The sequence below is a fragment of the Methylomonas sp. LL1 genome (assembly GCF_015711015.1).
In the GTDB taxonomy this organism is placed as follows: domain Bacteria; phylum Pseudomonadota; class Gammaproteobacteria; order Methylococcales; family Methylomonadaceae; genus Methylomonas.
Genome location: NZ_CP064653.1, coordinates 4,494,951 through 4,725,636 on the forward strand (window position 1 = coordinate 4,494,951; position 230,686 = coordinate 4,725,636).

The 230,686-nt window shown below is 50.2% G+C and carries 209 protein-coding genes, 5 tRNA genes and 1 riboswitch (2 of these 215 only partly in view); of the genes, 122 read left to right on the forward strand and 92 right to left on the reverse strand.

Annotated features, from left to right (window positions below; all coding sequences use genetic code 11):
- Positions 1–1,308, forward strand: the 3' portion of a protein-coding gene (locus IVG45_RS21100) for an alkaline phosphatase D family protein (RefSeq protein WP_230874679.1). 183 nt of this gene lie to the left of the window's left edge; the window shows 1,308 of its 1,491 coding nt (coding positions 184–1,491); the start codon falls outside the window, past its left edge; it ends in the stop codon at positions 1,306–1,308.
- Positions 1,309–1,400: 92 nt separating this feature from the next.
- Entirely contained in the window at positions 1,401–2,630 is a 1,230-nt protein-coding gene (locus IVG45_RS21105) for a glycerophosphodiester phosphodiesterase (protein WP_196435715.1), read from the forward strand.
- Between the two features lie 431 nt (positions 2,631–3,061).
- Here IVG45_RS21105 and IVG45_RS21110 read toward each other — a convergent pair whose 3' ends face one another.
- The gene (locus IVG45_RS21110) at positions 3,062–4,705 is read right to left on the reverse strand and encodes an alpha-keto acid decarboxylase family protein (RefSeq protein WP_196435716.1); all 1,644 of its coding nucleotides are present in this window, start codon (positions 4,703–4,705) and stop codon (positions 3,062–3,064) included.
- 307 nt (positions 4,706–5,012) lie between these two features.
- On the opposite strand from IVG45_RS21110, the gene IVG45_RS21115 reads away from it, so the two are divergent.
- Entirely contained in the window at positions 5,013–5,153 is a 141-nt protein-coding gene (locus IVG45_RS21115; protein ID WP_196435717.1) for a hypothetical protein, read from the forward strand.
- 397 nt (positions 5,154–5,550) lie between these two features.
- Here the strand turns inward: IVG45_RS21115 and IVG45_RS21120 are convergent, their stop codons facing one another.
- On the reverse strand, positions 5,551–5,691 hold the full coding sequence (locus tag IVG45_RS21120; protein WP_196435718.1) for a hypothetical protein: 141 nt from the start codon (positions 5,689–5,691) through the stop codon (positions 5,551–5,553).
- 174 nt (positions 5,692–5,865) lie between these two features.
- On the opposite strand from IVG45_RS21120, the gene IVG45_RS21125 reads away from it, so the two are divergent.
- From IVG45_RS21125 to IVG45_RS21140, 4 genes are all read left to right on the forward strand, one after another.
- On the forward strand, positions 5,866–6,528 hold the full coding sequence (locus IVG45_RS21125; protein ID WP_196435719.1) for an HdeD family acid-resistance protein: 663 nt from the start codon (positions 5,866–5,868) through the stop codon (positions 6,526–6,528).
- Between the two features lie 372 nt (positions 6,529–6,900).
- Positions 6,901–9,441, forward strand: a complete 2,541-nt coding sequence (locus IVG45_RS21130) for an MMPL family transporter (RefSeq protein WP_230874680.1) — start codon at positions 6,901–6,903, stop codon at positions 9,439–9,441.
- Positions 9,442–9,552: 111 nt separating this feature from the next.
- Positions 9,553–10,419, forward strand: coding sequence for a universal stress protein (locus IVG45_RS21135; RefSeq protein WP_196435721.1), 867 nt, complete (start codon positions 9,553–9,555; stop codon positions 10,417–10,419).
- Positions 10,420–10,527: 108 nt separating this feature from the next.
- Positions 10,528–11,805: a YhjD/YihY/BrkB family envelope integrity protein gene (locus IVG45_RS21140; protein ID WP_196435722.1), complete on the forward strand. Its 1,278-nt coding sequence runs from the start codon at positions 10,528–10,530 to the stop codon at positions 11,803–11,805.
- Between the two features lie 128 nt (positions 11,806–11,933).
- Here the strand turns inward: IVG45_RS21140 and IVG45_RS21145 are convergent, their stop codons facing one another.
- The 4 genes from IVG45_RS21145 to ygfZ form a co-directional block, all read right to left on the reverse strand.
- A complete protein-coding gene (locus IVG45_RS21145; RefSeq protein ID WP_196435723.1) occupies positions 11,934–13,667 on the reverse strand; it encodes a DEAD/DEAH box helicase in 1,734 nt (577 codons plus the stop codon).
- Between the two features lie 117 nt (positions 13,668–13,784).
- Positions 13,785–14,762 (reverse strand): COX15/CtaA family protein, encoded by a 978-nt coding sequence (locus IVG45_RS21150; RefSeq protein ID WP_196435724.1) that lies wholly within the window; start codon positions 14,760–14,762, stop codon positions 13,785–13,787.
- Positions 14,763–14,767: 5 nt separating this feature from the next.
- Positions 14,768–15,610, reverse strand: a complete 843-nt coding sequence (locus IVG45_RS21155) for an HDOD domain-containing protein (protein WP_196435725.1) — start codon at positions 15,608–15,610, stop codon at positions 14,768–14,770.
- A gap of 15 nt (positions 15,611–15,625) precedes the next feature.
- Positions 15,626–16,591 carry a CAF17-like 4Fe-4S cluster assembly/insertion protein YgfZ gene (gene ygfZ, locus IVG45_RS21160; RefSeq protein WP_196435726.1) on the reverse strand — a complete coding sequence of 322 codons (966 nt, stop codon included), beginning with the start codon at positions 16,589–16,591 and terminating at the stop codon, positions 15,626–15,628.
- A 34-nt stretch (positions 16,592–16,625) separates the two neighbouring features.
- Between ygfZ and IVG45_RS21165 the strand changes: the two genes are divergently transcribed.
- The 15 genes from IVG45_RS21165 (at position 16,626) to IVG45_RS21235 (ending at position 29,509) form a co-directional block, all read left to right on the forward strand.
- Complete coding sequence (locus tag IVG45_RS21165; RefSeq protein WP_196435727.1) at positions 16,626–17,060, forward strand: protein YgfX; 435 nt, start codon at positions 16,626–16,628, stop codon at positions 17,058–17,060.
- Positions 17,057–17,923 (forward strand): HDOD domain-containing protein, encoded by an 867-nt coding sequence (locus IVG45_RS21170; protein ID WP_196435728.1) that lies wholly within the window; start codon positions 17,057–17,059, stop codon positions 17,921–17,923. Before IVG45_RS21165 ends, IVG45_RS21170 begins: the two co-directional genes overlap by 4 nt.
- On the forward strand, positions 17,923–19,122 hold the full coding sequence (locus IVG45_RS21175) for a sensor domain-containing diguanylate cyclase (protein ID WP_196435729.1): 1,200 nt from the start codon (positions 17,923–17,925) through the stop codon (positions 19,120–19,122). Before IVG45_RS21170 ends, IVG45_RS21175 begins: the two co-directional genes overlap by 1 nt.
- A 266-nt stretch (positions 19,123–19,388) precedes the next feature.
- A complete protein-coding gene (gene ychF, locus IVG45_RS21180; protein WP_196435730.1) occupies positions 19,389–20,480 on the forward strand; it encodes a redox-regulated ATPase YchF in 1,092 nt (363 codons plus the stop codon).
- A 49-nt stretch (positions 20,481–20,529) separates the two neighbouring features.
- Positions 20,530–20,607, forward strand: a tRNA-Met gene (locus tag IVG45_RS21185).
- 474 nt (positions 20,608–21,081) lie between these two features.
- Positions 21,082–22,146, forward strand: a complete 1,065-nt coding sequence (locus IVG45_RS21190; protein ID WP_196435731.1) for a tyrosine-type recombinase/integrase — start codon at positions 21,082–21,084, stop codon at positions 22,144–22,146.
- Positions 22,146–23,195: a hypothetical protein gene (locus tag IVG45_RS21195; RefSeq protein ID WP_196435732.1), complete on the forward strand. Its 1,050-nt coding sequence runs from the start codon at positions 22,146–22,148 to the stop codon at positions 23,193–23,195. The genes IVG45_RS21190 and IVG45_RS21195 overlap by 1 nt, the downstream gene beginning before the upstream one ends.
- A gap of 54 nt (positions 23,196–23,249) precedes the next feature.
- Entirely contained in the window at positions 23,250–23,543 is a 294-nt protein-coding gene (locus IVG45_RS21200) for a hypothetical protein (RefSeq protein WP_230874681.1), read from the forward strand.
- Positions 23,544–23,801, forward strand: a complete 258-nt coding sequence (locus tag IVG45_RS21205; protein ID WP_196435733.1) for a hypothetical protein — start codon at positions 23,544–23,546, stop codon at positions 23,799–23,801.
- Positions 23,798–24,148, forward strand: coding sequence for a CHC2 zinc finger domain-containing protein (locus IVG45_RS21210; protein WP_196435734.1), 351 nt, complete (start codon positions 23,798–23,800; stop codon positions 24,146–24,148). Before IVG45_RS21205 ends, IVG45_RS21210 begins: the two co-directional genes overlap by 4 nt.
- Positions 24,142–26,331, forward strand: coding sequence for a YfjI family protein (locus IVG45_RS21215; protein WP_196435735.1), 2,190 nt, complete (start codon positions 24,142–24,144; stop codon positions 26,329–26,331). The genes IVG45_RS21210 and IVG45_RS21215 overlap by 7 nt, the downstream gene beginning before the upstream one ends.
- A gap of 115 nt (positions 26,332–26,446) precedes the next feature.
- A complete protein-coding gene (locus IVG45_RS21220) occupies positions 26,447–26,854 on the forward strand; it encodes a DUF5681 domain-containing protein (protein WP_196435736.1) in 408 nt (135 codons plus the stop codon).
- Entirely contained in the window at positions 26,851–27,333 is a 483-nt protein-coding gene (locus tag IVG45_RS21225; protein WP_196435737.1) for a hypothetical protein, read from the forward strand. The genes IVG45_RS21220 and IVG45_RS21225 overlap by 4 nt, the downstream gene beginning before the upstream one ends.
- Before the next feature lie 171 nt (positions 27,334–27,504).
- A complete protein-coding gene (locus IVG45_RS21230) occupies positions 27,505–28,056 on the forward strand; it encodes a hypothetical protein (RefSeq protein WP_196435738.1) in 552 nt (183 codons plus the stop codon).
- 598 nt (positions 28,057–28,654) lie between these two features.
- Entirely contained in the window at positions 28,655–29,509 is an 855-nt protein-coding gene (locus tag IVG45_RS21235; RefSeq protein ID WP_196435739.1) for a transglycosylase SLT domain-containing protein, read from the forward strand.
- 62 nt (positions 29,510–29,571) lie between these two features.
- Here IVG45_RS21235 and prsR read toward each other — a convergent pair whose 3' ends face one another.
- Both prsR and prsK read right to left on the reverse strand, forming a co-directional pair.
- Complete coding sequence (gene prsR, locus IVG45_RS21240; RefSeq protein WP_196435740.1) at positions 29,572–30,945, reverse strand: PEP-CTERM-box response regulator transcription factor; 1,374 nt, start codon at positions 30,943–30,945, stop codon at positions 29,572–29,574.
- A complete protein-coding gene (gene prsK, locus IVG45_RS21245) occupies positions 30,945–33,011 on the reverse strand; it encodes an XrtA/PEP-CTERM system histidine kinase PrsK (RefSeq protein ID WP_196435741.1) in 2,067 nt (688 codons plus the stop codon). The genes prsR and prsK overlap by 1 nt, the downstream gene beginning before the upstream one ends.
- Before the next feature lie 113 nt (positions 33,012–33,124).
- Between prsK and IVG45_RS21250 the strand changes: the two genes are divergently transcribed.
- From IVG45_RS21250 to IVG45_RS21350, 21 genes are all read left to right on the forward strand, one after another.
- Positions 33,125–33,598, forward strand: a complete 474-nt coding sequence (locus IVG45_RS21250) for a Crp/Fnr family transcriptional regulator (protein WP_196435742.1) — start codon at positions 33,125–33,127, stop codon at positions 33,596–33,598.
- 29 nt (positions 33,599–33,627) lie between these two features.
- Positions 33,628–34,365, forward strand: coding sequence for a PEP-CTERM/exosortase system-associated acyltransferase (locus IVG45_RS21255; RefSeq protein WP_196435743.1), 738 nt, complete (start codon positions 33,628–33,630; stop codon positions 34,363–34,365).
- A 74-nt stretch (positions 34,366–34,439) separates the two neighbouring features.
- Complete coding sequence (locus tag IVG45_RS21260; RefSeq protein ID WP_196435744.1) at positions 34,440–36,854, forward strand: tetratricopeptide repeat protein; 2,415 nt, start codon at positions 34,440–34,442, stop codon at positions 36,852–36,854.
- A 53-nt stretch (positions 36,855–36,907) separates the two neighbouring features.
- Positions 36,908–37,597, forward strand: a complete 690-nt coding sequence (locus tag IVG45_RS21265; RefSeq protein WP_196435745.1) for a polysaccharide biosynthesis/export family protein — start codon at positions 36,908–36,910, stop codon at positions 37,595–37,597.
- A gap of 21 nt (positions 37,598–37,618) precedes the next feature.
- Positions 37,619–39,190: an XrtA system polysaccharide chain length determinant gene (locus IVG45_RS21270; protein WP_196435746.1), complete on the forward strand. Its 1,572-nt coding sequence runs from the start codon at positions 37,619–37,621 to the stop codon at positions 39,188–39,190.
- Between the two features lie 15 nt (positions 39,191–39,205).
- Positions 39,206–40,105 carry an XrtA-associated tyrosine autokinase gene (locus IVG45_RS21275; protein WP_196435747.1) on the forward strand — a complete coding sequence of 300 codons (900 nt, stop codon included), beginning with the start codon at positions 39,206–39,208 and terminating at the stop codon, positions 40,103–40,105.
- A 118-nt stretch (positions 40,106–40,223) separates the two neighbouring features.
- Positions 40,224–41,711, forward strand: coding sequence for a TIGR03016 family PEP-CTERM system-associated outer membrane protein (locus tag IVG45_RS21280; RefSeq protein ID WP_230874682.1), 1,488 nt, complete (start codon positions 40,224–40,226; stop codon positions 41,709–41,711).
- A gap of 17 nt (positions 41,712–41,728) precedes the next feature.
- On the forward strand, positions 41,729–42,754 hold the full coding sequence (locus IVG45_RS21285; protein ID WP_196435748.1) for an XrtA/PEP-CTERM system-associated ATPase: 1,026 nt from the start codon (positions 41,729–41,731) through the stop codon (positions 42,752–42,754).
- 4 nt (positions 42,755–42,758) lie between these two features.
- Positions 42,759–43,886 carry a non-hydrolyzing UDP-N-acetylglucosamine 2-epimerase gene (wecB, locus tag IVG45_RS21290; protein WP_196435749.1) on the forward strand — a complete coding sequence of 376 codons (1,128 nt, stop codon included), beginning with the start codon at positions 42,759–42,761 and terminating at the stop codon, positions 43,884–43,886.
- Positions 43,887–43,892: 6 nt separating this feature from the next.
- A complete protein-coding gene (locus IVG45_RS21295; protein ID WP_196435750.1) occupies positions 43,893–44,759 on the forward strand; it encodes an XrtA system polysaccharide deacetylase in 867 nt (288 codons plus the stop codon).
- The gene (locus IVG45_RS21300; RefSeq protein ID WP_196435751.1) at positions 44,756–45,775 is read left to right on the forward strand and encodes a FemAB family XrtA/PEP-CTERM system-associated protein; all 1,020 of its coding nucleotides are present in this window, start codon (positions 44,756–44,758) and stop codon (positions 45,773–45,775) included. The genes IVG45_RS21295 and IVG45_RS21300 overlap by 4 nt, the downstream gene beginning before the upstream one ends.
- A 7-nt stretch (positions 45,776–45,782) precedes the next feature.
- Positions 45,783–46,982, forward strand: coding sequence for a TIGR03087 family PEP-CTERM/XrtA system glycosyltransferase (locus IVG45_RS21305; protein WP_196435752.1), 1,200 nt, complete (start codon positions 45,783–45,785; stop codon positions 46,980–46,982).
- A 4-nt stretch (positions 46,983–46,986) separates the two neighbouring features.
- Entirely contained in the window at positions 46,987–48,123 is a 1,137-nt protein-coding gene (locus IVG45_RS21310) for a TIGR03088 family PEP-CTERM/XrtA system glycosyltransferase (RefSeq protein ID WP_230874683.1), read from the forward strand.
- A gap of 21 nt (positions 48,124–48,144) precedes the next feature.
- Entirely contained in the window at positions 48,145–50,037 is a 1,893-nt protein-coding gene (locus IVG45_RS21315; RefSeq protein ID WP_196435753.1) for an XrtA/PEP-CTERM system amidotransferase, read from the forward strand.
- Positions 50,038–50,136: 99 nt separating this feature from the next.
- On the forward strand, positions 50,137–50,838 hold the full coding sequence (locus IVG45_RS21320; protein ID WP_196435754.1) for a hypothetical protein: 702 nt from the start codon (positions 50,137–50,139) through the stop codon (positions 50,836–50,838).
- 373 nt (positions 50,839–51,211) lie between these two features.
- The gene (locus tag IVG45_RS21325; protein ID WP_230874684.1) at positions 51,212–52,045 is read left to right on the forward strand and encodes an HprK-related kinase A; all 834 of its coding nucleotides are present in this window, start codon (positions 51,212–51,214) and stop codon (positions 52,043–52,045) included.
- A complete protein-coding gene (locus tag IVG45_RS21330; RefSeq protein WP_230874685.1) occupies positions 51,948–53,126 on the forward strand; it encodes a nucleotidyltransferase domain-containing protein in 1,179 nt (392 codons plus the stop codon). The genes IVG45_RS21325 and IVG45_RS21330 overlap by 98 nt, the downstream gene beginning before the upstream one ends.
- Positions 53,127–53,173: 47 nt before the next feature.
- Positions 53,174–54,385, forward strand: coding sequence for a TIGR04063 family PEP-CTERM/XrtA system glycosyltransferase (locus IVG45_RS21335; RefSeq protein ID WP_196435755.1), 1,212 nt, complete (start codon positions 53,174–53,176; stop codon positions 54,383–54,385).
- Positions 54,382–55,587 (forward strand): glycosyltransferase, encoded by a 1,206-nt coding sequence (locus tag IVG45_RS21340; RefSeq protein WP_196435756.1) that lies wholly within the window; start codon positions 54,382–54,384, stop codon positions 55,585–55,587. Before IVG45_RS21335 ends, IVG45_RS21340 begins: the two co-directional genes overlap by 4 nt.
- The gene (locus IVG45_RS21345; protein WP_196435757.1) at positions 55,584–56,936 is read left to right on the forward strand and encodes a phenylacetate--CoA ligase family protein; all 1,353 of its coding nucleotides are present in this window, start codon (positions 55,584–55,586) and stop codon (positions 56,934–56,936) included. The genes IVG45_RS21340 and IVG45_RS21345 overlap by 4 nt, the downstream gene beginning before the upstream one ends.
- A gap of 84 nt (positions 56,937–57,020) precedes the next feature.
- Complete coding sequence (locus IVG45_RS21350; protein WP_230874686.1) at positions 57,021–58,736, forward strand: asparagine synthetase B family protein; 1,716 nt, start codon at positions 57,021–57,023, stop codon at positions 58,734–58,736.
- A gap of 34 nt (positions 58,737–58,770) precedes the next feature.
- On the opposite strand, the gene hemJ is transcribed toward IVG45_RS21350, so the two are convergent.
- Positions 58,771–59,196 (reverse strand): protoporphyrinogen oxidase HemJ, encoded by a 426-nt coding sequence (hemJ, locus tag IVG45_RS21355; RefSeq protein WP_196435759.1) that lies wholly within the window; start codon positions 59,194–59,196, stop codon positions 58,771–58,773.
- Positions 59,197–59,291: 95 nt separating this feature from the next.
- Here hemJ and IVG45_RS21360 point away from each other — a divergent pair, with 95 nt between their 5' ends.
- The 12 genes from IVG45_RS21360 to IVG45_RS21415 all read left to right on the forward strand — a co-directional run bounded on the left by IVG45_RS21360 (position 59,292) and on the right by IVG45_RS21415 (position 69,563).
- Entirely contained in the window at positions 59,292–60,128 is an 837-nt protein-coding gene (locus IVG45_RS21360; RefSeq protein ID WP_196435760.1) for a type IV pilus assembly protein FimV, read from the forward strand.
- Positions 60,125–61,333, forward strand: coding sequence for a hypothetical protein (locus IVG45_RS21365; RefSeq protein ID WP_196435761.1), 1,209 nt, complete (start codon positions 60,125–60,127; stop codon positions 61,331–61,333). Before IVG45_RS21360 ends, IVG45_RS21365 begins: the two co-directional genes overlap by 4 nt.
- A 16-nt stretch (positions 61,334–61,349) precedes the next feature.
- On the forward strand, positions 61,350–61,889 hold the full coding sequence (locus tag IVG45_RS21370) for a GTP-binding protein (RefSeq protein ID WP_196435762.1): 540 nt from the start codon (positions 61,350–61,352) through the stop codon (positions 61,887–61,889).
- Between the two features lies 1 nt (position 61,890).
- On the forward strand, positions 61,891–62,535 hold the full coding sequence (locus tag IVG45_RS21375) for a hypothetical protein (protein WP_196435763.1): 645 nt from the start codon (positions 61,891–61,893) through the stop codon (positions 62,533–62,535).
- Positions 62,536–62,582: 47 nt separating this feature from the next.
- Entirely contained in the window at positions 62,583–62,945 is a 363-nt protein-coding gene (locus IVG45_RS21380; protein ID WP_196435764.1) for a roadblock/LC7 domain-containing protein, read from the forward strand.
- 24 nt (positions 62,946–62,969) lie between these two features.
- Positions 62,970–63,446, forward strand: coding sequence for a PAS domain-containing protein (locus IVG45_RS21385; protein ID WP_196435765.1), 477 nt, complete (start codon positions 62,970–62,972; stop codon positions 63,444–63,446).
- A 12-nt stretch (positions 63,447–63,458) separates the two neighbouring features.
- Positions 63,459–64,205: a phosphate/phosphite/phosphonate ABC transporter substrate-binding protein gene (locus IVG45_RS21390; protein ID WP_196435766.1), complete on the forward strand. Its 747-nt coding sequence runs from the start codon at positions 63,459–63,461 to the stop codon at positions 64,203–64,205.
- A gap of 210 nt (positions 64,206–64,415) precedes the next feature.
- Positions 64,416–65,024, forward strand: coding sequence for a histidine phosphatase family protein (locus tag IVG45_RS21395; RefSeq protein WP_196435767.1), 609 nt, complete (start codon positions 64,416–64,418; stop codon positions 65,022–65,024).
- 41 nt (positions 65,025–65,065) lie between these two features.
- Positions 65,066–67,864, forward strand: coding sequence for a class I adenylate cyclase (locus tag IVG45_RS21400; protein WP_196435768.1), 2,799 nt, complete (start codon positions 65,066–65,068; stop codon positions 67,862–67,864).
- Between the two features lie 57 nt (positions 67,865–67,921).
- On the forward strand, positions 67,922–68,950 hold the full coding sequence (locus tag IVG45_RS21405) for a hypothetical protein (RefSeq protein WP_196435769.1): 1,029 nt from the start codon (positions 67,922–67,924) through the stop codon (positions 68,948–68,950).
- Positions 68,951–68,995: 45 nt separating this feature from the next.
- Complete coding sequence (locus tag IVG45_RS21410) at positions 68,996–69,358, forward strand: PilZ domain-containing protein (protein WP_196435770.1); 363 nt, start codon at positions 68,996–68,998, stop codon at positions 69,356–69,358.
- 7 nt (positions 69,359–69,365) lie between these two features.
- On the forward strand, positions 69,366–69,563 hold the full coding sequence (locus IVG45_RS21415) for a CstA-like transporter-associated (seleno)protein (protein ID WP_196435771.1): 198 nt from the start codon (positions 69,366–69,368) through the stop codon (positions 69,561–69,563).
- On the opposite strand, the gene IVG45_RS21420 is transcribed toward IVG45_RS21415, so the two are convergent.
- The 3 genes from IVG45_RS21420 to IVG45_RS21430 all read right to left on the reverse strand — a co-directional run bounded on the left by IVG45_RS21420 (position 69,560) and on the right by IVG45_RS21430 (position 73,361).
- Positions 69,560–71,098: a cation:proton antiporter domain-containing protein gene (locus IVG45_RS21420; RefSeq protein WP_196435772.1), complete on the reverse strand. Its 1,539-nt coding sequence runs from the start codon at positions 71,096–71,098 to the stop codon at positions 69,560–69,562. The two genes, IVG45_RS21415 and IVG45_RS21420, sit on opposite strands and share 4 nt — an antisense overlap.
- A 256-nt stretch (positions 71,099–71,354) precedes the next feature.
- On the reverse strand, positions 71,355–72,239 hold the full coding sequence (locus IVG45_RS21425; RefSeq protein ID WP_196435773.1) for a carbon-nitrogen hydrolase: 885 nt from the start codon (positions 72,237–72,239) through the stop codon (positions 71,355–71,357).
- Between the two features lie 90 nt (positions 72,240–72,329).
- Entirely contained in the window at positions 72,330–73,361 is a 1,032-nt protein-coding gene (locus IVG45_RS21430) for an agmatine deiminase family protein (protein ID WP_196435774.1), read from the reverse strand.
- A gap of 378 nt (positions 73,362–73,739) precedes the next feature.
- On the opposite strand from IVG45_RS21430, the gene IVG45_RS21435 reads away from it, so the two are divergent.
- Positions 73,740–74,651 carry a DMT family transporter gene (locus IVG45_RS21435; RefSeq protein ID WP_196435775.1) on the forward strand — a complete coding sequence of 304 codons (912 nt, stop codon included), beginning with the start codon at positions 73,740–73,742 and terminating at the stop codon, positions 74,649–74,651.
- Positions 74,652–74,667: 16 nt separating this feature from the next.
- Here the strand turns inward: IVG45_RS21435 and recN are convergent, their stop codons facing one another.
- Together recN and IVG45_RS21445 are read right to left on the reverse strand one after the other, a co-directional pair.
- Positions 74,668–76,365, reverse strand: coding sequence for a DNA repair protein RecN (gene recN, locus IVG45_RS21440; protein WP_196435776.1), 1,698 nt, complete (start codon positions 76,363–76,365; stop codon positions 74,668–74,670).
- Positions 76,366–76,377: 12 nt separating this feature from the next.
- Complete coding sequence (locus tag IVG45_RS21445; protein WP_196435777.1) at positions 76,378–77,253, reverse strand: NAD(+) kinase; 876 nt, start codon at positions 77,251–77,253, stop codon at positions 76,378–76,380.
- 192 nt (positions 77,254–77,445) lie between these two features.
- Here IVG45_RS21445 and IVG45_RS21450 point away from each other — a divergent pair, with 192 nt between their 5' ends.
- Together IVG45_RS21450 and IVG45_RS21455 are read left to right on the forward strand one after the other, a co-directional pair.
- The gene (locus IVG45_RS21450) at positions 77,446–78,987 is read left to right on the forward strand and encodes an ATP-binding protein (RefSeq protein ID WP_196435778.1); all 1,542 of its coding nucleotides are present in this window, start codon (positions 77,446–77,448) and stop codon (positions 78,985–78,987) included.
- Positions 78,988–78,995: 8 nt separating this feature from the next.
- On the forward strand, positions 78,996–80,543 hold the full coding sequence (locus tag IVG45_RS21455; protein ID WP_196435779.1) for an HD domain-containing phosphohydrolase: 1,548 nt from the start codon (positions 78,996–78,998) through the stop codon (positions 80,541–80,543).
- 165 nt (positions 80,544–80,708) lie between these two features.
- Here IVG45_RS21455 and IVG45_RS21460 read toward each other — a convergent pair whose 3' ends face one another.
- From IVG45_RS21460 to IVG45_RS21565, 22 genes are all read right to left on the reverse strand, one after another.
- Positions 80,709–82,688, reverse strand: a complete 1,980-nt coding sequence (locus tag IVG45_RS21460) for a type VI secretion system Vgr family protein (protein WP_196435780.1) — start codon at positions 82,686–82,688, stop codon at positions 80,709–80,711.
- A gap of 51 nt (positions 82,689–82,739) precedes the next feature.
- Complete coding sequence (locus IVG45_RS21465; RefSeq protein WP_196435781.1) at positions 82,740–83,030, reverse strand: PAAR domain-containing protein; 291 nt, start codon at positions 83,028–83,030, stop codon at positions 82,740–82,742.
- Between the two features lie 18 nt (positions 83,031–83,048).
- Positions 83,049–83,639, reverse strand: a complete 591-nt coding sequence (locus IVG45_RS21470) for a DUF6931 family protein (protein ID WP_196435782.1) — start codon at positions 83,637–83,639, stop codon at positions 83,049–83,051.
- A 20-nt stretch (positions 83,640–83,659) separates the two neighbouring features.
- Positions 83,660–84,997 (reverse strand): tetratricopeptide repeat protein, encoded by a 1,338-nt coding sequence (locus IVG45_RS21475; protein ID WP_196435783.1) that lies wholly within the window; start codon positions 84,995–84,997, stop codon positions 83,660–83,662.
- A gap of 85 nt (positions 84,998–85,082) precedes the next feature.
- Positions 85,083–86,432, reverse strand: a complete 1,350-nt coding sequence (locus IVG45_RS21480; RefSeq protein ID WP_196435784.1) for a tetratricopeptide repeat protein — start codon at positions 86,430–86,432, stop codon at positions 85,083–85,085.
- Positions 86,433–86,824: 392 nt separating this feature from the next.
- The gene (locus IVG45_RS21485) at positions 86,825–87,274 is read right to left on the reverse strand and encodes a hypothetical protein (protein WP_196435785.1); all 450 of its coding nucleotides are present in this window, start codon (positions 87,272–87,274) and stop codon (positions 86,825–86,827) included.
- A complete protein-coding gene (locus IVG45_RS21490) occupies positions 87,271–88,290 on the reverse strand; it encodes a M35 family metallo-endopeptidase (protein ID WP_196435786.1) in 1,020 nt (339 codons plus the stop codon). Before IVG45_RS21490 ends, IVG45_RS21485 begins: the two co-directional genes overlap by 4 nt.
- 172 nt (positions 88,291–88,462) lie before the next feature.
- Complete coding sequence (locus tag IVG45_RS21495) at positions 88,463–89,050, reverse strand: hypothetical protein (RefSeq protein ID WP_196435787.1); 588 nt, start codon at positions 89,048–89,050, stop codon at positions 88,463–88,465.
- A complete protein-coding gene (locus IVG45_RS21500) occupies positions 89,047–89,727 on the reverse strand; it encodes a D-alanyl-D-alanine carboxypeptidase family protein (protein ID WP_196435788.1) in 681 nt (226 codons plus the stop codon). Before IVG45_RS21500 ends, IVG45_RS21495 begins: the two co-directional genes overlap by 4 nt.
- Before the next feature lie 262 nt (positions 89,728–89,989).
- Positions 89,990–92,713 (reverse strand): type VI secretion system ATPase TssH, encoded by a 2,724-nt coding sequence (gene tssH / locus IVG45_RS21505; RefSeq protein WP_196435789.1) that lies wholly within the window; start codon positions 92,711–92,713, stop codon positions 89,990–89,992.
- Positions 92,714–92,753: 40 nt separating this feature from the next.
- Complete coding sequence (tssG, locus tag IVG45_RS21510; protein ID WP_196435790.1) at positions 92,754–93,818, reverse strand: type VI secretion system baseplate subunit TssG; 1,065 nt, start codon at positions 93,816–93,818, stop codon at positions 92,754–92,756.
- Positions 93,782–95,668 (reverse strand): type VI secretion system baseplate subunit TssF, encoded by a 1,887-nt coding sequence (tssF, locus tag IVG45_RS21515; protein ID WP_196435791.1) that lies wholly within the window; start codon positions 95,666–95,668, stop codon positions 93,782–93,784. The genes tssG and tssF overlap by 37 nt, the downstream gene beginning before the upstream one ends.
- Before the next feature lie 2 nt (positions 95,669–95,670).
- Positions 95,671–96,174: a type VI secretion system baseplate subunit TssE gene (tssE, locus tag IVG45_RS21520; RefSeq protein ID WP_196435792.1), complete on the reverse strand. Its 504-nt coding sequence runs from the start codon at positions 96,172–96,174 to the stop codon at positions 95,671–95,673.
- Complete coding sequence (locus IVG45_RS21525; RefSeq protein WP_196435793.1) at positions 96,167–96,985, reverse strand: type VI secretion system accessory protein TagJ; 819 nt, start codon at positions 96,983–96,985, stop codon at positions 96,167–96,169. The genes tssE and IVG45_RS21525 overlap by 8 nt, the downstream gene beginning before the upstream one ends.
- A gap of 71 nt (positions 96,986–97,056) precedes the next feature.
- Entirely contained in the window at positions 97,057–97,539 is a 483-nt protein-coding gene (locus tag IVG45_RS21530; protein ID WP_196435794.1) for an Hcp family type VI secretion system effector, read from the reverse strand.
- Positions 97,540–97,705: 166 nt separating this feature from the next.
- Positions 97,706–99,196: a type VI secretion system contractile sheath large subunit gene (gene tssC / locus IVG45_RS21535; protein ID WP_196435795.1), complete on the reverse strand. Its 1,491-nt coding sequence runs from the start codon at positions 99,194–99,196 to the stop codon at positions 97,706–97,708.
- A gap of 3 nt (positions 99,197–99,199) precedes the next feature.
- Entirely contained in the window at positions 99,200–99,742 is a 543-nt protein-coding gene (tssB, locus tag IVG45_RS21540) for a type VI secretion system contractile sheath small subunit (RefSeq protein WP_196435796.1), read from the reverse strand.
- Positions 99,743–99,766: 24 nt separating this feature from the next.
- A complete protein-coding gene (tssA, locus tag IVG45_RS21545) occupies positions 99,767–100,810 on the reverse strand; it encodes a type VI secretion system protein TssA (RefSeq protein ID WP_196435797.1) in 1,044 nt (347 codons plus the stop codon).
- A gap of 140 nt (positions 100,811–100,950) precedes the next feature.
- Positions 100,951–101,673: an Hpt domain-containing response regulator gene (locus IVG45_RS21550; protein WP_196435798.1), complete on the reverse strand. Its 723-nt coding sequence runs from the start codon at positions 101,671–101,673 to the stop codon at positions 100,951–100,953.
- 328 nt (positions 101,674–102,001) lie between these two features.
- Positions 102,002–103,162, reverse strand: a complete 1,161-nt coding sequence (locus tag IVG45_RS21555; RefSeq protein WP_196435799.1) for an HPP family protein — start codon at positions 103,160–103,162, stop codon at positions 102,002–102,004.
- Positions 103,163–103,199: 37 nt separating this feature from the next.
- On the reverse strand, positions 103,200–104,186 hold the full coding sequence (locus IVG45_RS21560; RefSeq protein WP_196435800.1) for a 2Fe-2S iron-sulfur cluster-binding protein: 987 nt from the start codon (positions 104,184–104,186) through the stop codon (positions 103,200–103,202).
- Between the two features lie 16 nt (positions 104,187–104,202).
- Positions 104,203–104,583, reverse strand: a complete 381-nt coding sequence (locus IVG45_RS21565) for a group I truncated hemoglobin (protein ID WP_196435801.1) — start codon at positions 104,581–104,583, stop codon at positions 104,203–104,205.
- Positions 104,584–104,874: 291 nt separating this feature from the next.
- Between IVG45_RS21565 and IVG45_RS21570 the strand changes: the two genes are divergently transcribed.
- A complete protein-coding gene (locus tag IVG45_RS21570) occupies positions 104,875–105,495 on the forward strand; it encodes a helix-turn-helix transcriptional regulator (protein WP_196435802.1) in 621 nt (206 codons plus the stop codon).
- 72 nt (positions 105,496–105,567) lie between these two features.
- Here IVG45_RS21570 and IVG45_RS21575 read toward each other — a convergent pair whose 3' ends face one another.
- Positions 105,568–106,491, reverse strand: coding sequence for a sugar kinase (locus tag IVG45_RS21575; RefSeq protein WP_196435803.1), 924 nt, complete (start codon positions 106,489–106,491; stop codon positions 105,568–105,570).
- Positions 106,488–107,510, reverse strand: coding sequence for an SPFH domain-containing protein (locus IVG45_RS21580; RefSeq protein ID WP_196435804.1), 1,023 nt, complete (start codon positions 107,508–107,510; stop codon positions 106,488–106,490). The genes IVG45_RS21575 and IVG45_RS21580 overlap by 4 nt, the downstream gene beginning before the upstream one ends.
- A 145-nt stretch (positions 107,511–107,655) precedes the next feature.
- On the opposite strand from IVG45_RS21580, the gene IVG45_RS21585 reads away from it, so the two are divergent.
- The 7 genes from IVG45_RS21585 to IVG45_RS21615 all read left to right on the forward strand — a co-directional run bounded on the left by IVG45_RS21585 (position 107,656) and on the right by IVG45_RS21615 (position 114,596).
- Positions 107,656–108,384 (forward strand): NUDIX domain-containing protein, encoded by a 729-nt coding sequence (locus IVG45_RS21585; protein WP_230874687.1) that lies wholly within the window; start codon positions 107,656–107,658, stop codon positions 108,382–108,384.
- A 155-nt stretch (positions 108,385–108,539) separates the two neighbouring features.
- Positions 108,540–109,130, forward strand: coding sequence for a nucleotidyltransferase family protein (locus IVG45_RS21590; RefSeq protein WP_196435805.1), 591 nt, complete (start codon positions 108,540–108,542; stop codon positions 109,128–109,130).
- Entirely contained in the window at positions 109,130–109,927 is a 798-nt protein-coding gene (locus IVG45_RS21595) for an XdhC family protein (RefSeq protein ID WP_230874688.1), read from the forward strand. Before IVG45_RS21590 ends, IVG45_RS21595 begins: the two co-directional genes overlap by 1 nt.
- A gap of 134 nt (positions 109,928–110,061) precedes the next feature.
- Positions 110,062–110,529 carry a (2Fe-2S)-binding protein gene (locus IVG45_RS21600; RefSeq protein ID WP_196435807.1) on the forward strand — a complete coding sequence of 156 codons (468 nt, stop codon included), beginning with the start codon at positions 110,062–110,064 and terminating at the stop codon, positions 110,527–110,529.
- On the forward strand, positions 110,526–112,883 hold the full coding sequence (locus IVG45_RS21605) for a xanthine dehydrogenase family protein molybdopterin-binding subunit (protein ID WP_196435808.1): 2,358 nt from the start codon (positions 110,526–110,528) through the stop codon (positions 112,881–112,883). Before IVG45_RS21600 ends, IVG45_RS21605 begins: the two co-directional genes overlap by 4 nt.
- A 306-nt stretch (positions 112,884–113,189) precedes the next feature.
- Positions 113,190–113,849: a hypothetical protein gene (locus IVG45_RS21610; protein WP_196435809.1), complete on the forward strand. Its 660-nt coding sequence runs from the start codon at positions 113,190–113,192 to the stop codon at positions 113,847–113,849.
- Positions 113,850–113,894: 45 nt separating this feature from the next.
- Positions 113,895–114,596, forward strand: coding sequence for a hypothetical protein (locus IVG45_RS21615; RefSeq protein ID WP_196435810.1), 702 nt, complete (start codon positions 113,895–113,897; stop codon positions 114,594–114,596).
- A 238-nt stretch (positions 114,597–114,834) separates the two neighbouring features.
- Here the strand turns inward: IVG45_RS21615 and IVG45_RS21620 are convergent, their stop codons facing one another.
- Positions 114,835–116,187: a sigma-54 interaction domain-containing protein gene (locus tag IVG45_RS21620; RefSeq protein ID WP_196435811.1), complete on the reverse strand. Its 1,353-nt coding sequence runs from the start codon at positions 116,185–116,187 to the stop codon at positions 114,835–114,837.
- Positions 116,188–116,398: 211 nt separating this feature from the next.
- Between IVG45_RS21620 and IVG45_RS21625 the strand changes: the two genes are divergently transcribed.
- The 10 genes from IVG45_RS21625 to cydX all read left to right on the forward strand — a co-directional run bounded on the left by IVG45_RS21625 (position 116,399) and on the right by cydX (position 125,077).
- Complete coding sequence (locus IVG45_RS21625; RefSeq protein ID WP_196435812.1) at positions 116,399–117,097, forward strand: MBL fold metallo-hydrolase; 699 nt, start codon at positions 116,399–116,401, stop codon at positions 117,095–117,097.
- Positions 117,098–117,107: 10 nt separating this feature from the next.
- Positions 117,108–118,043: a sulfite exporter TauE/SafE family protein gene (locus tag IVG45_RS21630; protein WP_196435813.1), complete on the forward strand. Its 936-nt coding sequence runs from the start codon at positions 117,108–117,110 to the stop codon at positions 118,041–118,043.
- Positions 118,000–118,470: a phosphate-starvation-inducible protein PsiE gene (locus IVG45_RS21635; RefSeq protein WP_196435814.1), complete on the forward strand. Its 471-nt coding sequence runs from the start codon at positions 118,000–118,002 to the stop codon at positions 118,468–118,470. Before IVG45_RS21630 ends, IVG45_RS21635 begins: the two co-directional genes overlap by 44 nt.
- Before the next feature lie 71 nt (positions 118,471–118,541).
- A complete protein-coding gene (locus IVG45_RS21640) occupies positions 118,542–120,287 on the forward strand; it encodes a multicopper oxidase family protein (protein ID WP_196435815.1) in 1,746 nt (581 codons plus the stop codon).
- A gap of 38 nt (positions 120,288–120,325) precedes the next feature.
- Complete coding sequence (locus IVG45_RS21645) at positions 120,326–121,357, forward strand: urease accessory protein UreH domain-containing protein (protein ID WP_196435816.1); 1,032 nt, start codon at positions 120,326–120,328, stop codon at positions 121,355–121,357.
- Positions 121,358–121,393: 36 nt separating this feature from the next.
- Entirely contained in the window at positions 121,394–121,636 is a 243-nt protein-coding gene (locus IVG45_RS21650) for a hypothetical protein (protein WP_196435817.1), read from the forward strand.
- A complete protein-coding gene (locus tag IVG45_RS21655) occupies positions 121,626–123,185 on the forward strand; it encodes a cytochrome ubiquinol oxidase subunit I (RefSeq protein WP_196435818.1) in 1,560 nt (519 codons plus the stop codon). The genes IVG45_RS21650 and IVG45_RS21655 overlap by 11 nt, the downstream gene beginning before the upstream one ends.
- Before the next feature lie 15 nt (positions 123,186–123,200).
- Positions 123,201–123,779 (forward strand): aspartate carbamoyltransferase, encoded by a 579-nt coding sequence (locus tag IVG45_RS21660; RefSeq protein WP_196435819.1) that lies wholly within the window; start codon positions 123,201–123,203, stop codon positions 123,777–123,779.
- Positions 123,780–123,782: 3 nt separating this feature from the next.
- Positions 123,783–124,922 (forward strand): cytochrome d ubiquinol oxidase subunit II, encoded by a 1,140-nt coding sequence (gene cydB / locus IVG45_RS21665; RefSeq protein WP_196435820.1) that lies wholly within the window; start codon positions 123,783–123,785, stop codon positions 124,920–124,922.
- Positions 124,923–124,933: 11 nt separating this feature from the next.
- Positions 124,934–125,077, forward strand: coding sequence for a cytochrome bd-I oxidase subunit CydX (gene cydX / locus IVG45_RS21670; protein ID WP_196435821.1), 144 nt, complete (start codon positions 124,934–124,936; stop codon positions 125,075–125,077).
- 62 nt (positions 125,078–125,139) lie between these two features.
- Here cydX and rtcA read toward each other — a convergent pair whose 3' ends face one another.
- Positions 125,140–126,189: an RNA 3'-terminal phosphate cyclase gene (gene rtcA / locus IVG45_RS21675; RefSeq protein WP_196435822.1), complete on the reverse strand. Its 1,050-nt coding sequence runs from the start codon at positions 126,187–126,189 to the stop codon at positions 125,140–125,142.
- Entirely contained in the window at positions 126,176–127,408 is a 1,233-nt protein-coding gene (locus tag IVG45_RS21680) for an RtcB family protein (RefSeq protein ID WP_196435823.1), read from the reverse strand. Before IVG45_RS21680 ends, rtcA begins: the two co-directional genes overlap by 14 nt.
- Positions 127,409–127,582: 174 nt before the next feature.
- Here IVG45_RS21680 and rtcR point away from each other — a divergent pair, with 174 nt between their 5' ends.
- Complete coding sequence (gene rtcR, locus IVG45_RS21685) at positions 127,583–129,166, forward strand: RNA repair transcriptional activator RtcR (protein WP_196435824.1); 1,584 nt, start codon at positions 127,583–127,585, stop codon at positions 129,164–129,166.
- A 241-nt stretch (positions 129,167–129,407) separates the two neighbouring features.
- Positions 129,408–131,141: an NAD-dependent malic enzyme gene (locus tag IVG45_RS21690; RefSeq protein WP_196435825.1), complete on the forward strand. Its 1,734-nt coding sequence runs from the start codon at positions 129,408–129,410 to the stop codon at positions 131,139–131,141.
- A gap of 107 nt (positions 131,142–131,248) precedes the next feature.
- On the opposite strand, the gene IVG45_RS21695 is transcribed toward IVG45_RS21690, so the two are convergent.
- From IVG45_RS21695 to IVG45_RS21710, 4 genes are all read right to left on the reverse strand, one after another.
- Positions 131,249–132,481, reverse strand: coding sequence for a S8 family peptidase (locus IVG45_RS21695; protein WP_196435826.1), 1,233 nt, complete (start codon positions 132,479–132,481; stop codon positions 131,249–131,251).
- Complete coding sequence (locus IVG45_RS21700; protein WP_196435827.1) at positions 132,478–133,215, reverse strand: anti-sigma factor family protein; 738 nt, start codon at positions 133,213–133,215, stop codon at positions 132,478–132,480. The genes IVG45_RS21695 and IVG45_RS21700 overlap by 4 nt, the downstream gene beginning before the upstream one ends.
- A gap of 4 nt (positions 133,216–133,219) precedes the next feature.
- Positions 133,220–133,783, reverse strand: coding sequence for an RNA polymerase sigma factor (locus IVG45_RS21705; protein WP_230874689.1), 564 nt, complete (start codon positions 133,781–133,783; stop codon positions 133,220–133,222).
- A gap of 124 nt (positions 133,784–133,907) precedes the next feature.
- Positions 133,908–134,675, reverse strand: coding sequence for a TorF family putative porin (locus tag IVG45_RS21710; RefSeq protein WP_196435829.1), 768 nt, complete (start codon positions 134,673–134,675; stop codon positions 133,908–133,910).
- A 595-nt stretch (positions 134,676–135,270) separates the two neighbouring features.
- On the opposite strand from IVG45_RS21710, the gene IVG45_RS21715 reads away from it, so the two are divergent.
- From IVG45_RS21715 to IVG45_RS21745, 7 genes are all read left to right on the forward strand, one after another.
- A complete protein-coding gene (locus tag IVG45_RS21715) occupies positions 135,271–137,787 on the forward strand; it encodes a multicopper oxidase domain-containing protein (protein WP_196435830.1) in 2,517 nt (838 codons plus the stop codon).
- Between the two features lie 190 nt (positions 137,788–137,977).
- Positions 137,978–138,922 carry an SCO family protein gene (locus IVG45_RS21720; RefSeq protein WP_196435831.1) on the forward strand — a complete coding sequence of 315 codons (945 nt, stop codon included), beginning with the start codon at positions 137,978–137,980 and terminating at the stop codon, positions 138,920–138,922.
- A 531-nt stretch (positions 138,923–139,453) separates the two neighbouring features.
- Positions 139,454–142,003 carry an Ig-like domain-containing protein gene (locus IVG45_RS21725; RefSeq protein WP_196435832.1) on the forward strand — a complete coding sequence of 850 codons (2,550 nt, stop codon included), beginning with the start codon at positions 139,454–139,456 and terminating at the stop codon, positions 142,001–142,003.
- A gap of 347 nt (positions 142,004–142,350) precedes the next feature.
- On the forward strand, positions 142,351–143,085 hold the full coding sequence (locus tag IVG45_RS21730; protein WP_196435833.1) for a hypothetical protein: 735 nt from the start codon (positions 142,351–142,353) through the stop codon (positions 143,083–143,085).
- Positions 143,086–143,095: 10 nt separating this feature from the next.
- A complete protein-coding gene (locus tag IVG45_RS21735) occupies positions 143,096–145,447 on the forward strand; it encodes an HYR domain-containing protein (RefSeq protein WP_196435834.1) in 2,352 nt (783 codons plus the stop codon).
- A gap of 405 nt (positions 145,448–145,852) precedes the next feature.
- Entirely contained in the window at positions 145,853–146,851 is a 999-nt protein-coding gene (locus IVG45_RS21740; RefSeq protein WP_196435835.1) for a choice-of-anchor L domain-containing protein, read from the forward strand.
- Between the two features lie 85 nt (positions 146,852–146,936).
- Positions 146,937–147,290, forward strand: a complete 354-nt coding sequence (locus IVG45_RS21745; protein WP_196435836.1) for a hypothetical protein — start codon at positions 146,937–146,939, stop codon at positions 147,288–147,290.
- On the opposite strand, the gene IVG45_RS21750 is transcribed toward IVG45_RS21745, so the two are convergent.
- On the reverse strand, positions 147,283–148,389 hold the full coding sequence (locus tag IVG45_RS21750; protein WP_196435104.1) for an ISAs1 family transposase: 1,107 nt from the start codon (positions 148,387–148,389) through the stop codon (positions 147,283–147,285). The two genes, IVG45_RS21745 and IVG45_RS21750, sit on opposite strands and share 8 nt — an antisense overlap.
- Before the next feature lie 62 nt (positions 148,390–148,451).
- Here IVG45_RS21750 and IVG45_RS21755 point away from each other — a divergent pair, with 62 nt between their 5' ends.
- Positions 148,452–148,832: a hypothetical protein gene (locus IVG45_RS21755; RefSeq protein ID WP_196435837.1), complete on the forward strand. Its 381-nt coding sequence runs from the start codon at positions 148,452–148,454 to the stop codon at positions 148,830–148,832.
- 692 nt (positions 148,833–149,524) lie between these two features.
- On the opposite strand, the gene IVG45_RS21760 is transcribed toward IVG45_RS21755, so the two are convergent.
- Complete coding sequence (locus tag IVG45_RS21760) at positions 149,525–150,226, reverse strand: hypothetical protein (protein WP_196435838.1); 702 nt, start codon at positions 150,224–150,226, stop codon at positions 149,525–149,527.
- Between the two features lie 234 nt (positions 150,227–150,460).
- Between IVG45_RS21760 and IVG45_RS21765 the strand changes: the two genes are divergently transcribed.
- Positions 150,461–150,616, forward strand: coding sequence for a hypothetical protein (locus IVG45_RS21765; protein ID WP_196435839.1), 156 nt, complete (start codon positions 150,461–150,463; stop codon positions 150,614–150,616).
- Positions 150,617–150,779: 163 nt separating this feature from the next.
- Positions 150,780–151,079 (forward strand): DUF5710 domain-containing protein, encoded by a 300-nt coding sequence (locus IVG45_RS21770; RefSeq protein WP_196435840.1) that lies wholly within the window; start codon positions 150,780–150,782, stop codon positions 151,077–151,079.
- Between the two features lie 107 nt (positions 151,080–151,186).
- On the opposite strand, the gene ppgK is transcribed toward IVG45_RS21770, so the two are convergent.
- The 5 genes from ppgK to metG form a co-directional block, all read right to left on the reverse strand.
- Positions 151,187–151,930 carry a polyphosphate--glucose phosphotransferase gene (gene ppgK / locus IVG45_RS21775; RefSeq protein ID WP_196435841.1) on the reverse strand — a complete coding sequence of 248 codons (744 nt, stop codon included), beginning with the start codon at positions 151,928–151,930 and terminating at the stop codon, positions 151,187–151,189.
- A gap of 255 nt (positions 151,931–152,185) precedes the next feature.
- Positions 152,186–153,145, reverse strand: a complete 960-nt coding sequence (locus IVG45_RS21780) for a GNAT family N-acetyltransferase (RefSeq protein WP_196435842.1) — start codon at positions 153,143–153,145, stop codon at positions 152,186–152,188.
- Between the two features lie 130 nt (positions 153,146–153,275).
- Positions 153,276–153,352: transfer RNA gene (locus tag IVG45_RS21785), tRNA-Arg, on the reverse strand.
- Between the two features lie 57 nt (positions 153,353–153,409).
- Positions 153,410–153,970: an RnfABCDGE type electron transport complex subunit B gene (locus IVG45_RS21790; protein WP_196435843.1), complete on the reverse strand. Its 561-nt coding sequence runs from the start codon at positions 153,968–153,970 to the stop codon at positions 153,410–153,412.
- A 9-nt stretch (positions 153,971–153,979) separates the two neighbouring features.
- Complete coding sequence (gene metG / locus IVG45_RS21795; RefSeq protein ID WP_230874690.1) at positions 153,980–155,995, reverse strand: methionine--tRNA ligase; 2,016 nt, start codon at positions 155,993–155,995, stop codon at positions 153,980–153,982.
- 244 nt (positions 155,996–156,239) lie between these two features.
- Between metG and IVG45_RS21800 the strand changes: the two genes are divergently transcribed.
- The gene (locus tag IVG45_RS21800) at positions 156,240–156,641 is read left to right on the forward strand and encodes a hypothetical protein (protein ID WP_196435845.1); all 402 of its coding nucleotides are present in this window, start codon (positions 156,240–156,242) and stop codon (positions 156,639–156,641) included.
- Positions 156,642–156,699: 58 nt separating this feature from the next.
- Here the strand turns inward: IVG45_RS21800 and IVG45_RS21805 are convergent, their stop codons facing one another.
- Together IVG45_RS21805 and thiC are read right to left on the reverse strand one after the other, a co-directional pair.
- Positions 156,700–157,806, reverse strand: coding sequence for an ISAs1 family transposase (locus IVG45_RS21805; protein ID WP_196435104.1), 1,107 nt, complete (start codon positions 157,804–157,806; stop codon positions 156,700–156,702).
- A 136-nt stretch (positions 157,807–157,942) separates the two neighbouring features.
- Positions 157,943–159,811 carry a phosphomethylpyrimidine synthase ThiC gene (gene thiC / locus IVG45_RS21810; RefSeq protein ID WP_196435846.1) on the reverse strand — a complete coding sequence of 623 codons (1,869 nt, stop codon included), beginning with the start codon at positions 159,809–159,811 and terminating at the stop codon, positions 157,943–157,945.
- 33 nt (positions 159,812–159,844) lie between these two features.
- Positions 159,845–159,954: riboswitch (TPP riboswitch) on the reverse strand.
- 184 nt (positions 159,955–160,138) lie between these two features.
- Between thiC and IVG45_RS21815 the strand changes: the two genes are divergently transcribed.
- Positions 160,139–160,540 (forward strand): hypothetical protein, encoded by a 402-nt coding sequence (locus IVG45_RS21815; protein WP_196435847.1) that lies wholly within the window; start codon positions 160,139–160,141, stop codon positions 160,538–160,540.
- A 4-nt stretch (positions 160,541–160,544) separates the two neighbouring features.
- On the opposite strand, the gene ispB is transcribed toward IVG45_RS21815, so the two are convergent.
- On the reverse strand, positions 160,545–161,549 hold the full coding sequence (gene ispB, locus IVG45_RS21820; protein WP_196435848.1) for an octaprenyl diphosphate synthase: 1,005 nt from the start codon (positions 161,547–161,549) through the stop codon (positions 160,545–160,547).
- A gap of 209 nt (positions 161,550–161,758) precedes the next feature.
- On the opposite strand from ispB, the gene rplU reads away from it, so the two are divergent.
- The 5 genes from rplU to IVG45_RS21845 all read left to right on the forward strand — a co-directional run bounded on the left by rplU (position 161,759) and on the right by IVG45_RS21845 (position 165,503).
- The gene (gene rplU, locus IVG45_RS21825; protein WP_196438116.1) at positions 161,759–162,070 is read left to right on the forward strand and encodes a 50S ribosomal protein L21; all 312 of its coding nucleotides are present in this window, start codon (positions 161,759–161,761) and stop codon (positions 162,068–162,070) included.
- Between the two features lie 17 nt (positions 162,071–162,087).
- Entirely contained in the window at positions 162,088–162,345 is a 258-nt protein-coding gene (gene rpmA / locus IVG45_RS21830; RefSeq protein ID WP_196435849.1) for a 50S ribosomal protein L27, read from the forward strand.
- Positions 162,346–162,510: 165 nt separating this feature from the next.
- Positions 162,511–163,569 carry an Obg family GTPase CgtA gene (cgtA, locus tag IVG45_RS21835; RefSeq protein ID WP_196435850.1) on the forward strand — a complete coding sequence of 353 codons (1,059 nt, stop codon included), beginning with the start codon at positions 162,511–162,513 and terminating at the stop codon, positions 163,567–163,569.
- Positions 163,556–164,677, forward strand: a complete 1,122-nt coding sequence (proB, locus tag IVG45_RS21840) for a glutamate 5-kinase (RefSeq protein ID WP_196435851.1) — start codon at positions 163,556–163,558, stop codon at positions 164,675–164,677. Before cgtA ends, proB begins: the two co-directional genes overlap by 14 nt.
- A gap of 133 nt (positions 164,678–164,810) precedes the next feature.
- Positions 164,811–165,503: a hypothetical protein gene (locus IVG45_RS21845; RefSeq protein ID WP_196435852.1), complete on the forward strand. Its 693-nt coding sequence runs from the start codon at positions 164,811–164,813 to the stop codon at positions 165,501–165,503.
- Positions 165,504–165,738: 235 nt separating this feature from the next.
- Here the strand turns inward: IVG45_RS21845 and apbC are convergent, their stop codons facing one another.
- A complete protein-coding gene (gene apbC / locus IVG45_RS21850; RefSeq protein WP_196435853.1) occupies positions 165,739–166,830 on the reverse strand; it encodes an iron-sulfur cluster carrier protein ApbC in 1,092 nt (363 codons plus the stop codon).
- A gap of 200 nt (positions 166,831–167,030) precedes the next feature.
- Here apbC and IVG45_RS21855 point away from each other — a divergent pair, with 200 nt between their 5' ends.
- Both IVG45_RS21855 and IVG45_RS21860 read left to right on the forward strand, forming a co-directional pair.
- Positions 167,031–167,168 carry a hypothetical protein gene (locus IVG45_RS21855; protein ID WP_196435854.1) on the forward strand — a complete coding sequence of 46 codons (138 nt, stop codon included), beginning with the start codon at positions 167,031–167,033 and terminating at the stop codon, positions 167,166–167,168.
- Positions 167,158–168,042, forward strand: coding sequence for a carbohydrate kinase family protein (locus IVG45_RS21860; RefSeq protein ID WP_196435855.1), 885 nt, complete (start codon positions 167,158–167,160; stop codon positions 168,040–168,042). The genes IVG45_RS21855 and IVG45_RS21860 overlap by 11 nt, the downstream gene beginning before the upstream one ends.
- Here the strand turns inward: IVG45_RS21860 and IVG45_RS21865 are convergent.
- A complete protein-coding gene (locus IVG45_RS21865; protein WP_196435856.1) occupies positions 168,012–168,227 on the reverse strand; it encodes a hypothetical protein in 216 nt (71 codons plus the stop codon). The genes IVG45_RS21860 and IVG45_RS21865 overlap by 31 nt on opposite strands.
- 286 nt (positions 168,228–168,513) lie before the next feature.
- Here IVG45_RS21865 and IVG45_RS21870 point away from each other — a divergent pair, with 286 nt between their 5' ends.
- Together IVG45_RS21870 and IVG45_RS21875 are read left to right on the forward strand one after the other, a co-directional pair.
- Positions 168,514–169,848 carry a L,D-transpeptidase family protein gene (locus IVG45_RS21870; protein WP_196435857.1) on the forward strand — a complete coding sequence of 445 codons (1,335 nt, stop codon included), beginning with the start codon at positions 168,514–168,516 and terminating at the stop codon, positions 169,846–169,848.
- 442 nt (positions 169,849–170,290) lie between these two features.
- Entirely contained in the window at positions 170,291–170,587 is a 297-nt protein-coding gene (locus IVG45_RS21875) for a hypothetical protein (protein ID WP_196435858.1), read from the forward strand.
- Between the two features lie 124 nt (positions 170,588–170,711).
- On the opposite strand, the gene rpsT is transcribed toward IVG45_RS21875, so the two are convergent.
- Positions 170,712–170,975 (reverse strand): 30S ribosomal protein S20, encoded by a 264-nt coding sequence (gene rpsT / locus IVG45_RS21880; protein WP_196435859.1) that lies wholly within the window; start codon positions 170,973–170,975, stop codon positions 170,712–170,714.
- A gap of 157 nt (positions 170,976–171,132) precedes the next feature.
- Here rpsT and murJ point away from each other — a divergent pair, with 157 nt between their 5' ends.
- From murJ to IVG45_RS21900, 4 genes are all read left to right on the forward strand, one after another.
- Entirely contained in the window at positions 171,133–172,617 is a 1,485-nt protein-coding gene (gene murJ / locus IVG45_RS21885) for a murein biosynthesis integral membrane protein MurJ (protein ID WP_230874691.1), read from the forward strand.
- Positions 172,618–172,711: 94 nt separating this feature from the next.
- Positions 172,712–173,539, forward strand: a complete 828-nt coding sequence (proC, locus tag IVG45_RS21890) for a pyrroline-5-carboxylate reductase (RefSeq protein WP_196435861.1) — start codon at positions 172,712–172,714, stop codon at positions 173,537–173,539.
- Positions 173,539–174,114: a YggT family protein gene (locus IVG45_RS21895; RefSeq protein WP_196435862.1), complete on the forward strand. Its 576-nt coding sequence runs from the start codon at positions 173,539–173,541 to the stop codon at positions 174,112–174,114. The genes proC and IVG45_RS21895 overlap by 1 nt, the downstream gene beginning before the upstream one ends.
- Positions 174,115–174,130: 16 nt before the next feature.
- On the forward strand, positions 174,131–175,135 hold the full coding sequence (locus tag IVG45_RS21900; RefSeq protein WP_196435863.1) for a DUF4124 domain-containing protein: 1,005 nt from the start codon (positions 174,131–174,133) through the stop codon (positions 175,133–175,135).
- Here the strand turns inward: IVG45_RS21900 and argB are convergent.
- Genes argB through coaBC form a run of 4 tightly spaced genes read right to left on the reverse strand, consistent with a single transcriptional unit; the run spans position 175,118 to position 180,366 of the window.
- Complete coding sequence (argB, locus tag IVG45_RS21905) at positions 175,118–176,011, reverse strand: acetylglutamate kinase (protein WP_196435864.1); 894 nt, start codon at positions 176,009–176,011, stop codon at positions 175,118–175,120. The two genes, IVG45_RS21900 and argB, sit on opposite strands and share 18 nt — an antisense overlap.
- A gap of 10 nt (positions 176,012–176,021) precedes the next feature.
- Positions 176,022–178,685: a phosphomannomutase/phosphoglucomutase gene (locus tag IVG45_RS21910; protein ID WP_196435865.1), complete on the reverse strand. Its 2,664-nt coding sequence runs from the start codon at positions 178,683–178,685 to the stop codon at positions 176,022–176,024.
- A 24-nt stretch (positions 178,686–178,709) separates the two neighbouring features.
- A complete protein-coding gene (gene dut / locus IVG45_RS21915; protein WP_196435866.1) occupies positions 178,710–179,165 on the reverse strand; it encodes a dUTP diphosphatase in 456 nt (151 codons plus the stop codon).
- Positions 179,137–180,366, reverse strand: coding sequence for a bifunctional phosphopantothenoylcysteine decarboxylase/phosphopantothenate--cysteine ligase CoaBC (gene coaBC, locus IVG45_RS21920; protein WP_330165401.1), 1,230 nt, complete (start codon positions 180,364–180,366; stop codon positions 179,137–179,139). Before coaBC ends, dut begins: the two co-directional genes overlap by 29 nt.
- A gap of 288 nt (positions 180,367–180,654) precedes the next feature.
- Between coaBC and radC the strand changes: the two genes are divergently transcribed.
- Together radC and IVG45_RS21930 are read left to right on the forward strand one after the other, a co-directional pair.
- Positions 180,655–181,329, forward strand: coding sequence for a RadC family protein (gene radC / locus IVG45_RS21925; protein ID WP_196435867.1), 675 nt, complete (start codon positions 180,655–180,657; stop codon positions 181,327–181,329).
- A gap of 52 nt (positions 181,330–181,381) precedes the next feature.
- The gene (locus IVG45_RS21930; RefSeq protein WP_196435868.1) at positions 181,382–184,534 is read left to right on the forward strand and encodes an EAL domain-containing protein; all 3,153 of its coding nucleotides are present in this window, start codon (positions 181,382–181,384) and stop codon (positions 184,532–184,534) included.
- Here the strand turns inward: IVG45_RS21930 and IVG45_RS21935 are convergent.
- The 3 genes from IVG45_RS21935 to IVG45_RS21945 form a co-directional block, all read right to left on the reverse strand.
- Positions 184,507–185,238: a TIGR00266 family protein gene (locus tag IVG45_RS21935; RefSeq protein WP_196435869.1), complete on the reverse strand. Its 732-nt coding sequence runs from the start codon at positions 185,236–185,238 to the stop codon at positions 184,507–184,509. The two genes, IVG45_RS21930 and IVG45_RS21935, sit on opposite strands and share 28 nt — an antisense overlap.
- A 226-nt stretch (positions 185,239–185,464) precedes the next feature.
- Positions 185,465–186,592, reverse strand: a complete 1,128-nt coding sequence (dapE, locus tag IVG45_RS21940) for a succinyl-diaminopimelate desuccinylase (RefSeq protein ID WP_196435870.1) — start codon at positions 186,590–186,592, stop codon at positions 185,465–185,467.
- Positions 186,589–186,942: an ArsC family reductase gene (locus IVG45_RS21945; RefSeq protein WP_196435871.1), complete on the reverse strand. Its 354-nt coding sequence runs from the start codon at positions 186,940–186,942 to the stop codon at positions 186,589–186,591. Before IVG45_RS21945 ends, dapE begins: the two co-directional genes overlap by 4 nt.
- 383 nt (positions 186,943–187,325) lie before the next feature.
- Between IVG45_RS21945 and IVG45_RS21950 the strand changes: the two genes are divergently transcribed.
- Genes IVG45_RS21950 through IVG45_RS21960 form a run of 3 tightly spaced genes read left to right on the forward strand, consistent with a single transcriptional unit; the run spans position 187,326 to position 190,104 of the window.
- Positions 187,326–188,210, forward strand: coding sequence for a glycosyltransferase family 2 protein (locus IVG45_RS21950; protein ID WP_196435872.1), 885 nt, complete (start codon positions 187,326–187,328; stop codon positions 188,208–188,210).
- Positions 188,207–189,364 (forward strand): glycosyltransferase family 4 protein, encoded by a 1,158-nt coding sequence (locus IVG45_RS21955; RefSeq protein ID WP_196435873.1) that lies wholly within the window; start codon positions 188,207–188,209, stop codon positions 189,362–189,364. Before IVG45_RS21950 ends, IVG45_RS21955 begins: the two co-directional genes overlap by 4 nt.
- Before the next feature lie 11 nt (positions 189,365–189,375).
- Positions 189,376–190,104 carry a class I SAM-dependent methyltransferase gene (locus tag IVG45_RS21960; protein ID WP_196435874.1) on the forward strand — a complete coding sequence of 243 codons (729 nt, stop codon included), beginning with the start codon at positions 189,376–189,378 and terminating at the stop codon, positions 190,102–190,104.
- 49 nt (positions 190,105–190,153) lie between these two features.
- Here the strand turns inward: IVG45_RS21960 and IVG45_RS21965 are convergent, their stop codons facing one another.
- The 16 genes from IVG45_RS21965 to IVG45_RS22915 form a co-directional block, all read right to left on the reverse strand.
- Complete coding sequence (locus tag IVG45_RS21965; protein WP_196435875.1) at positions 190,154–191,257, reverse strand: glycosyltransferase family 4 protein; 1,104 nt, start codon at positions 191,255–191,257, stop codon at positions 190,154–190,156.
- Positions 191,254–192,432: a glycosyltransferase family 4 protein gene (locus tag IVG45_RS21970; protein ID WP_196435876.1), complete on the reverse strand. Its 1,179-nt coding sequence runs from the start codon at positions 192,430–192,432 to the stop codon at positions 191,254–191,256. The genes IVG45_RS21965 and IVG45_RS21970 overlap by 4 nt, the downstream gene beginning before the upstream one ends.
- A gap of 92 nt (positions 192,433–192,524) precedes the next feature.
- On the reverse strand, positions 192,525–193,448 hold the full coding sequence (locus IVG45_RS21975; RefSeq protein ID WP_196435877.1) for a glycosyltransferase family 2 protein: 924 nt from the start codon (positions 193,446–193,448) through the stop codon (positions 192,525–192,527).
- 89 nt (positions 193,449–193,537) lie between these two features.
- Complete coding sequence (locus IVG45_RS21980; protein WP_196435878.1) at positions 193,538–194,707, reverse strand: hypothetical protein; 1,170 nt, start codon at positions 194,705–194,707, stop codon at positions 193,538–193,540.
- The gene (locus IVG45_RS21985) at positions 194,707–195,486 is read right to left on the reverse strand and encodes a class I SAM-dependent DNA methyltransferase (protein WP_196435879.1); all 780 of its coding nucleotides are present in this window, start codon (positions 195,484–195,486) and stop codon (positions 194,707–194,709) included. Before IVG45_RS21985 ends, IVG45_RS21980 begins: the two co-directional genes overlap by 1 nt.
- Positions 195,483–196,592 (reverse strand): DegT/DnrJ/EryC1/StrS family aminotransferase, encoded by a 1,110-nt coding sequence (locus tag IVG45_RS21990; RefSeq protein WP_196435880.1) that lies wholly within the window; start codon positions 196,590–196,592, stop codon positions 195,483–195,485. The genes IVG45_RS21985 and IVG45_RS21990 overlap by 4 nt, the downstream gene beginning before the upstream one ends.
- Positions 196,589–197,026, reverse strand: coding sequence for a cupin domain-containing protein (locus IVG45_RS21995; protein ID WP_196435881.1), 438 nt, complete (start codon positions 197,024–197,026; stop codon positions 196,589–196,591). Before IVG45_RS21995 ends, IVG45_RS21990 begins: the two co-directional genes overlap by 4 nt.
- 75 nt (positions 197,027–197,101) lie before the next feature.
- Positions 197,102–199,150, reverse strand: a complete 2,049-nt coding sequence (locus IVG45_RS22000; RefSeq protein ID WP_196435882.1) for a CDP-glycerol glycerophosphotransferase family protein — start codon at positions 199,148–199,150, stop codon at positions 197,102–197,104.
- Positions 199,137–199,841 (reverse strand): aspartate/glutamate racemase family protein, encoded by a 705-nt coding sequence (locus IVG45_RS22005; protein ID WP_196435883.1) that lies wholly within the window; start codon positions 199,839–199,841, stop codon positions 199,137–199,139. The genes IVG45_RS22000 and IVG45_RS22005 overlap by 14 nt, the downstream gene beginning before the upstream one ends.
- Positions 199,842–199,843: 2 nt before the next feature.
- Positions 199,844–200,638, reverse strand: a complete 795-nt coding sequence (locus IVG45_RS22010; RefSeq protein ID WP_196435884.1) for a class I SAM-dependent methyltransferase — start codon at positions 200,636–200,638, stop codon at positions 199,844–199,846.
- Positions 200,635–201,840 carry a 2,3-bisphosphoglycerate-independent phosphoglycerate mutase gene (apgM, locus tag IVG45_RS22015; RefSeq protein WP_196435885.1) on the reverse strand — a complete coding sequence of 402 codons (1,206 nt, stop codon included), beginning with the start codon at positions 201,838–201,840 and terminating at the stop codon, positions 200,635–200,637. The genes IVG45_RS22010 and apgM overlap by 4 nt, the downstream gene beginning before the upstream one ends.
- Positions 201,841–201,879: 39 nt before the next feature.
- Entirely contained in the window at positions 201,880–202,605 is a 726-nt protein-coding gene (locus IVG45_RS22020) for a phosphocholine cytidylyltransferase family protein (protein WP_196435886.1), read from the reverse strand.
- A complete protein-coding gene (locus IVG45_RS22025; RefSeq protein ID WP_230874692.1) occupies positions 202,602–203,894 on the reverse strand; it encodes an ABC transporter ATP-binding protein in 1,293 nt (430 codons plus the stop codon). The genes IVG45_RS22020 and IVG45_RS22025 overlap by 4 nt, the downstream gene beginning before the upstream one ends.
- Positions 203,895–203,930: 36 nt before the next feature.
- The gene (locus tag IVG45_RS22030; RefSeq protein WP_196435887.1) at positions 203,931–204,761 is read right to left on the reverse strand and encodes an ABC transporter permease; all 831 of its coding nucleotides are present in this window, start codon (positions 204,759–204,761) and stop codon (positions 203,931–203,933) included.
- A gap of 382 nt (positions 204,762–205,143) precedes the next feature.
- On the reverse strand, positions 205,144–207,051 hold the full coding sequence (locus tag IVG45_RS22035) for a hypothetical protein (protein ID WP_196435888.1): 1,908 nt from the start codon (positions 207,049–207,051) through the stop codon (positions 205,144–205,146).
- 81 nt (positions 207,052–207,132) lie between these two features.
- The gene (locus IVG45_RS22915; protein ID WP_442923362.1) at positions 207,133–207,573 is read right to left on the reverse strand and encodes a pilin; all 441 of its coding nucleotides are present in this window, start codon (positions 207,571–207,573) and stop codon (positions 207,133–207,135) included.
- Positions 207,574–207,878: 305 nt separating this feature from the next.
- Here IVG45_RS22915 and IVG45_RS22045 point away from each other — a divergent pair, with 305 nt between their 5' ends.
- Positions 207,879–208,346 carry a tetratricopeptide repeat protein gene (locus tag IVG45_RS22045; RefSeq protein WP_196435890.1) on the forward strand — a complete coding sequence of 156 codons (468 nt, stop codon included), beginning with the start codon at positions 207,879–207,881 and terminating at the stop codon, positions 208,344–208,346.
- Between the two features lie 162 nt (positions 208,347–208,508).
- On the opposite strand, the gene IVG45_RS22050 is transcribed toward IVG45_RS22045, so the two are convergent.
- The 5 genes from IVG45_RS22050 to IVG45_RS22070 all read right to left on the reverse strand — a co-directional run bounded on the left by IVG45_RS22050 (position 208,509) and on the right by IVG45_RS22070 (position 209,837).
- On the reverse strand, positions 208,509–208,778 hold the full coding sequence (locus tag IVG45_RS22050; protein WP_230874693.1) for a CCDC90 family protein: 270 nt from the start codon (positions 208,776–208,778) through the stop codon (positions 208,509–208,511).
- Positions 208,779–208,946: 168 nt separating this feature from the next.
- A tRNA-Gly gene (locus IVG45_RS22055) sits at positions 208,947–209,022 on the reverse strand.
- 22 nt (positions 209,023–209,044) lie between these two features.
- A tRNA-Cys gene (locus tag IVG45_RS22060) sits at positions 209,045–209,118 on the reverse strand.
- Between the two features lie 47 nt (positions 209,119–209,165).
- Positions 209,166–209,241 (reverse strand) — tRNA-Gly (locus IVG45_RS22065).
- A 59-nt stretch (positions 209,242–209,300) separates the two neighbouring features.
- Positions 209,301–209,837 carry a hypothetical protein gene (locus tag IVG45_RS22070; protein WP_196435891.1) on the reverse strand — a complete coding sequence of 179 codons (537 nt, stop codon included), beginning with the start codon at positions 209,835–209,837 and terminating at the stop codon, positions 209,301–209,303.
- A gap of 210 nt (positions 209,838–210,047) precedes the next feature.
- On the opposite strand from IVG45_RS22070, the gene IVG45_RS22075 reads away from it, so the two are divergent.
- The 13 genes from IVG45_RS22075 to IVG45_RS22135 all read left to right on the forward strand — a co-directional run bounded on the left by IVG45_RS22075 (position 210,048) and on the right by IVG45_RS22135 (position 224,438).
- The gene (locus tag IVG45_RS22075) at positions 210,048–211,391 is read left to right on the forward strand and encodes a TolC family protein (protein ID WP_196435892.1); all 1,344 of its coding nucleotides are present in this window, start codon (positions 210,048–210,050) and stop codon (positions 211,389–211,391) included.
- A 20-nt stretch (positions 211,392–211,411) separates the two neighbouring features.
- The gene (locus IVG45_RS22080) at positions 211,412–212,527 is read left to right on the forward strand and encodes an efflux RND transporter periplasmic adaptor subunit (protein WP_196435893.1); all 1,116 of its coding nucleotides are present in this window, start codon (positions 211,412–211,414) and stop codon (positions 212,525–212,527) included.
- Positions 212,524–215,793 carry an efflux RND transporter permease subunit gene (locus IVG45_RS22085; protein WP_196435894.1) on the forward strand — a complete coding sequence of 1,090 codons (3,270 nt, stop codon included), beginning with the start codon at positions 212,524–212,526 and terminating at the stop codon, positions 215,791–215,793. The genes IVG45_RS22080 and IVG45_RS22085 overlap by 4 nt, the downstream gene beginning before the upstream one ends.
- Before the next feature lie 7 nt (positions 215,794–215,800).
- Positions 215,801–216,739, forward strand: a complete 939-nt coding sequence (locus tag IVG45_RS22090; RefSeq protein WP_196435895.1) for a hypothetical protein — start codon at positions 215,801–215,803, stop codon at positions 216,737–216,739.
- Between the two features lie 171 nt (positions 216,740–216,910).
- Complete coding sequence (gene acpP / locus IVG45_RS22095) at positions 216,911–217,144, forward strand: acyl carrier protein (RefSeq protein WP_196435896.1); 234 nt, start codon at positions 216,911–216,913, stop codon at positions 217,142–217,144.
- 82 nt (positions 217,145–217,226) lie between these two features.
- Positions 217,227–218,471 carry a beta-ketoacyl-ACP synthase II gene (gene fabF / locus IVG45_RS22100; RefSeq protein WP_196435897.1) on the forward strand — a complete coding sequence of 415 codons (1,245 nt, stop codon included), beginning with the start codon at positions 217,227–217,229 and terminating at the stop codon, positions 218,469–218,471.
- A gap of 27 nt (positions 218,472–218,498) precedes the next feature.
- On the forward strand, positions 218,499–219,326 hold the full coding sequence (gene pabC, locus IVG45_RS22105) for an aminodeoxychorismate lyase (protein WP_196435898.1): 828 nt from the start codon (positions 218,499–218,501) through the stop codon (positions 219,324–219,326).
- On the forward strand, positions 219,323–220,312 hold the full coding sequence (mltG, locus tag IVG45_RS22110; protein WP_196435899.1) for an endolytic transglycosylase MltG: 990 nt from the start codon (positions 219,323–219,325) through the stop codon (positions 220,310–220,312). The genes pabC and mltG overlap by 4 nt, the downstream gene beginning before the upstream one ends.
- A complete protein-coding gene (gene tmk, locus IVG45_RS22115) occupies positions 220,309–220,935 on the forward strand; it encodes a dTMP kinase (protein ID WP_196435900.1) in 627 nt (208 codons plus the stop codon). The genes mltG and tmk overlap by 4 nt, the downstream gene beginning before the upstream one ends.
- The gene (locus IVG45_RS22120) at positions 220,932–221,933 is read left to right on the forward strand and encodes a DNA polymerase III subunit delta' (RefSeq protein WP_196435901.1); all 1,002 of its coding nucleotides are present in this window, start codon (positions 220,932–220,934) and stop codon (positions 221,931–221,933) included. The genes tmk and IVG45_RS22120 overlap by 4 nt, the downstream gene beginning before the upstream one ends.
- Before the next feature lie 8 nt (positions 221,934–221,941).
- Positions 221,942–222,292 carry a PilZ domain-containing protein gene (locus tag IVG45_RS22125; protein WP_196435902.1) on the forward strand — a complete coding sequence of 117 codons (351 nt, stop codon included), beginning with the start codon at positions 221,942–221,944 and terminating at the stop codon, positions 222,290–222,292.
- A gap of 45 nt (positions 222,293–222,337) precedes the next feature.
- Positions 222,338–223,111: a TatD family hydrolase gene (locus IVG45_RS22130; RefSeq protein WP_196435903.1), complete on the forward strand. Its 774-nt coding sequence runs from the start codon at positions 222,338–222,340 to the stop codon at positions 223,109–223,111.
- 190 nt (positions 223,112–223,301) lie between these two features.
- A complete protein-coding gene (locus tag IVG45_RS22135; RefSeq protein ID WP_196435904.1) occupies positions 223,302–224,438 on the forward strand; it encodes a methyltransferase in 1,137 nt (378 codons plus the stop codon).
- On the opposite strand, the gene gloB is transcribed toward IVG45_RS22135, so the two are convergent.
- The 6 genes from gloB to IVG45_RS22165 form a co-directional block, all read right to left on the reverse strand.
- Positions 224,439–225,206, reverse strand: coding sequence for a hydroxyacylglutathione hydrolase (gene gloB / locus IVG45_RS22140; RefSeq protein WP_196435905.1), 768 nt, complete (start codon positions 225,204–225,206; stop codon positions 224,439–224,441).
- A 6-nt stretch (positions 225,207–225,212) separates the two neighbouring features.
- Positions 225,213–227,075, reverse strand: a complete 1,863-nt coding sequence (dxs, locus tag IVG45_RS22145) for a 1-deoxy-D-xylulose-5-phosphate synthase (RefSeq protein ID WP_196435906.1) — start codon at positions 227,073–227,075, stop codon at positions 225,213–225,215.
- 2 nt (positions 227,076–227,077) lie between these two features.
- Positions 227,078–228,709 carry a copper resistance D family protein gene (locus tag IVG45_RS22150; RefSeq protein WP_196435907.1) on the reverse strand — a complete coding sequence of 544 codons (1,632 nt, stop codon included), beginning with the start codon at positions 228,707–228,709 and terminating at the stop codon, positions 227,078–227,080.
- A gap of 5 nt (positions 228,710–228,714) precedes the next feature.
- A complete protein-coding gene (locus IVG45_RS22155; RefSeq protein WP_330165373.1) occupies positions 228,715–229,077 on the reverse strand; it encodes a copper resistance CopC family protein in 363 nt (120 codons plus the stop codon).
- 8 nt (positions 229,078–229,085) lie between these two features.
- Positions 229,086–230,471 carry an aspartate aminotransferase family protein gene (locus IVG45_RS22160; protein WP_196435908.1) on the reverse strand — a complete coding sequence of 462 codons (1,386 nt, stop codon included), beginning with the start codon at positions 230,469–230,471 and terminating at the stop codon, positions 229,086–229,088.
- Between the two features lie 84 nt (positions 230,472–230,555).
- Positions 230,556–230,686 carry the 3' portion of a phosphorylase family protein gene (locus tag IVG45_RS22165; RefSeq protein ID WP_230874694.1) on the reverse strand. It continues 634 nt past the right edge of the window, so only the last 131 of its 765 coding nucleotides appear in the window; its start codon lies beyond the right edge, outside the window — the gene reads right to left on this strand; it ends in the stop codon at positions 230,556–230,558.

A 230,686-nucleotide genomic window follows, 5' to 3' on the forward strand; every position in this document is an offset into this window, starting at 1 on the left:
GATTTGCCGGAAGGCAAGGATGTTTATGTCAAGGTCTGGTTCGAAGATCTGACCAACGAACGCAATCAAAGCGAGCCGGTGAACGGCCATTTTCATACCATCGGCAAACGTGACGATATCCGTTTCGTTTGGGGCGGCGATACAGCCGGTCAAGGCTGGGGTATCAACGAAAGCTTCGGCGGCATGAAAATCTACGAAACCATGCGCCTGACCAAGCCGCAATTTTTCTTGCAAAGCGGCGATAGCGTTTATTCCGATGGACCGATACCGGAAAGCAAGCCGGCCGAAAATGGACAAATCTGGACCAATTTAGTGACGCCCGAGGTAAGCAAGGTCGCCGAAACCCTGGCTGAATTCCGCGGCCGCTATAAATACAATTTTTTGGATGAAAATTTGCGCCGATTCAATGCCGAAGTGCCGCAAGTCTGGCAATGGGACGATCACGAAGTCGTCAACAACTGGTCGGATTCCAAGGACTTGAGCAACGATAGTCGCTACACGGTCAAGGACGTGCCGCTGCTGGTGGCTCGCGCAACGCGGGCGTTTCATGAGTATGCGCCGCTGCGTCCGCAAGATGGGGAAGAGTCGGAACGTATCTACCGCAAGATTTCCCACGGCAAATTATTGGATGTGTTCGTGCTGGATATGCGCAGTTATCGTGGCCCGAATACCGACAATCTGCAACCCCAACAAAATGCCGAAACCAGCTTTTTGGGTGAAAAGCAACTGGCTTGGTTGCGGCGGGAACTGCAAGATTCCCGCGCAACCTGGAAAGTCATTTCCGCCGATATGCCGATTGGGCTGAATATCGGCGATGGTGTCGATGCCGAAGGTAACGCCCGTTGGGAAGCGATTGCAAATGGCAACGACGGTCCGGCGGCCGGGCGGGAGCTGGAAATCGCCGGTTTGCTGAAGTTCATCAAACAGAAACACATCGATAATATCGTCTGGCTGACGGCGGACGTGCATTACGCGGCCGCGCATTATTACGACCCTAATCAAGCCGCTAGCCAAGACTTTTTGCCGTTTTGGGAATTCGTGGCCGGTCCTTTGAACGCGGGCTCGTTCGGACCCAACGGCACGGACGGGACCTTCGGTCCTCGGGTCGTATTCAGTAAGGCGCCAGCGCCGGGGCAAGTCAACTTGTCACCCTATGCCGGTTTGCAATTTTTCGGCGAAGTCAATATTGACCGCAAATCCAAGGCGATGACCGTGGCGTTGAAAGACATCAACGGTGATGTGGTGTTCGACAAAACCTTGTCCGCCGCCGGCGAGAATGGCTCGGACAGAACCAGGGATCGTGACTAAGGCCGGCCAACCACGGCGATGCCATCCCGTAAGGCCTTCAGCTTCATGATGGCATCGCGCTAAAAAAACTCAAGCAATCATAGGAAAATTTCATGTTACATTCGTTATCTAAAAGCGCGTTCTCGGCTTTGGCCGTCGCGGCATTGCTGACTACACAAAATCCGGTATGGGCCGAGGCTAAAATGGATCAATCGCCTATCGTCATCGGTCATCGAGGTGCCTCGGGTTATCGCCCGGAACATACCTTGGAAGGTTATGCGTTGGCCATCGAAATGGGCGCCGATTTCATCGAACCTGATCTGGTATTAACCAAGGATGGCCGAATGATTGCCCGTCACGAACCGATGATAGGTTCGACTACCGATGTCGCCAGTCATCCAGAATTCGCCGACCGTAAAACTAAGCGCATGGTCGATGGTGTCGAATACGACGACTGGTTCGCCAGCGACTTTACCTTGGCGGAAATTAAAACCCTGCGTGCCGTGCAAAGCCGTGCCGATCGCGATCAGCAATACAACGGCCTGTTTCGGATTCCGACTCTGGAAGAGGTGATTGCTCTGGCTAAAAGCAAAAGTCATGAAACCGGACATAGCATAGGCATTTATCCGGAAATCAAGCATTCCACCTACCATGCGACGCTCAAGGATGCTGAAAGCCGCTTGAGCTTCGGCAAGCATTTTTTCGAGGATAAGCTGTTGAAAGTCCTGCATCGAGCCTATAACAATAGCGCTTGCGCGCCGGTGTTCATCCAGTCGTTTGAAGTGGGTAATCTGCAATATTTGAGTCGTAAGACTCTCATTCAGTTAGTGCAACTGGTGGATGCCGACGATGTCAACGCCGACGGTTCGATGTCGTTGGTGCCGCCATATAAGCAGCCCTATGACTTGGTGGTGAAAGGCGACTCCCGCACCTTTGCCGATTTAGTTTCGGAAGATGGTCTTGATTTCGTGGCCAGTTATGCCGATGCCATCGGCCCCTGGAAGCCGTATTTACTGAAAACCGTGGCGGACGGCATCGATCGTGACGGCGACGGTGCTATCACCATCAACGATCGCCGTATCGAAGGCAGTACCGGTGTGATCGAAATGGCGCATGAGAAAGGCCTAAAAGTGCATACCTGGACCTTCCGCAATAATGCCAGCGGTTATGGCTTTGCCGATCCGAGAGCGGAAATGAGCTACTATTTCGAACTTGGTGTCGATGGTTTGTTCACCGATTTCCCCGATACCGGAGTCGAAGCGCGGGATGCATCCAGCAATGCCGGCGAAACCGGGCACTTTGGACACTGCGGTCGCGGCCACCCTAAAAACCATAAACAATAAACTAGGCTCTTTAACAGCGGGGCCGAAGCTTTCGTCTCCGCTCCATCAGTAACGATCCCGCCTGATATTTTGATTTCCCATCCCTGATGGCCCGGTTAGACCTCATCCACCGGGCTGGCGTAATACGTTTCATCGAATCATCCCTAAAGCGTCATCGATTCTTAACCATTTTGCCAGGCTAGACCGGGCACAATGAGTTGCGGCTTGCGGAATGTTTCGGTATTGAAATCCTTGGAGTGAACCTATTTGGTTTTACTCAATCGCCGAGCGGATTTTTCCGTGAGTCAGGCCGGGCTTTTAGCCTATTGACTGATATTGATAGAGAGACAATCCGAGCATGAGCGTAAACACATTGACCCGCTACCCGATGTTGGCGACGCTAACCGTAATCGGTACAATAGGCGTCGCCCAGGCAGTCACGCCGGTTTTCATTAGCCTTTCACCTTCGATTTCAAATGTTCCGCTAGACGTTTCATGGCCGAAGACGCGTCATCGGCCGCGAGATGGACGTTGATAATGCTTGGCATGTCGCTGTTGCTCAAGGCGTTCGTCAACGCCTGTTCGAACGCTTCTTCGGTACCAGCGTCGTAGCCCATTAAAGGGCCAAAGACTTCGCCCAACCGGTCGAATCGCCAGGGATTAATGTCATTGAAAGGCCCCTCGAGAATACAGCGTTCGGTGCTGTATCCACCATTGTTAAAAACCACCACGATAGGATTCAGGCCCAGGCGCGCATGCGTCGAAAGCTCGGTGCCGGTCATCTGAAACGCGCCATCTCCAACCAGAATCAGTGCGCGGTGGTCGGGGCGGGCAATTTGCGCGCCGAGCGCGGCGGGTACCGCAAAACCCATCGTGGTATAGAAAGCGGATGCCAGAAATTCGCTCTGTTCGTGTACCCGTAAATCAATAGCCGCAAACAGACAATCGCCGACATCGCAAACCACGATCATATCCTGACTTAGCGCCTGATTCAGTCGTCCGATCAATCTGGCGGTTGTAATCGGCCGGTCCGGTTCTGGAAACGCAACGGTATCCGCCGCCACGGTTGCGGGCGGAAACTTGCCGCCGGTTTTGACCGAACGCACTAATGCGCTTAAAAAGTCGTCTAACGCGACCCGAGGATAGCGATGAGCGCTGATCACAACCTCGTTTAATGCCGCGCGTATCATCGAATGCGGATCCAGTTTCGCGGTATAGATGCCGGTATCGACTTCGTTCAAGGTCACGCCCAACATCAGCAGTAAATCGGAATGCTCCACCGTGTAGCGTACCGATTCCGAACTCATCGCCCCTTCATAAATACCGAGATAGGCGGGATGCCTCTCGGCCATCACCGATTTACCGGTTAATGTGGCGACCACCGGTAGTCCGCTACGGTTGACCAGCTCTGCCAAGGCCTCCTGCAGGCCGCGCCGGTGTAACTCGATGCCCGCCACGATCATTGGCGAAACCGACTTAGCCAATAGTGCTTGGGCTTCCGCGATGGCTTCGGCTAAAGCGGTTTGATCGCTAGCAAATCTTTCCACGCTTTCAACCGGCATCGGATAGCCTTCGACCATCACCAAGTCGCGGGGAAGTTCTATATAGACCGGTTTACAAAACTGGCGCGCAGCCTCTATGGCATGGTCTATCTGACGAAAGGCTATGACAGGATCGTTAAGTACCACCGATGCGCAACAGATGCGCTCAAAAATTTCGCGCTGCAAGGTAAAGGGGCCAAACCGATGATGTATCAGGGGATCATTTTTTTGTTCACTGACGCCCGGTGCGCCGCTGATGATGATTACGGGCGAGGATTCCGCAAAGGCGCCGGCAATGGCGTTGACAGTATTTAACGCGCCAACGCCGTAAGTCACCGCCAGGGCTCCGATTCCGCGGCAGCGGGCGTAACCGTCGGCGGCAAAGGCGGCGGAATCTTCTCGCGTGGTGCCGATGTGGCGGACGGGGCTCTTGACCATCAGATCATAAAATCCCAGCACATAGTCGCCCGGAACGCCAAAGATATGCTGCACCCCCGCCTGGTAAAGGCGCTTGAGCAGGTACTGACCTATAGTGTCGGATTGAGCGGTACTCATGGCGATTATTTCAACCTCCGTACGGTGACATGGATTCATTTGAAATGGTCATTTTGTCCATCTAGCGCAACTATGCGTCCTGTTACGATCCTGGTAGCTGAACAAATATTCGGCGCCATTCAGGTTATTTATTCCTGGCAATCGCCTTCATGCAGGCGTTTATTGATGACTCCTGAAAATTAAGTGATTTTTAAGCCAGTCGGAGAAGAATGTGCCACAACTGAAATGATCCACAAAGGAGGACATATGTTCAGGTTTTTAACAGTAGTGGTAATTAGCTTGTTTTTTTCCGGCGCAGCGGTTGCGCATGATGATGACTGGGGACATAGACATCACCACCATCATCACCATCATAGACATGGCTACAACGCGTATTATCGACCCCATATGCCGCCAACAATGGGATATTATCCAGCGCCAATCCGGCATTATGGGCCGCCGCCGGTAAGGTATTACGAATACGAACGGTATGCGCCTAGGCATGAGTATCTCCCTAGGGAGCGCTGGTAGTCAATGAACACTAAAATTCGTTCAATGGTTATTGTCTTCAGCCTCGCTTTGATGTCTGGCTGCGTGGCCTACGCCCCTTATCCTGGATATTCAGGTAGTTATTATGGTGGCTATGGCTACGCCGCCCCCGTGGTGCCGGTTCCAGTTCCGATGTTTCAGGGTGGCTGGGGGTATCGCGGACATCACGGCCATCACGGCCATCATCGGCACCATTAGAGACGCCCCTTTCTCGCTGGCGAAACTAGGTTTGGCTTTGGGTGCCTAACCTGGCTGATCGATTCGAGTAGTCAGCCGTTTTTATGGGGAGAGGCCGCAAGGCCGGCGATTCTCATGCCTTAATCTTCACTCGTACTTCCTCCCTCATCATCACCGGTATCTTTATCCGGTTGCTTTTCCCGTGCCAGCACCTTCATCACGAATATCAGCCCGCCCACAATTGCCAGCACCATCACGATTTCAAGTAGCATTCTCATCATCGGCACCACCTTATAGGTCTGAAAGTAACGTCAAATACCGTTGATCGACTTGTAGTCCTCTTGCATGGCTATGTCAATCATTTACAGGCCGGGATCAGACGACTATAAGCCTTGGGAAACGATAGGGGTGGAAGGGTTAGTAAATGGTGGTGAAATTTTGATCCGGTGTATATTTTGTTTGAATTGATAAAATACAGCACTTATCTTCCATTTTTTACGGGTCGTCACGCCATGTTCCATGATAAAGAAAGGACAAGTTTTGATCGTTTCGATCTTAGTTGGCATCGTCATTTTGCGCAAGGCAGCGTTATTTTCTTGCTGGGCTTATTTTTGTCGATAGCCAGCGTGTTCAATCAAGATGCCGTGATATTGTCGGCGCGCCTTTTTTCTTGGTTACCTGTGTGCGGAGTTCTGATTTTGGGGTTTGGCCTGTTGGAGTGCCTCGACGGCTTCCTGTCTAAACAACAGCGCGATTTTTACCATAATCTCCATGTCGGTATGCTCGATGTTGTCGTTGGAGTCTTGATTTTATTCGGCGTCAATAATTCGCCGGATCGTTTGATTTTGTTGATTGCCGCATTTTTGATGGTGCGTGGCAGCGTGCGAATTTCGCTAAGTTATGCATTAAATTTAGAAAATCGTGCTTCTCTCTCGATTTGCGGCCTGATCTCAATTGCCCTTGGGATCATGTTATGGTTGCAATGGCCGATTTCCGAAAGTTGGTTCATTGCTTTGTGTTTGGCCATTGAAATAGCCTTTCGCGGCTGGGCGACCTTGATGTTTTCATTATGGTTAAAAAAGCAAAATGCCGAGATCAATAATGTTCACAATGTTTGATCCATTTTCTTGCCTCGGCATGTTTGACACTCTATACACCGTTAACGATTTGCCTAAAGCATTGTCTGTCGGGGCTAAACGGTACTTTTGCTATAATGGCTGCTGATTTCTTGTGTCGCGCCTTCTCGGTTCTCGTGCTTTTAGCCCGCTAAACCCTTGTCAATGCCGGGAAACTTCGGTTTTTTAATTATTCATATCGGTCTCCGCGTCCATATCCAGACGCATGCCCCTTATTTAAACTCGCTTTGACTGCTCCACAATTTTAACCGAACTTTATCGAATTCCCTCAACTCTATGCCCTCCGTCCTAAGCTTGCTATCAAACCGATTTTTTCAGTCAATATTCAAACTGCCCATCCGATTTCCCTGGTTGATGCTACTGGTTTTTTTTGGCCTCAGCGCGGCCAGTTTAAATTACACCATGGGACATCTGGGGATAAACACCAACACCAGCGATTTGTTATCGCAGGATTTACCCTTTATTAAAATCAGGGCCAAGCTGGACAAGGCATTTCCGCAGGATGCTTCCGCGATTATCGTCGTGGTGGAATCGCCGACGCCGGAACAAACCGCCTTGGCGGCGGAATTTATTCAAAAACGCTTGCAAACCGAAAAACGATTATTTAAATCGGCTTATATGCCGGTCGATAATGCGTTTTTCCGGCGGCAGGGTTTTTTATATTTGAATCTTGACGACCTAGAGGCCTTGTCCACCAAACTGGTGGATGCTCAGCCATTCATTGGTTATTTGTCCAGTCATTATCATTTTGCCGGTTTGATGGACATCATCGGGTTGGCTCTGGAAGGGCATGAGCAGGATTTAACCATGCCGATGGATCCGTTGTTGGACGCCATCGATCGCTCGATCGTGGCCGTCAAGGCCGGGCAGCCGCGTTTTTTGTCTTGGCAGCAATTATTAACCGACCAAAGTTTTGGTCAGGATCAAACTCGCCGGCTGGTTATCGCCAGTGCGCAGATGGATTTTCGACAACTGATGCCGGCCAGTTTACCCATGAAATTCCTGCGTGATTTGGCGAACGAAATGGCGCCGCAATTTCCGGAGGTGAATTTAAGCTTCACCGGTGAAATAGCGCTGGAGCATGAAGAAATGGAAACCGTGAATCAGGGTATGCTGATCTCCAGTATCGTCTCGCTGCTGCTGGTTTGCTTGGCACTTTTGATTGGTTTTCGTTCGTTTCGGTTATTGCTGGTGACGTTTATTGCATTGGTGGTCGGTTTGTTTCTCACCGCCGGTTTCGCGGCGTTGACCGTCGGTCATTTGAATTTGATCTCGATAGCGTTTGCCGTGCTGTATATTGGTTTGGGGGTGGATTTTGCGACGCATCTGTGTTTGCGCTATCAGGAATGTCGTGGTCAAGATATGGATACCGTGCAAGCCATTCTCAACAGTATGAGGACGGTGGGTAAGTCGCTTTTTTTGTGTGCCGCGACGACCGCAATCGGTTTCCTGGCCTTTATTCCGACCGATTTTAAAGGCGTATCGGAATTAGGCATTATTTCCGGCGGCGGTATTTTTATCGGTTTGTTGGTCTCTTTAAGCTTGTTGCCGGCGCTGTTGAAACTGCTGCCGATCAAGCCATTACCCGCGAATGGCGGCTCATTTTTGCCGGCTTGGGTTTATCTGTTTCCGTTCCGCCATGCCAAAGCCGTCATGATCGGCGCGGTCTTGGCCGCCCTACTGGCTGGCCTGACCCTGACTCAATTGAAATTTGATTCCAATCCGATTAATTTGCGCGATCCCACCACGCAGTCGGTAATCGCGTTTAAAAAACTGCTGAAAACCAAAACCGATTCACCGTTCGCGACCTCGGCTTTGGCCGATAGTTTGCCGAAGGCCAATGAGTTGGCGGCCCAGTTTGCAAAATTACCCAGCGTGCATGAAGCCATCAGCCTGAGTAACATGGTGCCGGAACAGCAGGACGAGAAACTGGAGATCATCGACAACCTGAATCTGATCATGCCGGTACAGCTCAACCGATTTGCCGACAAGCCCGAGTCATCGGATGTGCGCGCGGCATTGGTCAAACTGCGGGACACGCTGCAAACAGCCATGGATCAACCCGTAACCAACGTTGCCTCCGATGTGCTAAAAAAGTTGCATCAAGATGTTGTTGATTTCATCCAATATGCCGACAGCCGGCAAAATCCTGCGGAAAGCTATGCGCAATTGGAAGCCAGCGTGTTGAAGCTATTGCCGCATACCATGTTGATGCTGCGCGATGGCTTGACGGCGACGGCATTTGGTATCGATGACATACCGGAAGAGTTAAGGTCGCAATGGGTCAGTCATGACGGGATTTATCGGGTTTTGGTGTTACCCGAGCAGGACTTGAACGATCCGGAACATTTGAAGGTCTTTGTCAATGATGTGATGGCAACTTATTCCAATGTATTTGGCTTGCCGATAGGTGATGTCACCTCGGGGCAGGCCGTGGTGGCGGCTTTCTTGCAAGCGTTTTCCGGGGCGCTGATGATGATTGTGTTGCTATTGTTGGTGATGACGCGCAGTCTGAAAACCACGCTGTTGATCGTAACCCCGTTATTACTGGCTGCCTTGCTGACCGGGGCATGCAATGTGTGGCTGAATAATCCGTTCAACTTCGCCAATATCATTGTTTTACCGTTATTGTTGGGCATGGGGGTGGATAGTGGTATTCACATCGTGCATAGACTGCAGCACCAAGACGATCACAGCGAGTTACTGCAATCCAGCGCGGCGCGTGGTGTGTTTTATAGCGCCTTGACCACCTTTTGTAGTTTTTCCAGTTTGGCGTTCAACACCCATGCCGGTACCGCCAGCATGGGCTTGTTGTTGGCGATTGGTATTTCTCTGATGATTGTTTGCAGCATGCTGGTTTTACCGGCCATGGCGAGTAGAATCGGGACAAAGTGAGGTATGCGCGTTGCTTGGGGCGGCCGCTCCGATTTTAACTAGGCCTTGAGTTAGGCGGCGAGGCATTTGTAGTCGATGTAACGAATCTTAACCTGTCTCGGGAGGGCGCTGATGCAAGTTCATAACGACACCGTGCTGGCCTGTGTCGATGGTTCCGGTTTAATGAACGCAGTATGCGACTATGCCGCCTGGATTTCCCGTCGCTTTGGCGCGCCCTTCGGCCTGATGCATAGTATCGATCATCATCCGGAAACTACGATGGAGTTGGAGCTGTCGGGAACCATCGGCTTCGATAGCCGCGAGCAACTGCTTGAAGACATGGTCCGACAGGATGAGCAGCGTAATAAGTTAAACTTTCAGCAGAGCCAATTGATCATGCAAGCCGCCCGCCGGCGTGCACATCGGGCGGGTATCGACGAACCGTTATTGTATCAGCGCCATGGCGGTTTGCTGGAGTCATTGGCGGATGTTGAAAACTATCTGCGGGTGCTGGTCGTCGGTGCGCGCGGTAAGAACCATGAAGATCAACCGCACAAGATAGGCGCAAAGCTGGAATCCATCATCCGTTCCTTGCATAAACCGATTTTGGTGGTGAACGATACGTTCACGGTGCCGCGGAGCTTCATGATTGCCTATGATGGCGGAAGTGCGGCGGAAAAAGCGCTGGACATGGTAATCGGCAGCCCCTTGTATCAAGGCATGATTTGCCACTTGGTTTGCGTCAATGAAGATATTCAAGCGCTCGAATGGCTGGAAGCCGCCGCCAATAAACTCAAACAAACGCAAGGTATTAAATTAATTAGTCAAAGGCTGCGCGGCAATCCCGAACAGGCCTTGGTGGATTATCAGGCAAAATTTGATATCGATCTGACCGTGATGGGCGCCTTTAGCCATACTCGGGTTCATGATCTGTTATTAGGCAGTTTCACGCTGGCAATGTTGACTCGGAGCCACAAGCCGCTGCTGTTGCTGCGCTGATGCCGGGGTATCCAGATTACATTAGGCATACGGCCATCCGCGGGCATATGCTCGGCTCATGCCGGTCGAATCGGCGGCTTTGCTTCCTAATTCCCTTTGGCGATGACTATGATTTTCCTAAAACAGCATTTCAAAACCAACCTCCAGTCTGTCGCGCTAGAACTGAAAATGCTGGTAACGGTTTTGCTGCGGGAATTGGAAGAAGGTGGGCTAAAACAACGTGCCAAGGGTTTGGTCTATACCAGTTTACTTTCGCTGGCGCCGCTACTGGCGGTGAGTTTTTCCATTCTGAAGGGGTTTGGGGTTCATAATCAGGTCGAGCCCTTGCTATTAAAATTGCTGGCCCCGCTAGGCGAAAATGGGGTTGAAGTCAGCGCCAATATCATCGACTTCGTTGAAAACATTCAGGTGGGAGTGTTGGGTTTTCTCGGTTTTCTGATGTTGTTTTATACCGTGATTTCGCTGTTGGAACAGATCGAAAGCTGTTTTAATCATATTTGGCGCGTGACCAAACCGCGTTCTCTCTATCGCCGTTTTAGCGATTATCTCAGTGTGCTTGTAATCGGCCCGGTATTGCTATTTTCCGCTGTCGGCATAACGGCTTCGATGAGCAATTTGGCCGTGGTGCGGCGATTGGTTTCACTGGAGCCTTTCGGGGCGATTTACTACTTGGTCGGCGTGACTCTGCCTTATCCGCTGATGGCTGCCGCCTTTGGCTTTATTTACTCCTTTATCCCAAATACCACGGTCAAATTGGTTCCGGCATTAACGGGTGGGTTGTATGCCGGGTTGGCATGGAAGGCAACCGGCGCGTTGTTCGCGTTATTCATGGCAAATTCAGCCCAGTACAGCGCCATTTATTCCGGCTTTGCCGTCATTTTATTGTCGATGATCTGGCTGTATATCAGTTGGCTGATTTTGCTGATGGGTAGCGTGATTGCTTTCCATCTCCAGTTTCCCAGCTATTTGGGGTATGCCAAGCGCCGACCGCATTTAAGTATTCAATGCCAAGAGCGGCTGGCATTATTGTTGATGGCGCTGATCGGACGGCAGCATGTTTATGGTGGCAAGGCCTGTACCTTGAAATCGTTGGCCGATCAGGTCAATTTACCTTGGGAATCGGTGGCGGAAGTTTTGCAATGCCTGCAACAAGGCGGCTTGCTGATGGGGTTGGAGGATGAGGTTGGTTACGTTCTCGCTCGGGATAGTGATGCGATTTTGTTGCGGGATATTGTATGGGTTGTGCGAACCGTTGGTGATCAACCCGATATTGCAATTCCGGAAAATGAATCGGCGAATCTATTGCGGGTGGTTTTGGCTGATTTGGAACAAGGCCCAGTCGCTTTTTTGCACGACCGTCGCTTGAGGGAGATTATCTCCGCTTAATCGTTGGGATGGCTATAAAGTCCTTTCCGACTCAATATCCGACCGATTTTGACTCCCTGCAGTTGTCGCCGGGGAGTCAATACCGATCACGGAGAAGAGACGCGGCAATTGTCTCCGTGTTGAAAAATTTATTCCTTGCTTTTGCCGCGCTTGGAGGTTGAGCCCACGCGTTTTTTGCTTTTGGCTTTTTTCACTAAGTCGGGATCAAATTTAGAGATGTCCAGGGCTTTACCGGCCACGCGGACTTTTTTCAAAGCCTGGAATAGATCCTTGGGCATGCCGGCCGGTAATTCCACGGTGCTGTAATTTTCCTCGATTTTGATGCGGGCGATGTGGTCGCCGTCGATGCCTGTTTCGTTGGCGATGGCACCGACGATGTTGCCGGGTTTGACGCCGTCACTGTGGCCGACTTCGATCCGGAATAGTTCCATTTCCACCGAGCTGGCCCGGCCTCTTTCGCGTTTTGGGCCTCTATCGCGGTCATGGTCCTTGCCGCGTGATTTGTCATCCGCATCTTTACGGGGTTTTTTAGCGACTTCTTTCATTATTAACGGCGTGTCGCCTTGCAGCAACTTAGCCAGTGCGGCGGCAATGTCAGTCGCCGGTACGTCATGTTCGACCTGGTACTGATTGATCAATTGGTTGTAAAAGCTCAGTTCCTCGGCGGCCAAGGTGTCGGTTATCCGTTGTTTGAAGCGGTTGACGCGGGCGTTGTTGATGAACTCGGTCGATGGTAACTGCATTTCCTCGACTTTTTGCTTGGTGGCTTGTTCAATGTTGGCCAGCAGGCGTTTCTCGCGTGGCGAGACGAATAAAATCGCATCGCCGGTACGGCCGGCGCGGCCGGTACGGCCGATGCGGTGTACATAGGATTCGGTATCGTAGGGAATGTCGTAGTTGACGACATGGGTAATGCGGTCGACATCCAGGCCGCGGGCGGCGACGTCGGTGGCGATCAAGATATCCAGCTTACCGTTTTTCAGGTTTTCAATCGCGCGTTCCCGCAAGGCTTGCGACATGTCACCGTTAATCGCCGAAGCGGAAAATCCGCGGGCTTCCAGTTTCTCGGCGACTTCGATCGTGGCGGTTTTGGTTCTAACGAAAATGATCATGCCATCGAAGTTCTCGGCTTCCAGAATCCGAGTTAGGGCGTCCATTTTGTGCAAGCCGCTGACAAACCAGTAACGTTGGCGGATATTGGCCGCCGTGGTGGTTTTGACCTTGATCGTGACTTGTTCGGGATTGTTCAGATATTGTTGAGCAATCTTGCGGATTTCGTTTGGCATGGTCGCCGAAAACAGCGCGGTTTGGCGAGTCGAGGGCGTTTGTTCCAGGATCCATTCGACGTCATCGATAAAGCCCATGCGCAGCATTTCGTCGGCTTCGTCCAGTACCAGGGTTTTGAGTTGATCCAGCTTCAAGGTGCCGCGACGCATATGGTCCATGACTCGGCCCGGCGTGCCGACCACCACATGGGCGCCGCGATTGAGTTGGCGTAGTTGAACGCTGTAATCCTGCCCACCGTAAATAGGTAATACATGAAAGCCTTTAATGTGGGCGGCATAGCTTTGAAAGGCTTCGGCTACTTGTATCGCCAATTCGCGAGTGGGAGCCAATACCAGGGCTTGCGGATCTTTTTGTTTAATGTCGAGGCGAGTCAATATCGGCATGGCAAAGGCCGCGGTTTTACCGGTACCGGTTTGGGCCTGGCCCAGCACATCGCGGCCGGCCATTACGAAAGGGATAATCTGAGCCTGAATCGGCGAGGGAGTTTCGTAACCGATGTTTTGCAGGGCTTTTAAAACCGGTTCGGATAATGCTAAATCCTTGAAGGAAGGCGTGAGGGTGGGGGTATCGGACATTAAATTACCTGTAGAGAATAAAGAGATCTGCCTGCGGACACCAGGCAATGGTGGCATTGTACCTCACATTGGCGGCACAATGCTTAACTGATTGATAAGTTGGATAAAGCGCTGGCGCTACCGGCCGGTTTTCGGGGTCGAGTATCGCAGGCAAATAAACAGAAAAAATTGCGCGCCAAAAATCAAATTGGCCATTAACAGATGTATGGGTTGGGCCTCGGCCGGAAATCCCAGCCTATCCAGGCTGACACCGGCCAGGATTGCCGTGACAATCAAGCCCATTAATGCGTAAGCCACTTTCAGCAGCAGACTGTTTTTATCCACATTTTTATAAACCGTCCAAGCCAACCATAGGTTGGTAAATAAAATGATCGATGAAAACGAGCGATGCACATAAAAGATGATAGGAAAGCTGTCGCGCCAGAATTCGCGCTCTATGTAACTGTGCTGGTGAGCTATGTAATCGACCGCTTCCCGAACTTGAGTACCCATGGCGACTTGCAGCAAGGTCATTGCCATCGCGATTTTCAGTACCCACCCAAAACGCGGACCGACCCAGCCGGTGTCGATGGCGGCGAGCAGCGGTTTTTGCGAGCGGCTGATGGCGTAAATCAACAGGGCGACAATGAACAGCGCCAGCAGCATATGCAGTGTAATCATCAGTGGTTTTAGATTGCTGGCGACGACGGCGGAGCCGAGCCAGCCCTGAAATCCGACCAGGAAAAAAGCCGATAATGCTAGATAAAAGGTGGTTTTGTCGGTTTTCAAATAAATCCGCGACGACCAGGCCGTCAGGAAAACCAAGAAACCGATCGTGACGCCAACCAAGCGATTGGTGTATTCGGTCCAGGTTTTGACCGGGTTGAAGGCGGTGTTTTCATAGCCGCGCGCGGCATAGATTTCATGGTAATTGGACGGCAGTTGCGATTCATCCGTGGGTGGCACCCATTGGCCGAAGCAAGTCGGCCAGTCCGGGCAACCCATGCCGGCGCCGGAGGCGCGAACGATGCCGCCGACCAGGATGACGAAATATACGGCAAAAATAGTCAGGGTGCCTAAACGGCGAAAACGGGCGGCGGCTTGAGGATCTATCATTTTTGTTAAAGAAGCATGGATTGAGCGAGTTCGATTTCTTCGGATACGCCTTCGATTTCCAGAATTTCGGCGTCGGCTTGTAATCCGAGTTTGGCAAAGGCCGGTACTGTAGCCCAGTCGATACGGCAAGCCGGGTGGTCGGTGCCGGCGATGCTTTGCAAAAAAGCTACTTGAACCAAGTCGACATAATCGGCCGGTCCATCGTGTTCTCTCTGAAAGTCGACATATTCGGAGGCAACCAATTTTAGATCTTGAGGGAAATTCCAAGTATCCATGATGATTTTGCCCACATGAGGATGGGCTTTTTCCAGTAATTTGTCCAGGCGCGAAGGGCTGTCTCGGAATTCGGGAATTTTTTCGACCAATGTCAAAATCGGCAATTTGCCGATTTGGTGGATCAAGCCGGCCAGCATGGCTTCATCGGAATTCAAGTGCGGCACAAACGCGGCTAGGGCACGGCTGATCGCGGAAACATTGACGCCATGTTCCCAAATGCCGCGGAAGTAATGTTCGAGTAAGGCCGTCGTGGGTTTAAACATCTGTTGCATCACCAGACTGGTGATCAGGGTGCGGATAGTGCTGTTGCCGAGACGGGTGACGGCCATTTGAATGTTTTTGATTTCATTGGCGCCGCGATAGAGCGGGCTGTTGGCAACCTGGATCAAGCGGGCGGATAAGGCCGGGTCGGTTACTATCATCTCCGCCAGTTCTTGAGCCGACGCGTCACCCTTGGACACCGAATCACGTACTTTCAGGGCAATATCAGGCAGTGTCGGCAGCACTAGGCGATTGGCCTCCAGTTCTGTTTTGACATGACTAAGAAAGTCTTGAACGGATTTAAATTGCATGATTTGGCTTTCCGACTATTTGAAAGGTGTCAAGGTGAGGGGGGTATGCTCCAAGTCGTCAAGTATAAGGTTTTTTGTTTCCCCATCAACTGTTTGTAGGACCAACAGTAATCGGGTCGTTCCGCCAAGTGCTTGCATGGTCAGGATGTCGCCAAGTTTTTCTTGAGTTTCGGCGTCCTTTACGGCAAAGTCGGAAGCCTGCCGCAAGCAACGGTTGCACTCGGCCAGGAACAGATGGCGTTTGGCTTTGCCCAAATAATGGGTGCGGGCAACGATTTCCTGGCCGGTATAACAGCCTTTATCGAAACTGACGCCGCCTAGTTGATCGATAGTCAGCATTTGTGGGATGTATTGTTCAGATTGTTCGGCTTCAAACCAGGGTAAACCGGCGGATATGTCCCCATAACGCCATTCATCGCAGCTGCCGTGATTAAAGTTTTCCGCAAACGGATGCGGGCCGGCCTGGGCCGGGGTAATGCACAGGAAGCGCGGGGCTGGAGAGGGTAATTTGATGCAGATTAGCGTTTCGTTGGAACTGCAATGAAAATCGACATCCGGCAAGCTGAAGCCTTCCATGGGATCGGGTCGGTAAAGTCCCCATAACATGAGCAAATCGTTTTTGTCGGTGAGATGTACCTTTGAACGCAGTACATAAATTCGCAATTTGGTTAAGACTTTTTCCGACAAGCTGCGCGGCAATAGCAGTATATAGCCCGGCTGGGTTTTGATAATCAGCAGGGTGCTGATGACCCGGCCCTTGGGATTGCAAAATGCCGCGATACTGGCTTTCGTGTCGGTGATCTCGTTGATATTGCAGGTCAGCTGTCCCTGTAAAAATGGACTGGCATCCTCGCCAGTGACTTCGATGGCGGCGAGATGTTCCAGTTTGTAAAGTATGTTGGCGGGATTGGCTTCCCGGTTGTCGGCAGTCATTGCGGTGGGTTGATGAAAATAGTTGGAAGGTCTAAGTTTAAGGGCCATTTTACACCTCAAGCTGTCGAAAAATGATCGGAGCATGTCAAAAAACACTCAAGCGACGTTTTATTTTATTGTCGAGCCTTCAAGGCAAATCAAACGCGTATTTGACGGCTTACATGCTTTCGCGGTTTTGGCTTGTTTTCTGAACAGCCTACAGTTTGTAAATCAACTGATCATGGCGGTTATGGTTACCGCGTTTTGGCTGTTTGGGACTTTCAGTAGAAAAACTGCCTCTGTTTATCTGAGTTATACTGTCAACAAAGGTTGGGAGGTGGCTTTGGATGGGTATAATTATCGGAGTGCAATGGTTTTGGGAACAACTGTAATCGCCAGTAGCGCGATTTTTTTGCATTTCAAGATGGATGGCCAGTCGAGTAGGTCTCTGCTGATAGCGCGGGATTCGATGCGGGCCAGTGATTATCGCCGCTTGATGGTCAGACTTAAACTTTCGGGATATAGTCAGGGTCGATGAACGAAAATACCAAACAATCAGTTCAACTGCGGATCAACAAGCTCAAGAGTCTACCGGCCTTGCCCGAAGTCAGCGTGAAAATTTTGGAGGCTATCAACGATCCCCAAATCTCGATCGAAAAACTGGCGGACATTTTGTCGTTGTCGCCTGGATTGGTGGCGCGTTTATTGGGTTTGGCTAATTCGGCATATTTTGGGCAGTCGCGTCAAATCAATGATTTGCGCGCTGCTATCGTGCAAGTTTTGGGTTTGCAGTTGGTAAAAAGTTTGACGGTGGGTATTGTGTTGAATGTGCAGCTCGATACCAGTCGATGCAAAAATTTTGATACCAAATCATTTTGGATGCATTCTCTAATGACGGCGGTGGCCGCGCAAAAGTTGGTGGGAACCTGTGGCTGGGACGCCTTGCCTACTTCCACCGTTTATACCAGTGGCTTGTTATTGGATATTGGGGTGCTGGTGGTCGCTTATTTATTTCCGGATGAATTGGATCGTATTTTGGCCGCGGGAGCAGGCGGCTATTTTCAAGTCGGCAAGAATATTAGTCACGAATTGGATCAAAGTCACTATCATATTGGTTATATCCTGCTGAAGAGGTGGCAGTTGCCGGCAGTCTACCAATCGGTTCTGCAACATTTCGACGATATTGAGTTGTCGGGCGCGGAAGCCGAGCTGATTAGTTTCTTGAAAGCTAGTCGGCTGATTTGTGGTTTGATTCTGGATGAAGGGGATGTTGACGCGGACCGTCTTGTTCAGGTTGCCGAACAGGTTATGCTGCCATTAGAACATCTGTCCACGGTTTTTTATGAGCTGGTTGCAAACAAAGAAAATGTACAAAAACTTGCCGAGGTGATGGGGCGTTGATGAATCAGGGCGGTTTAGTTTTAAAAAGTAAGGAATGGGCCGGTAGTGGTGTGCAGGATTTAATTCTTGACTTGGTGAGTGCCTTATCGGCATTAAAGTCGCTTTCTGAAATCAGTTGCGAGATGGCTGACGAGAAAGCCGTTATCAGGCGGGCGTTGTCCGGTTTGCTGCACAATCAGGATATGGAAAGGTGCTCGTTTTTTATTGTCGACAGTGACGGCATGTTAACAAATGTTACCGGGCTGAGTATTGTCGATGCGCCGGAAGAGGATGTCTCCTGGACCGCGAAACCGCTACATTTCCGCATGGGCGAAGGAATTATTGGCATTGCGGCAACCACGGGCGAAATACAGCATAGCCATAATTGCGCCGAAGACTATCGATTTAGCCAGGCTGGAGACCAGGCATACACGCCCGGTTCGATTATTTGCGCGCCGGTTTATACCTTGCATAATGTTTTGATTGGCGTTTTGAACGTTTCCCACCCGCAACCTAATTTTTTTTCCGATTGGCATGTGCGGCTGCTGGAGGTATACACCAATATTCTGGGGCAGCTGATCACCAATCGGCGCTTGTTTCAGCAAATGGAAAGTCAGATTGTGTTCAGAACGGCTGAGTTGGAGCGTTTGGTCGAGGAAACCCGTCAATTAAAAGACCATTACGCCAGTATGTCGATGCATGACCAACTGACGGGCTTACATAATAGGCGCTATTTTTATGACCAGGTCGAATTGGCGCTTGCGCAACATAAACGTTACAAATATCCATTTTGCCTGTTGATCATGGACATTGATCATTTTAAAGCGATCAATGATAGGTTCGGTCATATTTTTGGTGACAAAGTGTTGGTTTCCGTTGCGCAGACATTGAAAAACGAGGTCCGCAGTACGGATATTCTAGTGCGTTTTGGAGGCGAGGAATTTGTGGTCATTTTCGCCAATACCTGTTGTGACAACGGCAAAACCTTCGCCGAACGGATTAGGCAACAAATCAAAGCCTTGAGTTGGGATGTGGATAATGAAAATGTGCAACTGACCTTGAGTATCGGTTTGTACTGCGTGTCTCCGGATTGCTCTGAAACGGAGCAAAACTTGGGTATCGATCAAATTATTCATTATGCCGATACCGCCTTGTATGAAGCTAAGGCGAAAGGCAGGGATAGGGTTGAAGTATCCGGTGTCTGTTTGCCCAAGGATTAGTTTCTGCTCTGATCGCCCTTACTTCGGTAGTCCTGAATATCGATAGTCAGGGCTGCAATGAGCTTGCTCGGGGCTGGCCGTTGTCTAATGCGAGCAAATTGCATTTCTAAGCTCGGCAATTGCAGGGCTGTACTGATAACATTTCAAGCCTTGAATGCGAAGGCGCCGTGTTTTGGCTGGTGGACATTTTGTCTCGCCCTTGTATAATCCAGCCCTTTTTGGTACCGGATTTCTTTCGGAACCCACCACATCCTAAGATAATTAATATGGCACTACACTGCGGAATCGTTGGCTTACCCAACGTCGGCAAATCGACTTTGTTCAATGCGTTAACCAAGGCCACTATTGCGGCTGAAAATTATCCTTTTTGCACCATCGATCCCAATGTGGGGGTGGTGCCGGTGCCCGATCCTAGAATGGATAAACTGGCTGAAATCGTCAAGCCTGAGCGCGTACTGCCGACGACCATAGAATTTGTCGATATTGCCGGGTTGGTAGCGGGGGCTTCCAAGGGCGAAGGTTTGGGAAATCAGTTTCTGGGCAATATTAGGGAGACTGATGCGATCGTGCATGTTGTGCGTTGTTTCGAGGACGACAATGTCGTGCATGTTGCCGGCAAGGTCGACCCGGTCAACGATATCGAAGTGATTAACACCGAGTTGGCTTTGGCTGATATGGCCTCTGTCGAAAAAGCCCTGCAGAAAACGGCAAAGGCTTCCAAATCAGGCAATAAGGATGACTTGGCTAGAAAACAAATACTGGAACAAGTTTTAGAGCATCTGAATGCCGGCGAGCCGGCCAGGACGTTGGGATTAACGGAAGATGACGTCAAGTTGATCAAGGAATTATGTCTGATCACACTGAAACCGACGCTGTACGTAGCCAATGTACAGGATGATGGATTCGAGAATAACCCAATGTTGGATAATGTCCGAGTATTCGCGGAAAAGGAAGGTTCCAAAGTCGTTGCGGTTTGTGCCGCGATTGAAGCTGAAATCGTTCAGCTTGATGATGCGGAAAAACAAGAGTTTCTGGACGATTTAGGGCTGGAAGAGCCCGGTTTGAATAGAGTGGTGCGGGCTGGTTATGAGTTGTTGAATCTATCTACTTATTTTACCGCCGGAGTCAAGGAAGTCAGAGCCTGGACTATTCCGGTTAATGCAACGGCCCCGCAAGCCGCTGGCGTCATCCATAGTGATTTCGAAAAAGGCTTCATACGAGCTGAAGTTATAGCCTATGAAGATTTTGTGACGTACAAAGGTGAGCAAGGTGCAAAGGATGCGGGTAAATGGCGTCTTGAAGGTAAGGACTACAAGGTACAAGACGGTGATGTGATGCATTTTAGGTTTAATGTTTGACAATCAATATCGGCCTTTTTATAATGCCGGCTCTTAAACAGTTTTCAGTGGCGATATAGCTCAATCCGGTTAGAGCGCGGGATTCATAACCCCGAGGTTCCAGGTTCGATCCCCGGTATCGCCACCATTTAATTCAAGGACTTAGGTTTTGCCTAAGTCCTTTTTTTATGCCTGCGGGACACTGGCGGGACACTTCAAGATAAAAAACCACAACAAACCGCAAAATAACAGGCCGGATTTTTATCGAAAAACGCGCCTACCCCGCACCAGCTAAAACCGCTAAATTCATCCCAAACCAACACTTCATAAGACTGGCTAAAAATAGCCTAATAGACCGCCTTTTATTTTCAAATGTCCCAGCAATGTCCCATATTTGTCATGTCAATAATAAAGTAAATATTTAACAAACAGTTATATGATATAAGCACGGGATATATTATCCCGTATTGCTGTTTTTTGCGTGTTGTTGTAGTATTTCACCGAAACAAAAAAAACGGGCCTGGAAGTGCTACCAACACCGCCAAGCCCTAACCACAACTTAACAAGCAAGGTTAAGCAATGGCTACCACAAATTATACCGCCATTGCCCCAAGGGGATTACATGGCAACCATCGAAACGCGCACCACCGACACTGGCGATAAATCCTATCGCGTTAAAGTCCGGTTGAAAGGCTACCCGGCACAATCTGCAACATTTGACCGGCTGACCGATGCCAAGAAATGGGCGGCGGCTACCGAGTCTGCAATCAGGGAAGGCCGACACTTCAAAGCCGCAGAAGCTAAAAAACACACCTTGGCGGATATGATAGACCGCTATCTATCCGGCGTTAACCTCTCTAAAGAGCAAGACGAGCATATAGGCTTACATTTAAGACGCTGGAAAGATGAAATCGGTTTTATGGTGCTTGCCGATGTTCAGGCGGACACCATCACCCAGGTTAAGGACAAGTTGCTTAATGAAACTGTTCGAACTGGAAACAAGCGCAGCCCGACCACCGTACTTAAATATATGGCCTCACTAAGTACCGTCTTTACCACGGCGGTTAATGATTGGAAATGGCTTGAAGATTCGCCATTGCGGACAATCAAAAAGCCGAAACCTGCGCGGGGCCGGGTACGTTTTCTGGACGATGATGAGCGGCAACGATTCTTGAACGCCTGCAAAGACTCAAGCAACGAATGGCTTTATCTGTGCGTCATTCTGGCGCTGTCTACAGGTATGCGACAAGGTGAATTGATGGGCCTGAAATGGCCGGACGTAAACCTTAAAGACGGTTTCATCATTCTGCACGAAACCAAAAACGGCGAACGGCGGCGCGTTCCTTTAGCCGGTCACGGCCTGGAACTGTTGCGGGAACATGCCAAGGTTAGGCGGCTTGATACTGATTTGCTATTCCCCGGAACCATCCACACACACAAGCCGATAGATTTACGCAAGCCCTTTGAAAATGCGCTAGCAGCGGCAGAAATAAAAGATTTTCATTGGCACGACCTTAGACATTGCACAGCGTCTTACCTAGCCATGAACGGCGCAAGTTTGGCCGAAATTGCCGAAGTCTTGGGACACAAAACCTTAGCCATGGTGAAGCGTTACGCCCACCTATCAGACGGCCATGTAAGCAACGTGGTCGCCAGTATGAACGCTAAGATTTTCGGGGGTGCGTAATGGATGACATTAACTGGAATGACTGGCTAAACCGAGAAGAAATAACGATTGATGATGCTCTATGGCTATCAATGTCAGCACCGATTAGACCGCCCGGAACTAGTTTTCCTGAAACATCCTTATTTGATGACGAATACAAAGAACGGAGAGAAATAGCAGAGTCTTGGAGAAAAAAAGGGCTGCTACCGGGAAAGATAAAATTCGAAGAAAAAGACCGAGACTGGTACATAAAGCCTTTAATATTTTTTCGTCTTGCAAGGGATATTGAATGGCTTAATCCTCTAAATTCTGAGCATGACCCGATATTCAATTATTTAGAGAAAATGGATAAATCGGAAAGGAAAATATCCGAGAAGGCCCATATTCAGCGTTTAACTGACTTTGTGAATAAATCGCCAAAGTCGTTAGATTCTGATTCGATTGCTGAATTATGGGCAGCCATGCCCGGCGAATCTTACGAAAATAAACCGTTTTGGCAAATTCGCGACGATTACAAAAAACAAATTGAAATTGCTGTTATTGGCGGCGAACTGGAAGCGGTTGTGGAAATCCGCGAACCGGGGTTTGATGATGGGTATAAAGAGATAGCCGATAAAAACCGAATTAGAAAAATAAAGGATGGTTGGTTAAATGGAACTTTCGTTAGGTTCACCATATACCGTGAACAGTTCGAAGAATGGTTGAAAAAATCAAAGCAATGGCCGGTTGTCGATAGTTGCTTGCTGTTCAGTTGGTTTGACTCGGAGCCGAAAGCCGAAGTGGTTGTGGATGATGTTAGACAAGTAACAGAAAGTGGCAATCAGCGTTATGAAAGAGAGTTAAAGCAAGGTTTGCGGGAAATATGGGTTAAAGAAGGTAGGCCGGAAATGAAAGCTTTTTTCCCAAACCAATTAAAAAAATATGTTAATCAATCTGGCAGCCCCATAACCGAAGTTTATACAGCTGGGAAAGATGCCGGTTTTGCTTTTAAATTGAGCACCGGGACTACTGGAAATAGAACAAAAAAGACACTTTCAAACTATGTCAGCGAATTTAAGAAAACGCCATAACAAAACACTGTCAATAGCAAAAACTGGGCAAAATTCCCTATAGCAATCCCGGCTATGTTCCTAGTTTTCCCGACTGGGAAATCGGGAAAAAACAGGGTTTTAAATGCTTATCGTCGTAATGTTGCGGCGATAACTGGAGCATTGAAAATGCCTGTTTTATCAACTGTTAATCAATTCACAGATAAGCATCAAGCCTTCACTAAGGGCGGCTTACGGGCGCTCATTTTCAACGAGAACAGCAACGGACTTGCCAAAGCTGGCGCGGTTGTCCGGCTAGGTAGAAAAGTCCTAATTGATGAAGCCAAGTTCTTTGCTTGGGTTGAGTCACAAAACGCGGGGGCTGCATAAATGAAACTGTCCCCACGAGAAAAGAGAGTAATCAACGCATTATCTAATCACCCGATTATGCGGGAAAACCTGGACACTATCGCCGGATGTTCAAACGGGCCTGAGCTGGTGGCAGGATTACGCCGTAAGGGTTTATCTGTCCCCTGTGACCGCGTAGAGCGTTACGACAAGGACGGCAACGCTTGCTATCCGGGCCTTTACAGTTTTACCGCCGAAGATAAGCAGGTTGTTCGCGATTGGATGAAAGGCGCGCAATGATGACTAACCAAAGAAAAGCCGCCCGGTACAGCAATACCCAAGCGGCCAGAAAGCAAAATTTGAATGCTGATTATATCAAGCAAACCCTGGCCCCGCGTGACCTCTACCGCCACGAGTTGCCCGGCGCGCCACTTAAAAAACATGGCTGGAATGATGGCGGCCTTTGTCCATTCCATAGCGACAATAAGCCCGGCTCTTTCCGCGTCAATCTGGCAACCGGCGCTTATAAATGCTTTGCGTGTGGTGCGGCTGGTGCTGATGTAATCGCCTTTGCCATGGCCTTGTATGGGCTTCAATTTGTCGAAGCCCTGGCAAAGTTGGCCGATGATTGGGGACTTGCATGGTAGAGATTCCACAGCATTACAACGGCAAGCCGCTTGTTCATGCCTGGACATATTGCGCCACGGACGGCGCACCCTTCGGGGTTGTCGGGCGTTATCAGAACGGCAGCGACAAAAAAGAAATCGTGCCATTTTTCAAATGCAACGGCGCAAGCTGGGCGGCGGGTATCGAGTTAAATCCCCGTCCTTTGTTCGGTCTGGATAAGCTGGCGGCACAGCCTAAGGATAAGGCGGTTTTCATCGTTGAAGGTGAAAAAGCAGCGGCGGCCCTGCACAGTATAGGCGTTTGCGCTGTTTCATCACTGGGCGGCAGTCAAGCGGCCACAAAAACCGATTGGACACCGCTAAACGGTTACAAGCTGGCCTATCTGATGCCCGACAACGACGAACCCGGCGAACACTACGCGCGGGACGTTTACGCGGCGCTATCGGCCTTGGAATTGCCACCTGATGTTAAGCTGGCGCGGTTGTCTGGCTTGCCGGTTGGGGGGGATGTAGTGGACTGGTTACAGAACCACGCGCCAGACTGGGACGGCCTGCAACCGTTCCCGACTACCGAACAAGCGTGGGCGCTGTCCGAGTTACGGACGGAACTGAAAAAAGCCGAGTCGATTCCGGCAGAATGGAATTTAGCCATTTTAGCGGGTTCGGCGGCTGGTGTTTTTGACTGGGAAAAACCCAACGAAATCGAAACCAAAACGCCAACCGTTCAAGCCTTGCCGCCGGAACTGATACCGGAATCTTTCCGGCCCTGGTTGGCTGATGTGTCCCACCGTATGCAGACACCCCCGGATTTTTCCACCGTGTCGGCTTTGGTCATTATCGGTTCAATCATTGGTGCAGGTTGCGCTATCAGGCCAAAACGCTTGGATGATTGGGAAGTGATACCGAACGTGTGGGGCGCTTGTATCGGGCGGCCTTCGGTTGTCTTGAAATCCCCCAGTATGAGCGAAGCAACCAAACTACTTGACCGATTACAGGCCGATTATGGCGAACGCTACGAGCAGGAAAAGGCCGGGGCAGAGTTTGACGGCTTGGCAACCAAAGCCATGCTGGACGATGTGAAAAGCCAGTTATCCAGCAAAGCCAAGGGCAAAGGCAAAGACCGCGCGGTTAATCCCGATGACCTGCAAAAGCTCAAGTCCGATTATGTGGAGCTGACCCAAAACGCCACGCCAGAACCCACCCGGCGCTTATTCAAAACCAACGAAACCAGCATACAAAGCATGACGGTTTTGCAAAGTCAGAACCCGCGCGGCATTCTGGTTTTTAGGGATGAATTGACCGCCTTGCTGGTGAAGTGGGATAGAGAAGATGGAGCCGACGAACGCGCCTATTTTCTGGAAGGCTGGAACGGTAACGGCTCTTATACGGATTGCAAGATAGGCCGGGGCATTACCGATGCCAAGCAAATCTGTATCAGCTTGCTAGGCGGCATACAGCCCGACAAGTTAAAGCGGTATCTGTACCAAGCCATGCAAGGGAACAATGATGGCCTGATGCAACGCCTACAGCTTGCCGTGTGGCCTGATGAGCCGGAACGCTGGCAACTGGTCGACACCGTACCGAACAAGGCAGACAAGCAACGGGCTTTTAACATCCTGCAAGCCCTGGCTGAAGTGGACTTTATCCAATATGGCGCGAAACAAGGCGAATTTGACGACCGGCCTTACTTTCGTTTCGATGATGCCGGGCAAGCTGTGTTCAATGACTGGCTGACCGAGTTGCAAACCATCAAACTACAGCGAGAAGAAAACCCGCTGATGGTGGAACACTTCGGCAAGTTTCGTTCATTGATGCCTAGCCTTGCCTTGATATTCCATTGCATCGACATTGCCGACGGTAAAGCAAGCGGCAATGTATCGGCGGCAGCGGCACGGCTGGCGGTTGAATGGTGCAAATATCTTGAAAGCCACGCTAGGCGGATTTATGCCATGGCTGAGAGTCCAGAGCATGAAGCGGCGGTAAGTTTGGCCGACAAGATAAAAGCGGGATGCTTGCCTAGTCCTTTTACCTGCAAGACGGTCTATGACAAAGGCTGGCATGGTTTAAAGGATAAGCACGAAGTCGAAGCGGCCTGCAATATCCTGATTGATGAAAATTGGCTGATTCTGGAACGCAAACCGGCAACCGGAAATCGTGGGCGGCCACCTTTGCCGGAATATCACATTAACCCGGTTTTTCAGTGAAAACGCGCCTACCCCGCACCAGCTAAAACCGCTAAATTATTTTAGCCATTTTAGCGGGTTCGGGGTGTAGGCATTTTCGAGTAAAAAAAATCTGAAACAAGCAGGAATTGAACAGATGGCAAACACAAAATTTAAACCCGGCCAAAGCGGAAACCCGGCAGGCCGACCCAAGGACAAAACCCCGGCGACATTGCTTAGAAAGTCGATAGCCGATGATATGCCGGAAATCGTTAAAACCCTGGTCGAATTGGCTAAAGGCGGCGATGTACAGGCCGCCAAAGTGTTGCTGGATAGGATATGCCCACCACTTAGGCCGCAAGCCTTGCCGGTCAATATTGAAGCCGGGGCAACCTTGCCGGAAACGGGCGGCAATGTCGTTAATGCCACGCTAAACGGCAGTATTGCCCCTGACATTGGTTCGATGCTGATTCGAGCCTTGGCCGAGCAGGGCAAATTGATTGAATTGCAGGAAATGGCCGACCGCTTGCAACGTCTTGAAAAGCTGTTGGAGTCCAGAGCATGAAGCCCGCCCAAGTAAATAAGCTATATTCCAAACTGACACCCCACGAACAAGCGGCGTTAGTCATTGAAGCAGCGGCAAGGCTTGACGAAAGAGAGGCCGATGCAATTATGGAGCAAGTCGAGCGAAAGCATTACATAGCCACCCATGCAGACTACACGCGGCGCATTCATGGCTTAACGGCTCTTATTGGGCAATATGGCATCGAGTATTGGAAAAACCGGGCGCTGATGCTGATAGCTTGCGAACATGCCGAACAGGGTAGCCAACAAGCCGAAGATTCGGCCTTGAAATTCTTGGCTAAAACCTTGGCGCTTGAATCGGCAATTGTCGAGGTTTGCAACCGTCTTAAAGTCGATATTAAGGCAATCAAGATAATGGCGGGTTGTCCTGATAACGAAACCCAGGAGTTTTTGACCCCGGTTGATGAGGAACTGGTAAAGCAATATATCGAAAGTTATGCAGGTTTGTTTACTGGCTGAAATACGCCATACATGGCGCTTTTAGTCTGTGTGATATTGTAACAATCTTGCCGGGTAACACCGGCTTTTTTGTGGGCCGTTTGTTACTTATCTACGCCTCAATAATTTGACACTAACAATTAAACTAATTAACAATCCTAATGTTTTCTACCATAAAAAAGGAATGTGGCAATGACAAAGCTCTCACAAATCGCGAGTGCTGTTTATATATTTGTAAGTGTCGGGTTAATTGGTAGCGCAAAAGCGGAATCAGTAAACTTTGGAAGTTGGTTTGTTGATGTAAGCAAATCAGGGGGCTTTCTTTATGCTGCAACCGTTAACGACAGCGGAAATTTTTTTGGTCAGTATTGTTATCCTGGCAGTGGTTCTTGTATGTGGTTTTTGGGAATGAAAGTTTCCTGTAAAGAAGGGGAGCAATATCCTGTATTGGTTAACTCTGATGTTGGTTCTAATCAACTTCAATTGTTATGCACAGGAAAATTAGACAATTCCCTCTACCGTTATGCGTTTACTGATTTCGACGCAGTAGATGAAGTTGTGAAAAAAGGGTTGCGTGTAGGCTTTGCGGCTCCTTTACAGTCCGACCAATTTACCGTAATTCGTTTTAACTTAGATGGTTCTAATCGAGCGGTAGCCGGAATGCGGGAAGTGGCAAGTCAAGTGATGCCATCAAATACAGTGCCAGCGAGTGGGAATAAAAGCACTCATGATGAAACCATGTAAATCGACAATGTATGTCTGGAAGCGGAGTTTTTATTATTTGTCCCATGGGACACTAGCGGGACACTTACAGATAAATAAAGGCAGTAAACAGCAACAAGCGACAAACAACGAAACAGGCTAACAGATTGATTTAATTGTTATTGTTTGTTGTGTTGTTTTGTAAGTTATTGATTTCAAGGCATTCATAACCCCGAGGTTCCAGGTTCGATCCCCGGTATCGCCACCATTTAATTCAAGGACTTAGGTTTTGCCTAAGTCCTTTTTTTATGCCCGTGGTTTTTAACTGCAGCCGATTTTTGCAGCGACTGATAAAGTGTTGTTAGTATAGTCGTGAAGGTGGCATGGCGCTAAAGCGCGTACTTAGCAACTTGTCAAAACATTGATTTCTCCCTGTCCTTTTGTTCAGTGTGTTTTGCATTGGTTTCGGTTTTTAATATTTCCAATATTGCAATTCGTAGACTTTTAATATTCTTTGCATTGCTAGTTTTTGAAGTTATGCTTCTTGCTGTCTAGGGAAAGGATTGATCCGTCGAAATTTGAAGAGCAAAAGGTATAGACTGGTTTAATCTTTGCGAGGCAGTGAAAAGAAGGGGGAATTATGATCGGAAATAAACAATTAATTATTGGATTGCTGCTGACGGTTTTTGTTCGAGCCGCCTGGGCCGATCAAAAACCTGAGTCGCCAGAGGATGCTCGTAAAGTGGCCGCCACTTATGAACATGGGCGTAACGGCGTTAAACAAGATTATCAGCAGGCGTTTCAGTTGTATTGCCAGGCGGCATTAAAGGGCGATATAGAGTCTTCTTATAATATTGGTTTTATGTACTTTAATGGGCGAGGCATGCCTCGCGATTTGGGCTTGGCAATGCGTTGGTTTAAACAAGCTGCCGAGGGCGGCGATAGCCATGCTCAAAAAATGCTGCTCAGATATGCTGATGTGGTACCTGTCGATGATGCCGCATGTAAACGGCCCGTGCTTGAGCCTGAGCTAAAACTAGTTGCCGATCCTAATCCTAACAGGCAGGCCGTAGCGAACTGGGTGAGCCAAATAGCCCCGCGTTATGGGATTGACCCTGAGTTGGTGATGGCGGTTATTCGAGCCGAATCGGCTTTTAATGTAAAGGCTGTGTCCAATAAAAACGCTCAGGGGTTGATGCAACTGATCCCGGAAACGGCTGAGCGATTTGGTGTGACCGATAGCTGGGATCCGATTCAAAATATCAAAGGCGGTACCGCTTATTTACATTGGTTGCTTAGGCATTTTGAAGGCAAAGTGGATTTGGTGCTGGCCGCTTATAACGCCGGCGAAGGTGCCGTTGAGCGCTATCATGGCATTCCGCCCTATCGCGAGACTCAAGACTATGTTAAACAAATCCTTTCTTGGTACCCTAAGCCCAATCACCCCATTCCTTTAAAAGAGCCCGAGGAAGTGGCTATAAAGAAAAAAACTTAAAGCAGGCTGGTCTCGAGTTTGTCCGGGTGTCATGGTCTATCTGGAATTTCTTTTGTGTTGATTTATTCCTGAGCAAGGTGATTTCGAATCATGTCTTGAATGCCATGTTTTTCGAGTAGGCTGTACAATGTCGGACGGGTGATGCCCAATAATCTCGATGCTTCAGTGATGTTACAATCGGTAAAATGAAGCGCACGTTTAATTGCGGTGACTTCCGCCGCATCCCGAACGGCTTTCAGGTTGAGTGGCATTGAATTGTCAAGTTGATCGCTGATTTCCAAATCTTCTGTTGTAATTAGAGTATTGTCGGAGAGAATAACAGCACGCTTTAGTTTGTTTTCCAATTCTCTGATATTTCCGGGCCAAGCATAATTTTCAATCGCATGTGCGGCTTCACGGGAAAAACGCTTTTCTTTGCAATTATGTTCCTTGCAATAACGTTGCAACAGTGCGTTGCCGATAGCCAAGATGTCCCCCTCGCGATCGCGTAGCGGCGGAATTTCCAGGGTGATTTCACTAAGGCGATAATATAAGTCGCTCCTAAACAGATTTTGCGCTATCAAGTTTTGCAAGTTGCAATGTGTGGCACAAATAATACGCACGTCGACAGGGATTTCCTTACGCCCCCCCAGCCGCTCGATGACGCGTTCTTGTATAAACCGTAATAATTTTGCTTGGAGAGCAAACGGCAGGTCGCCGATTTCGTCCAGGAAAAATGTTCCGCCCTGAGCATATTCGATTTTGCCCTTGGTTTGAACAACAGCTCCGGTAAAGGCTCCCTTTTCGTAACCGAATAATTCGCTTTCCAATAAGGTTTCCGGAATTGCCGCGCAGTTAACGGCAACAAAGGGTTGTTGGTTGCGTTGGCTTTGTCGATGGATGGTTTTGGCCAGCACTTCTTTACCGGTTCCGCTTTCGCCGAGTAACAGGACTGTCGAATGGGTTGGCGCAATGCGTTCAACCATGCGCATCACTGTCAGCATTTGCGGGCTCGTGGCAATCAATCCGGTTGAAAATGTCTGCTGCTGTTGAAGCGTGCGGTAATCCTGTTCTAGGGCTTCAAGATGAAACGCACGGCTAATAATTAAGTTTAGGGTGTCCGGATCGATAGGTTTTTGGTAAAAGTCGTATGCACCGAGCGCAACCGCTTCAATCGCATTGCTGCGATCATCATTGCCAGTCACGACTATGATTTTTGTATGGGGTGCTAATGCCAGAATTTCTTTAAGGGTAGCAATACCTTCGCTGGCGTTGGTCGGGTCGGGCGGGAGGCCGAGATCTAATGTTACTACGCTAGGCGTGAACCGTCTTAATGCGGCAATCGCTTCAGTTCGATTGCTTGCCAAGACGATATCGTATTGATCCAGACTCCATTTGAGTTGTTTTTGCAGACCCGGATCATCTTCGATGACTAATAGAGTGTTGGAGTGGCTCATTATTGATTGTGTGCTAAAGGTAGATGTAAAGTAAAAGAGGTGCCTTCTCCAGGCTGACTCTTAACATTCATTTTTCCGGCATTTTTCAGGATGTAGTCTCTAGCTTCATAGGCACCAATTCCCATTCCGGCATTTCCCTTGGTAGTATCGAACGGTTTAAATAATCTTTCCGCGATGAATTGTTGGTCCATGCCTACGCCGTTATCCATGATGTCAATCACCGCATAATCTTGATCTGTACTCAAAACAAGTTTGACCCAGCCGCCCGGTTTTTGGGTGGCTTCCTGCGCGTTTTGTATCAGGTTGGTGATGATGCTATTTAATTTTGTCAGGTTTGCGCGGATTATGCAGTTTTCTAGGGTGGTTTCAAATTGTAGTGGCGGCGAGCCAATATGATGGCGTTTAATTTTTAGAATAACATCGACCAAATTGATCTGGGAGTCGGAAGAGGGAGGGGCATTGCCCTGTCTTAATTGTTCCACAATATGTTGCATTTTGTGAAATACGTTATTGAGTGTATCAATTGTGTCATCGAAGAAATCGGGATTGTGCTTGTGTTTGTCGGCGTTTTTGACAATTAAGGAAATTTGAGCCGTGATGTTTTTTAAATCATGCACCAGATAGGCGGAAAGGCGATGGTAGGCTTCAAATTGTCGGTTACTGGCTAGGGCTTCGCTGGCTTTATTGAGGGCAATGGCGTTAGCCAATTGCATGCCGACCGTTTTTAATAGATCGTGATCCTCCCAGTTAAGTTTTCTGGGCACTCTGGGTTGAGTCAGGACGGCAAAGGCTTCGAGGTGATTAAGGTGAAACAGTGGAACGATCAACCAGACTTGGCTGTCTTCATAACACCAGGGGGATAAGTCAATATCTTCATAGACTTCCGGCGCGTGTGCCAATTCGAAGAAATCGATAACCCATTGCTTGTTTGCCAAATATTCAGGTAGGTGTTTACCGTTTTTAAGATGGTCGAGTTCTTGAGGGGTCAGACGCAAATTTTGTTCCGCGGCTAAAACAAATTGGCCTTGTTCGTTTTTTAGCCAAAGTCCGCCACCGCTACTTTCCACTAGGCTCATCAGTGTGGTGATGATAAAATTTTTTAACTCTTCCAGTGATTCGAGTTTGGCTAATGCTTTGCTGATTTTTAGCCACTCTTCGCGATAATCATAACTGTAATGAAAAAAATGTTTGCCAAAATAGACTTTGGCTAATGCTCTAATTTTGCCGGATGTAAATGATACAGCCAGCAACAGGATGGCGAGAAAAATAAATACCGTTTGAACGGTTTCGCCCCATTCCGCATTTGCATGCTTCAAGTAGTACCCTGCCGCGGACATCAGAATCAAATAAACGCCACAACCAAATAATATAGTGGTGTAAAAAACTGTTTTACGTGGACTTGTTTGTTCCAAGTTTTGATTGACGTCATCTAGGCGGGGAAGAGCGATTGCCAGAAATGGCACCAATAATGCGTTGATGATGCCGCGTGATTGCCATGATGCAATATCTAAGTGTTTGTAAAGCAGGGATTTGCTGTAGGTAAACAGGTCCGCTACAAAAAGCGCGGCAAGCCCCAAGCAGATGAACTTCAAATTCCAACGCTGGTTCAATGGGGTATTTCGATATAACTGTTCGATAAGGATCAGTCCCAGAACAGCTGATACCACGTGAGCAAAAAAACGTGGATCGGCCTGTATCCATGGGTGAATAAAGTCCAGAAAATTGGGAAAAGCCTCTATACTTGCTGCAAATGACACAAATAGGCCTATCGGGAGCGCAAGTCTGGAGCGGATGTACTGATAATCGTTGCCGTATTTTTGTCTCGACAATAAAGCCGCGAGCAGGAAAAACCAGGAAACGTTCCGCAATGTCTCAAAAATCAGTGTGTCCGCCAGAAAAAACTGACTATCCTGGGTGGTGCGGACGATGGCACCGCTCCAGAATGCGGAAAGCAATGCCGATAGGATAAATAACCAGTAGCGTTTTTTTCTGATGATGGCAAACAGGAAGAGTGACGTGTAGGCTATAGTACTGGTCAGATAACTGAGAAAAATAAAACTTTCCATGATTTGATTATTTCGTAAGACCTTTGGACGAGGATAAATAGCTATCTTATTGGCTATTATAGCTGCAAGTTTTATCCGTAACGGTGATTTGCTTGAGTAATAGATAGGCAGGTATGGAACAAATACTCAACGAGATTTTAAGTGAACCTCAGTTTGCCGAAGGTTCGGCTTGGAAGCGATGCTGGTACCATGCGGGAGAAAAGATCATCGAAAAAGGAGAGTTAGGCAGTACTTTGTTTTTTGTTGAAGAAGGGCAAGTAAGAGTTCTGGGGGGGGCGGAGATTGAGGGTAATAAAAAGATTAATCCTGGTTTATGTGATATGAACGCGGGATCCGTCTTCGGCGATATTTGTCTTTACGGTTCTCATAGAAGGACCGCCTCCGTAGTGGCCTTGACGGATGTCTGCATCTTGGAGATTCGCAGTGATATGTTAAGCATTTATCTGGATGATCATCCGGTACAAGGTTACCTGTTCTTAAAGGCGATGTTTCAAGTGATGGTTTTACGTTTGGAATTGGCAAATGATCGAATTGAGAAGCTTTTGGCCTGGGGACTCAAGGCGCATGACATTGATAAATATCTTTGATTTTCAATGTCATCGAACAGGAGGGGGGTATGATTGAAGAGTCAAATTTTTCTCTGGTTGAGAACTTTGAGCGATATTTCAAAGTGGAGTTAGCCAAATCCGAAGCGCAAAAGGAACAGGTTTTTGGGATTAGGTATCGAGTCTATTGTGAAGAATTTAAATACGAAGCAGTTGATTTGTTTCCCGATCATTTAGAAACCGATGAATATGATAAGGATTCACGCCATTGTCTGATTGTTCATCGTCAGTCAGGAATGCCGGCGGGCTGTGTGCGATTGGTACCTGCCTTGGGAGATCGGGGACGAGTGCCATTACCCCTAGAGAAATATTGTGATTCAAGCCTTGATCAAAATTGTATCGATAGTTGGGCCTTGGATCGTAAGACGGTATGCGAGATTTCCCGATTAGCCGTGGATGGTGCTTTTAGGCGTCGTACCGGCGAAAGTTTAACTCGGTTTGGTGAAATCAGCGGACTGCATTTTTCAGCTCAGGAGCAAAGAACTTTCTCATTGATTGCGGTGGCATGTTTTCTTGCCGCTACTGCTCTGACGGAAATGGATGGGCGCACCAATGTGTTTGCAATGATGGAACCGTTTTTACCGCGATTGATGCACCGGTCAGGTATTGATTTTCAGCGGGTTGGAAAAGACATTGATTATCATGGAATAAGGGCTCCTTATTTTATAACAACACAGTCGGCGTTAGCGAATATGCATAAGGATTTGTTGATGCTATATCAGTGGATCAAGCATAATATTGATGGTTAATGTTGTTTTTCATTTTTTAGGAAAATAAGCCGGTTTGCCTTGTATTCGGTTAAGAATTATTTTTGGAGTAATTAATGTTAATTGGTAAATTTAGGAAATATAAATCATTTTTACCGTATTTAGTGGTTAATGCATTGGTTTTGACGGCTTGTAATTCGCCTGAAGAAATGGCTGACAACCATTTGCAAAAGGGGAAGGAATTCTTTGAAAAAGGTGAATATGATAAGGCTATACTAGAATTAAAAACATCTAGCCAGAGTGGTGATCAACGCTCAGATACCTACTATTACATGGCCTTGTTGGATGAGAAAAATAACAACTTTAAGTCGATGCGGGAAAATCTGTTTAAAACAGTAGAGCTTGATCCAAATAATCTGGAGGCAAGGCAGAAATTAGGTAAAGTGCATCTGCTTTTTGGTGATTTGGATAAAGCCTTGGAACAGGCGAATTTTGTATTGTCGGCAAGGCCCGAAGATGCAGACTCAAAGCTTTTAAAAGCTTCGGTTTATATTAGGCAAGGTAAAAAAGACCAGGCAACAGAAATCGTTGACACAGTAATAGCCGCAAATTTAGAAAACATTGATGCGTTGTCATTGAAAGCTGCAATATTTTTTGAAGACAATCAGCTTGATAAAGCATTGGATTTAGTCAACTCCGCTTTAATAAAAGACACAAAAAACTTGCCACTTAGGCTTTTCAAAATCAAGATTAATGCAAAACGCAATAACATTGAAGCAATTATTGATGATTATAAAGAGTTGGTAAGAATTTATCCCGATGCTGAAAATTTTAAATTGAGTTTGGCATCCATTTATTCCATGACGGATAAGTTAGAGTTGGCGGAAGCTTTATTGCGTGAGATGTTGGATAAAAATCAAGATAAAGTAGAGCCGAAAATTGTATTACTTGAATTCTTAAACGCGAAAGTTAAAGATCGAGTTGAAGGCGAGTTTAAGTCCATGTTGGCAAAGTCTGGAAAAAATTCGACAGCCATATTGGAATTGTCTAAGTGGATGTTGGCTTCGGGCTATATCGATGCTGCATCCGGTGGATTGATGCAAGTTGCTGAGATGGAAGGCAATAGTAATACAGGATTAACAGCCAAAACAATACTTGCGGAGATTGCTTTAAATAAGAAGGAATATGAAAAGGTTGAAAAGTCGATCGCTGAAGTTTTGGCAGTTAATTCCGACTTTGTCGAGGCTAGTTTACTTAAGGCTCGATTGCTTCTGGCACAAAATAATCCTGATCAAGCTATTGAATTATTAAATAAAACAGTTTGGACCAAAAACGACTCCGATAATGCTTTTATGCTGTTAGGGCAAGCTTATGTTCTTAAGAAAGATCAAAAACAAGCTGATAAAAATTTTAAGCAGGCTTTGGAAATAAATCCTGCTAATATTCAGGCATTTTCTCCAATTTATGGTGGCTATTTACAAGCTAATCAGAAAGAAACTGCCAGGCAGTATTTGGATAAGGCTTTAAAAAGTAAACCGAATCAGGCGTTGTTTTTAACTAACAAAGCCGAATTAGATATTTTGGAAAAAAAATGGGATGATGCCCAAGAGACAGTTCAGCGACTAGCACTATTCTCGAAAAATAAGGCAGTGCCTTTTTATTTGCAAGCAAATATATTGCAAGGCAAAGGGCAGTATGCGGATGCAATAAAACTGTACGAAAAATTACTTGTTGAATTTCCAGAACACTTAAATTCAATGGCCAATCTGGTTAGATCCTACGAGGCATTAAAACAACGCGATAAGGCTCTGAGTTTTCTTGAGGCTCATCAAGCTAAACACAAAGATAACCTAGTCGTTGTGGGTGTTTTAAGCGATATTTATATGGCAAATAAGGATTATGAAAAAGCCAAGCAATTGCTCCTCAATCAGATAAAAATGTCGCCAGACAAGTCTGTACCATTGTATTTGGCATTAGCTAAAGTTGAAGCGGTGCTGGGGAAAGGTATCGATAATGCTAGAGAGGTCTATGTCAAAGGTCTACAGGTAAATCCGGACGATCCGCAACTCTCCATGGCTTTAGCCGGGTTGTATGAGCAAACCGGAAATAAAAGCGAAGCTCGTAAAATTTACGAGCGATTAATAGCTATGAATCCTGATACCAACTTGGCAATCAACAATTTAGCTGCCTTGCTGATAGAATCCAACAGCAGTGAAGATGTTTTAAAAGGCTTGGAAATGGCGGAAAGATTTAAGGATATGGATAATACCTATTTTCAGGATACTTATGCTTGGGGATTGGTGAAGAATGGAAAAAGTAAGGAAGGTTTGGCGGTTTTGGAATCGCTGGTTGTAAAAGAGCCAAAAATGCCAGAGCTTCGCTATCATTTAGGCGTGGCCCATTTCAAAAGTGGTAATAAGGCGACCGCAATAGTTGAATTAAAACAAGCAATAGCCCTGTCGGAGAAGCAACAGAAAGCATTCGCGGGAAGAGATGAGGCAAAAAAAATGCTGAGCGAGCTTGAGCATTAGTTGGTTTTTGATAGTAGGGTTATTCGAATTTTGTAGACTAGGAATTTGTGAGTATGGTTATCATGGGGATTAATGCCGTGTGGCATCGTATCGGGCTGATGGTTGTTTTGTTGATTGGTTTTAGCGGTTGTTCGCAGCCGTTATTAGAGGATGTGCGGCAAGCTTCTGATTACACCTATCGAATTGGGCCTGGCGATAATGTCAATATTTTTGTTTGGGGCAACCCTGAGTTATCCACCTCGGCGGCAGTGCGTCCGGATGGCAAAATAACTGTACCCCTTGTCGAGGAATTGTTGGCCAGTGGTAAGACACCATTTCAATTGGCTAGGGATATCGAAAAAGTTTTATCAGTCTATGTGAAGAGTCCACAGGTTGTTGTGATGGTCTCTGGGTTTAAAGGCGTTAGAGATCAGCAAATTCGCATTATTGGTCGAATTGGCGGTGGTGGTGGCGGAGGTAGCGGCGGTGGTGGTAGCGGCGGTGGTAGCGGCGGCGGTGGCATAGGTCGCTATCAAGGAAAGTCCATACCGTATGAAAGAGGAATGACCTTGCTGGATGTGGTGATTCAAATCGGATTGAATCAATATGCCGATGGTAACAGGGCTAGTGTTATTCGTGATGTCGATGGAGATTTAAAGTCATATCGGGTGCGCATTGATGATTTAATAGATGATGCGGATTTGTCCGCAAACGTGCTGATGATGCCCGGCGATATCTTGATTATTCCAGATGCTTATTTTTAAAAGAAGTTTTAGTGCCTAAAAATGCAACAAGAACTTACTGAAGTATATTTTTATTTAAAAGGTACGCTTAAATACAAGCGCATAGCCGTGATGTTTGCATTGCTGGTTTGTATTTGTAGTTGGACCTTTGTCTTTATAATGCCCGATAAATTTGAATCCAAAGCGAAGGTGCATATCGATTCATCGACAATAATAAGGCCATTGATGAGAGGTATGGTTATAGATCCGGATGTCTCGGCATTGATTAGAATCATCCAGCAACTGATGTTTACTAGGCCTAACTTAGAGAAAATTATTGAGTTATCGCAATTAAAGCCAGTAAAGACTGGGGCTGTCATTAGTGGTGACTTCATTGAAGCGTTAAAAAAAGACATAAAAATTTCTGGGGCCAAGGATAGAGATATATTCGACATTAGTTATTCTTCCGCTGATCCAGAAACAGCTAAAAGTGTAGTTCAAGCAGTGTTGACGGTTTTTTCAGAACAGGCGCAAGGTAAGGCTTTGGCTGATGCAAGTGATGCGCAACGATTCATCGAGCAACAACTGCGTGATTATGAAATAAGGTTACAAGAAGCCGAAAAGGCAAAAGAAGATTTTAAGCGGGCAAATTTGGATCTTATCGGCGGCGAATCAGGTCAGCTTGGTGTTTTGAATCAGTTAAAGGAACAATTAAACACCGCTTCGACAGCTCTGGAACAAGCCATAGCCAGAAAAAATGTACTCGGCGAGCAAATAGAGGAGGTTCAAGATTCCGATGAAGATTGGGGATTATCCACTATCACGGAAAATGTGGTACAGGAAGATGCAAAAATAACCGCATTGAACGATAGAAAAACAGAACTATTAATAAAATATACTGAAAAACATCCCGAAGTTTTGGCTATTGATAAGTTGATTGAATCGATACGGAAGCAGAATGAGCAGGAAAAAAATATCCAGCAAGAAAAGAATGCTCAGCAGGAAAACGAGATATTGCTGGATGATTCAAAGGCCGAACCTATTGGGGCTAAAAAATTAGCAAATCCCTATGTCCAGGCTTTAAAAATGGGATTTGATAATGCTCAAGCAGAGGTTGCTTCAAATGAAGCTCTGATCAACTCAATAAAAGCCAGAATAAAGGAAATTGAGCAAGGCTTGAACGAAAGATTGGCCATCGAAACGGAGATGAAAAATTTAAATCGGGATTATGAAACGATTAATGGAAAATATTCCGAACTCCTAGAGCGGCGCGAGCAGGCTCATATAACCGAACGTGTGGACGACCAAACCTCTCGGCTTAAATTTAAGATTGCAGATCCTCCAACTAGGCCTAATAAGCCTTCCTCACCTAATCGAAAGCTTTTTTACTCCATGATTTTGGCTGGTGGACTCGTTGTCGGGTTTGGAGTTGCATTCCTGATTTATTTCATTCGTCCGGTTTATATGTCTCCTCGGCAGGTTAGGGTGGTAACAGGTTTGCCATCTTTGGGCAGTGTTTCACTTACTAACCAAGGTATTTCTAAGGGTAAAGGTTTTGATTGGCTATTACTGCTATCAATCATGTTTTTATTGGCAGGTTATATTGGAATTATGTTATTTGAAATATTCAAATAGCGTTAGGTGGATTTTATGAGCATTATTGAGAACGCTTTAAAAAAAGCCAATAAACAAGGCTTGATTGATAATAGAAACATTGAAGATGTGGCAATACCTCATCCTGAGCTAGATCCGGCTATTGAAAATAAACAGTCGGAACCTATGCTCGCCCACACTGAGGTCCAAAAGGGGCCGGATAATCTGGTTTCCATCAACTGGGAAATTCTGGCTGCCGAAGGATTTATCGACCATAACGATGCTAAATCGCAATTGGCGGAAGAGTTTAGGGTTATAAAACGGCCATTGGTGAATAATATTCAAGGTGTCGATGTCAATGGTATTTCTCGCCCTAACTTGATTTTAATCTGCAGTAGCCTGCCGGGAGAAGGAAAGACTTTTATATCGATTAATTTAGCTCTAAGCATCGCTAATGAAATGGATAAAAGTGTTCTTTTGATCGATGCCGATGTGGAGAAACCTAGTATATCCAAGCAGCTAGGTATCAAGCAGTCGCCGGGATTGATTGAATATTTGGAAAATGACAAGGTTACATTCTCTGATATTTTACTAAAAACGGATCTGCCGAATTTAAGTGTAATACCCGCGGGGAAACGCCATAAATATTCTACGGAATTATTGTCCAGTCAGAGAATGTATCTATTCGCGGAAGAGGTTAGCCGTCGTTATAAGGATAGGATTGTAATCTTCGACTCCCCACCGTTGCTTGTTGCCACTCAAGCGCAAATTTTGGCTGAGTTAGTTGGTCAAGTGGTGTTGGTTATTGCGGCGGAGGAAACCCCACAAAACGTGGTCAATGAATCAATCGCTAAATTAAGTAATTGCGATGTGGTGATGACGCTTTTGAACAAGACCAGAAAAGAAATGGATCTGTACGGGCATAGTTACAGTTATGGAAAGTATGGGCACGCATAAGGAAAGTAAGGTTTTACACGCGATTCTATTAGAATCGCTTGTGATTACGCTTTTTTATGGTGTGTGCGTGCCAAGCAAGGCCTTAGCCTTCGATTGGCGAATGAGGCCGAGTCTATCGATGACTGAAATGTTTTCCGATAATCTTGCCTTATCGGATAATGCAAAAAAAAGTGGATTTGTTACTGAAGTGGCTCCTGGAGTGTCGTTATACGGATCATCCCCTTGGAGCAATTTTAACCTGAATTATCGACTGCAAAGCCTTTACAACGCGGGCGGGCGTGACGCTATAGATGTCAATCATCAATTGCAGATGAAGTCACTCTATCAAGCTGTTCGTAATACGCTGTTTTTGGAAAGCAGTAGTTCAATCAGTCAGCAAAATGTTAATAACTCTGTTATAGCGACGGATAATCTCACCGGCAATAGTGGATCAATTGAAAATAGAAATTTTAATATATCGCCTTATTGGACACCACATTTTGGCCAATATGCCAGTGGGCTTTTAAAGATTGGGTATCAACACTCGACTTTTGATAATGCCAATAATTCTGGAAACTCTCAAGATACAACGAGTAGTTCTATCTTTATATCTGATTCCGAAACTATTACAAAACAGGCTCGACTAGCCAGTGGGAGTAAATTCAATAAAGTCAAGTGGAACGTGAATTATTCGTCTCAGGATCAAAGCAGAACCACTGGCGATGATGTCTTATTTGAGCAGTATCAGGGCGAAGCGCGTTATTTTTACAATCGAAAATATAACGTCTTTGTCCAGGGCGGCTATGAGAATAACGACTATCAGACCACTAATGATAATATTAAAAATGGCTTTTTTTATACCGTGGGCGGGCAGTGGAGCCCAAGTCGGTTTTACTCGATCGAGGCAGGTTATGGTAATAATAAGCATGTAACCCTGCATTACAGCCCATCCGCCAATTTAACTTCTACGATTACTTATCGTAACAAAGATGTCGGATTGAATACCGGCAGTTCTTGGGATGCGAATCTGAATTATCGAGTTCAGCAAGCGCGTATTGGTTTTAATTACAGTCAGGAAACGACAACGGTGCAGCAGGAGTTGGCGGAACAATCCATTTTTTATTTGACCGATTCTTTTGGTAATACCGTAATCGATCCCGTCACTCAACAGCCTCAACAGTTTATTATTAATTCACCGAATCCGGTTGATGATGTCATTATCAGTAAACAAGCTAGGCTAACATTCAACTATCAAAGCGGTAAAAGTTCCTATAATGCGGCTGTCTATAATACGCGCCGGACTTATGAATTGAGCTCCCAAGAGGATAATGTATATGGGGCCTCGGCCGGTTGGCAATGGCAATTTGCACCACGTCTCAATTTCTTTTTGCGGCCTACCTGGCAATCCTCGGATATTACTGGGTCGACTAATAGTGTCTCAAATACTTCGGGATCCGGTTATGATAGGTACGATGTGGCTTTGGGCTTGACTCGTTCAGTGCCTATTAATTTAGGCCGGCCATTACTGATGAATACTAGTTTAGAATTCCGTCACATTGATCAAGTCTCTGATGCTAATGGTTACACTGAAAACCGGGCTACAGCCAATTTCGCTGTTCGTTTTTAATCTATAACCCCATATCTATGTACGACGGATTTTATAACCTCAGCCAAAAGCCGTTTCAATTAAGCGCCGATCCGGATTTCTTTTTTCAAAGTTCAGTGCATAAACGGGCCTTGGCCTATATGCAATATGGTTTGACCCAAGGCGAAGGCTTTGTATTGGTTACAGGATCGCCCGGTACCGGTAAAACCATGCTGGTCAAAAGTCTTATTCAAAATTTGAATAAAGACAAACTGTTGATAGGTGTGATGGTGACATCGCAAGTAGGTCCCGAGGATACCTTGCGTTTGGTGGCGTCAACTTTTGGTTTTCAGTATCTACATAATGATAAAGCCAGTTTGTTGACGAGTTTCGAAAAATTCATTGTCGAGAAAGCCAGGGAAGGGCGGAGATTATTGTTAATTGTGGATGAAGCGCAAAACCTACCCAAGCAATCGTTGGAAGAGTTGCGCATGCTGACAAATCTTGACGTCAATGGTGCTCCGGTTTTTCAAGTGTTTTTGATCGGGCAGCCGGAGTTAAAGCGTACGATTTATGCAGCGGATATGGAACAACTGAAGCAGCGAATTGTGTCGACCTATCATCTGGACCCTTTGGATGTAGAAGAAACCAAAGATTATATTTTGTTCCGTTTACAGACGGCCGGCTGGCAAGGTAAGCCCGAATTTCATCATGGTGTGTTTGCGGATATTCATGAGTTTTCCGCCGGCATTCCGCGTCGAATCAACTCTATTTGCGATCGGCTGTTATTGTTTGGTTATTTGGAAGAGTTGAGCGTACTTGATAGTGGCGCGGTCGAAAAAGTCATTTCGGAAGTGAAGGAAGAGATGTTGCTTGAAGATCGTGATGATAACGTTTCATCATCGTTCACTGCCACCGTTCGTCATATGGACGCCGAGCCGGGTTCGCTGGAAGAGCGATTAGTCAGGTTGGAAAACAACATCATTAGTTTACAAAACAACGCCAACAAAGAAAAAGCCTTACTCAGAAAAGCCATTTTAATTCAGCTGGATATGGATTCAGTCTATGACGATAGCGGGAAATAGCATTATGTCGGCCAAAACTCTGGTTTGCGTTGTGGGCGCCAGACCCAATTTCATGAAAATGGCGCCCATCATGCGTCAGTTGCAAAGTGTCAATCATCTGATCAAGCCCTATTTGGTGCATACTGGCCAGCATTATGACCGGGCTATGAAAGACACCTTTTTTCAGCAATTAGGCATACCGGAACCGGATAGGGATTTAGGCGTAGGTTCCGGGAGTCATGCGGTACAAACTGCTAATATCATGTTGCAGTTCGAGCCTGTTCTGGATGAAGTGAAACCGTTTGCGGTGTTGGTGGTGGGCGATGTCAATTCCACCATTGCTTGCGGATTGGTGGCCGTCAAAAAGCAGATACCTTTGATTCACGTAGAAGCCGGGCTGCGTAGTTATGATCGAGAAATGCCGGAGGAGATCAATCGCATCTTAACCGATCAGATTTCCGATCTGTTATTAACCACGGAACGTGCGGCGGCTGATAATTTGAGTAAAGAGGGGATAGATGCCAAACGCATCTGTTTTGCCGGCAACGTCATGATAGACAGCTTGTTAAACAACTGTGCGCAAGCCTCGTCTCTACATACCACTCTGCAAGCTTACGATTGTAAACAATCGGTTACCGAGAAAAATTATGCCTTGTTGACGCTGCACCGTCCGTCTAATGTGGATGAACCGGAGACTTTGGCTCGCCTGATAGGCGTGATTAGCGAAGTGAGCAAGAAGTTGCCGGTGATATTTCCGGTGCATCCCAGAACGCAGCAAAAAATCAGTCAGGCAGGCCTTTTAACTGAATTGCCGGAAGACAGAGTGATTATGTTACCACCGGTTGCTTATCTGGAAATGTTAGGTTTGATGCGGTCCGCAAAATTAGTGTTGACTGACTCGGGTGGTTTGCAGGAAGAGACCACTGCGTTGGGCGTTCCGTGCATTACCCTGCGCGAGAATACCGAGCGCCCGATTACAGTGACGGAGGGTACCAATACCATTGTAGGTACCGACACGAACAAAATTATGCAGTGCGTAGACGATGTTTTGATTAGCGGCGGTAAAAGTGGGCGTATTCCCGAATATTGGGATGGGCGGGCGGCTAAAAGGATAGTGGAGGAAATCGTGCGTCGTTATATCCGGACGGATTAAATTGACATGATTGCCAGGACAGTGACCAATGCAATGACAGTGGATGTGGAGGATTATTTCCAGGTTTCCGCATTTGAAAAGCATATCGCCAAATCGGAATGGGAAAACCTGCAACACCGGGTTGCGGACAATACCGATCGTATTCTGGATTTATTTGCCCAGCACCAAGTTAAAGCCACGTTTTTTACCTTGGGTTGGGTAGCCGAGCGCTATCCACGGTTAATACAGCGAATAGTCGCGGAAGGTCACGAATTGGCCTCGCATGGTTACGAACATGTTCGAGTCACTCAGCAGACTCCGGATCAGTTCCGGGCCGACATCAAAAAAACCAAGCAAATGTTGGAAGATATTGGCGGCCGAAAGGTGATCGGCTATCGGGCCGCCAGTTATTCGATAGGCGCCCAAAATCTTTGGGCTTTACGAATTCTGGAAGAAGAAGGGCATTTATACAGTTCCAGTATTTATCCGGTTAAACATGATTTATACGGGATGCCGTCGGCGCCTCGTTTCGCCTTTCATCCGGAAAACACCGAAACTTTGCTCGAAGTTCCGATTACAACGCTAAAAATATTGGATCGGAATATACCTTGCGGCGGCGGCGGCTTTTTTCGTTTATACCCGTATCTTTTTTCCAAATGGGCTTACCAATACATCAATTCCATGGAAAAACAGCCCGGTATTTTTTATTTTCATCCCTGGGAAATCGATCCCGAGCAACCTCGCCAACAGAACTTGCCATTAAAGTCTCGAATTAGACATTATTTGAATCTGAGTCGGGTGGAAAATCGACTTACTTGCCTACTTAATGATTTTGCCTGGGATACCATGCAAAATGTATTTCTGGGTTCCAAAACCGCCAAAACACAACCATGATCAAACTACTGGAGCCGGCGGATTATCTGCGCTGGGATAACTTTGTCGCGGCTTCGGCAGAAGCCAGTTTTTTTCATTTATCGGCTTGGCGGGAGGTTATCCGGCAGGCGTTCGCACATAAAACCTACTATTACTTCACCGAGCAAGATGGCGAAATTACCGGTATTTTGCCGCTGGTGCATATCAAGAGTTTTCTGTTCGGTAATACATTAATTTCCAATGCGTTTTGTGTGTATGGCGGTATTGTTGCCGCTAACGAACAAGCCTTTAAGGCCCTGCAAGATCAGGCCCAACAGTTAGCCCGCGAACTGGGAGTTGATTGTCTTGAAATGCGCAATCGCCAGCAGCGGCATCCGGATTGGCCGCATAAAGAGCTGTACGTGACTTTTAGAAAACAGCTGGATGCCGATCATGAAAAAAACATGAACGCCATTCCGCGCAAGCAGCGGGCCATGGTACGGGCAGGGATCAAGGCCGGGTTGGCCGGCGTGATTGATGAGTCAGTTGACCGTTTTTATCAAGCCTATTCGGAAAGTGTCAGAAATCTTGGTACACCGGTTTTCCCCAAACGCTATTTTCAAATTTTGAAACAAGTTTTCGGCGATGATTGCGAAATTCTTACCGTTGAGCATGAAGGCCGCTTGGTTGCCAGTGTCATGAGTTTTTACTTCAAGGATGAGGTGTTGCCTTATTACGGGGGCGGTACGGATCTGGCTCGCGATTTGAAAGGCAATGACTTCATGTATTGGGAAGTGATGCGTCGCGCGGTGGATAAAGGCTGTCGGGTATTCGACTTCGGACGCAGTAAGGTTGATACCGGTTCCTATCGCTTTAAAAAGCATTGGGGTTTTGAACCGGAGCCTTTGTTTTACGAGATCGATTTGGTCAAAGCTTCGAAAATTCCGGAAATTAATCCTCTCAATCCCAAATATCAATTGTTTATTGCTGCCTGGAAACGATTGCCTCTATCCGTCAGCCAAGTAGTGGGGCCCTGGCTGGCGAAAGATTTGGGATAATGTTACGATGGCAAAATTATTGTATCTGGTTCACCGTATCCCGTATCCGCCCAACAAGGGCGACAAAATACGTTCGTTTCATTTTCTGAAAGCGTTGGCGGAGCAATATCAGATTTATTTGGGTACGTTTATCGATGATCCGGATGATAGGCAGTATGTCGAGGCTTTAAAGCCCTATTGCAAACAAAGTTTTTGCATTGATTTGCATCCAAAATTGGGCAAGCTCAAAAGCCTGGCCGGTTTTTTGACCGGTGAGGCCCTCAGCTTGCCGTATTATCGTAGCTCAGCCATGCAGGCATGGGTGGATAAAATCATAGCCGAGGAAGGCGTTGAGCGTGCCTTGATTTTCTCCTCGCCGATGGCGCAATATCTGGAAAAATATCCCAAACTACATGTTATTGCTGATTTCGTGGATGTCGATTCCGATAAATGGCGGCAATACGCTGACAGTAAAAGCTGGCCGGCTAGCTGGGTTTATCAGCGCGAAGCGAAAAAACTGCTTAATTATGAAGCCGTTATCGCTCGCCAGGCCGATGCAACTTTGTTTGTTTCCGAGCAAGAAGCGCGGCTTTTTAAACAATTGGTCCCCGCTTCGGCCGATAAGATCGGATTTGTAAATAACGGGGTCGATACCGAGTTTTTCGATCCTGACTTGGACTATGTCAGTCCATTTCCTCAAGACCTTCAAGCCATTGTGTTTACCGGGGCCATGGATTACTGGGCCAATGTCGATGCCGTGGTCTGGTTTGCTCAACGGGTTTTTCCATTGGTCAGGCAACAATGCCCGCAAGCCCGGTTTTTCATCGTAGGCTCCAAACCGGCCAAACAGGTGCAACAGCTTGCCGAGGCGGATGCATCGGTCATCGTTACCGGCCGTGTCGAGGATGTCAGAACCTATATCGCCCATGCCGATGTGGTGGTGGCGCCATTACGGATTGCCAGGGGTATTCAGAACAAAGTGTTGGAGGCGATGGCCATGGCCAAGCCCGTCGTGGTTACAGCGGCGGCGATGGAAGGAATAGCCGCCAATCAGTCTATTCGAGTGACCGTGGCAGATGCGCCGAATGAATTTGCCGAACAGGTCGTGCGCTATTTGCGGCAATCGATTGCACCCGTAACGGAAAATCGCCGATTTGTGCAGGCCGACTTTAGCTGGGAGCACAATGGGCAGCGCTTATGCGCATTGTTGGCCGGTGATGGAGCTTAACCCGGTGTCGAAGTTACAGCCGCCATTGATCGTGCATATTATTTACCGATTGGGGGTCGGCGGGCTTGAAAACGGCCTGGTTAATCTGATTAATCGTTTGCCCGCCGAGCGTTATCGGCATGCCATTATTTGCCTGACCGACAGCACGGACTTCAGTCTGCGCATTCAACGTCCGGATGTGATTGTTTACGAAATACATAAAAAACCGGGGCAGGACTGGGGTTCATTTGTCAAGATTTATCGGCTGCTCAAGCAGATTAAGCCTCAAATCGTGCATACCCGTAATCTTGCGGCGATTGAATACCAACTCTGCGCGGTACTTGCCGGCGTGCGCTATCGGGTGCATGGCGAGCATGGCTGGGATGTATTCGATCCCGAGGGTAATAATGTGAAATATCAATGGCTGAGACGCTTGTTTGGGCTATTGATTCACCGCTTCATTCCGCTATCACGGCAATTGCAGAATTATTTGCAGAACAAGGTAGGGATTGCCGCCGGAAAAATAAGCCGCATATGTAACGGAGTTGACACGCAAGTGTTTTATCCTGAAGGCGCTGCCAGGCAAACTCCCGATGGTTGTCCTCTTGATTTGGGCAGCAAATTGGCTATCGGCACCGTGGGGCGCATGCATGGTGTCAAGGACCAGCTGACCTTGGTTAAGGCATTTATTGCCGCTTGCCAACAATCGGTGGTTTTTAGCGAGCGGGCTTGTTTGGTGTTGATTGGCGATGGGCCGTTACGGGAAGAGGCGATCGATTTACTCAAAGCCAGCGGTTTGGCGGATAAAGCCTGGTTGCCGGGCGAGCGGAACGATATTGCACAAATTCTACGTAGCCTGGATTTGTTTGTGCTGCCTTCCAAAGCGGAAGGCATTTCCAATACCTTGCTGGAAGCCATGGCCACGGGCTTGCCGATTATAGCCACCAACGTGGGGGGGAATCCGGAGTTGGTTTTAGAAGGGCAAACCGGTTATTTGGTTGAAAAAGAAAATCCTATCGCAATGGCGGCAGCCATGCTTGAGATGATTATGGATGATGAACGGCGTAAACAATTTGGGGCTGCTGCTTATCAGCGGGCGCGGCGGGAATTTTCCATCGATAGCATGGTGGCGAGCTATCAACAGGTTTATGACAGACAATAACCCAGTTCAGAGAGAAAAAACATGTGCGGCATAGTCGGTATTTTTGATATTCATGGCAAAACCGAAATAGACCGCGATTTGCTGTCGCGGATGAACGAATCGCAATTCCATCGCGGTCCGGATGAAGGCGGTTTGCATACCGAGTCCGGCTTGGGGTTTGGACACCGGCGTTTGTCGATTATCGATTTATCCAGCGGCCAACAGCCGATGCACAGCCAGGATGGCAATGTGGTGCTGACCTATAACGGCGAAGTCTATAATTTCCCCGAGTTGCGGGAAGAGTTACAAACTTTGGGTTACCACTTCCGAACCCACTGCGATACCGAAGTCATCCTATACGCCTGGCAGGCCTGGGGCGAAGCATGTGTAGACAGATTGCGCGGCATGTTTGCCTTTGCGATTTGGGACCGCGCGCAACAAGTTCTGTTTCTGGCCCGCGACCGCTTGGGCATCAAACCCTTGTTTTATACGCAATTGCCGAACGGCCAATTTATTTTCGGTTCCGAACTCAAGGCTCTGAACCTGCATCCGCTATTACCCAAAACCATCGAGCCAACGGCAATTGAAGATTATTTTGGCTTTGGTTACATCCCCGACCCGAAAACTATTTACCAAGGTGTATATAAACTGGAGCCAGGTTATTGCTTAAGCATTAAACGAGGGCAGCAATCCTGGAAGCCACGGCAATATTGGGATGTAAAGTTCGACTCATCGCAAAATCGCGGTGTCGATGAAGCCGGACAGGAATTGATCGAGCGTTTGCGGGAGGCGGTCAAAATCCGGATGGTAGCGGATGTGCCGCTCGGGGCCTTTTTGTCGGGCGGCGTCGATTCCAGTGCCGTGGTCGCGTTGATGGCGGGCTTGTCGCCCGATCCGGTCAATACGTGCTCGATTTCTTTTGGCGATCCGAAATTTAACGAATCCCAATTCGCGGCCCAAGTGGCGGAGCGCTACCATACCGCGCATCGGGTAGAGCAGGTCGATCCGGACGATTTTAGCTTGATTGATCAATTATCCGGTTTATATGACGAACCCTATGCCGATAGCTCTGCCTTGCCGACCTATCGGGTATGTGAGCTAGCCAAGAAACAGGTTACCGTGGTGTTGTCCGGCGATGGTGGTGATGAAAATCTGGCGGGTTATCGGCGGCATCGCTGGCATACCTATGAAGACAGAATGCGCGCTTTGTTGCCGGATGCCGTGCGAGTACCGCTGTTTTCCACATTGGGGCGTATTTATCCCAAGCTGGATTGGGCGCCGAAGGTTCTGCGGGCTAAATCGACATTGGAATCCATCGGTCGCGATTCGATGGCCGGCTATTTTCATAGTGTTTCGGTGATGTCCAATGAAATGCGCAATCAGTTATTCAGCGCTCAGTTAAAAAGCCAATTGCAGGGTTATCAAGCCATCGAAGTCTTTCGACGATATCGTGATCAAGCCCCGGAGCATCCATTGTCCATGGTGCAATATTTGGACTTGAAAACCTATTTGCCAGGCGATATTCTGACCAAAGTCGACCGGGCCAGCATGGCGCACGCGCTGGAAGTTCGGGTGCCGCTACTCGATCATAAATTAGTGGAATGGATGGCGACTTTGGCGCCTGACTTGAAGCTGAATGGTCGCGAAGGCAAATATCTGTTTAAAAAATCGTTGGAAGTCTATTTGCCCAACGATATTCTTTATCGGCCGAAAATGGGCTTTTCCGTGCCGCTCGCTAGTTGGTTCAGAGGGCCGTTAAAACAACGTGTACAACAGGCATTATTAGGCGATACACTGCGAAAAACCGGCTGGTTCGATGACGCATTTTTACAACATATTGTTACCCAGCATCAGGCCGGGTTAAGAGATTACAGTGCGCCTATCTGGTCACTGCTGATGTTTGAAGCATTTTTGAGAAACAACCTTGGTCAATAAGTGTTTTAGGTGAGTAATCTGTACAACGGTGCAATAGACAGGCATTGAGTGTTTTGCTAGAGTGTGACATAGTTCAAATTTTATTAAAGGCGATTCGATATGAGTGCGGAAAATAAGAAAGTAGTCAGGCCGGACGAAAGCCGAAATTCTAACCTAGCGGTTGATAAATCACGGCGCTCGTTTTCTAAAGCAGGTGTAGTGGCACCGGTTATCATGACATTGACCAGCAAAACCGCCTTGGGAGGTGTTTATCAATGTACTATTTCCGGGATACAGTCAGGCAATCAGTCAAGCCACCCCGGCGACTACGATTGTGGCGTGGGCTTTTCGCCGGGTGGTTGGCGGCAAAATGCAGTCAAAACAGGCAACCAGGACGGCAATCTCAATCAATGGTGCTTGGCCAGCGTTAATCCCTTTACCATTAGACGGATAAGAATAAATGGCTCGTACGTTAAACAAGTCTCCTATAAAGGCGAATGGAAGTCGGGGGGGGACTGGACTGAAATATACAATACTATAAAGACTAAATTCGGTTCTGGGGCGTTAGCGACAACCTTTCAGTTTATATTTGGTAGCAGCAGCTTCGGCGATACGTCTATGTGGGATATGCTCGACAAATATGATGGTAGTTTGGAGTTTCATGCGATTGCCGACTATCTTAACGCGGCATTAAATCAAGCGACAGGCGCATTTAATCCTGTCTATGAAGATATTACTCCCGCGTATATTGTCAGCATATACAATAGTACGACTCTATCGGCCACACAGAAAAAAGAATATTTCGAGCTTATTCATCATTGATAAGCCTAATTTATGAATTATTGAAAGGATATGGCGGCTTCATTATACCGGCCGTTTACCAAGTTCGATGTTGAGGTCTGTTTAATCGATCGGGAATGGTTGTTGTACCATACAGGGACCGGGCAAACGCATCGTTTAAACGGTGTTGTCGCGGATGTTTTTAATCAGGTGCGGATTGCGGCTAGCCCGGTTGATGTCGAGAGTTTGAAGTTAACAATGTCCGGCTTAATAGAAACTGACGAAATAATGAGGATTCTGGAATCTTTATTAGCCTTATATCTGATCGAAAGTGTCGTTTAGTTTGGCAGTCTCAAATTTTACAAAAGACAAAAGCTCGGCTTTTGTACTTCGGATTGGGCCTTTTAGCGTTCGAGTGGATTCGGAGATTGAATCGGTTCAAAAGGGGATTAGTCAGTTATATTCGGATTATCCAAGACTAACCCCCAATGTCTTTTGCGATTTTTACGTCAGAGTGTTTCCCCCTTCCGGGCTAAGGCGGTTTTTTCGAAAACAAGTGTTGTTTGCTTTCGATCAGTTTGTACCGTTCAAACCCTTGCCTTATGCACAAGCCTTCCCGTTTTTTGAATGGGGGCTTAATTGGTGCATATCCGGTTATTCACATCAATTTTTAATTATTCATGCCGCTGTCGTTGAAAAGCACGGTAATGCCCTGATTTTGCCAGGTACTCCCGGTTCCGGAAAAAGTACTTTGTGTGCCGCTTTGATCAATAAAGGTTGGCGATTGTTGTCTGACGAGTTAACGCTGATAGATTGTCAGACTGGACTCATTACGCCCGTGCCGCGTCCTGTCAGTTTGAAAAATCAATCGATAGAGTTGATTGCCAATGCTTTTCCCCATAATCAGTTTAGTTCCGTTGTACACGATACCTTGAAAGGCTCGGTTACCCTGATGAAACCGCCGGCAGAGTCGATCTCAAGGGCCGATGAAATTGCGGCGCCTTGTCTGGTGGTCTTTCCCAAATTCCAGCACCAGTCCAGCTTAAATTTGACAGCATTACCTAAAGCGGAAGCCTTCATGAAGTTGGCGGACTTATCTTTTAATTACAGCGTATTGGGAGCGGAAGGCTTCTCTCTGTTGGCTGACTTGGTTGAAAGATGCCGTGTTTATGATTTTGTTTACGACGGAAATTTCGATCAAGCATCGGATTGTTTTGAACAATTACTGGGCGATTTTGGGCGTGGGTAATATTCCATCGAAATTACTGGTTAACCAGTTGATAGTTTATAAAAATACTATCCAGCTTTCAGATGAGGAATGGGAGTTACTGCTACGACAGGCGCGAGCCGCCGGAGTTATATCAAGGTTGGCTTTTTTTTGGAAAGAGTTTGGTTTATTGGCGCCGCCGAACTTTGTGGCGCCCCATCTTAACTCCGCCTATAAATACTGGATGTCGCAAAAACGCCTTGTTAACTGGGAACTCTACAACCTACAGCAGATATTTGAACAGTTACAACTTCCCTTGATCTTGCTCAAAGGCACTGCCTATTTAGCGGCGAATTTGAATGCCGGGTTGGGCCGGGTATTCAGTGATATAGATATCCTTGTGCCTAAGCATCGGTTACAAGATGTCAAAGAACGCCTGAAGTGGCATGGTTGGTATCCGGAAAAAATGGACGGCTATGATCGTAGATACTATGAGCGTTGGATGCACGAATTGCCTCCGATGCGGCATGTTCAGCGCGGTACGACCTTAGATGTTCACCATAACATTCTCCCTGAAACCTGCACCTTATGCCCCGAAGCTGAACTGCTGCTGAAAGCGGCGGTTAAAATTCCAGGTAGTGATTGTTGGGTTTTAGCGCCTGAGGATATGATTTTGCATAGCGCCAGCCACTTGTTTTGGGGCGGTGAATTTGACAACGGATTACGTGATTTGAGTGACATGGATTTGTTATTGCGCGAATTTAGCCGTAACGATATGGGGTTTTGGCAAAAGCTTTTAGGTCGAGCCAATGTGTTGGGTATGGCTAGGCCGTTATTCTATGCCTTGCGATATAGCGTCAAAATGTTGCACACTCCGGTACCTGACGCAGTGTTGCAAAACCCTGCGCTTACGGTATCTGGTGGTTTTAAAAACCGGGTTATGGACATGTTATTTATTCCGGCGTTGATGCCAATCCATCCGAGCTGCAGCGATCGCTGGACCGGTTTCGCTCGCTGGTTGTTGTACATTCGCTCCCATTGGTTGAAAATGCCGTGGTATTTGTTAATCCTGCATTTATCCAGAAAGGCCTGGATGCGATTGACAGGGAAAGAACAACACTAACGGGCTGAAAATCGATAACCAGTCAAAATTTCATATCACTCCAATTCATGAAAATACTGCATATTCTCGACCACTCGATTCCCTTGCATAGTGGCTATACCTTCCGTACACGCGCTATTCTGGAAGAGCAACGTAAGCTGGGTTGGGAAACTTTTCATGTCACTTCCGCCAAGCATGTCGGAGCTAGAGCGGAGGTTGAAACCGTTGATGGATTGACTTTTTATCGCTCGGCGGAATCTGATGGGTTTTTTTCAAGGCTGCCGGTCCTCAACCAATGGGCCATTGTGCAAAGTTTGGAAAAGCGCCTGGATGAAATCATCCCGCAAATCAAGCCCGATGTGCTGCATGCGCATTCGCCGGCTCTGAATGGTCTGGCGGCTTTGAAAATGGCTAAAAAATATAATATTCCATTGGTCTACGAGTGCCGGGCTTTTTGGGAGGATGCTGCGGTCGATCATGGTACGACGCAGGAAGGCAGTTTGCGTTATCGAATCACCAAAGCCCTGGAAACTCATGTTTTCAAACAGGCAGACGCGGTGACAACGATTTGCGAGGGCTTACGCAAGGACATCATAAGCCGAGGCCTGGCCGCGGAGAAAATTACCGTGATTCCCAATGCGGTCGACATCGACAAGTTCAGTTTCGGCGAAAGCGCCGATCCCGATTTGGCGCGGCAATTGAAACTGGCTGGTAACACCGTGCTGGGATTCATCGGTTCCTTCTATGCCTATGAAGGCTTGCTATTGTTACTGGATGCTCTGCCCGAGATTATTAAACAGCAGCCCAATGTTCGCTTGCTGTTGGTCGGCGGCGGGCCGCAACAACAGGCAATCAACGATAAAATTGCCGCGCTGAGTTTGCACCAGCATGTGATTCAGGTTGGGCGTGTTCACCACGATCAGGTCCAGCGTTATTACAACTTGGTGGATATATTCGTGTATCCGCGTTTGTCGATGCGTCTGACCGATCTGGTGACGCCGTTGAAACCCCTGGAAGCCATGGCGCAAGGGCGGTTATTGGTGGCATCCGACGTTGGCGGCCATCACGAACTGATTCGCGACCGGGAAACCGGTTATCTTTTCAAGGCCGGCGATCCAACCGCGTTGGCGCAAACCGTGTTGGAAGCATTGGCCGATCAACACAACTGGGACGAGATACGCCATGCCGGACGGCACTATGTGGAAGATGAGCGTAATTGGCGGCGGAGTGTGGCCAATTACCAGGCCGTGTATGCCAACGCGGTTAATGCCAAGAAATGACCGACAAAACACCCAGGCTGCTAGTATTTTGCTCGTTGTATCCGAGCCAGGTCAGGGCCAATGCCGGCTTATTCATTCGCGAACGCATGAGCCGAGTCGCGGAGCATAGCCCCTTGGTCGTGGTGTCGCCGGTGCCCTGGTTTCCGCTGCAAGGCCTGGTGCGCCTTTTCAAGCCCGGCTATCGCCCGCAACCGGCGAGTTACGAGCAGCAAAACGGTATTGATGTGTATTTTCCCCGTTTTCTGGCTATACCTGGCCTGTTTCGCACCTTGGATGGGTTTTTGATGGCCGTTGGAGCCTTACCGCTGTTGTTCAGGTTAAAAAAAGACTTTGCTTATAATCTGATCGATGCACATTTTGCCTATCCCGATGGCTATGCGGCTACCTGGTTGGGCTGTTGGTTCAGGGTGCCAGTGACGATAACTTTACGTGGCACGGAAGTCCCGTTGTCTAAAATCCCCGGCCGTCGAGAGCGATTGTTGAAAGCCCTGCAGCGTGCGGCAAGAATATTTTCGGTGTCGGAATCGTTGAAACGACATGTGGTTGAACTGGGCGCCGATTCCGAAAAGATTGCGGTGATCGGCAATGGCGTCGATACGACGAAATTCTTTGCTATCGATAAATCCGAAGCACGTCGCCGACTGCAACTTGCCGAAGACGCACAGGTATTAATCTCGGTGGGCGGTTTGGTCGATAGAAAGGGGTTTCATCGTGTCATCGAAATACTGCCCGGTTTGTTGGAAAAACATCCAAAATTAGTTTATTTGATCGTAGGTGGCGCCAGTCCCGAAGGAAACAATCGCGCCAAATTGGAACAGTTGGTCGAATCGCTCGGCTTGAGGCAACAGGTGCGCTTTTTAGGTGCAATGGCTTCCGAGGATTTGCATGTTCCATTGTCGGCCGCCGACGTCTTCGTGTTGGCCACTGCAAATGAAGGTTGGGCCAATGTATTTTTGGAGGCAATGGCTTGTGGATTGCCGGTGGTAACCACCGATGTCGGCGGCAATCGTGAGGTGGTATCCAATTCGACGCTGGGTACAATTGTGCCATTTGGCGATTCCGATGCGTTATCGCGAGCAACCGACGATGCCTTGAACCGAAATTGGAAGCGTCAAACGATCATGGCTTATGCGGCGGATAACGCCTGGGATAAACGGGTTGCGCTATTGCTTGCGGAATTTAACAAATTGGTAAATCGATGAGTCTCTACACCTCTTTTTGCTCGGCAGTGATATTCCCTCTGCACGAAGCGCTAAAAAAACATAGCACGGTCAAGGTTCGCCGCGACATGGAGCAAAGCCAGTGGCTGAATCGCGATGAAATACGCCTATTACAGTTGAAAAAATTAAAGGCATTTCTGGCCGATGTGCAAAGCCATGTGCCTTATTATAAAAATCTTTTTGGGCAAACTGGTTTCGATCCGGAGGCTATCGATAATCTGGAACAATTAGCCGATTTGCCCTTACTAGCCAAATCGGAAATCCGGGCGCATTTGGCCGATATGAAGGCTGATGATGCTGTGGGATTATCGCGTTTTAATACCGGCGGCTCCAGCGGTGAGCCGTTAATTTTTTATATCGGGAATCTCCGGGTCAGCCATGACGTGGCCGCCAAATGGCGGGCGACGCGGTGGTGGGGTGTCGACATAGGCGATCCCGAAGCAGTCATTTGGGGTTCGCCGATCGAGCTTGGCGCGCAGGATAAAATCCGACTGTTGCGCGATAAATTGCTCAGAACCCATTTGATTCCGGCATTTGAAATGTCGCCGGAAAAGCTCGATGGTTTTATACGACAAATTCAACGCATTCGACCTAAGATGTTGTTCGGTTATCCGTCCGCCTTGGCGCATATTGCATCTCATGCCGAGAAAAATGGTATTGCGTTGGATAATCTCGGTATCAAGGTTGCCTTTGTTACATCCGAACGGCTGTACGACCATCAGCGGGAAAAAATCGAAAGTGTATTTGCTTGCCCTGTTGCCAACGGTTATGGCGGCCGTGACGCCGGGTTCATTGCCCATCAGTGTCCGCAAGGCGGAATGCATATCACGGCGGAGGACGTCATCGTCGAAATCGTCGATGCGCAAGGCCGGGTGTTGCCGGCGGGCGAATTGGGTGAAATTGTTGTGACCCATTTGGCTACCCGCGATTTTCCGTTCATTCGTTACCGTACCGGTGATATGGGTATCTTGTCGGATAAGATCTGCGCTTGCGGCCGAGGCTTACCGTTGTTGGACGAAATTCAGGGGCGCACAACCGATTTTGTCGTGGCTCGGGATGGTACGGTGCTACACGGTTTGGCATTGATCTATGTGCTGCGCGATCTGGAAGGCGTCGATGCGTTTAAGATTATCCAGGACAGCCTGGATAAAACCACGGTACAGATTGTCAGGACCGATTGTTACCAAGCTTCTATAGCAGAGGAAAAAATTGTCGGCGAATTTAAAAAGCGGCTGGGCGCGGCGGTTAATATCGGCATCGAATACACCGATTTCATTGCCAAGGAACGATCCGGCAAATTCAGGTATGTAATCAGTCATGTCAGTCCATAACTCACTAGAATAACAATGACACAATTTGCGGGATGGATTGGAGCAAACCTCCAAAATGATCAGGCGCTGGCTTTGCTCGGCACTATGACAGCTAATGACTCCCTGGAATGTCTGCATGGTCCAGGATATGCCGCCGCCGCACCGACCACGGCGATACAACAAGCTGATCAATGCCTACTGATAGTGGCGAAGCCTTGCCAGAATGTTCAGCACATGCAACAGATATTGAGTGCTTATCGGCAACGCGGCAGCGAATTCCTGGATCGGCAGGCCGATCCTGTTGCTTTGGTAATGGTCGATGCCGAACGACAAAGCCTGATTCTGGCAACTGACCCGATTGGTCTGAGTAACCTGTATTACGCACAAACCGCAAATGGCATCGTGTTCGGCAGTCGCGCCGATTTCGTGGTGTGCCATCCTGATGTCAATGACGCGATTGCGCCACAAAGCATTTACGATTACGTTTATTTTCATCATTGCCCGAGTCCCAATACCATCTATCAACAGGTTAAAAAACTGGAGGGTGGGCAATGTTTAATTTATCAAAATGGTCAGGTAGTTGTTAAACGTTACTGGATGCCAACATTTCAGGAGCAAGTTTCGGGAAATTTGCAACAGGCCGGCCGTGAATTGCGGGAACTCTTGATCGATACGGTTAGACGCAACGTCGATAGCGAAGACAATACCGGTGCCTTTCTGAGCGGAGGATTGGATAGCTCCAGCGTTGCCGGCGCATTATCGAAAGTATTTCCCGATAAAGCTAAAACTTTTTCGATGGGTTTCCCGGTGGAGGGGTATAACGAAATCGAATACGCCAACATCGCCGTCAAACATTTTAATACTCGTCAGCACGAATATTATGTGACTCCGGAAGATACCGTCAACGCGGTGCCTTTGATCGCGGCATATTACGACGAACCTTTCGGAAATTCTTCGGCGCTGGCGGCGTATTATTGCGCCAAGCTGGCCAAGGAAAACGGCATCAAACGGTTATTGGGTGGTGATGGTGGCGACGAAATTTTTGCCGGTAACGAACGCTATGCCAAACAAATGCTATTCGAGCATTATCATCGTTTGCCGGGTTTTGTCAGTAGCGCCGTGGAAGCCGGTCTGAGTCGCTTGCCGCCCGTGCTGGCTCAACACAAGATTCCGTACAAAGCCAAGCGCTACATCGAACAAGCCAACGCCGCAATGCCGGACCGCTTGCAGGATTACAATTTTCTGCACCGGCATGAGGGGGGGGATATTTTCCAGGCTGATTTCCTGGCCCGGATTGATACCGCTGAACCGTTACGTTTACTGAGGGAATGCTATCAGCGGCCGGAAAATGCCAGTGTGTTGAACCGCATGCTATACATGGATTGGAAAACCACGCTGCACGACAATGATCTGGTCAAGGTCAACCGGATGTGCGAGATGGTCGGGGTCGAAGTCTGTTATCCATTGTTGGATCAGCGCATTGTTGATTTATCCTGCCGGATTCCTTCGGATAGCAAATTGAAAGGGCAAAAACTGCGCTGGTTTTACAAACAGGCTATGGCCGAATTTTTGCCGGAACAGATCATCAATAAACCCAAGCACGGCTTCGGTTTGCCGTTCGGTATTTGGCTAAAAGACCATCAACCCCTGAAGGAATTGGCCTATGATGCCATTCATGATTTAAAAAAACGTGAATATTTCAAGCCGGAGTTTCTCGATCATGTCGTCGACATGCATCAAAGCATTCATGCAGCCTACTACGGTGAGTTGATCTGGATACTAATGATGCTGGAATTGTGGTTTGCCGGAAAAGGCCTCTGAAGATCGGCTTAGATGGAGGACCGGCCAAAACCGATCAGAAAGGCTTCAATACCGCTAGCCAGATGATCGCAAACAAAAGTAGCACCGGTATTTCGTTGATCCAGCGAAAATAGATATGGCTATGCCGGTTGCGGTCATGTTTGAAATCCAGCAGCCATTTGCCGCAAAAACCGTGATAAACCGCCAGTAATGCTAGCAGTATTAGTTTGAGGTGTAGCCAGCCCGCCGCGGAATACAGGCTCCAGGCATAATCCTTTAACATCCAGAAGCCGAAAATAAAGGTGCAGAGCATGCCTGGGGTCATGATGCCGTAATAGAGTTTGCGTTCCATCACTTTGAAGCGCTCGTGGCTGACGGCGTCGTCGCTCATCGCATGATAGACGTACAGTCTGGGCAAATAAAACAGACCGGCAAACCATGTCACCATAAAAATCAAATGCAGTGCTTTCAACCAAAGCATCTATTTCTCCGTTGATGTACGCCAAGAAAATTAACGTTTGATGGTATCGGCGAAATGATCATAAATCGCATGTTAGTAAGCTTTGGTGTGATCCGATGAGTACGGTTTTTAAAAACCGTAAAATAGCTGTTGTTTTATGTGAATTGCGTCATATCCTGCGGCCTGGCAAAAAACAGTTTTACGGAATGCTGCTATTCTTTCATCCAAATAATATACCGTGGAGGGATTTAATGCCCCAATTTTCTTCAAAATTGCTTCTTGACGGATTGGCGGCTCCTTCTAGGGCAAACGGCTTTTGGGAAGATGATCTGCCGCTGTTTACTGATGAGCAACAACAATCCGATGCAACCCTCAAAATATTAACTTTTAAGGTCAGTAGGAATCCTAAAAACTTGCTGGCGCATCTGCGGCGCATTTATTTTTGCTATCAAAATCACCTGTCCGAACCTCTTTACGCGAGTTTGCTTGATTTACTGATTACCTTGAATGGCAAGGGGCAGGCATTTTGCCAACGCTTAGTGCATGGTAGCCGTTCCAGGCTTGATCCAGCTCAATTATCGACGCTCAAAAATGCTATACCCTATCCTCAACAAGCTTCGGCTAATCGATATTCACTGTTCACGCCAGGCATATTAGGTCGTCCCCAGTTGATCGAAATAAGACAGCAAGATCAGATACGGCACGATTTTTTAGCATTGGCCAACGATTTTATCGAATACAGCCAGCTTGAAGAAGCAATGACAATTTTGGAGCGTGGTCTCGGTGTTGATCCAACGCGGGAAGATTTGCAGTTCGCATTGTTGGAGTTATATAAATCGACCAAGAGTCGCGACCGTTTTAGAAATCAGTACCAGAGTCTTCAGGATGCCGGGGCTAGACTTGTAACGGATTGGCAATTGCTGGGGGATTATTTTGATGGAAATACGATATGAAAAAATCAGGCCATGTGCCAATTAAAGTGGCGCTCTACGGGATGGATCCGCGTAGCCTTAAAACCATGGAACTTTATTTGAAAGGACCTTGCCGCGGAATTGCCATTGTCGTGAATGAATCGGAAGCCGACGTTGACATAATCGATGCCGACTTCGCCACCGCCGCCGAGATTTTGGAAAACAGGAGGCTGAAAACGCCGCAAAGACCCATCGTATTACTGTCCTTGCAACCCTTAAAAATAGAAAACACCTTTTTCATTCAAAAACCGGTAACTGCTGAACAACTGATGGCGGTGTTATCCAAGTTCAGACCGGTTCTTCCCGTGGCTAAAGCGCATCCTGAACAGGCTAGGCCTGCTTCGACAAAATCGCCTGTATCGGGTTCGGCTGTGACGAATGCGGACGGTATCAGCTTGCAAAAGGCTAAACTAGAAGCGGCTCTGCCGATTCAGCATGCGCCTAAAGTTTCAAAACGGCGTGCCGCGATGGAAAATAACGAGGGTGGATTCACTGCTTTTCTGGGAACGCTTGTGGACATTGATTTCAATGATGCCTCTCAACTTCATAAAGCTAGTTTCGACCCTAAAAGCTATTTACTCGGTTATGTGCTATCGGCTTATAAAGTTGCCCGCCATCAATCGCGAGCACTTCAATTGAATTCCATTTGGAAACCGGTGCTGTTTTTCCCAGAGAGCCATGAAGTCTGGCTGGATGCCGACGACAAGCAATTGCGTGTGTTCGCAGGCATGGAGCAAAACAAAATGTTTGCCAGCAATATTAATTTGACTCCGATCGATGCCAGGGGCGGCATTGATGAAAAAGCCCGGAATATGTTTCAGGATGTCGATGCTTTTATCTGGAAATTGGCGACATGGACCTCGAAAGGGCGTTTTCCGCTAGGCCTGGACCCGAAAGCGCCCATTTATTTGAAGCATTGGCCTAATTTTACGCGTCTATTACTGACACCGGATGCGTTGAGGATAGCGGCATTACTGGTACAAGGGCCTAGGTCGCCCTTGGAGGTTATCCAGGTTTTAAAGGTTAAGCCGCAATATGTTTTTGCATTTATCAGCGCCTGTTATAGCTTGGGGATGTTGGGTAAAAGCGAGCGGAGAGTCGACGAAACGATGGCTCCCGAACCGCCCAAGCCCAATAAGCGGCATGGTTTGCTAAGTAGAATTTTGAATAAGTTGCGCGGCGACTAAAGGGTTAAGGAGTGCCATGAGCCAATACAAAATCATTTTTACCGGACCGGTTGGTGCCGGGAAAACTACCGCTATCAGTAGTATCAGCGATTCACCGCCGGTGAAAACCGATGCTGCGGCCAGCGATATGACAAAAAACCGGAAATCGACTACTACGGTAGCGATGGACTACGGAGTAATGAATCTCGATGATGGTCAAAAGGTTCATCTCTATGGAACGCCGGGACAAGAACGTTTCGATTTCATGTGGGATATTTTAACTTCCGGAGGTATCGGGCTCATTCTGCTGTTGGACAATACCCGTGCCGACCCTTTTCAGGATATGCGTTTTTTTCTGGAAGCCTTTGACAAATTTATCCAATCGACTGCTGTTGCGATTGGCGTTACCCAGATGGATCTCAGTGGCAAACCCACCATAGCCGATTATCAGCAACAATTGCAGGCCATGAAGCTGAATCCGCCGGTTTTTGCCGTCGATGCCAGGGAGCACAGTGATGTATCGTTGCTGGTGCAGGCCTTATTGTATTCCCTGGATCCGGGGCTGGAAGGGGAGTGAGATGAGCGAGTTTAAATTGGTTGATGGCTTGTTTTTATACCCGACTCCGGCGGGTGCCTATCAGGCAATTTCCGCCAGCGAGACCGACAAGCCGAGACGTTTTTTGAAACGTTTATTACAACAACCGCAGACACCGGCTTTGAATGTAGAGCAGTTATTATTTTTGGCGGAAAGCGATGACGAAACCAAGGTGCTGGAATTGCTGCACCATTGCCAAAAGCTAGGGTGGGTGCAAGGCGTCGATAGCGTTATTGAAGCGCCCCAAGGGGCATTGGAAGATATTCTGCCGGATTTGTTGGGCAGTATCAGCGAAAGCGGCAAGGTTTTGTTGGCCGACGAACAAGGGTTTTATCTGGCAACTAGCGGTTTTCCTCATGAAGTGGCTGAAGAGTTGTCCGCGCTCAGTGCCGATCTGGCAACAGTGCATAAACGCCGTTCCGGTTTGCTGGTCAATAATATGGGGATAGCCAGTCATGCTTGGGCGATAGTCGATGCGTTTGGGCACAGCCAAATTGGTTTTTGGCCGGTGTTTATCGGCAGCCATTGCTTTGTGATTGTGATTGCCGGCATACCGCATTTTAACCAGACCGAATTTGTCACATTGGTCTGGGCTTTAAGTATACGTTATACAAAAAGGGACAGCTGAGCATCGATTGATGATTTTGGAACATACTAGGTAAAGAGGAAATATATATGAAAGCTGACTTGTTAACATCGGTTTTAAACGAGCTGAACGGTACATCGGCGGATATTGAAGCGTCGGGCGTGATTTCCACGGACGGCCTGATGATGGCTTCGGTATTGCCGTCCGGCATGGATGAGGATAGGGTTGGGGCCATGAGTGCGGCGATGTTGTCGTTGGGCGACAGAACCGCACAGGAATTGAATCGAGGTAACCTAGAGCAAGTGTTGATCAAGGGTCGACATGGCTACGTGCTGATGACTTATGCCGGTCAGGAAGCGGTATTGACCGTGTTGGCAAAGCCAAACGCCAAGTTGGGTTTGATTTTTCTGGATGTAAAACGGGCGGCGGAAAGCATTTCCGAAATGCTGTAACCCTAACCGTCACGGGAGTGAATCATGATCGCTGATATGAAGGCTGAAGATATTGTTGGAGATTTTCAGGAGGTAACCCTGCAATTATATGGCTCCATCAACCGAAAAGTTTTATTTACCCAGATAGAAACTCCTTATCCGGACGGAAAGCTGATCGTTTCCACAACCTCGCCGGAAGGAATCATTACCCACGTCAATCGGGCCTTCGTCGAAATGTCAGGATATACGGAAGAGGAATTGATTGGCTCTCCCCATTCTATACTCAGACATCCGGATATGCCGCCAGCGGCGTTCAAGGACTTATGGGACACCATAGGCCGAGGCGAAAAATGGCAGGGTTACGTGAAAAATCTACGCAAGGATGGCGGCTATTATTGGGTAAAAGCTACCGTGATTCCGAATATCAGAGCTGGGAAGGTGGTGGGTTATACTTCGGTGCGTCGTAAACCATCGCGTACCAAGGTTGACGAATGCATCCAACTTTATCCAACACTTTTTTAACAGGGGAATACCATGTCTTTCATGTTCACCGTCAGCCCTGATTTTACCCCTGACCATCTTTCAGGCTGGTATATCTTTAATACCTGGCTGCAAAAACATACGGATCTTGCTATCCATTTGGAAATGTACAACGACTTTCAAAGTCAACGAGAGGCTATCCAGGCCGATAAAATCGACTTAATTTATGCCAATCCCTTCGATGCGGCGATGTTGGTCAGGGAGAAGGGGTTTTTACCTCTGGTCAAGGCGGAGGGCGAATCCGATGAAGCCATTATCGTGGTTAACAGCGCTAGCACTGTTAATGATGTGGCCGATTTTGAGCCGGGCACGCGCGTGGCTTTCACCGATGATCCCGATGTACGGTTGATGGGCATGATCATGTTAGAGCCCGGTGATTTGAGTAATGAAAATATCGTCCCGGTACCAGTGGATAATTATGTGTTGGTCGCCAAGCATTTGTTGAGAGGCGATGCCGATGTCGGCATTTTTCTGGCGGAAGCCTATGACGGCATGTCGGCCATGATTAAGAAGCAGCTCAAAGTGTTGGTCAGAAGTCAGATCAGCGTCATTCACCATGGCTTGATGATAGGGCCAAGGCTGCGGGATAGGCGGACTGAAATTCAACAATTGCTGATTGATATGCACAAGGAAGAAAAAGGTCCTGGAGTATTGACGAGTCTCGGCTTCCATTCCTGGCAAAAAGTGGATGATGAAGAAATGGAATTTATGATTGATTTGATGGATACCTTGAATACTTGATAAGCATTGGGGCAAAACTCGGAACCTCTCCGAGTAAGTTTTTCCTTTCCTGAAAGTTCTTAAGCACTAAAAAATCAGCATACATCATCCCGGCTTTAAATGCTGACGCAAAAGGCGGGTTAGTCCGAATGCAACCAAGCTCAACCGGTATGAGTTGTCATTTACACGACGCCCGCCAGAGGCAATGGCGCTGACCAAGCTAGATTTTTAATGAGTTCGATATGCAAACCGACAGTCATCGATTTTCTGCGCCATGGCGAAGTTCAGGGCGGCGATTATTTTCGTGGTGTCACCGACGATCCCTTGACTGATCATGGTCGGCGGCAAATGTTTAATCAGTGCGGGGTGGAACAGTGGCAGGCCGTAGTCAGTTCCCCCTTGCGGCGCTGTGCGTCTTTTGCTTCGTCATGGGGTCAAGCTCATCAGGTAGCGGTGGAGATGGATTCAGGCCTGATGGAAATCAATTTCGGCGATTGGGAAGGACAAACGGCGGAGCGGATAAATTATTTATATCCTAATTTGTTACAGGCGTTTTATGACGATCCGGCCTGTTTCACCCCTCCCAATGCGGAAAGTTATACCTGTTTTGTCGGGCGGATTCAGAATGCTTGGGAGAGACTGTTGATCAACCATGCAGGGCAAAGGGTGTTGGTGGTGACGCATGCCGGGGTAATACGGGTCTTGTTTTCATTGTTGCTATCTATCCCGCCTCGGCAGAGTTTTCAGATCGAAGTGCCTCATGCCTGCCTGACCCGGTTTAGTTGTTTTGACGATGTCGTCGGCAGATTTGTGCAACTAAACTTTCATAAGCCGGTTTGATTACCTATACTGGCTCAACCTTAAATTTGGCAGGATAGAGCTTGACTCCCCGCTTTCCACCGATACACTTGGGCGCGCCTGGCGAAGAGATCAGTAAAAAAGATCTGCATGCGGTTTCTCAGCGTTTCAAAAATTTCAATCAGAGCCGCCTGCAACGGATGCGAGATTTGCTGCAGAAAAGGCAGCATGATTTTTTGAATTTATTGCCTTTGCTATTCCATCAAAATCACCCGTTGTTACCGGGCTTTGTATCTCTGGAAACACCGGCCGGAATACCCGATTATATACCCAGCAAACAGGCTATCGATACGGCCAAGCAGTTTTCCAAGGGATTTGTATATAAACGCAAGGCTCTTAGGAATTACCCAATACACGGTATTTTTTTAATGGGTAGCGTTGCTAGCATGGCGTTCTCCAAGGAAAGTGATATTGATATTTGGCTGTGCCATGGGCCCAATTTATCGGCTACCGAGTTGGATGAGCTAACACAGAAAACCGAGCTGGTTGAAAAATGGGCATTATCGTTAAAGCTCGAAGTACATTTTTTTCTGTTGGATAGCGAACAATTCAAAAGAGGCGAAAACGCTCCGTTGTCCGCCGAAAGCAGTGGCGAGACTCAGCATTATTTGCTGTTGGAAGAGTTTTACCGTACCTCGGTCTATATCGCCGGGCGGGTGCCGGTCTGGTGGTTGGTGCCACCGCATCAGGAAAAAAACTACCCGCAATATGTAGCGCATTTGTTGGAAAATCGATTCATCTCCGAATCGGAAGTATTGGATTTTGGTGGTCTGCAAGATATTCCCCTGTCGGAGTTTGTCAGTGCCACGCTTTGGCATATTTATAAATCGTTGAGTTCGCCGCATAAGGCACTATTAAAGTTATTTTTAATGGAAAGTTATGCGGTTGAGTTTCCCGCGCCGCAATGGTTGTGTTTGTCGATGAAACAAGCCATTTATCGGGGGGATTTCAGCGTCGATACTCTCGATCCTTATTTGTTGATATATAACAAGGTTGACGACTATTTGCGCCAAGCCGGCTCGAAACATCGGCTTAATTTGGCTAGGGAATGCTTTCAGATCAAAATCATGGGTATTACCGCCGCGTCATTGGATAGCAATGTGCGTCAGTTACATGATGATTTCATGGGCATGATCGCCCAACGCTGGCAATGGCCGGAGGATTTGCTGGATAGTTTGACTAGCCAGAAATATTGGGATATCAAAAAAGCCAGCACTGAGCATAATGTGATTCGCGATCAGCTTCAGCAATGTTTGCGGATTATTTTAAAAATCACCGGCAACCCGATCGATCATCCCGATCAAAACGATGATTTGAAGCTGTTGAGTCGCAAACTGAGGGCTTTTCTGGATTTGCGTCCGGGTAAAGTCGAGGTGTTGACCACTCGGAGCATGGTGTACGCCAAGCCTGAAATCTGGTCGATTGTGGAAATATCGCCGACCGATTCGCCGACAATTTGGTGTTTATATGATGGCCGAGTATCCTCCTCATCGGTGCGTCCCGAGATGGCGATCAAGCAAGGCGACAATCTGTTGGAGCTGTTGTGTTGGGCGGTAGTCAATGGCCTGTACCGTAAAGATATCAATCTGCAGTTGCATAGCCAAAGCATGAATATACCCGATAGTGATTTGGGTCGGTTACTGGCGGAATTGCACGCTTTTTTATCAAAATACCTACCAAACAAAGAAACCGGACTGGAGGTTTATGCGCAACCCAACCGGTTGTTGGCGTCGTTGTTGCTAGTGAATTGGGGCGAGGTGTTGTCGATAGATGCCAATCAGCAACAATTTATGATGAGCGAGCGCTCCGATCCGTTGAGTTATGGCGAGGGCCGGCATTGTTTTGTTCAGAGTATCCAGAAACTGTCGGTTTCGCATTGGGGGGAAGTCACCTTGCAGCATTACTTGGGGCTGGAAGGTATTTTTGCTTGTCTGACCGAAATCTTCAATCAAACCGCCAGGCCATTGTCGATCGATAGATTACAGGTCATTTGTTATACCCGAGGCAGAGGGCGCAGCATTGCACTAAGAATAGAAACCATCTTTAATCGATTACTGGCTTGTTTTGCCGATCAGCCGTTGCGGAACGTGAGCCGCTATCTGTTGGCGGCCGGTAATGGATATTGCTGTTTTAAATTTCAGAATAAGGCCCTAGGTTTTTATTTTCTGGAAAACAATAATCAGCTATTACAGGAGTTATCCAGTCCGCAGGCCCAGTTTTCGCCGGTGGTTTTCGATGACTATGTGTTGGAGCAAACCTATATTCCGTTTTTGTATAAACATAATCTGGCCGATATTCTGCAGATTTTTTACCATGCCACCGGTAAGCATGTGGCGGTCTATGTCCTTGACGAGAAAGGGGCATTGTTCGTACGCCAGCATGCGGGAGCTAATCCGCAGCATATATTGATACATTATTGCGTGTTTATCAAAACGCTCCAACTCGAGGCAAAATTGCCCGAGGCATTGACGATCAGATGCTACGAAATTCAAAAGAATTCCACTGGCGTGGTGTCCTGTCAGACTGTTCAGGTTAAACAAGGCACGAGTGTGCTGGACTTGCGGGTACGCATCGTTGCCGACCGCTCGGAAGGGGTTGCGGTGTATTGCAATGAGCGCAAATTTGCCATCGTCGATAGTGAGTCCTATCGGGCGGTAAAAAACCACATACTGTCTTTCAGAAAAAGTCACGAGGATTACCCGTTTCATATCACCGAAATCGATGTGCCTTGCCAATTGCTGGGTATTAATGATTTTGATCATGCGCAAAGTGTGCACTACCTCAATTACAAGCAAAAAATTGAAGAAAAATTAAATATTTAAACTTAAGGGTCGGCGGCCGATAAAGTTAGGTATAAACAAACCTAGGAGGGCATTATCATGATTGTCGACAACGCCACCATCAAAATGCATGCTGGTCATCATCAGCAGCAAAAAAGCAGCCGCACCGAATCCTTGAAAGTTTGGCAAAATCGGCCTGAACCTTCGGTATCGCGGCTTCCCAAAGACAGTTTAAAGTTAAGTGATGCCGCTAAAGCCAGTGGTACACAAAAAACCGAGCTGGATTTAGAACAGCAGCCCGATGCGTTTCAATCCTTAGCCATGCAAATCATTCGGCGCATGGTCGAGGAAATGACCGGGCAAAAACTGAAATTATTTTCACCACATGACTTGCAAGGTACCGTGGATGAAATAAGTTATCAGGAGCCCCAGCAGCCACCCGCGCGGCAACAAGACAGTGGCGCGGGATTGGTCTACGAGCAGACTTTGTCTTATGCCGAAAGTGAAACCACGACGTTTAGCGCCGAAGGTACCATCAACACAAAGGATGGAAAAAGCGTGGATTTTTCCGTATCGTTGTCAATGAGTAGAAGTTTTTATACCGAATCCAGCCTTAGCGTCCGCGTCGGCGATGCCGCCAAAACCGACCCGTTGGTAGTCAATTTTGATGGTAATGCGGCGGAATTGACCAGCACATTGTTCCAGTTCGATATCGACGCCGATGGCAGTCTGGATCAGATTGCCACGCTAAAGTCCAATAGCGGCATGCTGGCGCTTGATAAAAACCAGGATGGCAAGGTGAATGACGGTTCCGAACTGTTTGGCCCCAAAACCGGCGATGGTTTTGCGGAATTGGCAGCTTACGATGAGGATAACAATCAGTTTATCGACGAAGCAGATTCGATTTATCAACAGTTGAGGATCTGGCAACGCCACGAAGATGGGTCAGAGCAGTTAGTGGCGCTGGGTGAAAAAAATATTGGTGCGATTTATCTGGGCCATGTCACTACGCCGTTTCAACTCAAGACGGACGATAACCGCTCCTTGGGCGAGGTCGCAAGTAGCGGCGTTTATGTTAGCGAGCAAGGTGCGGTCGGCACCATACAGCAGATAAATTTTACCGCATGAGGGATTCTGCCTATACTCACGGCAATTGTTCTATGGAGCCTGACAGTGGAAGCCGATAAACGCAGTCACAAACGATTTAATCCCGAGGGACTTGCCGCACACATTATTATTGATCCGCCGCCGCCGGACGAGGAAATTATCATCGACGGCCTGGTGGTCGATATGAGTTATAGCGGTATCAAAATCAGATTGCAGCATCCATTGGGGCATGAAGTATTGGAAGCCGAGCTCAGAATTTCCATCGTGTTACCGGAGTCCGGGGTGCCGGTTTCGATACATGGAATGATCAAGCATGTGCAGGAGCAGCATGAATGCGGCTTGCAATATGCCGATCGGCATAGCGAGGACGAACTGGATAGCTTGATGTTTGAATGCGTCAAATATGCTCCCTGTTTGAATGAGGAATGACGCTGATATGTACGAGTCGATAAAAGCCGGTTTCGCCCGGTTACAGGCACTCTGGCGTAATTTGAATGGTGACACGGATTATCAGCGTTATCTTGAGCATTGGCATAGTCATCATGTGTCCGAACAGGTTCAACCACTTAACCGGAAGGCTTTTTTCGCGGCGGAAACACAGAGGAAGTGGAACGGCGTCAAACGTTGTTGCTAGTCCGCTTCCAGCATCTGCTTGGCCATCTGATTACCGGCTTCGATCAACGGATGAATCACAAAGCTTGCGCCCAAGCGCATCAGTTCTTCTTGTTCGTCGTTGTAATAACAGATGGCGCCGATTTTGCCCCGGAAGCCCCGATTTCTGAGCTGGGTGACCGAAGAGCATCTCAAATCAAAATCCGGCAGAGTTAAAATCACACCTTTTATCCTATCCAGCGGTAAACCGCTCCATAACTCGCTATCTTCCGAATCGCCATAGACCACGCGGCGATTATGCGCCAGATGCATTTCCACCACGGTGGGATCGGCATCGAAGCCGACTATCCGTTTATCTTGTCCGTGTAAGGCCATGTAAGCCGAAACCCCGGTGCGTCCCATGCCCACGATTAGCCATTCGGCCACGCCAAGCGACTCAGGGATGCGGTCCGGATGAGGCTGCCTCCTTTTGCGCTCGAAGCGGGTCAATACCGGTTCTAGCCAGGAAAACAAGATGTGCGAATACCGGTTCAACGGTGCGGCGACGGCTAGGGAGCCCGCGACTGCCAGGCTGATAATGGCTTTCCATTCCGGCGCCAACAGGCCGGAATTGACCACGGCTTCGGTGGTGATCAAGGCGAATTCACTGTATGTCGTTAATGCCAGCGAAGAGACGAAAGCGGTGCGGGCGCGTAAACCGGCCATGATGAACAATAAAAAAAACAACCCGCCTTGTAGCGGCAACCAGGCTAGCAGAGCCAGCGCGGTTAACGCTTGTTGTCGATTGGGTAGTTCGGTCAGGCCGATTTGCAGAAAGAATGCGACTAGAAAAAGTTCTTTCAAACTCCATAATTTGTGGGCAATATCTTCGGTTTTGCCGTGTCCTCCCAGCATCACGCCGGTCAGTAACGCACCGATGTCCGCCGAAATGCCCAAGTGCTCGGCGAATACGCCTCCGGCTAGCGCCATCGTGACACCCAATAGCAGTTTCAGTTCCTGGTCGCGGCTGATTTCCAGCAATCGATGGGCGATGGGGCGCAGAAACGGTATCAGCAATAATTCCAGTGCCCATGGCGTGGGGTGGCTGCCCTCGGCATAGGCCAGCAGCGCAATGGCGATCAAATCCTGCAAGATCAAAATACTGAGCACATCCCGGCCATGAAACGACGATAGTTCGCCGTTGTCTTCCAATACCTTGATCGCCAGCACGGTGCTGGAAAATCCCAGGCTTACTCCCAGAACCAAGCCGCCGGTAATATGTTGGCCGAGCCAGAAAAACATCAGCGCCGAAACGCCGGTGACGATCAGCAAGTGCCAGCCACCGACGCTCAGCACTTCGCTGCGTATCAGCGAACTGGGCTTGATCTTTAGCCCTACCGTGAACAACAGTAATTCGATACCGATGTCGGCGATATGCGGTAGGGCGGTCAGCGGGCCGAAACCGCTGGCATACAAAACATAGCCGGCAATCAGATAGCCTACCAGGGGTGGAAACATCAAGCGGCTGGCCAGTAAACCCATTAAATAGGCGGTGCCGATCCAGACTAATTCAATCATGCATGGATAACCTGTTTCCTTGAAAACAATCTAACGAGCATGCTGGCTCAGCATCGTCCCGGTCCATATAAGTAGCGCACCTATGCGCGGCTGCTTGCCGGACAGGACGCCGTGAATACGTCCATGTAGGCTCCGACGGCGATCCTTGCCGCCGACGCCTGCCCAACAAGCAACCAAGCCCCTACCATTTTTTACTTTCAGAATAAACAAACGCTGACCAAGCATGATAAGAGCTTGGACGTGAGATAAGTCGCCGTTAGTCGATATAGCGCTTTACCAAATTGCCGTAGTCATCGATACGCCGGTCACGCAAAAAAGGCCAGATGCGCCGTACCTGTTCGCTCCGGTTCGGATCGAGAGTGGTAATTAGCAAAGTGTCCTGTTGATCGTCGGCATGGGTCAAAAATTCGCCTTGCGGCCCGGCGATGAAGCTATTACCCCAGAACTGGATGCCGTTTGCGTGATCCGGCGCGGCTTCAAAACCGATGCGATTGCAGGCAATCAGCGGGATGCCGTTGGCGACGGCGTGGCCTCGTTGCACGGTTATCCAGGCATCGAGTTGCCGTTGTTTTTCGTCCTGTTCATCGTCGGGATTCCAACCGATCGCGGTGGGATAAATCAACAAATCCGCGCCCGCCAAAGCCATCAGACGGGCGGCTTCCGGATACCATTGATCCCAGCAGATCAACACGCCGAGCTTGCCGATCGAGGTCTGGATTGGGGTAAAGCCCAGATCGCCGGGGGTAAAGTAAAATTTTTCGTAAAAACCGGGGTCGTCCGGAATGTGCATTTTGCGGAAGGTGCCGGCGATGCCTCCGTCCTTGTCGAACACCACCGCCGTGTTGTGATGCAGCCCCGGCGCGCGTTTTTCGAAGATGGTCGAGACAATGACAACCTTGTTGGTTTTGGCGACTGCGCTCAAAGTCTCGCAGGTCGGGCCGGGGATGGCTTGAGCCATATCGAAACAATCGGTGTCTTCGCTTTGGCAAAAATAATGATCCAGATGCAGTTCCGGTAACACCACCAGATCGGCATTCTGTTTCGCGGCTTGTTCGATTTGGCTGATCGAGTAGGCCAGATTGGTTTCCCGGCCGCGATTGCAAGGTTGTTGGACGGCGCAGGCAATAATGGATTTTTTCATAGACTAGTCATGGTTTTAATCGCTGAAAGACGCAAGGGCTATGGCAACGCACTGGCTAATTAGCCGGATTAACGCGCTGCAACTTGCGCCCTATATGTTTAAAGTTACAAATTCAGGGATTTGCATGCTGGCGCAATGCAAACTGCCGTATTGGTGCACCAGCGGCCGGCAGGGCGTGGCGATGATTTGGCGTTCGGGAAAGCATTTTGTCAGGCGTTCCAAGGCCACGGCATCCATGGGGTCGTCGTATACCGGTACCAGCACTGCGTCGTTGATAATCAGGAAGTTGGAATAATTGGCCGGCAGACGCTGGCCTTGTTCGTCGGCAATCGGTTTCGGCAAGGGTAGGGCGACCAGACGATACGGTTCGCCAGCTTCGGTTTTAAAAGCCTTTAACTGCGCTTCCATGTTTTTCAGGCTTTGATAGTGCGGATCGTCCAGGTCGTCGCAACTGGTATAGGCGATGGTATTGGCATCGCAGAAGCGGGCTAGGGTGTCGATGTGGGCATCGGTATCGTCGCCGGCCAGATTATCCTGCTCGACCCATAAAATGCGTTTGGCGCCCAGGTAGTTCTTCAACTGGCTGGCGATGGCCTGTTCCGATAAATCCGGATTGCGGTTGGGATTGAACAGGCAGTTCTTGGTGGTCATGATGGTACCGTGACCATCGGATTCAACGCTGCCGCCTTCCAATACCAGATCCAAGGTCGCGGTCGGGTGACCCTTGAAAATCGGGTTGGCGAACAAGGCCAGATTCAAGGCATTATCGGCCGCGTGCGGGTATTTATTGCCCCAACCGTTAAAGCGGAAATTCAGCAATTGCAACTTGGCTTTCGGATGCAGCCATTCCACCGACAAAAATACCGTGTCACGCAGCCAGATGTCGTTGTAATCGGCCTGAACGAAATGAATCCGTTCGATATGGTTTAACAACGATTGAATGTGCTGCTGATGTTCGCCGTTTTTACAAACGATGATCAACGGCTGAAAGCGGCTGATGGTAGTGGCGATGAAATGATAGGAGTCTTCGACGGCGGGCAGATTGGTAAAGTCGCCGCTAGGGTGCGGCCAAGCAATAACAACGCTGGATTGCGGTTCCCATTCGGCTGGAAAACGGATCATGGATAACTCCTTAAGCTTGTAGTGAATTTGAAACTGATGCGCTATTGTACCAATGGAGTCTGGCGATTGTTTTGCCGGCTGGAAATTAATCGTCGCGCGGCTTAGGTTTTGGGGCTTTTCAACGGGCTTCGTTGACGCTAAAGGCAAAAGCCGACGAAAATAGCGGCCCCGAATATACCCAAATTGACAGGGAAGACAGGCAGCACTTATAGTGTCCCGGCATGAACGCCTATCAAACTATTTTTTTCAAGCATCTATGGCTGTGGGCCTTGCTCTCCGCCGTGGTGTTTTAAGTTTTCCAAATAACTGAAGCAATCGCGGGTTTTACCGCGTTTGCCGTGATAATCGCCTAAGGCCCGCACTTAACCAGGAGGCCTCATGGCAACAACCACACTATCTCCATTATCACATCGCAACGCCTTGATTGGCTTTGGCCTGGCGGCCTTGGCCGCGATTGGTTTCTCGACCAAGGCGATTCTGGTCAAACTGGCATATTACGATCCGGTCGATGCCTTGTCGCTGCTGGCTCTACGCATGTTGTTTTCCGCGCCTTTTTTTCTGATCGTCGCCTTGACTCATGTCGGTCGGAACAACGCCACGCGATTGCATGGCAAGGATTATCTGGCGGTTCTGGTGTTGGGTTTGTTGGGCTATTATCTGTCCAGCCTGTTCGATTTCATCGGTTTGCAATACATTTCGGCCGGGATGGAGCGGTTGATTTTGTTTCTGTATCCGACATTCGTGGTGTTGATATCGGCCCTGTTTCTCGGCAAGGCTTTCGGTAGAAAGGAAATCATCGCGATGTTGCTCAGCTACGCCGGTATCGGAGTGGTGTTCCTGGATGAACTGAATGTGCAGTCCGAGCATTTGTTGATGGGCGCAGGGTTTGTGTTCGCCAGCACCTTGACCTATGCGGCCTATCTGATTGGTGCCGGCGAGACCATTGCCCGTATCGGTGCTTCGCGTTTTACCGCCTATGCGATGCTGGTCGCCTGCGTGGCGACGGTATTGCAATTCCTATTGACCCATCCGCCTCAAGCTTTATTGTTGCCTATTCGCGTTTATCGGTTGAGTCTGGTGATGGCCGTCCTGTCGACGGTATTGCCTGTGTTCATGTTATCGGCGGCCATTCGGTTGATCGGTTCCAGCCGCACCTCGTTGATCGGTATGATAGGACCGGTGTCAACTCTGTTCATGGCCGGATATTTTCTCGGCGAACAATTGACGGTTAGGCAAATCGTGGGCGCCGCGCTGGTTATGGCTGGGGTATTAAGCCTGACCTTGAAATAAAGCCCCGAGATTTGCTTTACTCTATCGAAGCTACGCCTTCGGTTAATCCACCCGACGCCAGCATCTCACGCGCATGCGCCAGGGTATTCTCGGTAATGGTGACGCCGCCCAGCATGCGGGCCACTTCGTTGACGCGTTCCTCATCCGTCAGGCGTCTGACCGTCGACGACGTGACGGCCGCCTTCTGATTCTTGGCCACAAACAAATGTTGATGGGCCTGTGAAGCCACCTGCGGCAAATGGGTGACACACAACACCTGGCGATTCCGGCTCAGTCGGCGCAACTTTTGACCGACGATCTCGGCAATGCCGCCGCCGATGCCGGAGTCGACCTCGTCGAAAATCATGGTCGGCGTGGTCTTATCGGTGCTGGTGGTGACTTGAATCGCCAAACTGATGCGCGACAGTTCGCCGCCGGATGCTACCTTGGACAGCGGCTTGGGCGGCAGGCCGGGATTGGTGCTGACCAGAAATTCGATGGCGTCGTGGCCGTTGCGCTGCGGTTCGGCCTGGTCCGGGCTATCGATGTTGACAATGAACTCGCCGTGCGGCATGCCCAGTTCCTTGACGGCATCGGAAATGCGTTGTTGTAATTCGGCGCCGGCCTTGCGGCGGCTATCCGACAGTTGTCCGGCCAGCGCGTGAAATTGGCTTAGCAGACGCTCGCAATCGGCATTCAGATTTTCGATGCGTTCGCTACTGTTGCTCAGTGTGTTCAACGCCTGGGCGAATTGTTCGGCCAGCGACGGTAGCTCCTCGGGTAAGCATTTGTGCTTGCGGCTCAGGCTTTGGATTACGCCGATTTGGCTTTCCAACCAAGCCAGTTGTTGCGGATCGGCTTCCTGATTTTCCAAAAAGCGGCGCAGTTGCTGGGTCGCCTCGCCGATCTGGATTTCGGCATCGGTCAACAATTCGGCGATGCCGTTCATTTCAGCAGCATACTGAGATAGCTCCTGGATGGCGTGGATCACATGGCCCAGCATGTCGGTCACCGATTGCTGGTCGTTATCGTACAGGATAGCCAGTTGCTGCTGGCCGACGCTCAAGATATTACCTAGGTTGGCCAATTTGTTGTGCTCGTCGGCCAGAGCCTGGTAATCGAAATTTTCCAGATCCAGTTGCTGCAGTTCCTGCAATTGATAGTGCAGCAGTTCTTCGCGCTCGGCCTGATCGTCGCCGGCTTTCAGTAAGCGATGCAATTCCTTGTGCGCTTGTTTCCAGCTTTGATAGCAGGTGTTGAGTTGTTCCAGCAGTTCCTGATTGTGAGCATAGTCATCCAGCAATCGGCGCTGTTCCTCGCGATCGAGCAAGGTCAGATGCGCATGTTGGCCGTGTATTTCCACCAGTTGGCGGCTTAGGCCTTGCAGGGTTTGTAAGTTGACCGGGCGGTTATTGATATAGGCCTTGGAGCGGCCATCCTCGCTGACGGTGCGCCGAATCAGGCAATGGCCGTCGTCGTCCAGTTCCTGTTGTTCCAGCCATTGCTTCACCAGCGGGGCTTTGCCCAAGTCGAATTCCAGGTTGACTTCGGCCCGCTTGCTGTTGGGGCGGACATAACCGGAATCTGCTCTATCGCCCAGCGCCAGGCCCAACGCGGTTAGTAGGATCGATTTGCCGGCACCGGTTTCGCCGGTCAGGACCGACATGCCGGGTTCCAGGTCGAGATCGAGACTATCGACTACGGCCAGGTCAATGATGTTCAGGTTTAACAGCATAAGTCAGGCGGTTTAGCCGCGGCTCCAGTTGAGTTTGCTTCTGAGAATATGGAAAAAATCGTGGTCTTCGGGATGCAGAATTTTAATCGCTTTGTCGGTTTTTCTAATCACAATTTTGTCGCCGATCAGCACATCCGGTATTTCCAGATGATCGCAAGTGACCAGGGCGTTGATTTGTTTGGTCTGGCTGAAGCCAATCTCGATTTCGACATTGTCGTCGATCACGATAGGCCGGTTGGATAAAGTGTGCGGATTCAATGGCACCAATACCAGCGCGTTCAGGGTAGGGTGCAAAATAGGGCCTCCCGCCGACAGCGAGTAAGCGGTGGAGCCGGTCGGCGTGGCGACGATCAAGCCGTCCGAACGCTGGGTATTCAGGTAAACGCCGTTGATACTGGTGACGATCTCTATCATGCTTGGCGTCACCCAGCGATGCACAACCACCTCGTTGACGGCGGTTTGTCGATGTATCATTTTGCCGTCGCGGATGATAGCGGCCTGCAACATGCAGCGGCGTTCGGTTTTGTAATGACCATCCAGAATTTGTTCCAGCCGGCTGGTCAATTGTTCCGGCGAAATATCCACCAAAAACCCCAGCCGGCCCAGATTGACACCGATAACCGGAATTTCGAAATCGGCGGCGACACGGGCGGCCGCCAAAAAAGTACCGTCTCCGCCGACGGCTATGATCAGGTCGCAATGCTCGGGTAGACGCTCGATATGTAGGCCCTTGATATTGCCATTGCCTAGTAACTCGGCACTCTGACTATCCATCAATACCGGATGTCCACGACCGTGCAAAAAAACCGAAAGTTCCGCTAGGGTTGCGGAAATGCCGGGATCACCGAATTTACCGATGATGCCGATGCGGTGGAAGGAAATGGGCATGGGTTGGGGGCGTTAAAGTAAACAGGTTTTGATTATACAAACAATTTGGGGTTGGGCGAGTCAGAGACTTGTACAATGCATGTGGATTCGATGCCGGGGCTGAGTTTCCGCTCCCCGATCGAGCCTGAATTTGGCTCGGCCATTAGAGATTTTTTTAAGCGGTTTCACCAATATTTTTGCACTCTCACTAATATGAGCACGAGTCTCTCTATCGACAAACGTTTACGCCGGCGTGTTTTGCCATTGCTGTTGTCGGTGATCACCCTGCTGATGGCGTTAGCGTTGGCCTATAGCATTCACGGCATACGCCGGCACAATCTCGAGCTGGCAACCGAGGGCGCGCGCAATATATTCCGGATGATCGTGTTGACCAGGCAATGGAACGCGGAACATGGCGGCGTTTATGTGTTTGCTTCGGATACTACGCGGGTCAATCAGTATCTCGATCATCCAAGGCGCGTGATCGATCTGCCCGATAAGCGTCAGTTGGTTCTGGTCAATCCGGCCTATATGACTCGGCAGATTGCCGAATTGGCGGCAAGCGATCCGCAATTACGACTACGGCTCCATATCACCAGTTTGAAACCTATCCGGCCTGAAAATAGTCCGGATTCCTGGGAAGCGGAGGCGTTAAAGCAATTTGACCAAGGTCTGCGCGAAATGGCCGGCATTGTAGAGGAGGCCGGACAAAACCAGCTTCGCTATATGGCGCCGCTGATGGTTAGGGAGACCTGCTTACAATGTCATGCCAAGCAGGGCTATAAACTGGGAGATGTCCGAGGCGGCATCAGTGTCGGCCTGCAGATGCAAGACATTGAAAAGGCGATGCATCACGAAATATTGTCGAGCGTGGTAAGCCATGGCATGGCTTATGGCTTGCTGGTTATCGTCAGTTGGGGTTTGATCGAATTATTAGCCAGACGCTGGCGCGCGCTGGACGATAACATTGAAATCCTACAAAACACGCGGGATGAATTGGTTGAAACCGAAAAAATGGCGTCGCTGGGGCGGTTGGTAGCCGGATTTGCCCATGAGCTCAATACGCCGGTAGGGGTTGCGGTCGGGGCGGTCAGTCATGGCGATGGCATCATCGGCCAATTTAAAACCTTATTGGCTCGGGACGAAGTCACCGAACAAGAATTGATGCGTCAGCTCGATGATTTATTGGAATGCCATCAATTGGCGCTGGCCAATTTACGGCGTGCCGCGGATTTGGTACAACGTTTCAAACGGACTTCGATTGACCGGGATTCACAGCAACAACGTGAATTTCCGCTGGCGGAACTGATCCAGGATGTGCTGTTTTCCCTGCAAAATACCTTGAAACACACGGCAATCGAAATTCGAGTCGAGTGTCCGGAAAACCTTAAAATTCATGGTACGCCGGGCTTGCTGGAGCAGGTTTTGACGAATTTGATTACCAATAGCCTCTGTCATGGATTTGATAATGGTCGTCGTTCCGGCGAAATCGGGATTCAAGCATCGCTGATTGGCCAGGGGCGTTTGGCTATCGATTATCGGGACAACGGTGTCGGCATGAGTGAACAAGTAAGGCAACAAGCTTTTGAACCGTTTTTCACTACCAGCCGCGATCAAGGCGGCTCGGGGTTAGGCTTGTATGTGATCTATAATATCATCACCAAGCAAATGCACGGCGCCATCCAGATTTGGTCCGCGCCAGGCGCGGGTGTTCGATTCCATATAGAATGTCCGATTGAATTGTCTCTGAACTAGCTTTTTTCATGAAAATCATCCGTAACACAGAGGCCTCGGCAACTGGCGATAATCAGCGGCAAGGTCTTGAAACGCCGCGTTATAGCTGGAAAGTACTGATCGTCGATGACGAGCCGGATGTGCGCAAGCTAACCCGAATCAGTCTGCGCGATTTCAGCTTTGCCAACCGCGCCTTGCAATTCATCGAAGCCGGGTCGGCCGCCGAGGCTAAGGAATGCTTGGAGCAACACCCGGATATTGCCCTGGCATTGGTCGATGTGGTGATGGAAAGCCAGGATGCGGGATTGCAACTGGTGGAATATATCCGGCGGGAGTTGGGTAACGCGTTAATCCGTATCGTGATCCGTACCGGCCAGCCCGGTGTCGCGCCGGAGCGTTTCGTCATCGATCATTACGATATTGACGATTACAAGGATAAAACCGAACTGACGGCCACCCGGCTCTACACCACCGTCCGGTCAGCGCTAAAAGCCTTCCGGGATTTGCATACCATCGATACCAACCGCCGGGGGTTGGAGCGGGTGTTGCAAGCCACGCCGTCGATTTATCAGTTGGGACATGAACCGCTAGCGGATTTTTTCGATGGCATGTTAACTCAGGTGATTGGACTTTGCCGGTTATCTCACGTTAGTCATATCGGGTCGTTGCAAGGGGTGATCACTACTCTTGAACATAATGAGTTCAAAATACGCGCCCATACCGATGAATTTGTCGACAATCCGCGTTTTGGCGAAATCCATCAAGAATGCATTAAGACTATTTTCCAGGGACAAGCGGCGACCAGTTTACGCGACAAGGCCGAAGTATTGCCACTGACGGTGTCTAATCAGGCGGTGGGTTACATTTACATCGAACCGATTGAAGCACTATCGGTTATAGACAGGAGCTTGATTCAAATTTTTGCCAGACAATGTTCCCAAGCTCTGGAAAATCATGAGTTACATGGCAATATCATTGCCTCGTTTGAGCACGCCATCGATATGTTGGCCGAAGTGGCGGAATACAAAGATAAGGCCACGGGTGGGCATGTCAACAGACTGGATAACTACACCCGAGCCATAGCCCTGGCGATGGGGGTTGGCGAGAAAGTCGCGCTGCAATACGGCAAAGCTAGCCGTTTGCACGATGTCGGCAAAGTGGGCGTGCCTGATTATATTTTGACCAAACCGGAAAAGTTAACAGCCGACGAGTTTGAAATCATCAAGAAACATCCGACGCTGGGGGCCAATATTCTTAGCCACGATCCCTCGTTTGATTTGGCCCGGCAAATCGCCCTGAGCCATCATGAACGCTGGGATGGTAGTGGTTATCCCGAAGGGCTGCGGGCAAGCGAACTTCATTTAGCGGTTCGCATTGTTTCGGTAGCCGATGTGTTTGATGCCATGATTAGCTGGCGCCCCTACAAACAGCCCTGGTCGATTCAGCAGGCACGCGATGCCATCGCGGAGGGCGCGGGCACCCAATTCGATCCCGATGTTGTAAAGGCATTCTTGCAGGTGTTGGATAGCGGCGGTTTTGATGGGGTGATAGAGCAGGCCGTGGAGACTTTCAGGTGATGGATCATCAATAAGCTGGCTTTGCGGCCGGATTCCAACCTCTAATTCCTGGCAGGGTCTTGAGTTTTTCACGGGCCAGACATGCCGCCCTTTATAGGGGCGACATTGCTGTTTGATCGGTTCGTGTTCTCAACCGGCTTGCGCGTCGCCCACGGTAAAAGAGGGTTAATTGATCATGGTAATACCGCCTTTCAGCGTCAACATCGCGTTACCTTTCACCGTTGTAGAGAGCTGCCCTTCAATGCTAATCGTCATGCCTTTGATGGTGACGCCGGATTGATCGATTTTTATACTGCTTTGACCGACTTTAAGTTCGATGGATTGCATGGCTTCTTCGGTGATTTTGCCTAGATCGAGCTTTACCGAGCGATTCCCCATGCCTAGCTTGATATCGTCGTTGCCTTGCTCGATTTTGGCGCTGCGGTTGCCCATGTTGACGGTGAGCTCGTTATTCCCCTGTTTGACTTCGGTGACCCGGTTACCCGTTTTGACCGTCAGGGTGTCGTTGCCTTGGTCTAGCGTCACCGTGCGGTGGTTGTAAATGTCGACTTTCTGATCGCCGGGATCTTTTTTGTCGAAACCTATTTTGTGGCTATCGTCGTTTTCGACCACGCGGGTGAAGTTTTTTTCGGCATGAATATAGACTTCTTCCTCGCCCTTCTTGTCTTCAAAACGGATTTCATTAAAATTATCCGACGAACCGTCTTTGCTGCTGCGGGATTTGATGCCGCTTTGGGTCTTGTTGGCATCGAGCGAATAAGGCGGCATTTGATCGGCGTTGTACACTCGGCCGGTAATAATTGGACGATCCGGGTTGCCTTCCAGGAAATCCACGATCACTTCCTGACCGATACGCGGGATATGAATGGCTCCCCATTGCTTCCCAGCCCAGATCTGCGCAACTCGCACCCAACATGAACTGTTCTCGTCGTTTTTACCTAGTCGATCCCAGTGGAACTGTACCTTGACCCGGCCGTATTTGTCGGTAAATATTTCTTCGCCGGCCTTGCCGACTACGATCGCGGTTTGCACACCTTGAACTATCGGAATCCGGCTGGTCCTGGGCGCGCGATAATTGAATTTACTGCTGATGACCGTGTACAGGCATTGATATTGATCCAAGCTGTCGGCGATACCAAAGGATTCAAAACCGTTGTTTTGAATCTGGATTTGGCTGGAAACGGCGATATATTCCTGATTTTGGTCGGCGCGCGGGAAGTCGGTCAAATCGAATTTATGACCGGTAGCCAGGCAACGGGTATTGCCGGTGGCGGCCATGTATTCAAATCCGGCGCGCAACTCCTGCATATGGGCCTTGGCGTACTGCTCGCCAACGGAGGGTTTTATGTACTCGCCCGGATAATCGTAGATTTCCTTACTGTCTTGTTCATGTCCGCCTAGTTCGGATGATTTAGAGGTCAAGTCTGCTTTCGGCTTTTCAAAATCAAAATCGTCATGCACATAATTTCCGGACTGGATTTCCTCGCTGACGCGCCATTCATAAAAGCTCTCTTCCTTGCGGCGGCTTTGGTTGCCGGCGGGGAAATACTGAACTTTCTGGTTTTGCGCGGGGGCTTGATGGCCGGATTTATCGTCGCATAGCACCATGGTATGTTGACTATCACTATGCTTGAAGTAGTAATAGATGCCTTCCTTTTCCATCAAGCGACTGATGAAATTGAAATCGCTTTCCCGGTATTGAACACAGTATTCACGAGGCTCATAGCTGCCGTTGAGCTTGTTTTCCAGATCGGTATAGCCATGTTCGCTCAGAACTTTCTTGACGATGTCCGGTACCGACAAGTTGGAAAAGATTTTGCAATCGGTGGTGCGGGTCAGCAACCAGGGCTTGGGGCGCAGAGTGGCACGATAATAATACAGCCTGCCCAACATGCCGAACAGGCTGATTCGGGTCACCAGACCATGGAATGAACGATGCCCACCGCCATTCAATTCGAGTTTGACCGTCATGTTTTTGCCCAGCAATGACTTCAGCGCGATGTCGTTTTTTTCGCTGAGTAGTTCCAGGTCATATTCAAATAACTGGCTCAATTGCTCGCTGCCGGTCATTCGATACAGCAGTAAATCGGTTTCCCCCAGGGGGGTGGTTACCGATGCTACTCGATCAGATTGAGAATAGGCCATGTTTAGAATCCTATGTTCAGCTTAAATTCGCGAGGTTCATTTAATTCAAGTTCAGCCAATCAACACCGTTGGGTAACCCATTATGATCACTCCGCCGTGCGCGGTTTGATCAGCGATGCGGGCGGCCGGTAAACTGCCGATCAGCACAGTCACCGACCCCATCACTATCACATCGGGCGGTCCAACACAGACCGCCATGTCGGATACGCGGGCGGCGGGTAGATTGCCGATCAAGGTGGTCACGGCTCCCGGCGGTAAAATGGGGCCACCGACATGCGGAACCGGGCCGGTGAACATCGGGCAAACATGCATATCGGTTATTCTTGCGGCGGGCATACCCATGATTTTTTCCTCTATCGCTTAACCTGGCCAAAGTCGGCCATTGCCACCGTTGGCAATATCGGCACCCTGCTCAAGAAAAAACAGGTATTTATCATTGGCCTTTTCCGGCTGATTTTGCACTGCGGCCAGCATCACGGCGCCGGCGACGGCCTTAGCGGTCAAATTGTCGGACGGCGGTACAACTGGACCGTCTTCCGGGGTGATACTGCCTTCGCTCCAGAATGCAGCGATCGCGGCCCATGCCGCGGGGTTTTCGAAAGACGCAATTTGAGCTGCCGCATTAGCTTGGCGCCGATGCGGTTCCGTGGGTTTATAAACCCACGCTTCGGCGGCTTCCAAGGCTTTAATCAGTTTTTGATCGGGATTTGCGTCTAAGGTGCCGCGGGCACTTAGACAGGCCCACCAGACCGCTTCCCGTTTCGGCAGGGCCCTAGCCAGAAAGCGTACCGCATCGGGATAGAGTTGTTGTGCTAATAAGGCGTTCAAAAACTCTACTGGCCCCGGATCGGATTGAAGACACGATAGAGCGGGTTGATCCAGCTCAATATCCTGGCAAATCAGCGCTGCTTTCAGGATTGAAACTTTTTTTAAAGAAACCACGTCAGCCATATTCTTCCCACTATTGAGTCTTATTGATGTAGAACCTTAACGGCAACCACCAAAAATCCATCTACTTCAACTCCCGCCTCGTAACGCAGCATGACTTTTTCAAGCCTGAGCAGCGACAGGTCCGTTGACTTTATCACATTCCGAATATAGGCTTCTGAATGGCTAAACCGGCCGTGCTGTTGAATTTTATAATCTTGTGTCGCGCTATCCTCGGAGCGTTCCACCGTGAAAACCAAATGTCCGCCGGGTAATAGCGCCCTTGCCGCCGCCCGGCATACCGGTTCCAGATCGCCAAAATACACCAAGGTATCCGCCGATACAATCACATCGCAACCGCTAAAGCATGCGGAAATAAAAGCGGTTAATTCGGATTGGAATAATTCGTCGTAGCAGCCGCGTTTTTCGGCCTTGTCCAGCATTTTGGCCGACAGATCCACCCCGATAATTTTCTGGGCATAAGGCTTGATTAACGGGCCGCATAGACCGGTACCGCATCCGGCATCGAGAATAGTTAAGGCTTTTCCGGTTTGTTGGTGGATTTGCTTGACCACATCGGCCACCAAGAACGGCGCTTTGTAATCGAGATTTTTCAGCACCATATCGAAACTGTCGGCAAAGCCATCGAAGGTCTGGGTAATGTATTCATCGGCGGCCCTAGGCACCGATAATTCACCACTGTAGGAGTATAGCCGGTGTAAAGCCAGCGGATTATTAGGTTCGTACTCCAGCCATTGCTTGACCAAAACTATGGCTTCTTCAACGCTGCCTTGCAAGTATAAGACGGCGCATAATTCTTCGTAATCCTTGGCATTATAGGGCCTTAAACTTAATAATTTGCGATAGGCATCAATTGCGTTTACAAAATTGCCCTGTTTCTTGAAGGCGTTACCCAGGTTTTGATAAAACTCGGGGTTATTCGGCATCAGTTCAACCGCTCTGCTGAAGGCCTCGATCGCATCTTCCAGTTGGGATAACTGGCTCAAGACCAAGCCGAAATTATTATAAGCCACCGCATTTTGCGGGTTTAGATCCAATGCCCGGCCATAGCTGTCGGCCGCTTTTTCGACGTGCCCCAACTTATTGAAAATATTGCCCAAATTATTATGTGCATCGGAATAATCGGGGGCTTCGGCCAGCGCTTGTTCGATCAACGCGATGGCCTGGTCGTTGTCCTCCCTTTGATGCATCAATAAACCCAAAAAATGCAATGCTTCCGGATAGTTAGGGAATTGTTGCAGTATGGTTCTATACAGCGTTTCGGCTTCTTCCAATTGCCCGGTTTGATGCAACCTAATGGCTACCGCCAAGGCATAATCTAAATCCACGGTTTCGGCGGAGGACTGATCTTCAATTGTCATGGGGTTATTCTTGAGTCGTAAAGGTTAAAAAATCAAATTCGGCAGTGCAAGAATTTTCCGGGCGCCGGTAACCACCCGGTGATGACTAGCTAATTGCCTGGGCCGTGATCACGAATCCGATTACCGGAGCCCCACCTTCCATGCGTAATACTTCGGTATCGAAATGTCGAACAGTAAAGCCGGCTTGGGATAGTACATTCCGTAAATAAATCTCGGTATGGCTGTAGCGGCCATGTGCATTTAAATGAAACCCCTCATCCGAGCCGGTTTCCTGCTGTTTTTCCACGGTGAAGATAAACCAACCTTGATATTTTAGGGCGTTTGATGCCGCCGCGGTTACGTCGTTTAAGTCTCCGAAATAGCATAGCGTATCCACGCAGCTTATGCAGTCATACATGGAAACATTTTTAGCCAAAAATTCCGTTAATTCGGCCTCGAATAAGTCGGTGTAGACGTTTCTAGCCAGCGCGCGTTCCAGCATTTTAGGTGATAAATCGACTCCGTCCAGACGTTTCACCAAGGGTTTTGCCAATGCTCCGAATAAGCCCGTACCACAACCCGCGTCCAAGAGATGCCATGCGCGGGTATCTTGGTTCAATTGCTGTAAGGCCGTGGTCACTAGAAATGGAGCTTGGTAGTCTAGCCGGTTTAAGACGCCGTCGAACGAAGCCGCAAAACGGTCGAAAGTTTGGCGTACATAGGCATCGCTTGCCCGGTCCGGAATTTTGTCACGGGTATATGCCGAATACATGTGCCGGGCCAGGGGATTTTCAGGCTCATGGGCCAACCATTCCCTCAGCGTGTCCACGCATTGCTCGATGTCTCCCAGCAAATAGAGGGTACGGCACAATTTGCTATAAGCCTCCGCATCGGCCGGTTTAAGTACCAGCGATTTTCGGTAATGGTTCACGGCTGCCGGATAATCCCCCACACTCCGGTAGACATTGCCCAGGTTTTGATAATGGTGCGCGGCTTCGGGCTCCAGTTCGATGGCTGTTAGCAGGGATTCGATAGCTTCGTCAAAACGATTGCAATGCCTCAGGACGATACCTAAATTACCATGGGCGGCCGCAAAACCGGGATTATGTTCAACCACTCGGCGAAAGCAGGGTTCGGCCAAGTCGGAGTGGCCCAGTTGCAGATAAATATTGCCTAAATTATTTTCAGCATCGAGATAATCAGGGGCCAATAGCAGTGCATTTTTTATCCAGGCTATACCTTCCTCGGAATATCCCCTTTGATGTTTAAGCAAGCCGAAAAAGTGCATTAAATCGGCATGTTCAGGGGCAATCTCCAGCAATTGGCAATAGATTTCCTCGGCATGCTCGAGACGGTTGGCATAATGCAGCCGAATGGCCAGCTCCAGCGCTTGGTCGAAGCTAAGGGTCTGGGATACTGCTTCGCTTGAGTCCTGGATGTCAATTGGCTGATTCACGCTATGTCGTCACAAATGAGATGAAGAATTTGGCGTAACGGCTCGGCATGGCGGTGTCGGAAGCGTCGTTGTAAGGGGGAGTGACCGGACCTTTTTGGAGTTCGCTGCAAAAGTCGCAAGATAGTCTGATTATGGTCTTTGAAATCAGTCGGCGGCGGAAATGCGTCTTGGGAGCGGTTAACCAACCGCTTGGAAAACCGGTTCGGCATGGTTGAGCCCGTTTTTGTTGCCAATTTCAATGCCTTGTAGCCGTCGCGCTTTAACTTTCGTTAGTTGGATTTCCCTTGCCATCGCCGATATCCCCACTGCTAGGGGATACCGGCGAAGCTAAGGGGAGAGCGAAGCTTGATTCGTAAAAGAGCATGGTTTTGTGGCCAATGTCCTACGAGTTATTAATCGGCGATCTCGGTTACTTCCCGGGTCGTTAAGTTAACCATGTACGATTTTTGGGCTTCGTTTTCGACGCGTAACATGCTCTTGTCTTGGCTTGGCGTCAGTTTAGTAATGTAAATCTCCTGTACATCCCGCTCTTCGTTTAGATCGTATTCCGTCCTATAAACAACCAGCGTCCATAATTCTTCATCCTTGGCGATATCGACGGCGGCAATTACCCCTCCATTTTGCGCAAAACCGCGCGATTTGGCTCCGCGTATGACTTCATAGCGGATATTGCCGATTACAACAGGCTCAACAGGCTTGGGTGCCCGGCGCTTAGCTTGTTCTTCCATAGCGGTGACCTCTTTTGAGTTTGTTTGAGGATCGGGTTCGGCGGTGCAGGCTGCTACCGCATATATCAGTATGCCAATACCGCAAAAATTACGCATCAGCTTGAGCATGTTCATTTTAAAACATCATTAATGGTGCCTTGGCTCAGCACCCCCACAAGGTCGGCGCCAAAATAAGCCCAGCTGTCGGCATTGACCAGCGCATCCGCGGCACTAATGCTACGGCCGGGTTTCAGTCCGTCGTAGTCGTACCTTTTATCTTCTGTATTGACCATCTTATGCGATAGTTCATGCACAACCGTCAGGGCACACAACCATAATTTGGGAATATTGCCGAAAAAAGTGCGCTTACCGGCATTGAGAAAAGCATGGAAGATATAGATAACCGGCATCGAGTCGTCGGAGCGGACCGATGCAAAAGTTGTGTCGTTCCAGCCTTTGTCGGCCCGCTTATGGGGTCTGTCCGAAAATATGATGCTGGTTGAATTGCAGGCATTCTCGATTTTCTTATAGCCCGCCAATAAAACCGCCGCCGTGGCTTTGACTTCCTGCTCGGTCGCGGCATCGGCATGGAACCAGCGTTTAACGATAGCCAAGGTGTTGGCGTCGGCGTTGCCCAGCTTGACTACGACGTCCATCGACCATTTACGCGCTAACTGTAAAGCATCCGACATCATCTTGCGTCTGGATGCGCCGAACGTTTCTTCCTCTTGTTCTAGCTGGGCTCTAACCTCTTTCTCTGTCTTGCCGTCAAGTTGGTCGAATGCCCACTGAGTGTATGCCTTGGGATGGTCGACGACCCAGATGCTTTGATTGCCTTTCTTCATCACAAAATAAAAGTGTTTGAAGGTTTTAAGCATGGCCGCGCGTTTTTGAAAACCGACGGTGGCTGATTGTGCCGCTTTTAGAATTTCTCCAGCGTGAGGTTTGCCCGTATTGAAGATATCGAGGATGCCCGCCGCATCTTCGATTTTCTTTCGCGCTTTTGCCAAACTGTCGCTTTTCGCTTCGCTTGGGCCGCTGTTGGCACATAAGGCCTTAAGCTCGGCTTCGATAGTGGACCAGCTACTATCCAATGATTTGGTTTGCAAGACGCTGATGAGCGCTTTGTACACGTCTGTGAATATGTCCATAACCTGTCCTCATTATTTTATGAAAATTTCTTTTCTTGATCCTAAATCGATGGCGAACCAAACATGGGGTTTAGATGCCATCGATTAATTCGCAAAATAACGTTGCCGCCGGTATAAAGCCCCATTTCCAACGGGTAAAAATTATCGTTGATGGGGTGGCATCTAAGTTTGTTTAGGGGTGATTATTCAGCGAATAACTTTTTAACACGCAATCACCGCCCAAACCATCCGCTTCGACCACCAGTCCGATGCCATCGGCAAAGAATTGCCCCCGCCATTCATTTCTTCTGTCGCCCGACAACCCGGATGATTCGGCGTCGAAATTCTCGGCAACGAGGGTTTTAATTTCGCCCGTTGCCAAGGTCTTTTGCAAGGCTTCGCGGGTGATCTTTAATTCCCCTAGAACATCCCCAATTTTGGCGAATCGTGATATCACGATTTCATCAATATCACCCGCCCGATTGTAAGTGCGATGAATCATATGGCTGTCATCCTCCCAGAAATAAATATCGGCCGCTACTCCGTTGACAACATAGCTGGCCTGATATCCCGGTTTTCCAGATATATCGACTGGCTTGATAACTTTGATTTCCTTTTCAAAAGCCTTTTCACCTTCCACCGAGCAAGTATAGCTCCAGTTATTTCCAACCTCTAACGGAAAAAAATCATGTTTTGCAACGGAGATTTTCGACGGCTGATCTTCTGACTTTGCCGACAACGTCCAGAGAAATAAGCAAATTAATAAAATTATTTTATTCATCGAATTTCAAAATGCACGCAGCCATTGCGTTCTTTTAGCACTTTTCCGCTAAAGATTGTCGGATTGGCTTTTGCCACCATTTTCACGATCTTGACCTGTTCATCATCGGAAGGACCACCAATGTCAATGGCCTTTCCTTGTTGATGCATGCTCTTGCCGGGAGCGGCAATCGCTTGACCAACTCCTCTAACCATTTCAAGGATACGAGCTTCCTTGGTTAATTTGTTATTCCAGGCATCCTGCCACTCATTGGCGCCGTATTTTGCAATGATCTGGGGTTTAAACGTGTTGGAAAAAAATTTATGCAATATCCTTCTTTGCTCATCCGCGCTTCGATAACCGCTCGAACAATAACTTCCGCTGGGTAGCAGGGGATTAACGATATCCCAAGCCTCTTGAAGATTCCCCCTCAGATCGACACCATCCGCAATGTCCTTGTAAGACCATTGATTAAGTAAAACCAGCGTCATACCCTGAACATTGATAAGCCCATCGGGTTTTACTAAAAAAGTGCTTTGGAAACGGATTATCGCGTCTATCATTTTGTCGTCGCAGATAGTGGTGACGGCCTGACAAACGCCTTCAATTTCGTTGAGTCTGTCTTGTACCGCTTTAACATCGCGCGGGGTATTGACGCCCCCTTTACCTACACTTCCCGTTAATATGACCTTTGCCATCAATATCTCTCCTAACGCTCATGAAGGCTCGGCATCACACCGGCCCATTAGGGCGGGGTTGCTTGCCGCACAGGATGCCGTGAATATGTCCATGTAGACTCGACAGCGGCTTCCTTGCCGCCGACGCCTGCCCAACAAGCAACCGCGCCCCCCAATTTTTTACTTTCAGAGTAAAAATTACGGTAAATTTTTCCCTTCAACAAAAGGCATACACCGAGCCGGTAGAGTAGCCTCAGGCATAATGCCGCAGTTGATGACAGAGTTATTCAAACCCATAACCAAACTCCCCATCCTGCACGCTGACATGCACCCGTTCAATCGGTTTGCCTTCCACCATCCGGATCAAAAATTCCTCGCTGATCTTCGGTAGCACGGTATTGGTCAATATTGCGTCTATCATCCGTCCACCGCTTTCCAGTTCCGTACAACGGCTGGCGATCAGTTTGATCACGTCGTCGTCGTAAGAGAACGGCACTTTGTGGCTTTCGGCGATGCGTTTCTTGATCCGGCCCAGTTGCAGACGAGCTATGGCGCCTATCATTTCGTCGTTCAGCGGGTAGTAAGGAATCACCACCAAACGGCCCAGCAGGGCGGGTGGGAAGACTTTCAATAACGGTTCGCGCAAGGCTTTGGAGATGCCTTCAGGATCAGGCATCAATTCCGGATCGCTGCACAGGCTGGAAATCATTTCAGTGCCGGCGTTGGTGGTCAGCAGTATCAGGGTGTTTTTGAAATCGATCACTCGGCCTTCGCCGTCTTCCATCCAGCCCTTGTCGAATACCTGGAAGAAAATCTCATGCACATCGGGATGGGCCTTTTCCACTTCGTCCAGCAACACCACGCTGTACGGCCGTCTACGCACGGCTTCGGTCAGAACGCCGCCCTCGCCGTAACCGACATAGCCGGGAGGCGCGCCTTTCAAGGTCGATACGGTATGGGCTTCCTGGTATTCGCTCATGTTGATAGTGATGACGTTTTGTTCGCCACCATACAAGGCTTCGGCCAAGGCCAGGGCTGTTTCGGTCTTGCCCACGCCGGAGGTGCCGGCCAGCATGAATACGCCGATCGGTTTGTTGGGATTGTCGAGTCCGGCGCGCGAGGTCTGAATCCGGCGGGCGATCATTTCCAAGGCATGGCGTTGGCCGATGATGCGTTGTTCCAGATTGTCCGCCAGTTTCAGGACGGTTTCGATTTCGTTTTTGACCATGCGGCCCACCGGAATACCGGTCCAGTCCTGCACTACTGACGCGACGGCCTGATGGTCGACGGTCGGCAGTATCAATGGTGACTCGCCTTGTTGTTCATGCAGCTGAGTTTGTAAGCTTTTCAGTTCCGTCAACAACGCTTCGCGGTCAGCTGCGACCGCATCGGGACTTTGAGCGGAGTCGGCGCCTGTTTCGGCTGGGGCCGGTGTTTGACCGGTGGCATCCACCGCATGGCCGCTCGCTCTGAGTTTTGCCCGCAAATCCAGGATTTTGCTGACCATATCCTTTTCGGCATTCCAGCGGGTTTCCAACTCGGCAAGCCGCTGCTGTTCCACAGCCAATTTTTCTTGTGCCGACTCTTCCCGACCGGCAACTTCGATGCCGACCGCCTTTTCCTTGCCGATGATTTCCAGTTCGGTTTCCAAGGCGCTTATACGTTTGCGGCAGTCGTCGACTTCGGCCGGCACCGCGTGTTGGCTGATACTGACCCTGGCGCAGGCGGTATCCAATAAGCTGACGGCCTTGTCGGGCAATTGCCGGGCGGGGATGTAACGGTGCGATAGCTTGACCGCCGCTTCCAGCGCTTCATCCAGAATCAAGACCTGATGATGTTTTTCCTGCACCGATACCACACCGCGCATCATGCCGATGGCTTTTTCCTCGCCCGGTTCCAGGACTTGTACTACTTGAAAGCGGCGGGTTAGGGCAGGGTCTTTTTCGATGTGTTTCTTGTATTCGGCCCAAGTGGTGGCGGCCACCGTTCGCAAGGTGCCGCGCGCTAGGGCGGGTTTCAACAGATTGGCGGCATCGCCCGTGCCGGCGGCGCCACCGGCTCCGACCAATGTATGGGCCTCGTCGATGAACAGAATAATCGGCTTGGGCGAGGATTGGACTTCCTCGATGACTTGGCGCAGGCGGTTCTCGAATTCGCCTTTCATGCTGGCACCGGCCTGCAGCAAACCGACATCCAGAGTGCGTAAACTGACGTCTCGCAACGAGGGCGGTACGTCGCCGGCCACGATTTTCAGCGCAAAGCCTTCCACCACGGCGGTTTTACCGACACCGGCCTCGCCGGTCAATAATGGATTATTTTGGCGGCGGCGCATCAAAATATCGATGATCTGCCGAATCTCTTCGTCTCGGCCAACGATAGGGTCGATTTTGCCCTTGCGGGCTTGTTCGGTCAGATCGACGGTGAATTGTTTGAGTGCTTCCTGTTTGCCCATTGCCGCAGGCGCCATCGCTCCACTGGCTTCGCCGGGCGTTGCGCCGGACTGGAAGCCGTCGGTGGCCGCCAGGCCATCTTCCTGGGAACCGGACACGATGCCGGCGAAATCGTCCGAGAGTAGGTCGGGTTTTATTTTTTCGAATTCCTTGGATATGCCCAGCAACTCGTTACGCAAGGACTTGGTCTTCAGCATGCCCACGACCAGATGGCCACTACGCACCTGGCTTTCGCCGAACATCAAGGTACCGTAGACCCAGCCGCGTTCGACCGATTCTTCGATATGCGGGGAGAAATCGGAAATAGCGGTGGAACCACGCGGCAGTTTTTCCAGCGCATCGGTCACATCCTTGGCCAGTCGCGAAGTATCCAGGCTGTATTGCTTGATAATCCGGTGTAGATCGGAATCCTGTAATTGCAGCAACTGATTCAACCAATGCACCAGTTCGACATAAGGATTGCCTCGGAGCTTGCAAAACACCGTTGCGCCTTCGATAGCCTTGTAGCAGACGCGGTTTAATTTTCCAAACAGTTTGACTCGGCTGATTTCTGCCATGGCTTTTTCCCTATTGCTTGTTAGTTTGAAGGAATGATTGTTATCCCGCGCGGAGCGCAAAGAACGGATTTAGGGTTAAATCATCGGCGTCCAGCGGGCTCGGACGTGGTCCCAGCCACATGCTCCAGCCTAGTCGGGCGTCGCCGTTCATGCTGGATGAGTCGGGCTCCCGGGGTACGCCCAGGGCCAACTCCGCCGGCACTTCCTGTTTTTTCAGAATCAGTTGCGCATCCCAGACCAACTCGTCGCCAATGTAATTGCGAACTATCGCCGCCAGTTTTGCCAATTCAATCGCTCCGGGCAGCAGCGCCAGATATTGGGTCAGTTTTAATGGGCCGAGCACAATTCTGAATTTATGCTGGCAACCCCAGACAAACGCACCCAATAACATCGATTGGCCCAGAGTAGCCAGTTCCGGCGAATAGCCCAAGCGGCTATGGTCGCTTGGTTGAATTTCCATCCATTCGCCGATGAATTCTTCAACTTTGACCTTGACCGACAAGATGTCGTGAATGATGGCTTGCAAACCGTCGGGACACTTGGTTTGCGCCGAAAAATGCCCCGAATAGAAAAGTTTGGCTCTATCGTCCAGTGCGTCTCGATGGCGGAAATTTTCACCGCTAATCCCCAGCAAGGAGCCGACATAAAATCCGAAACGGTCCGATTCCGGCCTGTCGTAACTGACAGTGGGGCGGGCATTGGCCCAGGCCCGATAAAACAAGCTGATCATGCGATGATGGAACACATCGGCAAATCGGACCATGGTGGCGTCGCGATGCGTTCTTAACCGCTCGCGGGCATATTCGGTCAGATGCAGCGGCAACGGCCCATTGGGACCGAACAGGCCGAAAAAATTGACGGCCAGTCTTGGTGTGCCCGAATTGCCGGGAACATAGGATGATAAGGCGGATGCCGGGAACAGCAGTTCCGGCTCCTGGGAGAAGCGAACCGCATCGTCACTGGCCTTGACTCCGGTACCCAGCCGGGGTTTATCCGGATTCAGCGCTTCGAACAGGCGTAGGGTTTCGAAGAAATCGAAACGATAGGCGGCTTGTTCGAGCTCGCTAATTAAAAAGTGTGACGACGTCCGATTCTCACTGGCCATCGGGCCACCTCGCCGCGGTCGGTTGAACGTAAGACGGTTTCGACGAAGGAATTGATCGAAACATAACGGGCAAAAAATTGCTCCAAAACCGTACCCAACAGAAAATATCCCCCTCCCTCAAAAGCCGACTCATCCAGCAGTACCGAGATTTCCAATCCACGCCCGAATACCATGGGGCCTTTGGAATCGATACGTCTGACCACGTTCTTGGCACTGACCGAAATGACGCCTTCGATTTGTTTTTTGATCGCGGGCTCGCGCCGGTCGGCGTATAAATTCAACAATTCCCTTAACGCGGCGGCGCCTTGCTTGGGATCGCTATCGATCAACGATAAATAATTCAGCGAGAGATGATTGATCAAGCGCCAGACACTGTCGCCTTCATAAGCGGCGGGCAGTGGCCGGGTTGGGCCTGAAATGCAGCGTATCGACTGAACCGGCGCGCTGATCTGCAAACTAAAATCGGTATCGCCCAGGCCGACAGGCATTACCATCGGTAAGTCTCGGTTGGTGCACAAGGTTTCCAGTCCGAGTTGCGCGGTTTGCGGCGAGTAGGGCGCTTGTTCGGAATCGACCAATGAGATGAAGCATTCGCTGCCGATATAGCTGGAGCGCATGCCCTTGCGGCGTTGTTTGGATGACAAGACCCGTTTTAGCCGCCGCAACATATAAAAAGCGGTTTCGGCTTGATTTTGGTAGACGCTTTTGGAGCCGTAAAACGGCAAAAAAACCTGTTCATTGCGTTGGTCGTTACCGAAACCGACTACTTGATCGACGCTGAACACTTCGAAATCCATCGGCCGAGTACGATCGACGACCACATGATATTCGGATTGGCGGTGATCAACATGCAGCCGGTCGGTGCGCTTGGGAAACAAATTAATCGCGGGTACACAAAACAGGGCTAGATTGGATTTGTCCAGCGCATTAACCAATTGAGCGTCGCTACGGTCCAGTAGCACGAATAACTCTAGTTCCTCAACCTCGCACTGAGCGATTAAAGGCGATAAACCGGATAGTTCGGCAAATAGAAAGCGTTCGGGAAAGGCGAAATATTCCTGCAAAATCCGATAGCCGTCGAATGAACGCGGGGTTTGCCGCAGCAAGGCTTCTTCTTTATCGAATCCCAGGCCGCGAAAAAGATGGCCGCTGGCATATTTGAAGTGCGCTTGCAAGCCGGTCTTATACTTGCAGGCGAGGCCCTTGGCGTTAGCCATCAGCTGTTCATACAGCCGATAGGGAATGGCGCCGGTGCCGCGCAAAAACAGCGACAAGGTTTCAAGCGGCATCTGGCTAAAGCGGACGCCGGCGGTACTTCGCAACACGATGCGAATAGCGCCCTTTACACCGGCCAAATGCTTGGGGTCGGATAGGCCTTGGCTGGAAACAGCGGCTAGCGTCGGCAGATATTCAACCTGGCCGATTTCCAATGGCCATAATTGCAAGGGATGCGCGGTCTGATATTCGCAAGCGGTTTGTTCGCCCTTGGCGATTTGGCTGCGCAAGGAGCTGCCTTTCGGAATCGTAAATCCCTCCGCCAGACTTTCTTCCGTCAGATCGGGTTTAAACTCAACCACGGTCATGGAGGGAGTGGAGGCCAGATAATGCGGGTAAACGATCTCCAATAAGGATTGGGTAAAGTTGGGGAATTCGGAATCGACCTTTAATTGAACCCGCGCCGCCATGAAGGCAAAGCCCTCAAACAGGCGTTCGACGTAGGGGTCGGAGCATTCGAACGTATCGAGTCCCAAGCGGGCGGCGATTTTGGGAAATTCGCTGGCAAACTCGGCGCCGACTTCACGCACATGTTGCAGTTCGCGGTTATAGTATTTCAGTAAACGAGGATCCATGATTATCCGCCCAGTTCCTTGACCATGACTTCGCCGGTTTCCAGGTCAAGATCGCTACGAATAAACAGGTGTATCGGTAATGGCTGCGCCCATAAGTCGCCTTCGATTTTGAACGAAAGCGCATTTTGGCTCATTTGTTCCTCGGCCGTAATAATCTCGACGTTGAGGGTGGCGGCAAGAATCCTCGGCTCAAAATCCATAATAGCTTGTTTAATTTTACGCTGTAATTTTTCGGCGTCGAGACTGCTGAAGGTAGTACCCGATAATGCCGGTATGCCATAGTTGATGACCGAGCGCGCCGCATAAGGTTCGGCCGACAAGTCTTCCCGGGCTTCAAAGGCCGTTGTGTTCAAAAGCCAGCTTAAATCCCTTAATACGCTTTGCCGCAACTGGCGATAGGAGATGACGCGTTGTTCACGCGATTCGGCCCGTTCGCCGGGCGCATAGTCCGTCAATCGATCCAGCAACGAGGGTTGCAGGCGTTCCTTGGCGACCAGTTCAGCCATGTTGGTCTGAAATCGAGGTGTTTAGGATTAATTCCCGCGTTTCGAAGAAAGGATGTTCGCCAGCGTCCGTAATTAGAATCCGTTGCCCCAGTCCGTGATAATGGCCGCTTGCCGGTTCATGCCATTCGGTCTTTCGAGCCAGACGTAGCGCCGAATCTTCGGCCTGATCGGATCCGGGATAGCGGGATGGGATTAAGCCAAAGGCACTGCCGCCATTTGCCCAGGTGAATTGAGCCGGCAGCCAGACCAAATCCCGCAGGTCGGTCGGCGCTTCGATCTCGATTTTACTGATACGATTGAAGGGAATCCAATAATAGCGGCCGTTGACGATGGCTTCCGTCACCGGACCCATCCGCGTGTCGGAATCGGCGATCCAGTCGAAGGGCGTGCCATTGAAGCTGCCGGAGGTGGTAGGTGCCAGTTCGAAAGCTTGGTCGCGCAATTCGCCGGCTTGTGCATGGTTGGCTTGAGCGGATAATTTGCACGCTTCGATCAGTAGGGCAATCCAATGTTCGGGTTCGCCGAACACCAAGGGCGAGGTTTCGCCCTTAAAAATTTTTTCGCGAAGCAACTCGCAACGAATGGCTTCCCGGTAAGTCTGTACCATCGCCAAATTGGCATCATCCAGATTGCCGCAGACGGTAAGTTGATTCAGTGCGCGATCCCATTGGCCGTTAAGCGCCAACAGTTGAAATAAAAAAACCCGGTGCTTGGCGACATTGGGATTTTTGCGAACCTGCTCTTGCAATTGCGCCAGGGCATCGTCGAGTCGACCATCTTTTAAGCTTATTTCAGCCGCACTTGAAATCATGGGAGTTCAAACCTCATTGTTTGAAAAGCGCGCCTACCTTGACGGGTAGGCGCATAAAAAACCAAGCCAGTTTAATATTTAATGTTTGCTCCAATATCCCAGCTCATATCCGGTTTATCACCTTCGCCACCTTGTGCTGTTTGCTCGATGTATTTGACTTTTACCTTTCTAAAGTTCAGCGAGACGTTTTCGGTCAGTTTATCCTCGCCTCCTGAACCACCGGTGGAAACGGATGTGATAAACACTTCATTCATCGTGATGGTCAAATATTCCACTGGTTTTTCCCCAGCTTTACGGACCACCAAAATCGCTTCGTCAAAGTGCTTACCGTTGCAGCATGTTTCCATCAGATAGGTGGAGCTTTTGTCTACCCATTTAGTCAGGCTCAAGTCTTGGACATTCACTTTACCAGCACCCGCGCCACCGCCGACATGCGCGTAGCCGCTATTGGACATGCCCCAGCTCCAAGCCAAAACGTCGATTTCTCCCTTGTGTTTGTGATCGACTGATTCACCTTTGATGGGAGCAATTTTCAAAAACATATCGTATGCCATAACACTTTCTCCTTAGTTTGTTTGAAACAAATAAATCATGAATAACAATCAAATTTCGAGTTGCCGATCAATTTGTAGGCTGCGTCTGAATGGATGATTAATTTTCCATTCACATCGACGGAGGCCAAATCAAGCTGACAAGCTACCGGTTAATACTCACTTCCAATCAACCCCCTTTTACCGAAGGTAATTTTGAAACCAAACGCAAAGATACCGTCAGTCCTTCCAGTTGATAATGCGGTCTCAGGAAAAACTTTGACGTGTAATAGCCGGGATTACCTTCGACTTCCTCCACCACGACTTCGGCGTCCGCAAGCGGTTTGCGGCATTTGGTCAGTTCGTCGGACATGGCCGGATTGGGATCTACATAATTTTTGATCCAGCTGGTCAACCATTTTTGCATGTCATCCCGTTCCTTAAAGGAGCCGATTTTGTCGCGGACGATGCATTTCAGATAATGGGCAAAACGGCAGGTCGCGAATAAATAAGGCAAACGGGCGGCCAAGTTGGCATTGGCCGTTGCATCCGGATCGTCGTATTCGGCCGGTTTCTGCAACGATTGAGCGCCAATGAAGGCGGCAAAATCGCTGTTTTTCTTATGAATCAACGGCATGAAGCCGATTTTTGCCAGTTCGGCTTCGCGTCTATCGGTAATAGCGATTTCGGTTGGACATTTCATATCCACGCCGCCGTCATCGGTAGGGAAGGTGTGCACCGGCAAACCTTCCACCGCGCCGCCGGATTCGATGCCGCGTATCCGCGAGCACCAACCGTAAAGTTTGAACGAACGATTGATGTTAACCGCCATCGCATAGGCCGCATTCGCCCAAGTATATTTGTGGCTATCGGCCCCCGAGGTATCTTCCTCGAAATCAAATTCGTCCACCGGATCGGTTTTGGAACCGTAAGGCAAACGGCTTAGGAAGCGTGGCATAGCCAAGCCCAAATAACGGGCATCGTCTGATTCGCGTAAGGAGCGCCAAGCCGCATATTCAGGGGTTTGGAAAATTTTGGTCAAGTCACGCGGATTTGCCAGCTCGGACCAGCTTTCCATTTGCATTACAGTGGGTGCCACGCCGGAAATAAATGGGGTATGCGAGGCAGCGGAGATTTTTGACATTTCTCCTAACAGCTCCACGTCCGGTGGGCTGTGGTCGAAATGATAATCGCCGACCAAACAACCGAACGGTTCGCCGCCAAATGTGCCGTATTCTTCTTCGTACAGTTTTTTGAACAGCGGACTTTGATCCCAGGCGGTGCCCTTGAATTTTTTTAGGGTTTTGCCCAGCTCTTTTTTTGAAACGTTGAAAACTTTGATTTTCAGCATTTCATCGGTTTCGGTGTTATTGACCAGGTAATGCAAGCCGCGCCAGGCACCTTCCAATTGTTGAAAATCGGGGTGATGCAGGACTAAATTCAATTGTTCGGTGATTTTTTGGTCCAAACTGGCAATGATGGACTGTATGCTCTTAATGGCATCATCGGATATTTTAGAAACATCTTGCAGGGCATATTGAGCCAGTGTAGTGACAGCTGTGTTGACCTGATTGGCCGCTTCGGTTCCCGGCTTGAATTGTTTCGACAATAATGCCGAAAAATCGTCCAGCTCCAGGGTTTCAGTCGCGCCTTGCTGGGCTTGTCTATCTAATTCGGCCATAAATTACTCCCCGGTTCCTTCTGTAGATTCTTTACTGTCACCGGCACCTGTCTCAGCGGGTTTGGCCTTGGCGGCCAAGGTTTGCAGCAGTGCCGGATCGTTGATCAACTTGGCAATCAGTTCTTCCGCGCCTGTCTTACCGTCCATATAGGTAATCAAATTAGACAGTTGGGTTCTGGCTTCGACGATTTTATCCAGACCCGCCACTTTTTTAGCCACGGCGGCCGGCGAAAAATCATCCATACTTTCAAAGGTTATATCGACATTCAGATTGCCTTCTCCGGTCAGGGTGTTGGCTACTTGAAACGCCACTCGCGGTTTCATGGCTTTTAAGCGATCATTGAAATTGTCGACATCGATTTCCAATAGCTTGCGATCGGCTATTGGGGGTAAAGGTTCAGCTGGTTTACCGGATAGGTCGGACAGCACACCCATTACAAAAGGAAGCTGTACTTTTTTCTCGGCACCATAAACTTCCACATCGTATTCAATTTGAACGCGTGGCGCCCGGTTTCGCTGAATGAACTTCTGACTACTTTCGGCCATTTCCTACTCCACTTTTGTTGTTAACTAATAATTTTGATCCGCTTCCGGATCGGGGCCCTTAATCTGTTGCAGCTGAGTAAGGCCATCCGGCAACAGGTTTTGCACGATTTGCATGAAGTCCGATGTTACAAGAAATTTTGCTCGTTGCAACAAAATAGGGACCGGACTCGAGGGTTCGTTTTCAGCATAATACTTACAGATCAGATCCAGTGTTTTCAAAACATCTTGCCGAGAACTGATGGCGCCGACGGCTGCCGATTTACGGCTAGAACCCGCCGAGCCGGAGTCGCCAGAAGCGAGTTCGTCGCCGTCGGATTGCGCATCCGCTTCGGTTAAGCCGGTATCCGCGTATTGGGCGAACGCATGGCGCATTTCCTTTAACTGCGAGTTCAACCCGGATAAATCAGGCCCATTTTCGATGCCAACCTTATCGCCCACCAACGCTTCCAGTTGTTGGATAAGGCTAACGCTTTCGTTGACGGCCTGATAGGTTGCCGCGACCGTTTCTTCCGGTGCATCCAGAAATGCCGCCCGGATCATGCTGATTTCTGGTTTGGGGCTGCCTTCCGGGGCTTCCGCCTTATCGGTGGCGATTTGTACGTCGCGTAAGGTGAAGCGGCCGGCGGATTTTGAATCAACCAAGGGAGCCAGGCTTAATGGACGCAGTACCGATTCGAAATTACTCAGTTCTTCCAGGATATTGACCCGCGCGGTAGGATCGAGATCATCCTCGGGATCCAACAACGGATGAATCTGATCCCAGTATTTTTCCAGCAAGCCGTATAACAGATTCAAGCCGTCACGAAACCCCGTTAAGCCTTCAAGATTTATCAAGGCCCGGATCAGGAAAATGACGATTTGAATGTCCTTGCTTTGCCGCAAAATGGCTAATGCATCTCTTTGAATTTCGCGCCAATTGGGTGGCTGGGCTTTTTCGCCGGTGATAGGGTCTTCGGGTTTGCCTTGGATATTTTTGCCGAGTTCGAGATAGACAGGGTCGTACTCCAGATACTCCCCGCAAGGATTATCCGATGAAATTTCGTCAAGTAACGCTATCAAGTCAGCCATGGATCGCCTTATAGTTTTTTTATGACATCACAACTGCCCCTAGACTAGTCGAGATTGAAAAAAATATAAAGGATTTTACGCTTTTCTTGGGCAAAATTAGTAAACGCCAGCAGAATTGCGAGTTTGATGGCCCCGTTATATTAAGACAGCTGCAGTAACAGCTTGGATTCATTGTGCCGTAGCTCGGCAAATTTTGCGTTCAACAAGTCAAATTGTTGCATCGCCATCGACAGATCGGTTTCCCGCAGGCATTGCTCTAGCTTTTCGGCCAACGCGCGAAAATCGGCGAAACCATAAAAACAAAACGTACCGTGCAGTTTATGAGCGATTGTCCAAGCTTGTTGACATTGTTGCATTTGCAAGGCTCGCTGCAGGTCGGCAAGCTGGGCTGGGGTGTCTTGCAAAAGTTTTTGCAAAAACACCCTGCCTAGGGAGCGGTTATGTTCCGTTTTTTCCAAAATGGCATTCGCATAATAGCCGCCGTTTTCGCCGTTTTCCGTCGCACACCATCGCTCTATCACACGCAATAAATCCGCTAATACGATAGGCTTGATCAGGCACTCGTTAAAACCGTCGGCAACCAACAGATGGCGCTGATGGATTTGGATGTGGGCTGTCACGGCAATGATAGGCGTCAAATGATTAACCGATTCGGCCCTGGCCTTTTTGACCAACTCGAAACCGTTCATAAACGGCATATTCACATCCAAAAACACCAAGGAGTAGCGGTTGTTCCGTAGCAACTCCCAGGCTTCGCGGCCATCGCTCGCCGACACAACATCCGTGCTCCATTGTTGCAACTGTTCGGCCAACAGCCAGCGATTCATCTCGTTATCGTCGGCAACCAAAATCGACAAAGCCATAAGAAATGTTCCAAGCCAAATTGAAGAGGATAATATGGTTGCGCATCAAATTTCGGCACCCTTGCCCTTATGGCTGGAGAGGATCAAAAAACCGGAATGAAAGCGCAATGACTACATGTTAGCACCGGATTATTGACCGGTGTTTTTGGTTGAACCAAGGGTTGCGTAAAAATGGCCTCGTCATGAAGTCTTAGGCGATTTATGGCAATAATAAATGTACCCAATCCAAGCCATTTGCCGTTGACTGAGCGGAGTCGGAGTCAACCGTTCGCGTCGAGCGCCGTCAAGCTCCGCAATCTGTATTATTTTTGGAGAAAGTTCGACTCGATTAATCGTGTTTTATCGGCGCGAAGGTACAGTGATTGAATAGAGCTGATAACAAGCGGCTTTGGAAAACCATGCCGACGAAATGACCATTCTCATCAACGATAGGTACGTGATGGTGGCCTTCGTTGATCACGAGCGGAATCAGTTCGGCGATATGGGCTTGGGCTGGCAGGGTTTTTACCTTGCGGGTCATGATGTGGCCAATGGCTTCCGGTTTGTCGGTGCTGACGGTCGGCGTGCTCTTGATAAATGCCAACCATTTGTCCTGAAAGCTTTGATACGGCGTTAGCTTCAGGTTTTTTAGGAAATCGTATTGGGTAACGATGCCGATGACGTGACGGGCACGATCCAGTACCGGCAGGGCTTTTAAATGATGTTGCTGCATCAGCATCCAGGCGTCTTCCACTTCGGTGGCATATTCGACGGTAACGATGTCGCGCTGCATCAGTTGCTCGCATCTGATCGAACCGAGATTTTTTTGAAGCAACAATAGCTGCAATTGAGTAAAAATCCGCAGTAAATCATCGGCTCCGATGTCCAGAAAGTGATCAAAATCGCGGGTGGCCTGTTCAACGTCGGCCTGACTGACTCCGACCCAGTTGCCTTCAGTTTTGTTTATATGACGGGGCGGCTGGGGTGGGGCTATTCGAACCGGATAATCGCGGCGCAAAATCAACCGGTTAATCAACCAAGTTAACATCAGCATGATCAAGACGTTGATGCCGACCGGGTTTAACAGAAAGTCCAGATCCGGCATGGGTGTCTGTTCGGCGTTCAATACCGGAGCGAGTGCCGTTGCCGCGCCGGGTGGATGCAAGCAACGCAAGATCAGCATCATCAGCACCGCCAGTCCCGCGGCGAGCGCGGCGGCGAGCGGTACATCCCTAATATAAAATGCGCATAAAACTCCGATTAACGCCGATAGCATTTGTCCGCCGACAAACGGCCAGGGCTGAGCCAACGGACTGCCGGGAATCGTAAACAAAATCACCGCCGATGCGCCCATCGATGCCACCAAAACCGAAGTTTGTTCAACGGCATAGGTTTGGGTAAGCAATCCCGTCAATAAAATCGCCGTTAAACAAGCCAGTGAGGCAATGGCTTTTTCCTTGATACTTAACTGTACGGGCTCGATCGTGAAATAACGCGGGAGCTGAAACATGGTTTACGAAATAGGCTGGTGGATAGTTAGGCTGAATTTAGTCCAACGTTGCCGATGCCACATGAAAGGCATCCGAATAAATATCCTGAAGTCCGGCGCCATGCAGATAGGCTTGGCGTTTGCCGTGATTGACCATGTCCGGATGGCCGCACAAATAGACGCGCCAACCTTTCAGGCTAGGTATCGCGGACATGGCCAGATCATTGGCGCGGCCTTGGGCGATTCCGGCGGGCGCATCGCCTCTCGAGACGCAGGCGGTGCAGTGGAAGTTTGGATGTCGATTTGCCAATTCCCGCATTTCCTCTATCCAGTACAAGCCGTCCATTTCCCGGCTGCCGTGGTATAAATGAATTTGACCGGCATGGCCGTGATGCAAGGCTTCCTCGACGATACCGGCCAGTGGCGCCAGGCCGCTGCCGGTGCCGATCAACAACATGTTTTGTTCCGGGGTGTTGGGTAGGTAGTAACAAAGCCCCTGAGGGTCGGATACGGCGATGCTGTCGCCTATGTTCAATTCCCGGTGCGCCCACTCGCTAAAACGGCCACCGGCCAGACGGCGGATATGGAAGGTCAATTTATGCGCGTGAACCCGGTTATTGGCGATTGAATAGCTACGGGTTAATCCATCTGCGCGTTTCAAGTTCACAAACTGTCCGGCGTAGAAATCCATCGGTTCCTGGCATTGCAGGCTTAGCAGCAGGGTTTCCGGATTCAGCAGCTGCTTGCCCGTGACCGTGGCTTGATTAAAAGCGTCCGGGGCGGAACCAAGGCTGATGCTGATGTCCTGATGCGGATAACAGATACAGGCTAAAAAGTAGTTTTGATGCCGCAACACATCCTTCAGTCCCTGTTGAGCAGCGGCGGGAACGGCGCCCTCAAGGCCACGGATCATGCAGCTTTGGCAGGCGCCTTCCCTGCAAGCATGAGGAATGTCGATATGTTCGCGCAACAAGGCATCCAGAACCGATTCGCCCTGTTGGCAAACGATTTCCTTGCCATCCAGCCTGATCTTTTGCGACGACATCCCCATCTCCTTTAAGTTAACGGCCCAATACGTCGTTGCGGGTGCTTTCGGCGATGGCCGCCACTTGGTCGATCAGATTTTGTGGCACATTCAATTCCGCCAGGGTACCGGTCAGGTGTTCCATGACGGCGTCGAAATGGGAGTCATCCAGGCCCAGATTTTTCACCAAGTGGGCATGAGCTTGGCGCATGTCGGCGCCGTTGTAGTTATTGGGTCCGCCGAAAGCCATGGTCAAAAAGGCTTTTTGTTTGGCCGCTTGTTTTTCAATATTGGTATTGTCGAAAAACCGGTTGATGCGGTGATCGCTCAAGACCTTGCGGTAAAAAATATCGACGGCGGCGTTGACGGCGGCTTCGCCTCCCAATTGTTCGTATAGTGTGCTGTTGGTTTCCCTCATGCTGAGTGTCCTCTCTGGATTAATAAAAGGTTCAAGCCGTCAGGCTCGGGCACAGGTTAAGCTAAAAAATAAACTTATGCAATATTTATATTATAAAAGTTTTTTATGTGGTTTAATCGCTGTCACCAAGAACGGGCTGTGCTATGCTGCCTACCGTTAGGGATAGGTATGAGGAAATCGCTTTATACCCAGGGGCGCAAACGTTGGCGTGTCCCGTCAGGGCGAATTGTTTCAAGCCTATTCCTTGGCATCGTTACAGTTAAATCTTCGATTTCTCCCGACCTAAGTTAGATGAACATGCAAACCGGCTCGCGCCAAGAACAAATATTGACCCTGCTGCTGAATTCGGCCGCCGGGATGAGCATTGATGAAATGGCCGCTGAACTGGAAATATCCAGAAACGCGGTTAAGCAGCATTTGGTCATGCTGGAAAAGCAGCAACTGGTGCGCGAAGCGGCCTTGACCAGTACCGGCGGCCGGCCGGCCCGCAGTTACACCTTGACCGAGCAGGGGGTTAACCGTTTTCCCAAGCAATATGCCTGGTTTTGCAATTTGCTGTTAAATGATCTGGCAGCCGAGTTGAGCTCGGAAGCGTTGGAAAAAATGATGTGGAATATGGGGGTCAAGCTGGCGCAATCCTTGGCACCGCAATTCAGCCACAAACAACCGGACCAAAAACTGGCCGCTTTGGTCGAACTGATGCAAAGCCTGGGCTATCACGCGGAACTGGAGCCTCGGCAGGGACAGCCGAGCATCAAGGCGGTCAATTGCGTTTATCATGATTTGGCGCAACAACATCCGGAATTGTGCCATTTCGATCAGGCCTTAATTTCTACACTGTTGGAAAAGCCTATTCAACAGACCGACTGCATGGCAAAAGCCGGTTGCGTTTGCCGTTTTAAAGTGTCCTAGGCCCTGAGCTAAAGGCGAGTAGAACGGCGGATTACCTTGGCCTCTGTCGAGATGCCGACAACCTGCGCCTATTCAGCAAATCAATTGTCCTTGCGTGGCGGCCAAGTTGATCGTTGCCACGGTTCCGGAATTAAACGCCAGATAATCCGATTCGATACCGTCCGAAAAAATCACGCCGTTTTCCGGCATTTGCGACTCCAATTCAAGCGGGGTTCGTGGCGTAATGGCGCCGAACACCAACTCGGTGCCGGTGGTACGGCTCGGGAACGGTTCGCGCACGGTGAATTGCAGGCGTTGTTCGTGCCAGGCAAAGCCGTTCTTGAGCGGGTGGGATTCGCCGCCGGAAACGCCCAACGCTCCGGCCAGCAGCGACTGAAACCAGCCGGTCGAGCCAAAACCGGTGGAGACGATAATGCCGGACGATGACTGAGTTTCCCGGCGGCCATTCCACGACAGTAGGTAGCGGGCCGAAGTATGGCTTTTCGGACCGATAAACAAGTCGTTGACCGCCAGCATGCGTTGGCCGTCGTTGGTTTTGGCTTCGGCAAAGCTAATGGTTTTGCAGGCCGACTTGCCGGCTAGTGTTCGCGTTACCGCCCCTTGCAGATCGCCGATTTCGAAAGGCAGTAGCTTGCCATCCCAGCGGCCGGGATCGGGGTTGATCGCGATCACCGGTTGGCCGTCCAGATATTTCAATGTGTTGGCGACCAATCCGTCCTGGCCGATTACCACCACAATATCGGACGGCCCAAACTGGTAATTGGGCAACAGGCGGCGTTCCAATAGTTGGAAGCGGCCCAAGGCTTTCAGTACCCTCTCGGCTTCACCCAAACGGCGCTGGTACAGGTCGTGTTCATCCAGATAATCCTGGGCGTCGACCTGATTGTGCTCCAGATAAAAGCGGGCTTGCGGCCAGGTATTGAAGCGTTCGATCAATTCCTGCAACCGGGTTTTGCGCGCCACCAGAATAAAGCGGTATTGGTAATGATCGCTCATGAGCGCACCGATTTTTTCAGGACTTGGCTGAACAAATCCGGCGTGATGGTCAATTCGCCGATTTTGCCGGCATTTTGCGCCAGCGATTCAAAGGCCATCGCCATTAATTGTTCGGGCTCCATGTTCGCCAGCGCCATGGCTTTCAGGTTTTCCACCGGCAATTCCCTAAACGCCTTCATCCGCGCGCTGATGGCATAGGCTTCCGCGTCGGCTTGCTGGCGGCTGTTTTCGCTATTCAGACTCACCAGGTCCTTGCGTTGGGTTTCGGCGGCGATTTCGGCCTGCAAGCGTTCGCGTTCGGTTTCGACCTTGCCTCGTTGGATGGTGCGTTCGTTGAGGATGCGCGATTCCTCGATTTCCTGTTCCTTTTGTTGCACCGACAACTCGGTTTGCAGTTCGGCTTCCTTGATCGTGCGCTCTTGTTCCACTGCCGATTTACGCCGGTCGTAAATCGCATCGTCGGCTTTTTTCAATATCGCCTCTCGGGCTTCGGCTTCCAACGCGCGCGCCGTTTCCGGGGTGGGCTGCACGGCGCTGATCGATACATCCAGCAGGGCGATGCCCAGTGCCTCGAGCGGGGAGTCGCCGGCAAGCCGGTCGCGTAGCAAGCTCACCAAGTCTTGGCCGAGTTTGAGGGCATCGCGTAATACCGTATTCTGAACCTTGTTCTGCACGATGGCTTGGACGATGCGTATTACCCGGTCCGACAGCTTCAAAGGGTCTTCCGAGACATAGGTGATTCCGTCGTTTTTCAGGCTGTAGTTCAGCATCTCGGCCATTTTTTCGGGTAATGCCACCCGATAGGTGATTTGGCCTTGCACGGTCACCGACTGAAAGTCGGCCGTCAACAGTTTGAAAATGAACGGTGCCTCCTGGGCGTTGACCGGCACCGCCGCGATCGAGGCGGTGGCGACGTTATAGAAAAAACTCAAGCCTTTGCCTTTTTTACGGATGCGGCCATTGACGGTTTTGATGACGAAGGTTGAGGAATCCGCTTTGAAATATTGTAAGCCGAGCATGGTAGTTCTCCTGTTTGGGTCGAAAAGTCACTTAAGACAAATAGTGTCCTATAGACACATATTTGTCAAGCGCAAAAGTGACAAAAAGACACAAATATCTGCGACAATGTTTGTTATCCAAAAAACTAACGCAAAATAACTATCCATGCCGACCGAAACGATGGACGAACAACGGTTTTTAGCCGAATACGATAAGCAGCGATACGACAGCCCTTTGCTGACGGTCGATGCGGTGCTGTTCACCTACCATCAAGAATGTTTGAAAGTGTTATTGGTCGAGCGCTCCAATCACCCGGAACGGGGCAAGTGGGGTTTGCCGGGCGGTTTTGTCGATTTGCAACGGGATCAAACCCTGGAAGATACGGTGCGGCGCAAGCTGAAAGACAAGACCGGCATCGAACCGCCGTATCTGGAACAATTGCAAAGCATAGGCAATGCCAAGCGCGACAAGCGCGGTTGGTCGGTGACGATAGTCTATACCGCGTTGATGGCTTTTCAGGCCTGCGAAGCCCATGTGGCGACTGTCGCCGATGCGCAATGGCTAGCGGTGGATGCCGTCGGCCGGATGGAGCTAGCCTTCGATCATCAGGCTCTCATCGGTTTGGCGCGGGAGCGCATGCGGCAAAAGGCTCTGTATTCGATCGTGCCGGCCTATGCGCTGCCCGAAACCTTCACATTGCCGGAACTCCAGCATTTGCATGAGGTGTTGATCGGCAAGTCCTTGCAGAAAAAATCCTTCCGCCGCCGGATCGAGCAGGCGGAACTTTTGCTCGATACCGGCGAAAAACGCTCGGAAGGCGGCCGGCCGGCGTCCTTGTACCGGATGAAGCAGACATCCGGCGCCTATACCTTTGTGCGCAATCTGGAGGATTGATAAGCCGGCAAACGCTTTCACGCATTTCACGGGGAGTTGCGACTAGTAGATGAATCTTGTTTATCGGCAAGGCCGATGATAACGTTTACGGCCTTTATGTTTTAGAATCCGGACCACATGATTATCCCTGGTTTGACTGCTCGAGCCGTCTATTGATGGGCGGGATTATTGGCATCTTGTTGGCGGCCGGCGCTAGTCGCCGTTTCGGCGCGGACAAGCTGATGCATGTTTTGCCCGATGGCGATCCGGTGGCGGTGCGCGCCTGCCGGAATTTGTTGGCCGGCTGCGACGGAGTGCTGGCGGTCGTGCGTCCCGGCAGCGACGAGCTGGCTGCCCGGTTACGGGCCGAGGGTGCCAAGGTGTTAATTTGCGACGATGCCGACCAAGGGATGGCTGCCAGCCTATCCTTTGGCATTAGCGCTTGCCCGTCCGCGGCCGGTTGGCTGGTCGCTCTAGCCGACATGCCTTGGATAGCGCCGGTTACGATAAGCAAGCTGGCGGATGCCTTACGTTCGGGCGCGGAGATCGTGGCACCGGGCTGGCAAGGCCGGCGCGGGCACCCGGTGGGTTTTACGCAAGTATTGCGGCCCGAGCTGATGGCTTTGACCGGCGACAGTGGCGCGAAAGCCGTAATTCAGGCTCATGCCGATTGGCTCCGGATCGTGGATTGCGACGATCCGGGCGTGATTCGGGACATCGATCGGCCGGAAGATTTGAATAACCTAAATAGTAGAAAACCCTTGTGATGCCGGAAATCCTCAATCATCAGCTCGAATTGCACAAAACGCGCCGTCCCTATGCGCTGGCCACGGTGGTGGAAATTCTAGGGTCGTCATCGGCCAAGCCGGCGGCCAAGGCGCTGATCGATGCGGCGGGCAAAGTCATCGCCGGCTGGATCGGCGGCGGTTGCGCGCAGTCTATGGTGTCTAAAGCGGCGCTTGAGTGCCTTGAAATCGGAGAACCGTGCGTGATCGAAATTGATTTGACCGACGAAATTTTCGGTGCCGGCATGCCTTGCGGCGGCAGCATGCGGGTTTACGTCGAGCCGGTCTTACCCAAACCGCTGCTGTGGTTGATGGGGCATGGCCGTATCGTGGAGAGCCTGTGCGAGTTTGCTCATCGATTGGGATTCGATGTGATCGTTAATGATGCTCAGGCCAGTGTCGAACATTTTGCCAAAGCCGGTCAAATCATCAGCGACGATAGCCGCTATCAACAATTACTACCGCAACCGGGCGATTTCGTCGTGATAGCCACCCACCACAAGGGCGACTACGACTCATTGACTCGCGCGCTGCATTCCGAAGCCCACTATATCGCCCTGGTTTCCAGCCGAAAGCGGGCACAACTGGTATTGAAACGCTTGGGGCAAGAGGGATTTTCCGAAGCCAGCCTAGCCAGGGTGCGCGCTCCCGCCGGCCTGGATTTGGCCGCGAAGTTACCGGAAGAGATCGCGCTGGCGATTGCCGCCGAGATGGTATTGGTCAGGCGCGGCGGCATCGGCACGCCCTTGAGTAGAGTCTTGCCGGTGCCGGATCGTTAAGCTGCGGCGCGGCGCTGTACGCCGCCTTTACTGGCCGATGCGGCCCGTGTACCATTCCGGACAAACCCGCGCCAAAGCTGGACGATAACGCGCGGCCGCCTTGAACCGCCGAATACTGTAGGGAGTAACACCCGATGATTGTGCTTACTATCAACGGCAAACGCCGTAATATCGATTTACCGGCGGATACTCCGCTACTCTGGGTTCTGCGTGATACGTTGGAGTTGACCGGGACCAAATACGGCTGCGGTATTTCCATCTGCGGCGCCTGTACGGTGCTGGTGGATGGCGAACCCGCCCGAGCCTGCGTGACGCCGGTTTCGGCGGTGCTGGATAAAAGCATCGTGACCATCGAAGCCATCGATCAGGATGCGACCGGGCGTAAGGTGCAGGAAGCCTGGTTGAATCTGGGAGTTCCACAGTGCGGTTATTGCCAGGCCGGACAAGTGATGGCGGCCACGGCCTTGCTCAAACGCACATCAAGCCCGACCGACGCCGACATCGACACGGCAATGAGCGGCAATATCTGCCGTTGCGGTACCTATCCGCGCATTCGCGCCGCTATCAAGCAGGCCGCCGGTTTAACGGAGGATAAGCCATGAAAAGATCCTTGGATAGCCTGGAATCGATAGCCGCCATGCCGGCTGATGACGACAACTTGAGTATCGTCAATGTCAGCCGGCGCGCATTTCTAAAAGAGCTGGCGTTGACCGGATTTGTGTTGGCCGCCGGTTTTCCAATGTTGACGAGGGCTGACGAAACCGCGGGCAGCGCCGAGCCGCAAAAATATGGCGCCGATGCGATGCCGCATGGTTGGGTCGATGATGCTCTGGTATTCGTCGCTATCGCCGAAGACGGCGCCGTGACCATCATGTGCCATCGTTCGGAAATGGGGCAGGGCGTGCGTACCAGTTTGCCGATGGTGGTGGCCGACGAACTCGAGGCCAACTGGCTGCATGTCAAGGTCGAACAGGCGCCCGGCGATGAACGGCGTTACGGCAATCAGGATACCGACGGTTCCCGCAGCATGCGCCACTTCTTCATGCCGATGCGGCGAATCGGTGCCGCGGCCCGGCGGATGCTGGAATCGGCCGCCGCCGCGCAATGGCGGGTGCCGGTCGAGGAGGTTCGGGCGGAGTTGCATCAAGTGTTGCATCCAGCCACGGGCAGAACGTTGGGCTATGGCGAGCTGGCCAGGGCGGCGGCAAAGTTGCCTGTGCCCGAACGCCAAAGCCTGCGCCTAAAAAAAGAGGCCGATTTTCGTTACATCGGCAAGGGTTGGTTGAAGATTATCGACGGGTTGGATATCGTCACCGGCCGGGCGCAATACGGTATCGACACCCTCCTGCCGGACATGTTGTTCGCGGTCATCGCCCGTCCGCCGGTATTCGGTGGCAAGGTCTTGCGCTTCGATGCGAGCGATGCGCTGAAATTGCCGGGCGTGGTCAAGGTGATCGAGTTGAAAAGCAGTCCGCCGCCGGCCGATTTCAATCCGCTCGGAGGCGTGGCGGTGATTGCCCGCAACACCTGGGCCGCCATGCAGGGGCGCAACGCATTGAAGATCGAATGGGATAATGGCCCGCACGCCGGCTACGACTCGGTAGCGTACAGGGCCGAACTGGAAGCTGCCGCGCGCAAACCGGGTAAAGTGGTCCGTAACGACGGCGATGTCGATAGCGCTTTGCAAGACGCGCCTAAACGGTTGGAAGCAGAATATTACGCGCCACATCTGGCACAGGCGCCGATGGAGCCGCCGGCGGCAACCGCCCGGATAGTCGATGGCCATTGCGAGGTTTGGACTTGCACTCAGGCGCCGCAGGTTTCGCGCGAACGCGTGGCCAAATGGTTGAATCTGCCTGAAGATAAGGTCACGATACATGTGACATTGTTGGGAGGCGGTTTCGGACGCAAATCCAAACCCGACTATGTGATCGAAGCGGCGTTGTTGTCGCAAGCCATGCAGGGTCAAGCGGTCAAGCTGACTTGGACTCGCGAGGACGATTTACGCCATTCTTATTTCCATACGGTTTCGGTCGAACGCTTGGAAGCCGGAATGGATGCCGAGGGGAAGCCGGTGGCTTGGTTGCATAGAACGGTGGCGCCGAGCATTTCGTCCACTTTCGCCGCCGGCAGCAAACATCAGATGCCGGCCGAGCTGGGGATGGGCGTGATCAACGTGCCGTTTGCAATACCGAATCTACGGATCGAAAATCCCGAGGCGGAAGCGCATACTCGCATAGGCTGGTTTCGCTCGGTTTCCAATATCCCACATGCTTTCGCCATCCAGTCCTTCATTGCCGAATTGGCTGCCGCGGCGGGCCGAGATCACCGGGATTTCCTGCTGGAATTGATCGGCCCGCCGCGGCGTATCGATCCGCGCAGCCTAGGCGATAGCTGGAATCAGGGCGAATCGCCCGACTTGTATCCGGTGGATACCGGCCGGCTGCGGCGGGTGGTTGAGGTTGCCACCCGCGAAGCCGGATGGGGGCGTCAGCTTGCCTCGGGGCGGGGATTGGGCTTGGCCGCGCACTACAGCTTTGTTACCTATGTCGCGGTAGTGGCGGAGGTAGCGGTCGACCGGGAAGGTAAACTCAGCATGCCCAGAATCGACATCTCGGTGGATTGTGGGCCGCAGGTCAATCCCGAGCGCATCCGCTCGCAGATCGAAGGCGCCTGCATCATGGGTGTCAGCCTGGCTACACTGGGCGAAATCAGCTTTAAGGATGGAGTCGTGATGCAGGATAATTTCCATGCTTATCAATTGACCCATATCGATGACGCGCCGCGCGAAATCAAGGTGCATTTGCTGCCCGCCGCCGAATTCGATACGCCGCTGGGCGGGGTGGGCGAGCCAGGCGTGCCGCCTATCGCGCCGGCATTATGCAACGCGATTTTCGCAGCCACCGGCCAACGTATCCGACAACTCCCCATCCGGGATCAGTTACGCAAAGACTGATTTTTCGGTGCCAAACCGCCTTGCCTCTTTTTGAGGCGGGGCGGCTTGGGCCGCACCACAACCCCTTCTAAGTCTCCCTGCTGTTTTCCGGTTGCGATTTCTGACTGTCACCTCTGCCAGCGCTGACATCGCGCTACTGCCAAGCTTGTCATGTGATTTATAAAAAACCACTGAAAGTTGAGTGTAAGTTATTGAAAAATAAATTGCATAAAAATGGCATGCAATATGCTTTTGGCTGAGGGGTGACAAATTTTTCGAATCATTGGCATGCCGTATTCATTTTTCGCATACCTGAAGGGAGTTAGCGTGAATAGTTTAAAGTTGAAATTGGGTTGGTCCGCAATATTGGCAAGCGTTTTATTTTTTCAAGGTGCGGAAGCCGCAACGTTGATTGATGACTTTCAGGATGCTCAAGTGGCTGTCAATGGAAGTGATGGACCTCTGGCCATAAGCCAGCCGCATACCGATTTATTGAATTTGCAAAGAACGTTGACAGCGACTGCCGGCGGCAGCTATCAAACGTTGATCGGTGTCGATCAGGGCGTTTTGGGGGTCAGCACCGATTCGGATACGGCAACTAGTAGCGCCAGTGTTTATTACACTTTCGAGGCCATCGATTTGACATCGACCGCAAGCGGCATCTTCTTCAATGTCGACTTTATCGATTCGAGTTTTCAGCTCCGGATGATAGCCAATGCTACATCCAGCTTTGGTTTCAAGACATTTGATCAGGATGATGTGGGCCGGCATTTTGTCAGTTTTTCCGAGTTTTCCGATTCATCTGTTTTTGCCGGACTCCAAAGTCTTGAACTCAAATTTGAAGGGGTTAATGCTTGGGATGCGGAGTTTAGTTTGATGGCTGCCGATGTCAATAATGTACCTGAGCCTCCGGTATTGGCCTTGCTAGGTTTTGGTTTGTTGGTTGTTAATGGATTTGGACGGACTAAACCACGGCCGGTTAATTAAGCAGAACACGACCACGCATTTAATTATTTGAAAGGATCACACAACATGCAAGCAAAGTATCCGCAAAATGCTTTCTCGGCCATCGTCTTATTCAGTGCCGTTTTGTTCTCAAACTTGGGTTATGCCGATACATTGATGATCGATGGTTTCACCCATGACCAGTCGATTACCGATCTAGGAAGTAGTCTTGGGTCAACCGGCAATACCGTGAATAGCCTTACCGGAACCGACCTGATAAACGCATCGAGAACATTCAGCGCGCATGCAACCGGTAGCGGTCTATTCGCTTGGGAAAAGATTACATCGGAAGACGGGGTGTTAAGGATAGCCAATGGTTCAAGGTCGGCGGGGGATGCTTCCATCGGTTGGACTTTCGATCCGATTGACTTCACCCGTTATGGCAATGCAATCTTGCTGGAAGTGAAATCGATCGATCTGGATGTGAAGGTCGAAATGATCGCCAATGGCATTTCAAGCTCCGGGCTTAAAACTTATAACACTGCGGGTGATTTTCTGATCAACTTTAGCGATTTCTCCAATAGCGGTGTGTTTTCCAAGATTAATAGTTTTAGTATGAATTTTTCCGGCCCTAGAGCATGGGACGGTCAATTTCGGCTGTTGACCACTACCAATCAACTTCCTAGTTTAAATACATCGACTCCGGTTCCACTGCCGCCCGCGTTTGTGATGATGGGGTCTGTGTTATTGGGTTATTTGGGAGTGTCTCGTAGAAGAGTGCGGAGCTAAGAAATCAAATAAAGGGGAGAGGCTTAAAACCTCGTTGTAAGTTGGAGCCCGACTACTGGAAGTCGTCGGGCTCCCGCCTGGCTATTCCGGTTTTATCATCAATAGAAAGCGGTCGGACACCATGCTGATTTGTTAAATTCGGTTGAAGTTCGTTCGGTCTGCCGCATACTAATTCATTCGTATCCCGCCATTCTTTCTATAGGCATTTTGCCTAATGCGATACCTGTATTGCCGTGATTTAAATGGCGTACTTCTTGCGCTTGCGCCAAAGCGTTGCCCGGCTCATGCCGAGCTGGCGGGCGGCGGTTTCCAAATGACCATCGGCCGATTGCAATACTTCTCTAATCAGTTCGGCTTCGTTCATTCGGCCGCTACTTATGTCTGATGTTAATAATGTATTGTTCGATCGCGGTGCTTCTCGAAATTCGGGAGGCAAGTCGTCCATCGTAATGGCATTGCCGCGGCCCACGGCAAAGGCATATTCGATCACGTTTTTCAATTCTCGAACATTGCCGGGCCAGCGGTGATCCAGCAGGCGGCGCATCGCGTCGGGCGCTATGCTGTCGACATGGCGTGGTCCATGCTGATTGTGTTGTTGGATGCATTGCCATAACAACAGGTCCACATCTTGCACTCTTTCCCGCAAGGGCGGTAAGAATATCGGCACGACCCTCAGCCTATACATCAAATCTTCCCGAAAGCGTCCGGCTTTAACTTCTTCTCGTAACGAGCGATGAGTGGCGGCGATGATGCGGACATCGACCGTGATCGCCGCATCGCCTCCCACCGGGATAAAGCTTTGCTCCTGCAGTACTCGCAGCAGTTTGGCCTGTAATTCCAGCGGCAATTCGGCTACTTCATCCAGAAATAACGTGCCGCCATGGGCGCGCTGAAACAGGCCGGCATGATTGCGCATGGCACCGGTGAAAGCACCCTTGACATGGCCGAACAATTCGCTTTCCAAAAGGTTGGGGCTCAGTGCCGCGCAGTTGATGGCCAGAAACGGTTTTCCGCGACGCACACTTTCCAGATGCAGGGCGTGGGCCACCAGTTCCTTACCGGTACCCGATTCGCCGCGGATCAACACAGTGGCCTCGGTTTCGGCGACATTGCGGATGATTTTAATCGCTTCCTGCATGGCCGGGTCGCGCGACAGAATGCCGTGGAAGCTTTCGCTGTCGGTGGTGGAATGAACGGCTGCGGCTTCGGCTTGCGGTTGTAGAAACTCCAATGCGCCGGCGAATTGACCGTCGGCGGCGAAAAAGGCGCGGGCGGTACGGTAGCAGGTAAGGGCTTCGCCGCTTGGGCGCCGTAATTGCACCATTTGCGCCTTGATCAGGCCGTGTTCCGCCAGACCGCAAGGGTCGCGATCCTCGGCGCAGCTTAGCGCTTCGGTGCAGGCTTTACCGAGCACTTCATCGGCGGGCAGGCCGAATAATTTTTCGGCGCCCTTGCTCCAGAACAGAATCTTGCCGGCCGCATCCACCGCGAATACCGCGCCGGCATCGAGCAAGTCAGTCAGAACCGAGACTACCTGATCGGGCCCGATTTGGCTCAGCCAGCGATTGAAAAAGGGGGATGATTGGCTCATGCGATGGCGGAGTCTGTTTCAAGTATGTTGCAAATGTAGCATAAATGTTTCAGTGTTTCATGATGAAACAGTCTGTATCAGTCTGCTGAATCATAAGTTGCTGATAAAGCAAGGTCTTAAGGCCGACAAGCAGTAGCAAAAAACTGGCATGGCAATTGATATAAGATTATCAGTTATTTCTAATTTATTGTGCTTCATCAGGAGTCTTACCATGATTTTCAGACAGCTTTATGAGCCGGAAACCTCTACATACAGTTACTTAGTGGGCTGCGAACGCAGTCGGCGCGCGATTCTGATCGATCCCGTCGCTTCGGAGATCGAACAGTATCTGGCGTTATTGCAAAGCCTGAATCTCAGATTGATCTACACCCTGGAAACGCATGTGCATGCCGACCATATTACCGGTGCCGGCGTATTACGCGAAAAACTGGGTAGTAAAAGTGTGGTGCATCGCGACGCGGGCGCCATGTGCGCCGATTTACTGGTGACCGAAGGCGTGACGTTGCAAGTGGGGGATCTGGATATTGAAGTACGGCATACCCCAGGCCATACCAGCGGTTGCGTCAGTTACGTGATGACGGATCGGGTGTTCACGGGCGACGCCTTATTGATTGGCGGCAGCGGCCGTACCGATTTTCAGCAAGGCGATGCCGGTAAGCTATATGACAGTATCACCACCCGGTTATTCACATTGCCGGCCGATACCTTGGTCTATCCGGGACATGACTATCAGGGTAACACCGTATCGACCATCAAACAGGAAATCGCCAAAAATGCCCGATTGGGCGGAGGCCGCACACGCGAGGAATTTATCGCCATCATGCGGGATTTGAAGTTGGCTTATCCAAAATTTATCGACAAGGCCTTGCCCGCCAACCAGTCTTGCGGGCTGGTCGTGGAACGGGATTAGGAGAGCTGCAATGTTGATGACCTTATCGCTATCGATGATCATCGGTTTATTGCTGGGATTACTGGGAGGTGGTGGGTCGATTTTGACGGTTCCAATGCTGGTTTATTTGCTGCATGTCGAACCTAAAACCGCGATTACCACCTCGTTCGTGGTGGTCGGTCTTTCCAGTCTGATGGCGTTAATACCGCATGCCAGACGCCATTCGGTGTGCTGGAAGAGTGGAGTATTTTTCGGATTGTCGGGGATGGCTGGTGCGTTTGCCGGCGGCCGTTTGGCCTCGTATTTCTCAGCCGATCTGCTGATGTCCTTGTTCGGGTTGATCAGTTTTTCGACAGGATTATTGATGCTGCGTGGCTCGGCTATCCCGCCAAACTCCAGCTCGAATTCGACAAAAGCGCCAGTATCGGTCTGTCCGTTACGCGTTCCCTATTTGCGGGTACTGTTCGATGGCTTTTTCGTGGGTGGCGTGACCGGCATGGTCGGTGTCGGCGGGGGATTCTTGATCGTGCCGGCCCTAACCTTGCTGGTAGGCCTGCCGATGCAAGGCGCGGTCGGGACTTCCCTGTTCATTATCGTGATGAATGCGTTGGCCGGTTTGGCCGGATACAGTCAACACGCGGTACTGGATCTGTCGTTGATCACTATCGTTACCAGTGGGGCTTTGGTGGGCAGCGCGATGGGAGCTATAGTCTCCGGCTATCTCAAGCCGGCCTGGTTGCGACGCGGGTTTGGGCTGATGGTGGTAGCGGTGGGGATTTATGTGCTGTCCCAATCCCTTACCGACCAATTAATCATCAGCGGCGAAGTGTGGTTGAGTAATGCGCGGTCCGCCAACTGGACGGTGTTGGCTCTGCTGCTGGTATTGGTGTTATTGCGTATCGGCAGCTGGATACATAAAACCGATGTCGGTATTTTACCGCCCCAACACCCAGCCGACGGGCGCTAAGACTATGCGGGCACAAGGCTTTAATGAATTACACGCCAGCGTCAAACATTGGGCGGATGAGCTAGGTAGTTTGCTGATCGAGGCCTTTCACTATCTGGCCTTATTTGTGATTGGCGCCAGCATCGTCTGGTCGGCCGTGTTTGCCTATGCCGTCATGGTCAGCCAAGGCCACGCCACCATCGGCGATATTTTGCTACTTTTTATTTTTCTGGAACTGGGCGCGATGGTGGGAATTTATTTCAAAACCAACGTCATGCCGGTGCGCTGTCTGATTTATATCGCTATTACGGCATTGGCTAGGCTGATGATTGCCGATGTGCAGGCCCATCATCAGGCCGGCATGGGCATGCTGTGGGTATCGGCGGCCATTCTGCTGCTGGCCATTTCCACGCGGGTGATGCTAAAACCACCGCCGGATAACGACTGAAATCGATAGCTACAGGGATGTGACATCTACTCATGATTAAAACAAGAACCAATCAAGGTCTAGGAGCTGTGATGAAACATACAACCAACCCTTCCCGCCGCCGATTTTTCGCTCAAACCGGCGCCGGACTATTAGCTTGGGCGGGATTGCCCGGCTGGTTACACGCCATGGAAGGGATGGGTGACATGCCGAAAATCAAGCCTCATAAAACGTCGCCCCATTTTCACCCCGATGTGGAAATCGATTTGATCTGCAAGCCGTCGGCCGTGCCGATCTTGCCCGGTCAACCGACTCGGGTTCTACAGTATGCCGCCAAGCTGATCAAGGGGCCGGCAAATACCTTGACAGAAATTGCCGGTTCTTACTTGGGACCGGTGCTGCGGTTCGAAAAAGGCCAAAAAATCAGGATTAATCTGCATAATCAACTCGATACCCCGACCATAACCCATTGGCACGGTCTGCATGTGCCGGCGGAAATGGATGGTCATCCAATGTATCAAATCGGCAAGGGCGAGATATTGGTCTACGAGTTCGAGATGCTGAACCGCGCCAGCATGAATATTTACCATCCTCATACACATAACCTCACCGGCGAACACGTTTATCGTGGGCTGGCTGGCGCGATACTGGTCAACGACTTGGAAGAGCGCAAACTGGAGCTGCCAAGCGGTGAATACGAAGTGCCGATTGTGATTCAGGACCGGCTGTTCGACGACAATAACCAGCTGATCTATGTCCGCCACATGCGTGACCGGATGATGGGCTTTTACGGTGACCGTATCCTGGTCAATGGCCGTCCCGATTTCCAGCTTGATGTCGCCAGTCGGGCTTATCGCTTCCGCGTCCTGAACGGCTCGACGGCGCGCATTTATAAACTGGCTTGGGACGACAACTCGCCGGTTACCGTGATCGGTACCGACGGCGGTTTGCTGGAAACTCCGGTCAACAAAGCCTATGTGATGTTGGCTCCCGGCGAGCGTCTGGATATTTGGGCGGATTTCAGCGGGCGTAAGGTTGGTAGCCAGTTGGTGATGCGCAGCCGGGAATTTTCCGGCGTGTTACCGATGATGGCCGAAAGGATGATGGGCGGCGCCGGGCATGGCCGAATGGGCGGAGGTATGCATGGGTCAGCCTTGCCGGTTGGCAGTGACTACCCGGTCTTTAGCATCAAGGTCGCGCGCCAGGTCGGTGATGGTCCGGCACTGCCGAATAAATTGTCTACTATTAAACGCTACACTCTAGGCGACACCGCTAATCCGAACAAGCCGGTCCCAATCGGTATATCCGAGGGACCGATGGCCATGCAGCTGAACGGGCGGCCCTATGCTTTTAACGACATCCTGCCTAGCGAACGTATCCCGGTTAATACCGTGCAACTGATGGAGATTTTTCACGCTCACGGCAGCCATGGCGGGCCGGGCAAGCATGACGGCGCGGAACAGGGTCATGGCATGCAGCAAGGCGGCATGCGCCACCGGATGGGCATGAAACACGGCGGAGGCGATAATACCGAGCAAGGCGGCCACCGCATGGGAGGCATGGGCGGCGGCATGATGGCGATGGCCCATCCGATTCATATGCACGGCCAATACTTCCAGATCCTCAGTCGTACCGTTAATGCCGGCGAAAGCGAGGCCTACGCCAGCGTCAAGGATGGTTTCATCGAAGGCGGTTGGAAGGATACCGTGCTGGTGATGCCGGGTGAACGCGTCAGGCTGATCAAGCCATTCGAGGATTTCAAGGGTTTGTTCATGTACCACTGCCACAATCTGGAGCATGAAGATATGGGCATGATGCGCGATTTTTCGGTGGAATGATCGCGGGTTTTTAAGCGTAGGTTATCAGGGAGCAAGATATGACGATCACAACCAAACATTTAACCATCGAGGGTATGCAATGCACGGGTTGCGAGGATGTTATCCGCGAAGCCGTTAGCGCCTTGCCGGGGATAGACCAAGTCAGCGTTTCTTATCGCAAGGCTGCCGTCGACGTCGATTTTGACGATGTGTTCGTGGATGAAAAGCTTATCCGGCAATGCATAGAAGACAATGGTTACGGTGTGGCATCGTCCACGCGGCCAAGCCTGGACAAGCTCAAACGGCCGCTGATTTTTCTGATGTTACTGGCACTGGTCGGCGGTGTGACTTTTTGGGGCAAAAGCCTGATGCCGGGAGTGATGACGCAAATTCAGCCCCAAATGAGTCATGCCGTGTTATTGGGCATCGGCTTTCTGACCGGTTTTCATTGCATCGGCATGTGCGGCGGTTTTGTGGTCTCTTACACCGATCCAGGCCAGACCAAGGCCAGGCAATTATTGGCTCATCTGCTGTACGGGTTTGGCAAGACCTTGTCTTATACCTTGCTGGGAGCCGGCTTCGGCTTGCTGGGCGCGACTATTGCCATCACCCCGCAAATACGCGGCGGCGTGGCGCTTGCGGCCAGCCTGTTTTTGCTGATTTACGGCCTGAAAATGCTCAACGTCTTTGCGTTTCTGCGGCGTTTTACCCTGCGGCTGCCGACGGCGGTCAACCGGGAACTGGCCGGCGAGTTGCGCAAGCGTCGCCAGCCACTACGCACCGGTTTGTGGAGCGGTTTGCTGTTGGGTTGCGGACCGTTGCAGGCTATGTATGTCATGGCGGCCGGCAGCGGCGACCCGCTGCAGGGCGCGATGATATTGCTGATGTTCGGCCTGGGCACCTTGCTGCCCTTGTTGGGGTTCGGCTTGTTCGCCAGTTTGCTGTCGCCCGCCGCGATGCGGCAAATGGTGCGCGTTTCCGGCATCTTGGTGGTTGCGATGGGGGCGATGATGGCCCAGCGCGGCATGATGTTGCTGAAGGGCGGCCAGATGCCGGCAATGAACAATCATTCGATGCAACAAACGCATTAACCTTATCCCTCATTGACAAGCCATGGTGATGTAAAGATGCAAGTGCCTCCTGTAAAACCGGCTTTACCCAAACCTGGTTTGCTACGCTGGGAAATCGGTGTGGCTCTGTTAATCAAGATTATTTTGTTGACCGGCCTGTGGTTTCTGATTTTCCGCTGGATGGACAAACCCGCCGGCAAGCCCGATGTCGCCGAGCATTTTGCCTTGCCGATAAGCCAAACCGCTACACCCCATAGTTTTTCATCTCAACCACTAAAGGAGTCTCGCCATGATCGGTGAAGATATCGTCATGCTGTCCCGCATGCAGTTCGGGCTGACAGCGTTGTATCACTTCTTGTTCGTGCCGCTGACCTTGGGCATGACCTTTATCCTCGGCATCATGGAGTCGGTCTATGTAATGACCGGCAAACAAGTTTACAAGGACATGACCAAATTCTGGGGCAAACTGTTCGGCATCAATTTCGCGATGGGGGTGACCACCGGTTTGACGCTGGAGTTTCAGTTCGGCACCAACTGGGCTTACTACTCGCATTACGTCGGCGACATCTTCGGGCCGCTGCTGGCCGCCGAGGGCTGGATGGCGTTTTTCCTCGAATCGACCTTCGTCGGATTGTTTTTCTTCGGTTGGGATCGGTTGACCCGCGTTCAGCATCTGGTGGTGACCTGGTTGCTGGCGGTCGGTACCAGTCTCTCGGCCTTGTGGATTCTGATCGCCAATGGCTGGATGCAGTATCCGGTCGGTGCCGAGTTTAATTACGAAACCCTGCGCATGGAGATGACCAGCTTCGCCGACGTATTCTTTAATCCGGTGGCTCAGGTCAAATTCGTGCATACCGTTGCCGCCGGCTACGTGACCGGCTCTATGTTCGTGCTTGGCATCAGTTCCTGGTATTTGCTGAACAAACGCGACATCGGCTTCGCCCGCCGCTCGTTCTCGATTGCTTCGGCCTTCGGATTGGCTTCGATTTTGTCGGTGATCGTGCTGGGTGACGAAAGCGGATACACCTCCGGCGAAACCCAAAAAATGAAACTGGCCGCTATCGAGGCCGAATGGGATACCCATCCCGCGCCGGCCGGTTTTACCGTGTTCGGCTTGCCGGACCAGGAAAACCAGAAAACCGATTACGCGCTTAAAGTTCCCTACGTGCTGGGCTTGATCGCCACCCGCTCCATCGACGAAGACGTCAAGGGCTTGAAGGATTTGCGCGAGGAAAGCGTTACGCGGATCAAGAGCGGCATGCTCGCTTATGGCGAACTGCAAAAGCTGAGAGTCGGTGATGTCAGCGATGCGACCAAGCAACGCTTTAATCAACATAAAACCGATCTTGGTTATGGCTTGCTGCTGAAAAAATATACCGAGAATGTGGTGGATGCCGATGCGGCGATGATAGACAAGGCCGCCAACGACACCATACCCAAGGTGGCGCCGCTGTTCTGGACCTTCAGGATTATGGTGGCTTGCGGCTTTACCATGTTGTTCGTGTTCGCGATGGCGTTTTACTACTGCGCGACCCGGGTGGCCGATCAGAAGCGTTGGTTGATGCGGATGGCGGTCTGGTGCATTCCGTTGCCATGGATAGCCGCCGAAACAGGCTGGTTCGTCGCCGAAGTCGGCCGCCAGCCCTGGACCATATCCGGTGTGCTGCCTACTCATCTGAGCGTGTCCAGCATCAGCAGCGAGCAACTTTGGTTCAGCATCGGCGGCTTTGCCTTGTTCTATACCGTGCTGCTGATCATCGAACTGTATCTGATGATCAAATATGTTCGCCTCGGTCCGAGTAGTTTGCATACCGGGCGTTATTGTTTCGAACAACAGGCCGCGCATTAACACAAGGAGAACAGCATGAATTTAATCCATAAAATCACCTTGACTGTGTTTTTAACTTCGGCCGCCATGACAGCCCAAGCTCAATCGTCCGCTAGTCCGGCACGCTTGGACGATGTCGCCGAACGCGGCCGGCATGTGATGCCGTTCGATCTGGAAAAGACTCAACATGTGTTTGACAAAACCGAGCACGGCGGCATTCAGCAGGTGATCGCCAAGGATGCCGGCGATAGCGCGCAAATCAACTTGATCCGCCAGCACTTGGCCGACATCAGCCAACGCTTCAAGCAAGGTGACTTTTCCAAGCAACGCCGTATTCATGGCGACGACATGCCGGGTTTGGCTGAACTGGCCGGGGCTAACGGTGCCGTGCGTTTTGATTACCGCGAATTGCCCAATGGCGCCGAGATCGAGTATTCGGCTGAGGATGCCGCGCTGGTCGATGCCATTCACCGTTTTTTCAACGCTCAACTTAGCGATCATGCTCGGCATGCCGTCGATGGACAGCCGATGAAATGCGAGCATAAAGCTCAAGAAGGTAATAACAAGCACAAACAGCATCGGCCCATGCCGCAACCCAACGACAGCAAGGAGTAAACCATGTTCGATTATGAAACCATTCGTGTGATTTGGTGGCTGTTCATCGGCGTCGTCGGCATTGCCTTCGCGCTGACCGAAGGCTTTGATTTTGGCGTCAGTACCTTGTTGCCGTTTGTCGGTAAGACCGATGTCGAGCGTAGGGTCATCATCAATACCGTCGGCGTGACCTGGGAAGGCAATCAGGTTTGGCTGATTTTGTTGGGCGGCGCGGTATTCGCGATTTGGCCGGCGGTGTATGCCACGCTGTTTTCCGGTCTTTACGTGGCGATGTTACTGGTGCTGTTTGCCTTGTTTTTCAGGCCGGCGGGATTTGATTACCGCAGCAAGATCGAAGATCCGCGCTGGCGCAACAGTTGGGATTGGTGTCTGTTTTTGGGTGGAACCCTGCCGCCGGTATTACTCGGCGTGTTGGTCGGCAATCTGATTCTGGGCTTGCCGTTTCATCTCGATCAAGACCTGAGGACGTTTTACGACGGTTCGTTTTGGGCCTTGCTGAGCCCGTTCGCTTTGTTATGCGGCGTGGTCGGCTTGGTGTTGACTACCTTTCACGGTGCCTTGTTTCTGAAATGGCGCACCGAAGGCGTAATACACGACCGCGCCACGCTGGCGGTGGAGGTCCTGGGCGTAGTGTTGTTGGTCGGCTTGGCTGCCGCTACTTTATGGGTGTTCATCGGCATAGCTAGGCCGGAAATCACACTGATGGCGGCGACCGATGCGCCATCCAATCCGATGCATAAAACCGTGATTGCGGACGGCGCCGGCTGGTTGCAGCATTTTATGGCATACCCGTGGATGTTGCTGGCGCCGGTGCTGGCTTTTGCCGGATTCGGTATGGCTTGGTTGTTGGGCAAGGGGCGGGGCACGATGTCGGCATTCCTGGCCAGCAGTATCGGCATCGCCGGCGTCGCATTGACGGTCGGCTTTGGTTTGTTTCCGTTTTTGCTGATTTCGTCGACCGATCCGCGTTCCAGCTTGACCTTATGGGATGCCAGTTCCAGTCACTCAACCTTGTTATTGGCCTTCTGGATTACCGTGATATTTTTACCTATCGTTTTGCTGTATACCCGCTGGGTTTACAAAATCATGTGGGGCAGTATCACCGAAGCGGCCGTGATCAAAGATACGCATACATTATATTAAGGAGAAACAGCATGTGGTACTTCGCTTGGATTTTGGGTGTCGGTTTTGCCGCGGCCTTTGGTATCATCAACGCCATGTGGTTGGAGTCGGTCTGCGACATCGATACCCACGGTATCGATCAGTCTTGCGATAGCCTGCGTAAGCCTGACTCTTGATGGGTTTGATCGTACCCCGGATGCCGCATGGCGAACATTCGGGGTTGGTTTTTCTCAGGAACTCACTGCGCCATAGTTGGTTTTACTTCGATTCGGCATTGTTGTCCGTGCTCCATTTTTGCGACGGCAATAGATGCATCCGACAGCTGCCGGATGATGTCGATATTGGTTTTGCAATGGTCGGATAACGGCCCGGTGACAAACGAGCCGCCGGCGCCCAGGCATAAGGGTAACAGTAATTGATCGGCCAGATGCTCGCCCACCGGGGCGCCGGCATCCAGGTAGCGGCGCAGTGAGTCGACGGCTAGATTGGCGACCCGTTCCGCGCTGATGCCGACGGCGCCGTGGCTTTCAATCACCTCGGTGACATTGGAGTAGCGCATTTTGATGATCACGCTGTTACCCGGTCCCAACGATTCCACTTGTTGAATGACGATGCTGTCATCCGGCCATTTCAATCGGCGTAGCAGCTGTTGTTTTTCCCTGACGCTTACATGTCCGGGAATGCCGGCGCTGATGCAGCGGGCGGTGCTTTCCCTCGGTTGGCCGCGTGCTTCCAGCCTCAGTTTATTAAACTGCTCGGGCGGCTTGATGCCTATGGTCCATTCGCCGGCACCGACCGGGTAAAAACCGTAACGTATCAGGCTGCATTCAAATTCGCAGCCGATCAGCCTCAACACCGGTAAAAAGGCGTCCAGGATGAAGTCGTAACTGGGCGCCAGCGGATTGTGGGTGCCGCCGACTAAGGTTAGCCGAGAGGGTTTTCCCGCCAGCAGTAAAGCCGGCAGCACGGTCTGGAATACCAGCGTGCTGCTGCCGGCGCTGCCGACCGCAAAGCGGTAGTCGCCGGCTTTGATTTTACCGGGGAGGAATTCCACCGCTTTCGAACCTATCGTCGCTCCTTTCACATCGGCGTCGCAGATTTCGGCGATGGCCTTGACGCAAGCCAGGTGCTGGCGCATCAGGCCGGGATTTTTGCGTCCGGCTCTGATGTGGCGGATATGCACGCCCTTGCCGAGGCAGGCCGCCAACGACAATGCGGTTCTCAGCACTTGGCCGCCGCCTTCGCCGTGGCTGCCGTCGATTTCGATGATGCCGTTAACCCTTGACACAAACCACCTGCTTTAAGGTATGCATGATTTCCACCAGATCGCTTTGCGCGGCCATCACCTGTTCGATCGGCTTGTAGGCGGCCGGCGTTTCATCGATCACCGATTGATCCTTGCGGCATTCGACGCCGGCGGTAGCGGCGATGTGTTGTTCCAGCGATACCTGTTTTTTCGCCGCCGTTCTGGATAGGATACGTCCGGCGCCATGGCTGCAACTGCAAAAGCTTTCCTCGTTACCCAGGCCTCTAACGATGAACGACTTGGCGCCCATGCTGCCGGGAATGATGCCCCATTCGCCCAGGCCGGCGCGCACCGCGCCCTTGCGGGTGATCAAGACGTTTTTACCGTAATGGTATTCGCGGCTGACATAATTATGGTGGCAATTTACCGCCGCCAGTCGGGACTGAAAGTTCAATTTCAAGCTCTCCGACATCGCATTCAAGACCCGTTGCATCATCAGGTCGCGATTGAGTCTGGCGAAATGCTGCGCCCACTCCACCGCTTCCACATAATCGGCAAAATAGGCCGAACCTTCCGGCAAGTATGCCAGATCACGATCCGGCAATTGGATTTGCCAGCGCTGCATTTCCTTTTGCGCCAGTTCGATGAAATGGCTGCCGATACGGTTACCGACGCCGCGCGAGCCGCTGTGCAGCATTACCCACACCGCATCGCTTTCGTCCAGGCAGACTTCGATGAAATGGTTGCCGGTACCCAGCGTTCCCAAGTGATTAATGTTGTTGGTGTTTTTCAACAACGGATATTTATCGCACAGTCTCGCGAACGGTTCGGCTAGTTCGTTCCAGGTCAGCGTCACGTCGTCCGGCAATTGGCCCCAGGCGCCCTTGTCCCGGCCGCCGCGATTGCGCTGCATTTCGCGGCCGTGCGGCACCGCGCGTTCGATGGCGTGGCGCACATCGCGCAACGAGTCCGGCAATTGTTCGGCGCGGATTTCGGTTTTCACCGCCATCATGCCGCAACCGATGTCGACGCCGACCGCCGCCGGAATGATAGCGTTCAGGGTCGGCACCACACTGCCGATGGTGGCGCCTTTTCCCAGATGCACGTCGGGCATCGCCGCTATCCATTTATGAATGAACGGCAATCTGGACAGGTTGATCAATTGCTGGCGGGCTTCGTCTTCGAATGCGACGCCGCGAGTCCAGGTTTTAATCGGTACGCCGCCGGCGACTTGAGTGACTTCATAGTTATGCTGAGTCATGAGGGTTCCTTATTGATGATATGCAATAACACTATTGCAAAGCCGGTGCCAGTTTGCCTGCTAATGTAGTCTGCTATTAACATCAACGGCTTATGAGTTTTTACGGTGATTATGCGGATCGTGGACTATAGTGATGGTTATCCTATTGAATAGTAATCTATCAAAATCGATAACATGAAAACCGTCGTCATCAGCTTGCTGGGTACCGTACTGGATAATCGTGGCTTTAACAACAAACGTTGGGAGCGTTGGCGTCCGACTCTGTCGTTGTGTCAGCATGAAGATTTGGTGGTCGACAGGTTGGAATTATTGTTCCAGCCGAGTTTTCAAACGATAGCCGACCAGCTATGCCGGGATATACAAACCGTGTCGCCGGAAACCGAGGTCCGACAGCATAATGTCGCGCTGAATGATCCTTGGAATTTCGAAAGTGTCTATGCGGAACTGCTGGATTTTGCTCGCGGCTATGCGTTCGACATAGACAACGAGCAGTATCTATTGCATATCACCACCGGCACCCATGTCGCGCAGATTTGTTTGTACCTGTTGACCGAGGCGCATTATCTGCCGGGGCGGTTGATTCAAACTTCGCCGCCGCCCCGCGATGGTTCGGCGGCCGGGCAGTATCAAATTATCGATCTGGATTTGTCCCGCTATGATCAGATTGCCTCGCGCTTTACCAAAGAGCATCAGGAAGGCGCGCATTATCTGAAGGGCGGCATAGAAACCCGCAATCCGGCGTTCAACAAAATGATAGAGCAGGTAGAGAAAGTCGCGATACGTTCCCAGGAGCCGATTTTGCTGACCGGGCCGTCAGGTTCCGGCAAGTCGCAACTGGCCAGGCGCATCTATCAGTTGAAGAAAAAGCGCGGCCAGTTTCCCGGTGCGTTGGTGGAGGTCAATTGCGCTACCTTGCGCGGCGACAATGCCATGTCGGCATTGTTCGGCCACGTCAAGGGCGCGTTTACCGGCGCGGTTTCGGCTCGCAGGGGGGTATTAGCCGAGGCCGACAACGGCATGTTGTTTCTGGATGAAATCGGCGAGTTGGGTCTGGACGAGCAGGCCATGCTGCTGCGGGCGATCGAAGACAAGCGCTTCATGCCGCTGGGCGCGGACAAGGAGAGTGGCAGCCGGTTTCAATTGATCGCCGGCACCAATCGCGATTTATTCCAGCGGGTCGAGCAGGGCAGATTTCGCGAGGATTTGCTGGCGCGGATCAATTTGTGGTCGTATCGCTTGCCATCCTTGACCCAGCGCCTGGAGGATCTGGATGCCAATATCGATTACGAACTGGAAAAGTTCAGTCAGAAAACCAATAGCCTGGTCGGTTTCAACAAGCCGGCCAGGGAGTATTATCTGCGTTTCGCCAGATCGCCCGAAGCCAGTTGGAACAGTAATTTTCGCGATTTGAACGCCAGTATTACCCGGATGGCAACCCTGGCCGATGGCGGCAGGATTACCTTGGATGGGGTGGAAGAAGAGGTCCGGCGTTTGTGCGGAAACTGGCGGCGGATCGAAAATAAGCCGAAAATTGCAATCGATGATTTGCTTGACAAGCCGATCGACTTATTCGATCAGCTGATGCTGGAAAACGTGATTCAAGTCTGTCAAAGCTCGCAAACCGCCGCCGAGGCCGGCAGAAAGTTGTTCAACGTTAGCCGACAAAGTAAGGCTTCGGGTAACGATAGTCATCGATTGATTCGGTATCTTGCCAAATTTGGCATGGATTTTAGTCGCGTAAAGCGGTTTGGAGTATAAAGGCAGGATTACCAAAGTCTAGCCCTGTCCATGGCCATGCTAGGATCGTGGCAAGGAAGCGCTATCAATTCGTTGGTTTCGGATTGCGGGATAGGGCCTTATGGGCCATTATTAATAGGCTTGGGCTATCGCCAAAGACGCTCCCCGGCGTGCTGAAACCCATTCCGGGAAATTTTTACCACCGAATCCCTGGGCGATCAGTTTTATCACCATTAACTTTGCATACCTATAGGCTTACTCCATGACAAAATTGAGCGATTATTTCGATTATAAGGTTGATGCCCAAGGCGCCAGCTATGTGGAAGTATCCATTCGGGGTTTGGTTTTGCTCCGACTACCCTTCACCAACAAAGGCACGGCATTTTCGATGCAGGAGCGGATAGCGCTTGGGCTCGATGGTTTGCTGCCGTCTCGTGTCACCAATCTGGATGAGCAGATTGAGCGCCTTTATTTTAGTTACCAACAGCAACAAAACGATATTGCGAAATACCAGTTTCTTAGAGCCATTCAGGATCGCTCCGAAGTCATCTTTTACGCCTTGCTGGAAAGGCATCTGGAAGAAATGGTGCCGATAGTCTATACGCCCACTATCGGTATGGCGGTGCAGCAATTCAGCTCCTTGTATCGGACCGCCAGAGGCTTGACCTTGTCGGTTAATAATATCGATCGGGCCGAAACCATTTTGAAAAACTATCATTTCAACGATGTGCGTATGATCGTTGTGACCGACGCATCCGCCATTTTGGGTATAGGCGACCAAGGCATGGGCGGGCTTTCGATTTGCATAGGCAAGCTGGCGTTGTACACGGTGGGCGGCGGCCTGTGCCCCTTTCAGACCTTGCCGGTCAATTTGGATGTGGGCACCAACCGCGAAGAGTTGCTGGATGATCCGCATTACTTGGGCATAGCCGAAAAGCGCTTGCATGACCAAGCCTATTTTGAGTTGGTCGATAAGTTGGTCGATGCGGTCAAGGTGACCTGGCCCAAAGCCATCATTCAATGGGAAGATTTCACTAAGGATGTTGCATTCGACGTGTTGAGCCGCTATCGCAACCAAGTGCCTTGTTTCAACGACGACATTCAAGGTACCGGGGCAGTGGCCTTGGCTGGTTTGTTGTCCGCCTGCCGCAAAACAGGCCAAAGTCTGGAACAGCAAACCGTGGTGGTGGTCGGTGCCGGTGCAGGCGGCATCGGTGTGGCCAGCGCGATAAAAGCCGGCATGATGGCAGCCGGTTTGACCGATGAACAAGCACGCCGGCAAATCTTTGTCGTCGGCTCACGCGGCTTGGTTGTGGAGGACGAGAGGCTTGAGGCATACAAATTACCCTTGGCGCATGGCAAGGCGGCTTATCAATCGTGGGGGCTCGAGGACGGACACATTCCGACCTTGATGGATGTGGTGACGCAGGCCAGGCCCTCTATTTTAATAGGCTTGTCCGGCGTCGCCGGCATATTCAGCGAGTCTATTATTAAAACCATGGCGGAGAACCATCAACAACCGATGATTTTTCCGCTGTCCAACCCCAACGCCAATTGCGAAGCCACCCCCGAGGACATTATTCGATGGACCGACGGACGCGCCATCGTTGCGACCGGTAGCCCTTTCTCCGATGTGGTTTATCAAGGTAAACTCTATCCGGTCGGACAGGGTAATAATGCGTTCATTTTTCCGGGATTGGGTTTGGCCGCCGTGCTGGGCGAATGCGGCCGAATAAGCGATGCGATGGTGCTGGAGTCGGCCTATGCCTTGGCCGACTATATCGCCGAAAACTGTCTCGAAGCCGGTCTTATCTATCCGCCGGTCAAGGATCTGAAAAAAATCAGTGTACGCGTGGCAACGAGGGTGCTCGCGAAAGCGCTAGAAGAGGGGGTATCCCACCGTCCGGAATTAAAAGGCACTGATCTTGAAAGTTTCATCACGGAGCACTTATGGCAACCCAAGTATTTGCCGTTCAAGTATGCCGGTGAAGATTAGCCTGGTTAACCAAGGCAGCTAAATTCTGTCGTCGGCCGAGCGGAGTGGAGCCGATCTTTAGTTTGACTCCGCTCGGCGAACGAGTGTTTTACCCGTCACGGGCCGACCTATTTTGCGGCGCTGGCAACCCCAAGCAAACTGCTGGATACCGAACTGGAATCGCCGCTCAAGCGCTGCTTGATATCCGCCGTCCGCCAGCCTGGATTCAGCTGCAGCAGTAATGCCGCCAAGCCGGCGACATGGGGCGTGGCAAACGAACTGCCGGTCATGAAGTCATAGGCCCGATGCGGAACCGTGGTCAGAATGTCCTGGCCCGGCGCAATAATTTCAGGTTTTTGGGCTTCGTTACCTCGGCCCACCGCCAGCACGCCGGGAATATTCGCCGGAAAGCCCCCGATTTGATCTTTTTCCGGCACAGCGGCGATAACGATGATCCCATCTGACAGGGCTTTCTCGATCAATTGCCGTAACAAAGGGTCTTCGGGGCCGCTAAGACTGAGATTGATGATCTGGCTATTCATGCGTATCGCCAGATTTAGCGCGACCGCCAGCGTAAAACTGTTGCAATGGGCCGCGAGGGCATCGGGCTTTTCCGGCCAGCAAGCGCGAAAAGCCAGAACTTCGGCGTCTGGCGCTATGCCGGCGATGCCGATGTCGTTTTCGGGGCGAGCGGACAAAACGCCGGCGACCGCCGTGCCGTGTATATCGGCCAGATTATGGTCGGGAGGTTCCGGCGCGACATTTTCCCAGTATTTGATTTGGCCTTGCAGATCAGGGTGTTCGAGATCGACACCGGTGTCGATCAGGGCAATGCGCACGCCGCGTCCCGTAGCCATTTTATGCAGATCCTCCACCCCCAGTAATTTATAGCCGACTTGCAACGGCAAATAGGGGTCGCCGTGAAGATCGGCGCTAGGAGGCTGATCGTTGCTTCGCACCTGGAAAGTTTGCATGGGCTGAACCAAGGTGACTTGGCGGTCACTTTGCAAATTCGCCATTACTTGCTGCAACTTAAATTGTTTGGGAACTTCATAAACGACACAGCTGATTTGCAATGCCGTCACCGGCCATTGCGCAATCATTTGTAAATGATGGCGGTCGGCCAATTCGCGGGCAATGCGTTCACTCCAGCCGGAATTATTGTATTGACCACGAGTCCGATAGCCGTCCAGCGAGTTACCTGGCGATGCTCTATTGATGGTTCGGTCGGCAAAAGTCACCACAACACGGCGATCTTCACCGGTTGCGCTGTCGCCCAGGCGAGACAAGTCCGGGTTGCTGGTGCAAGCGCTTAACAATAGCCACAGACAAGTCAACAGGCTTAAGCCCGCGATTTTCATGGTTGCAGCACCGGCTCGGCCAGCACCACATCCGGCTGGCCGCGTAAAAAGGCGATAGCGGTGGCTAATGCCGGGGTATTTTGGCCGGTGACCAATCTTACCGTGTAGGCGCCGACACTATTGGGCTCGCCCATGCGTTGGCCATGGATTTGCGCCAGCAACGCATCGATGTCGGTAGCCGACAGGGATTTGGAAAATACCACGCGTAATTGCGGGCCGGCCATAGTCCCCGGTTTGGCGGCCGACAGGGTGTAATAGTCGGCTGGCGTCGGCGACCGGCCATAGTGCATGGCCAGTGGAATGATCGCCAGAACCAGCGATGCGGCAATGGCCAGCCGGGTTCCTTGAGTACCTATTAAACGCCAAAACGGCTGGCGCCGTTTTGGCGTTTTGTCCGCTTGTCTGGCATTGGCGTTGTTAATGGTTGCACGGCTATCAGCCGGCCGGGGCACGGCTGATAATTGGGGCTGTTGACGGTTAGGCAAGGCCGTGGGCAATTTTCCCCGCAAGCTGTCGAAGGATGCTTGGGCCGCCGTATCCAGATCGGATGCCTGTCTTACCGCCGCCGCCAGATTAGTCAGCCTATCCAGCTCCAGTCTGCACAACATGCAGCCACGCAGATGGTTTACGACCTGTTGGCGTTCGGCGGGTTTCAAGCTTTGATTCAAATACCAGGGCAACAGCAGTAAAGTCTGTTGGTGTTGGTCCGCTGTTTGTAAGCTGTTTGGGTTCATGGCTTTAGCACTCCTGTGTTGCAGCAAAAACCTGTAGTTTTTTTCGGGCATGAAACATACGGGTTTTTACTGTGTTTTCAGGGCAGTCGAGAATTTTGGCGATGTCCTGGTAAGGTAGGTCGTAGTAGAAGGTGAGTTCGATCACCGCCCGCTGGTCCGGCGGCAGGGCGGCCAAGGCTCGATTCAACCAGTCTTGGTTTTCCTGGCTTTGCGCTTGATTGGCGCTTGGATCGCCCAAGGTTTCGGCCAGCTCGTCGACATCGACATCATTACCGCGGCGGTTACTATTGGACATAGCCTTGAGTGCCTTGTGATAGGCAATTCCGAATACCCAAGTCGATATTTTGCTGTCGTGGTTGAATCGATCCGGTTTTTCCCACACGACCATCAGCGTTTCCTGGATTAACTCCTCGACTGAATCGGGACTGCGCGTCATGCGCAGGATGAAGCGGAACAGCCGAGGATAATAGACCTTATAAAAGGCTTCGAACGCCAACATATCGCCCATAATAATGCGCTGGAGCAACACTTGTTCGTCCACGGTAATATCTTCTTGTGGATTACGCATGGTCGTCCGGCTCTGAGAATGGATTAAGCTCAACATAACTCAACCTCTGGTTCATAAATTTTGTAGGGTTCATAAGTTATGTTCCTGTTAAGGCCGCCAAGGTTCAAATGGCGGTAAAAAAAATTTAAAAGCCCAAGGTGAGGGACAGTAAATACTTGTTTTCCAGCAAGCGCGGATAGAACTCATCGTGATTCTCTTGGTAATTGCGTTGATCGAGATTGACATCGACATAACGAACGTCCAAGGACAAATAAGAGGTCAAAAACCACGATACGCCGGCATTCCAGTAAAAGTAATCATCTTCCAGTTCAAGCAATTTCTTGGCTTGGTAATAACCCAATCCCGCCGAAAATTGCACGGTATCCAAAATGTCGTGTCGATAATTCAGTTCATAGTTGACTGTGGTGACGTCGCGTTGATAGGCATTGGGTGCCACGGAAACCCTGGCGCTCAGCCAATCCCGGTAATGAAGGCTTGCGTAAAATTCCACATAATCAGAGTCATGGGCGAAGACTTTGTCGTTGTAGATATAGCCGGTCACCGACAACTCGGTTTTCCAGTCGGAGGTTAATGGCAGGGTCCAGCCTAAGTAAGGCTTGATTTCCAAATCGGCGTGATCGGCATCATGCCGGTCGTCAAAACTGACTTGCGATAGCCCCATCCCGGCATACCAGCCGGCATCGGCTTCGTAATCGAGATGGCCTTGCAGCAGTGGGTTGCCGCGGTTTTTGGAATAGCCTCGGTAGATGTAATCGCTCAAAACGCTCAGTTCGCCGTGCCACTCCGCGATTGCCGATGAAGTGCCGAGCAGCAAACAGATTAGTCCCAGGTAGCGAACAGAAAAGTCGTGGGAGCAATCTAAACAGGCCGGCAAAGAAGCGCTTGGATTCATATTTGGGCAAACATAAAGAAGGGTGGAACAGGGCATCCCATTTTGTTCACCCTCGATTGCAAATATTACGTTTCCGAAACTGTAATTTTTATCTGTCCTTCAGGGGATTCGCCCCTTGGGCTTTTGATGTCGGCCGACAGCGTTAAAACACCCCTCCAACAGCAATCAATTCAGGCCGAGAAGCCGGCAGCGTTTTTAATTAAATCTTAATTTTTTTTTGTGACGCAATGAACCTTTAACAAAACCACGGAATTAACAGGTGAAATCATTCTGAGTCAGCGGATTAATGCCAGGCATTCAATGCAAAGGAGATAAAGCATTAATCGTGAAACTTTCGGGATTTCCGTACTTAACTTACCTCTTCTACCCATTTAATTACATACGGGTAAACACGTAGACGGGTCATCGATTTAGTTACTCTCGTTATCCCATCCCCGCGGAAGTGCGTTCAGGCGGTGGAAGCCATGGAAGAAATAGCGGGATGTCATATTAGTAGAGGACTGAAGGTAATTGCTAGCCTGAAGTGTCTGGCTGTTGTAGGCAACAGCCAGACACTTCAATCTTTTGTTCAACAAAGAATTTGGGGGGACTTGAAATGAAAGCCAAACATACGATGGCGATAAGCCGCCATGGCGGGGATGACAATATCATTCAAACCAGGCGCTGTTTATTCAAAACAAAGCAGGGCATTGGCCTTGATCAGCGCCATTTTCGCCACAAAAAAACCATTTTGGCGCTAGCGGTTTTATCCTGTATTTTCGCTGGAACAAACTTGGCTCGGGCGGCGTTCAATATCCCGACGACGATCGTAGACCCAGTCACTGGATTGCTGACCCCAGAACCCAGCCCTTTGTGCATCAACGGTTCGTGCGCGACAGAGTTTAGCGCCAAGCTGTTACTGTTTGAAGAATTCGGGCTTAAAAATATGTCCGATTCCAGTTCAACGCCGTCATCTAGTCTGGCATTGCCGGAACCCATGGATTGTCAGGGCATTCCGGATGGTAAGAATATTTACGGCGATTACTTGCTGGACGACTTTCTTAAAGAAGACCTGAATTCCGCGCCCTCACGCGCCGCCGACACGACCAAGCCTAATCCTTGGGATGCCAAAGTAAGAGCCTGCGTCGGCTTAACGCCCGAGACGCCTACGACCGCCGACGGCCGTCCGAGTGGCGAATGGTTTGCCCATCAGCGTTGGGATGAGTTTTTGCCGCAAGTGTATTTTCAATCGGCGATAACCGGTGCGCGGGTCAATGGCGGCCTGCGCGACAAACGCCAGTTGCACGAATACAAGGTGGGCGAATTCGGTCCCGGCGGACTTTACTACTTGGATGCCAATGGCGATGGCAAACCGGGTAGCGAAGGCGTGGAAATTAAAATTCATCCCAATTTGCCGACTCAAGCGCCTAATTCAGTCTGGACCTTCGACGGCACGCTGCCGCCCAAGTTGCTGATGGCGCGTTATGGCGAACCGATCTTGTTCCGCAATTACAATGCGCTGCCAATTGACCCTGGCGCAAACAATGGTTTTGGTTATCACACCATCAGTACCCACGAGCATAACGGCCATAATCCGGCCGAAAGCGACGGATACATGCATGCCTATTTTTATCCCGGCCAATTTTATGACTATCATTGGCCGATGGTTCTGGCGGGCCATGACAGCATCAATACTCAGGCGTCCGACCCCAGGGCCGGCGCGCCGGATGGAAGCGGCGGCATCATCCCGGTTCGGGGCGACTGGCGGGAAACCATGAGTACCCACTGGTTTCACGACCACATGCTGGATTACACCGCGCAGAATGTCTACAAGGGCAATGCGGCGATGATGAATTATTACAGCGCGCTTGACCGCGGCAATGAGGGGCTCAACGATGGTGTGAATCTGCGTTTCCCCAGCGGCACCGCGCTCGATTGGGGCAACCGCGATTACGACATGAATCTGCTGGTGGCCGACAAGGCTTGGGATAATAACGGCCAGCTCAAATTCAACATCTTCAATACCGACGGTTACCTGGGCGACCAAATTACCGTCAACTGGGTGTACAAGCCTTATGTCGATGTACGCGCTCGCCGCTACCGTTTTCGTATCTTGAACGGCAGCGTCTCGCGTTATTACAAAATCGCCGTCGTCGACCAGGCCGGTAAAATCGTACCCTCCCATATGATCGCCAACGACGGCAATATCATGCAGCATGCAGTCCCGTTCCCCAACGCCAGTTCGGCCCAGGGCGCCTTGCCCGAGCAAGCCATTGCCGAGCGCTATGACATCATCGTTGATTTTAAGGGCATGGAAGGCAAAAAAGTCTATCTGGTTAATTTGCTGGAACATGTCGATGGCAGAGGTCCGAACAAAATCGTCGCGCTGACGGACATACTGAGCGGGAAATACCGGGCGGACGGCAAGAATGGCGATCCCGGCGTCGGCAAGTTTCTGGAGTTCCGGGTGCAAAATTACAGCGGCACCGACTTGAGCATGAATCCCGCCGATTATGTCGAAGGCAAGAAACAGATGATCCCGTTGAACAAACCGACCACTCAGGAACTGCAAGCCGCGATACACAGGACTTTCGAGTTCGGTCGATCCAGCGGTACCGATACCCAGCCCTGGACCATCAAGACCGATGCCGGTGATGGGTTACTGGCCGATCCGCATCGAGTCTCGGCGGCGCCGGAACTACCCGCCAATCCAAGTGATCTGGGCAAGGTCGAGATTTGGCATATCAAGGGCGGTATAGGTTGGAGCCATCCGGTACATGTCCACTTTGAAGAAGGCCAAATTCTGTATCGTGGCGGTAAAGCGCCGCCGCCCTGGGAAAAATATGCCCGCAAGGACGTGTATCGGGTAGGCAACTTGACCGATACCTCCAGCATCGATATTGCGATCCGTACCAGGGAATTTGCCGGCACCTATGTCGAACATTGCCACAATACCCAACATGAGGATAAGGCGATGTTGTTGCGCTGGGATTCGCAAAATGCGGGTCAAACACTGGCGATACCGACACCGATGCCGGACTGGGGTGGGGTTGAATATGATCCCAGCATTTCCTTGCCGACCTATAAAACCGGCGATTTGGCCGCCAAGAAATCGTTTGTTTTACCTAAATAACCATTAGGTCATTTAGGGTAATAAATTTACCCAATGCAAACACTGTCGTTGACTGAGCGGAGTCGAAGTCCACTATTCGCTTCGATTACTCCGGCTTCGCTCAGCACAAGTCCACTCGGCAAACGCTATATTCGACATCGGCAATGAGTACAAGCTTTGTCAAAAATAGCCTTGGATTAGGAGAACGGTGATGAAACTCCATGGCGCACTCAGCCATATGAGACGATTGCTACTCATGGTCACCTTGTTGCAACTGGGTATCGGCCTGTCTTGGGCCGCGCCTCCGGGTTCGCCATGGGGCGCCGATTACTTTCCCAATGTCCCGCTAGTCACGCAGGATGGAAAAACCGTTCATTTCTATGATGACCTAATCAAGGATAAAGTGGTCGCGATTAATTTCATTTATACCGCCTGTGGCGATACCTGCCCGATGCAGACGGCTAATTTACGCCAGGTCTACAAGTTATTGGCTGACCGGATGGGCAGGGATATTTTCTTTTACTCGATCAGTATTGATCCTCAACACGACACCCCCGGTGCGCTGAAGGAATATGCGGAAAGGTTCAAGATTGGTTCCGACTCCGGTTGGAGCTTCCTGACCGGAAGCAAGGCCGATACCATGCTGCTGCGAAAATCCTTGGGGCTTTTCAGGGACGATGCCGAAGCCGACAAACTCAGCGAACATAACACCAGTTTTCTGATCGGCAATGAACGCAGCGGACAGTGGATCAAACGCTCGCCGTTTGACGAACCGAAAGTTTTGGCATGGTTGCTAGGGCGCTCCATGGGCCATGGCAAGCCGAATTCGACAAGCGCTATGACAAGTTATGCGAGTGCCAAAGAAATACCCAAGCTAGGCCGGGGCGAGGACTTGTTTCGCTCCCGTTGCGACTCATGTCATAGCTTAGGCGCTGAAGAAGGTCTGGGGCCGGGTTTGCAAGGCGTGACTGAACGGCGCGACAGAGCGTGGTTGGCGCGTTGGCTGAAAACGCCGGACCAAATGCTGGCGGAAAACGACCCCATCGCCAGCGAACTGTTTAACCGCTATCAAAAACTGCCGATGCCGAATCTCAGGCTTTCGGACTCTGAGGTTGAAGCACTGATCGCGTATATGGCGGGATCGCCGGTGCGTTGATGAATGCGTTATCTGATTAACCATTCAGCCCCTTGCGAAGCCATGCTCACTAGCCGTTGCGCGGCACAATATTCCGCTTTAGCAGCTGAGGGCGGGGAGGGGGAATCTAAAGCAAGATAACCGGTTTATTCAAATCCCCGCTCACTCTGCAATTGATTCTGCATTGCCTACAGCCTTCTTGGCGACATTTTCCAGCCTGAAAAAACACAAACTCAGTTAAGGACTCCGTCCAAAATAAGTTCCCGATATTCGAATGTCCTGGGTAGGGGCGAATTCATTCGCCCTACAATCAATTCAGGGAAGTTAGTTCAAACCAAATCCTGAGTAATTGTGATTACAGTGTTTTTAATAAAGCGTTGTTAAATTACCCAAATCATCAAGAAGCACTCATTTTTATTTTAAAAAAATCAGCGGATTTGAACCTTTGTGTCTAGTAAGGGAATTGACGTTACGACAACAACAAATATGTTTATTTACCAAAGTGGGCATATGGTCAGGCAACATTCACCATCTCTTAAAGGGGAAGCCGTTATGAAAGCGAATATATCAAAAAGTTCGGGGGGCAGGCAGTTGCCAACAACCCTGGTTATCCTTCCCAGTTCATCTTCAGCTATTTTAGCTGGAAGATCGAGCGTCGATACCGGCAGGAACAGACTACGCAACGCCATTCGGCTTGCGTTAACCAGTACGCTACTCATTTCGGGCCTGTCCCTGGCGGCCCTGCGCGACCACGGCCCCATCAGTTCGGTCGACCATTTTCCCTTGTGGTATCGCGAATCAGCGGATGCGGGCGGCATGGCCATCGGCCAGTGCACCTTCACCGACGATGCGGGCAACGGTCCCCTGTGCCTGACCAGTACCGCCGATGCGCTGCCTGACCGCTTCGCCGGCAACGTCGGCGACGAAGCCTTCTTCGCCACCGCCGACGTGGTCATTCCGATCACCGGCGGCAATCTGCTGTGGATAGGTCATCTGGAAATGGCCTACCTGACCGCCGACGGTTCCCCCCCGGCGGTGTGGTCGGCCGCCGACCCGCAGGAAGTCGTATTTTCCCGCGAGCGCATCCGCATCGACCTGCCGACCACTGGCAACAATTCCTGCGCGGGTAACTACATCGTTCGCACCCCCTTCGCGGTCCACAACTTCACCATGGAAGAAGGCGGCCGCGCCCTGTTCTACACCGACGACAAGACCGCTATTCCGGGCGATTTTGGCGCCGCTTTGAAAGGCCACACCGGTCCTTTCCTGAAATGGGACGTGGGTCAGGACGGCGTCAACCCGGTCAGCGCCGCCAACCCGGCAGTGGTCTTCACGCCGCCGGTGGGCGAGCCGCGCAAGTACATCGGCGACCCCAATGTGGAACACTTATTTGTGGGCAGTACTATACCCGCCGGTCCCGGACATCTTGAAAAGGTATTCAACAACTATGTGGAAATCATTCCGCCCGTTGGTTGCGACCTTGGCGCCGGTGCCGGCGTTCCGCTATTCAATGATCTGGCCGCTATTTCCGGCCCGATCTGGGATCTGCCGATTCAGGACCCGATCACCATCAGCAAGGCCACCTATGTCCGCAACAATACGACGGCTGCCCTGGATGTCTGGGCTGAAACCAGCAAACAGCAGAACATTGTCCTGACTGCAGCCAATGACTCTTCCCAGTTTCTGCCCAGCATCACGATGCCGGAAGAAATCGTCGGCGGCAGCCCTACCGGCCGCTACCATGCTCACCTGGAGTTCGATCCGGCACAGCCGATTCCCACCCAGGTTACCGCGACCAACCTGAGCAGCACCCCGGCTTCCCGTTCATCGAGTGGGGTGGCTGATGCCGTGGTCGTCACCAAGTCGTTTTACAATCCCGTGACCAAGAAGCTATGCATCGCCGCCCATTCCGGCGACGAGACCAGCCCGGTGCCGTTGAGACTGGATGCCCCGGCCTATGGTGGATTCGCCAACACCGGGACCGAAAGCTGCTCTAAAGTGGATGCCATTGACCAGGTGCTGGAGAAGGATTTGGACGACTTTAGTCCTGATTTCCGAATCCCGCCTGAAGGCATTATCGTGCAGTCCAATCTGGGGGGCAGCGAAACCAGCCATCCGATCAGTTTAACCGGCATCAGCGACGCGGCTTTGGTGACCGGCGCGGTTAGCGATAGCTTCGACAATGTACAAGGCACCGGCACGACCAGTCTGGATCTGACCGGCGCGGCCTTCGGCGCGGCGCCCGATCTGGTCAAGTTAACCGCCGGCGCGGATGGCACTCCAGCGAACTTCCGCGTCGTGGTAGTTAGCCAGCCTACGAATAACCTGGGCGAGCAGCTTGGCACCATTACGGCACCCACTAGCGGCGGCAGCGTGACCTATAGCGCTCAAGAGGGCATGGATGCGTCCGAGCTGACCTTCTACTACGCCATCCAAAATACCACCGACGAGACGGTTTCCAACGTTGCCAGGGTAGATCTGAGCGTGGATAAGACCGTACCGCCGCCGGTGGGCGTGGTTGACCGTCAGGGTGTATTCCGCACCAGTCTTGGGGCAATTATTCCGGTTCTGGACAACGATACGACCGGCCTGAGCAATACCGCTATCGATCCGGCCACGATCGAGATCGTAACAACACCGGGCCGCGGCACGGCAACCGCCAACGCCAACGGCACCATCACCTACACGCCGGTGGGCCAAAGCGGAACCGCCAACAACACCATCGACAGCTTTACCTATACGGTAGCCAACGTTGGAGGCGCACGTTCAACCCCCATCACGGTGCAAGTGGCTCTGAAAACCTCGACCGAGGCTATAGCCTTCCAACGCGTGAAATGGTCCGGCAGCCGTTGGGATATCCGCTTCACCAGCACCTACGCCGGTGCGGCCGGCTCCATCACCCTGGCTCCCAGTGCGCAATGCGTGATGAGTAACAATGGTGCCGGTGGTGTAAATGGCAACATTGGTGGTCCCGTGTTGCCTGGTGCCGGTACCAATGCTTACGTGAATGTCGCAACATCGCCGGCTGCTGTCGGCAATACCTGGAGGGTCACCTGTACTACTTCCAGCGGCGGTTCGGGTGGCCGTACCGGAACGCTGTAAGGAGGCCGGTCTGATAGGGATAACCGGAGTAAACGGCGATCGCCCCAAGCGGTCGCCGGGTACCCATAAAAACAGGGGTTGTGGATAGGCCTAGCGTAATACCCCAACCCCACTCATTAAACGGATGAGCCAGCAAGATAAAGATTCAGCATGTGGTTTTGGCGATGACAGCCATGGGACGGGAAATTTACTGGGCAGCATGCCCGAGGGTCAAATGGCGGATTCCGGTCACATAAGATTGGTCAAAAATTTTATACGCAAATAAAGATTACGACATGCCATTAACAATATTAACAGTCAGCTAATTAGCTTCTTGCAACTTTTTCAGCTTAATCCGAGGGATCACAATGAATATCAAGACAACAAAAAATATAGCGCTCACGCTCTGCACGGCTTTCGTCTTGCCGGCCGTGGCTGCGCCGCGACTGATCGGCGAAGCCGATTTAAAAGCCGCCAAGACGAGTTATTCGTTCTTTTACGCCGACCCCAAAAAAGTTCTGTTGACGACCGCGACTATCCAGACCCAGTTGCAGGACCGTCTCATCGCCGCGGGGCTAAGCACCACGCCCTGCCTTATCCCGGGAGACCTGAACGTAAACAATCTGGTATGCGGCGGCGGGGCGATCCGCTTTGGCGCTAATTTCTTTTCCTTCAACAGCATTACCAACATCCCCAAGCCGAAACTCCCCTTCACCGCTGAAGATAAGAATACCGGATTGGATAAGGTCAGCCTGGAATTTGGCGTTAATGGCCTAAGCCCCGCCATTAATCAGCCCAGCGAGATGCCTCGCGTGGTCCATTTCCGCTTCAATCAGCGCATCGCGCAATTTGGCATGGTCTTCGACCCGTTTATCGTGACCGACTCGACCGACCCGCAGGAGGGACGCGTTTCCGATGGCGTGCAGTTTATCGTCAACGGCCAAGCGACACCGGTTCGTGACTTTACCCAGGAAACCCGCGGCAATATTCCCTTGGTCGGCGTGGAAGATCCCCACGGCTTTACCGAGCTGACCATCATCAGCACGGGTGGTGGGTCCATCATCGGTGACCAGTTCACCATCGTACCCCTGACAAATTTCTGAGACTGCGGCCATGAAAACATTACAAATTACGCTTAGAACCCTGCTGGCGGCCCCGCTTGCACTGGGTTTACCGTTTGCTGCAATACACGCGGCGCCTCAGTACAGCATAAGTGATCTGGGCACCCTCGGCGGCACTTACAGCAGCGGCATAGCCCTCAACGAGGCGGGCCAAGTGGCCGGTTACTCACACCTGCCTGGCAATGCCGCCCTGCATCCATTCCTGTGGCAGGAGGGGACGTTGCCGCAAGACCTTAATACACTCGGCGGTACTCACGCGCTGGTTTCGGGCATCAATAACCAAGGACAGGTTGTTGGCAACGCCCAAATTACCGGTGACTCCGCCGGCCACGGCTTCGTCTGGAGCGCGGGCGCTATGTTGAGACTGCCTACTCTCGGCGGCACCAGGGGGCGAGCGACGGCCATCAACGACAACGGGGTGGTAACAGGCTCCACCAGCTTATTGAACAATACTGTCGAGCACGGCGTCGTCTGGCTTAGTTCAACCGCCAAGTCCCCCTTAGATCTGGGAACCTTGGGTGGCGCCAATAGCCAGGGCAGCGACATCAATTTTAACGGTCAGATTGTCGGGTATGCCGAGAATGCCAGTCGGCTGACTCATGCCACGCTGTGGGCGCCGCCCTATAACACGCCAGCCCTGGATCTGGGCACCCTGGGCGGCAGCTACAGCGAGGCCTCAGCCATTAACGGCCTCGGCCAGGTCACGGGTATTTCCAGCAACACGGGTGACACCCAGTTCCGAGGCTTCGTCTGGCAGGCCGGACAAGGCATGGAAGATCTTGGCGCCCTGACTGCCACCAGCACCCATACGGCCGGCATCGATATTAACGCCAATGGCGATGTGGTCGGCTATTCCACCACGGCGGGCGGTGCGGCAAAGCGAGCCATTGTCCGCAAGGCCGGAATTGCCCTGGCCGATCTCAACGGGCTGATTCTCCCCAATACCGGCTGGGTCTTGTCCGAAGCCCACGCCATCAACGACGCGGGTCAGATCGTCGGCATCGGCAGCCTGACTAAGGTCGACACGGTTAACAATATCAATAGGGTGGAATCACATGCGTTCCTGCTGACGCCGGACACGGAAAAGCCGACTATCAGCTGTCCCGCCACGGTCACCACGACCGGTGCCCAGCCGGCCGGCATCGGCACGGCGGTCGCTACCGATAATCTCGATCCGGCACCTGTCGTCACCAACAACCGGCCGGCGATATTCCCTGGGGGCACTACCACGGTGGTGTGGACCGCGACCGACGCCAGCGACAATAAAGCTACCTGTAACCAGTTAGTCACCCTCAACTCGGCCGACAAAACTCCGCCGCTAGTCAGTTTCCAAATTACACCGGCAGCGCCGAGTGCGTCTGGTTGGTATCTAACGGCGCCGAGTGTGGTATGGACTGTTACCGATCCGGAGTCGGCCATTTCGTCCAAGGTTGGCTGTACTAATGTAGCCTCGGTTGCTAACACGTCTACGGCGGGACTAACCTACTCTTGTACCGCGACGAGTGCCGGGGGTGCGACCGGACCAGTCAACACGCCCACGATTAAAGTGGACAACACACTGCCCACGCTTGCCAATGTACCGGCCGCTTTCACACAAGCCGCGACTAGCCTGACTGGAGCGGTGGTGAGTTACACCGTGCCGACAGCCGCCGATGCTTTCTCCGGAATCAATATGGCAGGTACCGCTACAGGTGTCATTTGCGCGCCTGTTTCCGGATCGGCCTTTCCCATGGGATCCACCACGGTCAACTGTTCAGTCAAGGACAACGCCGGCAATAGCAATAGCGCCAACTTCGTGGTGACTGTTGCCGACACCACGCCGCCGACCATCGCCTGTCCGGCGGCGGTCAACGTGGTGCAGGGACAAGCCGTCACCCTGGGTAACGCATCCGCCTCGGACAACATCGGCGTAACCGCTCTGACCAACAATGCGCCGGCCAGCTACCCAATCGGTACGACGACGGTGACCTGGACCGCTGCCGATGCGGCCGGCAACCTGGCGAGTTGCGCTCAGCCTGTAACGGTCAGCTCGGCACCAACTCCTCCGCCAACTACCTCTGAAACGATCTCAGTCGCGAAGGCGCAGTGCAAGAGAATCAATGCGACATCCGGAGAATGGTCAGTGCAGGGCGCCACTAGTCTCACCACTAACAACAGCATCCAGCTGTATTCGACGGCCACTGTTCCGGCCGATCTGACCAGTTATAAGTTGGGTGCAGCCATTGTGAACTCGAAAGGGCAGTGGCAATTCCAAACCAAATCTGGCCCAGCCTGCTCCAGTCCGATTAGTTTGAGATCTGCCGCGGGCAAGGTGTTGGGTAACATAGCCGTGGCCATTCAGTAGTTCGGTTAAGTCTTGACTGGGTACTCTAAAGATCAATCAAGCTGTAACCATTAGATAGCAAAAAGATAAAACGCCGGCTCCTTGCGGAGCCGGTGCTTTCTAACCAGCAGCCAATCATAACGGGTGGGCTGTTCGGCATTGCAAAAAAATAAATCCGACCTAAAAACAAGAGGCGGCCCTGCATTTAATTCCCCAGCAAAGCCGGGATAAGCTGTATTGCTCGATTCCAGCACCCGATACTGCCATGCATCAAGTCTGTTGGTGTCGAATATTTTCCCGCGATTGAACCAATCGACAGCGATTTGGAATTAACCATTGCGGACCAAATTTCCAGTCTCAATCAGTCCACGGAAACGGGTGGTAGTTTTTGCCTGACAACAATAAACATAGATAGGGGAATAACTCATGAATAAAATCAGCATATTATTTGGTCTTGCCGTCTCGGTCTCACCGGCATGGGCCGTAACGATTACGCCTATCACCGATTCGACACAGTTGGCAGGGGAATTGGTGGCCGGCACTGTGCTGGATAGCAGCAAAGATATTAAGATCGAAGGTGCCGCCGGACAAATCGGTACCTTTGAGAATTTGGTACTTCATGGCGCCAAGGGGACTTCATTGGAACTGGCGAATGGCATCGTGCTCAGTACCGGCGATCTAAATGGGCTACCCACCAGTAATACTGTAGGCTATTACGGCTCCGAGCCGCTCGGCGGTAATGGCGACGGAGTCATCAATGCCTTTCCGATCGAAAAATTCAATCGCGGCGGAAGCCTGTCTCACGACGCCGCGGTAATTCGCTTTCGCTTCGACGCACCGACCGGCGTTACGGGTGTGGTCGCGCGTTTTGTCTATGCCTCCGAGGAATTTCCGGAATTCTCGGGCACCCAATACGCCGATGGCTTTGCCTTTGTACGGAGTGAAACGACGGCGAATGGCGATAAGAAGGATGTCAATTATGCCATCCTGCCTAACGGTGACCCGGTATCGCTGCTGGATCAAGGCACCAACATTCATTTCATGGCCAATGGCAATTCCAATGCCAAAAATCCAAACGTCCCCGGTGTGGTCGATCTGGAGTTCGACGGCATCACCCGTATCCTCACGGTTAAAGCCCCCGTCACGGCTGGCGCGAAGGAAGATTTTTCCCTGATTATTGCCGATACCGGCGATGGTATCTACGACAGCGCAGTGTTTATTTCCGCACTGACTTTCTTCAGCGATCCCGGATTCGACTTCAGCATCGGTTCGGTAGCGCTAGAAGATAATCCGGCGTCGAACGGCTTCGTCGAGCCAGCACCGTTACATGCCCCGCTACCTGCCTCGGCCTGGTTTTTCTTCAGTGGGTTAGCCGGATTGCTCGCCAGTATCCGCCGGAACAAAGCCTCGAGTTACGCGGCCTAGACTTTTTATCGACTGTTTAGAAACGGTCGGTTTTTGAATTTAAATATGACAACTAGAACTTTCGAAAACCTGTGGGGAATCAACCATGAAGAACGTTAATTTGTTACTGATCGCGGCGGGAATTGCACTCTCGAGTGCAAGCGTAAACGCGGCTGCTCTATCCGGCGCCACCGTGGATTTTACATTTGATGATACTGGGCTGGGATCGTTGTTTGACGCTTACTCGGTAACGGGTGATACCTTGACTTTCTGGCCAACAAGTTTGGTAGCGGAAATGAAAAATGCCGATTTCGATATTGCCCAAGCCAAAGCCAAAACACCCTTGGTCACTATCTCGGCCAAGTCGGGCTATAGTTTGACAATGTTGAGTTTTTCCGAACAAGGAGATTATTTTCGGATTGAAACCAGCCCCGATACCCAGGGCAATCGCGCTATGTAGCTTCTGTCCCAAAAAGTAACTTGAAGCGATAGTTGTCGTTTAGACAGGCCCGCAGTTTACGGCGCTTCAAGCTATCTTTAGTTGGACCGTTGTTCCTGAGCAGATTCAAGGCCATCCGTCGCATCAATGCCAGATTTTCGGCGGAATGATCAGTTCTGGCTCGATTGGCGTCTTCGCCAAATTGCACATCCAACACCCAGTGCTGTGAGTTTTCAATCGCCCAATGTTGTCGGACACCTTTGGCAAAGCGCGACAAATCGGTAAATGAGCACAAATAGTAACGATGCTCGACCGAGGTTTTATCGCCGATGATGCGCGTTGATTCAACCCTTCCAACGGCTTGTAGTCCGGCCCAGTCTGGCTTTTGCGTCAACCAATCAATCTGGGTACTCAAGCTATAGCGGCGTATTTCGATGCGCCCGTGACTTTTGTCGATCGTTTCATGGATGGGTAATCGACTTTGGGCATTTTCCGTATCCAGCCAGAGTCGAACGTCTTCGCAAAGCAAGGCGTGATTATCCTTGAGAGCCAACACATAATCGGCTTGCGCCGCGACGATGGTTTGGGCAATGGCTTTTTGGCAGCCCATGGCATCAATCGAGATCAAGGCGCCTTGAATATCCAACATCGACAACAAATCCGGAATGGCCGTGATTTCGTTAGTTTTTTCGCCGACCGCTTGCTGCGCTAATACCCAGCGCGCTTCAGCGGCAAAAGCACTCATCAAATGCACGGCTTTATCTCCTTCACGACTGCCGCGCAGGGTTTTACCATCCAAACAAACTTGCTGACCCGAAAGGCTGGGCAAGGCCGCCCGCACCCAACACTGAAAGGCATCCGCAAAGGCTTTGGGATTCAATCGCCCAAATACATCGCTCAAGGTATCGTGCGAGGGAATGCCGTTCGGTAGTGCCAGAAATGTCCTAAGCCAATCTTCTTTTTCTTCGGCAAACTCTTCCATGCCTACCCAGTCTTCAATGCCACTCAACACCGCGCACAATACAATCATGACAATATCGCCGAGGTTGTGCAGCTTGTTTTTGGTTTCGCGCCGCGGGTCTTCAAGATTAGCCAAATAGGGCATTGGATCAGGTAACATCTGCGTTTTGGGGCAAATCACTATACTAAACGATAGGATCGGGCAAGTGCTACATAGCGCGATTGCCCTGCCCCGATACCACCTTCGTAAGTGTCGCGGGCCAACTATATGTTAATGACCAATCGAGCGATTTTACCGGTGTTCAATCCTCGAATAGCGCGGTTACCCCCAGCGACATTGCCAAGGGTGCCCAATTCCTGATGCCATGGTCGGTTTCGGAAACAGTAGGGTTGAGCGGCGCGGAATCGGTCACGGCGAGAGTTAACAATATCTTGGTTGCGGGTGTCTTTTCAGGTTTCGGCGCGGCTTTCATCGAGACCAATCTGATCAGCCTTGGCATACAGACCACGCCGGTAGTCGTCCCGGTACCGGCCGCCTTCTGGATGTTCGGTTCTTCCTTGTTGGGTGTTTTAGTCATCGGACGCCGCAAGAGCGAGGCTTGATCAATTCTTGTTCAAGTCGCTCGTGGTTTTATTGACCTGTTTGGGATTGAAATAACGCGTTTGGGGCGAGCCCGGCAAAGCCGATAATCAGTTGAGGTTACCGGCTTTGATGGCTTGGATGAGTCGAGTCGCGCTGACTAGCGCTGGTTGCGAGGTTGATGCAATCACAAGGATTTGATGAACGATCTTATGAAACTGATTTCATTACCTTGTTGTGTAACCGATGCCGCGAATGTGTTCTGTTGCATTAGATACGACGTATACAATTGATCTACATCATGGGAGCTTATGTAAGCATAAGTGCCGTAACCTTTCATGAAAAGAAACTGCTGGTGTAATTGCTCAAAAAAATTGATTCGGTGACTGGCTTGTTGGTCTGTTGACATTGCTGTTCTCCTTTCGGGTTGGGAATGTCCGCATTGTCTCCTTCTTGAAAAAAATTACTGTGAGGCATTAACCAAAAGCCGGGATCAACAATTTGATACAGAGATATGGATCACGGTCTTGAAGATATGCGCGAGATTGGAAAAGCCGTGATTAATCCTTCTCTACTTAATTTGGCTCTATGAGGTTCTGAAAACAGCCTAGATAAAGCTCATTGGCGAATATTCGCCAGAAATTTTCAGTGTTAAGAAGTGCCGGGATTAAAAGCCGGTCCTGAATTTTGATCAGGACCGGCTACCCGTAATGTTTTATAGCGTTTTTTCGACCAAACGATCAGATAACTGGGTTTGAATCAGATGCTCGTAATGACGTTTGAGAACTGAATCGGTGGGGCGAGGATAGGAGTCATTTTCAATATCCGCCATCAGTTGCGCGATGAAATGCCTTTTTAACACCGATTCTTCCGGTACGGTTTGTTTTGCCGCCAATGAATCAGGCGCGCCGGGAGCAGCGTTTTCCGCCACGGCAACGGCGGAATTGGGCACGCTGTCGAGCGGAGCCGCCAGCATAGTCTGGAGATGGCGGCGCAACACGGAATCGGTCGGGTACGGATGGGTTATGGATTGCCGTTCGGTTTCCCGTTGCGCGATGAAATGTCTTCTAAGTACGGAATCCTCCGGTATTGGCGAGGCCGCTGTTTCTATCCTATTATCGGGAATCTGGCCGCTAGCCTGAATGGCTGGGACTTCGATAGGCGTTGGTGCTTCGGATTGAGCCGGTTGGGTATTAACGATGGTTGGTTGATTTTGCTCGAGCTCCACGCTTGGCTCAAGCAAATTTTCGCTATTCGCGGCTTGGGTATCGGTCAAGGGCGAATGCGTTCTTTTGACTAATGGTACGCCTCGACTCGGAAATATATCCCTGTTTTCGATGGTTTCAGGTTTATCCGGCCTGTTTTTTATCCAAAAATAAGCCGCACCCAGCGCGACCAACAAAATCAAAAACTCCATACTATTCCCCCTATTGAATTGTGATATCAAACCGTCGGTTTGAAGTGGATTTTCTTAACAGTACAAGCCTGAAGCTTGCCCGGTTAAGCAAAAATGGATTGGCCAGAGCCAACATGGCTTATTGTTGATTGTAGTTTGTTTTGTTTTAGTTAACAAACAATCTTGTTTTTGCGGCATTGTTAATAAAAGAGATCAGATGTATAGTCTAGTCACCCTCATTATCGGACTAAGAAAATGACTACCTTACACAAAGACATTTTGACAGGCTTGGTGTTTGTTGCCGGCGTCATTGGTTTCATCAATGGTGAATTCATTATTTCGTCTGCATTATTCGCCGCGACAACTTATGCCAGCAACATAAACATTAACCGAAAAAACCATCTGGACTGATTTTATCCCGGATTGAAATCAATTTCGAACCCAGTCGCCGAGTATTTTCGAAGCTATCGTAACCAACCGTTTTCATTAAGCACTTTGTGCCGAGTCCAAGTCCCGGATTGCATGGCCATGCTATATAATAGCGCCATACAGACCATAAAGTCCTCGTAATAACATGGCAGACTCGAAAACCTATCTTAACGTCCCTTATGCTCAAAAGGATGCCGCAAAAGCCCTCGGCGCACGCTGGGATGCCGCTCGTAAGAAATGGTATGCTCCTTCCGGAGTAGACATAGCGCTTTTTGTTCAATGGCAACACGATAACACTGCCTTACAACCGATTCCGGCCGCGGCAAACCAGCCAGTTGCCGTGGCGCCAAGTGATTTGTCTGGTAATACTAGTTCAGGCGTATTTACCTACCCCACGATCAAGGACTTTGTTGCCTATGATGGTAATCAGGCCCCTTGGGATTAATTGCCTAGAATATTAGCGGCCCTTAAAGCCGCGTTTCTTAGGTTATACCATATTGATCTTATTGGCGGCGCCAGACAATCAGCGTGATTCGTTGGTTATGTGGGCGGTCAGCCAAGCTTCGATTCCGCATGCAAGGCAGCGCCGACAATCCCCGCCTGATTTAAAAACGCCGCTGGTTTCACCAAGGCTTCAATCGTCAGTTGTTCCTTAAACTTGTCAAATTTCTTGCTGGCACCGCCGCCAACAATGATCAAATCGGGCCAAAACAATTTTTCCATCATACTGAGGTAAGTATTGAACCGGTTGCCCCAGGATTTCCAGCCCAGATCTTCAAGTTTCCGAACGGCATCGGAAGCATAATGTTCGGCTTTTTTCCCATTTTCCAGATACAAGTGGCCTAGCTCGGTATTGGGCAATAAGGAACCATCCGTGAACAGAGCCGTTCCCAAGCCGGTGCCTATGGTTACTAACAGCACAACCCCGGACTGGCCAGCGCCCGCGCCAAAACGAATTTCCGCCATACCGGCCGCATCCGCATCGTTCAGATTATAGCAAGTGCATTTTGTCGCTTCGGAAAACAGCTTATCGATATTGGTACCAATGAACGATTGGTCGATATTAGCCGCGGTCCTAACAACCCCGTGTTGAATTGCCGCCGGGAAACCGCAGCCCACCGGTCCGCTCCAGTTAAAATGGATTACAAGCCGTGCAAGCACGTCCGCAACAGCATCCGGCGTTGCCGGCTGGGGTGTTTCAATCCGATGACGCTCGCTGACAAGATCGCCTGTCGCGGTATCAACGATGGCGCCTTTGATACCCGAACCCCCTATGTCTACGCCGAGAATTTGCATAAAAATCCTTACATTTGAGCGGAGTGATGTGAATGCAATAAAAATTCATGCAATCCAAGCGACCTATTAGACCACAAAGCCTGCCCGTGGAAAAAATTGGAAGATAAGAGGGCGAAAATCAACGCCTTGACGGATGGGGTACGCGACCAATCTGGCCTAGATGGATATTTTCAAGGCCAGGGTCAGATTGGGTTGAGTTCGGCTTCAAGGAAAAGTTGGGCTATAAAAACTCAAGCGGGATTGTCCGGGTCGCCTCTATAAGCCTAATGCTCTAAATTCAGTACATGGACGTGAGCACTGCCAAACACGCTCGAATTCCTCGCGTAGTTGGCGATTTCGAGCCGGCAAATTTGGGCTCCAGTGACCCTCGTAGCGGTTGCCAATCGGCCGAAATAAATAGCCGTCGCAATCATTGAGGACAAAAGTCGAAAGATATTGAAGATCCGCTGTTTCCACCGGGGCACGGATTAGAAAATGCGAGGTTAATCTTTGCGCTAATTCTATCAGCGGATGTTGCTGATTACGAACGTTAGCGGGATCTTGAATGATGATCCGAACTCCGCCGCCGCGATTGCGCAGGGCAAATTGTTTGAGAGCATCGACCATTTGATTTTGCCCATACAGGGTGTATTCCAGATCGCGGCTGTATATATAGAGCTCGCGGCGCGCGTCCGTGACGAGTTGCAGGATGGCGGCTAAGGTGGATTCTATCGTTTCTAACCGCGCGGCGTGAACGGAAGGATCACGGGGCTTGGGTGTTTGTCGTACCGGTTTTTCGAGCGGTTGTAGCATGAGTTTGATGGCTTGATGCGGGATGCCTGCTTCCATAAATACTTCGCCTTCCTTGCTAAAACCGAATTTTTCGTAAAAGCCCAGGGCGGTGATTTGCGCGCTGGCAGTGATTGCTGTCAGGCCCAGGTTGCGGGCTTTTTCAATTAGAACCCGTAGCAATGACTCCCCCACATGTTGATGTCGCCATTCCGGGAGAACCGCCATGCGCCCAACTTTACCTTCCGGTGACAGTCGGCCGGTGCCGATAGGTCGGTTTTGGAGATCACGCGCCAAAAAATGATGGCATTGACTATCCAGATCGTCGAACTCAACTTCGGGCGCTATTTGTTGTTCGTCAACGAACACCAATTTTCGCACGTAATGAAGATCTTCTAAATCAACCTGAAAGTTAGCGGGTTCGAGGTAAAAATTTGAGATATTCATGGCTCAATCCGGTGATTATTGGAACAGTGCATTTTTCCTAAAAGGATAAATGATGTTAATAGAGCGTGGCACGGATTTAAACACAGTCAAGGCGCGGAGCCAAAATGTGGTTTGGGGAAGGAATGTCAAATGGCGCGCCCGAGAGGATTCGAACCTCTGGCCTCAGCCTCCGGAGGGCTGCGCTCTATCCAGCTGAGCTACGGGCGCTTGCGATAACAGAGCCATTATAAAGCTAATCGGGCTTTAAGTCATTGCCGATACCGATTAAAGTGACGTTTTTGCCTGGTTAATTTTGGCGAGTAATTGTTTTTGCCGGTTCAGACGCTCGGTTTTTTCGGCTTCCTGTCGGGCGAGGCGGCGGTTCTTGGCTTGGAAGCGCTGTCTGCCGTGTTCGGCATTTTCTAAGGTCCAGTCGGAGGAGGTGGGTTGCATGCTGATGCAATTGACCGGGCAGGGAGCTATGCATAATTCGCAGCCGGTGCATTCCGCCGCAATGACCGTGTGCATGTGTTTGGATGCGCCCAGAATGGCGTCGGTCGGGCAGGGCGGCAGGCATTTGGTGCAGCCTATGCAGTCCGCTTCATTAATCACGGCGACCAGCCGGGGGCGCTCGACGCCGAAGGCGGGATCGAGCGGTTTGGCGGCAACGCCCAGTAGCGCCGCCAATTTTCCGATGCCCGCTTTGCCGCCGGGCGGGCATTGGTTAATATCGGCACTACCCTGAGCAATGGCTTCCGCATAAGGTTTGCAGCCAGCAAAGCCGCATTTGCGGCATTGGGTTTGCGGCAGCAGGGCGTCGATTTGCTCGGCAAGCGTCGAACTCATGGGGCGGCGTTACTTAACCCGCATGCCAGGTTGGGCGCCGGCGTCGGGCGATAATACCCATAAATCCTTGCCGCCCGGCCCGGCCGCCAATACCATACCTTCCGATAAACCGAAGCGCATTTTGCGCGGTTTCAGGTTGGCGACCACCACGGTTAGTTTGCCGATCAAATCTTCCGGCGCGTAGGCGGATTTGATGCCGGCGAAGATGCTGCGGGTTTCTTCGCCGATGTCGACGGTCAGATGCAGCAGTTTCTCGGCGCCTTCCACGTGTTCGGCATTCAGGATTTTGGCGATGCGCAGGTCGATCTTGGCGAAATCGTCGATTTCGATCGGCTCGGCTATCGGATCGAAGCGTTTGGCAACCGGTTGCGGAGTTGGCTGCAGGTTTTCCTTGGATGCTTCCACGATGGCGGCGATTTTTTCCGGCTCGACGCGGGTCATCAGCGGTGTGAAGATATTGATTTTATGCACCAGCAAAGGCTGGGCATCGCTAGGCCAAGCTTGCGGCGGCAGGTTCAGGAATTGTTCGGCATTGGCCGCCAAGGCCGGAATCACCGGTTTCAGATAAGCGATCAGAATGCGGAACAGATTCAGGCCGACGCTACAGACCTGCTGCAGTTCCAGCTCTTTGCCTGCTTCCTTAGCGATCAGCCAGGGTTTTTTGTCGTCGATATATTGGTTGGCTTTGTCCGCCAGTGCCATGATTTCGCGCATGGCTTTGCCGAATTCGCGGCTTTCGTAAAGGTTGGCAATGTCGCTTTGTACATCGATGAATTGCTGGAACAAGGCAGGCTCCGCGCATTCGCCGGACAGCAAGCCGTCGAAGCGTTTGCTGATGAAGCCGCTGCAGCGGCTGCCGATATTGACTACTTTACCGACCAGATCGGCATTGACGCGCTGGGTGAAGTCGTCAAAGCTCAAGTCGATGTCGTCCACGCCGGCGCTGAGTTTGGCGGCAAAGTAATAGCGCAGGTATTCCGGATTCAGATGATCCAGATAGGTGCGGGCCTTGATGAAGGTGCCGCGGGATTTCGACATTTTTTCGCCGTTCACGGTCAAGAAACCGTGGGCGAAAATGGCGCTGGGGGTGCGGAAATTTGCGCCATGCAACATGGCCGGCCAGAACAGGGCGTGGAAATAGATGATGTCCTTGCCGATGAAATGGTAAAGCTCGCTGGTGCTGTCCTTGTGCCAGTATGCGTCGAAATCCAGGCCCAGTTTGTCGCACAGGGCCTTGCAGCTGGCCATGTAACCGATAGGCGCATCCAGCCAGACATAGAAATATTTGCCGGGCGCGTCGGGAATTTCGAAGCCGAAATATGGCGCGTCGCGGGAAATGTCCCATTCCTGCAGGCCGTTTTGCAGCCACTCCGCCATTTTGTTGCTGACTTCCGGCTGCAGATGGCCGGCGCGGGTCCAGTCGTTCAACATGTCGCTGAAGTCGCCCAAATTAAAAAAGTAATGCAGTGAGTCTTTTTCGATCGGTTTTTCGCCGGAAATGGCCGACACCGCGTTTTTCAATTCCATCGGCGAATAGGTGGCGCCGCAGGCTTCGCAATTGTCGCCGTATTGATCGGCGGCGCCGCATTTCGGGCAATCGCCCTTGATGAAACGGTCCGGCAGAAACATGTTTTTGACCGGATCGTATGCCTGGGTAATGCTGCGGCTGTTGATATGGCCGCCGTCCCTCAGTCGTGTGTAAATCAGGCTGGAGAGGGTTTTGTTTTCCTCGGAATGGGTGCTGTGGTAGTGGTCGAAAGCCACGCCAAAGGCGTCGAAATCGGCGCGGTGTTCCTGTTCGACCTGGGCAATCAATTGTTCCGGCGTAATGCCTTCGCGGTCGGCGCGAAGCATGATGGGGGTGCCGTGGGTGTCGTCCGCGCAGACGTAATGGCATTGATGGCCGCGCATTTTCTGAAACCGCACCCAGATGTCGGTTTGGATGTATTCGACCAAATGGCCTAAGTGAATCGGGCCGTTGGCGTAAGGTAAGGCGCTGGTAACAAGGATTTTTCGGTTAGACATGGACACAAAAACAGCATGAAAAATGAACCGGCGATTATGTCATAAAACAGCCCGTCTTTCATGGTCATGGTGCTATCCGGCGGGTTGCCGTTATCCTTGGTTGGTGTTTATTGCTTGACACATGCCCGGCAGTCGTTAGGATGGCCGCGCGCCATCAAAAATCGTTTTGATAGGTTAGTGAGCCGCGAAAGGGGTGTGTGCCGTTCCGTGGCGATAATTTAAAAATTAGAATTAGGTAAAAACCATGAAAAGAGCTTTATTTATGGCCGTGGCGATGTTGATTTCCGGTGCTGCTTTAGCTGCGACTGATCATTATGTATTGCGCGATGGCAATCATGTTCGTCACTTGAAAGTCACTAAAGTGGCGAATGATATTACTGTCAGCGCCGATGTTGATTTTGAGCCGACGGCGGATGATAAAGGCAAGCATGCCTGCTCTGCGGATGTATCGGGCGAAGCCAAGGCTGTATCGGAAAATGAATTGGTAGTGAAAAAACAGATTCCAGGCGAGGCTCGTTATTGTTCCTTGAAAGTGCAATTGACTCCGGAGGGCGCCAAAATTGAGCAATCCGAAGAGTGCAACTATTTTGCCGCGGGTGCTTGTCATTTCAATAGTGATGGCAAGGTTTTGACAAAAATCAAGTAATTTGGCGTGACGGGTAAGTCGTTAAAGTGCTTACCCGTTATTGCCCAGGGCAATCGCGCTACGTAGCTTCTGTCCCAAAAAGTAACTTGAAGCGATAGTTGTCGTTTAGACAGGCCCGCAGTTTACGGCGCTTCAAGCTATCTTTAGTTGGACCGTTGTTCCTGAGCAGATTCAAGGCCATCCGTCGCATCAATGCCAGATTTTCGGCGGAATGATCAGTTCTGGCTCGATTGGCGTCTTCGCCAAATTGCACATCCAACACCCAGTGCTGTGAGTTTTCAATCGCCCAATGTTGTCGGACACCTTTGGCAAAGCGCGACAAATCGGTAAATGAGCACAAATAGTAACGATGCTCGACCGAGGTTTTATCGCCGATGATGCGCGTTGATTCAACCCTTCCAACGGCTTGTAGTCCGGCCCAGTCTGGCTTTTGCGTCAGCCAATCAATCTGGGTACTCAAGCTATAGCGGCGTATTTCGATGCGCCCGTGACTTTTGTCGATCGTTTCATGGATGGGTAATCGACTTTGGGCATTTTCCGTATCCAGCCAGAGTCGAACGTCTTCGCAAAGCAAGGCGTGATTATCCTTGAGAGCCAACACATAATCGGCTTGCGCCGCGACGATGGTTTGGGCAATGGCTTTTTGGCAGCCCATGGCATCAATCGAGATCAAGGCGCCTTGAATATCCAACATCGACAACAAATCCGGAATGGCCGTGATTTCGTTAGTTTTTTCGCCGACCGCTTGCTGCGCTAATACCCAGCGCGCTTCAGCGGCAAAAGCACTCATCAAATGCACGGCTTTATCTCCTTCACGACTGCCGCGCAGGGTTTTACCATCCAAACAAACTTGCTGACCCGAAAGGCTGGGCAAGGCCGCCCGCACCCAACACTGAAAGGCATCCGCAAAGGCTTTGGGATTCAATCGTCCAAATACATCGCTCAAGGTATCGTGCGAGGGAATGCCGTTCGGTAGTGCCAGAAATGTCCTAAGCCAATCTTCTTTTTCTTCGGCAAACTCTTCCATGCCTACCCAGTCTTCAATGCCACTCAACACCGCGCACAATACAATCATGACAATATCGCCGAGGTTGTGCAGCTTGTTTTTGGTTTCGCGCCGCGGGTCTTCAAGATTAGCCAAATAGGGCATTGGATCAGGTAACATCTGCGTTTTGGGGCAAATCACTATACTAAACGATAGGATCGGGCAAGTGCTACATAGCGCGATTGCCCTGCGTTATTGCCGTGTTTGGCCTAAAAGTCTCGTGGTTTATGCGAGACTTTTAGGTAGTCACAATGATTTACACCTCGTGATAAATCGCCGCGCCTTCCTTCAGGAATTGCTCGGATTTTTCTTCCATGCCTCTTCGTAGCGCTTCTTCTTCCCGCAAGCCTTTTTCCGCCGCGTAATCGCGCACATCCTGGCTGATTTTCATCGAGCAGAAGTGCGGACCGCACATCGAACAGAAATGAGCGACCTTGGCTGATTCCTTAGGCAGCGTCTCGTCGTGGAAGGAACGGGCTTTTTCCGGGTCCAGCGCCAAATGGAATTGGTCTTCCCAACGGAATTCGAAGCGGGCCTTGGACATGGCGTTGTCGCGAATCTGCGCGCCGGGGTGGCCTTTGGCCAGGTCGGCGGCATGCGCGGCAATCTTGTAAGTCACAATACCTTCGCGCACGTCCTGCTTGTTGGGCAAGCCCAAGTGTTCCTTCTGGGTCACATAGCACAGCATCGCGCAACCGTACCAGCCGATGTTGGCCGCGCCGATCGCCGAGGTAATATGGTCGTAGCCGGGGGCGATGTCGGTGGTCAAAGGCCCCAGGGTATAAAACGGCGCTTCGAAGCAGTCTTCCAACTGTTTTTCCATGTTGACCTTGATCATTTGCAGCGGCACATGGCCGGGGCCTTCGATCATGGTTTGCACATCGTGTTTCCAGGCGATCTGGGTCAGTTCGCCCAGGGTTTCCAGTTCGCCAAATTGCGCTTCGTCGTTGGCGTCGTAAATCGAGCCGGGACGCAAGCCATCGCCCAGCGAGAACGAGACGTCGTAGGCTTTCATGATTTCGCAGATTTCCTCAAAGTTGGTGTAGAGGAAACTCTCGGTGTGATGCGCCAGGCACCATTTGGCCATGATCGAGCCGCCGCGCGAGACGATGCCGGTCAGGCGTTTGGCGGTCAGCGGTACGTGGTGCAGACGCACGCCTGCATGGATGGTGAAATAATCGACGCCTTGTTCGGCTTGTTCGATCAAGGTGTCGCGGAAGATCTCCCAGGTTAGTTCTTCGGCCCTGCCGTCGACTTTTTCCAGGGCTTGGTAAATCGGCACGGTACCAATAGGCACCGGCGAGTTGCGCAAGATCCATTCGCGGGTTTCGTGGATGTTTTTGCCGGTTGACAAGTCCATGATGGTGTCGGCGCCCCAACGGATGCCCCAGAGCATTTTCTCGACTTCTTCTTCGATGGAAGACGTCACCGCCGAATTGCCCAGGTTGCCGTTGATCTTGACCAGGAAGTTTCGGCCGATGATCATCGGCTCCAATTCGGGGTGATTGATGTTGGCCGGGATGATGGCGCGGCCGCGAGCCACTTCATCGCGGACGAATTCGGGAGTGATGAAGGATTGAATGTTGGCGCCGTAGGAAAAGCCGGGATGCTGGCCTTGGTAACGGTCGCGCATCGCTTCCAGATTCTGGTTTTCGCGAATGGCGATGTATTCCATCTCCGGCGTGATGATGCCTTTGCGGGCATAATGCATTTGCGAGACGTTGTGGCCGGCTTTGGCGCGGCGCGGATTGCGTGCCAGTTCGAAACGTAGATGGGCGGTTTTTGGGTCGTGCAAACGTTCGTGGCCGAATTTGGACGTCGGGCCGCTCAGCAATTCGGTGTCGCCGCGCTCTTCAATCCAGGCGCCGCGTATCGAACCCAGACCTTTGTGCAGATTCACGTCGACATTGGGGTCGGTGTAAACGCCGGAGGTGTCGTAAACGTAGATAGGCGGATTTTTTTCGGCGCCGAACTGGGCAGGGGTGTCCGACAAGTTGATTTGGCGCATCGGCACCCGAATGTCGGGGCGGCTGCCGGGAATATAGATTTTTTCCGAAGCGGGGTAGGAATCGATTCTTATGCTACTGCCGGTGTCGGTAGTAATTTCATTGCGGACAGCGCTCATGCTTATCTCCAAAATATCAATAAATCGCGAGCGCAAGGAAAACAAGGGCTTTCCTACGCCGGCATTAACCGGGTCAGGTTCAAAGGGTTTTTCTCAGCTTTCGTGATAAGTTGACTCAAACGAAAGCACCCCTAGCCTTCAAGGTGGGCGATTAAGGTAAATGATAAATGACTCAAATGCAAGCTCGATCTGGAATGGGTGTGGATTAAAAAGCTTATAAAACAATGGGTTTTGCCGATTGTTGCCGGTTTTTCTGGTTCGTGGTCTATGATGTGCAAGGGCCGGCTAACGCAATGCTGTAATCAAACAAGTTTTTGGGCTAATTCAATGAAATCAACAAAGAAGCGCTTCAAATTGAGACTGGCGGAGGTGGAGCGAGCAGCCGCTATTCTGGCGCTGCTATCGGCGGATGTTTTGATATTCGAAGCGGTATGGGTAGTGGCGGATGATGTTTTGCGGGCGTGCGAGACGTTGAAACAGCGCGTCGGGCAATTGCATAAAACCGAATTTGCCGAGCAAATCATCGACGAGCAGGCGTTATACGAGCTGGATAAAATTGTCGATGGGGATGCGATCAGCGAGGTGGAGCAGCGTCTGTCCGCCGCCTGGCCGGATGCCGACAATCATCCGGTTGGCGAATTATTGCGGCAAATGCTGGCAAAGCTGGAAAAACATTATGCAAGCATGAGTCAAAGTATTCAGCAGTTGGCTGCACTGCTGAGTCAATGATAGATTAATGGTCGCGTTGCACCGAAAAACGGGCCAGCTGTTCCAGGGCGGTTTTATATTCTGAATCGCTAAGGCACTGTAGGGCGGCGATGGCTTTCTCGGCGGCGCGGTCGGCGCATTGTTCGGTATATTCTATGGCGTTGGTGGCTTTGACTACCGCATAGACTTCGTTGAATGCGTCTCTCGAGCCGTGGCGTATTGCGTCGATCACGATTTGTGCCTGGTCAGGGGTGCCGTGTTCTATGGCGTAAATCAAGGGTAGGGTAGGTTTGCCCTCGGCCAGGTCGTCGCCCAGATTTTTACCGAGTTCTTCGGTGCTGGCCTTGTAATCCAAGGCATCGTCAATCAATTGAAACGCGACTCCCAGTTGCTGACCGTAGACCGCAAGGGCTTCTTCGATGGCGGGGTCTGAGCCGGAAATGACGGCGGCCAGACGGGTTGCGGTGCTGAATAGGATGGCGGTTTTGCGGGCAATCACTTCCAGGTATTTTTCTTCGCTGGTGTCGGGATTGTTGCAGTTTAATAGTTGCAATACTTCGCCTTCGGCAATTGCGGTGGTGGTTTTGGACATGATGTCCATCACCCGCATGCTGTTCGTGCGCACCATCATTTCGAAGGCGCTGGAATAAAGATAATCGCCGACCAGAACGCTGGCGGCATTGCCCCAGACCGCATTGGCGGATTCCTTGCCCCTGCGCAGTACCGATTCATCGACCACGTCATCATGCAGCAAGGTCGCGGTATGTATAAACTCAATGACAGCGGCCAGGATCAGATGATGGTCATCGGCTTTGCCCAGGGCTTTGGCGGCCAGCAATAGCAGCATCGGACGTAAGCGTTTGCCGCCGTTGCCGATGATGTAATGGCCGATCTGGTTGATCAACACCACATCCGAGCTAAGCTCGTTCAGGATTAATTGATCGACGGCGCGGGTTTCGGCCGCGGTTAAATTTTTGATCGAATCAAAATCAATGGTTACCGAATCGGTGGTTGAATGTGTTGCTGTCATGAGTAATATAAAAAGTTCGTTCGGTAGCGCATGGCTTCGGATAAAATGGCCGCCATGCTATTTATAATGCCTGATAGTGTCAATAGTACCACTAGCGTAATCTAATCTGATCAATCAAATTAGCTAATTTAGGTTTGACGGCGCTAGTGTTTGAAAATATAATCCGCTGTTCACTTTTAACAGATATATGCTTGATGGAGCTTGCGCTGATGTATGCGGTAATTCAAACAGGTGGTAAACAGTATCGTGTCGCAGAGGGTACTACCTTAAAAATCGAAAAACTTGAGTTGGGCGCCGGCGACAGCGTAGAGTTTGACAAGGTGCTAATGGTTCAATCAGGCGACTCTGTAAAAGTCGGTCAGCCTTATGTCCAAGGTAGCAAAGTCACTGCGACTGTGGTCTCTCAAGGTAGGCACAAAAAAATCAGAATCATTAAATTCAGAAGACGTAAGCACCACATGAAACAAATGGGGCATCGTCAATATTACACGGAAGTCCAGGTTACTGGCATTTCCGCATAACACACGAGGTTTAGAAAATGGCTCACAAGAAGGCAGGCGGTAGTACCCGCAACGGACGTGATTCTAATGCTCAGCGACTGGGTGTTAAACGTTTCGGTGGTCAAGTGGTAAAAGCAGGCAATATTTTGGTTCGCCAACGCGGCACCAAATTTCATGCCGGCGACAACGTAGGCATGGGTAAAGATCATACCCTGTTTGCAACAATGGATGGCAAAGTGGTTTTTGAAGAAAAAGGTCCGAAAAACCGCAAATACATCAGCATTGCGGCAGCATAAAATTCTTGGCTGTGCATTTTGCACAACTGATACGAAAAGCCTCGTTTTTCAGCGGGGCTTTTTTGTTTAGGCGATTGCCAAGAACAAATATACGCAGTAGATGGGCAAAATGACCAGTCAGCTGGGTATATTTTTCGCGGGAAATCACCTCAATACCGGTAGATTATGAGATTTGTTGACGAAGCGGAAATCCGCGTGGAAGCAGGCGATGGCGGCAATGGCAAGGCCTCTTTTCGGCGTGAAAAATATATACCCTTGGGCGGTCCCGATGGTGGCGATGGCGGCGACGGCGGTAGCGTGTATCTGGTGGCTACCGAAAACGTCAACACTCTGGTCGACTTTCGCTATCACTCGGTGCACCGTGCCCAACGAGGCGAGAACGGCGGAAGCCGGGATTGCACCGGCAAGAAGGGCGAGGATTGCTTGGTGGCCGTACCACCCGGTACCATCGTTTACGAGGCCAGCACCGGCGAAAAGATTGGCGACCTGACCAAACCCGGTCAGCGCTTACTGGTAGCCAAGGGCGGTTTTCACGGCTTGGGTAACACCCGCTTCAAGAGCAGCGTCAATCGCGCCCCGCAACAAACAAGCAAGGGTTCGGCCGGCGAACATCGATTGCTGAAATTGGAATTGATGGTCATCGCCGATGTAGGTCTGTTGGGCATGCCGAATGCCGGTAAATCCAGCCTGATCCGGGCTGTGTCCTCCGCCCGTCCGAAAGTAGCCGATTATCCGTTCACCACCTTGCATCCCAATCTGGGGGTGGTGCGGGTCGATGATCTGCGTAGTTTCGTGATTGCCGATATTCCCGGTGTGATCGAAGGCGCGGCTGAAGGCGCCGGACTTGGGTTGCAATTTCTGAAACATCTATCGAGAACCGGCCTGCTGCTGCATGTGCTCGACATCGCGCCCTACGAAAGCGACGAAACCCCGGTTTCGGCGGCGCGCAAGATTATCCAGGAAGTGGAAAAATGGAGCGATGACCTGGCCAACAAGCCGCGTTGGTTGGTGTTGAACAAAATCGACAATGTGCCGGATGACGAAGTCGATCAACACTGTCGAGCCATAGTGGACGAACTGGGCTGGAAAGGCCCGGTATACCAAATTTCCGCCTTAAAAAATCAGGGCACTCAAGCCTTGATGTACGCCATCATGGATTTTCTCGACCAGCAAAAAACAGAACAAAAAGCCAGGGAACAGGAGTTAGCCCGTGAGCCGGACTGATTTTCGCCAAGCCCAACGCGTCGTCGTCAAAATCGGCAGTTCCCTGCTGACCGACGGCGGGCGAGGACTGAATAAACCCGCGATTGCCGGCTGGGTGTCGCAAATGGCCGCGCTCAGACAGCAAGGCGTCGACGTGGTGCTGGTGTCTTCCGGTTCCGTTGCCGAGGGTGTCAGCCGCTTGAAGTTGAAAGCCAGGCCCAACACCTTGCACGAATTACAGGCCGCCGCATCGGTCGGTCAGATGGGATTGGTCAGATGTTTCGAAAACCTGTTTCAACAACATGAATTGTTGACGGCTCAGGTCTTGCTGACGCATGACGATTTATCCGATCGCCAGCGCTATCTGAATGCCCGCAGCACCTTGCTGACCTTGCTGGGCTTTGGGGTAGTGCCGGTCATCAACGAAAACGACGCCGTCGCCACCGAGGAAATTCGTTTCGGCGATAACGATACCTTGGGTGCCTTGGTCGCCAATCTGGTGGAGGCCGATTTGCTGATCATCCTGACCGACCAGATCGGCTTATACGATGCCAATCCCAGTCTCAATCCCGATGCCAAGTTGATATCCAATATCAGCGTCAACGAAAGCCGGTTGGATGAAGTGGCTGGCGGCAGCATCAGCGGTCTTGGCCGGGGCGGCATGTATACCAAGGTGCGAGCGGCGCGACTAGCGGCGCGCTCGGGCGCGGCGACCGTGATCGTTTCGGGTAAGATCGAAGACGTGATCAACCGGGTATTCGCCGGAGAAGAGCTGGGGACTTATCTGATTCCTGACATCGCGCCAATAGCGGCCCGCAAGCAATGGTTGGCCGGCCAATTGCAAATCAAGGGCAGTGTGACGTTGGATGACGGCGCGGTGAAATTTTTGCAATCCGCCGGTAAAAGTTTGTTGGCGGTAGGGGTGAAAGCCGTGAAGGGAAAATTCAAGCGCGGCGATCTGGTGTCTTGTTGTGACCTGCAAGGCCGGGAAATCGCGCGTGGTTTGATCAATTATGGCGCCGAAGACGCAGCCAAGATTGCCGGAAAACCCAGCAGCGAATTCGAAGCGTTATTGGGTTATGCCGATGAAGACGAATTAATACACCGAGATAATTTGGTCTTGATTTGATTTGATTTGATTTGATTTGATTTGATTTGATTTGATTTGATTTGATTTGATTTTGTCGGAGGCGGATGGCGCTTTGCTTATCCACCCTACGGCCCTGATTTGGGCGAACGAATAAACAAAAAAGATAGAAGTAATGAACGAAAAAAGATTCAAGTTTGGGGTTTTTGTTTCGCTTTTGTGGCTTTTAACTATGACAATCGTTGTCTTTCTACATGATTCTGCAGTGTTAAGAAAGATGACACCCAACGAATGGGGAGACTTTTTCGGTGGCATTTTTGCACCACTTGCGTTTCTGTGGTTAGTTCTTGGGTATTTGCAGCAAGGCGAAGAGCTTAGATTGAGTACAAAGGCCCTTAATCTCCAGGCAGAAGAACTAAAACATTCAGTAGAGCAGCAACGTGAACTTGTTGAAGTTACTCGCCAGCAAGTTGAGAGTGATCGTGAGGCATTGAAACTGGAGTTTCTCGCTCGGCAAGAAGCCGCGAAACCAGTATTTGTAATTAAGAATGCTGGAGGAAGTTTTTCCCCGAGTCAGGCCAGCTACGGAATTTCGGTGAACAATGCGGGTAACACCGTGACGGAAGTGCTCGGTTATCTGGAAGGTCTCGGCGATGACAAAATTATGCTTTTTGAGGTTGGGATGTTCGCTCGGCTGGGCCAGATTCAAGCCAAGATTAATCTTACTCCGCCTTTTCCTGAAACGGGCTTAAGGTTGCCGATTACATATATCGATGCTTTAGGTCAATCGGGATACAACACGTTCAACGTAACAAAACAGCGTGATGACCTTGGTAGTCCACTGGATTTTCACCAAACTGCTGGATGAGGGCCGTAGGGCGGATAAGCGAAGCGCCATCCGCCTAAGCCAACACCATCAAAAAATCTTCATTCATCCCTTTCGCCCGCATTAAAAGCCTGCAAATTTAAACCCGTCCAATTCGGCAAATAAACGCCCATCTTGACCAGGCGATGAAAACTCGAAAGGCCATTCGTTAACCGAGAGATGGCGGATGGCGCTACACTTATCCACCCTACGATTACGACGCTTCAAATCTGCAAAATCAAGTATTTTGAATCACGATATTAGGGAATTTTCCGCTGTAATCGCGCGCGCGCAGGGCCAGTTTGGCGGCCATTTTGCGGGCGATGGCTTTGTACATTTCGGCGGCGCGGCTATCAGGATCGGCGGCCACGGTCGGCCGGCCACTATCGGCTAGTTTGCGAATATTGATGTCCAGCGGTAACGAACCCAGCAACTCAATGTTGTTTTTCTCGGCCATCGACAAGCCGCCGCCCTGGCCGAAAATGGCTTCTTCATGCCCGCAATTGCTGCAGATGTGAATGCTCATGTTTTCCACCAAACCCAAAATCGGCACGTTGACTTTCTCGAACATGCCTAGGCCGCGTTGAGCGTCAATCAAGGCGATGTCTTGCGGGGTGGTGACGATGACCGCGCCGCTGACCGGGATTTGTTGAGCTAAGGTCAGTTGAATGTCGCCGGTGCCGGGCGGCAAGTCGATGATCAGATAATCCAAATTATCCCATTGGGTTTGGGTCAGTAATTGCTGCAAGGCGCCGGTCACCATTGGGCCACGCCAGATCATGGGTTGGTCGGGATCGACCAGATAACCGATCGAGATGGTCTGAATGCCGAACGATACCTTGGGTAGCATGGCTTTGCCGTCCACCGTGTCCGGCTGTCCGGATAGGCCAAGCATGGTCGGAATGCTGGGGCCGTATATGTCGGCGTCCAGAATGCCGACCTTGGCGCCTTCGGCGGCCAGCGCTAGTGCCAGATTCACCGAGGTGGTGGATTTGCCGACCCCGCCCTTGCCGGAGGCCACGGCGATGATATTTTTGACGCCGGGCAGAGGCTTCAGGGTTTTTTGCACCGAATGCGCAACAATGTTGAAGCCGACTTCAACCTGGATGTTGCCGATACCGGGCAAGGCGGCCAGTTGTTGTTCCAGCTTGGCTTTCAGTTCCGGTAAATAGCTTTTCGCCGGATAACCCAGTTCAATCCTGATGCCGACATCGTTGCCCTCGACGCTGATATTTTTTACCGCTTTTGCGGCAACCAAGTCGGTGGCGACGTTGGGATCGATAAAGGATTTGAGTAGATTTTCGACAGCAGCCTTGTCAATGCTGGCCATGTGATGACTCCGTTTGTAGGTGTGAGTGGTAATACCCGAGTTAAATGCTGGGAATAGCGTATCATTTTCACGGCATGCAAAGAAGGTCTTAGGCATGAGACGGTAAGAATTTCGCCGCTCTTGAACCCGGCTTGAGGGCTAGGGCGTCTGTATTTGTAATGCCGGGGCGTACTTGATCTTCACCGGCCTCGACCTCGCTGTTGTCTATTGACACTCAGCCGGAGGCGAAAGGCGGGTTGCTGAGTATGGTCGATCCTTACAGCACCAGCATGCTGGAAGATGTGCCCCATTATTTTCCTAAAACACGACTCTGGATGGAGGAAAAGCATGAATACTAAGCGGCACATGCATATTTTCGGCGAAGTGCTGTTCGATCATTTTCCCGATGGCAGCCGGGTGTTGGGTGGCGCCCCGTTTAATGTAGCTTGGCATTTGCAGGCATTCGGCTTGCCGCCGCGATTCATCAGCCGGATCGGCGACGACGAGTCGGGTAGGGAAATCGTAGCGTTGATGGACGGCTGGGGCATGAGTCGGGATGCCTTGCAAACCGACAGCGAGCATCCGACTGGCTGCGTCCGGGTATTGCTATCAGACGGTGAGCCGCATTATGACATCGTGGACAATAGCGCCTATGATTTCATCAATGCCGAATCGTTGGGCCAACAAGATAGCCAGGGCATTTTGTATCACGGCTCGCTGGCGCTCAGAAACCCGGTATCACGCGCCGCCTTGCAAGCGGTTAAGGCTCACCATCGCGGCAAGATTTTTGTCGATGTCAATTTGCGGCCGCCCTGGTGGGAGCGGAAAATGCTGGTGTCCTTATTGCGCGATGCGGATTGGGTCAAGCTCAATGAGGCTGAATTGATTGAGCTGAGTCAGGAACAGTCTGATTTGGAATCCATGATGCAACGCTTTTGCGAACGATTTGAGCTGGAAACCTTGGTCGTGACGCGCGGCGAAAAGGGCGCCATCGCCTACGGCCGGCAACGGCATTTTGTGGCTGTAGAGCCGCGGGTCAGCACCGAGGTGGTCGATACAGTCGGCGCGGGCGATGCGTTCGCCGCGCTGTTGCTGGTGGGGCTCGATCGGCAATGGCCCTTGGAGGTCACGCTGGAGCGGGCGCAAGCCTTTGCTAGTGGCTTGGTCGGTAGGCGTGGTGCCACCGTCGCCGATAGGGCGTTTTATCGGGCATTCAGCGAGCTATGGACGTGATTTCCTAGAAGGGCCGGCCCGTTGGTCCGGTTTGGCTGTTTCGAAGCCTCAATGCTGCTTTTTTCGAATTCCAGCTCAAATTGCGGGGATTCCGAGCGGTAGCCGGCTTGAGTGTCGGTTGCCGCCAGCAGAATGCCGGCCAATATCACCGCGCCGGAGGTGAGTTTGATGTCGTCGTAGTACATAAATTAAGTTGCTGGTTATATCGGGTTTGTGCCTGGTGGGGCGATTTGGGCGCATACCCGGCCGGGTAAGTCGCCGTAAATCTCCCTGATTGTCGGATCAATATTAAATATTCAATGTTGCGGTTTTGTGACAAAAATCGTTATTGCCGATTTATTTCTACTGGCAAATCCGGCTCGGGTTGTGGCGGCGGAACGCGGCAATGAGATGAGGATTTAGTTAAAACGCAACAGTTGTTGCTAAAAGAGGCTATTTTTAAGCCACCTAAATTGTTTATTCGCTTAGATCATGATTTCGTCCGTTCAATCTCGTCAGTTTTTTGGTTTCAAGGCAGTGTCGCCGCAAATTGTGCCTGTTCTGTTGTTTGGTTTGTTTCTGAGTGGCTGTCAAACCTTGTCGTTTACGCCTTCCAGTCCCGAGCTTTCCGTGGTGACGGGAAAGGCTGAATCCATCGAAAGCCATGCCTATTCGATTGCCGCCGATCAGAATATGGTCGGTTCGTTGGCCAGCGTCGATAGCCTGGAGCTGGATACTTTGTCCGATTTGGCACGGCATTATGGGCTGGGGTTCAATGATATTGCGACGGCCAACACCCAACTAGATCCTTGGGTTTTAAAGCAAGACCAATCGGTATTGTTGCCGCTGCAGTTTGTGCTTCCGGAGGCGCCGCGCAAAGGTATCGTGTTGAATCTGGCCAATATGCGGATGTTTTATTACCCGCAGGATCAGGGCAAGGTGCTGACCTATCCCATAGGCATTGGGCGGGATGGTTGGAATACCCCGCTGGGGGTCACCCAAATCGTGGCCAAGAAGGCCGAGCCGGCCTGGACGGTACCGGAGTCGATTCATCGTGAACATCAATTGCTGGGCGAGCCCTTGCCCAAAGTCATTCCGGCCGGTCCCGATAATCCGCTGGGCAATTACGCCATGCCGCTGGGCTTTAGCGGCTATTTGATTCATGGCACTAACAAACCCTATGGCATAGGCATGCAGGTCAGTCATGGCTGCGTGCAGCTATATCCGGAAGATGTCGAGGTGTTGTTCAACCAAGTCAGTGTCGGCACCCAGGTCCGCATCGTGCATCAACCTTATTTGGTGGCATGGGATGGCGATACGCTGTATCTGGAGGCCCATCGGCCGCTGGATAAGTGGGCCAAGCAAGAAAAACAATTGCAAAAAAACCTGCGTAAAAAATTGGAGAAATTGGCGGTCGAGAAAAATGCCAGCATTGACTGGCCGCGAGTTGATGCAATTTTAGCGCGGGCCGATGGCGTTCCAACCCCGGTTTTACTGGGTAGCCCCGATTTGCCGGAGTTGGTGGTCGATGCGATCAAAGTTCGGCGGCCCGATCGGCTATACGGTCAACCCGCCGTGAACGAGTTGACCGAACGCGATTGGTCGATTTTAACGCCAAGTTTTAGTAGCGAGACCGAGGCGCAAAAGTTAGCGGCGATGCTGAATCATCAAGGGCCGCAAATTCCCGCGCGTAAAATTGAAAAAGACGGCTTGTATCAAGTGGTGGCGGGACCGTTTAAAAACAAGAAGGAAACCCAGGCAGTGGCTAAGCGGATTAAGAGTAATTTCGACATGGAGGTAACGCCGGTCAAGCCGCAAGTTCATTAGCAACGAGGGGCTTGAAAAAACATTCGGTCATAAAGCGGCTTATTGTTGACTTCCGGATGACGCTCCCGAAAACTATCGCTTTTATCCAGTTTCACACGGCTATCTGGTTTTAGGGGCTGTTAAAAAATGAGTTAAACAGGCTATCTGCAGCGAATGCAATAGTTCCATTAACCGTGAAACTCATTGCGCTCGATCTTGCTAGTGTTCAATTCCGCATCGGAGAGGATCAGGCTCTTAGGATATTGAACGTTATCGATTTCAAATCGAACGGTTAATCCTCTTCGCGTCTTGGGGCTGGGCCAGGCTTTGGTGTCCTCCACTGTTTCTAGCACTCCAGTTATCGCCAGTGAATTTGGTTAAGATTCATTTAAGAGGCGGATGTGATATTGGAATCCAAATGAAACCAACCTTCATATTCATCGCTTGTAGCTGGAGATAACGCATGGTACAAACTAAGCCCTTTGACTCAAACAATAGCTTGCTTCAAATCAAGTGCGCCATAAAAGATTTGCGGAATTTTGACGGTGTCGATGACGAGGACGATGTGATTTACGCTGCTAATCGATTGAACGCTGTCCTGCGAATGATTGATGACAACCACTCATCCTGGAACAATGACGCTATCAGGGATTTGGTGCTGAGCAAACACGATCCGCTTAAAAATATCACCGTTAAATCCGATGAGTTCAATCATAGGGTCCGCAAGATACAACAAGATATGATCGCTCAATTTTCATGATATTAAGCGCGGCAGGTGTGCCGACGCAAGGAGGCATAACTTGCGAGCCGGGCGGATCGTTGCGCAAAAAAAAGGCCGATGCCGGGAGGGCATCAGCCTTTTGGTATTTGTTCCTAGCTTAGGATTAAGCCATGGTGCGCAGTCTGCTGTTCAGTCTGCTTTTGCTGCGAGCGGCTTTGTTTTTGTGAATCAGGCCTTTGGTGACGGCCGAATCAATGACCGGAACAGCCGATTTGAATGCGGCTTGAGCCTGCTCTTTATCGCCAGCTCTGACGGCTGCGATTACTTTTTTGATGAAGGTACGCAGGTTGCTGCGTTGTCCGGCATTGCGAATACGGCTTTTCTCTGCCTGACGCGCTCTTTTTTTAGCTTGGGGTGAATTAGCCATAAAGTATCAGTTCATTCGAGTTAATTAGAAACCGCACATTATCTTTTTGGATGCTATGATTGTCAACACATAAATAGTTAAAACCATCAGAACAGGAAAGAGGCCGGGATTGACCAAGCAGTTGTATAAATCCACCGCGATCGTTAGCAGTATGACCATGATTTCGCGGATCATGGGTTTTGTCAGGGATATGTTGATCGCCAATCTATTTGGAGTCAGCGGCGCAACCGATGCCTTTTTCGTGGCTTTCAAAATACCCAATTTCTTGCGGCGCCTGTTTGCCGAGGGCGCATTTGCCCATGCTTTCGTACCGGTTCTGTCCGATTACAAGCACAAGAACGATCCTGGCGAGCTTAAGTCGTTCGTCGACAAAACCGCTGGTACCTTGACGGTGTTGCTGATGGGATTGACGTTGGTCGGGATTGTCGCGGCGCCGTTGTTGATTGTGTTTTTTGCGCCGGGCTTTTCGTGGGAAGGCGAGCAATACCAAATGGCGGTGGCGATGTTGCGGATTACCTTTCCCTATCTGCTGTTCATTTCGTTGACCGCTTTCGCCGGGGCGATTTTAAACGCGCATGGCAAATTCGCGGTGCCGGCCATCACGCCGGTGTTTCTGAATATCTGCATGATTTTGGCTGCCGTCTGGCTGGCGCCATTGTTTCCCGAGCCCATCATGGCGCTGGTGTGGGGGGTGTTTGTCGCCGGCCTGGTACAGTTGTTTTTTCAGATACCGGTATTGATAAGGTTGGGTTTGTTGCCAAGGCTTCGTTGGGGCTGGCATGATCCCGGCGTCAGGCGGGTGCTTAAGCTGATGGTTCCGGCTATTTTTGGTGTTTCGGTGGTCCAGGTCAACCTGCTGTTCGATACCTTGGTCGCCTCGTTTTTGACCTCCGGCAGCGTCTCCTGGTTATATTATTCAGACCGGTTGGTGGAGTTTCCGTTGGGGATATTGGGTGTGGCGGTGGCGACGGTGATTTTGCCGAGTTTGTCGAAAAATCATGCCGCCGAAGATAGCGTGGCTTTCTCCAGGTCGCTGGATTGGGGGCTGAAGCTGGTGTTGATCGTCGGTTTGCCGGCCACGCTGGGTTTGGTGCTGTTGGCGCAGCCGGTATTATCGACCTTGTTTCAATATAACGAATTCAGTGCTAACGATGTGGTGATGGCCAGCAAGAGTCTGATGGCCTTTGCCATGGGGTTGCTGGCGTTTATTTTGATTAAAGTCTTGGTGCCGGGTTTTACCTCGCGGCTGGACAGTAAAACCCCGGTGCGTTTCGGAGTCTATTCGATCATTTGTAATGTCGTGCTAAATGCAATATTGGTATTACCGCTGGCGCATGCCGGCGTGGCACTAGCAACCACTTTGTCGGCTTATCTGAATGCCGGCCTGTTACTGGCTGGATTGATTAAACAAAGAGTCTACCTGCCAGGCAATGCTTGGGCTGTGTTTATGCCGAGGATTGTGTTTGCCAGTGGCGCAATGTCGCTGTTTTTACAATATTTTGTGGATCGACAATCCTGGCTGGGGTGGGATGTTTCCCAGCGTGGCGGACAATTGGCGATGATGATAGTGTTGGCCATGCTGGTTTATCTGGCCAGTTTATGGCTGTCGGGTATCAGGCCGCGCCATTTGAACGAACACTAAGCCGGCACTTGAGATTTGCTATAGTGCCTCCATAGTCATGTAGAATGCGTCAACTTCATTTTTAGATCATTGGATTTACATCAAATAGCGAGCTATGAAAACAAGAACAATCGGTTTTATCGGGGGCGGTAATATGGCAACCAGTCTGATGAGCGGGCTGATCGCCAGTGGACATTCACCACAGCAGATTTGGGTGTCCGATACGGCTTCCGCCGTGCTGCAATCGCATCGGGACCATCTCAACGTCAATGTTTCCACGGATAATGCCACCATCGTGCGGGAAGTGGATGTGGTGGTGCTGGCCGTCAAGCCGCAAGCCCTGCGGGAAGTCGCCTTGCAAATTGCCCCGGCGGCACGCCAAAAAGAGGTATTGGTGGTCTCGATAGCGGCCGGTATTTCCCAGACTAGCCTTGCGCTGTGGTTAGGGAGCGATGTCGCCATTGTGCGCTGCATGCCCAATACCCCGGCCCTGGTGTTGACCGGGGCGACAGCGTTGCACGCTAACGGCAATGTCAACGAAGAACAAAAAGACCTGGCTGAAAACATTTTGCGGGCCGTTGGCTTGTCGTTGTGGGTCGAGGATGAAAATCAACTGGATGCCGTCACGGCGGTATCGGGTAGCGGGCCAGCTTATTTCTTTTTGATGATGGAAGCGATGGAAAAAGCGGCTCTCGAAATGGGTTTGAACGAACACACCGCGCGTCTGTTGATACAACAAACCGCGTTGGGCGCGGCTAAGATCGCGCTGGAGTCGGCCGAATCGCCGGCGCAATTGCGCGAAAGGGTCACCTCGCCCGGCGGCACGACTCAGAAAGCCATAGAAGCTTTTCAGCAAAACGGTTTTGTCGACCTGGTGTCGAAAGCCTTGCACGCGGCCAGGGATCGTTCCATTGAAATGTCCAAACAACTGGGAGCCGATTAATGGGTTCTAATTACATGACAGACCCCGTGGTGTTTTTGATCGACACCCTGTTTTCGTTGTACATTTTGGCCGTGATGCTGCGTTTTTTATTGCAGTGGACCCAGGCCGATTTTTATAACCCGATATCCCAGTTGCTGGTAAAGATCACCCATCCGCCATTGCGGATGATGCGGCGTTTTATTCCCGCCGTCGGTCGGATCGATACCTCTTCGTTGGTATTGGCTTTAGCCTTGCAGATTCTGGCTAACTTTGCGATTTTGGCCATCAAGGGGGTTATGATCAGCATCGTGGGGCTGGCGGTCTTATCGTTTACCGATTTATTGAAAATGCTGTTGGATATTTTCGTCTATGCCATTTTTGCCGGTGCCATCCTCAGTTGGTTCGCCCCCGGCAGTTATAGCGGTGCTTCGTCATTGCTATACAGCTTGACGGATCCGATCTTGAATATCTGCCGCCGAGTCGTGCCGGATTTGGGGGGTATCGATTTGTCTCCGTTGGTAGCCCTGGTACTGCTGCAACTGGCAAAAATGATGATTTTGCCGCCGTTGCATCAGTTGGCCGGTTTACTAAGTTAGCCGCCGCGCCCAAACGATGCGCTTCAAGCTTCAATCAATTGCATTGATCCTGGTTTTTCCGTTGCTGTTGGTCGGCGCGGCGGATTGCCACGCCAAAAAAAAAATGTATCGTTGGGTCGATGAAAATGGCAATGTCTACTTTTCCGACCAAGTGCCGCCGGATCAGGTGCAACACGAGCGAGAAACCTTGAACGAAAAAGCCAGGGTGCTCGATAGGGTGGAAAAAGCCAAGAGCGCGGAAGAGTTGGAGCGGCAAAAACGACTGGAAGCCTTGCGCAAGGAACAGGAAAAAATAATAGCCAAGCAGGCGGCCAACGATAAAGTGCTACTGGCCACCTATCGCAGCCTGGACGACTTGAACAGGGCGCTGGAAAACAAGTTGGCGCTGATGGATGGCGAAAAAAGAGTCATCCAAGGCAACATTCAACGCTTCGAACAGCAATTGCTGCAACAGCAACAGCAAGCGGCCAATCATGAGCGTAATGCTCAAAAGGTGCCGCAAAAATTGCTGGATGATATTACCTCGACCCGGCAACAGATCGATCTGGTCAAGCAGGAGTTGGGACGGCATGAGCTAAAACGGCAAACCGTCGAAAAAGAGTTTAGAGCCGACATTGCCCGCTTCCAGTTTTTGACCCAAGATTACGCCGGCGGCGGCAAAACCGGCCAGGTTGACCAGGCGCTAAACAACAGCAATAACGAATTAGGGCTATTTGTTTGCCAGGATGCCGCGCAATGCGAAAAAGCCTGGAAAGTTGCCGGCCAGTTCGTCTATCAATACGCCACTACCGGGCGCGATGTGGAAACGGATAAATTGGTCATGACGGCAGCGCCCTTCAACGATGACGACTTGAGCCTGTCGGTATCCAAGTTGGATAAAGACGGCGGCCAGCAGCTTTTTTTGGATATACGTTGCAAAGCGTCCAATATCGGTAACGAATTGTGCGCTGGCGAAAAAGCCCAGGCCATCCGCCGGGGCTTCGCCGCTTATATTCAGCAACAACTAACGTCGCAGCAGTAAGGTACCGATACCTTTATCGGTAAACAACTCCAGCAATACCGAATGTTCGATGCGGCCGTCGATGATATGCACGCTGGTGACGCCGCCTTTCAAGGCGTCGGTGGCGCAGCGGGTTTTCGGAATCATGCCGCCCGAGATCGTGCCGTCGGCGATCAGGTTGTCGATGTCGGTCAAGGTCAGGCCGGTCAACAAGTTGCCTTCCTTGTCCATAATGCCGGGGATATTGGTCAGCAGCATCAGTTTTTCAGCCTTTAACACTTCCGCCACCTTGCCGGCCACCAGATCGGCGTTGATGTTGTAGGAATGGCCATCCTTGCCGACCCCGATCGGCGCAATCACCGGAATGAAATCACTGTTACCCAGCATTTCCACCACGGCCGGATCGATGCTGCTGACTTCGCCGACATGGCCCAGATCGATGATCTCGGGCGCGTCGTCCAGATTGGCGCCGGCCTTGGTGATATTGATCTTGCGGGCATGGATAAAATTGCCGTCCTTGCCGGTCAAGCCCACCGCCTTGCCGCCCTGCATATTGATCATATTGACGATTTCCTTGTTAACCAAGCCGCCCAACACCATTTCCACCACATCCATGGTTTCGCTGTCGGTTACGCGCATACCGTCGATAAACTCCGAGGTTTTGCCCAGCCTTTTCAGTAAGTCGCCGATTTGCGGTCCGCCGCCGTGAACCACGATAGGGTTGATGCCGACCAGTTTCATCATCACGATGTCGCGGGCGAAGCCTTGTTTCAGTTTGTCGTCTATCATGGCGTTGCCGCCGTATTTGATCACGACGGTTTTGCCCTTGAATTTTTGAATATAGGGCAAGGCTTCGATCAGAACATGGGCAATCTGGTGCGCGGTTTTTTCTTTCATGTCAATTGGGTTAAAAAGGAAGAGAAATATCGGGTTTGATTTGCAGCATCAAATATTTAAATTGTGCCTGAATCCGGTTCAAGGCTTCGCGGGTATCGGCTTCGAAACGGACAACCAAGGCCGGCGAGGTATTGGAGGCTCTGACCAGTCCCCAGCCGTCCGGAAATTCCGCGCGCATGCCATCGATGTTGACGATGTCGGCATCGTTGAATTGGGCCAGGCTGAACATCTGCTCGATAAAACGGATACTTTCGCCATCCGCCAAAGGCACATACAGTTCGGGGGTACTGATACTGTCCGGCAGATCGTCGAACATTTCGCTACTGGAGCGCATGTCGGCGGACAGGATTTCTATCATGCGTACCGCCGCATACAGCGCGTCGGAAAACCCGAACCAGCGGTCGTTGAACAGAAAATGTCCGCTCATGTCGCCGGCCAAGGCCGCGCCGGTTTCTCGCAGCCGCGATTGCAGCGGAGTGGCGCCGCTTTTCCACCGCACCGGATAGCCTCCGCGTTGTTTGATTTTTTCGGGCAAGTGTTTGGAACAGGCCGCGTCGTATATGATTTCGGAACCCGGTTTGGAAGCTAGAACGTCCCGTGCGAACAGCATCATTTGCCGATCCGGCCAGATGATCTTGCCGGCGGAATCAACCAGCAGCATCCTATCCCCGTCGCCATTAAAGGCAATCCCGACATCGGCATTATTCAGTTTGACGGCTTTGATCAAGGCGTCCAGGTTGGCCGGATTGCCGGGGTCGGGTTGATGGTTGGGGAATTGTCCGTCAATTTCGCAATAAAGCTCGACCACGTCGCAACCGATGGTTTTCAATAGCATGGGGCCCAGTTCACCGGCCGCACCGTTCGCGCAGTCCATGACCACGGTCATTGGCCGCACGATATGGGTGTCTTCGGAAATGATGCCGATATACTCGCTACTGAATAGGCTGTTTTGTTCGACCGAACCGGCTTGATCCTGGTTGTAATCATTGCGCTCGATGCGGGATTTCAGACCCTGGATTTGCTCCGAGGACAGCGGTTCTCCGTTTAGGACCATTTTCAGGCCGTTGTAATCGGCCGGATGCTGGCCTCCGGTCACTATAACCCCGCTACGGCCTTCGCTATGATGGCTGACGAAATACAGTATCGGCGTCGGCACCAGGCCGATGTCCAGCACGTCGCAGCCGGCCGAGGTGATGCCCTTGATCAGGGCGGCGCTCAAAACCGGGCTGGACGTACGGCCGTCCCTGGCTACCACGATGGTCTTGATGCCGAGCTGCCTGGCTTCGCTGGCAAATGCCCGGCCCAGGTTGGCGACAATGTCTTCGTTGATATTTTTGCCGACGATGCCGATGATGTCGTAGTCGCGGAAAATACTGGCAACCGGCAACGGCTGGCTATCGGCAAGCGTTGCCGTGCTTGGCTGGGCCGGGGCTGCGGTCTTGGTGGGTGTGGCTGTAAAATCCATGTCCCAACTTTCCCTCACTGGCATGGACTCCGCTGTTTCAGTCCGCAGTTCCGGTTTGGCGCTGCTTGGTATCGGAACGGAGGTTGCCGCGGCTTGACTCGGAGTTTGCCAGTCATCGCTATCGTCGATATTCGGCATCGACACCGGCAGGTCTGGAATTTTAATCGGAGCGGTTTGCAGTGGTTCGTTAGCGGCGGCCGGGCTTTCGTCCAGGAAATCGATGTCGAATGATTCGTCAAAAAAGTCGTATTCCTTGTTATCGCCAGTCTCGGACAATGGAATATTATCCTGGCCTATAACCCGCTTGAATTGGGCCATCGCGGCAATCAGCGGCTGCATTTCCTCCAGTTGCATCGGATAATTGCCGACATGTTTGCCCTGTAGCATGTCCTTGGCCGCCCGCAGGATACTGCTTTGGTCACGCAGGAAAAAGTCGTGCAATTTGCGATAGCTGATAAAAAAGCCCAGGCAGGCCAGCAAGGCCGGCAGGGCGATAATCGTGATGATTAACACCGTATCGCTCATGCTGAATTTGATTTCCGGCCAAGTATCGAGTTGCCAGCGGCCGTTGGGCAACTGAATCGATCTGGGCTCGTCGTCCCGGTTATCGGTGTTGCCGATAGTTGCCAGCACCAGTTGATCTTGTTTAAGTTCGATCAAGCCGTTATTGAATTGGGTTTTCGAAACGATTTTTTGCGGCAAGTCCGGTTTGACGCTGGCCAACACCACGCCTATCACTTGTTGGCCGTTGCTGACCGGGCTGGTAAACGCCAGATGGCGATGCTCGCCTTCACCTTGAATCACCGGTTTGGGCTGGCCGGTCAGGGTGGCTTTTACCATTTCCAGATCGCCGAAACCCATGTGCGGACTTTGTGACTGGTCCAGATCGTTGACGCCGGGCGGCAGCAAGCGCAGCCGCAGGTTGTGCGGTATTACGTGTTGTAGTTTTACCGCGGTTGCATTGATCAACTCGGGGTTGCCGCTGGCGAGAGCCGCTATTACATCGGGTGATTGGGCCACGCCATCGACACTGTTTTGTAAGGTATCGAGTTGCATGGACAGGCCGGCGGCCAGGCCGTTGGCGACGGTGGTGATGGCTTCTTGCTTGGCGTATTTCGTGCTGGCGGTGGAAAACCAGTAGGCGCCGCCGCCCGCCAGTATGACCATCAGCGCGGAAATGGCCGCGATGATGCTGAAGATACGTGCCATGCTGTTGATCTCCCTGGCTTATATTTAGTGTCGGCCGCTGTGGCCGAAACCGCCGCTGCCGCGTTGGGTTTGGTCGAATTCGGCCACGCATTCGAATTCGGCTTGCACGACCGGCACAAACACCATTTGCGCAATCCGTTCGCCGATCTCGATGGTAAAAGCGCTATCGCCCCGGTTCCAACAGGAAACAAATATTTGGCCTTGATAATCCGAGTCGATCAATCCAACCAGGTTGCCCAGCACTATGCCGTGTTTGTGGCCCAGGCCCGAGCGGGGCAGCAATACGGCGGCCAGCCGAGGGTCTTCGATGTGAATCGCCAGTCCGGTCGGAATCAGTAGCGACTCGCCCGGTTGCAGGGTGGTGGCTCTATCCAGACAGGCGCGCAGATCCAGGCCGGCCGAACCGTGCGTGGCGTAACTGGGTAATGCAATGTCCTTGCCCAAGCGTGGATCAAGGATTTTGAGCTGGATTTTTTTCATTCAATCTCTCGGCTATCAGGTTAAGTAGTTGTGCCGCCAATTGCTGTTTATCGGTCATCGCCAGGTTTTTTTTGCCGCCAGGCCAGTAAACCTGCAGGGCATTACGGTCGCTGTCGAAGCCCCCTTCGCCTTGGCCGACCCAGTTGGCGGCGATCATATCCAGGTTTTTATTGCGCAGCTTGCCGGTAGCATAGTTTTCCAGGTCATCGGTTTCAGCCGCGAAGCCTACCACAAAAGGTTTGTCGGGCAGGCCGGCTACGACGGCAATGATGTCCGGGTTTTTCTCCAATGCAATCATGCCGTGTTCGTGCTGTTTTTTGATCTTGCGAGCTTCCACTTGGGTGGGCCGGTAGTCGGCCACGGCGGCCGCCCCAATATAAATATCACAATCCGCTATATGGCCGATGACGGCTTCGTACATTTGTAGGGCCGTTTCCACTTTTATCAGTTTGGCCGTTGCTGGAGCCGACAGATTTACCGGGCCACTGATCAGGGTTACGTCGGCGCCGGCCCGGATCGCGGCCTCGGCCAAGGCATAGCCCATTTTGCCGGAACTGCGATTGCTGATAAACCGCACCGGATCCAGCGGTTCGCGGGTCGGCCCGGCGCTGATCATCAATTTCCTGCCTTGTAAAACAGGCTGGGTAGGAGGGGCGAGTAACTGGCCGCAAATTTGTTCGGGTTCGCTCATTCTGCCGAAACCCTGCTCGCCACAGGCCTGTTCGCCGGTGGCGGGGCCGATCACCCGAACGCCGTGTCGGCGCAGGCGGGCCAGATTGTCCTGAGTGACTGGTTTATGCCACATGGCTTGATTCATGGCTGGAGCGACCCATACCGGGCAATCCGCCGCCAGATAGAGTGTCGATAATAGATCGTCGGCCAAACCGTGAGCCATTTTGGCCAGCGTATTGGCGCTGGCCGGAGCGATTAACAATATATCCGCCCAGCGCGCCAGATGAATGTGGCCCATGGCTTGTTCCTGCTCGGCGTCGAATAGTTCGGTGTGCACAGGGTTTCCGCTTAATGCCTGAAATGTCAGTGGCGTCAAAAATTGCTGAGCCGCGCGGGTCATAATTACTCGCACCTGGCAATGTTGCTTGCGCAGTAGCCGTACCAGTTCCGCCGATTTATAGGCGGCAATTCCGCCGCAAACGCCTAATAGAATTCGCTTGTTAATGATTGCGTACCTTAGATTGTGTATGGGGCGAATTATACCTACCGCGCATCGACTTTTAGTAATTAAGTCTAGCCAATGCCTTGAAACAGGTTGTTAAAACAGTTATTTCAGATTGATTCGTCCCGGCCGGCAAATAGTGGCGCCCATGACAGTTTTAAACAGAGGATATGTTGCGCTTAACGGCTTGGATGGGCGGAGATTGCCGTATATTGGACCAACTCATTGATTCAGACTGAAATTTATCGAATGCTTGCTGGCAAACTGGCCGGACTCTTCTATGCTTACAACCGGTTTAACGCATCGGAGCGGCGCATGAGCATCAAGGATTGGTCGGTAGACGAACGGCCGCGAGAAAAATTATTGCAACGCGGCGCTGCCGCGTTGACGGACGCCGAATTGCTGGCGATCTTTCTGCGCACGGGAACTCCGGGAAAATCGGCGGTGGATATGGCGCGGGAATTATTGAGCGAGTATGGTTCCTTGCAAGCACTGCTGGCGGCTGACCGGCAACGTTTTTGTCAAAGCAATGGCTTGGGCGATGCCAAATATGCCCAGTTGCAGGCGGTTTTGGAAATGGCGCGCCGGCATTTTGCCGAAATCCTGCAGCGCGGCAATGCCCTGACTAGCCCGGACATTACCCGAGCCTATCTCAGCGCGCAGCTGCGGGGTTACAGCTACGAGGTTTTCGCGTGCTTGTTCCTGGACAATCAACACCGGGTGATACAGTGGGAAGAGTTGTTTCGGGGCACGATAGACGGCGCCAGCGTGTATCCGCGAGAAGTGGCGAAACGGTCGTTGTACCATCATGCGGCGGCGGTCATATTCGCCCACAACCATCCGTCGGGTATCAATGAACCCAGTCAGGCCGATAGACAGATTACCGATAAACTCAAACAGGCCTTGGCCTTATTTGATATTCGGGTGTTGGATCATTTCATCGTGGGCGATGGGGAACCCTATTCATTTGCCGAGCATGGGCTGATTTAAGCGCTAGGCATTCAGGCGGCCAAGAAATTGCCGCGGCTGTAAGGAAAAGTTTATGCATTTTGACCATGATGTGAGTTTGGTCGTTATTTCAATTCTAATCGTCATCTTTGGCTGTGGCGCGACGCTATTTCTGTTGCGGGGCAACGGCAGGGTGGATAATGGCTTGCGCATAGTGATGGCCGCGTTGGCGCTTGCGACGGGTACTTGGTCCATGCATTTCATCGGTATGCTGGCTTTTCAGCCGAGTATTCCCATCGCATTTGATCCTTTCCTGACTCTGGCGTCTTATTTGTTTGCCGTTGCCGGCGCCTCGTCGGCCATGTTGATTTTACGTCGTGGCCAACAAGGTTTGTCCAGATGGTTTTCGGCCGCAAGCTGCCTGACTTTGGCGGTTTCCGCCATGCATTATGCCGGCATGGCCGCGATGCGCATGCAGCCACCCGTCGTCTATCATCCCTTGTGGGGCGTTGTCTCTGTCCTGTTAATGTTTACCGCGTCTTATGCGCTGGTCTGGGTGCTTGAATATTTGCAGCAAGGTCATCCGCGCCGGTTGGCGCTGGCTTTGTGCGCCGTGGCGCTCGGGATTGCCATCAGCAGTCCGCATTATACGGGCATGGTGGCTGCGGATTTCCCGACCGACGCTGTTTCCCTGGCGGCGCTATCGCCCGATGCAATCGATCGCGAGGAATTGATTAGCTTGGTCGTTAGTCTAGGTTTGTTTTTGATGGTGATGCTGCTATTCGGCGCTTTCCAGCAAAGTAGAATTGAAATCTGGAAGACCCTGCTAATGATCAGTTTGTCGGAGTTGCTGGTGATGTTGATGATGCCGGCAATTTTGCCGGCCAATGCGACCTTGTTGCAGGAGTCTGCCTTGGATGTGGCGATGCTGATGCTACTGGTTTTGCCGGTTGCCTGGCAGTTGCAACAGACTAGCCGGACTCTTTTCGACAGCCAGCAGGATGCGCAAAAGAATCTTGATTCACAACGGGCTATCGCTCAATTGCTGTCATTGCAGTTGGATCAACTGGATATGTCGGAATTGATGGATAGCGGGCTAAAAATTATTTGTAACATTTCATGGCTGAAACAGATTTCGAACGCGGCGGTGTTTCTGAATGATGCCGATAATAAGGTCCTGAATAGAGTGGCCCAACATAATCCGGCTAACCAAATTCGGCAAAGTTGCGCCAAGGTCGAGCATGGCTGTTGTTTGTGCGGCAGGGCGGCGGTGACGGGAGAAATTCAACATCATGGTCACGTCGAAGCGGGGCACACCATTCGATATGAAGGCATGCCCGATCATGGGCATTACATCGTCCCATTGTTAACTAACCAACGGCTCAAGGGCGTGTTGTGTTTGTATCTGGCCGCCGGGCATCAATTCGATGCGGCGGAGTCGGGTATGTTAATGACACTGGGAGCGACCTTGTCGAAATTGATCAGTTCCAAGCAAGCCATGCTGGAGTTGATGTTGGTGAATATGGCGTTCGAACACAATTTGACCTGCCTGATGGTTACCGATGCGAACAACCGAGTGTTGAACGTCAATCCTATCTTTTGTGAAGTAACGGGATACAGCGTTGAAGACATCAAGGGACAAAAACCCTCGATTCTGTCATCCGGACGTCATGATGCCGAGTATTATGCGGCTATGTGGCGGATACTAAATGAAACCGGCAGATGGGAGGGCGAAATTTGGAACAAACGCAAAAACGGCGACATTTATCCGGAATGGCTGACCATTACCGCCGTGCGCGATCACAAGGATCGGGTACAGAATTACATCGCCGCCTTTGCCGACATTTCCCGGCATAAACTGGCCGAGGAAAAGATCAGGCAATTGGCTTATTACGACAGTCTGACCGGATTGGCCAATCGCAGTTTGTTTTACGACAGGTTGGAGCAGGCCATCATCCAGGCCAAGCGCCACCAAACCAAATTGGCGCTGTTATTTATCGATCTGGATCGGTTCAAGGAAGTCAACGATACCCTGGGGCATGATGCCGGCGATCAATTGTTGAAGACCGTTGCCGAACGCATTCGCGGTTGTTTGCGGGAAAGCGATCTGCTGGCGCGTCTGGGGGGCGATGAGTTTGTAGTGTTGCTGAAGGACATTATGCCGGTATCCGAGTTAAATGCCGTCGAAATTTGCGAAAAAATCTCCGACACTATTATCCGGCGGTTGTCCGAAGGCCATGAATACGAACGTTATACTTTTTACGGCGGCGGCAGTATAGGCATCGTGATTTATCCGGATAACGCCGAGCAAGTGGGCGATTTGATTCAGCGCGCCGATACCGCGATGTACGAAGCCAAGAATGCCGGTCGCAACACCTACCGGTTTTTTTCGCAGCAATCGGCGCATAATTTGGAAAACCGGCTGTCGATCAGCCATGCCTTGCGTAGCGCCATCGAGCAAAATGAATTTTCGCTGGTTTATCAGCCGCTGATTGATATGGAAAGCCAAGCGATTATCGGCGCGGAGGTTTTATTGCGCTGGAATAGCGCCGAGCTGGGGGAGGTCGCGCCGAGTAATTTTATTTCGTTGGCCGAAGAAACCGGGCTGATTGTCGCTATCGGCGAATGGGTGGTGGAACAAGCCTGTCGGCGGCTGTTGGCATGGCAAGCGCGCAAGCAACTGCCGCCGTGTTATTTGGCCATCAATGTCTCCATTCATCAATTGATACACCGGGATTTTGCCGATCGGATGCTGTCGCTGTGCCAGCAATTCAACGTGTCCCCGAGCAGTTTGGAGCTGGAGATCACCGAAGGTGGGTTGGCGCAATATCCCGACAATATCGCCAACATTCTGCATCAATTAAGGCAAAGTGGTTTCGGGCTGGCGATCGACGATTTCGGCACCGATTATTCGTCATTGGGCCGGCTTAAATCGTTTAACGTCGATTTGTTGAAAATCGACCGTTCGTTTGTGAATGACATGACCACCAATTCCGATGATGCGGCCATCGTCAAGGCGATTATCGATTTGGGGAATGCCCTGGGATTAAAGACTCTGGCCGAAGGCGTGGAAACCGTCGACCAGTTCGAGTTGTTGAAGCAACTGGGTTGCGAGCGCGGCCAAGGCTATTTGTTTGGTAAACCGATGTCCGCCGATGCATTCGAGCAATTGCTCGATGCATCTTGCGAGGCGCGGGTAGAGGATTTAACCGAAAACAGTTATCCCTTGTCCTGCAATGGAGGTTGATAATGACTCAGCACCCGTTCGGCTAGCCGGGAAAACGGCATGCTTTGTATCCAGACCGAACCCGTGCCTTTCAGGGTGGCTAGAAATATCCCCTCGCCGCCGAACAGCATGCTGGTCAGGCCACCGCTGATGCCGATGTCGTAATCGATGTCGCCGCTGAACGCCACCAGACAGCCGGTATCCAGGCGCAGGGTCTCGTTGCGTAATTCCTTCCGGACCACCGTGCCTCCGGCGTGAATGAAGGCCATGCCGTCGCCGCGCAGGCGTTGCAGGATAAACCCCTCTCCGCCGAAAAAACCGCTGCCCAGGCGCTTGTTGAAGGCAATATCCACCTGGGTGCCGAAGGCGGCCGCCAAAAATGCTGTACGCTGGCAAATCACTTCTTCGCCCAGTTCGGCCAGATTCAACGGAATGACCGAGCCGGGGAAGGGCGCGGAAAACGCGGCCCGCCGTTTTTGCTTGCCTGTGTTGCTAAAGTGAGTCAGAAATACCGATTCGCCGGTCAACATGCGTTTGCCGATGCCAAACAGCTTGTCCATCACCCCGCCGGAACCGTCGCCCATTTTGGCTTCGAAATCTATATCCTGTTCGATATAAGTCATGGCTCCGGCTTCGGCGATCACGGTTTCGCCGGGGTCTAGTTCGATTTCGACCATTTGAATGTCGTGGCCGATGATTTGGTAGTCGACTTGATGGCAGCGCATGCTTGTGTCCTCCCGATATGGACGTGAATAACTTCTCTGAGAGCCGAGCAGTATTTTGTAGGTGCAAATTCATTCGCACAGTGCGGATAAATCCGCATCTAACGAACATGCCGGCATAAGGCGATTTATGGCAATAATTGTACCCACAATCCAAGTAATTTGCCGTTGACTAAGCGGACGGACATATTTGGTATCGACAATGAGTACAAGCTTTCTCAAAAGTCACTTAAGCCAACAAATTAACCAATATTTGTTCATAAATTCGGCTCAGGGTTTCCAGTTCGTCCAGGCCGATATGCTCGTTGACCTTGTGGATGCTGGCGTTCAGCGGTCCAAGTTCGATCACTTGCGCGCCGGTGGGGGCAATGAAGCGGCCGTCGGAAGTACCGCCGCCGGTATCGTCAATCGTCTCGAACCCGCAAACGCTTTGGATAGCGGCGTGGGTGGCGTCGATCAATGCACCGCCCGAGGTCAAAAACGGATTACCGGACAAGCGCCATTGCAGATCGTATTTGAAGCCGTGTTTATCCAGTATCGCATGGGTGCGGGTTTTGATACTGGCTTCGTCCAGTTCGGTGCAAAAACGCAGATTAAACTGGATTTCCAATTGGCCGGGAATGATGTTCTCCGCCCCCGTGCCGCCGTTGATATTCGATATCTGTAGCCGGGTCGGTGGAAAGAAGGCGTTGCCTTGATCCCAGACTTCTTCGGTTAGTTCCTTCAAGGCCGGGGCGACAGTATGGATGGGGTTTTCGGCCAGTTCCGGATAGGCGACATGGCCCTGGATGCCGAATACGGTCAGCTTGGCATTCAGAGAGCCGCGCCTTCCGACCCGTACCACATCGCCGATTAGCTTGTCGCTGGACGGCTCGCCGACCAGACACCAGTCGATTTTTTCCTGGCGCTGCTCCAATACGTCGACGACTTTTACCACGCCGTTGGTGGCGATGCCTTCCTCGTCGCTGGTCATCATGATCGCGATAGAGCCTTTATGAGAAGGATGTTGCGAGATGAAGCGTTCTACGGCGGTAACAAAAGCCGCGATGCCGCCCTTCATGTCCGCCGCGCCGCGGCCATATAATTTGCCGTCGCGAATGCTAGGCTCGAATGGCGGCGAGTCCCAGGCCGTCAGGGGGCCGGTCGGCACCACGTCGGTATGGCCTAGGAACACGAACAACGGTGGATTTAGTCCGCGCCGCAACCACAGGTTTTGGGTGTCGGCAAAATTCATCCGTTCATCGCTGAAACCGAGTTTGCTCAAGCGTTGCGCTAGTATATCCTGGCAGTCTGCGTCGTTTGGCGTGACCGACTCGCGCCGAATCAGTTGTTCTAATAGGGTAAGGGTTTCAGTCATAGCATTGCGGCATATTGGTCGGGGTTGAAGCCGATCAGCAATTGATCGCCAATCGCAACAATCGGGCGTTTGATCAGAGTAGGTATACTCAGCATCAGTTGCAGGGTTTTTTCAGGGGTTAAATCACTTTTTTGTTCGTCGCCGAGCTGGCGCCAACTGCTGCTGCGTTGATTAAGCACCGCATCCATGCCTAGTTTATCGATGAATTGCTGAAGCAACGCGGGTTCCAGGCCGTCGACGCGATAGTCATGGAAACGGTAACCGAGCTGGCGGCCATCCAGCCAGGCCCTGGCTTTTTTGACGCTGTCGCAGTTTTTGATGCCGTAGACGATAATGGGATGAGTCTGCATGGAGTGTAACGGGGTAGTTGTGTGTTAAGTTTGAATGATGGGATGCATTATAACGCTAGTTGATTTTGCCGTAGCTTACTGACTCAACTCGAGCAATCATCGGGCTTCGAGGATGAACCTATAAAATTAGCATTCGTTTACAGAGCTGGCTAAGCCGATAGCCGTTAAGGTTTTATTTCGATACAGCCAGCAGTCATTGTAGGGTAATTGAATAGGGGGGCAAAAAATAATTCCCGTGTTTTGATTTGTTCACTATGCTAAAGGCGATAATGTCATTCGTAATGATTAAAAGGTATTGGCTAGCATAAGTCGATAGTAATTTTGCTTCAATTCGTTGGATTGTGTTTTCCGACATTTTTTAATTGCCTATTCAATTCACTCTAATGAATTTAGAAAACAAACTTAGCATTGTGCTTCCCGCAAAAAACGAAGCGCTTAATCTGCGGGAATTATTACTCCGAATAAAAAATATTGTTCCTGACGCCGAGATATTGGTGATTGATGACGGTTCAACCGACAATACCTCTCAAATAGCACGGGACACGGATGTGAATGTCATAAGGCACCCTTATAGCCAAGGTAACGGCGCTTCGATTAAAACCGGAGCCAGAAACGCAAAAGGCGACATACTGGTTTTTATGGATGCGGACGGACAGCATAATCCTGAAGATATTCCCGCCCTGTTAGCTAAACTGGAAGAAGGGTACGATATGGCTGTGGGAGCCAGACATGTCAGTACCCAGGCCTCCTGGCTCAGGAAAATAGGTAATAGGTTTTATAATCGATTGGCCTCTATGATGACTGGGCATCGTATTGAAGATTTGACGTGCGGCTATCGTGCGGTAAGAGCGGATAAATTCAGAAAATTTCTATATCTACTGCCCAACGGGTTTTCCTATCCCACCACCAGTACCATGGCATTTTTTCGCTCGGGTTTTCCGGTGGCTTATGTGCCTATTCATGCAGAGAAACGGGAGGGTAAAAGTCATATCAAGATATTTAGGGATGGTGTGCGTTTTTTTATTATTATTCTAAGAATAGGCTCATTATTTTCACCCATGCGGTTATTTCTCCCAATAAGTGGTACGGTTTTTCTCGCCGGAATAACATATTATGCTTATACATTTATAACTACCGGTCGTTTTACCAATATGAGCGCGTTGTTATTGCTGTCTTCGTTATTGATTTTTTTGATTGGTATTCTTTCCGAACAGATTTCATCCTTGCATTATCGATCCGCTGAAGATAATCGGCGAACATGGCGATGAAAAAAATTCTACTGGTGACCCGTAATTTTCCCCCCCTAAATGGCGGCATGGAACGGCTCAATTACCATATTTACTTGGAATTAAATCAGGATTTCAATACACTGGTCGCCGGTCCGATCGGTAGTAATGTTCATCTAACCCCCGAGACCCGGCATTGTGAGTTTCCACACAAACCTTTATTTGCATTTTTATGGGATTCATTTTGGAAAACACTGGTGTTATGTAGCAAAGAAAAACCTGATCTGATTATTGCTGGTAGTGGGGCCACCGCATTATCGGCGTGGTTAATTGGTTACATCTGCAAAACCAAGGTTGTAACATTCGTTCATGGCTTGGATCTTGTCGTGTCGAATCCGCTTTATCAAATGCTATTTCTTCCTGCTATTCGAAATTGCGATGCGGTTTTGGTAAATAGCCATAACACCGGCAAATTGGCGATCAAAAAAGGCATTGCCTCGAATAAAATCAAAACTATTTATCCTGGTGTTGCATTACCTAAACCCGCTTCAAAAAGCATTATGCCTAATCGGTTTAAATCTGAAATAGGTATTGCCGAAGATTCTATAATTCTCTTGAGTGTCGGGCGCTTAACTGAGCGCAAGGGGTTGGTGGAGTTTATCCTTCACTCCCTTCCGAATATCGTCAAAGCGGAACCTCGTTGTGTTTTGGTTATTATTGGCGACGAACCTAATAATGCATTGCATCATAAAGTAGGTGTAAAAGAAAAAATAATTCAAGCGGTAAGGGACAGCGGTCTTAATAACCATGTCTTTCTTTTGGGTCATGTCAGTGAGTCCCAACTTGAAGAAGCATATCAATGTAGTCATTTGCACGTTTTTCCTGGTATTGATCTGCCGGGAGATATAGAGGGATTTGGCATGGTTGCAATAGAAGCTGCCGCGCATGGTCTCCCAACCGTGGCTTTCGCCGTTGGTGGAGTTCCCGAGGCAGTGAATCATGGTATTTCGGGCTGGTTAATTAAACCAAGTGACTATCCTGCCATGACGGAAGCCGTTTTGAATGGTCTAATCAATCTAAATTCCATTAACAATCAAGTAAATGCAGTTAGCTGCCGACAGCATGCGGCAAAATTTTCATGGGAAATTTTCGGCAACAATTTAAGGCACCTCTGTGACGAAATATCAACGAATTAATAGGTCATCTAATGAATGAAAAGGATTACAAAATTGTCGGCGATTTTTATGATCAGGTTTATTATCAGAAAATCTCACAATCTGATAATCCAAATAGACATTATTGGTCATTAGCGAAAAAAATTGGCATAAAACCAGGGGAGAAGCTTCTTGATATCGCTTGTGGAACGGGATCTTGGCTTAAGACGGCATCAGATTTTGGTGCAAATATCCATGGTATTGATATTTCAGGGCGAGCAATTGAAATATGCCAAAAAAAGTTTCCAAACAATAGTATAAAAGAGGGTATTGCAGAAAATCTGCCATTCCCTGATGCTTATTTTGACATTGTTACTTGTTTAGGCGCGCTTGAACATTTTTTGGATCAACCTAAAGCTATCCGGGAAATGATTCGAGTTGCCAAGCCGAATGCACGTTTTTTGATATTAGTACCCAATGCTGGCTTTCTGACTTTTCGATTAGGTTTTTTTAAAGGTACACAACAACAGGAAGTAAAAGAAACAATTAAAAGTTTGAATGAATGGCAAACGCTCTTTAATCAACAAGGCCTGAATATAGTAAGTCGATGGGCGGATTTTCATGTTCTGTCGAAATATTGGATCGTGCGAAAACCTTACGGTATGTTGGTGCCACGACTTATTCAAGCGTTGTTATTATTAGTTTGGCCCCTAAGCTGGCAATATCAAGTTTACCATTTGTGCTGTTTAGCCTCGCCAAATTCAAAAGAACCTAAGTCATAGCCTGCATCTTTAAACTTTAATGAAAGTTGTCTGAGTGAAGTGAAATCGGTTACGCTGCGGATTGAGAGGTTTCTAGCAAATCGCTCAACATTAGTGCTGAATCTGTCCAATCACAATTCGGCGTGTATTCTTTTGTTTTCCATAACAACGCATCCCGAATATGTCTGGCTAGATACTCTGGATTTCCGGCATCTGTCAAACATTCCGGATGATTTCGCAATACCCACCTTGTACCGGCCACGTTCGAAGCAATGACAGGTTTACGACATTGCATAGCCTCATACAATTTCACCGGATAACTGTAATTGCCGAATGCCGAATCCCGGTTAACAACTAACAAAATATCCAGAGCGTTAAGTAGCAACGGCATTTTCTCGTCCGGCAGATAACCGAGTTGGATTACCGCGTGCTCAATTTTTTTGGGTATTTTGAGGCCTTGTTCTTTACGCCCGGAAAGGACCAGTTTGGCGTCGGGAACGTCATTGAGCAAATATTCCATTGCTTGAAACAACGTGCTAACCCCCCTGTTTTTATAAAGTGCCCCGCAATAACCAATTAGCGGTACTCCGTCAGGCAAATCGAACCGCCGCCGAAGACTTTCGTCATTAATAGGTTGAAATATGGGGTCGGCTGCCATCGGAATGACCGTTGCGGGGCTTTCTGCTCGCTCCCGACTGATCAAAGCCGCCAATTCCGGTCCGGCGGCGGTTAAAGCAGTGGCCCTTTTTAATGCGGAACGCCAAGCCCAATGCAAAGGTTTGGCCCATGGTATATAGCTTTCGTAGTTATCGTAGGCATCGATCAATATTTTAATGCCGTATTGACTTCCTAGATGAGCAGCCATAATGCCGTACCACGTGTCAGAAAGTCCAATGATCCAGTCCGGTTTATGTGTTTGTACAAGTATCCGCGCACGTCTCAAATAAGTCAAAGTACCACGGCTATGAATTTGCGAACGCAGACTTTCAGTATACCAATCCATGCCATGCGCATTATAATGAATTGGAGGATCGTCACCGTATCCGAGCAATAATATTGTTACATCGTGCCCTTGTTTGGCAAGATGATAAGGCAGATAAAAAAAACGTCCGTAGGGGCGCGTTAGAAGGTCTCTTCCTTGCGGGCGGCGCTTGCATAGGCAAATTATTTTCATGTACGCATAACCGATTTGAGTATAAATCGAAAACGTTCATTGAATTGTTGCTGTCCCCATTGCGCTGCACGCAACTTACCGGCTATGGTCAAACGTTGACATAGTTCATCATCTGTTGCGAGTCTATGAATAACTTGAGCAATTTCATTTACTGATTCTGGGTCGAATAGCAAAGCGGCGTCTGCTACCTGCTCCGGCATGCCATAAATGCGGGAAACCGCCACCGGACAGCCGGCAGCCATGGCTTCCAAGGGGGGGATATTAGTTGGTCCAAAAAATGTCGGCATCACCAAGGCTCGAGCACGCCTGTACATTATTCCGATATCTGCATCGGGCACATACCCAAATACATGCACTCGATCGCTCAACTGTAAATTCTCGATTTCAAGCATTACTTTCGCATAGGCGTTTTTTTTTGAACCGCTCAAAACCAAGTGTAGATTGGGTACAGCCTGACGAATTAAGTAAAGTGCTCTCAATAAATTAATATGGTTTTTGTGTTCCCAAAACTGAGCAGGGTAAAAAATGAATTTTTCAGGCAAGCAATAATGCCGGTCAAAATCTTCCGGAACTTGTGCGTTGAGGATATAGTTGGGCGCCACAAATGGTAAAACATGAATACATTCTTCAGCCACTGCATAAGAGTCCTTCACTTGACGCTTACCAACTCCCGAATCAACCAAAACTCCTTCAGAATAACGGCAAAGACGCTGATAGTGGCGTTCTCGCCTGTAAAACAATCCGAATCTCGATACCTCGGGAAAACGCGACTCATAGCGATGCATCAAGTCATGAATGACACCTATGGCTGGAGTAGGAATCGCGTATGTCCAAACATCTTGTGCCGGAAATATCCACAAATCGCAAGTTTGTTTCAACAGGAGACGAGTGAAAGGATGGATGTATTTTGCAACCAGTCGCCAAGGTCTGATTGGTAATCCAACTCGTAATGCCAATCCAATCATCGCGTCTATTTTGCTGTCTTGGATAGGTACTAGTTCGAATCTGTTGTCATATTCTCTTAACTTTTCCCTCCATGCTGGTTGAGTATGAGCGACAACAATGGTAAATTCAGTTTGCGGGAGACTCGCCAAAGCTTCGACTACAGATTGAGAATACTGAAATACTCCTCCACCTTCCGGCGGAAATCCTAAAAAAATTCCTATGCGATTCATTGGGGCGTAAAAAAGTTGACAATCCAGGCTTCGAACCCTAACTCACCGCTATCTAGTAATAGTTTAAAGTGCAAAGTCACAATGTAAAGAAATCAAAGCCTAATATTGTTTTTTATACTTTTAAAATCCAACAACACAAATCTTTTGAAAATTGCTAAATATAAATATGCCAGTGCAAGGCCATGGTAATAGCTTAACAAGGGGATTTGTTTGATAACTGAATTGGAATCATTAAAAAAACCATAATTTGCGCATCTACGCGCCAAGCGCATCATATGTCTGTTCCATACCGCGCTACCTGCCACGCGAAGGATTTCTTCTCGATGTTTTTCGATAATATAACGGTATCCATTAATATCTAGTTGACCATTTTTGGATATTGTTTCGCCATCATGTAGCCAGTACACAGCCAAAGGTTCGCGAATTTGGACGAAATTACAAATTTTTGCGAGTCTTATAGCCGTATCCCACTCTTGATAGGATGGCGCTTGTTCATCAAGCCAGCCAATCTCTTCCAAGGCTGATTTTGCAACGACGATTGTTGGAAAAACAGGTCCAGGTGTTCGCAAAACCGACAAATAAGCATTACTTCCTTCTATGATTGGTAACTTCCACCGCTTTCTCTGACCGGTAGCAGATATGAATCTGAACATATTGGCATGGATGACTAGTCGTTGATTCCATCCATGAGAGTCCAGCACATTGATCTGTTTTTCCAGTTTCGTAGGTAACCACTCATCATCGCTGTCTAAAAAAGCAATCCATTGACCTTGGGCAGCTTTTACTCCGGTGTTCCTTGCCGCTTGCGCTCCTTTGGCTGAATCATGTCGAACATATCGTAATCGCCGATCCGTAAATGCCAGCACTTCTCCGACTGTATTGTCACTAGATCCGTCATCTACCACTATAATTTCAAAATGTGGATAAGTTTGCGCAAATACTGAGCGCAAGCAATATCCTATCGTAAGCTCCCTGTCGCGTGCGGGAATAACAACCGAGATTAAAGGATGGTTCATTTAATATTCCTGCTTGAATTGGAAGTGTTCAGTGAAGTTCTTTCGGAAGGCTGAAGAAATTGTAATGTGTTTTCCAGTTGCGGCAGCAATTAATGCTCAACTTTTATCAGATGCTCAATGATTTCAAAAGCTTTTGGTACACGGGTAGCTAAATTATATAAATGATTAAATGCTAAAATTGCTTGCCGGGAATAGTGTTCATAATTATGCCTTATTTTACGGACCGCTTCTGGTAAGTCAGTGATGTTATTAATCATTTCACCGCACTCGTATAGCCCCATTAGTTCTTTATAGCTCTCATTTCGTGGAACAATTATAGGTTTAGCATATTTTAAGTAGAGTGCGATTTTGTGTGAAGAGAACGCTGTCAAACGATCATTTATGGGTTCATCCCGGTATAAAGCAACTCCGATGTCGGATGATTCAACAAGTGCATATAATTCATCTTCGGAAAGAGTTTTTTGGGATATGGTGAGATTTTGTGTAGACTTGAATTGTTCGATTGATAAAAAGCTAGGTCCATGTAAATATAAATGCTCATTATCTTGCAGTGCTTCAGCTATAGGGATTAATTCATCAATTCTGCGGTGAAAGGTTAATATTCCTACAAAGAGAATTACAAAACGATCTAAAAGTATATTTTCTCTGAATGTCCGGGCTTTGTAGGGTAATTTAGCTAAAGGCTCAGAGGCTCCAATGGGAAGGTAAATAAAGTGATGCGATGTTAATTTGTTTGCTATTTCAAGCGCTTTTGCACGAAGATGGTCTTGTATGATGGTTGCTAAAGCATGTTTATTTGCTTTGATCTCTGATTTGCGTAGATAATTAAAGTTATTAATCTCGTCATGGTCGTCGATATATAATTCCAATGAATAGTAAATGTAAGGTGTTTCTATTCTTCTGTTCAAAATCCAGGCAATAATCAATCCTATTTTTTCAACGCCAATAAAAATATCGTATTTATTGTTTTTTATAGAACGCCTAAATCTTATTGATAATAATTTAGTTGATAAGTTTGGCATCCATGATGTTAATAAGAAGATACGTCTATCTAATAAGCGTAGAAATCGATAGAATATATCATGGCCAATTATCTCATTTATACTAATGCTAAATGTATTTAAATCTGCTGTATCAAGATTGTATTTTGTTGATGTCTTGTATAAATCAACTTTGTGCCCATTTTTTACTAAACATTCTAGCATATCCCTAAGATAACCTTGGATGGGAAAGCCAGAAATAAAAAATGCAATTCTCATCAAATTTTATGCGGTATGGCTAGAATTACACCAGACCAACTATCAAAAGATAAGGGAATACATTCTAACCAAGCATAATGGATTTTTATTTCCAAATTAGACGAAGGTAACATCCAATTTAGTTCGGGTAAAAATAAATACCTCATTTTATGAGTTTCCCGTATCTGTTTGGCTTTTCCTGTTAAGTTATCCTCAATGAAAATTGTATAATTAACATCTGCCACGTTAGCGTTGGCATGAAGGACAGGTTCGGCAATTCTGGTGACTTTAATTGTATTGTCTTCCAAGCGTTTAACACGTACTTCCGGTTTTTGGATCAGTACCGCAGGACCGTACCAAAAATCGAATAAAAATACACCGCTAGGTTTTAAATGAACTGCCGCGGTTGCAAAGCTATTTTCCAGATCCGCATTGGATGTTTGATAACTCATTACATGAAATAGTGATATCACGGCATCATATTGTTCCCCAGTGCGAATACTACGCACATCACCCTGAATAAATGTAAGCCTTTCTGCGATTTCGGTTGGTAACTTGGCTTTCCGCATTTCAGCTTGATTAAGCATCGTTACGCTCATATCTATGCCAACAACCGTAAAACCCATGCGTGCAAAAAACTCGGCGTGTCCACCTGTGCCGCAACCAAGTTCTAATATCGTTTTTGCCGATGGGTTAAACTCCCTGATATGAGAAGCCACATACGCCGCTTCAGCCGCATAATCCTTATCTCGATAAAGTAAATCGTAATAGAGGGCATAGTGGTCGAATACCTCACTCATTGCAAAACCTCTCGGCAGGCATAAGCCACTTTTTCAATTTGTGCATTTGTTAAGGCTAAACCACTGGGGATGTAAAAACCGTATCGATAAAGGTTTTCAGCCACTGGATATGTTTCGTTCGTAAAAAATCCCATTTTTTTTAAGACCGGTTGTAAATGCATGGGATAGAAAAAAGGGCGCGTACCGATTTCTTTGTCTGCAAGCCGCTGCATGGCTTGATCGGCTGTTAAACCCTGAGACTTATCCAAAACCAAGCCAAAAACCCAAAAAATGTTTTGGGCATACTCGGTCTGCATCAAAGGTAATTGCACCCCCGGCAGAGTGCCCAATAATTCGGAATAAAGTTCGCCAATTTCGCGTTTGCGCCGAATAAATTCATCCAGACGTTCCAATTGCGCGATACCCAATGCGGCCTGCATATTAGTCATACGATAATTCCAGCCCAAGCGTTCATGCACGAATCGTTTGGCTGGCTGGAAGCATAAGTTCCGCAAGCTGCGTGCCTGTTCGGCAAGTTCATCGTCATCGGTTACCACCATGCCGCCTTCGCCGGTGGTAATGTGTTTATTTGGGTAAAAACTGAAGGTGCTGATATCACCGAAGCTACCGCAAGGTTTGCCGTTGTAGGTTTGTCCATGCGCTTCGGCGGCGTCTTCTATTACTTTTAGACCATGTCTTTGTGCCAAGTCTAATAACGGTTGCATATCAACAGGTAGACCATAAATATGCACGGCCATGATGGCCTTGGTTTTTGACGTGATTTTTGACTCGACCTGGCTGACATCCATATTCCAAGTCAGGGGGCAGCAATCGACCAATACGGGCGTTGCTCCTGCCCGGACGATTTGATGAAGACAGGAAATGATAGTAAAAGTAGGAACAATGACTTCATCGCCAGGCCCTATACCCAATGTCTCAATTCCAATATCTAGAGCAGCCGTACCATTTGCCACGGCAACAGCGTTTTTGCGCCCAAAGCGTTTGGCAAATTCGGTTTCAAAGCGTTTTATGAAGGGGCCTTCGGAAGAGATCCAGCCGGTTTCTATACATTCCAGCAAGTATTTCTTTTCATTTCCATCCAGCAATGGCTCATTGACGGGTATCATTCGAGCTTTCTCATTTTGATTTGGTCATTATCGATAGAGTCAAAGCGGGTTTTATCCTGATCTCCCGCGTAAGGTCCTTGTTTAACTTCTATGATTTCGGTGGCTTCGAGCATTTCAAAGCCGTGGCCACCAAGAGCAAGCAGAACCACATCGCCGGTTTCGAGTATGGTGCTTTCCAGGTATTCCTGCTCAGCGGAATAGAAATCAACCCGGACTCGGCCGCTTTTAACAAACAATACCTCGTTAGTATAGTGAACTTCTCGAGCGACAGGATTATGAACGTGCGGTGGAATTTTATAACCGACGGGGCGGTTCATATAGCCGATTTGCTGGGAATAAGTGCCGGGTGTAAAAAACTCGATGCCTTCTTTTTTGAAGGAGTGGCGAATGATAACGGCAAGCTCTTGATCTTGGTTGTTAATTCGTTCTATCAAAATAAATCTCCAATATATTAATATCTCAGTGTTACACTTCGCTTTTGAATTCAACTGGTAAAAAGTTAAATATATTTATATTTTTTTCCTAAAAATATAATAATTAACTCTTGAAAAACCATAAACTTCAGTGAATTTTCCTATGAAAACAAAACCTTCATTGACTGTGTATTCCATAAGTAGGGAGTGTTGAATTATAACCGGAAATCTCATTGAACTTTCGAGCCATCGCTTAGCGTCATTGTAGTTTAAACAGTCTTCGGTTAAGCAGTCAAAAACAAGAAAGCCGCCTGGTGCTAAAACGCGAGCTGATTCGGAAATGTAATGCAAAGTATTTAGAATTGGAATATAAACAAATACGCCATGTGCATGGACAATATTGCAGGAGTTTGATTGAGTTTGATCTAAGGAGTGACCATTAGCCGTATGAACTACAAGTGTGCAAGATGAAGACTTTTCGAACTTTGACTTTAAATAATTTATCCATCCCCGGTGAGTTTCGTAGATTTCATATCTAATAGGCTTTGCTAGCTCTAAAACTTTTTCCAAATACATGCCTGTTCCGGGACCAATTTCTAGAGCGGTTGTGCAAGAGGATAATGTGTTATATTCTGCTAGTTTATTTATTATTCTGTTTCTTCTACCATGTTTTCGTTTGTCAGGTTCTTTGTTTTCTAAATAATCGCAAATTGATAATCCAGATTTTTGAGCATTATGAATGGTTTGAGCGGGGTCAATATATCCCATTCCAGATTTTGAAACTGTAAATCCAAAATAATTGATAATTAAATTTATTTTTCGCAGGCTTCTGTTAAAAAAGTTGTTTGGCAGATGCTTTATAAAGCGTGCCGCAGACCTTATTGGTTCAGGTAGAAATTTGTATAAGCTACGAAATAAGTGGGAGAAAGGAAATGGGCGTCTTGATTTTCTGTTGCTATTTAATATTTCAAAAATATGATTGACAGCTGTAACAGTAGCATGGCCAGGGTTATATAAAATGTATTGTTTTATGTATTCCTTTTGAAAAGGGTAGTCGTCTGGGTTGTCAAGTACCTGCATGATGGCTTTAGGAAGATCGTAAATATTTTTAATAACCAATCCGAACTCTTTTCCGCCATTTATAGTGGTTCTAGAAGCCCATGAGGATGTGTCTATTTGCGGAAATATTGATTTTAGGTAGTTATTGAAGTATTCAGGGGTTTCAATAAATATAACTGGCTTTTGTAAGGCAAGAAATTCAAAAGAAACGCTGCTAATGCACGTTATAAGAATATCTGATAATGCGAGTAATGGGTCTATTTTGAAATCGCGGAATAGCCATAAATTAGAAAAAACCTCCTCTAATTTCCCAATTTCATCAAACCAGTTAACTCCTCCAGTGCTATAAAAATTTTTATTTGATTCCCAGCAATCAATTGGAAGTTTAACTAGTATATTAAATTTATTTAGGCCGCATAGAATGCGTATAATTTCAAGGCCGTGTTTTCTTAATGATGCTCCTTCGTTAAATGCAGGGGCATAGAGCAGTGTTTTTTTTGTTGGGTCAAGATGTAAAGATTCAGTTAAATCAATGGTATTGATGTGTCCATTAAGTAGATTATCTGATTTTGGATAACCAATTTCATAAGTATCAAGGTGATTTGGGTGATCAATATTCCAGTCAGTTAAAAAGTTTTTAAATGCATCTTTGTGCATCGGACCATAAAAAAACAATGCATCGAACGAATTTATAATTTCTTTAGTGAAGGTTAAGCCTTTTGATGGTTGTCCATGAAAAAGAACTATACTGTAAACAAAGTCCAGGCCATGGCTATATTGTTCGGTAGTTATAAAAATGTCTATTTCTGGATAAAAAAAACTTCTTAATAGTTCATTTTCAATATAAATAAATCTATCACCAATATCTTCAAATAACTTGCCGAACTGATGGTTTGTGTTATCGCGATAAATAATTAAAATTTTATCATCAGGTTTATTTTTTGCATATAATCGAAGTACAGGTTCAAAAAATTGAATTTCTCCAAGTGACGCAAGGTCAAAAGCTACAATTTTTTGATTCGTAATTTTTCGTAGATCCAGCTTTAGTTTTATCGCTTGATATAAAGGTGATTTATATATATCCATTGGCGTAATTGATTGCATATTGAGCTAGGGCAAGGCTCGAATCAATAATAGATATGTCGCTATCTATGTTATGTAGGCAGCCAAATTCTGTGCACCCAAAAATTAAAACATCAAATCTTTGTTCTTTATGTAATTGTGATAAAAGTAGATTTAAATCTAATTCAATTTTACTGGTTAATGTATTTAATTTGATTTTTTCTATAATTTCTTCGGCTTTTCTTTGAAGTGGTTCTGAGTGATGAAGATAATTGAATCCATTGTTCTCAAGATAAGGTTTATAAGTTTTGGCATAGTAAGTTATAGCTCCGCCTAAGACAGAAATATTTTTGGCCAATGGATAATGCTGAAGCAACTTCTGAACAGTAATTTCCATAATATTTATGATAGGAGTTTCAATTGAAGATTGTATTTCGTGGATATAATGTGAAGCGCTATTGCAAGGAATAACAATAAAGTCTACTGGATAATTTTCGAGGCACTTACAACTTTGAATCATTGCTGGAACAGGCGATGCTTCATGATACAAATAATGACGGGATCGACTCGGAATGTGGGTGTTAACATCAATGACTGTCCGACAATGCTCCCAATCTTTAGTTGCCCCGCTAAGGTCAAGGATTTTTTGGTAAAAAGAAATGGTTGCATAAGGCCCCATTCCACCAAGGATGCCAATTGTCTTAGGAGGTGTCATTCCTATCCCTCTGATCGTTTAAAAAGAATAAAGTCGTGCGATCTGTTTCCACCTTCAAATGGAATTGGATTAATATGATCAGCTATCCAGGAAATAGTATACATTAAATAATATGAAATCGGCTTAGCTAAGTCTGATACTATACAAAGAGCGTTTATGACTGGAGTTCTATTTAAAAACCGTACGCCTCTTAGAAATCTGTAACTTCGTTGTTGATAATATTTTTTAAATTCAAATGTATTGAATAGTTCAGAAAGCTCGTGTGGTGTTCTATAAATAGAGTAATAATTTTGTAGGTCTGATATTTCTCGGGTTTTATAGTTTAATGTACTTCGATCAATTATTATGGTGCTCTGTTTCAAATATGGCTTGAGGTTACTTAATATTTTTATTATTTCATCGTCTTGCAGATACTGAGTTACTCCAGAAAAGTAAATTATATCGAAATATTTGTCGGCTTGAAACTCCATGGCAGGAATTTTATAAAAAACAATATTATCTAGTCCAATATCTTTGATGCATTCTCGTGCAATGTCAATAGCAGTTTCGCTAAAATCAATGCCTGTGTAATGATTTACTAATGGGGCGAGTGATACCGCCCAACGGCCATTACCGCAGCCAAGTTCCAAAATATTCATGTCCTTATTAAGTGGAATAATTCTTTGGAGATGCTTAACTTCAAAAAAATGCCGATAAGGAGCTTCTAGAAGACCTCCTCCTCCCATTGGATAGCAACCATATAACTCCTTTGGTAGCATCCCCAAAGAATTCCAATATTTGTGTATGGTTGAGTTCATGCTTTCTGTTTTTCTATTAACTTTTCAATAACAAAAAGTGAGTTAATGGGGGGGTGTAACGAACAAGAAGACTCACAAAATTGGTCTGTGTTACATGCTTTTATATTATTTCCATATAAAGAGTATGGGACAGGTGAAGAGATGTGCTTACCATCTCTACAGCGAGTTCCATGATCTCCACAAATTATAATTTTGAATTCCGCTGAATACTTTCTCACTAATTCAGTTAGGATGGGAGCAACAACAAAATGATCAATTCTTTCTATGGCCTCTATTTTTCCAGTAAAGTTTCTTTGGTGTGCTTCTTCATCAGTTGCATTAATATGCGTCAGAATAAAATCATAATCCTTTAAATATTTAATTGTATAGTCTGCTTTTGCTTGATAATCGGTATCGATATACCCTGTTGCGCCGGGTATAACGTCAAAATGCATACCTGCCGCCATTGCAATGCCGTGCAAAAAATCAAGACCTCCAACAACAGCACCACGTAAACCATGTTGTTGCGTAAACGATGGCCATATCGGTTTAATGGATGGGCTCCATAGCCAAAGCATATTTGCGGTACACTGCCCTGAGATTGACATGTTCTTTATTTGTTTTTGCGTGCCCATTAAAAACTCGTCAAGTTGATCAGCGAGTTGTTTTGCTGTTGGCGTTGTACCACAGGGTAACAACTTCCTCACATTGCCATTGATATGCATGTGTGGTTCAAAACATTTTATATCTTTAGCGGAAACATTGGCGCCTCTAATTATTAAAATGTTGCGATAACTTTGGCCTGGATATAATTCCCAATTATCGAATGGGAGGTCTATTTTTGAAATTAAGGCTCGAGCATGGCTGTCATTGATGAGGCCTGCGGTAAAGTCTTTTAATATTTGCTTTTTCGGGTCAATCGTGACTAAGTTGCAACGCAAAACAAGATCATTTTGTTTTAGCGGAATACCTTTTGCCATGGCCTCAAATGAAGCTCTTCCGCATGGATAATATTTTTCTGGCGCATAACCCAACAGTCCCATGATACAGACCATGCTTTCAATGGGGAAACCAGGAAATGTTGTTTGAATTCTACCTATCTGACCACGGTTTGCTATAAAGTGAATATTAGGCGCATGAGCAACCTGCAAGGGAGTTTTACCGTTTAGTTCAGGAATAGGCTCATCCCCCAATCCATCGATAACTATCATCACCGTTTTCATTTGTTGTCAGCTTGGGAGCAGTTTATCCAAACATAATTGTTAACAAAATATTCTATTAGCCTTTTCAAGGTCATCTAGCGTATCAATTTCAAACCAGCGAAGACCTGCCACATCGACTACGCTTATCAAGGATTCATTTAGGTGAGTTCCTAAAGTAAGATCGTAATATTCGTTTTTATGCCCCGAAGCAACTCCGTTTTTCAACCATTCCTTTATTTTGTTAACACCATTTCTACTTAATTTAAGAATGCCAACCGATTTGCTTTGTCCTGGGCGTATGAAATTAACATCTCTAATGATTTCTAACGATTTCGCAACATATTTTGAATCATATTCAATGTAGGCCCCATCTAGTTCTCGAATCGAAGAGTCAACAAACCAAGAGATATGGTTTCTTGTTGGAAGGTTAATAATTGAATTTTCAAAAAACACATCGCCTTCTAAAATCCAAGCAGGTTCATCAATCGCATCTAAACCTAGTGTGAGACTATACATGCTGTTAGTTGATCGAAAATCATGATTTTCGACATAGGAAATTGGCATGCCTGAGAAATTATAAGCAATAAGTTCTTTAATTACATCGGCGTGATGACCAATTACTATTGTTGTATGGGTGCAGCCATTATTAGCTAGTATATTCAGAGAGTTTTCTAAAATAGTACAACCATTGACACGAGCAAGACATTTAGGCTTTTCAAGTGTAAACGGCATTAGCCGTTTTCCTTCTCCAGCAGCTAAAATTAACGCCTGATATTTGTTGTTCATAGTTGAGAATTCTTAGAAATAAGTTTCCATGAGCTTTGAGTATAAACTTCGCAGCCGCTGACTACATATTGATCGAATCTTGTACGATAACCCGTAACATTATTTTTTATTACTGTAAATTGGGCAACTTCTTGCACATGATCATCCGACCAGTCTGGTTCGCTGAGTATCCATAGGCCTATCAAATAATTACCAGGATAAAGCAATAAATGAGGGATTTTTACTTCGAATATATACTTTCCGGGTTCTAAATCAACAAACAAACCTTCCCACGTCGAAGTTAAATAATGAATTGCAGCCCCATAACGACTTGAAATCTTTAGGCCAATTTCTACGTTTGGCCGAGGTGAAATGCATTCAACTTCAATATGAGCAACAAATGGGGTATTCATCATGAATGTTGAAGCTGGGTTTCCCTTGTCATCAAAAAGTCGTAATCGCTGTAACCTAGCATAGCTCTGGTGGCCATAATGTATTACTGAGTGTAGAGTGATGTCTGCATTTGATTGGCCATTCGTTAAATATGTAGTAACCACATCTTTAACATTTCCATCAATAAGTTTTTCACCTTGGTTTAACAAGATTGCGCGTGAACAAAGTTCATTTATAGCACCCATGTTATGGCTAACGAATAAAACTGTTCTTCCCTGAGCGTTTACATCTTGCATTTTGCCTAAACATTTCTTCTGAAACTGCGTATCGCCCACCGCAAGAACCTCATCGACAATCAATATATCTGGCTCCAGGTGGGCCGCCACTGCAAAGGCCAGCTTCACATACATGCCGCTGGAATAACGTTTGACCGGCGTATCTAGAAATTTTTCCACTTCGGCAAAATCGACGATTTCATCGAATTTTCTTTTGATTTCAGCTTTTCGCATGCCGAGTATGGCGCCGTTTAAATAGATGTTTTCCCGACCGGACAGTTCTGGATGAAAGCCTGTTCCGACTTCCAGCAAACTGGCAACGCGGCCTTTTAGCGTAATTTTGCCGGTAGTCGGTGCAGTGATGCGGCTGAGGATTTTTAACAGGGTTGATTTGCCGGCACCGTTACGGCCGATAATGCCAACTTTATCACCTTGCTGGATTTCGAAGTTGATGTCTTTTAGTGCCCAGAATTCTTCCAGTTCGATTTGTTCTGTATTAGCTTGCAATGGATGGCACAAGCGCCTGGCTACTGATTTCACGCCATGGCTTAAACTATCACGCAACGTGCTGTAGCGGGCCTGTTTTTCATGGCCTATTATGTATTTTTTGCCGATATTTTCGACTTTGATGATTGTCGTCATAATAAATCGTTAATTTTTAACAAAATGGTTGAGCAATCAAATCGTATCGGCAAATTGTTTCTCGGTTTTTAAATAATAGTTTAGACCTACAAAAAACAGCAGGAACGATACCCCAATCGACAAATGGAACCCTTGCAGATAAAGCGTCGATAGATCCCCTAAAATCATCCAGCGAAATCCATCAATGACACCCACCATCGGATTAATCGAATAAATCAAGCGCCATTGTTCAGGGATGATATGGCTGCTGTATCCAACCGGCGAGATATAAAGCCCCATTTGCATCAGAAAAGGAATGAGGTAACGAAAATCTCGATATTTGACATTCAGTGCTGCTATCAAATATCCAAGTCCTAGGGAGGTTATTCCGGCTTGGATTAAAAACAGTGGCATTATCAAAATGTAGATACTGGGTACAAAACTATAGTAAATCATTAGACCGATCAAAATGACAAATGAAATTAAAAAATCGATCAAATTAACAAATATTGGCGTGGTTGGCACAACGATGCGTGGGAAGTAGATTTTACTGATCATTGCCGAATTGTCGATGACGGCGTTTGCGCTTTCGCTTAAGGTTGTCGCGAAAAAATACCACGGCAACATAGCGGTAAACACCATAATGGCATATGGTGCTTCCCCTTCCGTAGGTAACTTGGCGAGTTTTCCGAAAACCAGAGTAAAAACAACCATGGTTAGTAAGGGTCTGATAATAACCCAAGCCGCGCCGATGGCGGTTTGTTTGTAGCGGACTTTAAAATCTCGCCAAGCTAGAAAATAAAGCAAATCGCGGTATTCCCATAATTCTCTCCCTGAATCGCCTAGAGTTTTATCTGGCGTTATGATGATTTCTCCTTGGGTATTCATATTGTTTGTCGTTTCGCTTTTAAATTGAATTTAGGACTCTGCTATGCCGAAAAATGAATGGGTGTATGTTCCGCATGGTATTTTCTGTTAAGACGATTTCCAGCAAAAATATACCCGACTGACGGGCCTTTTTGTCTATCTACCGCAGCTCAAAAGGGTTGCATAACCGCTTAACGATAAGTCAGCTGGTAGTCACAACAGACGATCCGTTTGTTCGCTAATCCCGCTAGGAAAACAATGCAAACAAACACGGCTATGAAGCCTTTCTCGAGCCCTGTAGCAGAACAAAAATCCGGCGCGATTCGGGTATATCTATTCTTGGCAATGGCCTAAATATTGTGAATGATAATTTAGTTATACAATATCCAACCGGGCAAAATGCCTATTTTTTATTTAGCTCATCTTGCAGGTTTTGTTTGATTCGGTTTATTTCACTACTGTATTCAGGCCTAACGTTAAGTGACAAAACATTGGGTTTCTCTTGTTTTAATAATGGTTCTATCCTGTTCAAATGCTTCATGGCTTGTTCAAAGTGTTTGTGTGATGCCAATATGCCTACTTGAACCAATCCGTGTTCGATGTTTTTATTGGACGATAGCACGTTGTCGAATTCGGCCAGTGCAAGTTCTGGTTGTTGTATGGTTGCATAGATTAAGCCTTTCAGGTGATGCATCTGAAAACCTACGCGAGGATCACTCTTCACTGCTGGATTATTGAGCAAGCTTTCCAACAGGCGTAGTCCATCTTGATAAGTCACTCCCTTGCATTCTGGTTTTAACAAAGTTTGTATCGTGGCTTGTAGTATATTGAATGCATGCGAAGTGTAATTCAAACGACCTGTAGCTTGGTTGATGGCTTCGATATCGCTGTTTGATACGCCACCATTTTGGCATTTCAAAATAAACCAATGCCATTGTAAATCCAGGCTTGATGGAATGTTGGTTTTGCCTTTATCAAGCAGTTCAAGTGCCTTAATAGGATGGCCCGCGTTTTCTAGCTCTAGTGCGGCAGTCCGTTGAGCTCGAGATGAATCAGGATTTTGTTGGGCCCAAAATAGTGTCAATTCCACTGAGTTGCCCCAGAGTTTGCTGCGTTGATAGGTAAACAGCGCGCAAATTGTTAGAAATAATATTATTCCAGTGTTAAGGGATTTTTGATCGAAGCGAATCATTGCGCTGCCAAACGGTAAAAACAAAAAAATGGCCGGCAAATAATTGCGATGTTCGAAATACAGTTCCAGACCTAGAGTGGTTGACTCCAATAAATGGCCTGCGAAAAAAAACACTATGCCTAAGCTTAGCAAAGGCCAGCGATGACGTTTCAAGATGGCAAAAACCAATAAGCCAATCAGTACAAGGATGCTGAATATGGTGCTTATGGGGGTTAAAAGTCCGGTAGATAGCTGGATATTTTCATTTAGCAGGCCAGGATAAAACATCTGCGGGATGAATAAATGATATAAATAACCTGCGACTAAACGGCTTTCTGTCATGAGCCTTTGCGGCAGCGTAAAGTCGCGGTTATGGAAGGGATGGTCCAGCGTGTAAGGGTTAAACGAATAGGCCAGATAAGCAAAAACCGCCAAACTCGGTAGCGCTAAAAATACTACTTGCCAGATTTTATTGAGTGGCTGTGAGTTGGTGGCAGGGTGGCGAAATACACAAATTTCAACGCAAGCAATTAACAAAGGCAGTAATACGCCGTTTTCTTTGCTCAGGATTGCCAGCAAAGTAAATAATACGATCGCGCAAGACATCAATCCATAAGCTCGGCGCACTTGACTTGCCATCATCCGGCGGCCCTTGGTGTAAAGCCATAAGCCGACAATCGAAAAAAATGCCGATAGCATGGCCATGCGCTGCACGACATACAGTACGGTGGACACTAAAAAAGGATGCAGCAACCATGCGGCGGAGACAAGCATTGCAGCCCAGGTCAGTCTGTCGGATGGCTTATAAAAACACAGTAATAATCGTTGGCACAGCAAATATAAAAAAATGCCGCATAGGCCATGCAGCAACACATTGGTCAGTTTGAACGGAAAAGGATCTGTGGGCCAGTTGGTGCCGTTGACCAGAAAACTCAACAAACTCAACGGTCGGCCGGTCGGGCCGGCGATGCCGCCAGCCAGGTATTTGATGAAGGTGTCTAGGTTTCTGACGCCGTTATAGTTGCCGAGTTTGTCAAGATTGCCGAAATCGTCCAGCAGAAAGGGGCCTGATAATCCGGGCCAAAAGCATATTAATGTCAATCCCAGGTATAGGCAAGGTATGTAAAATGCTTTGTTCAAGATAATTTATGGTTTGGTAGGCATTTCCTGGGCAAATAAAAAACCCCGCAAAAGCGGGGTTTAAATCATTAGGTTATAATTTTAACGGCAAGAGGATGGTAAATATTTAGTATCAATATCTGCGCTTTTGCATTTCCAAATGACGCTGCCCTCGGTTGTCGTGGGGGAAAGCTGTAATACTAGGCCATCGATTTTAGCATTGGCTGCTTGAGGACTGGAGCTCTCAAATGTAGCTTCAATTAAACCATCTGTTACTTCTACCTGAGAAACATAATTTCCTTTAATGTCAGTCGCGGCAGGTATGCCGAGGGCGCCACTGTCCGCGTCGGTAAGGTCGCCGGTGTTGCTCCATATTTCGGAAACGGTTGTTTGTACGCCGCCGCTTAAAGCCGCGCCTTCGGATACTTGGGAGCGGATAATGTAATCTTGATACGCGGGCAACGCTATCGCCGCCAGGATACCGATGATCGCCACAACGATCATCAGTTCGATTAAGGTAAAGCCTTGTTGTACTTTTTTCATGGATAGTGTGTTCATGGATAAATCCTCGGTTGGTTATAAGGTGTCGGTAACAGTAAAGCAGCAAGCGTGCCAGGATGGTTTTTATTGCGTTGATTTTGTCGGGGTGATTTAAGTGCTTGTAAAGGCGAGTATTAACTTAGAGAAAGGCAAAAATATTCTGCCTGATGCGGTTTGTTATCCGATGCTGGTGATTGATTTTTCCACAGTGGACTTGGCGAAATTCACTTTTGCCGGTAAAAATACTCTGCCAGGTAAATAATGCCTGTTAAAAAAGTCTGCCAAGCTATAGCTAACTAAATTAATGTATGAATAATTTGCCCAGCATCACCCTTCAGGCTGCCATGACCTTAACAGAATGGAGCGAGCGCACTATCAGGCGCCGGCTTGCGGATGGAGCGTTAAAATGTGCCAATGATAATCAGGCATCAAACAAAACCTTGATTTGTTTCGAATCTATCGAGCAGGATGTTTGTATTCCGCTGTCTAGCGATGATATCGGGCTGATTAAGGCGGCTGATGCCGGCGATGCCGAGGCTCAAACTGATTTGGCCCTGCTTTTTTGGGCGCATGACAAGACTAAAAGCGCGCTGTACTGGCTGGAATCGGCGGCGAAGCAGAATTTCCCGGATGCCATGCAGGAGCTTGGCTATTGTTATCTGCTGGGCGAAGGAGTGGAAAAAGATGAAAATGTTGCTGTAATGTGGATTGCCAAGGCAGCCTCGCTGGGGCATGCGATTGCCTGTGTTCAGATGGAGGCGTTGTCGAGTAATTGATCTGATGCGGAGTTGGGTAGAATTTTTCGACCTTTGGTTGTCGCTGCAGGTCGAATAAATTCGACCCTACAATGTATTTTGACGGTAAGTCTAAATCAGATGGGCAATTTTCAATAGCACGCCGACAATCAATGTAGTTTGCAAAAAGCCCGCGCCGATAATTCAGCGGGTTAAGTCGGCTTTGCTTTCGGCAATCATGCGTCCGGTGTCTGCTCTGGGCAGCTCTATTTTGTGTTCCAGATTTGTTTCCAGTTCCTTCAGGTCGCGCTTGGTAGCCAGATCATCCAAATGGTAATCGTGAATGGCTTGCTGCAAGGTTTCGTTACTGGCTTCCCGCTGGATTTCGGTGATGACGGCGGCTTGTTCTTCGCTAAAGCCAACGAACTTTAATCGCGTAGCAAACTTCAATGTGTCAAATGGGATTGTATTCATGACTCAATCTCTTCATTTTGCTGGGTGATATTGTACGGCAATCAGGCTTATGCATGAAGTGTTCGGGATGAGCGACCATCATCACCTATGCCGCCGCAGCGCATAAAGCTTAACTCGTGGGAGCTGGTTTATTTCTGTCGAGACGTTTTGAGTTTAACTTGTTGATTTTGGAGCGGGAAACGAGACTCGAACTCGCGACCCCGACCTTGGCAAGGTCGTGCTCTACCAACTGAGCTATTCCCGCTTGAGATGGATTTTGATATTAATGGAGGCTGCGACCGGAATCGAACCGGTGTATACGGCTTTGCAGGCCGCTGCATAACCACTTTGCTACGCAGCCTTTGTTCGAAATAAAAAAGCCGCGAATTTCGCGGCTTTTTTAGAATTTGGAGCGGGAAACGAGACTCGAACTCGCGACCCCAACCTTGGCAAGGTTGTGCTCTACCAACTGAGCTATTCCCGCTTTGCTTTCGATTCGTGCATTATAAGCAAAAAAATCGTCGAGTCAACAGATTTTTAAATTTATTGTAAATCAATCGCCAATGCCCAGCCTTTTTTGCCTTCGCATTCACCCGAAGTCATTTCAACTTCAACGAAAACGTCTTTTTTACCGTAAGCATCTTGTGCTTGAATGGCTTTAACCGGGGTGCCTTGCGCCATGTGTTTGCAAGCGCCGTCACGATCGGCTTCCTCGGTATCGTCATAGGCAGCCATCGAGCCGGGAACCGCAACTAAGCGGATAGTGGCGTTGGCATCATAGGCGTTGGCGCTTTTTAATACATAGTTTTGACCTGGGACTATGGCTTTAGATTGGTGAACAGGCAGTTGGGGATCGGAACCACCGGACATGACTAAAAATAGGAAAACGACAGCAACCGCTCCGATACCGCCGAAGAAAACCTTAGGATTGGATTCTTTAAGTTCAAGTAACTTGGCAACCAGGTTGGAGCCGGCATTTTGCGCTGGTGCGGGTGATTCTGTTGGTTGGCTCGCCGGTTGGCCGGCTTCTTCGGGTTGGTTCAGGTTTTCTGATTCGTTAGTGTTGTCATCTATGCTCATGCGATTGTCCTCTCAAAATAATTATTATTATGGCAAGAGCGCTAAAGTTACCATGCTGATGGAACATTTCAAGCATTCATTTTGCAGTTTTTCTTTATTCCGCTTTTTGCATAACGGTCTACAGTTGTTTAGATTGCGGAAAATTGCTGGCGGACGCCAGACTGAGTTACAATATTAGAGAAATCTTAAATACTAACATTGGGTGCGCATATGCGATTATTTTTTAGTCACCTTGTCATCGTCTTGATGGCGTTGTCCGTCGGAGCCGGTCATGCGGTTGCCGAAGCCAATGCAGAAAGCTTTACTTTGCAGCAAGCGATTGATTACGCGTTGGAAAACAATCCGGAAATCGGCATCATGCAAGCTAGAATCGAGCAGGCCGACGCGCAATTAGGCGAAGCACTATCCAGTTTTTACCCGCAGATCAAAGCCAGTTTGTCTTATCAACATAGCGACAACCCGGCCCAGGCCTTCGCGATGATCATTGCTCAGCGCCGGCTGGATTTTAACGGCGGCGATTTTAATCATCCGGGCGGCGTCGATAATTACCGGCCGCAGGTTACGGCCAGTTATTCGCTGTTTCGCGGTGGCCAGGATTATTATTTGAGTCAGGCGGCGGAGTTGGGGGTGGAAACCTCGGAGCTGGAGAAGGCCGCGACTCGCAATCATCTGATCAACAATGTCACGGCGGCTTTTTATGGTTTTCTGGTCGCGCGGGATGCGCATGCCTTGAGTTTGCGGTCGGTGGAGGCGGTACAAAGCGAATTGGATCAAAGCAGGGTTCGTTTCGATGCCGGGACGGTGCTTAAATCGGATGTATTGTCCTTGGAGGTTCAGTTAGCGGAGGCGAAGGATGCGCAACTCCAGGCCGCCAATGCGATAGAAATTGCCAATGCCATGCTGAAAACCTTATTGGGATTATCCGCGGAACAGGATTTTTCCGTCGGTGAATCTCTGAACCAACCCTTGCCGGAGACGCCCGCCGAGTTTGATGTGTTAGTGAGCCAGGCGCGCGGTCAGTATCCTGAGTTGAAAGCGGCCGAGAAACGGGTGGCTATCGCCGAACAACAACTGAATGCGGCGCAAGCAGCGCACTTGCCCAGAGCGGATGCCTACGTCAGTTACGGTTCCGACAGCAAGGATTTGGCGTTCAGCGCCAATCGCGACAATGTCAGCGCCGGGATGATGGTCGAAGTGGATATTTTCTCTGGATTTGCCACTCAGGAAAGAATCAAAAAAGCCGAGCATGAATTGACCGCTGCCCGCGAGGCCGCCAGGCAAATGCATTTGCGGGTTGAAAATCAAGTCAAGACCGCGCGCCTGAGACTGGAAGAAGCCTTGAATCGCGAGCGGGTGACTTCGGTCGCGGTGCAAGCCGCCGAGGAGGCCTTGCGTCTGGTCAACGAACAACGTAAGGCGGGCGTGGTGACGGTAACGCGCTATATAGAAGCGGAAGTGGCGCGCGATAAAGCCAAGACCCGCGATATTTCGGCTCGATACGATGCGTTGCGCGCGGAAGCGGATTTAAAGTTAGCCACCGGTTTTTGGAATTAAGCGGATACAGGATAAAGGTTATGTCAGAACACAACTCGCTATTGACTACGCACAAATGGTTAATGCCTTCGGCTGCCGTTACCGGACTGTTGTTGGTAATCTTGTATGCCTTGGGAATTTTGGGCGGACCGGATAAGGTCGAGCCGGGAACGGCTAAAGCCGGCGGGCAGGCATTGCCGGCGGGTGCGCAAATTTTTAAAGTCGGTCAGCAGTCGGCGGCCAATACTCTGTCTTGGCAGGGTACGGTGCGCTCGCGAACCGTGGCCAAAATTTCGCCCAAATTGAGTGCCCGTATCTTGGAGGTCTTGGTGCATCCCGGAGACAAGGTTCACAAAGGCGATGTGATTGCCCGTTTGGATGATAGGGATTTACGCGCGGCCTATAATGCGGCCAGTGCGGCCCAGGCCGCGGCGCAGGCTCAGGCCGGCCAAGCCGGTGCGGAAGAAAAACGCATGGTCGATTTATATGGAAAGCAGGCGGCAACCCGGCAAAGTTATGATGCGGCGCTGGCGCAGGCCAAGGCCGCGCGGGCCGTGGTCGGCCAAGCGGCCGGCGCGGCTCAACAAGCCAAAGTCATGCTGGGCGAGAATGTGTTGTACGCGCCATTCGATGGCGTGATCAGCGAACGGTTGAAAGAGCCGGGCGACATGGCCATGCCCAGCGAAGCGGTAGCGGTTATGTACAAACCGGACGATTTACGTTTCGAAGCGGCGATTGCCAATCATTGTTTCGAACAAGTGAAGTTGGGAATGCCGGTGACTGTGCGCCTGGATGCTCTGCATCGCTCTGTGCCGGCCCAAGTTGACGAAATCGCTCCGGAAATCGACCCGCAAACGCATACCCGGATGATCAAAGTCAACTTACCTGCAAACGATGGCTTGCAACATGGCCAGTATGGTTGGTTGGAATTGAGTTGCCAGGCCGATCGTCAGACCCTGCTGATACCAAGCTCCGCAGTGCTGCATTATGGTCAACTGCAAGCGGTTAAGGTGGTCGACGGTGGGCAACTGCACACCCGGCACATACGCACCGGCAAGCTTTATGGTGAACAAATCGAAGTGCTGTCGGGCTTGCGCGATGGCGAAACCGTGCTCGGCAATAGTGGGTTGGCAAATACCCACGGGAGCGCTAGATGAAGCAAGAGCCGATCATTAAAAAAGATAGTCTGACGGTTGCGATCGTCCGGCTGTTTACCACTTCGCATCTGTCCCTATTGTTCCTGCTGATTTCCTTGCTGGCCGGCGCGGCGGCGCTGACCTTGACGCCGCGCGAGGAAGATCCGCAAATCATCGTGCCGGTGATGGATGTGTTCGTGCAATATCCCGGCGCCACAGCCGAGGAAGTCGAAAAGCGCGTCACCACGCCGCTGGAAGTATTGCTGAAGCAGATCCAGGGCGTGGAATATGTGTATTCGGCCTCGCGCCCCGGCGAATCCTTGGTGACAGTGCGCTACGAGGTTGGGCAAAGCATTGAGGATAGTCTGATCAAGACTCGCGACAAACTGCAAGCCAATCTCGACATCATTCCACCCGGCGTCACAAACTGGGTAGTCAAGCCGGTGGAAATCGACGATGTACCGATTTTGCTGTTGAGCCTGTCGATGCCGAAAGCTAACCAGGACATCATGGCGATTCGCCGCATTGCCGAGGAGCTGATCGAGCGCTTGCGCGCCATCGACGATGTCGGCAAGAGTTGGGTGCTGGGGGCGGCGCCCAGACGCATTTCGGTTTATCCCGATCCGGCTAAATTGCAGGCCGGTCAGGTCAGTCTGCTCGAAATTCAACAGGCGCTGGCGCAAAGCAATGTCAATCTGCAAGCCGGCAATTTCAATCAAAACAACCGCGAAATCGTATTGGAAGCCGGGCCGCATTATCAAAGCGTCGAGCAGGTCGGCGAAACGGTTCTGAAAAACGTCAATGGCCGCTTGGTGTATTTACGCGATGTGGCTGAAATCATCGACGGCCCGCAAGATACCGATTATTACACCCGCATCGGTTTCGGTCCGGGCGTTGAGAACATGCATAGCGTAGGACATGCCGATGATGATCTGTTACCGGCCGTGGGGGAAGAGCGGCAAATGGCGACCATTGCGATTGCCAAGCGGCGCGGCAGCAATGCGGTCGGCGTCGCCGAGCAAGTGCTGGAATTGACCGAGCATTTGCATGGCAGCTTGATCCCGGACGATGTGTTGATCAGCGTGACACGCAATTATGGCGAAACCGCCGACCATAAAGTCAATGAACTGGTGATGCATTTATCCATCGCGATTCTTACTATCATCGTACTGTTGGCGTTTTCGTTGGGTTTCAAGGAATCGTTGATCGTATCGCTGGCGGTGCCGATGACCTTTGCGGTGACCTTGCTGCTGGATTTGATCTTCGGTTACACCATCAACCGGGTGACGTTGTTTGCGTTGATTCTGTCGCTGGGTTTGCTGGTCGACGACCCGATCGTCGACGTCGAAAACATCCACCGCCATTACAAGCTGCGCAAGGAACCGCCGTTGCAGGCCTTGCTGACGGCGGTCGACGAGATTCGTCCGCCGACGATACTGGCTACTTTCGCGGTGATCATGTCTTTCGTGCCGATGTTTTTCATCACCGGCATGATGGGGCCTTACATGGCGCCGATGGCCTTCAACGTGCCGATCGCGATGCTGATGTCGCTGCTGATCGCATTCACGGTAACACCCTGGGCCAGCTACCGGCTGTTGAAAGGAGATTACGGCAAGGATCACGGTCCTGAGTTCGTGCTGCAAGAAACGCGCGGTTTCAAGGTCTACCAAGCTATCATGGCGCCACTATTGCACAACAAAGCCAAGGCGCAGTGGTTTTTACTGGCAGTGTTCGTGGCTTTCGTCTTGTCTGCGCTGATGGCGGTGACGCGGGTGGTGCCGTTGAAATTATTGCCATTTGACAATAAAAACGAGCTGCAATTGGTGATCGACATGCCGCGAGGCTCCTCCTTGGAAGCTACCGACGAAGTGGCGGCGGCCTTGGGGCGTTATTTGGCCACGGTCAATGAAGTCAGTAATTACCAAACCTATGTTGGTTTGGCATCGCCGATGGATTTCAACGGCTTGGTACGGCATTACTATTTACGCCAAGGCGCTTACGTCGGCGACATTCGAGTAGTGCTGATCGATAAAACCCGGCGCGAGCAACAATCGCATGCGATTGCGCTCAGGATGCGGCCGGATATAGCGCGCATCGGAAAACAATACGGCGCCAACATCAAAATTGTCGAAATGCCGCCTGGGCCACCGGTGCTGTCGAGCGTGGTCGCGGAAATCTACGGCCCGCCGGAAGCGAGTTATGGCGACATTATCAAAGTCTCCAACCGGGTGCGAGCCGATCTGGAACAAACCGAAGGCGTGGTCGACGTCGATGACTTTGTCGAAGCGCCGCAAGACAGGCTGCATTTCATTCTCAATCAGGACAAGGCCGCCTTGCTGGGTATCAGTAGTCAACAGGTGGCGGGCAGTCTGAAGCTGGCGGTGGAAGGCGGTATGTCCGGGACTTTGCATATCGCGACCGAGCGCCAACCGCTATTGATTAATCTGCAATTGCCCAGGGCAGCGCGCTCCTCCGAAGCCGATTTACTGGCTTTGTCGGTCAAGTCGGCCAACGGTGACTTGGTGCGGTTGAGTGAACTGGGGTATTTCGAACACGAAAAAGGTGATCAGACTATTTACCACAAGAATCTACAGCGGGTGTCCTACGTGCTTGGCGAAATGGCTGGCCGTAGCCCGGTCGAGGCGGTGTGGGATGTGGGTGATAAATTCGATGAGCAACCGTTGCCGGAAGGTTACCGGGCCGAAATGGCCGGGGAAGGGGAGTGGAAAATCACGGTCGACGTGTTCCGCGACTTGGGGTTGGCCTTCGCCGCCGCGATGGTGATGATTTACATTCTGTTGGTTGGGCAGACCGGATCGTTGGGCGTGCCGCTGATCATGATGATCGCGATTCCATTGACCGTGATTGGCATCATGCCCGGCTTTTGGTTCATCAACCTGTTTGCCGAGGATGTCGGTGCCTACGCCGATCCTGTTTATTTCACCGCCACGGCGATGATAGGCATGATCGCGTTGGCGGGTATCGTGGTGCGAAACTCGATCATCCTGATCGACTTCATCGAGAATATTTACCGCGGCAACCCGGATATTAGTCTGGCTGATGCAATTATCGAAGCCGGCGCCACCCGTCTTAATCCGATTTTCTTGACTGCGGCCTCGGCCGTCCTGGGCTCGGCGATGATCGTGCTCGACCCGATCTTCTCCGGCCTGGCCTGGAGCTTCATCTTCGGCATCATCGCCTCGACGCTGTTTTCATTGGTGGTGATTCCGCTGGTTTATTTTCTGATCAATCGGAATATGCCTAAAATAGTCAAAACCGATCAGTAACGAAGCTATGACTAAAGACACGCCTTTCATTTTCGAGCAAATCCACATCGAGGTGGCGCGGGCCGCCTCCGATGATTTCAACTTGTTTCATGACAAGCATAAATGGCTGCAGGTGACGCATAATCCGTTTAAGGGGCCGATTGTGTTGGGGTTTCAGCTCAATACCCTGATCGAGCATCAGATGAGGTTATATCGGGCGGCGCAGCACGAGAATAGGATCATCGCCGAGAATCAGCTGCGTTTCAGCAATTATCAGATTACCTTCGTCAATGCCTTGCGGCCCCGGCAGGAATTGTCGCTGGACATCAAAAAGACGCTGATTACAACCATTCCCGAGCTGAGTTTAAGCAACCGAATTTCGATCAAGTCGCAAGGTAAAACGATCTTGTTGGGGCATAAAAAAGAGACCAAACGGCCGCTGTTTTTGGCCGATACCGATCTCGGTGACTTGCCTGACCTGAATCAGATTCCGGATAAAACCGTGGTGCCGGGTACCGATTTTTTCCTAAAACGTAAATGGATGACTAACGGGAACGTGAAAAACTTCCTGTCGGGATCGTTGGCGGAACAGTCGGATTATTTCGATGAGTTGGCGCATATGGAACACTATCCGGAGGTGTTTCCCTGTAGCCTGACTTCCGGCGCCTTGCTGGAAAAAGCCCAGATGGAAAATCATGATTTCAAACGCAATCCAATGGTGTATACCTCGCATGATTTTTCGGTGGATAGGGTGCATCTGGCGCAAGTCAAAAACAACGACAAGCTACATATTTTGGTCAAGCAGTTACCGGAGTCGAAGGATAATACCCTGAACCACACCAGTATCATGCTGCGCACCTATGAGTGTTACGGTTTGCTGGAAGATCGGGCGATTTTGTTCAGAATCAAACTTAACCTGGTGCCGTTGGAGGAAATTATCAAAAATCTAAGTGCAAGAACTCACTAATAATCAGTATCTTGCACTTGTCGTTGCTAATGTTGTGAATTTTTCGGAACATCAAGTATAATCCATTAAGTCGTTAGGCCCGGCCTGTGACGAGATTTCAAATTAACAATAAACACTAAAGATAAGGTGGATGCTGTCAGTTAAGCGTTCGCATTGTTCGAGGAAAAAAATATGAGTAATATCGAAGAACGAGTAAAAAAGATTGTCGCGGAACAATTAGGCGTGAAAGAAGAAATCGCAAACGATGCGTCTTTTGTTGATGATCTTGGTGCGGATTCTTTAGACACAGTTGAACTCGTCATGGCTCTGGAAGAAGAATTCGAGTGCGAAATTCCAGACGAAGAAACTGAGAAAATCACCACCGTACAATTGGCTATTGATTACATCAACGCCAATCTGCAATAAGTTGTTCAAGCGGCTAGTGGTTTATCCACTAGCCCACACCTCTTTCCCCTCTGATTGCCTTCTATAAATACGGTAGTTTACTGTGAGCACACGTCGAGTTGTTATAACGGGCTTAGGCGCTGTTACGCCTTTAGCGAATAATGTTGCCGATACCTGGGAAGGGATTGTCAACGGTAAAAGTGGCATTAGTCCTATTGATTCGTTTGATATTTCAAGTTTTGCAACCACGTTTGGCGGGGTAATCAGAAATTTCAATATCGGCGATTACATTGCGGAGAAAGATGCCAAGCGTATGGACGGCTTTGTGCATTACGGTATCGCCGCGGGTTGTCAGGCGATTGACGATTCTGGGATAGTGGTCACGGAAGAAAACGCCGAACGCATCGGTATCGCGATTGGTGCCGGTATCGGCGGTATAACCGGGATTGAAGAGTGCTATGCCACCTACGTGGCCGGTGGGGCGCGCAGAATTTCGCCGTTTTTTGTGCCCGGTAACATCATCAATATGATTTCCGGTAACCTGTCGATTAAATATGGCATGAAAGGCCCGAATTTTGCGATCGTGACGGCTTGTTCCACCGGCACTCACAATATCGGCGACGCGGCGCGTTTGATCAAGTACGGCGATGCCGATGTGATGGTGGCCGGCGGCGCCGAGCGCTGCACGACTTCGCCGACAGCGATGGGCGGCTTTGCTTCGGCCAAGGCGTTGTCGCGACGCAATGACGACCCGCAACGGGCTAGCCGTCCGTGGGATAGAGATAGAGACGGTTTTGTGTTGAGTGATGGTGCGGGTGTGGTAGTGTTGGAAGAGTTGGAACATGCCAAGGCCCGTGGCGCAAAAATCTATGCGGAACTGGTTGGTTACGGCATGAGCGGCGATGCTTATCACATTACTTCACCGTCGATGGGCGGCGAAGGTGCGGCGCGTTGCATGCGGAATGCCTTACGCGATGCTAAGTTGAATCCGGCCGATGTCGATTACATCAACGCGCACGGCACCTCGACACCAGCCGGCGATGTCGGTGAAACCCATGCGATGAAAACGGCGTTGGGTGAATCAGCCTACACAGTTGCGATCAGTTCCACCAAGTCCATGATCGGCCATTTACTAGGGGCCGCCGGCGGGATTGAAGCTGTGTTGACGGCGTTGGCCATTCAACACCAGATTGCGCCGCCGACTATTAATTTGGAAAATCCCGATCCCGAATGCGATCTGGATTATGTTCCCAACATTGCCCGGAATATGAAGATTGATGTTGCTATCTCCAATTCCTTCGGCTTCGGCGGTACTAACGGTACTTTGATTTTTAAACGTTACCAATAAGCCGTTGTTCTCAAACAGTGTCCGCCTATGTTTCTATTGAATGGCGAACGCAGACAGTATGTTGATGTCTCGGATAGAGGCTTCCAATACGGCGATGGTTTATTTGAAACCATCGCCGTATTCAACAGTAAACCGCTTTTCTGGCGGCGGCATTTAGCCCGCTTGGCTAAGGGCTGCGAGCAATTACTGATACCGCCCCCCGATCCCGCGCTGTTGACGGCGGAAGCGCTGCGGATCACCTCATCCGCCGACAGCGCGGTCCTGAAGTTGATAGTCACGCGTGGTAGTGGCGGTCGCGGTTATCGCCAACCCCAGCCGATTGTACCTACCCGGCTATTAAGCCTGCATCCCTCTCCCAATTACCCGGATGAATATCAAACCGACGGCATCATCGCGCGATTTTGCGATCAACGTTTGGCCATTAGTCCGAGGCTAGCCGGTATCAAGCATCTGAACCGTCTGGAGCAGATTCTGGCGAGAGCGGAGTGGCGGGATGACGCGATTCAGGAAGGCTTGATGTTGGACGGCGATGGTTACGTTGTGGAAGGCACCATGAGCAATTTGTTCTTCGTCAAAAACGGTGTTCTACATACGCCTTCGTTGGTTCGTTGCGGGATAGCGGGGATTGTGCGGCAATTGGTGATAGACTTTGCCAGGCGCAATGAAATTCGATTGCTTGAACAACAGTTTGAAACAACAAGCGTTTTAGAGGCGGATGAAGTTTTCGTCACCAATTCGGTGATAGGCATTTGGCCTGTTAAACGACTCGATCAACAGTGCTTTAGCGTGGGTAGTATTACCCGTGATATACAGCAATGGTATGCCGGAGCACGTATAGAAGAGACAAACTTATGATTAGAAGCATAGTCGCGTTTACTAGCTTGATGGTGTTGAGCTTGTTATTCATTTGGGGAGGCATGCATTATCACATCTTGCAAAAAAAACCGGTGGTTACTAGTTTAAGTACGCTGGACATAAAAAAAGGCGATACTCTGGATAGCGTGATCAGACAGCTAAAGGCTCAGCATATCGCCGTAAATTCACTTTGGTTCAAACTATTCGCTTATTGGACCCATTTAGACAGGATGTTGAAAGTCGGTGAATATGTTCTGAATAAAGGCGCCACCGCCGGCGATATTCTAGCCCAGCTGAAACAAGGCAAGACCCGGCAGTATTCAATTACCTTTCCCGAAGGCTGGAGTTTCAAACAAGTCTTACAGGCTATACATGAAAACCCCAATCTACAACATACCTTGTCCGGTACCGAGTTGGCCGGTGTGATGGAAAAGGTCGGTTCCGACCAGTCTCATCCGGAGGGGTTGTTTTTTCCGGACACCTATTATTTTGAAAAAAACAGCACGGATTTGGAATTGTTGAAGCGGGCACATGACAAAATGCAACAGCTGTTAGCCTCTGAATGGGAAAAACGCGACAAGCAGGTGCCGCTGGATAGTCCTTATCAGGCCTTGATATTGGCCTCGATTATCGAAAAGGAAACGGCCGCCGCCGCGGAACGCAAAACAATAGCCGGTGTGTTTAGCCGCCGTTTAAAAAAAGGCATGTTGCTGCAAACCGATCCGACCGTGATTTACGGCATGGGGGACGATTATCAGGGCAATATTCGCCGCAGCGATTTACGCGAACCTACGCCATACAATACTTATCTGAATAAAGGCTTGCCGCCAACCCCGATTGCGATGCCGGGTAAGGCCGCTATAGTGGCCGCCTTGCATCCAGCCGATGGCGATGCATTGTTTTTTGTCGCGCGTGGTAATGGGCTGCATGCCTTTTCGGCGACCTATTCGACCCATGAAAAATATGTCGAGCTGTATCAGCGATGAAACTCGGACGATTTATTACCCTAGAGGGCGGGGAAGGCGTCGGTAAGTCGACAAATTTGCGCTTCATCGAACAACTGCTGGCCGAGCGCGGGATCGAAGTCGTCGTAACTCGCGAGCCCGGCGGCACCGAGTTGGCGGAAAACATACGCCATCTGTTGCTGGCGAAACATCATGAAAGTATCACGCCTGAAGCCGAATTGTTGCTGATGTTTGCGGCGCGTTCTCAGCATATTCAGCATGTCATTCTGCCTGCCTTAAGCCAGGGGAGATGGGTGCTGTGTGATCGTTTTACCGATGCGACCTACGCTTACCAGGGTGGAGGCCGCAACATGGATATACAAACCATTGCCTGGCTGGAACAGGCCGTGCAGGGCGATTTGCGGCCCGACTTAACCCTGTTGCTGGATGCGCCGCTGGAAACCGGCATGCTGCGTGTGCGACAGCGGGGATTGCTGGATCGCTTCGAGAGCGAACAGCTAGATTTTTTCGAACGCGTGCGTCAGGCTTACCTGCGGCGCGCAGGTCTGGATAGGCAGCGTTATAAAGTCATCGACGCCAGCTTGGCCTTGCCCGAGGTTCAGGAGCAGATCGTCAAGGCTGTCGATGGGCTCGAATCGGTATGAAGTCCGCGCATTATTCCGCCTATCCGTGGCAACAAACCATTTGGCAACATCTTAGCGGTTATATCGAGCAGCAACGTATCCCGCAGGCTTTGTTAGTCGTGGGTTCTCAAGGCGTGGGCAATAGCCATCTGGCCGATGTTTATGCGCGGGCCTTGTTGTGCCATGCACCGCTGGCTGATCACTCGGCTTGCGGCCATTGCCATGGTTGCAAATTATGTGATGCGCGGACGCATCCCGATTATTTGTTGATCGAGCCAGACGAGCCCGGTAAAGGTATCGGTATCGATAAAATTCGCCGATTGATTGTCAATTTGGCCTTAAAGCCGCAATTTGATGCTTATCGGCTGGTGATCATCGATCCGGCCGACCGGTTGAATAATGCTGCGGCCAACGCGTTTTTGAAGTGTCTGGAAGAGCCGACCGAGCGCACTTGTCTGGTGTTGTTGACTGAAAACCCGTCCCGGCTGCCGGCCACCATCCGCAGCCGTTGCCAGACTCTTCATTGTCCGGCGCCGGACAAGCATATTGCCGGCCGCTGGTTGCAACAGCAGGGCGTGCCCGGCCAGAATGTCGATTTGTTGCTGAGCCTGTCGCAAGGCGCACCTTTATTGGCAAAACAGTACGCCGAACAGAACTTTATTGATCTTAGGCAAACTTATTTTAAGACCTGGGTACAAGTCGCCGAAGGAAAGAGCAATCCGGTTCCGGTGGCGGAACAATGGCAAAAACAAGATGCGCTGGATTTGAAAGTGCTGCTGGCCTGGATGCTCGGCTGGGTCATGGATATGATTAAATTCGCGCACGGGGCGGATACCCGTCAGTTACATAACCCGGACATGAAAAAATCCTTGCAAGCCCTTGCCGAGCGGCTAGAATTAACCGGCCTTTATCCGTTTTACGATAGCTTGCTGAATGCCAAGTCTCAATTAGGCACACAAATAAATAAGCAACTGATGCTTGAGCAACTGTTAATTCGCTGGTCACAACTCAATATTTAATAACAAATATGGCCGAAACAGCACCCAGACAAGGTATTTTGTCGTTGTCCATCAAAGACAAAAACGCGCTTTATGCCGCGTATATGCCGTTCATTAAAAATGGTGGACTGTTCATTCCCACCAAACGGGAATACCAAATGGGCGAGGAAGTGTTTATGTTATTGAATTTAATGGAAGAGACCGAGCGTTTACCTATTGCCGGGAAAATTATCTGGAAAACGCCGGTCGGTGCGGAAGGTTATCGATCTCCCGGTATTGGGGTGCAATTCAGTGATCAGGATGGCGGCATGGCTAGAAATAAAATCGAAACCTATTTGGCCGGCGCACTGGAATCGGATCGATCCACTCATACTATGTAATCCTTGTTCGACGCCAAGGCCTCGGCATCCAAATCATATACCCGCATGTTTATCGACTCCCATTGTCATCTGGATCGGATTGACCTAAAACCTTACCACAACGACTTCGACGCTTTCGTTAACGACGCGCGGACCAAACACATCGAACACATGTTGTGTATTGCCATTGACCTGGAATCTTATCCGGACATGCTGGCGCTGGTGGAACCTTATCCCGAAATTTCACTGTCGGTGGGTGTGCATCCCAATGTGACGGAAGGGCGGGAGCCGACTGTCGACGAACTGTTGGCTCTGGCTAGCCATCCCAAGGTAATTGCGATCGGCGAAACCGGGCTGGATTATTTTCATGGCAAAGGCGATCTGGCGTGGCAGCATCAACGTTTTAAGTATCATATCCAGGTTGCTAAAACCCTGAATAAACCGTTGATCATCCATACCCGAGAAGCCGGACATGATTCATTGGATGTATTGAAAACCGAAGGCGCGCAGCAAGTGGGCGGGATTATTCATTGTTTCACCGAGGATTGGGCTTACGCCGAAAAGGCTCTGGAACTGGGATTTTATATTTCATTTTCCGGCATCGTTACCTTTAAAAACGCTCTGGCTATCCAGGAGGTGGCGCGAAAAGTGCCGGCAGACCGCTTTTTGATTGAAACCGATTCACCCTATCTGGCGCCGGTGCCTTACCGCGGCAAGCCTAATTATCCAACTTATGTGCGGCATGTGGCCGAGCATATCGCCGAATTGCGCGGTAGTAGCCTGGAGGAAATCGCCGAATTATCCCGTACTAATTTTTATCGTTTGTTTGCGATGCAATAAGCCGTTGCCGATTGGCGGGCAAAAAAAACGGCCAGTTACGAGAAGAAAACCGGCCGTTTTGAGAGGGAAGTAACTCTGTTTTCCCGCTAGGGCGCATACAAGAGTCGGGCAGAGTCTAACTAAACAAAACTGATCTGAAAATGTGGCATATCGCCGCGTGACAAATTGTCGCTGACGTCTATCATCATTCATGCAAAATTTTTTAGAAATGCCGCAAGGCCGTTTCGTGCTCGGGCGGTTCCCGCATCGAAAAAACGAATTGCTACAAGCCTGGGATGCGGCGGACGAATATCTGCTGAATTACCTGGCCCGCGAGGCGATTCCGGCGCCGGAATCGCAAATTGTGATACTGAATGATAGTTTCGGAGCACTGGCGTTGGCATTACATGCGTATCGGCCAACGGCGATTTCCGATTCTTTTCTGTCCCGGCAAGCCACCCTAAACAATTGTCAACTGAACTTAATCGATCCAGGCAAAATTCATTTACTGGACAGTTTGAGCCTACCCGATTGCGGTATCGATTATTTGCTGATCAAAGTACCTAAGACCTTGGCTCTGTTGGAATATCAGCTGCATAGGCTTAGGCCGTTGCTGAAACCCTCCAGCAGGATTATTGCCGCAGGTATGGTCAAGGCACTGCCCGCAGGCGTTTGGAAGTTGTTGGAGCGGTTGATAGGACCCACCACTACCTCCTTGGCCGTAAAAAAGGCGAGGATGATTTTTGCCAATATCGACACTCAATTGGTATTGCCTAACAATCCTTATCCGGTTCGTTATCGACTGGAAAATACCGATTGGTGGATCAGCAATCACGCCAATGTGTTTTCCCGCGACAGTCTGGATATCGGTACTCGGCTGTTATTGCAACATTTGCCGAATAACCCGGATTATCATCGGATCATAGATCTAGGCTGCGGTAACGGCGTGGTGGGTTTGATGATGGCGGATCGCTTGCCCAATGCGCGGATCGGTTTTGTCGATGAGTCATTCATGGCTATCGCATCGGCGCGCGAGAACTTTGAATCAGCGTTTGCCGGTGGGCGCCAGGCCGATTTTATCGTCGGGGATTGTTTGAGCGGAGTTCCTCCACTGAGCGCGGATTGCATAATCTGCAATCCGCCGTTTCACCAGCAACATGCTATCGGCGATCATATCGCCAGACAAATGTTTCAGCAGGCTCATCAAGTTCTGCGAAAAGGCGGCGAGTTACGAGTGATAGGCAACCGGCATTTAAATTATCACCAGAACCTGAAAAAACTGTTCGGAAACTGGGAACAGGTTGCCGGCAATGCTAAATTCGTCGTGGTTAAAGCGGTTAAGCGTTAATCAACGAAAGTGATCTTTCAATAATCTGACTTTTGCAAATACATGTGCCGGGGTGTCGTCCCTGGCGGATATGGCTTTGCGCAGGTCGGCACTGTGTTCACGCAGAAACGGGTTGGTAGCCAATTCCACGGACAGGGTAGAAGGTACGGTGGGCAGATTTTGATGGCGCAATTCGGCCACTTCGGCCAGACGTTGCAATAAGTCCGGATTATCGGCATCTAAAGTCATCGCGAAACGGCCATTGGCTTGAGTATATTCGTGAGCGCAGTAGATGCGGGTGTCACCGGGGAGGGCTTTGAGTTTTTGCAACGAATGCCACATCTGCTCCGCGCTGCCTTCGAATAGCCGTCCGCAACCCAACGAAAACAGGGTATCGCCGCAGAATAGTGCCAGGCTGTCGGGACAGTAATAAACGATATGGCCCAAGGTATGGCCGGGCGTGCTGATGATTTGGAAAGATTGCAGACCTAGTTGGACTGTCTCGCCATCAGCGACAGTAATGTCGATGCCCGGAATTCGCCTATTATCGAACGCGGCGCCAACGACCTTACAACCCGTCGATTGCTTGAGTTGCAAATTGCCGCCGACATGGTCGCCATGATGGTGGGTGTTGAAAATATAATCCAGTCGCCAGCCGTTTTGTTCCAGTGCATCCAGCACCGGCTCGGCGACAGCCGGATCGACTACCGCGGTTTGGCCCGTGCTTGGTTCGTGCAGCAGATAAATATAATTATCCGTCAGAACCGGTATTTGCAGGATTTCCAGCATCGGTTGTTACGCAGCAAACGCTTCGATTTTTGCCAAAATGCCTTTGGCATCGAGCCCGCACAAACTGAGCAATTCCTCGCGGCTGCCTTGTTCGACGAAACGGTCGGGCAGACCGATATTCAACACCGGCATCAGGATTTTTTGCGCCTGTAAAAACTCGTTGATCGCGCTACCGGCACCGCCGGCGATGACGTTTTCCTCAATGGTGACGACGACGTCGTGGCTCTTGGCCAGTTCCAGCACCAAGGCTTCATCGAGCGGCTTCACAAAGCGCATGTTGACTACGGTAGCGCTCAGTTGTTTGCCAACTTCGACCGCTGGCGTGACCATGCTGCCCCAGGCCAGTATCGCGATGCGGCCGCCCCGATGTCTGACTTCGGCCTTGCCGATTTCCAGCTCGGTGAGATCAGCCTCGACAGTCGCGCCGGGGCCCTTGCCGCGCGGATAACGCACCGAGGCTGGACCTTGGTGCTTGAAACCTGTCGTCAGCATTTGCCGGCACTCGTTTTCATCAGCCGGCGCCATCACCAGCATGTTGGGGATGCAGCGCATGTAGCTGTAATCGAAGGCACCGGCATGGGTGGGGCCGTCCGGACCCACTAACCCGGCTCTGTCCAATGCGAACAGCACATCCAGATTCTGCAACGCTACGTCGTGGATCAATTGGTCATAGGCCCGTTGCAAAAAGGTCGAATAAATCGCCACCACCGGTTTCGCGCCCTGGCAGGCTTGGCCGGCGGCCAGCGTCACCGCATGCTGCTCGGCGATCGCCACATCGAAATAACGTTTCGGAAACTGCTTGGAAAACTCCACCAGGCCCGAACCTTCCCGCATCGCCGGCGTAATGCCCAGCAAGCGCTCGTCCTGTTTCGCCATGTCGCACAACCAGCGGCCGAAGACTTCGGTGTAAGTCGGATGCGGCGACGGCGCGGCCTTGGGCAGATAATCCTTGCTCGGATCGAAGGCCGGCACGCCGTGATAAGCCAAAGGATCTTTCTCGGCCGGCGCGTAACCCTTGCCCTTCTTGGTCACCACATGCAGGAAAACCGGGCCGGTCAAATCCTTCAGATTCTCCAGCGTCGACACCAGCATATCGACATCGTGACCGTCGATCGGCCCGAAATAATTAAAGCCCAGCTCTTCGAACAAAGTACCGGGCACGATCATACCCTTGACATGTTCCTCGGTCTTGCGCGCCAATTCCCACACCGAAGGCATCTTGGCGAGAGCCTTCTTACTCTCTTCCCGCACCGACGAATAAAACTTACTCGACAACACCTTGGTCAGATAATTATTCATCGCCCCGACCGGCGGCGAAATCGACATATCGTTGTCGTTCAAAATCACCAACAGATTGGCGTTGACGTCGCCGGCATGGTTCATCGCCTCGTAGGCCATACCGCCGGTGATCGAACCGTCGCCGATAATGGCCACCATCTTCTTATCCTCGCCGCGCAGCTGTGAGGCGATCGCCATCCCCAGCGCCGCGCTGATCGACGTACTGGAATGGCCGACGCCGAAAGCATCGTATTCGCTTTCTTCGCGCGACGGAAAGGCCGAGACGCCGCCCAGCGTTCGGATGGTCGGCATCCTGTCCTTGCGTCCGGTCAGAATCTTATGCGGATAAGCCTGATGGCCCACATCCCAGACCAACTGATCCACCGGGGTATCGAACACATAATGCAGCGCCACGGTCAGCTCGACCGTGCCCAGGCCCGCCGAAAAGTGGCCGCCGGAGATGCTGACGGTATGAGTCAGATAGCTACGCAGCTCGTCGGCCAAGGCCTTGAGCTGTTCTTTCGGCAGGGCGCGGACATCGGACGGGCCGTGGATGTCTTTCAGTAATGGATAATCGTTAGTCAGTTTCATGATCAGTACAGGGGTTCACGATAGAACATCAGAATGACGCCTATTTGGAACAAGGCGAACACTGAAATAAAACCGGCAACGTTTTTGCCGGGCGAGTCGAGCTTGAGTTCCAGCCAGCGGCCGCAGGCTAGAATCAGAGAAAACACGCCCATCAGGGTGTGGCCAACTTGGATCAGAAACGCGGTTTTGGCTTCGAAACCGACATGCGAATGCGCCAGTAACATCATGCCACCGAATGCCGCCAGCAGTGGAAACATATAAGGCATGAAACCGCTATTATTGTTCAGGCGTGCCCGGACTTCGATCAAGCCCAGTATAAACACCAGCATGGTGGCTATGCGGTGCTGCAGGATTTCGCCGTTGTTGAAAGTACTTTCCCAGAAGCCGATAGGGCCGAGCGGCCAACTTTCGGCATCGCTGCGGAAAAACAAAAACACACCGAGTGCCATGAAGCCGACCGGCCAGAAGCGTGCCCAACTATGAAATCGGCTGGAAAACGACAGCATGGCGAAGAAGCTCATAGTGGCCAGGAAAATGCCGGAGATGTTGTGGTTATAGTCCGACCAGGCGGTGGCGGCTTCCGAGGGCACCTGGCCGACGATGGCAACGCGCCCTGCTTCGCCGGCGATCAAGGCTTCATGCGTGGGCGATTCCCAGCGCGGAATGCGCGGGTGGAACATGTTCAGCACTTCGTCCACCGAGGCTGTCAAATGCGGGATATCGACCGCCGGCGGCTGGGAAGCCAGGCTGGCGGCGGTGAACAAAATGGTCAGCAGGATCAGGGTTTCCGCTTCGATGTAATAAGGTACGCGGGCCGTCAGCGCATAAAGGCTGCGGCTGACAAAGTATTCTTCGACTGCCTTGCGATTCAACCAGGCAAAGCCCAGCGCCAAGCCCATCATCATGATCTTGACCATCAGCAAGTTACCGTAACCGGCACCGATGAAGCCCTGAAAGGTGCGGATGTAATACCAGGCCAGTGGGGTGCCGGTTACCAGTAATGCGCCGACCGCGAGGATGCCGACCATTGAAAAACGCTTCAGCAGCATTGGCCAGATTTCCACCGCGATGGCGTTGCGCTTTTTCAGACCCCACAAGGCCAGGATTTGAAAAATCCCGCCCACCCAGGTGGCGGCGGCCAATTGGTGAGTGACTGTCAGGGTCATCAGTAAACCGCGGTCTTCCAGACGGCTGGCGCCATGCACCAGCCAAGCGGCGGCCATTACCAACGGTACGATAATCGCGGTCGCCGTCAGCCAATGTTGCTTGGAGCGAAGGCGGTTATTAAGCCCGTATTTGATAAACAAAAACAAAGCGAAAGCGAACAACGCGCGTGCCATGCCGGCGCTGAATTGTACGGTTTGGAAAAAGGCCGGAAATGGTGATTTTCCCAAGGTTACCGCCATCAACCAGATTTTCAGGCCGATTTTAGACAACTGAGTAATCACCAGGGCTTTGCTGCCGAAGTGAATCAGATTGACGGTTTTTTCCAGCAAGGCGCTGTTGTAATTCGAATCTTCATCCCAGGGCCGTAACACAAACAAGCCCCACATCAAACCGCCGATGGCAATCGAATAGAAGGTGAGATCGACGCCGCCGATCAGCGAATCAAGGTAATTGGCAATGCCTTCCATAATGGTTATTTAGCTTCTTTGACAAAAAAACGCAGCAGGTCTTCGCTGAGATGACCGTCCGCGGCGAAGATTTTCAATTTGATGGCGTATTCACCTGGCTTCAGGGCCGGCAAATCGAGCACGACCTGGCCCGCTTTCGCACCTGGCGTGGCGGTGATAGGCGTCATCACGTCACCGGCACTGACCAGGAACACCTCGGACAGGTCCAATTCCACCTTGGAATTGAACGACAGCTCTACCTGGCTGGCCAGGTTGACTGGTACCGGTTTCAGTTTCAGTGAATTGTGGGTGACGACGGCATGGCCGAACGCCAGATTGCTGGTCAGCAACGTTAATGCCAAGGCGGCGGGTTGGAAAAATCGCATCATTAGGGACCTCACTTTTTGTTTTTTAGGGCGTGGCTGGCCAGATTTTTACCTAGGGTCCAGATCGAGCCGGTGACCTGATGGGTATCGGCGATGGTTTTGTCCATGGAATTGATAATCCAGTCGCGGTCTTTTTGTGTCAGATTTAGCGGCGGCAAAAACTTGACCACGTTCATGCCGTGCCCCGCGACCTGGCTCAGAATGCGGTGTTCCTTGAACAACGGTATCGTGATCATCTGGCAGAATAGGCCTTTGTTGGCCGCTTCCAGCATGGCCCAGGCGGCTTTGAGGCCTAGGCTTTTCGGCGATTGGAATTCGATAGCAATCATCAAGCCCTTGCCGCGTGCTTCCTTAAGGAATTCGTATCGAGTGGCGGAAGCGTTGATGGTATTGATAATGTCTGCGCCGACTTTCGCGCTGTTTTCCACCAGTTTCTCGGCTCTCATGACTTCCAGCGTTGCCAGGCCAGCGGCCATCGCCATGTTATTTTTGGAGAAGGTGGAGCCGTGTACGACGGCTCTATCCATCCGGTTGAACACGGTATCCATGATCTTTGTTGTCATTGCCACGCCACCGACGGGCACGAAACCGCCGGACAGCGCTTTGGCCATCAATATCATGTCGGGTTTGACGTTCCAGTGGTCGATTGCCCAGAATTTGCCGGTACGGCCGATACCGGTCTGGATTTCGTCGGCGACGAACAAGGTGCCGTATTTTTTACATAGGCGTTCGACTTCCGGCAGGTAGTTGTCATCCGGCACGTTGACGCCCTTGCCCTGAATCGGTTCGACGATGAAGGCGGCGACATCCTTGCTGCTAAGTTCTTTTTCCAAAGCTTCAAGATCGTTGAACGGCACGGCGGAGCAGTTAGGCAGCAGCGGGCCAAAGCCTTCTCTGAAAATTTCCTCGCCGTTCAGTGATAGCGAACCCATGGTCAGGCCGTGAAATGCGTGTTCGCAATGAACGATACGGGGGCGCTTGGTGGTGTAACGGGCAAATTTAATCGCCGCTTCCACGGCTTCGGTGCCTGAGTTGCTGAAGAACATTTTGTCCAGATTATCCGGGCAGGTAGCGAGGATTTCCTTGGCCAGCAAGCCGCTCAACAAGGATACGTCCATTTGCACCAGATTCGGCAGTTCCAGTGTCAGGGTTTCCCGCAAGGCGCTGATCACGGTCGGGTGATTGCGGCCGATGGCGAATACGCCGAAGCCGCTCAATAAATCCAGATATTCGTTGTTGTCTTGGTCGTACAGATATTGGCCGATCGCTCTTTTGTAATTTCTGTCATAACCAATAGTGCGCAGTACTCGCACCATTTGATTGTTCAGATAGTGCTCGTGTAAATCGAACTTTTCTTGGAAGTGCTCGGTGAAAAGATCGGCGATGCTAAAAGACATGTAATACCTCGTAAATGGGTACCGTCGCGATTAAGGTCGCGCGGCAATGAATAAGATGGATGTCGAGCAATTTGTCATAGCGGCTCAAATCGCTATCGGGGGGTATGTCCCCGGTATTCGGAACTGGCGGGCGACGAGTTTTAGGGTTGTTTGGGCGGCATGAAAATGCAGTCCTAGACGAATCAGACCGACCACTTCCCAGGGATGCGTCAGCA

Bases quoted from the DNA above. Each gene is read 5' to 3' on its own strand.
- prsK (WP_196435741.1), bottom strand. From the start codon at position 33,011: ATGGAAAGTTTTATTTTTCTCAGTTATCTGACCAGTACTATAGCCTAC.
- IVG45_RS21375 (WP_196435763.1), top strand. From the start codon at position 61,891: ATGAGCGAGTTTAAATTGGTTGATGGCTTGTTTTTATACCCGACTCCG.
- rpmA (WP_196435849.1), top strand. From the start codon at position 162,088: ATGGCTCACAAGAAGGCAGGCGGTAGTACCCGCAACGGACGTGATTCT.
- IVG45_RS21595 (WP_230874688.1), top strand. From the start codon at position 109,130: ATGCCGGAAATCCTCAATCATCAGCTCGAATTGCACAAAACGCGCCGT.
- IVG45_RS21735 (WP_196435834.1), top strand. From the start codon at position 143,096: ATGAAAACATTACAAATTACGCTTAGAACCCTGCTGGCGGCCCCGCTT.
- IVG45_RS21725 (WP_196435832.1), top strand. From the start codon at position 139,454: ATGAAAGCGAATATATCAAAAAGTTCGGGGGGCAGGCAGTTGCCAACA.
- rpsT (WP_196435859.1), bottom strand. From the start codon at position 170,975: ATGGCTAATTCACCCCAAGCTAAAAAAAGAGCGCGTCAGGCAGAGAAA.
- apbC (WP_196435853.1), bottom strand. From the start codon at position 166,830: ATGGCCAGCATTGACAAGGCTGCTGTCGAAAATCTACTCAAATCCTTT.
- IVG45_RS22085 (WP_196435894.1), top strand. From the start codon at position 212,524: ATGAAGCAAGAGCCGATCATTAAAAAAGATAGTCTGACGGTTGCGATC.
- IVG45_RS22125 (WP_196435902.1), top strand. From the start codon at position 221,942: ATGGCCGAAACAGCACCCAGACAAGGTATTTTGTCGTTGTCCATCAAA.
- IVG45_RS21645 (WP_196435816.1), top strand. From the start codon at position 120,326: ATGACGATCACAACCAAACATTTAACCATCGAGGGTATGCAATGCACG.
- IVG45_RS21570 (WP_196435802.1), top strand. From the start codon at position 104,875: ATGAACATGCAAACCGGCTCGCGCCAAGAACAAATATTGACCCTGCTG.
- rplU (WP_196438116.1), top strand. From the start codon at position 161,759: ATGTATGCGGTAATTCAAACAGGTGGTAAACAGTATCGTGTCGCAGAG.
- IVG45_RS21690 (WP_196435825.1), top strand. From the start codon at position 129,408: ATGACAAAATTGAGCGATTATTTCGATTATAAGGTTGATGCCCAAGGC.
- IVG45_RS22915 (WP_442923362.1), bottom strand. From the start codon at position 207,573: ATGAAAAAAGTACAACAAGGCTTTACCTTAATCGAACTGATGATCGTT.
- ispB (WP_196435848.1), bottom strand. From the start codon at position 161,549: ATGACAGCAACACATTCAACCACCGATTCGGTAACCATTGATTTTGAT.
- IVG45_RS21805 (WP_196435104.1), bottom strand. From the start codon at position 157,806: ATGTTACCTGATCCAATGCCCTATTTGGCTAATCTTGAAGACCCGCGG.
- IVG45_RS21285 (WP_196435748.1), top strand. From the start codon at position 41,729: ATGTACGACGGATTTTATAACCTCAGCCAAAAGCCGTTTCAATTAAGC.
- IVG45_RS21625 (WP_196435812.1), top strand. From the start codon at position 116,399: ATGATTTTCAGACAGCTTTATGAGCCGGAAACCTCTACATACAGTTAC.
- IVG45_RS21485 (WP_196435785.1), bottom strand. From the start codon at position 87,274: ATGAACATGCTCAAGCTGATGCGTAATTTTTGCGGTATTGGCATACTG.
- IVG45_RS21560 (WP_196435800.1), bottom strand. From the start codon at position 104,186: ATGTCGTCGCAAAAGATCAGGCTGGATGGCAAGGAAATCGTTTGCCAA.
- IVG45_RS21115 (WP_196435717.1), top strand. From the start codon at position 5,013: ATGATGATGACTGGGGACATAGACATCACCACCATCATCACCATCATA.
- IVG45_RS22070 (WP_196435891.1), bottom strand. From the start codon at position 209,837: ATGAGCATAGATGACAACACTAACGAATCAGAAAACCTGAACCAACCC.
- IVG45_RS21985 (WP_196435879.1), bottom strand. From the start codon at position 195,486: ATGAGTGAGGTATTCGACCACTATGCCCTCTATTACGATTTACTTTAT.
- IVG45_RS22045 (WP_196435890.1), top strand. From the start codon at position 207,879: ATGAATAATTTGCCCAGCATCACCCTTCAGGCTGCCATGACCTTAACA.
- IVG45_RS21170 (WP_196435728.1), top strand. From the start codon at position 17,057: ATGAACGAAAATACCAAACAATCAGTTCAACTGCGGATCAACAAGCTC.
- IVG45_RS21425 (WP_196435773.1), bottom strand. From the start codon at position 72,239: ATGAAAAAATCCATTATTGCCTGCGCCGTCCAACAACCTTGCAATCGC.
- dapE (WP_196435870.1), bottom strand. From the start codon at position 186,592: ATGACTGAAACCCTTACCCTATTAGAACAACTGATTCGGCGCGAGTCG.
- IVG45_RS21270 (WP_196435746.1), top strand. From the start codon at position 37,619: ATGCAACAAGAACTTACTGAAGTATATTTTTATTTAAAAGGTACGCTT.
- IVG45_RS21965 (WP_196435875.1), bottom strand. From the start codon at position 191,257: ATGAAAATAATTTGCCTATGCAAGCGCCGCCCGCAAGGAAGAGACCTT.
- IVG45_RS21260 (WP_196435744.1), top strand. From the start codon at position 34,440: ATGTTAATTGGTAAATTTAGGAAATATAAATCATTTTTACCGTATTTA.
- IVG45_RS21705 (WP_230874689.1), bottom strand. From the start codon at position 133,783: ATGCGTAATCCACAAGAAGATATTACCGTGGACGAACAAGTGTTGCTC.
- IVG45_RS21315 (WP_196435753.1), top strand. From the start codon at position 48,145: ATGTGCGGCATAGTCGGTATTTTTGATATTCATGGCAAAACCGAAATA.
- IVG45_RS21305 (WP_196435752.1), top strand. From the start codon at position 45,783: ATGGCAAAATTATTGTATCTGGTTCACCGTATCCCGTATCCGCCCAAC.
- IVG45_RS21385 (WP_196435765.1), top strand. From the start codon at position 62,970: ATGATCGCTGATATGAAGGCTGAAGATATTGTTGGAGATTTTCAGGAG.
- IVG45_RS21120 (WP_196435718.1), bottom strand. From the start codon at position 5,691: ATGATGAGAATGCTACTTGAAATCGTGATGGTGCTGGCAATTGTGGGC.
- dxs (WP_196435906.1), bottom strand. From the start codon at position 227,075: ATGAAACTGACTAACGATTATCCATTACTGAAAGACATCCACGGCCCG.
- IVG45_RS21980 (WP_196435878.1), bottom strand. From the start codon at position 194,707: ATGAGAATTGCATTTTTTATTTCTGGCTTTCCCATCCAAGGTTATCTT.
- cydX (WP_196435821.1), top strand. From the start codon at position 124,934: ATGTGGTACTTCGCTTGGATTTTGGGTGTCGGTTTTGCCGCGGCCTTT.
- IVG45_RS21635 (WP_196435814.1), top strand. From the start codon at position 118,000: ATGTCGGTATTTTACCGCCCCAACACCCAGCCGACGGGCGCTAAGACT.
- thiC (WP_196435846.1), bottom strand. From the start codon at position 159,811: ATGAGCGCTGTCCGCAATGAAATTACTACCGACACCGGCAGTAGCATA.
- IVG45_RS21960 (WP_196435874.1), top strand. From the start codon at position 189,376: ATGAATGAAAAGGATTACAAAATTGTCGGCGATTTTTATGATCAGGTT.
- IVG45_RS21475 (WP_196435783.1), bottom strand. From the start codon at position 84,997: ATGACAATTGAAGATCAGTCCTCCGCCGAAACCGTGGATTTAGATTAT.
- ygfZ (WP_196435726.1), bottom strand. From the start codon at position 16,591: ATGGCCCTTAAACTTAGACCTTCCAACTATTTTCATCAACCCACCGCA.
- IVG45_RS22155 (WP_330165373.1), bottom strand. From the start codon at position 229,077: ATGATGCGATTTTTCCAACCCGCCGCCTTGGCATTAACGTTGCTGACC.
- IVG45_RS21950 (WP_196435872.1), top strand. From the start codon at position 187,326: ATGAATTTAGAAAACAAACTTAGCATTGTGCTTCCCGCAAAAAACGAA.
- tssB (WP_196435796.1), bottom strand. From the start codon at position 99,742: ATGGCCGAAAGTAGTCAGAAGTTCATTCAGCGAAACCGGGCGCCACGC.
- IVG45_RS21550 (WP_196435798.1), bottom strand. From the start codon at position 101,673: ATGGCTTTGTCGATTTTGGTTGCCGACGATAACGAGATGAATCGCTGG.
- IVG45_RS21200 (WP_230874681.1), top strand. From the start codon at position 23,250: ATGTTCCTAGTTTTCCCGACTGGGAAATCGGGAAAAAACAGGGTTTTA.
- IVG45_RS21265 (WP_196435745.1), top strand. From the start codon at position 36,908: ATGGTTATCATGGGGATTAATGCCGTGTGGCATCGTATCGGGCTGATG.
- tssA (WP_196435797.1), bottom strand. From the start codon at position 100,810: ATGGCTGACTTGATAGCGTTACTTGACGAAATTTCATCGGATAATCCT.
- apgM (WP_196435885.1), bottom strand. From the start codon at position 201,840: ATGAAAACGGTGATGATAGTTATCGATGGATTGGGGGATGAGCCTATT.
- IVG45_RS21495 (WP_196435787.1), bottom strand. From the start codon at position 89,050: ATGAATAAAATAATTTTATTAATTTGCTTATTTCTCTGGACGTTGTCG.
- IVG45_RS21875 (WP_196435858.1), top strand. From the start codon at position 170,291: ATGGTACAAACTAAGCCCTTTGACTCAAACAATAGCTTGCTTCAAATC.
- proC (WP_196435861.1), top strand. From the start codon at position 172,712: ATGAAAACAAGAACAATCGGTTTTATCGGGGGCGGTAATATGGCAACC.
- IVG45_RS21275 (WP_196435747.1), top strand. From the start codon at position 39,206: ATGAGCATTATTGAGAACGCTTTAAAAAAAGCCAATAAACAAGGCTTG.
- IVG45_RS21750 (WP_196435104.1), bottom strand. From the start codon at position 148,389: ATGTTACCTGATCCAATGCCCTATTTGGCTAATCTTGAAGACCCGCGG.
- IVG45_RS21970 (WP_196435876.1), bottom strand. From the start codon at position 192,432: ATGAATCGCATAGGAATTTTTTTAGGATTTCCGCCGGAAGGTGGAGGA.
- IVG45_RS21150 (WP_196435724.1), bottom strand. From the start codon at position 14,762: ATGATAGATCCTCAAGCCGCCGCCCGTTTTCGCCGTTTAGGCACCCTG.
- IVG45_RS21770 (WP_196435840.1), top strand. From the start codon at position 150,780: ATGGCAGACTCGAAAACCTATCTTAACGTCCCTTATGCTCAAAAGGAT.
- IVG45_RS22150 (WP_196435907.1), bottom strand. From the start codon at position 228,709: ATGGAAGGCATTGCCAATTACCTTGATTCGCTGATCGGCGGCGTCGAT.
- IVG45_RS21780 (WP_196435842.1), bottom strand. From the start codon at position 153,145: ATGAATATCTCAAATTTTTACCTCGAACCCGCTAACTTTCAGGTTGAT.
- IVG45_RS21720 (WP_196435831.1), top strand. From the start codon at position 137,978: ATGAAACTCCATGGCGCACTCAGCCATATGAGACGATTGCTACTCATG.
- IVG45_RS21155 (WP_196435725.1), bottom strand. From the start codon at position 15,610: ATGCAATTTAAATCCGTTCAAGACTTTCTTAGTCATGTCAAAACAGAA.
- IVG45_RS21215 (WP_196435735.1), top strand. From the start codon at position 24,142: ATGGTAGAGATTCCACAGCATTACAACGGCAAGCCGCTTGTTCATGCC.
- IVG45_RS22080 (WP_196435893.1), top strand. From the start codon at position 211,412: ATGTCAGAACACAACTCGCTATTGACTACGCACAAATGGTTAATGCCT.
- IVG45_RS21615 (WP_196435810.1), top strand. From the start codon at position 113,895: ATGCAAGCAAAGTATCCGCAAAATGCTTTCTCGGCCATCGTCTTATTC.
- ppgK (WP_196435841.1), bottom strand. From the start codon at position 151,930: ATGCAAATTCTCGGCGTAGACATAGGGGGTTCGGGTATCAAAGGCGCC.
- IVG45_RS21655 (WP_196435818.1), top strand. From the start codon at position 121,626: ATGATCGGTGAAGATATCGTCATGCTGTCCCGCATGCAGTTCGGGCTG.
- IVG45_RS21220 (WP_196435736.1), top strand. From the start codon at position 26,447: ATGGCAAACACAAAATTTAAACCCGGCCAAAGCGGAAACCCGGCAGGC.
- IVG45_RS21490 (WP_196435786.1), bottom strand. From the start codon at position 88,290: ATGGACATATTCACAGACGTGTACAAAGCGCTCATCAGCGTCTTGCAA.
- IVG45_RS22020 (WP_196435886.1), bottom strand. From the start codon at position 202,605: ATGAACAACAAATATCAGGCGTTAATTTTAGCTGCTGGAGAAGGAAAA.
- recN (WP_196435776.1), bottom strand. From the start codon at position 76,365: ATGCTGTTAAACCTGAACATCATTGACCTGGCCGTAGTCGATAGTCTC.
- metG (WP_230874690.1), bottom strand. From the start codon at position 155,995: ATGTCTAACCGAAAAATCCTTGTTACCAGCGCCTTACCTTACGCCAAC.
- IVG45_RS21470 (WP_196435782.1), bottom strand. From the start codon at position 83,639: ATGGCTGACGTGGTTTCTTTAAAAAAAGTTTCAATCCTGAAAGCAGCG.
- IVG45_RS21815 (WP_196435847.1), top strand. From the start codon at position 160,139: ATGAAATCAACAAAGAAGCGCTTCAAATTGAGACTGGCGGAGGTGGAG.
- IVG45_RS21640 (WP_196435815.1), top strand. From the start codon at position 118,542: ATGAAACATACAACCAACCCTTCCCGCCGCCGATTTTTCGCTCAAACC.
- IVG45_RS21745 (WP_196435836.1), top strand. From the start codon at position 146,937: ATGAAGAACGTTAATTTGTTACTGATCGCGGCGGGAATTGCACTCTCG.
- IVG45_RS22025 (WP_230874692.1), bottom strand. From the start codon at position 203,894: ATGACGACAATCATCAAAGTCGAAAATATCGGCAAAAAATACATAATA.
- IVG45_RS21900 (WP_196435863.1), top strand. From the start codon at position 174,131: ATGCGCTTCAAGCTTCAATCAATTGCATTGATCCTGGTTTTTCCGTTG.
- acpP (WP_196435896.1), top strand. From the start codon at position 216,911: ATGAGTAATATCGAAGAACGAGTAAAAAAGATTGTCGCGGAACAATTA.
- IVG45_RS22120 (WP_196435901.1), top strand. From the start codon at position 220,932: ATGAAGTCCGCGCATTATTCCGCCTATCCGTGGCAACAAACCATTTGG.
- wecB (WP_196435749.1), top strand. From the start codon at position 42,759: ATGTCGGCCAAAACTCTGGTTTGCGTTGTGGGCGCCAGACCCAATTTC.
- IVG45_RS21350 (WP_230874686.1), top strand. From the start codon at position 57,021: ATGACAGCTAATGACTCCCTGGAATGTCTGCATGGTCCAGGATATGCC.
- IVG45_RS21365 (WP_196435761.1), top strand. From the start codon at position 60,125: ATGAAAAAATCAGGCCATGTGCCAATTAAAGTGGCGCTCTACGGGATG.
- IVG45_RS21860 (WP_196435855.1), top strand. From the start codon at position 167,158: ATGAATACTAAGCGGCACATGCATATTTTCGGCGAAGTGCTGTTCGAT.
- IVG45_RS21790 (WP_196435843.1), bottom strand. From the start codon at position 153,970: ATGAGTTCGACGCTTGCCGAGCAAATCGACGCCCTGCTGCCGCAAACC.
- rtcR (WP_196435824.1), top strand. From the start codon at position 127,583: ATGAAAACCGTCGTCATCAGCTTGCTGGGTACCGTACTGGATAATCGT.
- IVG45_RS22075 (WP_196435892.1), top strand. From the start codon at position 210,048: ATGCGATTATTTTTTAGTCACCTTGTCATCGTCTTGATGGCGTTGTCC.
- IVG45_RS21320 (WP_196435754.1), top strand. From the start codon at position 50,137: ATGAGTGCGGAAAATAAGAAAGTAGTCAGGCCGGACGAAAGCCGAAAT.
- IVG45_RS21845 (WP_196435852.1), top strand. From the start codon at position 164,811: ATGAACGAAAAAAGATTCAAGTTTGGGGTTTTTGTTTCGCTTTTGTGG.
- IVG45_RS21190 (WP_196435731.1), top strand. From the start codon at position 21,082: ATGGCAACCATCGAAACGCGCACCACCGACACTGGCGATAAATCCTAT.
- IVG45_RS21565 (WP_196435801.1), bottom strand. From the start codon at position 104,583: ATGAGGGAAACCAACAGCACACTATACGAACAATTGGGAGGCGAAGCC.
- IVG45_RS21575 (WP_196435803.1), bottom strand. From the start codon at position 106,491: ATGAGCGATCATTACCAATACCGCTTTATTCTGGTGGCGCGCAAAACC.
- hemJ (WP_196435759.1), bottom strand. From the start codon at position 59,196: ATGCTTTGGTTGAAAGCACTGCATTTGATTTTTATGGTGACATGGTTT.
- IVG45_RS21295 (WP_196435750.1), top strand. From the start codon at position 43,893: ATGATTGCCAGGACAGTGACCAATGCAATGACAGTGGATGTGGAGGAT.
- tssC (WP_196435795.1), bottom strand. From the start codon at position 99,196: ATGGCCGAATTAGATAGACAAGCCCAGCAAGGCGCGACTGAAACCCTG.
- tssH (WP_196435789.1), bottom strand. From the start codon at position 92,713: ATGGCAGAAATCAGCCGAGTCAAACTGTTTGGAAAATTAAACCGCGTC.
- IVG45_RS21630 (WP_196435813.1), top strand. From the start codon at position 117,108: ATGTTGATGACCTTATCGCTATCGATGATCATCGGTTTATTGCTGGGA.
- IVG45_RS21800 (WP_196435845.1), top strand. From the start codon at position 156,240: ATGAAAAGAGCTTTATTTATGGCCGTGGCGATGTTGATTTCCGGTGCT.
- IVG45_RS21230 (WP_196435738.1), top strand. From the start codon at position 27,505: ATGACAAAGCTCTCACAAATCGCGAGTGCTGTTTATATATTTGTAAGT.
- IVG45_RS21700 (WP_196435827.1), bottom strand. From the start codon at position 133,215: ATGAACCCAAACAGCTTACAAACAGCGGACCAACACCAACAGACTTTA.
- gloB (WP_196435905.1), bottom strand. From the start codon at position 225,206: ATGCTGGAAATCCTGCAAATACCGGTTCTGACGGATAATTATATTTAT.
- prsR (WP_196435740.1), bottom strand. From the start codon at position 30,945: ATGAGCCACTCCAACACTCTATTAGTCATCGAAGATGATCCGGGTCTG.
- IVG45_RS21455 (WP_196435779.1), top strand. From the start codon at position 78,996: ATGAAAATCATCCGTAACACAGAGGCCTCGGCAACTGGCGATAATCAG.
- IVG45_RS22135 (WP_196435904.1), top strand. From the start codon at position 223,302: ATGCAAAATTTTTTAGAAATGCCGCAAGGCCGTTTCGTGCTCGGGCGG.
- IVG45_RS21210 (WP_196435734.1), top strand. From the start codon at position 23,798: ATGATGACTAACCAAAGAAAAGCCGCCCGGTACAGCAATACCCAAGCG.
- IVG45_RS21580 (WP_196435804.1), bottom strand. From the start codon at position 107,510: ATGCTCGGCTTACAATATTTCAAAGCGGATTCCTCAACCTTCGTCATC.
- IVG45_RS21955 (WP_196435873.1), top strand. From the start codon at position 188,207: ATGAAAAAAATTCTACTGGTGACCCGTAATTTTCCCCCCCTAAATGGC.
- IVG45_RS22090 (WP_196435895.1), top strand. From the start codon at position 215,801: ATGACTAAAGACACGCCTTTCATTTTCGAGCAAATCCACATCGAGGTG.
- IVG45_RS21450 (WP_196435778.1), top strand. From the start codon at position 77,446: ATGAGCACGAGTCTCTCTATCGACAAACGTTTACGCCGGCGTGTTTTG.
- IVG45_RS21415 (WP_196435771.1), top strand. From the start codon at position 69,366: ATGTACGAGTCGATAAAAGCCGGTTTCGCCCGGTTACAGGCACTCTGG.
- IVG45_RS22050 (WP_230874693.1), bottom strand. From the start codon at position 208,778: ATGAATACAATCCCATTTGACACATTGAAGTTTGCTACGCGATTAAAG.
- tssE (WP_196435792.1), bottom strand. From the start codon at position 96,174: ATGGCTGAACTGGTCGCCAAGGAACGCCTGCAACCCTCGTTGCTGGAT.
- IVG45_RS21990 (WP_196435880.1), bottom strand. From the start codon at position 196,592: ATGATACCCGTCAATGAGCCATTGCTGGATGGAAATGAAAAGAAATAC.
- IVG45_RS21740 (WP_196435835.1), top strand. From the start codon at position 145,853: ATGAATAAAATCAGCATATTATTTGGTCTTGCCGTCTCGGTCTCACCG.
- IVG45_RS21710 (WP_196435829.1), bottom strand. From the start codon at position 134,675: ATGAATCCAAGCGCTTCTTTGCCGGCCTGTTTAGATTGCTCCCACGAC.
- IVG45_RS21585 (WP_230874687.1), top strand. From the start codon at position 107,656: ATGCCGACCGAAACGATGGACGAACAACGGTTTTTAGCCGAATACGAT.
- IVG45_RS21445 (WP_196435777.1), bottom strand. From the start codon at position 77,253: ATGCCCATTTCCTTCCACCGCATCGGCATCATCGGTAAATTCGGTGAT.
- IVG45_RS21335 (WP_196435755.1), top strand. From the start codon at position 53,174: ATGAAAATACTGCATATTCTCGACCACTCGATTCCCTTGCATAGTGGC.
- IVG45_RS21435 (WP_196435775.1), top strand. From the start codon at position 73,740: ATGGCAACAACCACACTATCTCCATTATCACATCGCAACGCCTTGATT.
- IVG45_RS21205 (WP_196435733.1), top strand. From the start codon at position 23,544: ATGAAACTGTCCCCACGAGAAAAGAGAGTAATCAACGCATTATCTAAT.
- IVG45_RS21430 (WP_196435774.1), bottom strand. From the start codon at position 73,361: ATGATCCGTTTTCCAGCCGAATGGGAACCGCAATCCAGCGTTGTTATT.
- ychF (WP_196435730.1), top strand. From the start codon at position 19,389: ATGGCACTACACTGCGGAATCGTTGGCTTACCCAACGTCGGCAAATCG.
- IVG45_RS21930 (WP_196435868.1), top strand. From the start codon at position 181,382: ATGCATTTTGACCATGATGTGAGTTTGGTCGTTATTTCAATTCTAATC.
- IVG45_RS22160 (WP_196435908.1), bottom strand. From the start codon at position 230,471: ATGTCTTTTAGCATCGCCGATCTTTTCACCGAGCACTTCCAAGAAAAG.
- IVG45_RS21250 (WP_196435742.1), top strand. From the start codon at position 33,125: ATGGAACAAATACTCAACGAGATTTTAAGTGAACCTCAGTTTGCCGAA.
- IVG45_RS21500 (WP_196435788.1), bottom strand. From the start codon at position 89,727: ATGGCAAAGGTCATATTAACGGGAAGTGTAGGTAAAGGGGGCGTCAAT.
- IVG45_RS21105 (WP_196435715.1), top strand. From the start codon at position 1,401: ATGTTACATTCGTTATCTAAAAGCGCGTTCTCGGCTTTGGCCGTCGCG.
- murJ (WP_230874691.1), top strand. From the start codon at position 171,133: ATGATTTCGCGGATCATGGGTTTTGTCAGGGATATGTTGATCGCCAAT.
- IVG45_RS21555 (WP_196435799.1), bottom strand. From the start codon at position 103,162: ATGTTTCAGCTCCCGCGTTATTTCACGATCGAGCCCGTACAGTTAAGT.
- IVG45_RS21945 (WP_196435871.1), bottom strand. From the start codon at position 186,942: ATGCAGACTCATCCCATTATCGTCTACGGCATCAAAAACTGCGACAGC.
- cgtA (WP_196435850.1), top strand. From the start codon at position 162,511: ATGAGATTTGTTGACGAAGCGGAAATCCGCGTGGAAGCAGGCGATGGC.
- IVG45_RS21225 (WP_196435737.1), top strand. From the start codon at position 26,851: ATGAAGCCCGCCCAAGTAAATAAGCTATATTCCAAACTGACACCCCAC.
- IVG45_RS22130 (WP_196435903.1), top strand. From the start codon at position 222,338: ATGTTTATCGACTCCCATTGTCATCTGGATCGGATTGACCTAAAACCT.
- IVG45_RS21870 (WP_196435857.1), top strand. From the start codon at position 168,514: ATGATTTCGTCCGTTCAATCTCGTCAGTTTTTTGGTTTCAAGGCAGTG.
- IVG45_RS21360 (WP_196435760.1), top strand. From the start codon at position 59,292: ATGAGTACGGTTTTTAAAAACCGTAAAATAGCTGTTGTTTTATGTGAA.
- IVG45_RS21765 (WP_196435839.1), top strand. From the start codon at position 150,461: ATGACTACCTTACACAAAGACATTTTGACAGGCTTGGTGTTTGTTGCC.
- IVG45_RS21345 (WP_196435757.1), top strand. From the start codon at position 55,584: ATGAGTCTCTACACCTCTTTTTGCTCGGCAGTGATATTCCCTCTGCAC.
- IVG45_RS21760 (WP_196435838.1), bottom strand. From the start codon at position 150,226: ATGGAGTTTTTGATTTTGTTGGTCGCGCTGGGTGCGGCTTATTTTTGG.
- IVG45_RS21130 (WP_230874680.1), top strand. From the start codon at position 6,901: ATGCTACTGGTTTTTTTTGGCCTCAGCGCGGCCAGTTTAAATTACACC.
- mltG (WP_196435899.1), top strand. From the start codon at position 219,323: ATGATTAGAAGCATAGTCGCGTTTACTAGCTTGATGGTGTTGAGCTTG.
- IVG45_RS21730 (WP_196435833.1), top strand. From the start codon at position 142,351: ATGAATATCAAGACAACAAAAAATATAGCGCTCACGCTCTGCACGGCT.
- IVG45_RS21680 (WP_196435823.1), bottom strand. From the start codon at position 127,408: ATGACTCAGCATAACTATGAAGTCACTCAAGTCGCCGGCGGCGTACCG.
- IVG45_RS22000 (WP_196435882.1), bottom strand. From the start codon at position 199,150: ATGGATATATATAAATCACCTTTATATCAAGCGATAAAACTAAAGCTG.
- tmk (WP_196435900.1), top strand. From the start codon at position 220,309: ATGAAACTCGGACGATTTATTACCCTAGAGGGCGGGGAAGGCGTCGGT.
- IVG45_RS21255 (WP_196435743.1), top strand. From the start codon at position 33,628: ATGATTGAAGAGTCAAATTTTTCTCTGGTTGAGAACTTTGAGCGATAT.
- IVG45_RS21405 (WP_196435769.1), top strand. From the start codon at position 67,922: ATGATTGTCGACAACGCCACCATCAAAATGCATGCTGGTCATCATCAG.
- dut (WP_196435866.1), bottom strand. From the start codon at position 179,165: ATGAAAAAAATCCAGCTCAAAATCCTTGATCCACGCTTGGGCAAGGAC.
- IVG45_RS21235 (WP_196435739.1), top strand. From the start codon at position 28,655: ATGATCGGAAATAAACAATTAATTATTGGATTGCTGCTGACGGTTTTT.
- IVG45_RS21660 (WP_196435819.1), top strand. From the start codon at position 123,201: ATGAATTTAATCCATAAAATCACCTTGACTGTGTTTTTAACTTCGGCC.
- IVG45_RS21525 (WP_196435793.1), bottom strand. From the start codon at position 96,985: ATGATTTCAAGTGCGGCTGAAATAAGCTTAAAAGATGGTCGACTCGAC.
- IVG45_RS21395 (WP_196435767.1), top strand. From the start codon at position 64,416: ATGAGTTCGATATGCAAACCGACAGTCATCGATTTTCTGCGCCATGGC.
- IVG45_RS21910 (WP_196435865.1), bottom strand. From the start codon at position 178,685: ATGGCACGTATCTTCAGCATCATCGCGGCCATTTCCGCGCTGATGGTC.
- IVG45_RS21895 (WP_196435862.1), top strand. From the start codon at position 173,539: ATGGGTTCTAATTACATGACAGACCCCGTGGTGTTTTTGATCGACACC.
- IVG45_RS21975 (WP_196435877.1), bottom strand. From the start codon at position 193,448: ATGAACCATCCTTTAATCTCGGTTGTTATTCCCGCACGCGACAGGGAG.
- tssF (WP_196435791.1), bottom strand. From the start codon at position 95,668: ATGGATCCTCGTTTACTGAAATACTATAACCGCGAACTGCAACATGTG.
- IVG45_RS21135 (WP_196435721.1), top strand. From the start codon at position 9,553: ATGCAAGTTCATAACGACACCGTGCTGGCCTGTGTCGATGGTTCCGGT.
- tssG (WP_196435790.1), bottom strand. From the start codon at position 93,818: ATGGCCAGTGAGAATCGGACGTCGTCACACTTTTTAATTAGCGAGCTC.
- IVG45_RS21605 (WP_196435808.1), top strand. From the start codon at position 110,526: ATGAAAAGATCCTTGGATAGCCTGGAATCGATAGCCGCCATGCCGGCT.
- IVG45_RS21715 (WP_196435830.1), top strand. From the start codon at position 135,271: ATGAAAGCCAAACATACGATGGCGATAAGCCGCCATGGCGGGGATGAC.
- IVG45_RS21145 (WP_196435723.1), bottom strand. From the start codon at position 13,667: ATGTCCGATACCCCCACCCTCACGCCTTCCTTCAAGGATTTAGCATTA.
- IVG45_RS21300 (WP_196435751.1), top strand. From the start codon at position 44,756: ATGATCAAACTACTGGAGCCGGCGGATTATCTGCGCTGGGATAACTTT.
- IVG45_RS21175 (WP_196435729.1), top strand. From the start codon at position 17,923: ATGAATCAGGGCGGTTTAGTTTTAAAAAGTAAGGAATGGGCCGGTAGT.
- IVG45_RS21460 (WP_196435780.1), bottom strand. From the start codon at position 82,688: ATGGCCTATTCTCAATCTGATCGAGTAGCATCGGTAACCACCCCCCTG.
- IVG45_RS21380 (WP_196435764.1), top strand. From the start codon at position 62,583: ATGAAAGCTGACTTGTTAACATCGGTTTTAAACGAGCTGAACGGTACA.
- IVG45_RS21465 (WP_196435781.1), bottom strand. From the start codon at position 83,030: ATGGGTATGCCCGCCGCAAGAATAACCGATATGCATGTTTGCCCGATG.
- IVG45_RS21420 (WP_196435772.1), bottom strand. From the start codon at position 71,098: ATGATTGAATTAGTCTGGATCGGCACCGCCTATTTAATGGGTTTACTG.
- pabC (WP_196435898.1), top strand. From the start codon at position 218,499: ATGTTTCTATTGAATGGCGAACGCAGACAGTATGTTGATGTCTCGGAT.
- IVG45_RS22010 (WP_196435884.1), bottom strand. From the start codon at position 200,638: ATGAACTCAACCATACACAAATATTGGAATTCTTTGGGGATGCTACCA.
- argB (WP_196435864.1), bottom strand. From the start codon at position 176,011: ATGAAAGAAAAAACCGCGCACCAGATTGCCCATGTTCTGATCGAAGCC.
- IVG45_RS21935 (WP_196435869.1), bottom strand. From the start codon at position 185,238: ATGCGCTGCCATCAAGTCGACTACCAAATCATCGGCCACGACATTCAA.
- IVG45_RS21110 (WP_196435716.1), bottom strand. From the start codon at position 4,705: ATGAGTACCGCTCAATCCGACACTATAGGTCAGTACCTGCTCAAGCGC.
- IVG45_RS21530 (WP_196435794.1), bottom strand. From the start codon at position 97,539: ATGGCATACGATATGTTTTTGAAAATTGCTCCCATCAAAGGTGAATCA.
- IVG45_RS21390 (WP_196435766.1), top strand. From the start codon at position 63,459: ATGTCTTTCATGTTCACCGTCAGCCCTGATTTTACCCCTGACCATCTT.
- IVG45_RS22005 (WP_196435883.1), bottom strand. From the start codon at position 199,841: ATGACACCTCCTAAGACAATTGGCATCCTTGGTGGAATGGGGCCTTAT.
- IVG45_RS21165 (WP_196435727.1), top strand. From the start codon at position 16,626: ATGTCAAAAAACACTCAAGCGACGTTTTATTTTATTGTCGAGCCTTCA.
- IVG45_RS21590 (WP_196435805.1), top strand. From the start codon at position 108,540: ATGGGCGGGATTATTGGCATCTTGTTGGCGGCCGGCGCTAGTCGCCGT.
- IVG45_RS21370 (WP_196435762.1), top strand. From the start codon at position 61,350: ATGAGCCAATACAAAATCATTTTTACCGGACCGGTTGGTGCCGGGAAA.
- IVG45_RS21340 (WP_196435756.1), top strand. From the start codon at position 54,382: ATGACCGACAAAACACCCAGGCTGCTAGTATTTTGCTCGTTGTATCCG.
- IVG45_RS21140 (WP_196435722.1), top strand. From the start codon at position 10,528: ATGATTTTCCTAAAACAGCATTTCAAAACCAACCTCCAGTCTGTCGCG.
- IVG45_RS21650 (WP_196435817.1), top strand. From the start codon at position 121,394: ATGCAAGTGCCTCCTGTAAAACCGGCTTTACCCAAACCTGGTTTGCTA.
- IVG45_RS21600 (WP_196435807.1), top strand. From the start codon at position 110,062: ATGATTGTGCTTACTATCAACGGCAAACGCCGTAATATCGATTTACCG.
- cydB (WP_196435820.1), top strand. From the start codon at position 123,783: ATGTTCGATTATGAAACCATTCGTGTGATTTGGTGGCTGTTCATCGGC.
- IVG45_RS21620 (WP_196435811.1), bottom strand. From the start codon at position 116,187: ATGAGCCAATCATCCCCCTTTTTCAATCGCTGGCTGAGCCAAATCGGG.
- radC (WP_196435867.1), top strand. From the start codon at position 180,655: ATGAGCATCAAGGATTGGTCGGTAGACGAACGGCCGCGAGAAAAATTA.
- IVG45_RS21195 (WP_196435732.1), top strand. From the start codon at position 22,146: ATGGATGACATTAACTGGAATGACTGGCTAAACCGAGAAGAAATAACG.
- IVG45_RS21280 (WP_230874682.1), top strand. From the start codon at position 40,224: ATGACTGAAATGTTTTCCGATAATCTTGCCTTATCGGATAATGCAAAA.
- IVG45_RS21695 (WP_196435826.1), bottom strand. From the start codon at position 132,481: ATGAAAATCGCGGGCTTAAGCCTGTTGACTTGTCTGTGGCTATTGTTA.
- IVG45_RS22030 (WP_196435887.1), bottom strand. From the start codon at position 204,761: ATGAATACCCAAGGAGAAATCATCATAACGCCAGATAAAACTCTAGGC.
- IVG45_RS21865 (WP_196435856.1), bottom strand. From the start codon at position 168,227: ATGTACTACGACGACATCAAACTCACCTCCGGCGCGGTGATATTGGCC.